The sequence below is a fragment of the Microbacterium deferens genome, assembly GCF_045517775.1.
Classification (GTDB): Bacteria; Actinomycetota; Actinomycetes; order Actinomycetales; family Microbacteriaceae; genus Microbacterium.
In genome coordinates this window covers 112145-321091 of record NZ_JBEUWT010000003.1, presented here as the reverse complement: position 1 = coordinate 321091, position 208947 = coordinate 112145, and the positions used below count along the sequence as shown (strand labels likewise).

The window sequence follows — 208947 nt, the reverse complement described above, 5'->3', positions numbered from 1 at the left end:
GACCCGCGTTCATCCTGAGTACGGGCTCGTGGGTGCGGCGGACACGGGCGGAGGAAGCGGGGCGGGGTCCGGTCCGCGCTAGGGTGCGGATGACGCCACGCCCGTTGCGCCACGGAGAAGGGAGGAGTCGCGTGAGCGATCAGACCCGAGACTTCGACGACGCCTGGCACCGGTCCGGGGTGCGCGTCGGGGTGATGCTCCTCGTTCTCGTCCTGGTCACCGTCGTCGTGAGCGCGGCCGGATCGTGGGCGTACGCGCCCGCGGTCGGGTGGACCGCCGCATCCGTCACCTTCATCTCGTGGGAATGGGTCACGGTGCTGCGCCTCGGGCCCGCCGACACGGCCAGCCACGCGACCCGCGAAGACCCCACGAGAGCGACGGCCCAGGGCCTGCTGCTGCTGTCGAGCCTCGCCAGCTTCGGGGCGATTGCGCTCGTGCTGTACGAGTCGGGCTCGGTGACAGGCCCTCAGAAGTTCGCACTCGTGGCCATCGCGCTGCTCACGGTCGCCGCTTCGTGGTGTCTGGTGCACGTGCTCTTCACGCTGCGATACGCCGCGATCTACTACCGCGACGCGGGCTCGGGCGTTGACTTCAATCAGACCGAGCCCCCGCAGTACCGCGACTTCGCCTACCTCGCCTTCACCCTCGGCATGACCTACCAGGTGTCGGACACGAACCTGACGAGCAGCGCCATCCGCCGTGAGGCGCTGCGGCACGCGCTGCTCTCGTTCGTGCTCGGGGTCGTGGTGCTCGCCGCGACCATCAACCTCGTGGCGACACTCATCGCCTGAAGGGCCGGCGCCCGATCAGCGCCTGCGCACACCCTTCTCGACCGAACTCAGGATGAATGCGCGCGACCGGCCGGTGGCCCGCGAAAACACGCGGGCAGCCGGGTCTCGACCCGCGTTCATCCTGAGTACGGGCTCGTGGGTGCGGCGGACACGGGCGGAGGAGGCGGGGCGGGCTCGCAGAGAGGCTGGTCCGTGACCCGTGACCCGTGACCCGTGACCCGTGACCCGTGACCCGGTCGCGGGGGCGCGGTCGGCGCGCGTCTCGTCGTCCTGGACGAGGCTTCAGGCGGCCGGGCAGCTCGGAATGCCGTCTGCGCGATCGTCGCCGATCGGTGCGCCCGACACCGCGGCGACGGCACGGACGGCGGCGTCCCAGTAGCGTGCGTAGTGAGACGGATCGGCGTTGACCTGCGTGGTGTGCGCAACGATCGTGGGCTCGAGGGCGGCGCGGTCGGGCACACGCGCAGCCATGGCCCGGTAGAACATGGTCGCCGCGGTGTACGGATCGAGGCGCGCCTCGCGCGTGCCCCAGGTGTCTTGCTGCTGGAACAGCCCGATCGACGTCGTCCGCGACCCGTCAGGGTTCGTGACTCCACTCGTCTCCCAGTCGCCGTAGTCGATGTTGCGCAGAGACGACTCGCCCATTGCGGTCATCACGGCGATCGTCTGGTCGCGGCTGTCGAAGCCGAGGTCGCGCCCCGCGGTCAGGATCGTGCAGGCGTTGCCGAGTTGCGCCACCCCGTACCCGGCGATCCCGGGTGCGGCGGGAATCACGGGCTCGGGTGATGCCGCGCGGTCGGTGCCGAACGCGGGCGAGCTGAGCGCATCATCCCAGGCTGCCGACAGAGAGGTCAGAGCGTAGCCGCCACCCCAGATGACAGCGGCGCCGAGAAGAAGCGGCAGGGTGATGCCGGAGGTGATCAGCCAGGTGCGTCGGGTGCGTCGGTGCTTCGCGCGCCGTGCCCGCGCTCGCCGAGCGCCGGAAGCGGTGGGCCTCTTCGCGCCGCGCCGCGCCGGTGCTGGCCGGGCTGTCGACCGGCGAACGGGAGGACGTGCGTGCACGTGGTTCCCTCCGGTCTCTCTGCGGGCGGCGCGAAGCCATCGTAAAGGGACTGGCCGCCGCTGCGGCACTCGGCGAGTTCGGCGAACGAACCGGGCGTACCGTGGAACGCATGACCCAGCTCGCGCCCTCCATCGCCCTGAACGACGGCCACCAGATCCCCGCTCTCGGGTTCGGCACGTACCCGATGCGCGGAGAAGACGGTGCCGACGCCGTCGCCTCCGCCATCCGCACCGGCTACCGGTCGCTCGATACCGCCTTCAACTACGACAACGAGGGGGCGGTCGGAGAGGGCATCCGCCGCTCCGGGCTCGCGCGCGACGAGCTGTTCGTCACCTCGAAGCTCCCGGGGCGTCACCAGGGCGAGCCGACGGTGGCCGCCGTTCGCGAGTCGCTCTGGCGTCTGGGGCTGGAGTACCTCGACCTTTACCTGATCCACTGGCCCAACCCCAGCGTGGGGGAGTACGTGCGCTCGTGGGAGAACCTCGTGCGCGCGCGCGAGCTGGGTCTGGTGCGGTCGATCGGTGTGAGCAACTTCACCGAGCAGCACCTCACCGACGTCATCGAGGCGACCGGGGTGACTCCGGCCGTGAACCAGATCGAGATGCACCCGTACTTCCCGCAGGTGCAGCAGCGGGCGGTCAACGCGCGTCTCGGAATCGTCACGGAGGCGTGGAGTCCACTCGGGAAGGGCAACGCCCCCTATGAAGAAGCACCGGTCGTGGCTGCGGCCTCGGCGCACCAGGTGACCCCCGCGCAGGTCATCCTGCGCTGGCACGTGCAGCTCGGCAGCGTCCCCATCCCGAAGAGTGCGACGCCGTCACGACAGGCCGAGAACCTCGACGTCTTCGGTTTCGAGCTCGACGACGCTGAGATGGCGGCCATCACCGCGCTGGGCCGGCCCGACGGACGGCTCTTCGGCGGCGACCCCGACACCCACGAGGAGCAGTGACGGCCTAAGAGCCGGCGAGACGTCGCGCGAGGTACGGGGCCGTCCGGCTGGCGGGGTCGCTCGCCACGGCAGACGGCGTGCCCTCGGCGATGATGCGTCCGCCCGCGTCTCCTCCCGCCGGCCCCAGGTCGATGACCCAGTCGGCCGCGGCGACGACGTCCATGTCGTGCTCGACGACGACGACGGTGTTGCCCGCGTCGACCAGCCCGTGCAGCTGCGTCAGCAGCAGCCGGACGTCGGCGGGATGCAGGCCCGTCGTCGGCTCATCGAGCAGGTAGAGCGTATGACCCCGGCGGGTGCGCTGCAGCTCGGTCGCGAGTTTGATGCGCTGCGCCTCGCCGCCTGACAGCTCGGTCGCCGGCTGCCCGAGCCGCAGGTATCCCAGACCCACCTCGCGCAGGGTGCGCAGACTCCGGGATGCTGCGGGCACGGCGTCGAGGAACTCCGCCGCCTGCTCCACGGTGAGCGCGAGGACGTCGGCGATGTTCTTGCCGTCGTACGTCACCTCGAGCGTCTCGGCGTTGTAGCGCGAGCCGCCGCAGGTCGGGCACCGCCCGTAGCTTCCGGGGAGGAATAGCAGCTCCACCGACACGTAGCCCTCGCCGAGGCACGTCTCGCAGCGTCCGCCGGCGACGTTGAACGAGAACCGCCCGGCGGTGTACCCCCGTTCCCGGGCCAGGGTGGTCGCGGCGAACACCGATCGCACGGCGTCGAACAGGCCCGTGTAGGTCGCCAGGTTCGAGCGCGGCGTGCGTCCGATCGGCTTCTGGTCCACGCGCACGAGCCGGTCGATGTTCTCGAGGCCCGTCACACGGCGAACGGCGAGGGCGTCGACGGACGGGGAGGGCAGGGTCGCCTCCGTGGGCTCGCCCCCGCCCGTCGTCTCGGTTCCCTCGTCATCCTCGTCGCCCTCATCACTGCCTCGAAGATGTCCGTTCACCACGTCCCGCAGCACCCGGCCGACGAGCGTCGACTTCCCGGATCCGGAGACACCGGTGACCGCGACCAGCGTCCCCAGCGGGATGGTCGTGTCGACATCTGCGAGGTTGTGGAGCGATGCGCCCTCCAGCGTCAACCAGCTCGTGGGGGACCGCACCTCGTGCGCCTCAGCGGGGTGCTCGGCGAGATCGGGGAAGAGGAACGGACGCGTCGCCGACTCCGTCACGTCAGCGAGACCCTCGACGGGCCCGCTGTAGAGCACGTCGCCGCCCCCTTCGCCGGCTCCCGGTCCGACGTCGACGATCCAGTTCGCGCCGCGTACGACGTCCATGTTGTGCTCGACGACGAAGACCGAGTTACCGGAAGACACGAGCTGCTCGAGCACGTCGAGCAGGGGTTCGGCGTCGGCCGGGTGAAGGCCGGCCGACGGTTCGTCGAGTACATAGACCACCCCGAACAGACCCGAGCGCAGCTGGGTCGCGAGGCGCAGGCGCTGCATCTCGCCCGGAGAGAGCGTGGTGGTCACACGGCCGAGTCCGAGGTAGCCGAGACCGAGATCGGTGAGCACCTGGATGCGGGAGAGCAGGTCGGTGGTCAGCGCCACGGCAACGTCGGTGCGCTCGCCGGAGGACGACGTGGGCAGGGCCTGCCCCGCATCCTCGAGCTTCGTCGTGGGGCGCAGCACCTCGGCGAGCTCGCTCATCGGCAGCGCGTTCAGTTCGGCGATCGTGCGGCCCGCGAACGTGACGGCGAGTGCCTCGCGCCGCAGTCCCGAGCCCCCGCACAACGGGCAGACGCCCGTGCGGATGAACCGGAGAACGCGCTCGCGCATCGTGGCGCTCTTCGAATCGGCGAGAGTGTGGAAGACGTACTTCCTCGCGCTCCAGAACATGCCCTTGTAGGGCTTGGCGACTCGGTCGCGCTGCGGGGTGATCTCCACGACGGGCTGTTCGTCGGTGAAGAGGAGCCAGTCGCGGTCGGCGGGGTCGAGGTCGCGCCAGGGGCGGTCGACGTCGTACCCCAGGGCGATCGTGATGTCGCGCAGGTTCTTCGCCTGCCAGGCACCGGGCCACGCGGCGATGGCGCCGTCGCGGATGCTCAGCGAGGTGTCGGGTACGAGCGTCTCTTCGGTGACGGTGTGCGCGACGCCGACACCGTGGCACTCGGGGCACGCTCCCGCGGCGGTGTTGGGCGAGAAGGCATCCGAGTCGAGTCGGGTGTCGAAGCCCTCGGGGAACGTCCCAGCGCGTGAGAAGAGCATCCGCAGTGAGTTCGAGAGCGTGGTGACGGTTCCGACACTCGACCGCGAGCTGGGGGCGCCGCGTCGCTGCTGCAGCGCCACGGCCGGTGGGAGCCCCGTGATGGATTCGACGTGCGGGTTGTGGCCCTGCTGGATGAGCCGGCGCGCGTAGGGCGCGACGGATTCGAGATAGCGGCGCTGGGCCTCGGTGAAGATGGTGCCGAACGCGAGTGACGACTTTCCCGACCCCGATACGCCGGTGAAGGCGACGATGGTGTCGCGGGGGACATCGACGTCGACGTTGCGAAGGTTGTTCTCGCCGGCTCCGCGTACGCGAACGAAGGCGTCGGGTGCCGCGTGCTCATATTCGGACATCGAGCCACCCTATGCGGTGTGGATAGCAGCGACAGGACGGTAGGAGATGACGAGCTGGCGATCCTCACCCGGGAAACAGCGGCGCTTCGACCGAACGCCCCGATGGTCGAGGCTCAGACCGAACTCAGGATGATGGCGCACGGACCGCACGCGGGGCCCGGAAATCCGCGAGCGATCGCACCCGCGCGCGGCTTCATCCTGAATACGGGTCGATCGAGTGCGGCGTGCGCCCGCCACCTTCGCCTCCGAGCTGTCGGCGGCTCGGATGTCAGTAGCGGGGCTTGCGGTCGGGGCGTCCGCCGGGACCGCCGCGGTCGACGCGCATCTCGATGAGCTTGCCGCCGATGCGGGTGCCGCTCAGGCGGTTCAGCGCGTCGTCGGGGAGGTCTGCCGGCAGCTCGACGAGCGAGAAGTCGGGACGGATGTCGATCTTTCCGAAGTCCTCGCGCCGAAGGCCCCCCTCGTTCGCGAGGGCGCCGACGATCTGGCGCGGCTCGACCTTGTGGCGCTTGCCCACGGCGAGCCGGTACATGACCAGGTTCGCCTGCGACGGACGTCCGCGACGCTCGGGGCGGCCCTCGTCGTCGCGATCGTTGCGGGGAGTGCGCGTGCGGTCGTCGCGGTCGAACCGCTCGGTGCGCTCCTGCGCGGGGTCGAGGAGAAGGGGCGTCTCGCCCTGCGAGACCACGGCCAGCGCGGCGGCGACGTCGGCCTCGGGCACGTCGTGGTGCTCGACGTAGTGCGCGATGATGTCGCGGAAACGGTCGATGCGCGCCGTCTGCTCGAGCGCAGCGGTGATCGCCTCGTCGAAGCGGGTCAGTCGGGTCGCGTTCACATCCTCGACGCTCGGCAGTTGCATCTGGGTGAGGGGCTGCCGGGTCGCGCGCTCGATGTTCGCCAGCATCCGTCGCTCGCGCGGCGTGACGAAGCTGATCGCGTCGCCGGTGCGTCCGGCACGGCCGGTGCGGCCGATGCGGTGCACGTACGACTCGGTGTCGATCGGCAGGTCGAAGTTGACGACGTGGCTGATGCGGTCGACGTCGAGGCCGCGCGCGGCGACGTCGGTCGCGACGAGGATGTCGAGCTTTCCCGACTTGAGCTGATTGACCGTCTTCTCGCGCTGCGCCTGGGCGACGTCGCCGCTGATCGCGGAGGCCGTGTAGCCGCGGGCGCGGAGTTTCTCAGCGAGCGTCTCGGTCTCGTTCTTCGTGCGGACGAACACGATCATGCCCTCGAAGTTCTCGACCTCGAGGATGCGGGTGAGCGCGTCGACCTTCTGGGGGTAGGAGACGTTCAGGTAGCGCTGGGTGATGTTCGACGAGGTCGCGGTCTTGTTCTTGACCGTGATCTCCTGCGGATCGCGCAGATACTGCTGCGAGATCCGGCGGATCTGGGCGGGCATGGTGGCGGAGAACAGCGCCACCTGCTTGTCGGCGGGGGTGTCGGCGAGGATCGTCTCGACGTCTTCGGCGAAGCCCATCTTGAGCATCTCGTCTGCTTCGTCGAGCACGAGGAACTTCAGCTCCGACAGGTCGAGGGTGCCCTTGACGAGGTGGTCCATGATGCGCCCGGGGGTGCCGACGACGACGTGCACGCCGCGGCGCAGCGCTGACAGCTGCGTGCCGTAGCCCTGTCCGCCGTAGATCGGAAGCACGTTCACGCCGCGCAGGTGCGATGCGTAGCGCTCGAACGCCTCGCACACCTGCAGCGCGAGTTCGCGGGTGGGGGCGAGCACGAGCGCTTGCGGCTTCTGCTGCGACGCGTCGAGCTGCGAGAGGATCGGCAGCGCGAACGCGGCCGTCTTTCCGGTGCCCGTCTGCGCCATGCCGATCACGTCGCGGCCCGCGAGGAGGGGCGGGATGGTCGCCGCCTGAATGGCCGACGGGGTCTCGTAGCCGACGTCTTTCAACGCCTTGAGCACCGAAGCGTCGAGTCCCAGGTCGGAGAAGGACTGCTGCTCGACGACCACGTCGGATGTTGCGGACGTGTCGGACTCGGATGCTGTCATTACTCCACGGTAGCGCGTGCGAGCCCTCGGACCACGGTCGAGCGTGAGCTGCGGGTCAGTACGCCTGCTCGATCCAGGCGTCGCCCGACACGTCGTCGCCCTGGAATGTGCCCGCCGGCTCGGCCGTGCCCTCGTAGATCGGGGCGCCGCCGACCGAGAACTCCTGGTCTTCCAGGCGCGTCGTGACGGTGATGTCGGCCTGGAACGAGGGGATCTCGACCCGGAACTGCCGGGCATACGCGTTGCCGGTGCGCGGGCTCGTCCAGAGCTCACCGACGGCGGTGACGGTGCTTGAGACGTAGTACAGCTCGCCGTCCGCGTCCTGCAGGGTGGCGAATGCGTCGACCGGCACCCCGATCTCGGGCTTGTAGCCCTCGCCGATCATCCCGGCGTTCGAGATCGTGTATCCGTTGGAGAGCTGCATGTCCTGCAGAAGCCATCGCACGCGCGTATCGGACGTGCCGCCCCCGAAGAACCCGTACTCGTGATCCATCCAGGTCGTGCCGGTGACCGCGTACTCCTGCCCGGCGACGGTGATGGTGCCGGAGGCGGCGAGGCGCGTGTAGGAGAAGTAGTAGTTGTCCTTCTCGAGACTCTGCTCGGTGGCGCTCGGCTCGATTCCGGTGCCCCACACGAAGAACGGACGCCCCTGCTGCGAGAACACGAGATCGAAGACCACCTCGTCGAGCGTCTCCTGGTCGACCAGCACGGAGTGCACGGCGATGTCTTTCGTCGGGTCGCTCTGGGGTGCCGTCATCGTGACGGAGTTGCGGACGGCGACCGCCGTCGCCCCGCTCCCGCCGCCTCCCGTGAGTGTCACGGCGGGCGTCTCGGTGTAGCCCGCTCCCGGCTGGAGTAGCACGATCTGAGTGACTCCGCCGTGGTCGTCGAGCACGGCGATCCCGCTCGCCCCCGACCCGTCCCCGTCGATCGACACCGTGGGCGCCGAGGTGTAGCCCGATCCTCCCGATGTCACGCTGAAGCCTCCGACGAGCCAGCCCGGGTCGCCCAGACGCGCGTACCAGGTCTTCGCCGGATCTCCCTCGGCCCAGTGGCGCACGTCGAAGACGCCGAAAGGAGCAGGCCCGTACACCTGCGTGCGCTCGTAGTGCCGCGCGGCGGAGACGTCGCTCAGCGAGACCTGGGTCATCGCGAAGTGCTGCCCGGTGAACGATGCGGCGTTGATCTCGAATCCGAAGACCCGGTCGCCGGCGCGCAGCGTGCCGGTGTGCCACCACCACTCGGTGGGGGCACCATCGTGGCGATACATGTCGTCGGGGAGGCGGAGGACGACGTCTTCCCGAGGCACTGGTGCGGGCTTCGTCGAGCCCGACCACCGCGGATTGGGCGTCACCGGAACGGTCGGCGCGGGCACACCGCCCGGCGAATGGTGCACCAGGTCCCGCAGGGCCGAAGCGATCGCACCGATGACCGGCATCCGAGAAGCCCACCCACGTCGTGACATGTTCCGGAGCCTAGGGCGTCGAAGCCGTTCGAGACGAGACCCCGGTGGTCTCCGCAGCATCCGATCGACACGTTTCCGCTCGAATGCACATTCACGCGCGGCTGTCGGGTGCGGATCGCAGCGACGGTGTGTGGAGTGGATGCTGCGCTGGGCGGCGCAGCGCGCGGGCCGAAACCGTCCCGCCGGGGTGAGCCGCGCTCCGGCGGTTACGGTGATCCGTATGACCCCGTCCCCGCGCACCGTCGGTCGTCGGCGGGTCGCCGCCGTGATCGCGCTGGTCGTCATCGTGGCCGCGGGTCTCGTCGTGCACCGGGTGGCACCGAGCGCGGCGGCAACCGACGTCGCCGGAGACGCGCTCTACGCCGTCGCCGTCTACACGGGCCTGGTCATGCTCTTCGCGTCGGGACGGCGGGCCGCGCTCGGTGCGCTCGCCGTCGTCTGGTGCGTCGCGGTCGAACTCTTCCAGCTCACCGGTGTTCCCGTCGCGCTCGCCGCCGCGTTCCCGCCGATCGCGCTGGTGCTCGGTACCGGGTTCGACGCGCGCGATCTCGTGGTGTACCCGCTCGCCGTCGTCGCGGTGGTGGCCATCGACGCGACGGTCGGGCGACGCGGCGGAATGACCTCGGGCGGCCGCGGGTTGGAGTCGACATGACCTCGATCGTGTACTCCCACCGTGGCCCCTCATCCGTCCTCTCGGTCGCGGAGCGTCCGATTCCGAAGCCGGGTCGTGGCGAGGTGAGGGTGAAGATCGCCGTCTCGGGCGTGAACCCGACCGACTGGAAGGCCCGCGCGGCCGATCGTCCGATGGAGTTCGCGGAGATCGTGCCGAACCAGGACGGCGCGGGAACGGTGGATGCCGTCGGCGAGGGCGTCGACGACCTCTCCGTGGGCGACCGCGTCTGGATCTACCTCGCGCAGCACGGCCAGCCGGGTGGGACGGCCCAGGAATACGCGGTGGTTCCGTCGGTGCGCGCCGTGCGTCTCCCCGACGACATCGGCTTCGACGTCGCCGCGAGCCTCGGCGTTCCGGCGATGACCGCGCACCGCGCACTCACCGTGCACGAATCCGGCCCCGCGCGTCTGGGCCCGGGAGCGCTCGAGGGGCGCACCGTGCTCGTCGCCGGCGGCGCGGGCGCTGTCGGTCACGCCGCGATCCAGCTCGCCGTATGGGCCGGGGCGACGGTGCTCACGACGATCAGCTCGCCCGAGAAGGCGGCCCTCGCACGGGCGGCCGGCGCGCACCACATCATCGACTACCGCACGCAGGACGTCGCGACCGAGGTCGGGAAGATCGTTCCCGACGGTGTCGACCACATCGTGGAGGTCTCGCTCGCGACCAACCTCGGTCTCGACCTCGAGGTCGTCGCCAACCACGGGTCTATCGCCTACTACGCCGACAACGGCGGCGACCAGTTCGGCGGGCCCATCCGCTCCTCCTTCGCGAAGAACGTGCGCCTGCAGGGACTGCTCCTGTACACGGTCGGCGATCACGCGCTCTCGGCGGCGGCGGACGACATCGCCCGTGCGCTCGAAGACGGAGCGCTGCCGGTCGGGGAGGGAGCGGGGCTCCCGCTCCTGTGGTTCCCCTCGCCGAGACGGCCGCCGCTCACGACGCGGTCGAGGCGGGCGCGACGGGCAAGGTGCTCATCCGGGTCTCCGACGACGTCTGACGCCCCGGCGCAGCCCAGTCAGGGCAGGGACACGACGATTCCGGTGAGCCCCCACCGGATGCTGGCCAGTCCGGCGGCGATCGCATCGGCCGCCCGCTCGGGGGTGACCGACGAGGGATCGGTGTCGTCGGCGGTGCTGATGCCGGAGCCGCGGAAGCTCGCGCCCTTCCAGATGACGGCGGTGCTGTTCTCGGTCGGTTCCGGCAGCTGTGCGCCCAGCACCAGGAACTGCTGCGCGAGGTGCTGGGGAGCAAGGAGGGCGAACACGTCGACCACGCCCGCACCCGCGCCGATGACGAGGTCGGGTGCAGCCGCGACCGCTTCGTCGATGCGTTCCTCGACCTGGTCGTCGTCGGCCGCGGTCAGGACCGTGACGTCGGCGTCGTGCTCGTCGGCCCACGCATCGACCGCCGCTAACACCGTGGTCGTGGGCGGATCGTCATCGGCGGAGATGACCACGATCCGATAGCCCCGCTCGGTCGGTGCGTGCACCCACGAGTCAGGGCTCGGGGTGATGGTGGCCTCCGGCGTCGGTGTCGCGATGCCCCCGAGGAACGCGCCGCGGTGATCGTCGTCGCCGTCGATCCCGGCCGCGCATCCGACGAGGATCGCCGCGCACATCGTGGCCGCGACGATCGCGGCAGTTCGTCGAGTCACGTCGTACCTCCGGGAGGCGAGCATGACAACCGGCGCGGGCGCCACCGTGTCGGACCCGGTCCGCCCGGGTGAACGCACGGCCAACATCTCCCTCCGGTGCACCACGATCCGTTCGCCCGCGGTTCCGCCGCGGATGGTCCGCCGTTCACGAACGCGGGGGAGAGTTCCGGAGTTCCCGAAGGAGTTCCGCAGTGCACAGGCTCATCCACCGCGTGGCGATCGCGCTCGCCGTCGTCGGTATCGGCGTCGTCGCTTCGGCGTCCGCCGCATCCGCCCACGGCTTTACCTCGACGGCGTACGTCGACCTCACCGCTCCGGGCGATGGCACGGTGGTCGCGGAGCTCGACCTCGAGTACGACCTGCTGGTCGTCTCGGCGGCCGAGAACGAGAACGACGACGACTTCTTCCAGGAGGGCATGGGCCTGTTCGAGACGGGCGACGAGGCGACCGCCCTCCGGGCCCACTCCGACACGGTGCTCGCCTACATCGACGACCATTTCGGTGTGGCGGCATCGGGTGCCGCGTGCGCCTCGCGCCTCGTGCAGGAGCCCTCGGCCCACATCCGCGACGAGGTGCCGTATGCGACGTTCGTGGTCTCGTACGACTGCGAGGTCGGCGATGGCGGGTACGAGATGCACAGCACGCTCTTCCCCGACGATGAGGGATACGTCACCGACGCGAAGACGATCGTCTCCTACGACTTCGGGGAGGGTGAGGGCAGTGTCGTGCTCGACTCCGCCCACACCTCGTGGTCGAGCGATCAGCCGTTCTGGGAGCGCCTGGGCGAGTTCTTCCTCCTCGGGGCGGAGCACCTGCTCGGTGGGATCGACCACATCCTGTTCCTGCTCGTGCTCATCGTCGGATCCTGGCGGCTGCGCGAAGTCGTGCTCGCGGCGACGTCGTTCACCGTGGCGCACTCCCTGACCTTCCTCCTGGCGGCCCTCGGTGTGGTCGACCTGCCGGCGTCGATCGTCGAGCCGGTCATCGCGCTGTCGATCGCGGTGGTCGCGGGGTGGTATCTGTGGGGCGCCTGGCGCCGGCGCAGCGAACCATCGCTCGATCTCGAGGAGAAGCGCGGATTCCTGGGGCTGACCCGCCCCGCACTCCTCCGTCTCATCGTGGTGTTCGCGTTCGGCCTCATCCACGGACTCGGCTTCGCCGGGGCGCTCGGCATCGACGAGCCCTGGTCGTGGACGCTGCTGGCATCCCTCCTCGTCTTCAACGTCGGGATCGAAGCCGTGCAGCTGACGATCATCGCGATCGTCTTCCCCCTGCTGATGCTGCTGCGCCGGCGGCGTCCCCGCCTGGCACTGTGGCTCGGTGTCGTGCTCGCGGCGGCTGTCGCCGCCATCTCGCTGGTGTGGTTCGTGCAGCGACTGCTCGGCGTCGGGTGAGTCCGCGATTTTGTTGATAACACTCAACCTTGTCGACCGAGTCACCCATTGCGGCGCTTCCATTCACCGGCCGGACACCCCCCGAAAACACGCTTGACGCGCGCCCGCCGGGCGTCTCGTCGTTACCCGAGATCGAAAGACAGACACTCAGATGCTGAGAACCACTCCTCGGACCCCCTCGGGTCGGCATACCTTGCGCGCGGCTGTCGCCACGCTCGGTGCCGCCTCCGTCATCGCGGGTTCCTTCGCCTTCACGGCGATGTCGGCCACGGCGGCGGATCTTCCGGCCACCGTGCTCGACGCCAACGCCACCTGGAAGTACTCCGACAACAACACCGATCCGGCCGCCGGCAACGCCGACCGACTCGTCTGGACCAAGGCCGGCTACGACGACACCGCGTGGAAGAGCGGCACGGGCGCCTTCGGTGCCAAGAGCGGCTCCGCGACACCGAACCTGGGCGCGAACTTCCCCGTGAAGACCGTTCTGAACCAGTACATCGACCCGACGGCCTCGTCGAAGGTCGACGTTCCGACCGAGCACTTCCGCTCCAGCTTCACCGTCGACGCGGCGACGCTCTCGGCGATCTCGGGCCTCACCGGCGAGGTCGTCTACGACGACGCCGTGCAGATCTTCGTCAACGGCTCGAAGGTCGCCGGCTTCGTGGATGACCGTGTGATCGCGGCGCCCGACGCCGAGAAGAACCTCACCTACGCCGGCAACAGCGGCGGCGACCCCGTCACCTCGACGTTCACGGTCCCGTCGGCCGCACTGCAGACGGGCACGAACACCATCGCGATCGCGCTTTACCAGGACCGCGCCACCTCCAGCGACCTGTACCTGAACCTGAAGTCGCTCGTCCCCGTCTCCAAGGTCGCCGGTGCTCCCACCCTCAGCGACATCGTGCTCGGGATCGGGTCGGACGAGACCCAGCGCAACCTCTCGTGGTACTCCTCGACCGACGTCGCTCAGGTGGTCGAGTTCGCGCCGTCGTCCGACGTCGTCGGCGGCACCTTCCCCTCGTCGTCCGTGAAGGTCGACGCCACCGGCGGCGCCACGACGAGCGGTGAGTTCAACCGCTTCGCGACCATCTCCGGCCTCACGGCGAACACCGTGTACTCCTACCGCGTCGGCACCGCCGGCGCCTGGTCGGCGACGTACTCCTTCCGCACGCAGGCGCTCTCGGGCGACTTCGACTTCCTGTTCCTGGGCGACCCCCAGATCGGATCCTCGGGCAACATCCCGAGCGACACCGCCGGCTGGCAGGACACGCTGAACGTCGCGACGGCGGCCTACCCGAACGCCGAGATGCTCTTCTCGTCGGGCGACCAGGTCGAGTCCGCCGGAAACGAATCGCACTACACGGCGTTCCTCACGCCCGACGCCCTCCGCAGCATCCCGTTCGTCGCTACGAACGGAAACCACGACGTCGGCTCGAAGGCGTACGAGCAGCACTTCAACACGCCGAACGTCGACCGCACCGCGGGCGCCGGTTCGAGCTCGTCGTCGGGCGGTGACTACTGGTTCATCTACAAAGACGTGCTGTTCATGAACATCAACTCGAACAGCCGCGACAACGCCTCGCACATCGCCTGGATGAACCGCATCGTGGCCGAGCAGGGCGCGAACGCGAAATGGAAGGTGCTCGCCTTCCACCACTCGATCTACTCGTCGGGTCCGCACGCGACCGACAACGACATCGTCAACGACCGTCGTCTGGCGCTTCCGACGGCGATCTCGGATCTGGGCATCGACCTCGTCCTCCAGGGTCACGACCACAGCTACGCGCGCAGCTACCTCATCCGCAACGGTGAGAAGGCGGATGCTGCGGAGCAGGCCGGAGCCGACACGGTGACCGCGGGCCCCGGCGGGGTTCTCTACGTCACGGCGAACTCGGCGTCCGGGTCGAAGTACTACAGCCTGCAGAACAAGCCGGAGTTCTGGTGGCTCTCGGTGCAGAACCAGGAGAGGGTGCGCAACTACACCGCGGTCGAGGTCAAGGACGGCGCCATCACCGTGAAGACCCTCCGCAGCGAGGCGAAGGACGACCGGGCCGTGAACTCGGTGGTCGACCAGGTCACGCTCGCGAAGGCCGCCGACCCGAACTCGCAGACCCTGCAGGTCGAGGTCCCCGAGGGTGTGCCGGGCGAATTCTCCTGGAACATCGACGGCACCAACGGCCTCGTCGACCTGGGCACCGCCGTCGACAGCGGCGACTCGTTCACCGCCAGCGGCGCGATCAACCCGATCCGCGTCACCGACACGCGGCGGGGCGGCCCGCAGTGGTCGGTCTCGGCGCAGGTCGGCGACTTCACCTCGGGTGACGAGTCGTTCTCGGGCAAGTACCTGGGCTGGACCCCGCGCGTCATCGAGGAAGGCGCCGGCGCCATCGCCGGTGCCCCCGTCGCCTCCGGCTTCGACAGCGGCAACGGCCTGGCCGATTCGTCCACCCTCGGCTACGGACCGGCCGCGCACCTGCGCGGTTCGGCCAAGCTCGGCGCGGATCTCTCCCTGAAGATCCCCGTCGACGTCACCGATGGCACGTACAAGGCGACGCTCACGCTCACCGCGCTGAGCTGATCCGCATCCCCGCACCGGGTCGGGGTGAGCGTCTGCGGGCGCTCACCCCGATCCTCCGTTCCGTCCGCCACACGAAAGCCGCCCCATGATCGCTCGACCCCGTTCGCTCCGCCCGGCCCTCGCCCGTTTCGGGCTGGCAGCTCTCGTCGTCTCCGCGACCGTCCTCTCCGCCGGGGTGGCCACCGCGGCCGCGGCACCAGCTCCGTCCGCCGACGCCGATGTCACCTGGGGCGTGCGGACGGCGACGAACGCGCAGGGAAGCGCGAGAGACAACTTCGCCTACGTCGTCGGTCCGGGTGGCACGGTGGACGACGCGATCGTGGTGACCAACCACGACGATCAACCGCTCGATCTCGATCTGTACGCCGCCGACGGGTTCACCACGCAGAGCGGGCAGCTCGATGTCCTCACACGGGGCGAGGAGTCGTCCGAGGTGGGCGTCTGGACCGGTGTCGGCCAGGAGCGCGTGCAGATCCCGGCGGGGGCGTCCGCCGAGATCCCGTTCACCATCAGCGTTCCTGAGAACGCGACCCCCGGGGACTACGCGGGGGGCATCATCACCTCGCTCGCCCAACCGGCGCAGGAGGACGGCATCACCGTCGACCGTCGTCTCGGCATCCGCGTGCAATTGCGCGTGGACGGCGCCCTGCAGCCCGGCCTCGTCGTCGAGGGTCTCACGGTCGGGTTCGCGGGCTCACTCAACCCGTTCGCGGGCGGCACGGCCACCGTCGACTACACCGTGCGCAACACCGGGAACGTGCGGCTCTCCGGCCAGCAGTCGGTCGCGCTCTACGGACCGTTCGGACTCTTCCGCTCGGACATCGAGGGCGTCGACGACGTGCCCGAGATCCTCCCCGGCGAATCGTGGACGGTCTCGGCCACCGCCCAGGGGATCTTCCCCCTGGCGTGGCTCGGAACGGACGTCACCATCGACCCCGCTTTCCCCGCCGGGTTGGAGAGCGGACCCGACCTCGCGATGTTCGTCACGAGCTCGGGCACGGTGGCGATCCCGTGGAGTCTCGTCGCCCTCGTCCTGCTCCTCGGCGCGGCCGTGGTGGTCATCGTCGTGCTGCGACGCCGTGCACGCCGCCGCAGGAAGCAGAGCGAAGACGCCCGTGTGCAGGCGGCCGTCGCCGCCGCCCTGAAGGAGCAGCGACCCCCGGCCGACGCGTCGTCGCACGACGAGGTCGCGGTGGGCGCGGGCGCGGGCGAGCGCTCGACATAGTCCCGCGCCGACAACCGCGATCGACTTGCCAACGAGCACCTCGCCGTCGAGCATGAGGAGATGACTGCCACGCCCGCGCTCGCACCGCGCTCGCACCGATGGAGGTGGGGGGCCGCCATCGTCGTCGTCGCAGGGGTGGTCGTCGGCGCGGTCGCGTGGTGGATGTTCGCACCGCGGGCCGCAGAGGCTCCGGTGGCCGCGAGCCCCGCCGTCACGTCGACGTACACCCCCACGCCCAGCCCGACGCCGACCCCGACTCCGACGCCGATGGGGTTCACCGCGAACACCGCGGTCTACCCGCTCGACGCCCTCCCGCAGGTCGACGTCTATGCCGTGATCCCCGCACTCCCCGTCGACCACGACCCCCGGGGGGCCATGACGGGCGACACCGTTCGAGCCGTGACCGATCGCATCCCGGTGTTCGCCGACCCGACCGCCGAACCGGTCGCTGTCCTTCCCCGCGACTACCAGTTCGACGGCACGACGGTCCCGGTCGTCGAACGCCAGGACCACTGGGTGCGCGTGCTGCTCACCGGCCGCGAGGCGGTGCCCTCGGCGGGCAATCCGGCGCAGCTGAGCGGCTGGCTCCGCACCCAGGATGTGGAGTTCTCCCGGGCCGACGCGACGGTCGAGGTGGGGCTGACGAGCCGCACGATCGACATCGTGCACGCCGACGGCACGAGGGAGCGCGTCGCCGACGACTTCGGATCGGGAACCGCGTCGACCCCGACTCCGATCGGCCGCACGTTCGTGATGATGGTGCGCGTCGAGCCGTCGTTCGGCTACACCCGCGGCCACCCGCTGGTCTACCTCGGTGTGCAATCGCCGACGCTCGACGGCTTCGGCGGGGCAGCCGTCGCCGTGACCGCCTTCCACTACCACGACGCCCGATCGGGAGCGATCTCGAACGGGTGCCTGCGGCTCGGGCCGGAGGCGATCGACAGACTGGCGCAGCTGCCGCTGGGCACCGCCGTGTACGTGAACGCATGATCGTCGAGTTCACCGACGAGATGTACCGATGGGAGGCCCGCTCCGACGCGGACTGGTACTTCGTCGCGATGCCGGAAGAGCTGAGCGTCGACGTGGCGGAGCTGCAGGGCCCCTCCCGCCGGGGCTTCGGCGCGGTGCGGGTGCATGCCACGGTCGGTGCGTCGAGCTGGCGCACGTCGATCTTCCCCGGCGGCGACGGGCGTTACGTCCTGCCGCTCAAGCGTGCCGTCCGCGACGCCGAGAACCTTCGCGAGGGTGCGCCGGTCACGGTGGTCCTCGAGATCGCCGGCGTATGAGCGCGGCGTTCGCGCTCGCCGTAGAGGTCGCCGCCTACGGTGCGTTCGCCGTGCTGAGCGCGGTGCTGACGGTCGTCGACCTGCGCACGCATCGCCTGCCCGACCGGCTGGTGCTCCCGGCCTATCCCGTGGCGGCCGTTCTGCTCACCGGCGCCGCGTTCCTGCGCGGCGATCCGGCTCGGCTCCTCTCGGTCGCCGGTGGCGCGATCGTGCTCTTCGCGTTCTATCTCCTGCTGCGGATGCTGCGGTCCGGGGCGATGGGCGGAGGAGACGTCAAACTGGCCGGCCTCATCGGTGCGTTCCTCGGGTACCTGGGGTGGGATGCCGTGCTCGGTGGCGCGATCGCGGGATTCGTGTTCGGCGGCCTGTTCGCCGCTGTGCTCCTCCTCGCGCGACGGGCCAGGGCCGCGAACCGGCTCGCTTTCGGGCCGTGGATGCTTCTGGGTGCCTGGGCGGCGATCCTCGCGGCGGCTGCGACGGCCTTTTCCTGACGGCGCACGGCGTCAAGCCCCGGGACGAGGGGCACGGCGCCGATAACCTGACGGGATGACCGACTCCGTGATCTCTCGCGCCACCGCGTGGGCGCTGGCTCGCCGGCCCGTGCGCGCCTACCTGCGCTATGCCGGAGCCCGCGGTCCGGTCCTGGCCGACAGTGTGACCTATCGCACCCTGTTCAGCCTCTTCGCCGGCGTGCTCCTCGGATTCTCGTTCGCGGGGATCTGGCTGGCGGGAAACCCCGACGCGCTGGCCGCGCTCACCCGCTCGCTGAATTCCGCCATCCCCGGGCTGGTGGGCGAGAACGGCCTCATCGACGTCTCGAAGATCGAGGCACCCGGGGCGTTCACGATCGCCGGCATCGTCTCCCTCCTCGGTCTGGTCGGAGCGGCGATCGGCGCCATCGGCACCCTCCGCACGGCCCTGCGCCAGATCGCGGCCCAGACGACCGACGACACCTTCATCGTGTGGGTGCTGCTGCGAAACCTCGCCCTCGCCATCGGCATCGGGGGCGCCCTCGCCGCCGCGGCCGCCGCCACGTTCCTCGCCACCGCCGGCCTCGATGTCCTGCGGGGCTGGATGGGTGTCGCCGCCGATGCCGGGTGGGCAGGATTCCTCGCCTGGTTCGTCTCCGTCGCCGTGGTCCTCGCCCTGGATACCGTGGTCGTCGCCGCGCTGTTCGCCTTCCTGTCGGGGCTTCGCGTCCGCCGTCGCACCCTGTGGACGGGCGCGCTCCTCGGCGGCATCGGGCTCACCGTGCTGCAGCAGTTGTCGGGCCTGTTCGTCGGGGGCGCGAGCTCCAATCCGCTCCTGGGCACCTTCGCGTCGCTGATCGCGCTGCTGCTGTGGCTCAACCTCTCCAGCCAGGTCATCCTCATCGCATCGGCCTACATCGTCACCGGCCACGAGGAGGACGAAGACCGGGTGCACGCCCGCTTCGGCGCGGCCACCATGGTGCAGTTCCGCGTCCGGCAGGCAGAGCGTGCCGTGCAGGCGGCGGCGTCCGAACTCACGGCGGCGCGCGACGCCGAAGCGACCGAGCGCGAGAAGAGCGCAGCATCCGGAAACGCGGCCGACGCATCCCACCAGTAGCATTCGCTGCAGGAGGGATCATGATCGGTGTGCGCACAGGATCGCGGGGGAGTCGCTGGCTCGGACTTCTGTTGTCGATCGCGTTCGTCGTCTCGGCCGGGGTCATGACATCGGTCGTCCCGGCGCGCGCCGCGACCACTGCCGGTTGGCTGCACACCGACGGCTCCCGCATCGTCACCGAGTCGGGGCAGACGCACACCATTCGAGCGGTGTCGTGGTTCGGGATGGAGACGAGCAACTGCGCTCCTCACGGTCTGTGGACCATCCCCCTCGACGAGGGGATGCGGCGCATCGCCGAGATGGGGTTCAACACCATTCGGCTGCCCTTCTCGAACGAATGCCTGACGGCGTCGTCGACCACCTCGATCGACGCGAACGCGAACCCGACGCTGGTGGGCCTGACGCCGCTGCAGCTCATGGACACGGTCATCGCCCGTGCGAAGGCCGTCGGGCTGAGCGTGATCCTCGATCGGCACCGTCCGGGGTCGGACGCCCAGTCGGAGCTCTGGTACACCCCCGCCTACTCGGAACAGCGCTGGATCGACGAGTGGAAGATGCTCGCGCAGCGGTACAAGAACGAGCCGGCCGTCGTCGGTGTCGATCTCCACAACGAGCCCCACGGCGCCGCGTGCTGGGGGTGCGGCGATGCCGCGACCGACTGGCGGGCGGCCGCGACGCGTGCGGGCAACGCCGTGCTGTCGGTGAATCCGAAGCTCCTGATCGTCGTCGAGGGCGTCGAACGCCAGCCCGACGGCAGCTCCACGTGGTGGGGCGGGGGCCTCGCGGGCGTCGCGGAGAAGCCCGTCACGCTGAACGTTGCGAACCGGGTCGTGTACTCGCCCCACGAGTATCCGGCGAGCGTCTACAACCAGACGTGGTTCGGCGCGGGCGACTACCCCGCGAACCTCCCGGCGGTCTGGGAGAAGAACTGGGGGTTCATCGCCAGCCGCGGGATCGCGCCCGTGCTCGTGGGCGAGTTCGGCACGAAGCTCGAGACCGCGAGCGACAGGGCGTGGGTGAAGACCCTCGTCGACTACCTCGGGAAGACCGGCATCAGCTTCGCCTACTGGTCGTTCAACCCGAACAGCGGCGACACCGGCGGCCTCGTGCGCGACGACTGGCGCACCCCGCAGACGACGAAGCTCGCGGCCCTCGCGCCACTGCTGACGCCGACGACCGTGCCGACCGCCGCGCCCACGGCATCGGCCACGCCGAAGCCCTCGTCATCATCGACGCCGAAGCCGAGCAGTACGCCGAAGCCGAGCAGTACGCCGAAGCCGAGCAGTACGCCCAAGCCGAGCAGTACGCCGAAGCCGACGGCGTCGCCGAAGCCGAGCAGCACGCCGAAGCCGACGGCGTCGGCCACGCCGTCTCCGAGCGCTCCCTCGGCCGGCGGGATCACGGCCGCGTGGAGCCTTCAGAGCGCCTGGGGTGAAGGATACGTGGCCGATCTCACGGTGACGGCGGCTCGCAGAGTCGATCGTTGGACGGTCAGCTGGTCGTCGCCCGGAGCCACGTCGATCGTCAACGCGTGGGGGATGGACTGCCGGCTCTCCGGGTCGACCATCACCTGCAGCGGTGCCGGATGGGCCGCCGGCCTCGCCCCGGGGCAGACCGTGAAGGTCGGTCTGCAGGTCGCCGCCACACGTGCTCCGGCGGCGCCCCCGCTGAGCACTACCTCGTCCTGACCGAGACGGCAACCGCCGGTCTCCCGCGCGCGAGCGCGACTAGCGTGACCCCATGAGCTCGTCAGAAGTGAGCGGCGCCTATACCGCCGCTGCCGTGCGGGCCGCCGAGGCTCCTCTGCTGGCCGCGGGGGAACCGCTCATGCTCGAAGCGGCCGCGGCTCTGGCCGAGATCGCGCGGGACGTGCTCGCGAAGCATCCCGGACGCGTACTCGTGCTGGCCGGTGCCGGCGACAACGGCGGCGACGCGCTCTTCGCGGCGGCCGAACTCGCGCCGCTCGTTCCCGTCGAGATCGTGCTCACCTCCGACCGGGTGCACCGTGAGGCGCTGAGCACGGCACTGGGTGCCGGTGCCGAGCTGCGCCACGCGGCCGACGTCTGCTCCTGTCCGGGGGAGTACTCCGTCATCCTCGACGGCATCCTCGGTATCGGCGCAGTGCCCGACCCTCGACTGCGCGGTGCCGCCCGAGCGGTGGTCGAATCGCTGGCGCCCGTGAGCGCCGCATCCGGCACAACCGTCATCGCCGTCGATCTGCCGAGCGGCCTGCACCCCGACGACGGCACCGCCGACTCCGCGGTGCTGCCCGCGTCGATCACCGTCACGTTCGGGGCGGTGAAGGCGGGTCTCGTGAGGGGACGCGGCCCCGCGGTGGTCGGCGAGATCCGGGTCGTCGATCTCGGGCTCGAGCCGGCGCTCGCGCGCGTCCGACCCGCAGTGACCGGCGTTCTCGACGTGGTGCGCCTTCCTCGCCGCGCTCGCGTCTGATCACTCAGGTCGCGACGGCGACGAGGCCGAGCTCCACGGCCGACACGAGCCGGTCGTGGCGAGGGACCACGCGCACCGCGTAGCCGAACGGACCGGTCGCGTCGAGGGCGAGGCTTCCCTCGAACACGGTCGCCGAGTCCTCCTCTCCCGCGTCCGACAGTGCGATCGTCGTCCGTTCGCCGGCCAGCGTCCCGTCAGCGTCGATCGCGCCGGAGATGAGCTGCACCGACACATCGTCGGGGGTGAGTCCGTCGAGGTCGACGATCGCCCGCACCGAGATCCGGTCGCCCGCGCGAGCCTGGGCCGAGACGGCCGTCGCGTCGACCGCCCGCACCGACACCCGCGGCCATGCATCGCGCACCCGGGTGAGGAACGCCGCGAATTCCCGCGCACCGGCGAAGCCGTCGGCGCTCAGGGCGTGTTCGTTCGCCGAGGCGGGCGCGTAGAGCCTCGTGACGTAGTCGCGCACCATCCGATCGCTCGTGGCCTTGCGTCCGAGGTCGGTCATCGTGTGCCGCACGCGCTCGAGCCAGCCGACGGGGATTCCGCCCTCCCGCTCGTAGAAGGTCGGCACGAGCTGGTGCTCGATCAGGTCGTAGAGGGCGGATGCTTCGGCATCGTCGCGCTCGTCGTCGTTCGCCGCGGTGTCGGCCGTGGGGATCGCCCAGCCGTTGCGGCCGTCGTACCACTCGTCCCACCAGCCGTCGAGGATGGAGAGGTTGAGCGATCCGTTGAGCGCCGCCTTCATGCCCGACGTGCCGCTCGCCTCGAGCGGGCGGACCGGCGTGTTCAGCCAGACGTCGCACCCGGGGTAGAGCTTCTTGGCGAGGGTGATGTCGTAGTCGGGCAGGAAGACGATCCGCTCGCGCACCTTCGGGTCGCGGCTGAAACGCACGAGCTGCTGGATGAGGGTCTTCCCGGAGTCGTCGGCCGGGTGGGACTTCCCTCCGATGACGATCTGCACCGGACGGTCGGGATCGGTGAGCAGACGCGTGAGGCGCTCGGGATCGCGCAGCATCAGCGTCAGGCGCTTGTAGGTCGGCACGCGGCGCGCGAACCCGATCGTGAGCACCTCGGGGTCGAGCACCTTCGCCGTCCACGCCGCGGGCGACGAGGACGCTGCGGCCCCGAGTCTGCGGCGGGCTTCGGCCACGAGCTCCTGCTTCATCTCGACGCGGACTCCCCAGAGCTCGCCGTCGGGAACGGCCGCGCGGTCGCGCCAGTCGTGGTCTGCGGTGAGGGCGTCGCCGAACCCGCGCTCGCTCAGCGCTTTCAGCGACGGGTGCACCCAGGTCGGCGCGTGCACGCCGTTCGTGATCGACGTGATCGGCACCTCGTCGGAGTCGATCCCGGGCCAGAGGGCGCCGAACATGCCGCGGCTGACCGCGCCGTGCAGCAGCGAGACACCGTTGGCGTGCTGACCGAGATGGAGTCCGAGGACGGCCATGTTGAACACGTGCGGATCGCCGCAGTCGTAGTCCTCGAGTCCGAGTGCGAGGGCGCGGGTGCCGTCGATGCCGGCGAGCAGCCCCCCGGAGAGGTAGTCGGCGACGAGCGTCCGCGGGAAGCGGTCGATGCCGGCGGGCACCGGGGTGTGGGTCGTGAAGACGGTCGAGGCCCGCACCTGCGCCAGGGCCACCTCGAACGACAGCCCGTCGCGGGCGATGAATTCCGACATGCGCTCGAGGCCCTGGAATCCGGCGTGGCCTTCGTTCGTGTGGAAGACGTCGGGTTCGGGCCGGCCGGTGATGCGGCACCAGGCCCGCACCGCGCGGACGCCCCCGATACCGAGCAGCAGCTCCTGGTGCAGCCGGTGCTCGCCCCCGCCGCCGTAGAGACGATCGGTGACGCGTCGCAGATCCTCCGAGTTCGACGGGGTCTCGGCGTCGAGAAGCAGCAGCGGAACGCGACCGATGTCGGCCACCCAGACTCGGGCGAACAGGGTTCTGCCGGCCGGGAGCTCGAGCGAGATCTCGACGGGTGACCCGTCGGGCTCCTGCAGCTGCCGAAGTCCGAGGCCGTAGGGGTCGAGCACCGGGTAGCTCTCGTGCTGCCAGCCGTCGTCGCCGATCGACTGTCGGAAGTACCCGGCGCGGTAGAAGAGTCCGACGCCCGTCAGCGGCACACCCAGGTCGGACGCGCTCTTGAGGTGGTCGCCGGCGAGGATGCCGAGGCCTCCCGAGTACTGCGGAAGCGATCCGTCGACACCGAACTCGGGGGAGAAGTACGCGATGTGCGCGGGCTTGGGGTCGGCGAGGCCCTGGAACCAGCGCTCCCCGGTGAGATAGGCCTCGAGGCGTTCGTCTTCGGCCCGCACGCGGGCGACGAAGCCCTCGTCCGACGCCAGCTCGTCGAGACGCGCTTGGCCGATGGTGCCGAGCAGTCGTGAGGGGTTCTCGTCGACCCTGGCCCAGAGATCGTGGTCCATGGAGGCGAACAGCGACGACGTGGCGCGACTCCACGACCACCGCCAATTCGTCGCGAGACGGTCGAGCGGCGCCAGTGCGGGCGAGAGGACGGGACGGACGGTGAACGTGCGGAGAGCCTTCACGCGAGTGATCATAGGTCATCGCCCTCTGTGAGGGAGGGCCGTCTCCACAGCGGATGCTTCGGACTACGCTGGGCGACATGGCACTTGCACGACTGACTGGCGGGCCGCTCGACGGCCAGGTGATCCCTCTCGAAGACGACGTCGACGACTCGCTCATCGTCCCCTACGGCGAGGGCCAGCTGGTCTACCGCCGCGGCGGCGACCTCGAGAACACCGGCGACAGCGACGGACCCACCGAGGCCGTCTTCACCTACGCCGAAGCGACCCAGGACATCAACCCGAACGAAGACGGACGAGACGATTGAGCGCGGCGGCCTCGTCCGAACCCACGCGTTCGATCGAGGTCGAGCGCACGTACGACGTGTCGGCCGAGACCCCGCTTCCGGATTGGTCACGCCTGCCCGGAGTCTCCCGCGTCGGTGACGCGGAACTGCGTGAGCTGGATGCGCGCTACTTCGACACCGCGGGTCTCGATCTCGCCCGCGCACGGGTCGCCGTCCGTCGCCGCGAGGGCGGTCCCGATGCCGGCTGGCATGTGAAGGCATCTGTCGCCGACGGTCGCTCGGAGTGGGGGTGGCCGTTGGGAGAGGGCGACGAGAGCGCCGTTCCGCCGGCGATCGTCGACGCGGTGGCCCCGTGGGCCGCGCCGCCGTTCACGCTCCTCGCCCGCATCCGCAACACGCGCACGGCCTACGCCCTGCACGACGCCGAGGGCGGGCTGATAGCGGAGTTCGTCGACGACCGCGTGCGCGGTCGTGACGAGCGCGGTGAGCGCGACACCACCTGGCGGGAGTGGGAGATGGAACTCGGCCCCGCCGCCCCCGACGCGCCCGCCGACCGCGAGACGTTCTTCGCCGCGGTCGACGCGGCCGTGGCAGCCGTGGGCGGTCGCCCCGCAGCATCCGACTCCAAGCTCGGTCGCGTTCTCGGGCGCTGATCCGCCCCGTCCGGGGTGGGGAGGGGCGCGTCGGCGCCGGTGGCTGACGCCGGTACGGATGCAGGCCCGGGGTCTGCCCGCGGGGCGTTGATCGATCTGGGCGGGACGCTGCTGCATCTCCTCGAGAACGCGGTGTGACGTGACCGACGCGCGGTCGGTGTTATCCACAGAGCCGGGCTTTTCGGTCGAGTGTCGTACGTTTGTTCTAGAATGTAAGCATGTTCTCGAACGGTGGTACCCCGACTGACGGTGAGGCGCGGCGTGATGCCGATGCCCCGCAGTCGGAGGCCGCTGGCTCGGAGTGGCCCGACGAGCGCGAGTGGTTCGAGGAGCAGGAGTGGATCGACGTCGACGGTGATCCGGTCGCGGCGGGCCGTGATGGCCTGGATGCGGTGGCGGATGTGTCGACGTTGATGTCGGTGTTCGCGGCGCAACGGTTCGAGCGAGTGGAGGGGTTGCGGCGGGAGGCGGTGGCCGAGGCGGCGGTGTTTCGGGGGAAGACGACGGAGATCGTGATGCGGTCCCTGCGGCTCGAGCTTGCGACGGTGTTGCAGGTGACCGAGCACATCGCAGAGCGGATGCTGGCGACCGCGGATGGTCTCGTGAACCGGTACCCGGCGATGCTCGACGCCCTCTCCCACGCACGCACCACGGAGCGGCACGCGGACGTGTTCGTGGAGCTGGTCGACCAGGTGGAGCCGGAGTTGCGGGATCAGGTGGTGCCGCTCGCCGTCGACCTTGCCACGACCCACGCGTTGGGGTCGTTCCGCCGGTTGCTGCGGAAGCTCGTGGACACGGTGCGGGCGGCGACGCTCAGTGAGCGGCATGCGGAAGCGGTGCGGGAGCGGCGGGTGGTGGTGCAGCCGGCGGAGGACGGGATGAGTTGGGTGATGCTCTACACCTCCGCGGTGAAGGCCCACGCGATCCAGCACCGCGCGACCGCGATCGCACACGCCCTCGGCGACCAGGAGGGCGAGGAGCGTTCTCTGGACGAGTTGCGTGCGGACGTCATGGTCGACCTTCTCGTCGATGGGGACGTGCCCGCCCACCCCGACGCGGCGCGCGGAATCCGCGCGACTGTGGCCGTCACGGTGCCGGTGTTGTCGCTGCTCGATGACGAGCACGCGAACACGGCCCCGGCGGTGGTGGAGGGGGTGGGGCCGATCCCCATCGAGCAGGCCCGGGAACTCTGCGGCGGCGCGGACGGGTGGATGCGGGTGCTCACCCACCCCGAGACGGGGATGGTGCTTTCCGTCGGCCGTGACCAGTACCGCACCCCGGCGGCGTTACGACGACTCGTGGAGTGGCGGGCGGCGACCTGCATGGCTCCCGGATGCGGAACCCCTGCCCGAAGGTGCCAGATCGACCACCAACTCGCGTGGGAACACGGCGGCACCACCGAACTCACGAACCTCGGCCCACTGTGCGTCGGGCATCACACCATCAAGCACCACGGCGGGTGGTGCGTGACACAGATCCCCGACAGCGGCGGCGCACTCGAATGGAAATCCCCCGGGGGCAGACGATTCATCGTGCGACCCGAACGGAAAGTCCCCGTCTTCCGACCCGCACCCGACGACGACCGCTCACCCCAAGGCACCGCACCCTTCTGACCCGCGCCCTCCTGGCCCGCGCCCTCCTGGCCCGTGCCCTCCCGGCCCGTGCCCCCGCCCGCGCGAGCCAGTGCCCTTCTGAGCCGTGCCCTTCTGAGCCGCGTCCCTCGCCTCAACGCGGCCCATCTCACCTCGTGCGCGGGCAGAAAACACCGCGACGCCGCCCCCGGCTTCGAATCGGGGCGGCGTCGCGGTTGTGTTCAGTGTCAGATATTGATCATGTGTCCCGCAAGACCGTGGAACGCTTCTTGCACGGCCTCCGACAGGGTCGGGTGGGTGTGGACGTTGCGGGCGGCCTCGAGAGCGGTGAGATCCCACTTCTGCGCAAGCGTGAGCTCGGGGAGGAGCTCCGACACGTCGGGTCCGATGAGGTGGCCTCCGAGCAGCTCGAGGTGCTCGGCGTCGGCGATGAGCTTCACGAACCCGATGGGTTCGCCGAGGCCGTTCGCCTTGCCGTTCGCCGAGAAGGGGAACTTCGCGACCTTCACGTCGTGACCGGCGTCGCGTGCCTGCTGCTCGGTGAGTCCGAAGCTCGCGACCTGCGGCGAGCAGAACGTCGCGCGCGGCATCATGCGGTAGTCGCCCAGCGTCTGGGTCTCAGCCTTTCCGATCGTCTCGGCGGCCACGACGCCCTGCGCCTCAGCCACGTGCGCGAGCTGCAGCTTCGCGGTGACGTCACCGATCGCGTAGATGTGCGGCACGTTGGTGCGCATGTAGTCGTCGATCGCGATCGCGCCGCGCTCGGTGAGCTCGACACCCGTCTTGTCGAGACCGAAGCCCTCGACGCGGGGCGCGAAACCGATCGACATGAGCACGCGGTCGGCGTCGATGGAGCCCTGGGCGCCGTCTTTCCCTGTGTAGGTGACGGTGACCTTGTCGCCGGAGTCGACCACGGTCTCGACCTTGGTAGAGGTGAGGATGTCGACGCCGTACTTCTTGTACTGCTTCTGGATCTCCTTCGAGACCTCGACGTCCTCGTTGGGGAGGGCGCGGTCGAGGAACTCGATGATCGTGACCTTGACGCCGTAGTTCGTCAGCACGTAGGCGAACTCCATGCCGATGGCGCCGGCGCCGACGACGACGATCGATTCGGGCAGATCGCGGTTGAGGATCTGCTCCTCGTAGGTGACGACGTTCTCGCTCAGCGTCACACCCGGGAGGAGGCGCACGGTCGACCCGGTCGAGATGATGGCGTTGTCGAAGGTGACCTTCTCGGTCGACCCGTCGGCCTTCGCGACCTCGATGCTGTTCGCGTCGAGGAAGGTACCGCGGCCCTCGTACTCGGTGACCTTGTTCTTCTTCATGAGGTAGTGGATGCCCTTGACGTGGGTATCCGCGACCTTACGGCTGCGGTCCCAGGCCACCCCGAAGTCGAACGAGACATCGCCGGAGATCCCGAACAGATCCGCCTGCGAGTGGAAGGTGTGAGCGAGGTCGGCGTTGCGGATGAGAGCCTTCGAGGGGATGCAGCCCACGTTGAGGCACACACCGCCCCAGTACTTCTCTTCGATGATCGCGGTGGACAGTCCGAGCTGGGCGCTTCGCACTGCCGCGACATACCCGCCGGGGCCCGCGCCGAGGATGACGACGTCGTAATGAGGCATGGTTCCAGCCTAGTCGTCGGTGGTCGGCCGGTCGCCCGTCGAGCCCCCGCCGTTGCGACCCCGGGGGCGCAGCACGAGCAGGTACAGCACGACACCGATCACGGCGAGCACGACGACGACCCCGATGATCCAGGGGAGGGGGTTCGAGGCGGATGCTTCGCTGTCGGGCGCGGTCGTCGTGGTCGGCTCGTCCGTCTCGGGCGGGGTCATCGTCGTCATGGTCGGCTCGGGAGTCTCGGGAGCCGTGGTCTCGGGAGCCGTGGTCTCGGTCGGCGCGGACGTCGGGGGCGCGGGGGCGTCGACCGTGAACGCGAACTCACCCGAGATCGGGTGTCCGTCGCTCGAGACGACGCGCCAGATCACCGAGATCGCACCGGACGCCGTGCCCGTGAGCGCCTGGGTCACGGTGACGCCGTCGACGACCGCCGTGCCCTCGATGAGCGACGTGCCCGCAGCATCCGTCACCTCCACCACGTTCGATGCGCCGTCGCCGAGCAGTTCGGCGCTGAACGACAGGGTGATCTCCGCCGGCAGCGCCGTGAGCACCGCATCGGCGGCCGGGTCGGTCGAAACGAGCTGATCGTGGGCGGAAACGGGCGACGCGGGCCCGAAGACGGCGAACAGGGCGAGGAAGGCCGCGGCCACCGCGAACGGTGCGCGGCGGCGGGTGCGCAGAGGGGAGGAAGTCACCCGTCCAGCGTATCCGGGGTGCTCGCGCGGGTCTGTGGACACTACTGTCATCGGATAAGGTTTGGGGAGCGAAGGAGGACCTGTGGACGAGACCCGTCGACCTGAGCCGGAGGACGTGCGCCGCGGCTCCGACGAGAGCGCTTCCGAGCGACTCCCGCACGACATGACGCAGACGTTCGGACACGATTCCGACCTGTCGTTCATCCCCTTCGGCGCCGACCTCAGCGAGGCCGAGCTCGAGGCGATCGGGGCGCTGCCATCGCGCGCCGCTCTGCTGATCGTCCGCTCCGGTCCGACGGCGGGGGCGCGCTACCTGCTCGACACCGATGTCACGACCGTCGGACGCCACCCCGAGGCCGACATCTTCTTCGACGACGTCACCGTCTCGCGTCGGCACTCGGAAATCACCCGAGAGGGCACCCGATTCGACATCGTCGATCAGCGCTCGCTCAACGGCACGTACGTGAACGGCGAACGCGTCGACCGCGCAGCGCTGGTGAACGGCGCCGAGGTGCGCATCGGCAAATTCCGTCTCAACTTCTTCGTCTCGCCCGCCGACCTGCAGCAGGCGGCCGACGCCTGATGCCCGCCGCATCCGCCCGTGGCAGGTCCACGGCGACCGCGGGCCTCCTCAGCATCGGCCAGGTGCTCGCGCGTCTGACTCCCGACTTCCCGGCGCTCACCTCGAGCAAGCTGCGTTTCCTCGAGGTGCAGGGCATCATCACCCCGACGCGCACCGATTCGGGCTACCGCAAGTTCTCGGCCGCCGACCTGGAGCGGTTGCGCCTCGCTCTCACCCTGCAGCGTGATCACTACCTGCCGCTGTCGGTGATCCGCGAGTATCTCGCCGACGTCGATGCCGGTCGCGAGCCCGCCTCGCCGTCATCGGTGCCCTCGATCGTTCCTGCGCCGCGTCGATACCGCCGCGACGAACTGCTGTCCGCGGCCGGAGCCGCCCCTCAGCTGCTCAACGACGCGATCTCGACCGGTGTCATCGTGGGTGCAGATTCGTACACCGAGCAGACGGTCACGCTGTTGAGGGCGCTCGTCGCGCTCGACCGCCACGGCATCGAGCCTCGTCACATGCGGTCGCTGCGCCAGAGCGCAGAGCGCGAGGCCACGCTGATCGAATCGGCCCTGTCCGCGCTCCTGCGCCGCCCCGACACGGCGTCCCGGGCGCGCGCGAACGAGCTCGCGCCCGAGCTCGCCAAGCGCCTCGACGAGGTGCGTGCGATCTTCGTCCGCGGGGCGATCGATCGTCTGTTGTCGTGATGTTCTCGTGACCTTTGCGACACGCCGGGGCCCGGCGAGCGGATGTCATTGCCGGAGGGTCGGGGCTGTTCTAGCGTGGGGAGAGATCACATGAGGAGGCACGACGGCATGAACGCTGGCGACGCTGTCGGAGAACCTGGTTTCTCGGCGGAACTCCTCTTCACCGACGGTCTTCCCGGTCTCGACGACGAGGTGGGATACCGCGGAGCGGTGGCCGCTCGCGCCGCCGGCATCACGTACCGTCAGCTCGACTACTGGGCGCGCACCGAACTCGTCGAACCCACCGTCCGCGGTGCGAGCGGCTCGGGTTCGCAGCGGCTCTATGGTTTCCGCGACATCCTCGTTCTGAAGCTCGTCAAGCGCCTTCTCGACACCGGCATCTCGCTCCAGCAGATCCGCACGGCCGTCGAGCAGCTCCGGGCGTCGGGCATCCGCGATCTCGCGGGCACCACGCTCATGAGCGACGGGGCCTCCGTCTACCTGTGCACCTCCAACGACGAGGTCATCGACCTCGTCAGCCGCGGACAGGGTGTCTTCGGCATCGCGGTCGGCAAGGTGCTGCGCGAGGTCGAGACGACGCTCATCGACTTCGATGCCACCGTGATCGATCCCGTCGACGAGCTCGCCGCTCGCCGCACCAAGCGCACCGCGTAGACCCCCCGCCGGCACGTCGGGGGTCGGCACGTCCGCCTCTTCCTGCGCGCCGTCCGGGCCGTCGTCGATGCCAGCGGTCGCTGGGCGCGTCGAGCGGAGCGGGGGTGCCCGTCGAGACGTCGCCGTCGAGTGCTGCTGCTGCCGACCGGGCGGCCGCGACGCCCGTCAGGCGCGGGCGTCGCCCGGTACCGGGATGCGGCCGGTGCGCATGATGCGGTCGAGCAGCGCGTCGAAGTCGGCCGCGAGTTCCTGCGCCGAATCGCCCGGCCAGACGTGCAATGGCTTCGCCGCGCCCTGAGCCTGCTGCAGCGACGTGCGCTCGGGCAGCTGGGGGTTCAGCACGAGGGGGCCGAACATGTCACGCAATTCCTTGATGCGGAACTGGTGCTCGATCGATTGGGGGCGTACGCGGTTGACGACAACACCGAGCGGCTGGAGACGGGGGGAGAGGCCTCGACGGATCTCTTCGATCGCGCGCAGCGCGCGATCGGCGGCCGCGACGGAGAAGAGCCCGGGCTCGGTGACCACGATCACGCGGTCGGAGGCCGCCCACGCGGTGCGCGTGAGGGCGTTGAGCGACGGCGCGCAGTCGATGAGGACGAGGTCGTAGTCGGCCTCGATCGTCGCGAGTGCCTCCTCGAGCTTCCACACGTCGCGCACGCTCGGGTGCGGGCCGTCGAAGTTGATCGCCGAGGGACTGCCGATGAGAACGTCGATCGTTCCCGGGTGGACCTTCGCCCACCCCGACGAGGTGATCGCCTGACGAACGACCTTCTCTCGCGGATTGGCGAGGACGTCGGCGACATTGAGGCGCCCCGCGACCTGGATGTCCATGCCGGTGGAGACATCCGATTGGGGATCGAGATCCACGACGAGGGTGCGGACACCACGCGCGAACGCTGCTGAGGCGAGCCCGAGCGTCACGGTGGTCTTGCCGACCCCACCTTTGAGCGAGCTGACCGAGAGAACGTGCACGATCCCCTACGTTACCGTCCCCTAGGCTGTGAGCACACTTTGCCCCCTTAGGTCGTCTGCTCAGTGAGGTGCGAATGTTCCGGAAGATCCTCGTCGCCAACCGTGGGGAGATCGCGATCCGCGCGTTCCGTGCGGCGTATGAAGTCGGCGCCCGCACCGTCGCGGTGTTCCCCTACGAAGACCGCAGTTCCCTCCACCGGCTGAAGGCCGACGAGGCCTACCTGATCGGCGAGCGGGGTCACCCCGTGCGTGCGTACCTCGACGTCGCGGAGATCATCCGCGTCGCGAAGGAGTCGGGTGCCGACGCGATCTACCCGGGTTACGGCTTCCTCTCCGAGAACCCCGACCTCGCCGAGCAGGCCGCCGCGAACGGCATCGCCTTCATCGGCCCGCCTGCCGCGGTGCTCGAGATGGCGGGCAACAAGGTCACCGCGAAGCACCACGCCATCTCGGCGGGTGTTCCCGTTCTGCGATCCACCGAAGCATCCGACGACATCGACGCTCTCGTCGCCCAAGCGGACGACATCGGATTCCCGCTGTTCGCGAAGGCGGTCGCCGGAGGCGGCGGGCGAGGAATGCGCCGCGTGGCGGATGCGGCGGAGCTCGCACCGGCGCTGGCGGAGGCCATGCGCGAGGCGCAGAGCGCCTTCGGCGACGCGAGGATGTTCCTCGAGCAGGCCGTGCAGCGGCCTCGCCACATCGAGGTGCAGATTCTCGCCGATCAGGCGGGCGAGACCGTGCACCTGTTCGAGCGCGACTGCTCGGTGCAGCGGCGTCACCAGAAGGTCATCGAGATCGCTCCCGCCCCGAATCTCGACGAGGGCATCCGCGACGATCTGCACCGGTACGCCGTGGCGTTCGCCCGGTCGATCGGCTACCAGAACGCCGGCACGGTCGAGTTCCTTCTCGAGACCGCCGGCCCCCGCGCCGGCGACGTCGTCTTCATCGAGATGAACCCGCGCATCCAGGTCGAGCACACCGTGACCGAAGAGGTCACCGACGTCGACCTCGTGCAGTCGCAGATGCGGATCGCCGCAGGCCAGACCCTCGTCGACCTCGGCCTCACACAGGGCGACATCCGCCTGCGCGGCGCCGCCCTCCAGTGCCGCATCACGACGGAGGACCCCACGCAGGGGTTCCGCCCCGACACCGGCAAGATCACGACGTACCGCTCGCCCGGCGGCGCCGGCATCCGCCTCGACGGCGGCACGACGGCGGCCGGATCACAGGTCAGTCCCCACTTCGACTCGATGCTGGCGAAGCTGACGTGCCGCGGGCGCGACTTCGGCGCCGCCGTCGCGCGCGCGCGTCGTGCTCTCGCGGAGTTCCGCATCCGCGGTGTCTCCACGAACATCCCCTTCCTCCAGGCCGTGCTCGACGACCCGGCCTTCGTCGCCGGCGACGTGAGCACGTCCTTCATCGACGAGCGCCCCGGACTGCTGCGCGGCCGCGAGTCGAAAGACCGCGGTACGAAGATGCTGAACTGGCTCGTCGACGCCACGGTCAACCGGCCGAACGGGCAGAACCCGCTGTCGGTCGAGCCCCGCTCCAAGCTCCCCGCCCTCGACCTGCTGGCCCCGGCCCCCGCCGGGTCGCGCCAGCGACTGCACGAGCTCGGCCCCGCGGGATTCGCGCGGGCCTTGCGCGAACAGACCGCCCTCGCCGTCACCGACACCACGTTCCGTGACGCCCACCAGTCACTCCTCGCGACACGGGTGCGCACGAAAGACCTCGTCACCGTCGCGCCCTACGTGGCGCGGATGACCCCCGAGCTGCTCTCGGTCGAGGCGTGGGGCGGCGCGACCTACGACGTGGCACTGCGTTTCCTCGGCGAAGACCCGTGGGAACGCCTCGACGCCCTGCGCACAGCTCTGCCGAACGTCGCCCTGCAGATGCTGCTGCGCGGACGCAATACCGTCGGCTACACGCCATACCCGTCCGAGGTCACCGACGCGTTCGTGGCCGAGGCCGCAGCATCCGGCGTCGACATCTTCCGCATCTTCGACGCCCTCAACGACGTCTCGCAGATGCGCCCCGCCATCGACGCGGTGCTCGCGACGGGCACGGCCGTCGCCGAGGTCGCCGTGTGCTACACCGGCGACCTGCTCGACCCCGCCGAGTCGCTCTACACGCTCGACTACTACCTCGGCCTCGCGGAGCAGATCGTCGACGCGGGCGCCCATGTGCTGGCGATCAAGGACATGGCGGGGCTTCTGCGACCTGCCGCGGCCTCGCGTCTGGTCACCGCGCTGCGCGAGCGCTTCGACCTTCCGGTGCACGTGCACACGCACGACACGGCCGGCGGACAGCTCGCAACGCTCCTGGCGGCGTCCGCGGCCGGGGCGGATGCTGTCGACGCGGCCGCCGCGCCCCTGTCGGGCACCACGAGCCAGCCGTCGCTGTCGGCCCTCGTGGCAGCGATGGCCCACACCGAGCGCGACACGGGGTTGAGCCTGGAGGCCGTCTCCGACCTCGAGCCGTACTGGGAGGCCGTGCGGCACCTGTACGGGCCGTTCGAGTCGGGCCTTCCCGGCCCCACCGGTCGCGTGTACCGCCATGAGATCCCGGGCGGTCAGCTGTCCAACCTCCGCCAGCAGGCGATCGCGCTCGGCCTGGCCGACGACTTCGAGCTGATCGAGGACATGTACGCGGCCGCGAACGCGATCCTGGGCCGCGTGCCGAAGGTGACACCGTCGTCGAAGGTGGTGGGCGATCTCGCACTGCACCTCGCGGCGGTGCGGGCCGACCCCGCCGACTTCGAGGCGAATCCCGGGAAGTACGACGTGCCCGACTCGGTCGTGGGCTTCATGGCCGGCGAACTCGGCGATCTGCCGGGGGGCTGGCCTGAGCCGTTCCGCACGAAGGTGCTCGCCGGGCGCGACGTGAAGATCGGCGTCACCCCGTTGACGCCCGAGCAGTCCGCAGCGCTGGAAGGCGCGTCGGCCGAGCGGCGCGTGGCGTTGAATACGCTGCTCTTCCCCGGCCCGACGAAGATCTTCCGCGAGATGCGCGACGCCTACGGCGACCTGAGCGTGCTGGACACCCCCGACTACCTCTACGGTCTCGTCCCCGGGGCGGAGCACGTCGTCGAGATCGAGAAGGGCGTTCAGCTCTTCGTCGGACTCGAAGCCATCGGCGAAGCCGACGACAAGGGCATGCGCACGGTCATGACGACCCTCAACGGGCAACTGCGTCCGGTGTTCGTGCGCGACCGTTCGATCGAGGTCGATGTGCGGCAGGCCGAGAAAGCCGACACGACTCGACCGGGCCAGGTCGCGGCTCCCTTCTCGGGCGTCGTGACACTGAAATCCGCGGAGGGCGACAGGGTCGAGGCGGGTCAGGCGGTCGCGTCGATCGAGGCCATGAAGATGGAGGCGGCGATCACCGCACCGGTCGCGGGAGTGATCGAACGCCTCGCCGTGGGGTCGCCTCAGCAGGTCGACGCCGGAGACCTTTTGGTCGTGATCCGTCCCGCGCAGTAACCTGAGGGGATGGGCGCTCGCGCCCGATCCCCGTTTGGAGTACCCGCAGTGACGCTCGATCGACACGACGAGAACCCGCCCGAAGACGCCGAACACGGCGTCCTCTCCGACGCCGGCAGTCTCGACTCCGCCGGAATCGGCCTTCTCGGAACCCCCACGGCGCAGTTGCGCGTCGTCCTCCCCGTCGGTTCCGGCGACGACGATCTCGACGACGACGACGTCATCGGCGACGAGATCCGGATCGACGAGATCCCCACCGACGAGATCGTCGTGGAGGAGTTGCCGGCAGCCGAGACCGTCGACGACGAAGAGATCGCTGACGCCGAGGACATCGCTGCTGACGCAGAGGACATCCACGACGCCGAGGTCATCGACGACGAGCACGGTGCTCCCGAGACATCCGGCGCCTCCGACGTCGCCGACGCCGAGAACGGATCCGAGGTGCCCGAGTCGGAGACCACGGAGCCCGAGGTGACGGTCGAGTCCGATGGGGTCGATGTCGAGCTCGACGGCGACTCCGACACGGCGGACCGCGCCGACATCGTCGCCGAGACGGATGCGTCGGGAGCGGATGCCGCCGCTGCGCCCGTCGAGCCGGAGCGGGAGACCGAGGTCGTCGATCTCGCGGACGACGCCGACGAGGGCGCGGATTCGCCGGCCGAAGCGGACGAGCCCGCCGCTACGCCTGCGCCCGCCGCCGCTGCGCCCGCCGCTGCCGCTACGCCTGGGCCCGCGGCCGCTACGCCTGCCCCTGCCGCCGCTGCGCCTGCGACGGCGGACACGCCCGTCGCCGCCGTCGCGGTTTCCGCCGCGCCGCTCGCTCCGCGCACCGGGAGCGTGCCGACGACCCGCCGCGAGGCGAACAACACCGGCGCCCACCAGCGCATCGACCGCGACCACGCGTCGGAGCGCATCGTCACGCGCGACCCCGAGGTGACGATGGCCTCGAAGCGACTGGGAGAGTTCGACGGCAGTCGTGAGAGCTCCGACCTTCTGACGCCCGATCGTCTGCTCGACCCGTCGCAGCTCTCCCGCCCCGAGCCCGAGGGCCTGTGGCAGCAGCTCGTCTACTCGATCTCGGGCCACCGCATCAACCTGGGCGACGGGCCGAAGGCTCGCGCTCGCAAAGAGCTGGATCGTCTGATCTCCGCGCCGCTGTCGGGTGGGGCGCGCTTCGTCCCCGTGCTCTCGCGCAAGGGGGGAGTCGGCAAGACGACCATCACGGCGCTCCTGGGGATGGCCCTCGCCGACGCCCGCGACGACCGTGTCATCGCCGTCGACGCGAACCCCGACCGCGGGACCCTCGCCGACCGCATCTCGCGAACCAGTTCGCGCACGGTGCGAGACCTCGTGCGCGGCCGAGCCGACGTCACCGGCTACGCCGACATCTCGGCCCTCGTCGCCCGCGACGAGACGCGGCTCGACGTGCTGTCGTCTGATGCCGATCCGCGGGTCTCCGAAGCGTTCAACGACCGCGACTACCGTGATGTCGCGGAGCTGGCCGCCCACTACTACTCCCTCGTACTGACCGACACGGGTACGGGCATCGTGCACTCCGTCATGGGAGCGACCCTCGACCTGTCCGACCAGCTCGTGATCGTCGCCGGTCTCAGCGTCGACGAGGCGCGCCTGGCGTCGGAGACGCTGACCTGGCTCGAGACGAACGGCTACGCGCGTCAGGCGCGCGAGGCGGTCGTCGTGCTCAACAACGCCCGCCCCGGTGCACCGCTGGTGCGCGAGAGCGAGCTCGAGGGGCACTTCCGCACCCGCGTGCGTTCGGTGGTGCGCGTTCCCTACGACACCGCCATCGGCACGGGCAGCGCCATCGTGTTCCGCGACCTGCAGCCCGCGACCCGCAAGGCCGCACGTGAGCTCGCAGCCGCCGTCATCGGCGGTCTCCGCGCCGCCCCCGAGGCCGCCTGACCATGGCCATCCGCACGATCCGCCTCTTCGGCGACCCCGTTCTCCGCGCCCCGAGCGTGCCCATCGACGAGATCGACGACGGCATACGCGCCCTCGTCGACGACCTGGTCGAGGGGGTGGCCCTACCGAACCGCGCGGGCCTCGCCGCCCCGCAGATCGGCGTCGGCCTCCGCGCGTTCAGCTACAACGTCGACGGCGAGATCGGCTACATCCTCAACCCGGTGCTCGTCGAGACGCGCGGCGAGCCCGAGCTCGTGGGCGAGGGATGCCTGTCGATTCCGAACGTCTGGCACGAAGCGCTCCGCCACCCCTACGCCCGGGTCGTCGGCATGGACGTCAACGGCGACGAGCTCGTCCTGGAGGGCGAGGGGCTCATGGCCCAGGCACTCCAGCACGAGACCGATCACCTCGAGGGGATGCTCTTCATCTCGCGTCTCCCGCCCGAGACGCGCCGTCAGGCGATGCGCGAGATCCGCGAATCCGACTGGTTCTGACGCGCGCGCAGCACGAGACACCGTTCCCGGCTGAGACCCCCCGTCTGGCGGTGGGTCTCGGCCGGAAACGATGTCTCAGCGGGGGCTGCGCTCAGGCCAGCGAGATGTTCGTGGTGTTGACGGGCGTGGCGTAGAGGTCCTCGATCTCGTCGGCGAAGTCCTCGACGATGACGTTGCGCTTGATGCTCATCTTGGGCGTGAGGTGCCCGCTCGCCTCGGTCCACTCGATGGGCAGGATCCTGAACTTGCGGATCGACTCGGCGCGCGACACGTGCGCGTTGGCCGCGTCGATCGCCCGCTGCACCTCGGCGTGGACGGCTTCGTGCTTCGCCGCATCCGTCAGCGCGATGTCGGCGGGCAGCCCGTTGTTGCCGAGCCAGGTGGGCAGCATCTCGGGGTCGAGGGTGATGAGGGCCGAGATGAACGGCTTCTGATCACCGACGACGACGACCTGGCCCACGATCGGGTTGGCGCGGATGGGGTCTTCGAGCACCGCCGGGGCGACGTTCTTGCCGCCGGCGGTGACGATGATCTCCTTCTTGCGGCCCGTGATCGTGAGGAATCCGTCGTTGTCGAAGGCGCCGATGTCGCCGGTGCGGAACCAGTCGCCGTCGAACGCCTCGGCGGTCGCCTGCGGGTTGCGCCAGTACTCCTTGAACACGTTGATGCCGCGCACCTGGATCTCGCCCTCGTCGGTGAGACGCACGCCGACGCCCGGCAGCACGGGGCCGACGGTGCCGATCTTCGAGCGGGTGGCGAGGTTCACCGTCGCGGGAGCGGTGGTCTCGGTCAGGCCGTAGCCCTCGAGGATGACGACGCCCAGGCTGTGGAAGAAGTGCCCGAGGCGCGGACCGAGCGGGGCCGACCCGCTGACGGCGTAGACGACGCGGCCGCCCATGGCCTCGCGCAGCTTGCTGTAGACGAGCTTGTCGAAGAGGGCGAATTTCACTTTCAGCCCGAGCGGGATGCGCTTTCCGTCCTGCAGCAGCTGCGAGTGCTGGACGGCGGCCGCGGCGGCGGCGCGGAAGATCTTGCCCTTGCCTCCGGCTTCGGCCTTCTGCTCGGCGGAGTTGTAGACCTTCTCGAAGACGCGGGGGACGGCGAGGAGGTAGGTCGGCTTGAACGATCCGAGCGCGGGAAGGAGCTGCTTGGTATCGGGCTGGTGACCGGTCTTCACGCCGGCGTGCACGTTGAGGATCGAGATGAAGCGCGCGAACACGTGTGCGGTGGTGATGAACAGGAGCGTCGATGCTCCGGGGACGTCGACGACCTCTCGCAGCGCCTTGCCCGAGTTGCGCGACAGCTCGACGAAGTTGCTGTGGGTGAGCACGCAGCCCTTCGGACGGCCGGTCGAGCCCGACGTGTAGATGAGGGTCGCGATGTCGCTGCCGATCGCGAGGTTGCGGCGTCGCTCGATCTCGTCGTCCTCGACGCTCGCTCCCTGCGAGACGAGGCGGTCGAGGTCACCGCCGTGCATGGACCACACGTTGCGCAGGAGCGGGAGCTCGCCGCGAACCTCTTCCAGGCGGGCCGAGTGGTCGGGCGACTCGACGATGATCGCGATCGCGCCGGAGTCCGACAGGATCCACTGGATCTGCGCCGGCGAGCTCGTTTCGTAGACGGGCACCATGACCGCCCCGGCGAAGAAGAGCGCGAAATCGACGAGGGTCCAGTCGTAGGTCGTGCGTGCGAGGAAGGCGACCTTGTCGCCGGGCTGGATGCCGACCGCCGCGAACCCCTTCGCCAGCGACACGACCTGGCGGTGGAACTCCTTGGCCGGGATGTCGCGCCACCCGGCGCCGTCGGGCACAGCGAACAGGGCACGGTCGGGGCTGGCGGCCACACGGTCGACGAGCAGATCGCTCACGTTCGCTTGCGGGTCTGCGGGGACGACGGGGGGTGCGTCGAACTGGATCACGGCAACTCCTTTGGTACCGGGCGGGTTTCGCTGGACGCTTCGAGTCTATCCGGAGGGTCTCGGGCATCATCCGGGGCCGCGCGCCTTGGCTAGACTTCACACGCCGTCGCGAGGGCGTCGGCCGGAAGGGACAACGAGGTGCTGAACGTCGGAATCGATATCGGCGGGACGAAGATCGCCGGAGGCGTCGTGGACGCCGAAGGCCGGATCGTCGAGAAACTCCGCGTCGACACCCCGATCGACGGCGAGGCTCTGCTGGATGCCGTCGTCGACATGGCCTCCCACTTCCGCCGCTCTCACCGCGTCGCCGGCATCGGCGTCGCCGCGGCGGGTTTCATCGACCGCGCGCGCCGCACCGTGATCTACGCGCCCAACATCGACTGGCGCAACGAGCCGCTGCGCGCCCGCCTCGAAGCCCGCCTGGAAGCGCCCGTCACGATCGAGAACGACGCCAATGCCGCCGGATGGGGCGAGTTCCGCTTCGGGGCCGGGCGGGGCGTCTCCGACATGGTCATGCTCACGATGGGCACGGGCGTCGGGGGAGCGATCGTGGCCGAGGGCAGCCTGTACCGGGGCGGCAACGGCATCGCCGCCGAACTCGGGCACATGAGATTCATCCGCGGCGGTCACCCGTGCGGGTGCGGGCAGAGCGGATGCCTGGAGCAGTACGCGTCGGGCAGGGCGCTGCAGCGCGAGGCACTCGAGATCGCCGACGATCCCGCGATCGGAGCCGGCCTCGCCGCCCTCCGCGACGAGCAGGGAACGATCGAGGGTCCGTCGATCTCGCGTCTGGTGCTCGCGGGCGACCCCGGTGCCGTTGAAGCGCTTCGCCGCGTGGCGACGGCGCTCGGCGAGGCCTGCGGCGGTTTCCAGGCGGTGCTGGATCCTGAGCTGTTCGTGATCGGCGGGGGAGTGGCCCAGCTCGGCGACGACCTGCTCGAGCCGGTGTGGCTGGCCTACGAGACGTCTCTGCCGGGATTCGGCGACCGGCCCGTGGCCGACTTCGTGATCGCTCGACTCGGCAACGACGCGGGTCTCATCGGCGTGGCCGACCTCGCCGGACGGGATCGCTGACGATGTTCTACTGGCTCATGAAGTACATCGTCATCGGACCCGTTCTGAAGGCGATCTTCCGGCCCTGGATCGTCGGACGCCGCAACATCCCCGCCGAAGGCGCCGCCATCCTGGCGAGCAACCATCTCTCCTTCGCCGACTCGATCTTCCTCCCGCTCATGATCGACCGGCCGATGGCGTTCCTCGCCAAGAGCGACTACTTCACCGGCAAGGGCATCAAGGGCTGGGCGACCCGCATCTTCTTCAAGGCCACCGGTCAGATCCCCATCGACCGGTCGGGCGGCAAGGCGTCGGAGGCGTCGCTCAACACCGGGCTGGCCGTCCTCGGACGCGACGATCTGCTGGGCATCTATCCCGAGGGCACCCGCAGCCCCGACGGGAAGCTCTACCGCGGCCGGACGGGTCTTGCCCGCATGGCGCTGGAGGCGCGCGTGCCCGTCGTGCCCGTCGTCATGGTCGACACCGACACGATCCAGCCGATCGGACAGCGCATCCCGCGCATCGGACGCGTGGGGATCGTCATCGGCGAGCCGCTGGACTTCTCCCGCTTCGCCGGCATGGAGGGCGACCGCTACATCCTGCGCTCGGTGACGGACGAGATCATGGTCGCTCTCCAACGACTGGGCGAGCAGGAATACGAGGACGTCTACGCCTCGACGGTGAAGGACAGACTCGCCGCCGCCCAGGCCGCAGCGACCCCCCTCTCGGCTCGCTAGACTTCAGGGATGCTCCCTCAGCTCGACGCACTCGATCACTGGCGTTCTCTGCCGATCAAGCAGCAGCCGCAGTGGTATGACGCCGACGCCGCCGCCGCAGCATCCGAAGAACTCGCCATCCTCCCTCCCCTCGTCTTCGCGGGCGAGGTCGACCAGCTCCGCGAGCGTCTCGCGCGCGCGGCGTCGGGCAAGGCGTTCCTCCTGCAGGGCGGCGACTGCGCCGAGACCTTCGCCGGCGCGACCGCCGAGCAGATCCGCAACCGCATCAAGACGGTGCTGCAGATGGCCGTGGTGCTCACCTACGGCGCCTCGATGCCGGTCGTGAAGATGGGGCGCATGGCGGGTCAGTTCGCCAAGCCCCGCTCCAGCGACACCGAGACGCGCGGCGACGTCACGCTGCCCGCCTACCGCGGCGACATCGTCAACGGGTACGACTTCACCGAGGCGTCGCGCCGGGCCGACCCCGCGCGACTGCTGAAGGGCTACCACACGGCCGCGTCGACGATCAATCTGATCCGCGCGTTCACCCAGGGCGGCTTCGCCGACCTCCGTGAGGTGCACAGCTGGAACCAGGGCTTCGCGAAGAATCCCGCCAACCAGCAGTACGAGCGCCTCGCGGGCGAGATCGACCGCGCCATCAAGTTCATGGAGGCGGCGGGCGCCGACTTCGACGAGCTCAAGCGCGTCGAGTTCTACACGGGCCACGAGGGTCTGCTGATGGACTACGAACGCCCGATGACGCGCATCGACTCGCGCACCGGGACGCCGTACAACACGTCGGCGCACTTCGTGTGGATCGGTGAGCGCACGCGAGACCTCGACGGCGCGCACATCGACTACTTCTCCAAGATCCGCAACCCCATCGGTGTGAAGCTCGGTCCGTCGACGACGCCCGAGACGGCACTCGCGCTGATCGACAAGCTCGATCCCGAGCGCGAGCCCGGACGCCTGACGTTCATCACGCGCATGGGTGCCGGCAAGATCCGCGACGCCCTGCCGCCGCTCCTGGAGGCCGTCCGCGACTCCGGCGCGACGCCGCTGTGGGTCACCGACCCGATGCACGGCAACGGCATCACCACGCCCACCGGCTACAAGACGCGTCGCTTCGACGACGTCGTCGACGAGGTGCGGGGCTTCTTCGAGGCGCACCGCGCCGCGGGCACGTTCCCGGGCGGCATCCACGTCGAGCTCACCGGCGACGACGTCACGGAGTGCCTCGGTGGTTCGGAGCACATCGACGAGGCGACTCTCGCGACGCGCTACGAGAGCCTCTGCGATCCGCGCCTGAACCACATGCAGAGCCTCGAGCTCGCGTTCCTCGTGGCTGAGGAGCTCGCGAAGATCTGACGCACATGCCGAGGTAGGACACGGCACGGAGGTAGGACGATACCGCGAGGGTCGTCCTACCTCCGTCGCATTTCCTGCACCGGTAACGGCGAACGGATGCTGCGCACCCGGCGTGCGCCGCGGGTCAGAGCGAGGCGGCGATCCGGATCGACACCTCGGTGCCCTTGACCCGCTGCGCTTCGGCGGCGGGCGTCTGCGACTCGACCTTCGTGAACGGGTCGGGGAAGGCGTCCCAGCGGGTGTCGTACTCGAGCGTGAAGCCCGCATTGGTGAGCGCAGCCTTCGCCTGATCGCGGGTCATGCCGACGACGTTCGGGATCGGGAAGAGCGGCGGCCCCTTCGACACGATGAGCGTGACGGTCTCGCCCGGGCGCCAGTTGCCGCCGTCGGTGCGCCCGGCCATGTCGATGACGCGGCCCTCGTTGACCGAGGTGCTGAAGTCTTCGCGTGTGTCGCCGGAGACGACGAGACCGGCCTGCGTCAGTGTCGACGTCGCGTCTCCGATGCTGAGGCCGCGGACGTTGGGGACGGGGCCCTTCGAGACGAGGAGCGACACGGTGTCGCCCTCGAGAGCGGCGCATCCGTCGGTGCACGGCACGGCCTCCCCGCCCGCGCGCGGAATGAGCGTGGCGCCGAGCACCGTGCCCGCGTCGGCGTCGGTGAATTCTTCTGCCCGGTCGCCGACGGCGAGGTTCAGGGCGGTGATGATCCCGCTCGCCTCGTCGGCGGTGCGTCCGTTCAGCGACTCGACCTGTTGCGGCCTCGGCCCCAGCGAGACCTGCACGGACACCGTCGACTCCTTGTCGACGCGCACGCCCGGCAGGGGGTCACTGCCGACAACGACCCCCGCGGGGATGTCGAGGTCGTAGACGTCTTGCTGCACGGCGACGAGCGATTGGGCGGCGATCGCCGCCTCGGCATCGGCGAACGAGCCGCCCTCGACGAAGGGCACGGCCACCATCGAGCCCGGTCCGGATCCGAACCACCACCCCGTGCCGGCGGCGAGGCCGGCGAGCAGGATCACGAGGGTGAACAGCCAGGCGCCGCGCGCGGTGCGTCGTCGCGTCTTGCCGCGCAGGCGCGCCGCGTTGTCGATCTCGTCGACCGTGGCGGTGGGCCCGGTCGGCGTGGCTGCGTTCGCCGGCAGCACCTTCGTGTATCCGCCGGAGTCGAAGGCCTCGTCGTCGACGGCCGTCCCCACCGCGACGGCTCGGGCGACCTGCGGGGCGACCCCGAGCTCGCGCTCGATGTCGCGCAGCCGCTGCAGCATGACCGAGGCATCGGTCGGACGGTCGTCGGGCACCTTCTCGGTCGACCACAGCACGAGCTCGTCGAGCTGCTCGGGAACGCTGGGGTTCTTCGCGCTCGGGCGGGGGACCGAGTCGGTCGCGTGCTGGAACGCGATCTGCATGGGCTGCTCGCCCTTGTAGGGCTGCTCACCGACGAGCATCTCGTAGAGAAGGATGCCGAGGGAGTAGATGTCGCTGCGCGCATCGGCGGTGCCGCGGGTGACGAGCTCGGGTGCGAGGTAGGCGATGGTCCCCATGAGCATGGCGCCGCTGGCAGTGTTCGCGGTGGTCGCACGCGCGAGTCCGAAGTCGCCGATCTTGATGCGGCCGTCTTCGGCGAGCAGCACGTTCTCGGGCTTCACGTCGCGGTGCACGATTCCGGCCCGGTGGGCAGCAGCAAGACCCGAGAGCACGGCGTCCATGATCGTGATGGTCTGCGGAACCGTCAGGCGCTTCTGCTCGCGCATGAGCTCGCGCAGCGTGATGCCGGGCAGGTATTCCATGACGAGGTAGGCCATCTCGCCGTCCTGGCCCTGGTCGAAGACGTTGACCACGTGCGGGTCGGCCAGCCGCGCGGCCGAGCGCGCCTCTTGGATGAACCGGCTCTGGAACACGGTGTCGTCGCTCAGATGGCCGTGCATCACCTTCAGCGCGACCCTGCGCTCGAGGCGCATGTCGGTGGCCACGTACACGGTAGCCATACCGCCGCGCGCAATGCGCGCGCGAACCCGGTATCGGCCGTCGACGAGACGGCCGATCAGCGGGTCGGTCTGCTGACTCGTGCTCACGCTCAGAGTCTACGGAGCGGCTCCTGTGAGCCGGGGGAGCGGCTCACCTCCGTTATCCACCTGTGCCCGAAGCGGATGCTGCGCATCACCGCAGCGCGGCGAGCCACAGGGCGGCGGGTGCCTCCCACTGCGCGTACCGCTCGGGGTAGGCCGAGATCTGCACGGCTTGCGCCGCGTCGGCGTAGCTCATGGCCTCCCACCCGGGGATGTCGAGCAGCCCTCGCGTGCGCGTGCCGTTCGGATCGGAGGAGCCGCCGTAGAAGACCCGCACCGAGCGCGTCGGGTCGCTGATCTCGGCGGCCGACCCCCAGCCCATGCTCGGTCGCTGCTGGAACAGGCCCAGCGAGTCGCGGTCGCCCCAGTCGAGATTGCGCAACCACGACTCCTGCATCGCCGTACCCAGTGCGATGGCGATCCCGCGCTCGGGCACGCCGAGCTCACGACCCACCCGCACGATGACCTGTGCGTTGGCGACCTGCTCGGCATCGAGTCCGTCGATGACCGGTGCCGCCGATACCGCGGACACCGTTGCCGCGGGCACGGCGATGACCTGCCCGGGGTAGATGATCGACGAGCGGTCCAGCCCGTTCGCGGCGAGGACAGCGTCGATGGTGGTGCCGTGCGTGCGGGCGATCCCGCTGATCGTGTCGCCCGCGCGGATCGTGTAGCCCGTCGCTGCGGGTGGCGCGGGGGCAGCGGCCTCGGGGGTCGGCGCGGGGGCGGGCGCAGCATCCGTGGAGCCCAGCTGGATCTTCTGACCGGGACGGATGATCGACGACCAGCCGAGCCCGTTGGTGCGAAGCAGGTCGGCCGTGGACAGGCCGTGGCGTGCGGCGATGCCGCTGACGGTGTCGCCGGGGGCGACGGTGTAGTCGGCGGCGTGGGCCGCCTCGGGCGCGCTCGCGAGGGCGAGGGCCCCGACGAGGGCGGCGGGCAAGCCCGCGAGGGCGCTCTTCGATCCACGAAGGGCAGGGGGAGCGACAGGTCGACGCATGGGGGGACATCCGTTCTTCCGACTCCGGGTACCGTGTCACGGATGTGTACGTGTGTCAACGGAAGTGGCGCATGGGGCTGATGTGAAAGCCGGGGCTCACGTGCGGCGGAGGACTCCGCGTACGGATGAGATAGTGGCATCGTGAGCGGTGCGACCTACGAAACGACCTGGCTGTCCCTTCCCGAGCTGGTGGAGGCGACGGGCGAGACGCTCAGCCGCGTCCGGAGAATGCTCGACGAGCATCAGCTCGTCGGCACGCGACGAGACGGCAAGCTGCTCGTCCCCTCGGTGTTCCTCGTCGACGGCGAGCCGCTCGGATCGCTGCGCGGCACGCTGATCGTGCTGCACGACCGCGGGTTCACCGACGACGAGGCGATCGAGTGGTTGCTCTCCCCGGAGGAGTCCATCGGCGTCTCGCCGATCGAGTCCCTGCTCGCCGGGCGCAAGAGCGAAGTGCGTCGCGTCGCGCAGTCGCTCGGCTGATCCCGGCGGCGGTTCAGGCAGACCGGGTCGTGGCCGCGCGAGCGAGATCGCGCAGCTCGCCCACCGCGGCGTTGCCGAGCCGTGCACCCGAGAGTGCGCGGTCGGCGGTGCGCGCGTAGTCGGCGATCAGTTCTTCGACGCGGTCGAGCGCCCCGGTCTCGACGATCGTCTGCTGCAGCGAGGCGATCTGCCCGTCGTCCAGGGTCGGATCGCCGATGAGTTCGTCGAACACCCGGCGCGAACCCGCGGACAGGCCTTCGCGGGCGTAGGCGACGAGCACGGTGCGCTTGCCCTCGCGCAGGTCGTCTCCCGACGGCTTGCCGGTCACGGCCGCGTCGCCGAAGACGCCGAGCACGTCGTCGCGCAGCTGGAACGCCATCCCCACCGGGTGGCCGAACGCCGAGAGCGCGTCGTGCTGCGCTTCGTCTGCTTCGCCCAGGGCGGCGCCGATGAGCAGGGGCTGCTGGATGCTGTACCGCGCCGACTTGAACGATGCCACCCGCAGCGCGCGTTCCGCGTGGTGCTCATCGGGTTGGCGGACGAACGCCGATTCCTCCGCGATGTCGAGGAACTGCCCGATGGTGACGTCGCGGCGCATGCGCGCGTATTCGGCGCGGGCCGATGCCGCGGCCGCGGGAGGCCGCGTGGCGAGTCCTTCCTCGAGCAGGTCGTCGCTCCACGCCACGAGCAGGTCGCCGAGCAGGATCGCACCGGAGCGGCCGAAGGCGGCGGCGTCGCCGTGCCAGCCCGATTCGCGGTGCACGGATTCGAGGGCACGATGGGTCGCGGGGCGTCCGCGACGGGTGTCGGAGTTGTCGATGATGTCGTCGTGCACCAGGGCGGCGGCGTGGAAGATCTCCAGCGACGCGGCGGCGGCGATGATGCCGTCGGGGGCGGATGCGGCGGGGCGCCCGCCTGCCTCGACGACGGCCCGCCAGCCGGTCAGGCAGAAACGGGCGCGGAGGCGCTTGCCGCCGCGGAGCGCATCGGCGGCGACGTCGACGAAACGGCCCGCCTCGTCGCCCATCTCGTCGGAAGAGCGGGTCTGCGAACCCACGAAGTTGTCGAGTCGCTGGGAAACAGCCTCGATGGGATCCGGGGAGGGCAGCACGGGCCTAGCCTAGTGATCAGCGGCACGCGTACAATCGATGCCACGAGGACAAGAGGGGGATGCATGCCACTGTCAGAGCAGGAGCAGCGTCTGCTGGACGAGATGGAACGCCATCTCATGCGAAACGACGCCGATGTCGTCACGGCCCCGGGCCGTGCCCTCAGCTATCGGAACATCGTCTACGGCACGATCCTCGTGCTCGTCGGGATCGGCGCCCTCATCGCGGGCGTCGCGATCAACGTGCAGGCCGCGAGCATCGCGGTGGGTGTGATCGGCTTCGCCGTCATGCTCGGGGGAGTCATCCTCGCCCTGACGCCGCTTCGCGGATCGGCCCCGTCCCCGACCTCTCCGACGGCCGCCCCGTCGGCCGGCGCCTCGAAATCCCGCGCCGGCTCGTCGTTCATGGACCGGATGAACGACCGCTGGGATCGCCGTAACGATCCCTCCTAATCCACCCTGAGAAACCCCGACTCTGCGGAGTCGGGGTTTTTCTTTGCCCGGATCTTCCTCCACGATCCTCCCCGCACCTCCCTCTGCGAACCCCCGCCCCGGAACGGCGGGGGTTTTCCGCGTTCCGGGGTGCGCAGCATCCGCGTACCACAGGGCCGAACTTCCCCGGAATATCGCCGGACATGATGGTCAAGTGGAGGAGAGTGGAGTAAAGTGGGGAACACTTCGCAGGCCGGACGAAGGGGGGAGAGCGGATGCTGCTCGGCACGCACACCCCCAAGCTCGACGACAAAGGGCGCGTCATCCTTCCGGCGAAGTTCCGCGACGACCTGAGCGGCGGCGTGGTGGTGACGCGTGGGCAGGAGCGCTGCCTCTACGTGTTCAGCGAGGCGGAGTTCGAGCGGGTGCACGAGCGCATCCGCGAGGCGCCGCTCAGCAACAAGCAGGCTCGCGACTTCCTGCGCATGTTCCTCTCGGGGGCCAGCGCCGAGAAGCCCGACAGCCAGAACCGGATCACGGTGCCGCCGGCACTGCGCACCTACGCCGGGCTCGAGCGCGAGCTCGTCGTGACCGGAGTCGGCGCCCACGCCGAGATCTGGAACGCCGACGCGTGGAACGCCTACGCCGAAGCGAACGAAGACACGTATTCCGAGATGGAGCAGGAGGTGATCCCGGGCTTGTTCTGATCCTCGGCCGTGATTCCCAGCCGCTCGCCCTGACGCACTTCCCCCGCGCCAGGTCGATGCGGAGGGGGATCAGGGTCCGGGATCACGAAGCCCTTCTTCCCATGGAAGCTCGCGATCTCCACACCCCCGTCCTCCTCGACCGCTGCGTCGAGCTCCTCGCCCCCGCCCTCGAGCGCGACGGAGCCGTCTTCGTCGATGCCACCCTCGGCATGGGAGGGCACTCCGAGGCGTTCCTCGAGCGCTTCCCCGGCGTCCGGCTCATCGGCCTCGACCGCGACACCGACGCCCTGCGCATCGCCGGTGACCGCCTCGCGCCCTTCGGCGACCGGGTGACACTCGTGCACACGGTCTACGACGGCATCGCCGAGGCGATCGCGTCGGCGGGCGTCGACCGCGTGGACGGGATCCTCTTCGACCTCGGCGTCTCGTCGCTGCAGCTCGACCTGGCCGACCGCGGTTTCGCCTACGCGCAGGACGCCCCGCTCGATATGCGGATGGATCAGAGCGGGGGAGTGACGGCGGCCGAGATCCTCGCAACCTACGGCGAAGGCGCGCTCCGACGCATCTTCGAGCGCTACGGCGAGGAGAAGCTCGCCGCGCGCTACGCCCGGGCGATCATCGCGGCGCGTCAGCAGGAGCCCATCCTTCGGTCGGGGCGCCTCGTCTCGATCCTCCACGACGCGACCCCCGCGGCCGTCCAGCGCGCGGGGCACCCCGCCAAGCGCGTCTTCCAGGCGCTGCGCATCGAGGTCAACCAGGAGCTCTCCGTGCTCGAGCGGGCGATGCCCGCCGCGCTCGACGCGCTTGCGGTGGGCGGGCGCATCGTCGTCATGGCCTATCAGTCGCTCGAAGACCGGCTGGTCAAGCACGTGCTGGCGGATGCTGCAGCCTCGACCGCCCCGCGCGGACTCCCCGTCGAGCTCCCCGAGCACACCCCCCGTTTCCGCCTGCTGGTCAAAGGCGCGGAGATCGCGAGCGACGAAGAACGCGCACGTAATCCCCGAGCCACACCGGTGCGTCTGCGCGCCGCCGAACGATTGAAGGAGGCCGCATGAGCGATCTCGCCTACGAGCTCTTCCCGGCCTCACCGCGCCGCGTCGAGAATCCCGAACGACGTCTGCGCCCGCTCGAAGCGCCGAAGCGTCGTCGTCGGCCCAAGCTCGCGTACGGCATCATCGCCGTCGCCGGCGCCGTGGCGATCGCGCTGGCGCAGATGACGTTCTCGATCCTCACCACTCAGGGCACGTTCGAGGTCGCCGCGCTCAACCAGCAGCAGCGCGACCTGAACTACGAGAAGCAGATGCTCTACGACGAGGTCGCCGGCCTCGGCTCGCCCCAATACCTCGCCGCGAACGCGTCGGCGCTGGGCATGGTGGTCGCCGACACGCCTTCGTACCTCCGACTCAGCGACGGTGCTCTGATCGGGGCGGGCCAGCCCGCGTCGGGCACCTCCTCCGTCGACGCGATCGGCCGCGGGGCGGTGCAGAACGCCCTCATCGCAGACACCCCGCTCGTCACGGCGCCCGACGCCACGATCCAGGGAGCGCCCATGGCCGAATCGACGGGCGATTCCGCGACACCCCCGCCCATCGCCGACGGTCTGCCGACTCCGGCGACACGCTAGCTCCATGACGACGCGCAGCACTCGCAGTTCACGCCGTCGCACGGTGGTCGCCCTCTCGGTCGTCCTCGCCGTGCTCATCGTCTTCGTCGTGCGACTCGTCGACATCCAGGTCGTCAACGCGCGCGAGCACATCGACGACTCGCTCGCCCTCGGGTTCGGCGCCTCGCAGACCCTCTACGGGGCGCGGGGCGAGATCGTCGACGAGAACGGCGACACGCTCGCCGGCAGCATCCTGCTCTACGACGCCCAGCTCGACCCGATGCTCGCGCAGGACGGCATCACCCGCAAGGACGAGAACGGCAAGCCCGTCAAGGTCTCCTGGCCCGACCTCGCGGCGCAGATGGCGCAGATCACCGGTCAGACGGCCGAGGAGGTCGAGAAGATCGTCACCGACGCCCTCGCCGTGAACGAGGAGTCGCGCTGGGCCTACCTCAAGCAGGGAATCACCACCGAGCAGCGCCTCGCGCTGGCCGATCTCGGTGCGCCCTTCCTGACCTTCGTGACGCACCCTGCCCGCACGTACCCCGACGGTGCGGTCGGCGGCAACCTCGTCGGGTTCGTCGGCCGCGACGGCGAGGCGCTCGCGGGTCTGGAACTGGCGCAGAACACCTGCCTCTCGTCGGAGAACGGCACGCGGAAATACCAGCGCGGCAAGGACGGCGTCATCCTGCCCGGCACCCAGGTGGACGACCCCGCCGTAGATGGAGGCACCCTCCAACTCACGATCAACCGCGACCTGCAGTGGTACCTGACGCAGCTGATCGCCGAGCAGGCGCAGAACGTCGGAGCGAAATCGGGAACCATCACCGTCGTCGACGCGAAGACCGGCAAGGTGCGCGCCGCCGCCGAGTGGCCCACCGTCGATCCGAACGCCTACGACGCCTCTGCCCCGGAGGACAGGTACAGCCGCATCTTCTCAGGGACGTTCGAGCCCGGCTCGACGTTCAAGGCGCTCACCGCCGCGATCGCGATCGATGCGGGGGGACAGAACCCCGGGTCGACGGTGACGGCCGCCAACCGCGAGACGTTCCCGAACGGCGCGACCGTGCGCGACCCCACGGCGCACCCCACGAACAACTACACCCTGACCGGGGTTCTCATCGATTCGTCGAACGTGGGTATCTCGAAGTTCGGCGACACCGTCTCGGCGCAGACGCGCTACGACTACCTGAAGAGCTTCGGCATCGGCGGGAGTGAGAACTTCGGGCTCGGCCAGGGGATCGGTGAACTGCGCACCCCTGACACGTGGGACAACCAGACCTTTTACAACACGAACTTCGGTCAGGGGCTCACCACGACCGTCCCCGAGCTCGTCGGCGCGTACCAGACCCTCGCGAACGGCGGGACGCGCATGCCTCTGTCGATCGTCGAGGGGTGCACCGCCTCGGACGGCACCGTCACCGACGTTCCGGATGCGACCGGTCAGCAGGTCGTCTCCCCGACGGCGGCGGACGACGTGTCACTGATGCTGGAGAACGTCGCCACCCAGGGCTCGCTCGCCAAGCAGGTGGCCGTACCCGGATACCGGCTCGCGGTGAAGACCGGAACCGGTGAGAAGAGCGATGGCATGGGCGGCTACAAGGCCGGCGCGTACTTCACGACGATGATCGGATTCGCCCCCGCGGAGGACCCGCAGTACGTCGTCGCCGTCACCCTCGACGAGCCCGTGACGGTAAAGTCGTCTGCGGCCAACGCGCCCGCATTCCAGAAGGCCATGACGCAGGTCCTCAAGACCTACCGCGTCATGCCGTCGGAATCGGAGACCCCCGAACTGCCCAAGTTCGGCTGACCGCTGCGGACCACGCACCTATGATCTCCCTCACACTCTCCCAGCTCGCCGACGCCGTCGCGGGCGACCTCCACCTCTTCGGCGACGACACGCCCGAGACGGTCGTCGCCGGACCCGTCGACACCGACTCCCGAGCCATCGTGAGCGGCGGCGTCTTCGTCGCCAAACCCGGCGAGCACACCGACGGCCACCACTTCGTCGACGCCGCGGTGGCCTCCGGTGCCGCGCTCGCGATCGTCGAGCGGACGGTCGACGCCGCCGTGTCGCAGATCGTCGTGGCCGACGCGGTCGCCTCCCTCGCCGACCTGGCGCGGTTCGTCGTCGCGCGCGTGCGCGAGCGCGGTGGCCTCCGCATCGTCGGGATCACCGGCTCCAACGGCAAGACGACGACGAAGAACCTCCTCGCCCGCATCCTCGAGGACGACGGCGAAACGGTCTCGCCGCGCGCCTCGTTCAACAACGAGGTCGGCGCTCCGCTGACGATGCTGCGGGTGACCGAAGACACGAAATACCTTGTGAGCGAGTTCGGCGCGAGCGGCCCCGGTGAAATCGCGCGGCTCGCCGGTCTCGTCACCCCCGACATCGGGGTCGTCCTGATGGTCGGCATGGCCCACGCGGGCGGCTTCGGCGGCATCGAGGCCACGTTCCAGGCGAAGTCCGAGCTCGTGCGGGCCGTGCGCGCCGGCGGCCTCGCGATCCTGAACGCCGACGACCCTCGCGTCGCTGCGATGGCCCCGATCGCGGCCGAGAAGGGCATCGACGTCCGCTGGTTCGGACGAGGCGAGGCCGCCGAGGTGCGCGCCGTCGACGTGGAGGTCACCGCGACCGGCACGCGCGCCGAACTCGTCGTCGACGCAGACCCGCTGACCCTGCACCTGCGTGTGCTCGGCGAGCACCACGTCATGAACGCCCTCGCCGCGCTCGCGGCGGCAACGGCGCTCGGGATCGACGCGGCGACCGCGGTCGCGCGGCTCGAGACGGTCGAGCTGGCCGAGCGGTGGCGCATGCAGCCTCTCGGGTCCGAGCGCGTGCGCATCATCAACGACGCCTACAACGCCAGCCCCGACTCGATGGCGGCGGCGCTGCGCACCCTCGCGCAGATCACGGGTCCGCAGGAGCGCACCGTCGCCGTCCTCGGCGCGATGAGCGAACTCGGCGAGTACGCCGAGGAGGAGCACGACCGTGTCGGACTCCTCGCGGTGCGCCTCGGCATCCAGCGCATCGTCGTGATCGGCGCAGACGCGCGGCGGATGTTCCTCGAAGCCGTCGCCCAGGGCTCCTGGGACAGCGAGGCGGTGTTCTTCGCGACCGCCGACGAGGCCTACGACTACCTGGTGACCGAGCTGCGAGACGGAGACCGCGTGCTGGTGAAGTCCTCCAACTCGGCGGGGCTGCGCTTCCTCGGTGACCGTCTCGGGGAGTTCTTCGCATGATCTCGTCATCCATGAAGACCGCGCACCTCGGGGCGCTCGGCGATCGTCTGGGAGAATCGTCCTCGTGAGATCACTCCTGACAGCGGCGGCGATCTCGCTCGCATTCACGCTTTTCCTGACCCCGGCCTTCCTGCGCCTGTTCCGCGCGTGGGGATGGGGGCAGGTCATCCGCACCCCCGAGAACATCCACAACCCCTCGCACGGCGCGAAGCGCGGCACCCCCACGATGGGCGGCACGATCTTCATCGCCGGCACGATCGTCGGCTATCTCGTCGGATCGTTCACCGGGAACAACCCGCCCACGATCTCGGGCATCCTCGTGCTCTGGATGATGGTCGGATTCGGAGCGGTCGGTTTCATCGACGACTACATGAAGCTGCGCCGACAGCGCAGCCTCGGCCTCGAGGGCTGGCCGAAGGTCATCGGCCAGGTGCTCGTCACCGTCCCGTTCGCGATCGTCGCGCTGAACTTCCCCAACTCCGTCGAGCAGACCCCCGCCTCGGCGTACATCTCCGTCTTCCGCGACGTTCCCGGCCTGTGGTTCATGGCGCTCGGCCCGATCATCGGCTGGCTGCTGTACCTGGCCTGGATCTCGCTCATCGGCGTCGCGTCGTCGAACTCGGTCAACGTGACCGACGGTCTCGACGGTCTCGCCGCGGGCTCGGGCATCTTCGTCGTCGGCGCCTACAGCCTCATCGCGTTCTGGCAGGTGCAGCAGGTCTGCACCAACGTGGCCTCGGCGGTGCAGTCGGCCTGCTACGGAACACGAGACCCGTTCGACCTCGCGATCATCTCCGCGTCGTTCGTCGGCGCTCTCGTCGGCTTCCTCTGGTGGAACGCGCCCAAGGCGAAGGTGTTCATGGGCGACGTCGGGTCGATGGCGATCGGTGGCGTCGTCGCGGCCATGGCGATCCTGACCCGCACCGAACTGCTCCTCGTGCTCGTCGCCGGCGTCTACGTGATCGCCTCCGGTTCGGTCATCCTCCAGCGCGTCTACTTCAAGCTCACCCGCGGCAAGCGGTTGTTCCTGATGAGCCCGCTGCATCACCACCTCGAGATGCGCGGGTGGTCGGAGATCACGATCGTCGTACGCATGTGGATCATCGCGGGGCTCCTCGCCGTGTCGGGCGTCGGCTTCTTCTACGTCGAATGGCTCACGCGCGCATGAGTTCGGCCCGGCTCGATCCGCTCACCAGCTGGCACGCCGACTGGCGGGGGCTCCGCGTCGCCGTGCTGGGCCTGTCGGTCACGGGCTTTTCGGTCGCCGACACCCTCGCCGAGCTCGGCGCCGACGTCCTCGTCGTGACCGAGTCGGCCGACGGCGAGTACGCGCGCCTGCTCCCGGTAATCGGTGCGGGCCTGCACGTCGGTTCCCTCGACGCCGTACCCTCCGAGCTCGTCGACTTCGCACCCGAGGTGGTCATCGCCTCACCCGGGTTCTCGCCGCAGCATCCGCTCGTCCTCTGGGCGCAGGAGTCGGGCGTGGCCCTCTGGGGCGACGTCGAGCTCGCGTGGCGCGTGCGTGACAAGGTCGTGCGCGCAGACGGTACGCCCGCGGACTGGGTGCTCGTCACCGGCACGAACGGCAAGACCACGACCACCCGACTCGCCGCGACCATGATGAAGCACGGCGGTCTGCGTGCGGCGCCGTGCGGCAACATCGGCGTACCGGTGCTCGACGCGGTGCGCGATCCGGCGGGCTTCGACGCGCTGGTGGTCGAGCTCTCCAGCCACCAGCTCTGGTACCTCGGTCTGCAGACGGGGCCCGAGCCCCTCTCGCCGCACGCCGCCGTCTGCTTGAACCTCGCCGACGACCACCTCGAATGGCACGGGTCGTTCGAGGCCTACCGTGACGCCAAAGCCGTCGTCTACGCGAACACGCGCGTCGCCTGCGTCTACAACAAGGCGGATGCGGCGACCCGCGCGATGGTCGAAGACGCCGAGGTGGTCGAAGGCGCCCGAGCGATCGGTTTCGACCTGGGCGTTCCCGGACCGAGCGATCTCGGGCTGGTGGACGGGATCCTCGTCGATCGCGCCTTCCTCGAGGAGCGCGGCACCTCGGCGCTCGAGCTGACGACTGTCGCCGATCTCGCGGCGCGCGGCCTCGCCGCCCCCCACGTCGTCGCGAACATCCTGGCGGCGTCGGCGCTGGCGCGTTCCGTCGGAGTGGAGCCCTCCTCGATCCGCGAGGCGCTGGACGAGTTCGCCCTCGACCCGCACCGCATCCAGGTCGTGGCCGTGTCCGGCGGCATCACCTGGGTCGACGATTCCAAAGCCACCAACCCGCACGCGGCGGCCTCCTCGCTCGCCGCCTACCCCGGCGCCGTGTGGGTCGTGGGGGGCCTGCTCAAGGGCGTCGACATCGGTGGGCTGATCGCTTCCCGAGGTGCGATCGCGAAGGCGGCGATCGTCATCGGGGTCGACCGCGGCGAGATCGTCGCGGCGTTCGCGCGACACGCCCCCGGGGTGCCGCTGTTCGAGGTCGACCACGCCGAGACTGAAGACGTCATGGCACGGGTCGTCGAACTGGCGGCGGGCGTCGCCGCGGACGGAGACGTCGTTCTCCTGGCTCCCGCGTCGGCATCGTTCGATCAGTTCGACTCCTACGCAGACCGCGGCAGGCGCTTCGCCCGGGCCGTGAACGACCGGATCGACAACGGGAAGGCACCGCGTGACAGCGATCATCCCGCCGAGGACGCCCCCGAGCAGTCCGGCTCCTGATCCGGCCGGACGGCGCGGACTGTACGCCCGGGTCTCGCTGGGCAAGGTGTTCGCGCCCGTGCCGAGCGAGTTCCTCCTCATCGCCTCCACGGCGCTGCTCCTCACCGGCTTCGGGCTGGTCATGGTGCTGTCGGCGACCTCCGCGCTGAACGGCGGTGCCGACCCCTACGATCACGTCATCAAGCAGGGCGTGTTCGCGCTTCTCGGAATCCCATTGATGTTCGTCGCCAGCCGCATGCCGGTCAGCTTCTGGCGCAAGATCGCCTGGGTGGCCCTGATCGGGGCGACCGCGTTCCAGCTCCTCGTCTTCGTGCCGGGACTCGGCGTCGAGTCGTACGGAAACCGCAACTGGGTGGTCATCGCGGGCTTCCAGTTCCAGCCCGCGGAGTTCCTCAAGATCGCCCTCGCTCTGTGGATGGGCGCCGTGCTCTACCGCAAGCGCACGCTCCTCACGTCGTGGAGCCACGTCTTCATCCCCGTCGTGCCGGTGGGGATCATGGTCGTCGCGACCGTGCTGGCCGGTAAAGACCTCGGTACCGCGATGATCCTCGTGCTGGTCATCCTCGCCGCGTTGTTCTTCTCGGGGGTCAAGCTCCGGATCTTCATCCTCCCGGCGATCGCCGCACTCGGCGCGGTCGCGTTCTTCGCCGTCAGCAGCCCCAACCGCATGGCGCGCATCATGAGCTTCCTCAACGCCGGCACGCTCGACTGCTACTACGACGACTGCTATCAGGCGCTCCACGGCGTCTGGGGGCTGGCGGGCGGCGGTGTGTTCGGTCTCGGTCTCGGTAACTCGAGGGAGAAGTACGACTGGCTCCCGGCCGCCGCGAACGACTACATCTTCGCCATCGTGGGCGAAGAGCTCGGACTCATCGGCTGCGCGGTCATCCTCGCCCTGTTCGCGCTGTTCGCCGTCGGTGCCTTCCACATCATCCGCAAGACCGACGACTCGTTCGTGCGCATCGTCGCGGGCGCGATCACGATCTGGATCGTCGGTCAGGCCCTCATCAACATCGGCGTCGTGCTGCGCGTGCTCCCGGTGCTCGGTGTGCCCTTGCCCTTCATGTCGCAGGGAGGCACCTCGCTACTCTCGGTGCTGCTCGCGTGCGGAGTGCTGTTGTCGTTCGCGCGCTCGCTTCCGGTGCAGGCCCGCTGACGCATCCGTCGGCGTCGGCCGCGCCCGTTCGGGCCGGCTGCGCCCGTTAGGGTCGATAGGTGACGACGTACCTTCTCGCCGGCGGTGGCACCGCCGGTCATGTGAACCCGCTGCTCGCCGTCGCCGACGGGCTCCGCGCACGTGATCCCGAGGCGGTCGTGCGGGTGCTCGGCACGAAGGAGGGGCTGGAGGCGCGCCTTGTTCCGCAACGCGGCTACGAGCTGCTGGTCGTCGACAAGGTCCCCTTCCCGAGGAGACTGGATGCTGCGGCCGCCGCCTTCCCGAACCGGTTCCGGCGAGCGATCTCCCAGGTGCGTCGGCACATCCTCGACCACCGCGTCGACGTCGTCGTCGGTTTCGGCGGCTACGCCTCGGCGCCGGCCTACATAGCGGCTCGCCGCGCGGGAATCCCCTTCGTCGTGCACGAGGCCAATGCGAAGCCGGGTCTGGCGAACGTCCTCGGCGCGCGCGCGGCCGCCGAGGTGGGCGTCGCCTTCGACGGAACGCCGCTGCGCCGATCCACGGTGGTCGGCATGCCCTTGCGCCGCGAGATCGTCGACCTCGACCGCGGTGCCCTCCGCGCGGAGGCCGCCGCACACTTCGGGCTCGCTCCCGAGCGCCCGACGCTGCTGGTCTTCGGGGGGTCTCTCGGTGCTCTGCGGCTGAACGAGGCGTTCGGAGGAGCGTGGCGCGACGTGCTCGACGCCGGGTGGCAGCTCCTGCACGTCACGGGCGATCGATCCCAGCTGCCCGATCCGGGTGTCGACGGGTATGCGCTCCGTCGCTACGTCGACCGGATGGACCTGGCGTTCGCGATCGCCGATCTGATCGTCTCGCGCTCCGGCGCGGCCACGGTCAGCGAGATCAGCGCACTGGGAATCCCCGCCGTCTACGTCCCGTACGCGGTCGGCAACGGCGAGCAGAGCCTGAACGCCGCCTCCGCCGTCCGCGCCGGCGCGGCTTTCGTCATCCCCGACTCCGCGTTCACCCCCGAGCGCGTGCGTGCCGAGGTCGTGCCGCTCCTGACCGACGGCGACCGCATCGCCGCGATGCGCGACGCCGCCGCATCCGTCGGCACGCGCACCGGAACCGAGAACGTCATCGCCCTGATCGACCGCGCGCTCGCGCGCTGACGAGGCGTCACGCCTTCAGTGCGGCCGTGGCCAGGGCGAGGGCGTCGGCGGGGTCGATCCGCAGTGTGCGCATCTGGTCGGCGAAGACGGCCGCGGCGCGCTGAGCCTGCTCGCGGGCCGGGTCGTCCGAGAACGAGACGTAGGTGCCGTTGCGACCTTGGGTCTCGATGATTCCGGATGCCTCGAGCTCGCGATACGCGCGGGCGACCGTGCCGGGGGCGACCCCGAGGTCTTCCGCGAGGCGACGCACGGTGGGCAGCCGGTGCCCCGCGGCGAGGTCACCCGTCGACACGGCCGCGACGATCCCGGCGCGCAGCTGCTCGAACGGAGGGATGGCGGAAGCGGGGTCGATGTCGATCACGCCTTCGATTGTGCGGTGTTCGCGCCGGATGCGCGACGCGCCCCTCGCCCCGCGTGCCGCCGGTCCCCTCCCAGCAGCCCCGACTTAGGATTGACGCGCCATGATCAGACCCGACCTCAGCCTGCCCATCCCCGAGAACATCGAGGCGGCCCACTTCATCGGGATCGGCGGTTCCGGCATGTCGGGTCTCGCCCGGATGTTCCTCGCCCGCGGCATCCGCGTCTCGGGGTCCGATCGCGCCGACAGCCCGGGCCTGCGCGAACTCGCCGCCCTCGGCGCCACGGTCTTCGTCGGCCATGATGCGGCGCACCTGGGCGATGCCGACACCGTCGTGCACACCGGCGCGATCTGGCCGGAGAACCCCGAGTTCGTCACGGCCAAGGAGCGCGGCCTCGCCGTGATCCATCGCTCGCAGGCGCTGCACTGGCTGATCGGCGGGCGCCGACTCGTCTCGGTCGCCGGTGCCCACGGCAAGACGACCTCGACGGGGATGCTCGTCACCGCGCTGCGGTCTCTCGACGCCGACCCGACGTTCGTCAACGGCGGCGTCATCGCCGACCTCGGCGTCTCCAGCGGCACGGGCTCCGACGAGCTCTTCGTCATCGAGGCCGACGAGTCCGACGGCACGTTCGAGCTGTACGACACCTCGATCGCCCTCATCACGAACGTCGATCCCGACCACCTCGACCACTACGGCTCCGACGACGCGTTCTACGCCGCGTTCGCGCGGTTCGCCGACGGCGCGAGCGAGGGCGTCGTGATCTCGGCCGACGACACCGGTGCGCGACGGGTGCGCGAGGCGATGCAGCATCCGCGCGTGCTGACCTTCGGCGAATCGGATGCGGCCGACCTCCGCGTCAGCGACATCCGCACCGTCGGACCGGTCCGCTTCACCGTGACCCACGAGGGGCGCACCGTCGAGGCGTCGCTGCGCGTCCCGGGTGCGCACAACGCGATCAACGCGGCCGGTGCGGTCGGCGTGCTGCTGCAGCTGGGGTTCGAGCTCGAGGCGGCCGTTCGGGCGGTCGAGGGGTTCGGCGGCACCGCGCGGCGTTTCGAGCTGCACGGCGTCGAACGCGGAGTGAGCGTCTACGACGACTACGCGCACCACCCGACCGAAGTCGCCGCAGCGCTGTCGGCGGCGCGCACGGTCGTGGGTGAGGGGCGCATCATCGCCCTCCACCAGCCGCACACGTACTCGCGCACGGCAGCCATGTACCGAGAGTTCGCGAGAGTGCTCGAGTCGCACGCCGACCACACCGTGGTGCTCGATGTCTACGGTGCGCGCGAAGACCCGATCCCCGGGGTGACCGGCGAACTCGTCAGCGACGCGTTCACCGATCCGTCGCACGTGCACTTCGTGGCCGACTGGCAGGACGCCGCCGACTACGCCGCCGCGACGGCGCGTCCGGGCGACTACATCGTGACGCTGGGCTGCGGCAACGTGAACCTCATCATTCCGCAGGTGGTGGAGGCGCTCGGCCGGATCGAGCCCGCTGACGGCGAGAGCTGAGCCAGGGTGCGCCGGCCGACCCCGCTGCCCCCGCCGCCCGAGCCGCGCCCGCCCGCGCCGCCGGAGCCGTCCGTCGTCGCCCCCGGGGGCGACGCCGCGTCGGTGCTCCCGTTCGAGGCCGACCGCCGACGCCCCGCACCGATCGAGACCTCAGCCACCGCGCCGTCCGACGAGGCGGCCGACCTCGGCTTCCGCGACGTGTGGCGCGCCGCTCGTGCCCGGCGTCGCGCGCTACGTGCCGAGGTGCGGCGATTCACCGTGCGCCAGCGCCGTCGACGCATGGTCTGGCTGGGCGTGCTCGGGGCGTTCGTGGTGCTCGTGGCCGGCAGCTTCGGCGTGGCGTACAGCCCCCTGTTCGCCGTGCAGCGGATCGAGGTCATCGGCACCGCGCAGCTCGATCCCGCTGCCGTCGCGGCCGCCCTCGACGATCAGATCGGCACACCGCTTCCGCTGATCGACGACAGCGAGATCAAGGCCGCGCTGGTGACGTTCCCGCTCGTAGAGTCGTACAGCCTCGAGGCCCGCCCGCCGAACGACCTGGTCGTTCGCGTCGTCGAGCGTCAGCCTGTCGGCGTGGTGCAGTCGAGCGCGGGCTTCACGGTCGTCGACGCGGCCGGCGTCGCGCTCTCGACGAGCCCCGAGGCGCCCGCGGGGCTCCCGTCGTTCGACATCACCGGTGGCACGGGCTCCGAGGCGTTCCGTGCCGCGGGCCAGGTGATCCGTACGCTCCCCGACAGCATCCGCGCGCAGGTGACCGCCGTGACCGCCTCGACTCCCGACGACGTCTCGTTCACGCTGGGTGCGACGAACACGCGGGTGGTGTGGGGGAGCGCGGAGCAGTCGGCGCTCAAAGCCGAGACGCTTCTGAAGGTCATGATCAACCGTCCGCCCGACGGCGTGCGCAGCTATGACGTGTCGTCACCCGAGGCCGTCGTCGTCAGTTGAGCGATCCGTCCGATGGATTTTGTCGCGACACGCCCGCCGCCTGGCGGCACGGCGCGGAAGCGCGGCTTACCTTCGGAATCAGGAATTGCATACCGGGCAATTCTTTAACCCTTTAGCTGAGGTTGAGGGTTTCGGGGTTCGATACAACGGAGGCCGGCATGAGCCAGAACCAGAACTACCTCGCCGTGATCAAGGTCGTCGGCGTGGGCGGCGGCGGCGTCAACGCGGTCAACCGCATGATCGAGCTCGGACTGCGCGGGGTCGAGTTCATCGCGATCAACACCGACGCGCAGGCACTGCTCATGAGCGACGCCGATGTGAAGCTCGACGTGGGCCGTGAGCTCACTCGCGGACTCGGCGCGGGTGCCGACCCCGAGGTGGGCCGCCGCGCCGCAGAAGACCACGCCGAGGAGATCGAAGAGGCCCTCTCGGGCGCCGACATGGTCTTCGTGACCGCCGGAGAGGGCGGCGGCACCGGCACGGGCGGCGCGCCGGTCGTGGCGCGCATCGCGAAGTCCATCGGTGCACTGACCATCGGTGTCGTGACCAAGCCCTTCTCGTTCGAGGGTCGTCGTCGCCAGAGCCAGGCCGAGGCGGGTGTCACGAAGCTCAAGGAAGAGGTCGACACCCTCATCGTGGTCCCGAACGACCGGCTGCTGGAGATCAGCGACCGCGGCATCTCGATGATCGAGGCGTTCGCCACCGCCGACCAGGTTCTCTTGGCCGGTGTGCAGGGCATCACCGACCTCATCACGACCCCCGGTCTGATCAACCTCGACTTCGCCGACGTCAAATCGGTCATGCAGGGGGCGGGGTCGGCCCTCATGGGCATCGGCTCGGCCCGGGGCGCCGACAGGGCGATCAAGGCCGCCGAGCTCGCGGTCGAATCGCCTCTTCTCGAAGCATCGATCGAGGGTGCGCACGGCGTGCTGCTGTCGATCCAGGGCGGTTCGAACCTCGGCATCTTCGAGATCAACGACGCCGCGCAGCTCGTCAAGGAGGCCGCGCACCCCGAGGCCAACATCATCTTCGGAACGGTCATCGACGACACCCTCGGTGACGAGGTGCGCGTGACCGTCATCGCCGCCGGCTTCGACGGGGGAGAGCCGTCGTTGCGGATCGACCCGGTCGTCGCGCAGCGCACCCCGGTGCCGCCGGCGCTGCCCACGGTCCCCGCCGCCGACGAGGCGTCGCGCGAGCGTGACACCGTCGTCGAGGAGAAGAAGAAGGAGTCCGTCCCGGTCACCGCCAACGTGCCCGAGCCGGCGTACGACTCGGCGTTCGGTGACGACGACCTCGACATCCCCGACTTCCTGAAGTGACCCCGGGCGCCGCGGGCGTGGAGCCCGCGGCGATCGAGAAGGAGTGACGTGGACGATCAGCTCGCCGAGCGGCTCGCCGCCGTCGACGCGCGCATCGCCGAGGCGGCGCGCGCGGCGCATCGCGATCCGGCGGAGATCACCCGCATCGTCGTGACGAAGTTCCACCCGGCCAGCCTCGTCGAGGCGCTGTACGCCCTCGGGGTGCGCGACGTCGGAGAGAACCGTCAGCAGGAGCTCACGTCGAAGAGGGCCGAGGTCGGTCCGCTCGGCGGGCTCTCGTGGCACTTCATCGGGCAGGCGCAGACGAACAAGGCGCGAGCCGTGCGCGACGCGGCCTCTGTCGTCCACTCGGTCGATCGCGCACGGATCGCCGACGCCCTGGATGCTGCGGGCCAGCCGGAATCCGGCGTGCTCGACGTCCTCGTGCAGGTCAACCTCACCGACGACCTCGGCCGGGGCGGGGTGTCTCCCGAAGGCGTCGTCGAGCTGGCCGAGCGGGTGGCCGGTCTCGCCGGGCTCCGCCTCAGGGGAGTCATGGCGGTCGCCCCGCTCGACGAGGAGCCCGCTCGTGCGTTCGAGCGTCTGGCCGAGGCCAGTGCCAAGGTGCGCACGATAGTTCCCGATTCCGACTGGATCTCAGCCGGAATGACCGCAGATTTTCCCGAGGCGATCTCGATGGGTGCGACACACCTACGGATCGGCTCGGCAATAACGGGTCCGCGCCCTACTCGCGGATAGCCTCAAACCACACGAGCGAACGGAGGATGCGATGTCGAACCCGCTCAAGAAAACCATGGTGTATCTGGGCCTCGCCGACGAGGAGGAGACGTTCGATGAGCCGGCACCGCAGCCCACGAGCCGCAAGCAGCAGCAGCCCGCAGTCGTCGAGAAGACGGCGACGGTGACCCCGTTGCACCGGCCGACCGTCGTGCGCCAGCCCACCGCCGGACCGATCAGCGAAATCCTGACGGTGCACCCCAAGCAGTACCGGGATGCCCAGACGATCGCCGAGAACTTCCGCGATGGCATCCCCGTGATCATCAACCTCTCGCAGATGTCCGACGCCGACGCCCGTCGTCTCATCGACTTCGCGAGCGGTCTGTCGTTGGGCCTCTACGGTCGCATCGAGCGCGTCACCAGCAAGGTCTTCCTGCTGTCGCCCGAGAACGTCGCCGTCTCCGGCGAAGGCGCGGTCGCACAGGCCGACCCCGAGGCGACGCCGTTCGCCCCGGCCTCGTTCGCCCCGTAATCCACGGTGAACGTCGTCGGCCTCGTCGCCTCGATCCTCAACGTCCTGTTGTTCCTGTACGTGCTCGTGCTTCTCGCGCGGCTCGTGCTGGAGTACATCCCGATGTTCAACAGATCGTGGCGACCGACCGGAGCAGGTCTCGTGGCGGCGGAGCTCGTGTACACCGTCACCGACCCGCCCATCAAGCTGTTCCGCCGGTTCATCCCGCCCCTGCGGGTCGGGCCGGTGGCGATCGATTTCGCCTTCATGCTGACGATGCTGCTCTGCTTCATCCTGCTCAGCGTCACCCGCGCTCTGGCGTCGTGAACTGACGCGTCGTCGACGCGCCGCATCACGGATTCGCACTTCGACATGCCGTTGAGGCTGAGACTATGCTGGTCCGAAGCGGCACGCGGCGGTGTGCCACCCCCGACATCGGCCCCGCGACCAGATCTCTCGGAAGAGGAACCACCATGGCATTGACACCCGATGACGTCGTCACGAAGCAGTTTCAGCACGTCCGCTTCAAAGAGGGTTTCGACCCCGACGAGGTCGACGACTTCCTCGACGAGATCGTCGTCGAGTGGCGCAAGACGATCGCCGAGAACGAAGAACTGAAGGCGAAGCTCGCCGCGTTCGAGTCCGGCGAGTCGGCCCCCGCTGCCGCGCCCGAGGCCGTCGAGGAGCCCGCCGCGGCTGAGCCCGTCGCCGAGGCGGAGGTCATCGAAGAGGTTCCCGCTCCGGCGCCCGCAGCCTCGAACGAAGGCCCCGCCGCCGCATCCGCCGGAATCATCGAGCTGGCCCAGCGCCTGCACGACGAGCACGTCGCCGAGGGCAAGGCGCAGCGCGACCAGCTCATCTCCGACGCGCAGTCGCAGGCCGCGAGCATCGTGAACGAGGCCGAGGCGAAGGGCCGCGAAGAGATGGCACGCCTCGACCGCGAGCGCGCCACCCTCGAAACCCGCATCACCGAGCTGCGCACGTTCGAGCGCGACTACCGCACGCAGCTGCGCAGCTACATCGAGGGCAAGCTCCGCGACCTCGACACCACCGCCACGCCGTCGGGTTCCACCCCGGTTTCGGCGATCGGTCTCTAGGCCGGCTCGGTGCCACGCCGAGACCCCCTGCGTAAGGCGGCGGCCGGCGCCATCATCGCGATCCTCGCGGTGCTGGTGCTGGCCGCCGACCAGTTCGCCAAGTACCTCGCGATCGAGAACCTCCCGCCCGAACGGGTGGTTCCGGTGCTGGGCGACTTCCTGCAGCTCTACCTGATCCGAAACCCCGGAGCGGCGTTCTCGCTGGGCGAGGGCGTCACCTGGATCTTCACCATCGCCCTCGCTGCCGTCGCCGTGGCGATCGTCTGGATCGCCGTCACCCGCCTGCGTTCGCGGGCGTGGGCGATCGTGCTCGGTCTGCTGCTCGGCGGCGTGCTGGGCAACCTCACCGATCGGCTCTTCCGCGAACCGGGGTTCGCGGTCGGTCACGTCGTCGACTACATCTCCACGCCGTGGATGATGCCGGCGATCTACAACATCGCCGACATGTTCATCGTGACGATGATGATCGGCGTCGCCATCATCGTTCTCGTGGGTCTGCGATTCGACGGCACCCGTGAGCCGCGTCGCGGATCCGACCACGCCGAGGGGTCCGACGACTCCGCCGACACGACGGTGGCCGGAACCGGCGCTCCGGCACGCGGCGCGGCCGAACCCGGCGACCCGGCCGAGCGCTGATCGTGGAGTCACGCTCCCTCCCGGTTCCCGACGGGCTCGACGGCACGCGCGTCGACGCGGCCCTCGCGAAGATGCTCGGCTTCTCGCGCACCTTCGCCGCGGACGTCGCCGACGCCGGTGGGGTGACCCAGGACGGCCGCGCGGTCGAGAAGTCGGATCGACTCCGCGCGGGTGCCTGGCTGAGTGTCGAGTGGACGCCCCGGCGCGAACCCGAGATCGTGCCGACCGCCGTCCCCGACCTCGGCATCGTGTACGACGACGACGACATGGTCGTTGTCGACAAGCCCGCCGGCGTCGCGGCGCACCCGTCGGTCGGGTGGGAGGGGCCGACGGTGCTGGGCGCCCTGGCGGCGGCGGGCTTCCGCATCGCCACGACCGGCGCCGCGGAACGGCAGGGCGTCGTGCACCGCCTGGACGTCGGCACGAGCGGGCTCATGGTGGTCGCGAAGAGCGAGACCGCCTACACCGCTCTGAAGCGCGCGTTCAAAGAGCGCGAGGTGGAGAAGATCTACCACGCCATCGTGCAGGGGCACCCCGACCCTCTCTCGGGCACGATCGACGCCCCCATCGGCCGACACCCCACGCACTCCTGGAAGTTCGCGGTCACCCCGTCGGGCAAGGACTCCGTCACCCACTACGAGACGATCGAGGCGTTCCCGGGGGCGTCGCTCCTCGAGATCCACCTCGAGACCGGTCGCACCCACCAGATCCGTGTGCACATGGCCGCCCACCGTCATCCGTGCGTCGGCGACCCGCTGTACGGCGCCGACCCCACGATCTCCGCCCGCCTCGGGCTCACCCGGCAGTGGCTGCACGCCCACCGTCTCGCCTTCGCGCACCCCGCGACCGGCGAGTGGTCGACCTTCTCTTCGGACTACCCCGCGGATCTGGCCCGCGCGCTCGAGATCCTCCGCGCCGACTGACCCGCCCTTTCGCAGGAATGTGGCGCATTCCGGCGAATGACCGCAGCGGACTCCGGTGTCATACGCAGGGACGTGGCGCAGTCGCCCGGCGAAGAGTCTGACGGATGATGCGCATGGCGACGAGGTCGTCGGATCGAGGTCGCCGGATGCGCGCCGACGCTCAGGCCCCCTGCTCGAACCTCGCCTCGGGGCGGTCGTCGAGGGCCGACGCGATCCGGGCGCGCATCTCGTCGCCGACGTCGGCGAGGTCGTCGAGGCGGTACCAGCCGACCTCGGTCATCTCGCCGTCCGCCGGGTACGGGTCACCCGAGACCCAGGTGCAGCGGAAGGTCAGGTCGAGGTAGTCGCTCTGGTCGCCGTTGTCGTAGGTGACCCGCGGGATCTGGTGCACCCAGGCCAGGCGATCGGCGCGGATCACGACCCCTGCCTCCTCGAGAGCCTCGCGGCACGCGGCGTCGGCGGGTTCTTCTCCGGGGTCGACGATGCCGGTCACGGGTGTCAGCGCGCCGTTGTCGGACCGGCGGCCGAGGAGCACCTCGTCGTCGCGGACGACGACGGCGGTGACACCGACGAGGGGGAGCGGGCGCGTGCCGACCAGCTCACGCAGTTCGAGGACGAAATCGGGGGTGGGCATGCCACAACGGTAGCGGGGGAGGGCGACCGTGTCAGAGCCCGAACGTAGACTCGGGGCGTGGCAGCAGACTCCTTCGTTCACCTCCATGTGCACAGCGAGTACTCGATGCTCGACGGCGCGGCCCGGATCGGGCCGATGGTCCAAGAGGCGGCCCGGCTCGACATGCCGGCGATCGCCGTCACCGACCACGGCAACACCTTCGCGGCCTACGAGTTCTACAAGACCGCGAAAGATGCCGGCATCAAGCCGATCATCGGCATCGAGGCCTACGTCACCCCGGGCACGCACCGCTCCGACAAGGCCCGCGTGCGGTGGGGCAGCCCCGAGCAGCAGAGCGACGACGTCTCGGGCTCGGGCGCGTACACCCACATGACTCTGCTCTCCGAGACGACCCAGGGCATGCACAACCTGTTCCGGTTGTCGTCGAAAGCGAGCATGGAGGGCTACTACTTCAAGCCCCGCATGGACCGCGAACTGCTCCAGACCTACTCCAAGGGGCTCATCGCCACCACCGGCTGCCCCTCGGGCGAGGTGCAGACCCGCCTGCGTCTCGGCCAGTACGACGCCGCGAAGGCCGCCGCCGCCGAGTTCCAAGACATCTTCGGCCGCGACAACTACTTCGTCGAGCTGATGGACCACGGTCTCTCGATCGAGCGCCGCGTGATGGGTGATCTGTTGAAGATCGCCAAGGAACTCAGCATCCCGCTCGTCGGCACGAACGACCTCCATTACACGCACCAGCATGACGCGACGAGTCACGCCGCCCTGCTCTGCGTGCAGTCCGGGTCCACCCTCGACGACCCGAAGCGCTTCAAGTTCGACGGCGACGGCTATTACGTCAAGACCGCCGCCGAGATGCGGCAGGTCTTCCGCGACCACCCCGAGGCCTGCGACAACACGCTCCTCATCGCCGAGCGCTGCGACGTCGAGTTCGACACCTCGGCCAACTACATGCCGCGCTTCCCCGTGCCCGCGGGCGAGACGGAAGAGTCGTGGTTCGTCAAAGAGGTCGAGAAGGGCCTCGAGTACCGCTACCCCGAGGGCATCTCCGACGAGGTGCGCAAGCAGGCCGAGTACGAGACCGGCGTCATCGTGCAGATGGGCTTCCCCGGCTACTTCCTCGTCGTCGCCGACTTCATCAACTGGGCGAAAGAAAACGGCATCCGCGTGGGGCCCGGGCGAGGTTCCGGTGCGGGATCGATGGCGGCGTACGCGATGCGCATCACCGACCTCGACCCGCTGCAGCACGGTCTGATCTTCGAGCGCTTCCTCAACCCCGACCGCGTCTCGATGCCCGACTTCGATGTCGACTTCGACGACCGTCGCCGCGGCGAGGTCATCCAGTACGTCACCGAGAAGTACGGCAGCGAGCGGGTCGCGCAGATCGTGACCTACGGCACGATCAAGGCGAAGCAGGCGCTGAAAGACGCCGGGCGCGTGCTCGGCTTCCCCTTCAGCATGGGGGAGCGGCTCACGAAGGCCATGCCCCCGGCGGTCATGGGTAAAGACATGCCCCTCGGCGGCATGTTCGACAAGAACCACCCCCGGTACAAGGAGGCGTCGGAGTTCCGCACCGTCATCGAGACCGACGCCGAGGCCAAGACGGTCTTCGACACGGCGGTCGGCCTCGAGAACCTGAAGCGCCAGTGGGGCGTCCACGCGGCCGGCGTCATCATGTCGAGCGAGCCGCTCATCGACATCATCCCGATCATGCGCCGCGAGCAGGACGGCCAGATCGTCACGCAGTTCGACTACCCCGCGTGCGAGTCGCTCGGCCTGATCAAGATGGACTTCCTGGGGTTGCGCAACCTCACGATCATCAACGATGCACTCGACAACATCGAGGCGAACCGGGGGCACCCGCTCGTTCTCGAAGACCTGCCCCTCGATGATCGCGGCGCCTACGACCTGCTCACGCGCGGTGATTCGCTCGGCGTGTTCCAGCTCGACGGCGGCCCGCTTCGAAGCCTCATGCGGCTCATGCGGCCCGACAACTTCGAAGACATCTCCGCCCTCATCGCGCTGTACCGTCCGGGCCCCATGGGCGCGAACTCGCACATCAACTACGCGCTGCGCAAAACGGGTCAGCAGGAGATCACGCCGATCCACCCCGAGCTCGAAGAGGCGCTGTCCGACATCCTCGACACGAGCTACGGCCTGATCATCTACCAGGAGCAGGTGATGGCGATCGCGCAGCGCGTGGCCGGCTTCACCCTCGGCGAGGCCGACATCCTCCGCCGAGCGATGGGCAAGAAGAAGAAGTCCGAGCTCGACAAGCAGTACGCGGGCTTCGAGGGCGGCATGAAGAAGAACGGCTTCAGCGAAGCGGCCGTGAAGACCCTCTGGGACATCCTGCTGCCGTTCTCCGACTACGCCTTCAACAAGGCGCACTCGGCCGCCTACGGGATGATCTCGTACTGGACCGCCTACTTGAAGGCGCACTATCCGGCCGAGTACATGGCCGCGCTCCTGACGAGCGTCGGTGACTCGAAAGACAAGATGGCCGTCTACCTCAACGAGTGCCGTCGCATGGGCATCAAGGTGCTGCCGCCCGACGTCGGTCAGTCGATCCGCTACTTCGCGGCCGTCGGCGAAGACATCCGCTTCGGACTCGGCGCCGTGCGCAACGTCGGCGCGAACGTGGTCGACGGAATCGTCGCCGCCCGCGCTGACGGACCCTTCACGTCGTTCCACGACTACCTCGCCCGCGTGCCCGGACCCGCGGCGAACAAGCGCACGGTCGAATCGCTCATCAAGGCGGGCGCGTTCGACTCGATGGGGGCGACGCGCCGTGCGCTCCACGAGATCCACGAGGATGCCGCGGAAGCGGCGGTCGACGTGAAGCGGAAGGAAGCGACGGGGGCCATCGGCTTCGACTTCGACAGCCTGTACGACGAGGCCGAGGAGGCCGTGCCGGCCAAGGTGCCCGATCGCCCGGAATGGACGAAGAAGGACAAGCTCGCCTTCGAGCGCGAGATGCTCGGGCTCTACGTGTCCGATCACCCGCTGGCCGGCCTCGAGGTACCCCTCGCCAAGCACGCGTCGACCAGCATCCACGACCTCCTGGCCTCCGAGAGCATCGAAGACGGCGACCAGGTGACCGTCGCGGGCCTCGTGACGAGCGTGCAGCACCGCGTGGCGAAGGCGAGCGGCAATCCCTACGGCATGATCACGGTCGAGGACTTCGACGGTGAGGTCACGGTCATGTTCATGGGCAAGACCTACCAGGAGTTCTCACCCGTCCTGCAGCAGGACTCGATTCTCGTGGTGCGCGGGCGCGTGTCCCGACGGGATGACGGGCTGAACCTGCACGCGCAGTCCGCCCTGTCTCCCGACCTCGGCGCCGTCGATGCCTCCGGGCCTCTCGTGCTGCTGATGCCCGAGCAGCGGGCCACGGAGGTGCTCGTGAAAGACCTCGCGGAAGTGCTCGAGCGGCATCGCGGCGAGACCGAGGTGTCTCTCCGACTGCACCGCGGAGGCACCGCGAAGGTCTTCGAGGTGCCCATGCCCGTGCGAGTCACGGCCGATCTGTACGGCGAGCTGAAGGGGCTGCTGGGCCCGAACTGCCTCGGCTGAGACCCCGCTCGCGCGAACCCCGAGAGCCGCCAGACCGTCGTCGTCGAGAGTGACGTCGAACGTCGCGCCGCGCAGGGATTCGACACAGCGCGCGACTAAGATCGGACGGCGCGCACCCCCGGCGCGACAGCGGAGAGGACCATCGTGACCGACGAGAATCTGAACGACAAGACCCTGGCAGACACCTCCGTGGACGAACCCACGGCGCAGTCGAACGACCAGGTCGCGGCGACCGAGAGCGCGAGCAGCGAGCCCGAGGCCGCGCCGTCGACGGATGCCGATGACGCGAAGGCCACGGGTGCTCCGCCGCAGTACGGCGTCGGACCCTTCTCGGTGCGCGAAGTCGCCCTGGGCGGGGTGTGGCTCGTCGCGTTCATCGTGTCGTTCTTCCCCGTGAACCTCCTCGTCGGGGCGCCGGCCGCTCTCGTCGGAGGACTGAACGTGTGGGTGTCCGGCCTGGCTTGGATCCTCTCGATCGGCGTGCCGACGGTCGCCGTCTTCCTCGTCATCCTCCGACGACTCTCGCCGCAGGGCATCCCGCGCGTCGGGTCGCTCGGCATCGACCAGTTCGCCTCGGTCGCCTTCTCCGTCGCCGCGATCTACTGGCTGCAGTCGGTGTGGGAGACCGTCGCGATCTCGATCGAGACGGGCGCCTGGGTGCGTTCGTGGGTGATCTGGGTCGAGCTCGTGCTGATGCTCGCCGGCGTCGTGCTCACCGTCTTCGCGCCGTTCATCCCCTCCCTCGAGCAGGACTTCCAGGACCGCCGCGAGGTGCCCGCCCACCGCAACGCCCGTCCGATCCGCGCGGTCGTCGCCCGGCCGAAGACCCCGCGTCCGGAGCGCCCCACCCCGGCACCCGCCGAGCAGCACGCGGCTCCGGCCTACGTTCCGCCGGCATCGCACGACACCGGCTCGTACGACACTGGCGTCCAGCCGGCCGCCGATCAGTCCGACACCGGCGCTTTCAGCAGCCCGACCGCCGACACCGGCGCCTACGGCACCGACGTCTTCGCCCCGCTGCACACCGGGGAGACGACGCAGATCTCCGACGACGACGGGGCTCCCGCGAACGACGACACCGTCCGCACCACCCAGTTCCCCGCACAGGCGCAGACGCAGGCCTTCTGGGCGCTCGTGCCGGTGGAGCGCGACGTCGTCGACGACTACGGCAACCCGCTCTTCCGCATCGGCCCGACAGCCTGGGCGCTCGTCATCGAAGACCGGGGCGAAGCCTTCGTCGTCCGGCACGAAGACGGTCGCGTGGGCTATCTGCACGACGTCACCGGCGTCACGCGCGGCTGAGGGCCACCGGCTCCAGCCGGTAGCCTTGACGGATGCTTCGAACCATCGATCTGCGCGGTCGCACCCTGTCACCGGCCGAGTTGCTCGCCGCCGTTCCGCGTGCCGAAGGAGCCCGTGACGAGGCGCTGAGTGTCGCCTCGGAGATCGTCGCCGACGTCGCGGAGCGCGGAGAGGCCGCGCTCCGCGAACAGGCCACCGCGTTCGACGGGGTGAGCGACCACGACCTCCGGGTTCCGGCATCCCACCTCGTGGAGGCACTCGGCCAGCTCGCCCCTGATGTGCGAGCCGCTCTCGAGGAGGCCATCGCGCGGGTGCGCCGGGCATCCGCCGCGCAGGTGCCCGCACCGGTCGTGACCGAACTCGCGCCGGGCGCCCGGGTGGCGCAGCGCTGGCAGCCCGTGCGCCGGGTGGGCGTCTACGTGCCGGGCGGCAAGGCCGTGTACCCGTCGAGCGTTGTGATGAATGTGGTTCCCGCGCAGGTCGCGGGCGTATCCGAGGTCGCCCTCACGTCGCCGCCCCAGCGCGAGTTCGGCGGACGGGTGCACCCCACGATCCTCGCGGCCGCCCACCTCCTCGGTGTCACCGAGGTGTACGCGCTGGGCGGTGCCGGCGCGATCGGGGCTCTCGCCCACGGTGTGCCGGCCATCGGGCTCGAGCCCGTCGACGTCGTGACCGGCCCGGGAAACAACTTCGTCGCCGCCGCCAAGCGCGTTGTCGCCGGTCGGGTCGGCACGGACTCGGAGGCCGGTGCGACCGAGATCCTCGTCGTCGCCGATGCCTCGGCCGATGCCCGGTTGGTCGCCGCCGATCTCGTGAGCCAGGCCGAGCACGACGAACAGGCCTCCGCGGTGCTCGTGACCGATTCTCCCGAGCTCGCCCTCGCCGTCTCGGCCGCCGTCGACGCGCGAGCCGCCGCGACCCGCCACAGCGCACGAGTGGCGGCTGCGCTCACCGGTCCGCAGTCGGCGATCGTCCTCGTCGACGACATCGATGCGGCAACCGCGTTCAGCAACGCCTACGCACCCGAGCACCTCGAGTTGCAGCTCGCGGACGCCCGCCCGGAGGAATTCGTGCACGCCGGAGCGATCTTCGTCGGCCCGCACACCCCGGTCAGCCTGGGGGATTACCTCGCGGGCAGCAATCACGTGCTCCCGACGGGTGGTCAGGCGCGCTTCCAGCCGGGTCTGTCGGCCGCCACGTTCCTCCGTCCGCAGCAGGTCATCGAGTACGACCGTGCCGCTCTCGCGACCGTGCGCGACGGAATCGTCGCCCTCGCCGAGGCCGAGGCCCTGCCGGCGCACGGCGAGGCCGTCGTGGCCCGGTTCGAGGCGTAGTCTTTCGGTGCCATGCACTGCCCCTTCTGTCGCCACCCCGATTCCCGTGTCATCGACTCCCGAACGAGCGATGACGGCCTCAGCATCCGTCGTCGACGCCAGTGCCCCCAGTGCGGCGGTCGGTTCTCGACCGTCGAGACGGCGAGCCTGAACGTCATCAAGCGCTCCGGCGTGATCGAACCGTTCAGTCGCGAGAAGGTCATGTCGGGCGTTCGCAAAGCCTGCCAGGGCCGCCCCGTGACCGACGCCGATCTCGCGATGCTGGCACAGTCGGTCGAAGAGGCCGTACGCCAGACCGGTTCGTCGCAGATCGACGCGAACGAGATCGGTCTGGCGATCCTGGGTCCTCTCCGCGAGCTCGACGAGGTGGCGTTCCTGCGCTTCGCCAGCGTCTACCAGGCGTTCGAGTCGCTGGAGGACTTCGAGACGGCCATCGAGCAGCTGCGTGTGGATCACCGCGATCGTCGCCGGGCGCGCGACGCGGCGCAGGTCGACTGACGCGGTCCAGTAACCTGGCGGGGATGTATCCCCTTCTCTTCCGGCACGTGCTGTCGCGGATCGATCCCGAGCGCGCCCACCACCTCGCCGTGCCGGTGATCCGGCTGTTCGGCGTGCGCCCGTTCTCCTGGGCCGTGCGCGCCGTGACGGCACCCGCCCCCGAACTGCGCACGCGGGCCCTCGGCCTCGAGTTCGATTCGCCGTTCGGCGTGGCGGCCGGGTTCGACAAAGACGTGCGCATGGTGCGCGGCCTCGGAGCGCTCGGCTTCGGACATGTCGAGGTCGGCACGCTCACGGCTCTCGCGCAGCCAGGCAACCCGCGTCCGCGCCTGTTCCGCCTCGTGGCCGATCGAGCCGTCATCAACCGGATGGGGTTCAACAACTCGGGTGCCGCTGCGGCCGCGGAACGCCTGGGCCGGCTGCGCCGGCGTGGCGGGCGCACCGTCGTCGGTGTGAACATCGGCAAGAGCCGCGCGGTCGACGTCGAGGCCGCGACCGCCGATTACGTGCGCAGCACCGAACTCCTGGCGCCGTTGGCCGACTACCTCGTCGTCAACGTGTCGTCACCGAACACCCCCGGCCTGCGCGGTCTGCAGGCGGTCGAGACCCTGCGTCCTCTGCTGCAGGCGGTGAGGGATGCTGCGGGCGGCGCGCCGTTGCTGGTCAAGATCGCCCCCGACCTCCCCGACGACGAGGTGCACGCGGTCTCGCGTCTCGCGGTGGACCTGGGCCTTGCCGGCCTCATCGCCACGAACACGACGATCTCGCGAGAGGGTCTCCTCACCCCCGCGGGTGTCGTCGAGGCGGCGGGCGCGGGCGGGCTCTCGGGAGCGCCGCTGAAGGAACGTGCTCTCGCGGTGCTGCGTCTCGTGCGCGAGGTCGTTCCGGCGGAGTTCGCCGTGATTTCGGCCGGCGGGGTCGAGACGGCCGACGACGTACGAGAGCGCCTCGCGGCGGGCGCGACCCTGGTGCAGGGCTACACGGCTTTCCTGTATCGCGGGCCCTTCTGGGCTCGACAGATCAACCGCGGACTGCGCCGCGGGTGAGCGGGATCAGACCGGGTAGCCGCCGCGCTTGACCTGGGGCTTGGGCAGGCGCATGAAGCGCATCTGCACGGTGCGCATCGCCGCGTACCAGCCGAGGCCCTTCTCCATGCGGGCCTCGCCGAACTTGTTGCGGGCTTCCTTCTTCACGCGGCGCCCGGTGAGCACCATGTCACCGATCGTCAGCAGCACGAAGACCATGAGCACCGGGTAGGCGAAGAGCTGGATGTAGACGTTCGGGATCAGGGTGAACAGGATCACGAGGATCGCCATCGGCATGAGCGCCTCACCGAGGTGCCAACCGGCGTCGACCCAGTCACGGGCGAACCGGCGCTGCGGGCCCTTGTCGCGCAGCGGGAGGTACTTGTCCTCACCGGCTGCCATGCCGGCTCGAGCGCGGTCGCGTGCGACGGCGAGTTCGGCGCGGGCGCGGGCGCGGGCTTCCTTCGTGTCGGCAACGAGCGGGCGCTTGCGCGCGGCCTCCTGCTCGGCGCGCGTGGGCGTTGCGCGGCCCTTGCCGCTGCCGGAAGCGAACTCCTCTTCGGGAGCTTCGTTCGATGCGGGGGCGGGGGACTTGGCCACGGTGAACCTCGAAAACGTCGTTGCGGGAGCCTTAAGATTACCCGCATGACCCCCGAAACTTCCCGACAGGACGCTGTGCGCTCCGCCGCGACCGAAGGTATCCCGACCGCTCTCGCCGATCTCGGCGCCCTGGTGCGGATCCCGTCCATCGCCTGGCCGGCGTTCGACCAGACGCAGCTAGAGCGCAGCGCCGAGGCCGTGGCGGATCTCGCCCGTGAGATCGGGGTGTTCGATTCCGTCGAGATCGCCCGCGCGGCGATCCCCGGAACCGACGAACTCGGCCAGCCCGCCGTCCTCGCGGTCCGCCGCGCGCGCAACGGCCGCCCGACCGTCCTGCTCTACGCCCACCACGACGTGCAGCCCCCCGGAGACGAGTCGCTCTGGGAGTCGCCGCCGTTCGAGCCGACCGTGCGCGGCGGCCGCCTCTACGGTCGCGGTGCCGCCGACGACAAGGCCGGCGTCATGGCGCACCTGGCCTCCCTGCGCGCGCTCACGGCCGCCGTCGGCGACGACTTCGACCTCGGTGTCGCGCTCTTCATCGAGGGGGAGGAGGAGTACGGTTCGCGCTCGTTCGCGACGTTCCTCTCCGACCACGCCGACGTGCTGCGCTCCGACGTGATCGTCGTGGCCGATTCGGGCAACTGGGACGAGAAGACCCCGGCCCTCACGGTGTCCCTCCGTGGCAACGCGCGGTTCACGCTGCGCGTGCGCACGCTCGACCACGCCTCGCACTCGGGCATGTTCGGCGGCGCCGTCCCCGACGCGATGCTCGCCACGGTCAAGCTCCTGGCGACCCTGTGGGACGACGACGGCGCGGTCGCGGTCGAGGGATTGCAGGAGAGGGATGCTGCCACCCCCGACTACACGGAGCAGACGCTCCGCTCGGAGACGGGGCTCCTCGACGGCGTCTCGCCGATCGGTACGGGCTCGTTCCTCGGCCGCATCTGGAACAAGCCGTCCGTGACGATCACGGGCATCGACGCCACGAGCGTGGAGGCGGCGTCGAACACGCTCGCGCCCGAGACCTCGGTCGTCATCAGCGCGCGCGTCGCGCCCGGGCAGCGCGCGGAGGACGCCTATGCCGCGATCGAGGCGCACCTGCGCGCGCACGCCCCCTTCGGAGCGCAGCTCGAATTCACCGACGTCGACTGCGGTGACGCGTTCCTCGTCGACACCAGCGGATGGGCCGTCGACGACGTGCGCGACGCCTTCCGCGAAGGGTACGGCGTCGAGCCGGTCGACGTGGGCGTGGGCGGTTCCATCCCGTTCATCGCCGACCTGGTCCGCGAGAACCCCGGCGCGCAGATCCTCGTCACCGGCGTGGAAGACCCGCACTCCCGGGCGCACAGTCCGAACGAGTCGCTGCACCTCGACACCTTCCGCAAAGCCGTGGTGTCGGAGGCGCTCCTGCTCGAGAAGCTCGACGCGCGTACGATCTGATCGAGCCCGCGCCGCCGGGGGCGGCGTACAATTGCAGCATCCGTTCGCCCCACACGCCTGAGGAGAGTCATGACCGACACTGCCCTGTCGACCGAGCCGACCGTCCGTGACCACGGTGTGTCGCTGACCGATACCGCCGCCGAGAAGGTCAAGAGCCTGCTCAGCCAGGAGGGTCGCGACGACCTCCGCCTGCGCGTGGCGGTCCAGCCCGGCGGCTGCTCCGGACTCATCTACCAGCTCTACTTCGACGAGCGCTTCCTCGACGGCGACAAGGCCGTCGACTTCGACGGTGTCGAGGTCATCGTCGACGACATGAGCGTCCCGTACCTCGACGGCGCGAAGATCGATTTCAAGGACACGATCTCCGAGCAGGGCTTCACCATCGACAACCCGAACGCTGCGGGCAGCTGCGCCTGCGGCGACTCGTTCCACTGAGACGAGCCCGCGGCCGTCAGGCCGTTCGACGTCGAGAGATCTCGACGTCCCGTCGATAGCAGACGACACGCGCAGACCCGCGGAAGTGCCCGGAAATCCGGCGGCTTCCGCGGGTTTCGTCGTTTCGTACCTGAATGCTTGGCCCGAGAACCATAAGAGGTTGCTCTAGACTGAGACAGCAATATTCTCGACCCGGAAAGGTGCACTGTGCCCTTGAAGACAGCGCCCTCCAGACGACGCCTCCGCCTGGCCGCACTTCCCGTCGGGATCGCCACGGCGCTCGTCCTGGCCGGCTGCACGACGACCGAGCTCAACGGGTTCCTCCCCGGCTTCACCGATGACGGTGTGCAGGCGACGAACCACACCGAGATGATCTCGGGCCTGTGGGTGAACTCCTGGCTCGTCCTCCTCGCGGTGGGCATCGTGACCTGGGCCCTCATGCTCTGGTCTGTCATCGTGTACCGCCGCCGCAAGGGCCAGACCGGTCTCCCCGTGCAGTTGCGCTACAACATGCCGATCGAGATCTTCTACACCGTCGTACCCCTGATCCTCGTGGTCGGCTTCTTCGCGTTCACCGCGCGTGACCAGACCATCCTCGAGACGCAGTACGACGACCCCGACGTCTCGATCACCGCGTTCGGCAAGCAGTGGGCGTGGGACTTCCAGTACAACGGCGACCGCGCGGACAACTCCGACGCCGTCTGGACGATGGGCGTCCAGGCCGAACCCGCCTCGAACGGCGACGTCGACCAGGAAGCACTGCCGACGCTGTACCTCCCGGTGAACAAGACCGTGAAGATCGAGCTGCAGTCGCGCGACGTGATCCACTCCTTCTGGATCATCGACTTCCTGTACAAGAAAGACATGTACATCGGTCGCGACAACTACATGTCTTTCATGCCGACGCGCGAGGGAACCTACGCCGGCAAGTGCGCCGAGCTCTGCGGCGAGTACCACTCGGCGATGCTTTTCAACGTCAAGGTCGTCAGCGAGACGGAGTACGAGAGCTACCTCTCGACCCTCCGTTCCGACGGACAGACCGGCGACATCGATGACGCCTACGACCGGTTGCAGAACAACACCGGCTTCGGCACTGCTGTGGAAGGTTAAGGCTGATGACGACCACACTTCCCCCGGAAGAGGCGACGGGCCCGTCGCGTCCGACGACTCTTCCCCCTCGGCAGGCGGCGCTGCTCACCTCCTCGCGCATCGAGCAGAAGGGCAACGTCTTCGTCAAGTGGATCACCTCCACTGACCACAAGACCATCGGGTACATGTACCTGATCGCCTCGGTGATCTTCTTCTGCCTCGGCGGCGTCATGGCGCTGATCATCCGTGCCGAGCTCTTCGAGCCCGGCATGCAGATCGTGCCCACGAAAGAGCAGTACAACCAGCTCTTCACCATGCACGGTACGATCATGCTCCTCATGTTCGCGACGCCGTTGTTCGCTGGCTTCGCGAACGCGATCCTGCCGCTGCAGATCGGCGCACCCGACGTGGCGTTCCCGCGTCTGAACTCCTTCGCCTTCTGGCTCTTCCTCTTCGGCTCGACCATTGCGGTCGCCGGCTTCCTCACCCCGGCCGGTGCGGCAGGCTTCGGGTGGTTCGCGTATCAACCGCTCGCGAACGCCAGCTTCTCGCCCGGCGTCGGAGGAAACCTCTGGATGCTCGGCCTCGGCATGAGCGGGTTCGGAACCATCCTCGGAGCGGTGAACTTCATCACCACGATCCTGACGATGCGTGCCCCGGGTATGACGATGTGGCGCATGCCGATCTTCACGTGGAACACGCTGATCACCAGCATCCTGATCCTTCTCGCGTTCCCCGTGCTGGCCGCCGCGATCTTCGCCGCCGCCGCCGACCGCGTTCTGGGTGCGCACATCTACGATCCGCAGAACGGTGGTGTTCTGCTCTGGCAGCACCTCTTCTGGTTCTTCGGACACCCCGAGGTCTACATCATCGCGCTGCCGTTCTTCGGCATCGTGTCGGAGATCTTCCCGGTCTTCAGCCGCAAGCCGATCTTCGGCTACAAGACGCTCGTCTACGCGACGATCGCGATCGCCGCCCTGTCGGTGGCCGTCTGGGCCCACCACATGTACGTGACGGGCGCGGTGCTGCTGCCGTTCTTCGCGCTCATGACGATGCTGATCGCCGTGCCTACCGGTGTGAAGATCTTCAACTGGATCGGCACGATGTGGCGGGGCTCGGTGACCTTCGAGACGCCGATGGTCTTCGCCCTCGGCTTCCTCCTCACCTTCGTCTTCGGTGGTCTGACCGGCGTCATCCTCGCGTCGCCGCCGCTGGACTTCCACCTGTCCGACTCCTACTTCGTCGTCGCCCACTTCCACTACGTGGTGTTCGGCACGGTCGTGTTCGCGATGTTCGCCGGCTTCTACTTCTGGTGGCCGAAGTGGACGGGGCGGATGCTGAACGAGCGTCTCGGCTTCGTGCACTTCTGGATGCTGTTCATCGGCTTCCACATGACGTTCCTCATCCAGCACTGGCTGGGCGTCGACGGCATGGTGCGTCGCTACGCCGACTACTCGGCAGCCGACGGCTGGACCTGGCAGAACCAGGTCTCGACCGTGGGTGCGATGATCCTCGGTGCGTCGATGATCCCGTTCTTCCTCAACGTCTGGATCACCTCCCGCAAGGCTGCCCGGATCACGGTCAACGACCCGTGGGGTTACGGCGCATCGCTCGAGTGGGCGACGTCGTGCCCGCCGCCGCGTCACAACTTCACGTCCATCCCGCGCATCCGCAGCGAGCGGCCCGCGTTCGACCTGAACCACCCCGAGGCCGGCATCCCGGTCGGCGTGGGTCCGGCGAAGGATGCACCCGAAGCGCCGGTCGTCGATGCGGACCAGGGAAAGGTCAAGTAAGTGCGTACGAACGTCGGTCTCTGGTGGATGCTGTCCGCCTTCTTCCTCCTCCTCGCGGTCGTCTACACCGTGTGGTCGCTGCTCTACTATCAGGGTGATTTCGTCAACCGCGTCGAGTGGGTCGGCTCGACGGCACTGCTGTTCACCTCGATCATGTCCGCGCTCATCGCGTTCTACGTGCAGCACGTGCACCGTGCGCAGGGAGGCGAGCTGCCGGAGGACGTGCTCACCGCCGACATCGACGACGGAGACCCCGAGCTCGGCGAGTTCAGCCCGTGGTCGTGGTGGCCGCTCGTGCTGGCGGGGTCCGCCGCCGTAGCGGTCCTGGGTCTGGCTATCGGCACGTTCTTGATGCCCATCGGGCTTGCTCTGTTCGCTGTCGCCATCGTCGGCTGGGTGTTCGAGTACTACCGCGGGTACTTCGCGCGCTGACCTCGTGCCCATCCGGCTGAGAGCGGCCGCCGTCTCCGATGTCGGCGTTCACCGCGAGACGAATCAGGATGCGGCGTTCACCGCACCCTGGGGAGCAGCGGTCGCCGACGGCGTCGGGGGCGGCCCGTCGGGCGATCTCGCGTCAGCCGCCCTCATACATCGGTTGGTGGCAGAGGGGGCCATGATCCCCGACCCTGAGACGCTGGTCGTGCGCATTCGCGAGGCGAACTGGGACATCCGCGCCCACGTGGAGCGCGACCCCGCCCTGCGTGGCATGGCGACCACCTTCACGGGTCTTTTCCTCGGAGCCGCCGGCGACCTCCTGGTGGCTCACACGGGCGACTCTCGCGCCTACCTGCTGCGAGACGGCTGGTTCACGCGCGAGACCCGCGATGACTCCTACGTGCAAGCGCTGGTGGATCACGGGCTCCTCGCCCCCGAGGCTGCAGCATCGCACCCCCGACGCAACATCATCACGGCGTCGCTCGGGGGTGGCGAGGACGACACGATCTCGGTGCTCGAACGCCAGCCTGTCGTCGGAGACCGGTGGCTGCTGTGCAGCGACGGCCTGACCGATTACGTGCCGGAGCTCGACATCGTCGAACTGCTGCGCTCGGCCGGTACCGCGGTCGACGCCGCGGCCGACATCGTCGCTCTCGCTCTCGAAGCCGGCACGCGCGACAATGTGACGGCCGTCGTCTGCGATGTCGTCGACACCGAGGCGGGGGCGGAGCACCCCGTCTTCTACGGCTCCGCCGGCCGCTACTTCACCGAGGACGTCGAAACGGCCTGAACGCGGGCTTCGCGCGCGGTCCTCACGACAGTGACGAGCGGGTCGAAGACACGGGGGAGCGGACCGTCGTCGTCTTCGGTGGGTTGTCCCTCGCGCACCCAATACTCGTACCCGCCGATCATCTCCTTCACGGTGAATCCGAGTTGAGCGAACGCGAGGGCCCCCCGCACGCCGCCGTTGCAGCCGGGGCTCCAGCAGTACACGACCACGGGGATCGCGGGGTCGAGCTCATCGAGCGCCCGGGACGATATCTCAGCGTGGGGGAGGTGCAGGGCCCCGCTGATGCGTCCCTGGCGCCAGGCCTCGTCGTTGCGGACGTCGACGAGCACGACGTCGCGGCCGGCGCGCTGGTCGGCGTAGACGTCGGCGGGATCAGTTTCGTGCGCAAGCCGGGCGACGAAGAAGGCGGGGTCGGTCATGGTTCGACGTTAGGGCCCGCGCGAGCGCGGCACGAGCGGCCGAGGTGCCAGTCGCCGCAGGATTCCTGACACGGCGGAGGACGGGGGGAGGGGGAGAACGGCGAATGCCCCGGCCCTCGCCTCAGAAGAGGCAGGGACGGGGCATTCGGATCGGGAGGACTACTTCTCGTCCTTCTGAGGATCCTTCTTCTCGGACGAATCGGTCTCGTCGAGGATCTTCGGGGCGCGCATCTCCACGTCGGCGCGCTCGTCATGCGGTGCCATCGCGGGACGGCCGTCTTCGGCTGCGCGCTCGCGAGCGCCCTCGATCTCACGCGCCTCTTCGTCGGCGAGGTGCTCGATCTCGTGGTGCTGATGCGCGGCCGCGGCGTCGAGTTCGGCCTGCGAGAGCGGTGCAAGGCGGTCTTCGAAGAACCAGCGCGAGATGCCGGCACGAAGGTTCTCGTGCCATGGGATCTGGCCCTTGGCGTTCGGTCGCACGACGAGCGGCTCATAGCCATCGTTCGAGACGAGCTTCCACCGGTCGAACTCGTCGACCGGCTGGTGCACCTCGATGTACTCGCCACCGGGGAGGCGGACGATACGGCCCGACTCGTAGCCGTGCAGGACGATCTCGCGGTCCTTCTTCTGCAGCGCGATGCAGATGCGCTTGGTGACGAAGTAGGCGATGATCGGGCCGATGATCAGCAGGGCCTGCAGGGTGTGGATGACGCCCTCCATCGTGACCCAGAAGTGCGTCGCGATGATGTCGGACGATGCCGCTGCCCACAGCACGGCGTAGAACGTGACGCCGGCGGCGCCGATCGCGGTGCGGGTCGCGGCGTTGCGCGGACGCTGGGCGATGTGGTGCTCGCGCTTGTCGCCCGTGACCCACGCCTCGATGAAGGGGTAGATCATGACGAGAACGATGAACAGACCCAGGACGGCGAGCGGCAGGATGATGTTCCACGAGAAGGTGTGGTCGAACAGCACCGTCTCGAGGTGCGGCGGCACCAGACGCAGCGCTCCGTCGGCGAAACCGATGTACCAGTCGGGCTGCGTACCCGCCGACACCGGCGACGGGTCGTAGGGGCCGTAGTTCCAGATCGGGTTGATCGTGAACATCGCAGCGATCGTGACGATCACACCGAAGACGATGAAGAAGAATCCACCCATCTTCGACGCGTACACCGGGAGGATCGGGTAGCCCACGACGTTGCTGTTCGTGCGGGCGGGGCCGGCGAACTGCGTGTGCTTGTTGACGATCATCAGCATGAGGTGCACGGCGAGCAGCGCCACGAGGATCGCCGGGAGCAGCAGGATGTGCAGCGTGTAGAGGCGTCCGACGATCGCCGTGCCCGGGAACTCTCCACCGAACAGGAGGAACGAGATCCAGGTGCCCACGAGCGGGATGCCCTTGACCATGCCGTCGATGATGCGCAGACCGTTGCCGGAGAGCAGATCGTCGGGGAGCGAGTAGCCGGTGAAGCCCTCTGCCATCGCGAGGATGAAGAGGATGAAGCCGATCACCCAGTTGAGCTCGCGGGGCTTGCGGAACGCACCCGTGAAGAAGACGCGCAGCATGTGCACGCCGATGCCGGCGATGAACGTGAGAGCGGCCCAGTGGTGGATCTGCCGGACGAGCAGACCGCCGCGCATGTCGAACGAGATGCGCAGTGTCGAATCCATCGCGGCCGACATGGCGATTCCGCGCATCGGCTCGTAGGCGCCGTCATAGTGCGTCTCGACCATGGAGGCCTGGAAGAAGAACGTCAGGAACGTTCCCGACAGCAGCACGACGACGAAGCTCCACAGAGCGACCTCGCCGAGCATGAACGACCAGTGGTCGGGGAAGATCTTGCGCCCGAGCTCCTTGACGAGGCCCGAGATGCTCGTGCGCTCGTCGAGGTAGTTGGCTGCGGCGCCGACGAAGCGGCCGCCCAGCGGCTTGCCGTCGCGCCCGGCCTCGGGCTTCGGCGTCTCGGTCACCGCCGGCTCGAGGGTGACGTTATCGGTGGGGTGAGATCCGGTACTCAATGACGCTCCCAGAAGCTCGGTCCGACGGGTTCGGTGAAGTCGCTACGAGCGACGAGATAGCCCTCGTCGTCGACGGTGATGGGCAGCTGCGGCAGCGGACGAGCGGCGGGCCCGAAGATGACCTTCGCGCCGTCGGCCACGTCGAACTGTGACTGGTGGCAGGGGCACAGCAGGTGGTGGGTCTGCTGCTCGTAGAGGGCGACGGGGCAGCCGACGTGCGTGCAGACCTTGGAGTACGCGACGATGCCGTCGTACGACCAGTCCTTCTTGTCATCGGCCTCGGTGAGCTGCTCGGGGAGCATGCGCATGAGCAGCACGATCGCCTTGGCCTTCTCCTCGAGGTACCCCTCGTCGTGGCCGAGGTCGGCGAGCTCTTCGGGGATGACGTGGAAAGCGGAACCGAGGGTGACGTCCGCGGCGCGGATGCGACGACCCGACGGGTCGTGAGCGAGGTGCGAGCCCTCTTTCCACATCGTGTGGCTGAGGAGCGCCACCGGGTTGCCCGCGATCGGGTTCTCGGGGGAGTTCTCCGGTGCCAGGCCGCGGAAGAGCGTGATGCCGGGGATGACCGAGGCGACGAGTGCGGCGAAGAGGGAGTTGCGGATCACCTCGCGGCGTCCGAAGCCCGACTCCTCGTTCGCGTCGACGAAGACGTTGATGGCGCCTTCACGCGTCGCATCGCGACCACGCGTCGCGTGACGCGGCTCGATGTACTCCTTGTCGGACATGACGGCCTTCGACCAGTGGATCGCGCCGATGCCGATGGCCAGCAGGGCGAAGCCGATGCCGAGTCCGATGAAGAGGTTGTTGTTGCGGATGTCGATCATCTCGCCCGATTCGATCGGGAAGATCATGTAGGCGATGCTGGCCCAGAGGCTGGCGGCGACCGACAGGTAGAACAGCGTGTAGACCGTGCGGACCGCGCGGCGCATGGCCTTGGGGTCCTGGTCGGTGACGCGGTGACGGTGGGGCGGCAGCTCCGTACCCTGCACGGGGTCGGGCACCACGACAGCGAGCCCGGAGGCGGGCTTCCATGAAGCCCTCTCGTGCTCGAGCGCGTCTTCCTCGTGTGCCATGTTGCTCCTCGTGCGTGTGATGTGTCGTGCGGGCGTCGGTCGAAACTAGTTCGACTTCGCCGTGATCCAGACGGTGAGGGCGATCAGCGAACCGATGCCGAACACCCAGATGAACAGGCCCTCGGAGACGGGACCCAGCGAACCCAGCGTGAAGCCGCCGACCGACGGGCTCTCCTGGTTGTACAGCAGGTAGGAGATGATGTCGCGCTTGTCTTCGACGGTCAGGTTCAGGTTGTTGAAGACGGGCATGTTCTGCGGGCCCGTGACCATGGCGGCGTACATGTTCACCGGGGTCGTGGTGTGCAGGTTGGGGGCGTACTTGCCCTCGGTCAGCGCACCGCCGGCGCCGGCGACGTTGTGGCACATCGCGCAGTTGATACGGAACAGCTCGGCACCGTTGGCCAGGTCGCCTTCACCGTCGAGAGTCTCCTCGTCGGGGAATGTCGGGCCCGGAGACGTCGACTGGACGTACTTGCCGAGCGCGTCGATCTGCTCCTCGGTGAACTGAACGGGCTTCTGCGGTGCCTGCGGGGCCTGCGCCTGCAGCGGCATGCGTCCGGTCGAGACCTGGAAGTGCACCGACAGCTCACCGGCGCCGTACAGCGACGGCCCGGCTTCGGACCCCTGCAGGTCCATACCGTGGCAGGTTGCGCAGTTCGCCTGGAAGAGCTTCTGTCCGTCTTCGACCGTCAGCGTGGACGTCGTCGCGGAGGTGTCGTCGGTCGCGGCCATCGCCGCGGACGCACCGGCGTAGATGCCGCCGGTGAGGAGCAGGCCGATGCCGATGAGTGCGGCCGCTGCCAGGGGGCTTCGGCGGCCGTTAGAGCGGCGCTTCTTCTCTCGTGCCATGTCGGGGTGCAGCTCCGCTCTATTTCAGGAAGTAGATGACAGCGAACAGGGCGATCCAGACCACGTCGACGAAGTGCCAGTAGTACGACACGACGATCGCGGTGGTCATCTCTTTGCGCCCGAAGTTCTTCACGGCGTACGCGCGGCCGATGACGAGGAGGAAGGCGATGAGGCCGCCCGTCACGTGCAGGGCGTGGAAGCCGGTGGTCAGGTAGAAGGCCGACGCATATGCGTTGGCGGTGATGGGCATGCCCTCGGCGACGAGCTGGGCGTACTCCCACACCTGTCCGGAGACGAAGATCGCGCCGAGCGCGAAGGTGAGGAAGAACCACTCGACCATGCCCCAGCCGAGGATGCCGCGCTTCTTCGTCGAGTAGGGCTGGTACCGCTCGGCGGCGAACACGCCCATCTGGCAGGTCACCGACGACAGCACGAGGATGATCGTGTTGCCCAGCGCGAACGGAACGTTCAGTAGCGCGCTCTCCTGCTCCCACAGACCGGAGGAGGTGCTGCGCAGCGTGAAGTAGATGGCGAACAGGCCGGCGAAGAACATGACCTCGCTGCCGAGCCAGACGATGGTGCCCACGGCAACCGGGTCCGGCCGCTTCACGGAGCGCAGAGCCTGGGAGTATGTCGCTGGGGTCGTCACCTGACCATTATGGACGATTTCGGCGTCGTAGTTTCGCACCGCCGGCCCAACAAACTGCTTCGTCTAACTAAGCACCGCCTAAGAATCGTCCGCGAGTTCACTGGATGCCGGGTGCGACGTGGGCGCGAGAACCGCGCGGTCATGCGGGCGGCCCTCACTAGGATCGAATCATGGCGGAGCGGTATTCCTGGCCCGAAATTCTCACGATGCTCCTCGACGGGCGCGACCTCAGCGTGTCGGAGTCGACCTGGGCGATGCAGCAGGTGATGGCGGGCGACGCCACGCCGTCGCAGTTGGCGGCCTTCCTCGTCGCGCTGCGGGCGAAAGGCGAGACGGTCGACGAGATCGTCGGCTTCCGCGACGCGATTCTCGAGGCCGCCGTCGGGTTGCCGGTCAAGGCCGACGTGCTCGATATCGTGGGCACCGGTGGCGACCGTCACCGCACGGTCAATGTCTCGACGATGTCGGCGATCGTCGCGGCCGCGACAGGCATCCCGGTCGTCAAGCACGGCAACCGCGCGGCCAGCTCGGCTTCCGGGTCGTCCGACGTCTTGCGCGAGCTCGGCATCGACCTGACGCTGTCGCCCGAGGCGGTGGCCGAGACGCTCGAGCGCACCGGCCTCACCTTCGCCTTCGCGACGGCGTTCCATCCCGGATTCCGCCACGCCGGTCCGACGCGTGCCGAACTCGGCATACCCACGGTCTTCAACTTCCTCGGTCCCCTGTGCAACCCGGCGCGCGCCGAGGCGAACGCGGTGGGTGTGGCGCACCTCGACCGCGTCCCTTTGATCACGGGGGTTTTCCGCACGCGCGGCGCGACCGCACTGGTCTTCCGCGGCGACGACGGTCTCGACGAGCTGACGACGACGGGTCACAGCCGCCTGTGGGAGGTCAGCCGCGGTGACGTGCACGAGCACGACCTCGACCCCCGCGACCTCGGTATCCGCTTCGCCGACCTCGACGACCTCCGTGGCGGGTCGCCCGCCGACAACGCCGAGGTCGTCCGTCGCGTGCTCGCCGGCGACACCGGTCCGGTGCGCGACATCGTGCTTCTCAACACGGCGGCGGGCATCGTCGCGTTCCGGCTCTTCCAGGATCCAACGCAGGTGCAGCGTCCGATCGTCGAGCGGCTCGCGGAGGGGATGGCTGCTGCTGCACAGGCCGTCGACGACGGCCGCGCGGCGGCGAAGCTCGACGACTGGGTTGAGACGAGCCGATCGCTCGCGACGCCGTCGTAGGGCCCGAGCTCAGGAGAGGAGATCGACGTGGATCCGCTCGACGCACTGAACGAGATCGCGTACCTGCTCGAGCGGGAGCGCTCCTCTCGCTACAAATCGAAGGCGTTTCGCACGGCGGCGCAGTCCATCGCAGACCTCGACGACGCGGCCCGGCGGGATCCGGCGCTCCGCCGTCGCAAGGGTGTCGGCGACTCCACCTTCGCCGTGATCACCCAGGCGCTCGACGGGCGTGTGCCCGACTATCTGGTCGGTCTGAGGGAGAAGGCGGGGGTCGCGACCGGCTCTGAGCTGCGGGGGCTCCTGCGGGGGGACCTTCACAGCCACAGCGAGTGGTCGGACGGTCTGACCCCGATCGAGCTCATGGTCGACGCGGGCCGCCGGCTCGGGCACGAGTACCTGGCCCTGACCGACCATTCCCCGCGCCTGCGCGTCGCGAACGGTCTCTCGCCCGAGCGGCTCCGTGAACAGATGGGCATCGTCGAGTCGTTTCGCGGTGACGGCTTCACCCTCCTCACCGGTATCGAGGTCGACATCCTCGACGACGGCGCGCTCGATCAGGAAGACGACCTGCTCGACGAACTGGACGTGGTCGTCGCATCCGCCCATTCCCAGCTCCGCATGGAGAGCGGTCCGATGACCCGTCGCCTGGTCGGGGCGGTCTCGAACCCGAGGGTCGACGTGCTCGGTCATGTCACCGGACGCCTCGTCGAGGGGGCGCGGGGAACGCGGCCCCCCTCGACGTTCGACCCGCGCGCCGTCTTCGACGCGGCTGCGGCGCACGGGGTGGCGGTGGAGATCAACTCGCGGCCCGAGCGCCAGGACCCTCCCGACGAACTGATCGCGATCGCCCTCGACGCGGGCTGCCTGTTCTCGATCGACTCCGACGCGCACGCACCTGGCCAGCTCTCCCTCATCGACTACGGCGCCGCGCGTGCGGAGCGGGCGGGTGTGCCCACTGATCGCGTCGTCACCACCTGGTCGCTCGAGCGCCTGCGGGAGTGGCTCGGCCGACGGCGGTGACCGCTCGCGGCTCAGCCGGGCTGCGCGTTGGCGCGCAGCACCTCGAGCCGCGCGCGATATTCGGTCTCATCGATGTCGCCCTTCGCGAACCGCTCGGCGAGAGTGCCTTCGGCCAGCTGGGCTGGACTGCGCCGGCCCCCGGGCCCGAAGCCGTTGGCTGCGGCGGCGCGGCGCCACCGACGGCCGAACACGGCGAAGAGCACGCCGATCAGCACGATCCAGAACAGGGGGATCAGCAGGAACCACCAGTTGAAGCCCGGGCCGCCCCACCCCCCGGGGTGATGGGCGGACAGGTGAGCGGCCGCCGCGGCGACCAGGGGTACGGACATGGAGTTCCTCTCCGTCGGGCCGCGGAAGATCGCGACCGGATGCGTCGAGTCCACTCCCATCGCGGTCGTCGCGAATCCACCCGGGGGAGGCACTTCGCCTGCATCCGGCGGAGTACCGTCGGTCGGCGTCTACTGCCACCCGGGCGCGACGAGCCCGGACTCGTACGCCAGCACGACCAGCTGGGCGCGGTCGCGCGAGTGCGATTTCTGCAGGATGCGCGAGACGTGCGTCTTCGCCGTCAACGGAGACAGCACGAGCCGCTCGGCGATCTCGTCGTTCGTCAGACCTTGCGCGACCAGCCGCAGCACCTCGCGCTCACGGTCGGTCAGCGCGGCCAGCAGTACAGGATCCGGACTCGCGCGCAGCCCGTCCGCGGCGCGCTCGAGCAGCCGCCGCGTCACGCCGGGTGAGAGCAGCGCGTCTCCGGCGACCGCGACCCGCACGGCGCGGATCAGATCGGCGGGTTCGGTGTCTTTGACGAGGAAGCCGCTCGCCCCGGCTCGGATGGCCCGGCCGACGTACTCGTCGAGCTCGAAGGTCGTCACGATCACGACGCGCACGTGTTCCAGCGCGGGGTCGACCGCGATCTGCTCGGTCGTCCACAGCCCGTCTCCGTCGGGCATGCGGATGTCGATCAGCACGACGTCGACCGGTGTCGTGCGCAGCATCCGCAGCAGCTCTTCGCCCCCCGACGCTTCGACGACGACGTCGATGTCGGGCTCGGAGTCGAGCAGCGACCGGAACCCCGCGCGCACGAGCTGGTGGTCGTCGGCGAGCGCGACGCGGATCACGGGGCGCCGCGCCAGGGGAGCCGGGCGGCGATGACGGTGCCGTGACGCGAGTCGGACGAGATCACGAGCGTGCCGCCGGCGAGCTCGGCCCGTTCGCGCATGCCGCGGATGCCGCCTCCCGCGACGTGGTCGGGAACCATCCCGGTGCCGTCGTCGCCGACCGTGGCGACGAGATCGTCGGCGTCACGCGCGAGCGTCACCGTGGCGGTGGTCGCCCCCGAGTGACGCACGACGTTCGTGAGTGCCTCCTGCACGATGCGATAAGCCGTGGTCTGCACGACGCTCGGCGGGGTCTCTCCGCGCAGTTCGTCGTCGAGCCTGACCTCGAGTCCGAGTCCCGACCGGTCGCGGGCGAGAAGCGACAGGTCGGCGAGCTGGGGTTGTGGAGTCAGCGGCGCGCTGGTCGGGTGCCGTTCGTCACCACGCAGGAACGACAGGACGCCGCGCACCTCGTCGAGACCCGTGGCACTGAGGGCGCGGATGCTTCTGAGCGCCTCGCGGGCGCGCTCGGGATCGCGGTCGAACAGATGCAGCCCCACGCCGGACTGCACCGAGATCTGGCTCAGCGAGTGGGCGAGCACGTCGTGGAGCTCGCGGGCGATGCGCGCGCGTTCGTCCTGTTCGGCGGTGCGGCGGCGTTCGTTCAGCTGCGCCCGGCGCTCGTCGACAGCCGCACGGCGGGCACGGAACCCCTCGCCGATGGCGAAGCAGACGCCGAGCCCGACCGTCACGACCGCGACGCGGAACGGATGCCACGACGTGTCTGCGCGCAGACCCGCGATCGCGATCGCGACCACCCAGCCCGCGCCGACGGCGCCGAGGGCCCAGAAGCGGGCGCCGCGCACGACGGCGCCGATGATCGCGAAGGCGAGGGCGAACATCGGAGGCCCCGCGTCGGGGCGGAGGAGGAGCCCGGCGACGGTGAGGGCGGTGACGGCGACCACCGTCGGACCGGGGAAGCGGCGGGCGCCGAGCAGGGCGAGCGCGGATGCGGCCGCGAGAGCGATCGCCAGCGCTGCGCTCGGACCCCACGAGCGCCCGGCGGCGGTGATCGCGATCGTTCCGGGCACCTGCAGCACGAAGGCGGCGATGACGGGGAGGTACAGGGTGACCCCGGGCGGCGGGCGGAAGCGGGGCGCGCCGTCGTCCCAGGTGGTGCTCGGCATGCGCTCGATGCTACGCCGCGCCGGTGGGCCGGGCGTCGGCCGCACGGACCGGTGCGGTGTACTCCCGGGGGAGTACTCGGATGCTTCGGTGGCTCGTCAGCGGGCGAGCGCGGCGATCGCGCGGCCCATCGGGCCGGTGAGGTTCCAGCGCTCGGCGAGCGCGTCCGCCGCATCCGTCCTCTCGGCGTCGAGCGGCACGATGGCCGTCGGTACCTCGGCGAGCGGCAGGTCGCGAACGACCTCGACCACCGTCGGCGCGACGGCGATGTAGTCGAGCGCGGCCAGAATCTTCGCCTGCTGACCGGCGGGCATGCCTTCGCCGGCGCGTGCCGCCGCGACGATGCCGGCGAGGTCGCCGTGCGCGGCCAAGAGCGACGCGGCCGACTTGTCTCCGATGCCCTTGACGCCGGGAAGGCCATCGGAGGAGTCGCCCCTCATCGACGCGAAGTCGGCGTACTGCCGCGCGTGCACCCCGTACTTGGCGAACACGACGTCGTCGGTGACGATCTCGAGGTTGCTCATGCCGCGCGCGGTGTAGATGATGCGCACGGCCCGGTCGTCGTCGACGAGCTGGAACAGGTCGCGGTCGCCGGTGACGATGTCGACGGGCATGTCGGCCGTCGTCGCGAGCGTGCCGATGACGTCGTCGGCTTCGTGCTCGGCCGCACCCACGATCGCGATGCCGAGGGCGTCGAGCGTCTCGCGGATGACCGGCACCTGCAGTTCGAGCGGATCGGGCACGACCTCGACATCGGGCGCGTTCTCGACCGGCTCGGCGACACGGTGGGTCTTGTAGCTCGGGATCAGGTCGACCCGCCACTGCGGGCGCCAGTCGTCATCCCAGCACGCGACGATGTGGGTGGGTTCGTAGGTCGCGACGAGCTTCGCGATGATGTCGAGGAACCCGCGCACGGCGTTGACCGAGGTGCCGTCGGGCGCCTTGACGGTGTCGGGCACGCCGTAGAACGCACGGAAGTACAGCGACGCGCTGTCGAGCAGAAGCAACTTCTCGGGCCGTGGTGCCATGTGCTCAGCGTAGTGACGTCGCCCTCTGCCGCTCGCGTCCTCCGATCCCCACCGGGTCGCTATGCTCTGACCCGTGTCGCACGTCGCTGACCCGCTGGCGGTACTCGGCACGCGATGGGCGGAAAGCGAATGCTGGGACCTGAAGTGGCGCGGGTTCTTCCGCTTACGCCCTGAGCTGGTCGCCCGTGCGCCTCTGAGGTTTCTCGACTGGACGATCGACGGCCAGCCGCTCCGCGACAGGCTCGCGTTTGCGAACGGACGAGCGTGCGAGGACATCACGTTCCTGTCGGAAGGCTCTTACGGCGATCCATTCGCCATCGAGAGTCTTCGCGCGCTCCTCGGGGAGAACGAATCCGGGTTCGACCCTTGGGTGCAGTTCACGGACGGCCGTGCCGGTCTGCTGTTCTGTCCGCAGTGCGGGGACCTCGAATGCGGCGCGGTGAGCGCGGACGTACGCTTCACCCGAGACGCTGTCGAATGGCGTGATATCGCGTATCAAAGCGGCGTCACTGAGGACACCGGCACTTCCGAGATACCCGTCTTCTCGCTCCGATTCGATCGCGCTCAGTATGAGACGACCGTGCGCGGGCTCCTGGCCGAGTGGGGACCCTTGCCTGCCCTCTGACGCTCCGCGCGGAAGTACAGCGACGCGGTGTCGATGGGGCAGGTTGCGGGCGTAGGAGACGGCGCCGGCGTAGGACGTCTTGCGGCGATGTGTCCTGCGCCGGCGCCATGTCCTACGCCCGACACGGATGATGCGGATCAGCAGCCGGGGCCGGAGGGGTTCTCGGCGCAGGTCTTGTCGACAAGCGCCGTGCGCGCTTCGAAGATCTCGACGCGCTGACCGGGACCGGCCGCGGTGACGACCCCCATCACCGGGCGCCAGCCGGTGCCGAAGTCGACGGCGGCGACGTACTCGACCGACACGACCGCGATGTAGACGCCGCGGGAACCGTAGGCGTGGCTCGTCGGGGTGGCCGTGAACTGCGGTTGACCCAGCGCGGTCCATGCGGCGCCGCCGGATGCAGACCGAGCGGACGAGCCGTCGCCGTAGGAGAAGACATAGGCCGACGGGGAGAAGCGCACCGTCACCGGCCTGTCGAAGAGCGTGCCGGTGAGAGTCTGCGTCGACGCGGAGGCGACGAAGTTGGTCGGCATGCCGACGATGCCGACACCGCCGGGTTCGGCCTCGAACGACGGCTTCGCGGGCGCGAACGACGCGAGGTCGGATGCCATCACGTCGGGCAGCGAGACCACCCCGAACCCGCGGCCCCGGCACAAGACGTCGGCCGGCCCGCAGTCCTGCGGCGCGATGGCTTGCGAACCGGCGTCGGGGGAGGAGCCGGTGCTCGGAGGCGCATGACCGCCGGGGGAGGCGTTCGAGCCGCCGGAACCGACCGTGCCCCCGACGGTGACCTGCGAACCGTCCGTGGAGGCATGGCAGGTGGTGCCCCATGTGCCGACGTCATTGCATTGTTTGCCGGCGATGGGCAATGTGGTCAGACCTGCCAGAAGAGCGACAGTGACAAGCACGCGGACTAATCGCATACTGGTTCCCCGCTGCGTCCAGAAACTGAACTGACTTGCAAGCTTCCCGCTGCAGTTCGCGGGCCTTCCACTGTCACCCGCAGGCTCTGAACGGGAACACGGTCAGGATCGACGATCGATTCCCCGCTGAGTTCAGTCAACTCGACTGTCGAGACGTCAAGGCACACGGAGAAGTGGATGATGCCGTTCTCCAGGTCAGCCGACTCGCGTTGCAGATCGGTAATCGTTGATTCGCCCGACTTTGCTACTTGATCGGCGTGATATGTGGAGAGCCCTCTACGGTCGCTGGTGTTGAGCTCGCCGGTGGTGAGGGCGAAGACGGGCTCGAACGTCTCGGGGTCGCTCAGGTCGACCTGGTTGAGCGCGTCGACATAGGCGCGGTAGGTCTGCTCCGCTGCGGCGAACGCCTCTTCTTCGGTGGCGAAAGCGGGGGTGGTCTCTTCCGGTTCGGGGGTGACGGAGCATCCGCCCATCACAAGGACCATCGTGGCGAGGGCGGCGGAAGCGACGTGGCGAGCGTTCACCCGATCAGGGTACGAGGTGGGCGCGGACCCCGCCGGGGTTCTCCACAACGCCGCTGTAACAAGCGGTTCACACGGATGGGCGAGGATGTCGGCATGACACTTGCGACCGGCTTCTCCGTCTCCCTTCCCGAATGGCTGCGGGGCGAGCTCGATCAGCTGCCCGACGCGCTCGAAACCGCAGAGGAGCGGATGGACCTCGTGAACGCGCTCGCCGACCGCAACTGGCGCGAGGGCAACGGCGGACCGTTCGCGGCGATCGTCGTGGAGGCCGCCACCGGTCGCCTCGTCTCGGCGGGCGTCAACGTGGTGCTGAGCTCGGGTCTCAGCTCGCAGCACGCAGAGGTCACCGCCCTCGGGCTCGCCCAGACCGCGCTCGGCCGGTGGGACCTGGGTGCCGACGGTGCCGACCTCGAGCTCGTCGTCAACTGGCGTCCGTGCGTCATGTGCTACGGCTCGACCATGTGGAGCGGCGTGCGCTCGCTCGTGATCGCCGGTGATGGTCCGGAGCTCGAGGAGCTGAGCGGGTTCGACGAGGGGCCGATGGTCTCCGACTGGGCGGAGCAGTTCGAAGCGCGCGGAATCCGCGTGCGCATCGGGGTGCGAAACGCCGAGGCGATCGAGGTCTTCCGGGCCTACGGCGCGTCGGACGCCACCGTCTACAACGCGCGCGGCGCCGTCGACTGACGGGCGTCGCCGACGGGTCGTGCGCGGCGCGTCAGAGCGCGGCCGCTCCCCAGAACACGGTCTGACCCGAGTCGAGGTCGAGCACGTAGAAACCCGAGCCGACGGCATCGGGTGCGAGGTCGTACACCTCGTAGAACGTGACCGTCTCGCCCGGCTCGACCACCTCGACGTCCCACGCGCTGGGATAGGTCTCGATGTCGGAGAGGTAGGTCAGCTCTGCCTCGCCCCCGTCGGCCGTGAGGAAGCGGGTGTACGGCAGGTAGGCGTAGTCGACCGCCAGATCGATGGTCTCATCGGTGACGTTCGTCAGCTGCACGGGAACGCCGACATAGGCGCCGAATGCGGGCTCGAGGTCTCCGGTTGCCGCGGCGGCGGCCGTCAGGTCTTCGAACGGGAGAACGGTCAGCTCCCACACGTCTTGCGAGACGTTGTCATCGGTGATCGTGATGGTGGAGCCCGGAACGAGCGGGGCGGAGATCGTGTTGCCGTCGGCGCCGAAGTCGGGGGTACCGAGCATCGGATAGGAGTAGTAGTCGTCGTCGGGCGCGGGGGAGTACTCCGACCCCGAACTCGATCCCGACGAGACGGCCGAGCCGAACGCGCCGATGGCGAACAGCACCACGGCCCAGACGATCGACAGAAGGAATCCCGCACAGGTGATGATGAGTGCGGCGATCGACATCCCCTTGCCGGGGGTCTTCTTCACCAGGGCGATGATGGCGAGGATGATCGCGGTCGCGAACAGAGCCCAGGCGAGCGCCGAACCGACGAACGGGATGAAGGAGATCAGCACCCCGAGCACCGACGCGACGAGGGCGAGCACCGCGAGCACCGACGAGCCACTCTGCGGCGCACCGGCATTCCACGGTGCGCCGGGAGCCGGGCCGCCCATGGGCGGACCCCACGTCGGCGGGGCACCCGGGTAATCCTGACGCGGTGCACCGTAGGCCGCAGGGCCGCCGGGCGCGGCATAGGGCGGAAGGGGCGCGGGGTGGACAGGCGGCGTCGGAGCACCCTGGGGCTGCGGGGGCGGTGGCGCGGACTGCGGGCCGGCGGCGTAGGGCGGCAGGGGAGGCGACGCGGCGGCTCGCTCGTTCTCGTTCGGGCGGGTGCCGTCGGTCATGGCTGCTCCTGTTCGGTGATCCGCCCATGCTACGGAAGATCGCCGACACGTCGGAGGCCCTTGCGGGCGCGGCGGTACAGTGACGAACGTGTCTTTCGGAGCCGCGTCGTCGCGAAGGGGATTCCCCCGGTTCGCGGCCGGCGACCCGTGCCCGTGCGGAGCCGGACGATACGACGGATGCTGCGGCCCGATCCTCGGCGGTGAACCCGCGCCCACCGCGGAGAAGCTGATGCGCTCGCGGTACACGGCGTTCGTCGCCGGTGACGCGGAGCATCTGCGGCGCACCTGGCATCCGCGCACCCGTCCCGCCGATGTCGAGCCGGATCCCGCGACGGCATGGACCGGGCTCGAGGTGCTCGCCACAGAGGCCGGCGCACCGGCCGACCTCGAGGGGACGGTGGAGTTCCGCGCCCGCTGGAGCGAGAGGGGAGTGCGCGGCGGCCTGCACGAGCGCAGCCGCTTCGCGCGCCGAGGCGGGCGATGGGTGTACGTCGACGGCGAGATCCTCTGACTCGACCCGTCACGCGGAATACCGGCGCGCCGTGCGCGGTTCTGGAGGCCGTGAGCACCACAACGCGCACGGTCGACGTCGTCGTCATCGGCGCGGGCCAGGCGGGGCTGTCGACGGCCTACCACCTGCGTCGCCGCGGCTTCATCCCCGACGGCGAGGCGCACGCATCCGATCGATCGTTCGTCGTGCTCGACGCGAATTCCGCTCCCGGTGGTGCGTGGCAGCATCGATGGGCGTCGTTGCGCATGGCGACGGTGAACGGCATCCACGAGCTGCCCGGGTTCGATGTGCCCGCGGCCGACCCGACGGCGCGGGCGCGTGATGTGCTGCCCGCGTACTTCGCGGATTACGAGCGCGAGTTCGGCCTGGGGGTGCGTCGGCCGGTCGCCGTCACGGCCGTGCGTCGCGAGGCCGACGGGCTGCGCGTCGAGACCGACGCCGGCGCCTGGCGCGCGCGGTTCGTCGTGTCGGCGACGGGAACGTGGACGCGCCCGTTCTGGCCCCACTACCCGGGCCAGGAACGTTTCCGCGGGCGCCAGCTGCACACGGCCGACTACGTCTCGGCCGAGGAGTTCGCGGGTCGTCGGGTGCTGGTGGTCGGTGCGGGGGTGTCGGGCGTGCAGCTTCTGGACGAGATCTCGCACGTCGCCACGGTGTTCTGGATGACGCGCCGCGAGCCCGTCTGGATCGAGTCCGACTTCGACGTGCCCGCGCGGGTCGCCGCCATCGCCGGTGTCGAAGACCGCGTGCGCCGTGGCTTGCCGCCCGGCAGCGTCATCTCGGTCACCGGTATGCACTGGACGCCGTGGGCGCGCGCGGCGCGCGAGCGAGGCGTGCTCGAGCGGCTGCCGATGATGGCCGGCATCGAAGAGGACGGCGTGCGCATGCCCGACGGCACGTTGCTCGAGGTCGATGCGATCCTGTGGGCGACGGGATTCCGTCCTGCCCTCGAACACCTGGCGCCGCTTCGCCTGCGAACACCGGACGGCGGATTCCGGGTCGACGACTCGAGGTCGCTCGACGAGCCGCGCCTGTTCTTCGTGGGGTACGGCCCGTCGGCGTCGACGGTCGGGGCGAATCGGGCGGGGCGATCGGTCGCCGCCCGGATCGTGAAGGAACTCGCCCCCGATGCTCCGGCGTCAAGCCCCGCGCGGCGGGTCGGGGCCGGTGCGTAACGTGGAAATCCGACGAAAGGAGTGCGCGTGATTCCCGACGACCTGCGCGATCTACTCGACGAACCGAATTACGGCGCCCTGGGCACGGTGAGACCCGACGGCTCGGTCCAGGTCAATCCGATGTGGTTCGAGTACGACGGTGAGCACCTCTTGTTCACCCATACGACCCGGCGGCAGAAGTTCCGCAATCTCGCGGCGAACCCGTCGATGAGCCTGATGGTCTTCGACCCCGAGAACCCCTATCGCTACATCGAGGTGCGCGGGCGTCTCGTCGAGGCGACACCCGACCCCGAGGGCGCCTTCTACGTGCGGCTCGGGCAGCGCTACGGCAACGCCGATCAGCCGCCGCCGCCCGACAGCGCCGACCGGGTCGTTCTCAGCATGTCCATCGAACACATCGGAAGGCACTGACTCATGAAGGTTCTCGTTCTCGGCGGCCACGGCAAGGTCGCCCTCCTGCTCGCACCGCTTCTCGCCGCCCGCGGCGATGACGTCACGTCGGTCATCCGCAACCCCGAGCACGCGGGCGACGTGACCGCCGCCGGTGCCAGCTCGCTCGTGCTCGACGTCGAGGCGGCCGACGAGGCCGCGCTGCGAGACGCCGTCGACGGATACGACGCGGTCGTGTGGTCGGCGGGTGCCGGAGGCGCCAGCGCCGAGCGCACCTACGCGGTCGACCGCGACGCCGCGATCCGCACGATGGATGCTGCTGCCGCGACCGGTGTGCGTCGTTTCGTGATGGTGTCGTGGATCGGCTCGACCCCCGACCACGGCATCTCGCCCGACGACTCGTTCTTCGCCTACGCCGACGCGAAGCTCGCCGCCGACGACCACCTGCGCGCAACCGCGCTGGACTGGACGATCCTCGGCCCGGGCACCCTCACGCTGGGCGAACCGACCGGCACGATCACTCTCGCCCCCGAGGGCAAGGGCGAGGTGTCGCGCGCCGACGTCGCGGCCGTCATCGCGGCGTCGCTGGCGGACGACCGCACCGTGGGCCGTTTCATCCGATTCGGAGGCGGCGACACGCCGATCGCCGAGGCGCTCGCCGCCTGAGCTCCTTCCGCGGGCGCACGGGTTGCGACCCCGCGCACGGCCTAGGCCCGCGCCCTGGTCGTGCGCTCGGAGCCAACCCGTGCGCGCGAGGCGAGCGGCTCGTGCAGCCGCGGACCGGTCGCAAGGCCGGGGACCGCGTCTCTCGGCGCACCGTAACGTGGGACGCATGAGCACCCAGATCGAGAAAGCCCAGAGCTTCGCGCAGCTGCACACCGCCCCCGAGATCCTCCGCGTCGTGAACGTGTGGGACGTCGTCTCGACGAAGGCGATCGCCGCCCTCCCCGAGACGAAGGCCATCGCCACGGCGGGGCACTCCATCGCCGCCACGTTCGGCTATGAGGACGGCGAGAACATCCCCGTCGACGTCATGCTCGACATGGTGCGTCGCATCGCCGAGGCTGTCGACCTGCCCGTGACCGCCGACCTCGACGCGGGGTACGGCGATGCGGGCGAGACCGTGAGGAAGGCGATCGGCGCCGGCGCGGTCGGTGCGAACATCGAAGACCGCTTGAAGCCGCTCGCCGAGTCGGTGGCCGTCGTCGAGGCCGCCATCGCCGCCGGCGAGGCGGAGGGTGTGCCGTTCGTGCTGAATGCGCGCACCGACGCGTTCGTCCGCGGCGGCGATCGTCCCGTCTCCGCATCGATCGCCGACGCGATCGAGCGTGGCCGGGCCTTCCTCGACGCCGGCGCCACCTCGGTCTTCGTTCCCGGGCTCCTCGACGCCGACACCACCCGCCAGCTCGTCGAGGGCATCGGCGACCGTCGCGTGAGCGTCATCGGCATCCCGGGAGCCCTCACCGCGGCGGAATACGAAGCTCTCGGCGTGGCGCGCATCTCGTACGGACCCACGACGCAGCGCGTCGCTCTCACCGCCCTGCAGGACGTCGCGAAAGACCTCTACGCGAACGGCGTCATCCCGTCCAGCATCCGCGCCCTGAACTGAGCGCGTCTATTCGAAGGGCTCCTCGTCGACACCGCGCACGGCGAGGAGCTCTTCGGCCGCCAGCGTCAGATCGATGACCTCGCGGAGGAGTCCGCCGACGCTCGTCGCGCCGAGCAGCGCGAGCTGGTCGATCGGCCCGAGCGGCGCGATCGCGGCGATCTGCCACGCCCGCGCGAGCGGTTCTTCGGCGAGCTCGATGCTCGGTTCCCACCGGGTGTCGCCGTACTCGCCGGCGCGCGCGAGCACGCGCCGAACAATCCTCTCGGCCTCCGACGAAAGGGGGGCGAGGGCTTCGTTCCAGTCCAGATCGGGCAGCATGCGCACTCGGGCGCGCGGGTAGGGCGCGTCGTCGAGCCACTCCTCCACCTCGAAGCGGCTTCCTCCGCGTGCGAGCACCGAGATGACGCCCTCCTGCGGCAGCACCCGTTCGAGTCGCGCGACCGCGCCCCGTGCGAACCGCTTCTCTCCGCCCCCCACTTCGTGTCCGCGTTCGATCAGCACGACGCCGAACTCCGCGGGTTGTTCATCGAGCAGCATCCCGAGCATCTTCAGGTATCGCTCCTCGAAGATGCGTGCTGCCAGGGGTGTGTGGGGGAAGAGCACCATGCCCAGGGGGAACATCGCGAGCGTGCGGTCCGTCATGAGTTCGCCGTCTCTCCGAGAGCTTCGTGGATGCGGTGCAGGTCGACGAGCAGTGAGCCGACGAGAACCCAGTGGCCCTCCGACGGCGCGCCGATGTCGAGCGGTCGAGTCAGGGCCGGGGGTTCGAGGGGTGAGGATGCTGCGCCGTCGGCCGCGCGCGACGCCGAGGTCGCATCGGGGGCCCGGTGCCGGAGGACCGCGAGATGCACGTCGTGCGCGGCCCGGCGCAGCTGTTCGGCGATGGCGCGGACCGACGGTTCGTCGACGATCGACGGGTCGTACCGGTCGTAGGCTGCCCGGGTCATGCCGATCACCTGCGTGAGGATCGGAGTGAAGACGTCGAGCAACCGCTCGAGCTGGGCGAGGTCATCGCGGTGACGGCGGCCCCGCGGATTGAGGGCGAGCGAGTCGCGTGCGTCTGACAGCGCTTCGTCGGCCGCGTCGCGCATCGGCCGCATCAGGCGTGCCTCGAGCAGGAGCTCTTCGAGAGAGGCGGGCGTCTGCGGGGTCGCGAGCGCGTCGGCGAGGCGATCGAGGGCGGCCGACAGCTCGTCGCCGAGCGCCTCGATGCGCTGCCGGGCCGGGGCGACGGCGACAGGGGGCACGAGCGCCACGTTCACGATGAGGCCGACCAGCGCGCCGATGAGCGTCTCGATCACGCGATCGACGGCGTAGAGCGGGGTGGCGGTGCCGAGTGCGAGCACCAGGATCGCGCTGATCGCCACCTGATTGGCCGCCCCCGGGGTCAGCTTCAGCGCCCACGCGGCGAGAAGAGCCACGGCGGCCGCGATGAGGATCACCCAGGTCGACGAACCGAGCGCGATGCCGAGCGCGGAGGCGACGATCACCCCGGCGATGACCCCGACACTGCGTTCGACCGCGCGCGTCAGCGACTGGTTCAAGCTGGGCTGTACGACGAGGAGCGCGGCGATCGCCGCGAAGACGGGGAGCGGCCCGGGCACAAGCCACCCGGCGAGCAGCCACGCCGCGATCGTCGCTATCGCCGACTTCGTGACCTGGAGGAACGGGGTTCGGCGCGCGGAGCGGAAGGAAGCGGTCACACGCATGCTTCGAGAGTAGGCCCGTCGCATCCGCCCGCGGCTGTCACATGGCGTGCTCAGGTGTCCGTGAGTCTGCGCAGAGCCGATCCCTTGTGCGCCGCACGGTTGCCGCTCTTGTCGGATTCGACGACGAAGGCGGGTTCGTCGGACGAGGCCGTGAAGTGCTGCCCGGCGAGGGTGAAGTCGCTCGTCTTCTTCTCTACGATGCTGCCGTGCGTGCGACCCTGCGGGGTGTTCCAACTGACCCGGTCACCGGTCGAGAAATCCTTCGCCATGAGCGCCTCCCTGATGCGTATGCACCGATCGTGCCCGCTCGACACCCGCGCTCGTGCGGGATTGACAGTCGTCAGCTGGCCCTCCCCACGTGCGTGCGGGCGTAGCCTGGAGCGCTGATGACCACAGATCACGCCACCGTCCTGCGGACGCTGCTGCGCGAGGCCGAACAGCGTCTCGCCCACCTCGACGACGACGAGCGCAGTCTTCTGCGCGACCGCGCCGATGCAACGGCCGACGATGAGCACGACCCCGAGGGGTCGACGCTGTCGGGGGAGTGGAGCCGGGTCGACGCGTTGCGGCGCGGCGCCCAGCACGACAGTGCGGATGCTGCGGCGGCGCTCGCCCGCGTCGCCGACGGAACGTACGGTACCTGCGTCGTCTGCGGCGGCCCGATCGCGCCGGGGCGGCTGGAGGCGCGTCCGACGGCGGCCACCTGCATCGGATGCGCCCGCTGAGGCTCTGGTTGTGCAGCATCCGTCACGGGCGTAGGACATGGCGCGGGCGTAGGACGCATCCGCACTCATCGTCCTACGTCGGCCACATCTCCGACGTCCACGACCTTCGCGGGAACGACGCTTAGGCTCGGGGAGTGGAAACTCTGCTCGTCGTGCTGCTGTTCGTCAATGCCGCCTTCAACGTGATCGTCTGGCCGCGGTTCTACATGCGCGTCGCCAAAGACCCCCGGGCACGCGATGCCGCGGGGAAGCCGACCACCTTCCTCATCGTGCACGCGGTTCTCATCGCGCTGGCCCTCGTCATCGCACTCGCGTCGGTGATCGCCGGCGTCGCCGCGCTCACAACCTGACCCCTCACGGGGCCCGTCGCGTCATGGGCGCGCAGCATCGACCGATGCGAAAGGACCGCCGTCCCGAGAGGGCGGCGGTCCTTTCTCGTGAGTGGGGAGGTCAGTCGTCGGAGACGGTGACCGTGACGTCGATGTTGCCGCGGGTCGCGTTCGAGTAGGGGCAGACCTGGTGGGCGGCGTCGGCGAGCGCCTGTGCCTCGTCGTGCGGGAGGTTCGGGATGACGACCTCGAGCTCGACGGAGAGCTGGAAGCCGCCCTCACCGTTCGGGCCGATGTGCACGCGCGAACCGACGCTCGTGTCTTCGAGCGTGACCTTCTGGCCCCGCGCGACGGCCTGAAGCGCACCGTGGAAGCAGGCCGCGTAGCCAGCGGCGAAAAGGGCCTCGGGGTTCAGGCCGCCACCGGGGCCGCCCATCTCCTGGGGGATGCGCAGGTCGGTGTCGAGCAGTCCGTCTTTCGTGACGACGTGGCCGCCGCGTCCTTCGCCGGTTGCGAGTGCTTCTGCGGTGTAGATGACGTCCATGGGGATGTCCTTTCGGTTCAGGAGGCGGTTGCCTCGGAGGAGGCCTGCACGCTGCGGGTGAGGCTGTGCAGGGAGTCGAGGAGTCGACGTGCGGCGTCGATCTCGATGCCCATGCAGGTCGCGATCTGGGCGGAGACCCCGCTCATGCGTTCGCGGAGATCGAGTCCGAGCTCGGTGAGAGAGACCTCGACGACGCGTTCGTCGTCGGAGCGGCGCGTTCGGGTCACAGTGCCGGCGCGTTCGAGTCGCCGAAGAAGGGGAGACAGCGTGCCGGAGTCGAGGTCGAGCGTCTGGCCGAGCTCGCCCACCGTGCGCGGGCCGTCGGTCCAGAGGGTCACGAGCACGAGGTACTGCGGGTAGGTGAGGCCCCAGGGCTCGAGTACGCGCCGGTAGGCCTGCGTGGTTGCGCGGCTCGCCGAGTACAGGGCGAAGCACACCATGTCGTCGACTGCGGGCATGCGAGAAGCATTGCACGCCATTGAATTGTGCGCAACTGATTTGACGACGGTTGACCCCGCTCGGGAGCGGGTCGTGTCAACGAGGAACACCGCGAGCTGGGGGAGCACGGCCCCCAGCGCCACGCCGACGAGCCCCGCGGCGCAGCAGACCGCGGCCACCGTCACCTGCACGCGCAACCTCACACGCGCGAAGACGACCTGCCCGGCGGCCGCGGCGGCGAAGACGGAGAACGCCGTGGCGCCGGCGGCCGTGAGAGCGTCTCAGTCGTTCGCGGGGAGACGCGCAAACCGGACCCGGTGCGGCTCCGAAGAGAACGAGACAGAGGAGGATGGTCGGATGCGTCGAATTCTCGCCGTCACACTGGCGGCCGTGGGTCTCACCCTCGTGGGCTGCGCCCCGCAGCAGGCGGCACCGCCGGATGACGACGGTCGTCCGCTCGTCGCCTTCTACGGCGACTCGTACACGCTCGGTACGGGTGCCAGCTCTCCGGATGAGCGATGGTCGACCCGTCTCGCCGAGGACCGCGGCTGGCGGGAGTACAACCCGAGCGTGAACGGGCTCGGGTTCGTGAACAACCGCGATGCGCGCGGTGCCGACCTCCCCGGCGACATCATCGACTCCCAGCCCGACATCGTCGTCATCACGATGGGACTCAACGACGCGTTCAGCTTCGACGCGCGGGGAACCGAGATCCGCGACCGCATCGCCGACGACGTCGACCGCCTGACCGGAGCCCTCCCCGACGCGCGCTTCGTGGTCGTCGAACCGTTCTGGTACACCGCCGAGCGCACCGAGGGCCTCGAGACCATCATCGGCTGGGTGAAAGACGCCGCGGAGCGCATCGACGCCGACTACATCCCGGGGGCCTCGTACTGGATTCAGGGGCGTGAGGGCGAGATGGCGGAAGACGGGCTTCACCCGAACGACGCGGGTTACGACGAGATCTACCGACACATGGATGCGGCGTTCACCGAGATCGGCCTCTGAGCCCTGCCGCGGGGCCTGCCCCGACCGGGGCGTGCACGCTACGCTGGCGCCCATGGCCACCCTCGTCCTGACCGTCGTCGGTGCCGACCGGGCTGGTCTCGTGGCCGCTGTCGCCGGCGAAATCGACGCGCACGGCGCCAACTGGGAGAACAGTCAGCTCGCAGAGCTGGCCGGAGCCTTCGCCGGCATCATCGAGGTGTCGGTCGACGAGGCCCGCGTGGCATCGTTGCGCGCCGCGCTCGCTGAGATCCCCGGGCTGGTGACCGTGACCCTGCCGACGACGGGATCGTCGCGGGGCTCCCGAGATCGACGCTTCGCGGTCTCGGTGCTCGGCAACGACAGACCGGGGATCGTCCGGGAAGTGTCGACGACGCTGAGTCGACGCGGCTTCGGCATCGAGCGGATGACGACGGAGGTGCGCGACGCGCCGATGGCCGGCGGGCGCGTGTTCGAGGCCACGATCGTGGCGATCTCCGCCGCATCCGCCGACCCCGACGACCTCGCCACCGGACTCGAGCAGCTCGCGAACGAGCTGCAGGTCGACATCGCGCCCCTCGACTGACGTCGAGGGGCGGGCTCAGCCCGAGGGGTTCTCGACCGGCGTGCCGTCTTGTTCGGTGGTCTCTACATCGTCGACGTCGCCGCCCGTGGCCGTCGCGTCGTCGATGTCGGTGCCGTCGTCCTGCGGGTTCTTCTCGCTCATGGTCGTCTTCTCTCTCAGCTCTTCACTGCTTTGCGTGCGGCTTTCTCGGCCTTGTGGGCGGTCTTCTCGGCCGACTTCCGCGCCTTCTTGAGCTGTTTCGCGGCGCGGCGGCGGATCTTCTTGACCTCGGGGTCGTTCCACAGCGCGACGACAGCGGTAGCCAGTGCACCGTACTTCGCGACGACGAGGCGGACGCCGACGAAGACACCGGCGGCGGCGCCGAGGACGAGAAGAAGTTTGGCGAATCGGTTCATGACGGGTCCTCCGGGTATTCGGCTTCGAGTGCTGTCCCATCACACCGCGCACCGGTCGGGATGCGCCCTCCCTTGCGCACGGGCGCGGGGTGTGGCACGAGCGGGTGGACCGCGTGCGCGAGCAGGCATCCCGCCAGGAGGGCACCGAGGCCTCCGACGGCCATGTCGCCGATCGTGTCGTCATAGGTGACGAAGATGTCGTCGGTGACGAGGGTCTTCCCGAGCCACTCGATCATCTCCCACACCGCGCTGAGGGCGAGTCCGAACGCGGTGACGAGCACGATCGCCGCGCGTCCGGTGAAGGCCTGCGTGCGCGGGGCGGCGACGACGCCGGCATAGGCGCAGAGCACGTACAGGAGCACGGCGAGCACGCCCGTGCAGACGAGGTGGATGGCGATGTCCCACCACGCGAGGCGGGTGTAGAGGTCGAACACGTTGCTCCACGCCGCGACGAGGACGGTCGCGGTCGTCACGATGTCGAAGATCGGACGCAGGCCGAGGAACCGGGGCGCCACCAAAGCAGGGAGCGTCAGCCCGACGATGCCGGCGTCGGTGGCGGTGAACCAGATCGCGGCCGCGATGACGCTCAGGGCGCCGATCAGCCGGAGGGCGTCAGCGGTGTATTCGCCGATCGAGCGAGGTGGCCGGAGGAAGTTCTCGATCATCGGATCGTGTCGTCGAGGTCGACGCGGACGACGGCGTGCACGGGAAGGTGGTCGGACGGCCACCGGCCGTCGACGGGCTCGCCATCGATGGCCGCGCCGAGCACACGCACGCCTTTCGTGACGACGATCCAGTCGATGCGGGGTGCGTCGGCGCGCGGCCGGCGATAGTTCACGAAGGTGCCCCACCTCGGGGTGAGGTGCGTCCCGGCGCTCGCCCACGCGTCGCGCAGGACGCCGCCGGACAGCAGCACACGCAGCGCCGGTGACGCTGCAGCCGCGTTGAGGTCGCCCGTGACGATCACGGGTTCCGTCGCCGCTTCAGCCGCGCGCCTCACGATCTCGCTCGAGCGCACCCGTGCGGCCGCGGAGAAGGGATCGAAGTGCGTGTTCATGACCCGGAAGCGCGCCTCGGTCGCGCGGTCGCGGAACAGAGCCGACACGACGATCCGCGGGACGACGGACCCCCACGAGCGCGATCCGGGCTCGTCGGGTTGCGTCGACAGGGCGGTCTGGTCGGCCTCGACCAGCTCGAGCCGTTCCGCGTCGTAGAACAGCGGGCAGGCCTCGCCACGCCCATCGCGGTTGCGACCGCGGCCGATCGAGCGATAGCGCGATCCGAGCGCGGCCGCGACGAAGGCCGCCTGATCGGGCATCGCCTCCTGCACGCCCAGGACCGTGGGGAGTTCCGCGGCGAGCAGGGCACGCAGGGGTTCCCTCCGCCGTGACCACCGATCGGCTGGACGCGGGTCGATGCCGAGGCGACGACGGATGTTGTAGGTCATGACGTGCAGTTCGGGGGCGTCGACCGGTCCGATCACGCCGGTCATCGTGCGCATGACAGCAGGGCGCGATCGCGGCGGGCGCTGCGTCGATGCAGCGCGACGCGAAGCCAGCGGTGCGGAGGGAAATCGTGGGGCCAGTGCACGGTCACCGTGCGGAACCCCCTGCCGATCCGCTGTCGGAACCCCGACACGCTGGCGAAGGGGCGCATCGACATCCCCATGGCCGCCGAGGGGAGCCGCCCGATGCGGTGGCGCTCGCCGAGGTGGAACGCGAGATCGACGTCGTCGTGCAGCATCGCGTCGTGCCGGTGCACCGCCGAGCGGACGTCCATCCACGCCTCACGGCGAAGCGCCACGTTCGAGCCGAAGAGAGGAAGGTGCCCGAGAGCGGGTGCCGTGACGAGGATGTAGGCGAGGAGGTAGGCGAAAGCGAGCGGACGGCGCAGCATCCGTGGTCCATCGATGAAGCGCGCGCCACCGGTGAACGCTGCGACGTGCGGCTGACGGGAGAACGCGGAGAGGACCATCTCGATCCACGTCGCGTCGGGGACGCAGTCCGCATCGAGGCGGAGGATGACCGCGCCGGTGGCGGCGTCGTACCCGAGGGCGCTGGCCGCGGGTATGCCCGGACGCACGCACTCCACGACACGGGCACCGGCACGGCGGGCGACCTCCGCAGATGCGTCGACGGAGCCGTTGTCGACGACGATCGTCTCGTCGGCGAGGCGCGTCTGGCCCGCCAGGGCGGCGAGGCATCGCGAGAGCGCGACAGCGTCGTCTTTCACGGGGATCACCACCGAGACGGTCACGTAGGCGGACGACGCCCGGGGGCTGCGTCGTTCGGGGATGGTCGTCACGGCGTCTCCTCGGCGGCTGACCAGCCACGCTACCGCCGTCCCGCCCCGGCCTCGGGCCGTTGACAGGCCGCACGTTGCGGCATAGCGCCGCACTGCGATGATGGGCCGACCATGACCGATGACGAGGACGAACGCTGGCTGGTCATCGACGGGCGTCGGTGGCGCCGCACCGATCCCTGCCTGCCCGACGATCTCGCTGCGGCGCTGCGCTCCCACCTCGGGAAGGGGCGCTCGGGCGTCGGCGCGGGCAAGCGTGCGGGCGACGATGCGGCGGTCACCGCGGCCCGGCATCGCGTCGGACTCGCGAAGCACGGACTCGGCGAACGCGGTCCGTACTGGTGGGACGAACCGGAGGACGACCGCATCGCACGCGCTCGAGCGGCGCTCGCCGAGTTGGACGGCCTCGAGTCCGCGACACGTGGGTAAGTGCGTCGCACCGTTCCCGCCCGGTGTCAACGGCGTGCGCCGGGGCCCGGAGAGGCGTTGCATGGGGGGATACCTCGACCCACCCGTGGAAAGGCCGCGTCATGATCGCAACCCCCTCCGAACTCGAGAAGCTCGCCAGCCTCCTCAAAGGCTTCCGCTTCGCGATGCTGACAAGCCGTGACGAAGACGGCAAGTTGACCGCCCACCCGCTTACCGTGCAGGAGAGCGAATTCGACGGCGACCTGTGGTTCATCATCGGCCGTCACGCGTCAGCGGTGGAGCACGTCTCCCGCGATGCGAACGTCGGCGTCTCGTTCAGCTCCAACGATTCGTGGCTGTCGCTGGCGGGCACCGCCAGCATCGTCGACGACGGCGCGAAGCTGCGCGAGCTGTGGACCCCGGCCGTGGAAGCCTGGTTCCCCGAGGGGCCCGAAGACCCCGACGTCACACTTCTGAAGGTCGACACCGTCAGCGGCGAGTACTGGGACAGCCCCGGCGGCAAGGTCGCAACGATCGTCGCCCTGGTGAAGCACAAGGTCACCGGTGAGAAGTACGAGGGCGACAACGAGAAGTTCGACCTCTGACGCGACGACACCCGCGGATTGGAGGGGGGCGCCGCGCCTGCGTACGCTGGGCCGGTGCCCTCCGTCCTGAACGTCTCGGCGTACCTGTTCACGCCGATCGATGACCCTGTCGCTCTGCGCCCGGTGCTGCGAGCGCGTGCCGTCGACGCGGGGCTGAAGGGGACGATCCTCCTCGCCGAGGAGGGCATCAACCTCTTCCTCGCCGGGGACGAGTCGGCGCTGCGCGGGTTTCTCTTGCAGCTGACCGCCGACGAGCGATTCGCCGCTCTCACGGCGAAGGAGAGCTGGTCGAGTGCCCAGCCGTTCCGCAAGATGCTGGTCAAGGTCAAGCGCGAGATCATCCGCATGGATCGCCCCACCGTCCGCCCCGCGGCCGGTCGTGCCCCGGCCGTCGACCCCGAGACGTTGCGTCGTTGGCTCGATCGCGGTCACGACGATCGAGGGCGCGAGGTGGTGCTGCTCGACACGCGCAATGCGTTCGAGGTCGATTACGGCACCTTCGACGGCGCGCTGAGTTGGGGTATCGAACGCTTCACGCAATTTCCGGATGCGGCGGCCTCCCACCGCGACGACCTGACCGGTAAGACGGTCGTGAGCTTCTGCACCGGTGGTATCCGCTGCGAGAAGGCTGCCCTTCACCTCCGGGAGGAGGGGGTGGACGCCTACCAGCTCGACGGGGGCATCCTCGGTTACTTCGAGCGGGTCGGGCGCGCCCACTGGAGCGGCGATTGCTTCGTCTTCGACGAGCGCGAGGCGTTGACGCCCGGGCTCGCACCGCGCGAGGTCGACGCATGACGGACCGGGTGACCGTGGGCCGGTCGACGGGTCTGCGGGTGGCAGGGGCGTTCGCACTCGACGCCGCGCTGGTGGTCGCCTTCGCGGCGACGGGGCGTGCGACGCACGACGGCGATGTCTGGAGCGGGCTCGCGGTGACGGCGTGGCCGTTCCTCGCCGCTCTCACCGCCGGGTGGCTCGTCACGCGCGCATGGCGGGCGCCGTCCGCGCCCGTGCGGGTCGGGATCGGCGTCTGGGTGACGACGGTGGTCGGCGGGATGCTGCTGCGGGCGCTGTCAGGTCAGGGCACGGCTGTCGCGTTCGTCGTCGTGGCGACGTTGACCCTGTTCGCAGCACTCGTGGGCTGGCGGTTCATCGTCGCGCTCGTTCGGCGTTCGCGCTCGAGAGCGGCGCTCACCGAGCGGCGGTCGTCTTCGCGGGCGAGGTGATCATCAAACGGTGGCGCTAAACGGTGGCGCTCAGGCCATCGGAGGTCTCGATCGACATCGTCCGCGGGGTAATACTGCTGGCTCTCGGAGCCTCCGCAATCACGGAGTGGGCGTGAGGGCCAAGACCGACCGGCCGGACAGCGTGCGCTGCCCGGCCGGAGAAGTCTCAGAGGGGGCGAATGTTCGCAGCCTGCATACCCTTGGGTCCGCGCTCAGCGTCGAACTCCACCTTCTGGTTCTCCTGGAGCTCCTTGAAGCCGCTGCCGGCGATCGCGCTGAAGTGCGCGAACAGGTCGGCGGAGCCGTCATCGGGAGCGATGAAGCCGAAGCCCTTTTCGGAGTTGAACCATTTCACGGTGCCAGTGGCCATCGTGTTCTTCCTTTTTCTTTTCGGGCCGCAATCAGCGACCGTGTGTGCCGCTTCGACGTGTGCGGAGCGGACGGATGAGGCGCAGCGAACGCGACCGGCGCGGGGTGACCCGGCGGGTGGCGATCGTTCCGCGAGCTTCTTCGACCGTGGTCTGCGCGAGAACGGCAGACGCATGGCGACCGAGGTCTTCACCGACGGGGCCGTGCGCGTCGTAGCCATCGGTGACGGTGGCGACGAACCCGGCGTACTCGCCGGCATCGGTGGCGACGAGGATGTCGGCCCCGGCCTGGCGCCAGTGGACGGATGAAGAGGAGGAGCGGGGTGTGAAGGGAGGTACGGTGACGAGCGTCAAAACAAGCTTTCAGCAGGGCGGAGGAGGCAACACGATGGTGCTCTCACTGCGCAAAATCTAGGGGTTATATGAGCCGTCTCAGACGGGGAAGAACGTCGGGGTTGCTGTTCTCTACATTGAGGCAGAGGGTTTCGACGCGGGGCCCCGGATCGGGACACCAGCAACGCTACCACGCTCTTCGACCGCACGGCTAGGGGCGGTCGTCGATCGCCCCCTCGCGATCGGCGGCGACGATCGCGCGCGCGATCCGCTCTCCCGAGGCGAGGGCACCCTGGATCGACGCGGTGGCGCGGTGGTCTCCCGCCACGTAGACGGCCTCGGCGACACGGGCGTGCGGCGTCGCCCGCAACGGAGCGGCCTGCACGGGGAGGGCGTGGGGAATGTCGTCGCGTCGCAGCAGGTGCCACGACCCCGCATCCGTCTGCCAGATCTCGCCGAGCTGGCGGCGCACCTCAGATTCGGTCGCCTCGTCGACGCCGCCGGAGCGCAGCAGACACGTCGCCTGCACGAGGTGGCGTCCGCTCGGTGCGTACGACGCAACGGTGTTCGACATCACCGCGGTGTTCACGATCGGACCGCGCCCGCGGGCGTCGACGCTGATCATGGCGGATGCTGCGGGAGCGGTGTCGGTCGCGAACCACCACGTCTGCAGTCCGCGCGTCGCCGGGCGAGGCAGATCGACGAGGTCCGAGACCGCATCGGGTCCGACCGCCACGACGACGATCGCGGCGGAGATCGCGTCACCGCCGTCGACGTCGACCTCCACACCGCCCGGGTTCGACCGGAGACGCGATACCCGCTGACCGAGTCTGATGCCGACCCCTTCGGCGGTTGCGGTGAGCGCGAGCTGCGCGGGGAGCGCGCCGATTCCGCGCTCCGGGAGCCCCGGGTGTCCGAGGACGAACATGCGCACCAGCAGACGGACGAACGCGTCGGAGGTGCTCTGCGCATCATCGGCGAGCACCCCGGCGAGAAACGGCGCGAGCACCGCGGTGCGGAGCGTGCCGAACAGTCCCGCCCGATCCCACCCCTCGCGAAGCGTCCGGTCGGGCGCGGCCATCATCGTGCGGGGGCCCAGCAGTGCCGGTGCCATCCAGCGGGCGAGGGCGACAGCATCCGCCCCGCTGATCAGGCCGCTCCGGATGGTCTCGGGAATGCTCGCGGGGTGCCGCAACGGGTGGGCGATCTCGGCGACGGTGCGCTCGCGGCGCACGCGCACACCGACCGGGAAGCGCTGCAGGCGGAGGGCGGCGATGTCGACCCCGCGCTGCATCGCCGGGTAGGCGGGGTTCAGCACGTGGAACCCGCGGTCGAGAAGGAAGCCGTCGACCTCGTCGGTGCGCTGGCGCCCACCCACCGCGTCGCCGGCCTCGAGCACGACCACGTCGCGACCGGCTCGAGCGAGGTCGGTTGCGCAACGCAGACCCGCGAGGCCCGCGCCGATCACGATCACGTCATGCGTGTGCATGCGGCGAGCCTAGGCGGCCCGCTCGGTTCGCGCCCAGGGCTTGCCGGACGGCTCGAAAGGCCTCACCAGCCGCCGCGCGTCGGCGTGTGGCCCTCTCTCGCGTCGTCGGGCATGGCCATCTCGGCGCGGACACCGAGCAGACGCACCGCACGATCCGGGTCGATCTTCGTCACGAGCGCCATCGCCTCGGCGACCACGGACTCGCGGTCGTTCGTCGCCGCCACGCGACGCGTGAAAGTCTTCGTCACGAAGGGTGCGTAGCGCACCTTCAGGCCGAGGCCCACGACGGGGCGTTGCTCGGCGACAACGTCATCGAGCACGTGGTCGAGCATGGCGCGCACCGCGTTCGCGATGTCGGCACGGTCGACGAGATCGACCTGGAACGTCGTCTCGCGGCTGTGACCGCGGGCCACCCACGGGGTGTCGTCGACCGTGGTGGCCCCGTCTCCTCGACCGAGCTGCCGGTACCAGAGCCCCATCTTCGGTCCGAACTCGGCGGTCAGCACGTCCGTGTCGGCGTCGGCCAGCTGCGAGACGGTGACGATGCCGTGGGCGGCGAGCCGGCGCGAGACCTTCGAGCCCACACCCCAGAGTTCCCTGGTCGGAAGGTCGCCCATCACCGACGACCAGTTCTCGGCCGTCAGCCGGAAGACGCCGCGCGGTTTTCCGAAGTCGGTCGCGATCTTCGCTCTGACGAGGGTGTCGCCGATCCCGACGCTGCAGTGCAGCAGGGTGCGTTCGAGGACGGCGGCCTGGATCGCTCGTGCGTAGGCCTCCGGATCGGCGGTCTCGATCCCGACGAACGCTTCGTCCCACCCCAGCACCTGCACGGTGGCATCCGGCTGTGCACGCAGCGTCGCCATGACTCTCTCTGATGCGGCGGTGTAGGCGGGAGCGTCGACGGGGAGCAGCACGGCGTCGGGCGCCTTCCGCGCGGCGATCCGCAGCGGCATCCCCGAACCGACGCCGAATGCACGCGCTTCGTACGACGCCGTCGACACGACGGCGCGCTCCGCGGGGTCGCCCCGCCCGCCCACGATCACGGGCTTCCCGGCGAGCTCGGGTCGCCGCAGCACCTCGACGGCGGCGATGAACTGGTCGAGGTCGACGTGCAGCACCCAGGATGCGGCGTCACCACTCATGAGCCCAGTGTGCTCCGCACCGACGACTTCCGCAGTCCGCAGACAACAAGAGCCGCGACCCTGCGGGGATCGCGGCTCTCGTTCGAGCGAGGGTTACGCCGAAGCCTCGGCGCGCTTCGGCAGCACCCAGCCGGGGCGCACGAAGTGGCACGTGTAGCCGTGCGGGATGCGGATGAGGTAGTCCTGATGCTCGGGCTCGGCCTCCCAGAACGGGCCCTCGGGCTCGATGGTGGTGACGGCCTTGTTCGGCCAGAGCCCGGATGCGTCGACGTCGGCGATGGTGTCGCGCGCGACCTGATCCTGCTCGGGGGAGAGCGGGAAGATCGCCGAGCGGTAGCTCGTGCCGACGTCGTTGCCCTGACGGTTCAGGGTCGACGGATCGTGGATCTGGAAGAAGAACGCCAGGATGTCGCGATACGTGGTCTTCGTGGGGTCGAAGACGATCTCCACCGCCTCGGCGTGGCCATCGTGGTTGCGGTATGTGGCGTGGTCGTTCGTGCCGCCGGTGTATCCGACGCGCGTGTCGAGCACTCCGGGCTGGCGGCGGATGAGATCCTCGACGCCCCAGAAGCATCCGCCGGCGAGAACCGCCGTCTCGGTGCCGGGCGTTCGGGTGATGGCTCCGGTGTCGCTGGGTCCGCTGGTCATGATGCGATCTCTCCTTCATTGTCGCTGAGCGTGTCGAAGTGTGTCAGGTAGGCGCCGTAGCCCTGCGCCTCGAGCTCGGCAACGGGCACGAACCGCAGTGCGGCCGAGTTCATGCAGTAGCGCAATCCTCCCGCATCGCGGGGGCCGTCGTCGAAAAGGTGGCCGAGGTGACTGTCGGCGCCGGCCGATCTCACCTCGGTGCGCTTCATCCAGAGGGAGCGGTCGGTCTTCTCGGTCACGACGGACGGATCGATGGGCTGGGTGAAGCTCGGCCATCCCGATCCGCTGTCGAACTTGTCGGTCGACGAGAAGAGCGGCTGACCCGAGACCACATCGACGTAGATGCCGGCTTCGTGATTGTCCCAGTACCGGTTGCGGAACGCGGGCTCGGTGGCGTCCTCCTGCGTGACGCGGTACTCGTTCGGGGTGAGGCGGCTCAGCGCCTCGGGAGTCTTTCGGTAGTCGGTGCTCACGGTTTCCTCCTCGGATCGCACCGCTGGCTGCGGCGTCACTGAAGAGAACGGCGGCCACCCCGGTTTTGGTCCCTCGAACCTGGGAGCGGGGTGTGAGTTCGCCAGGCCCGCGACGACGCAAGATGGTCGCATGGGCGACTCCGGCACGCGGCGAGCGGGCAGCATCCATCTGATCGGCGGCGGACGCGACGCAGGGCGTCTGGCACCGTCGTGCGCCGCATTCGTCGAAGACGCCGCGGAGTGGAGGGCGCCTGGTACGTGGCTCCGGGCGTCACCGTGCGGCGGGTGACGGTGCGGTTCGGGGCGCGTTTCTCGCCGTGGGGCGCGACATTCCGCGCCCCGAGCGGAGAAACCCGCCCCGAAACGGCGCAACGTCAGGCGAAGAGGCCCGCGCCGACGTACGAACCCGGCGCGGCGCCCGGGGGCACGGCCCACAAGCCCGAACCCACGTGACGGATGTACTCGCGCATCGCGTCGGTCGACAGCGCTCGCTGCAGGGTGACGAACTGTTCGGGGCTGCGCTGGAACGACAGGAAGAACAACCCCGCGTCGAGCCTGCCGAGATCGGTGTTGCCGTCGACGAAGTTGTATCCGCGGCGGAGGATGCGGATGCCGCCGTTGTTGTCGGGGTGGGCGAGATGCACGTGACTGGTGCGGTCGATGCGAGGCGCGCCCGCCGCATCCGTCGCCGAGAAGTCGGGCTCGGTGAACTCGTCGCCTCCCGACAGGGGTGCTCCCCGTCCCTTGTCGCGGCCGACGATGCGGTCCTGTTCGCTCAGGCGCACGCGGTCCCACGTCTCGATGATCATGGCGATCTTGCGTGCGACGAGGTACGAGCCGCCCGCCATCCAGGCGGGTTCGTCGGCCGTTCCGACCCACACGTTCTCGTCGAGGGCGGCTGTGTCGTCGGCGAGGATGTTCGCCGTGCCGTCCTTGTAGCCGAAGAGGTTGCGCGGGGTCGCGGCCCCCGTGGTCGTGCGCGAGGTGCGGCCATAGCCGAGCTGCGACCAGCGGATCCGCGCGCGTCCGAACGCGATGCGACTCAGGTTGCGGATCGCGTGCACGGCCACCTGGGGGTCGTCGGCGCACACCTGGATGCAGAGATCGCCGTCGGATGCTGCGGGGTCGAGGTCGTCGCCGAGGAACGGGGGCAGGCGCTCGAGCGCCGCGGGGCGCGCGCCGGCCAGTCCGTACCGGTCGTCGAACAGTGACGGACCGAAGCCGAACGTGACGGTGAGACCGTTCGCGGCGAGTCCCTGCGCCTCCCCGGTGTCGTCCGGTGGTGCCTCGGGGGAGCCCCCGACCGCTCCGGTCGCGCTGACCTCGAGCCCCTGCGACATCCGCGCCGAGGCGTAGCTCCAGTCCTGCAGGAGCGAGATGAGGTCGTCGCGGTCGGTGCGCGCCATCATGTCGAACGAGGCGAAGTGCAGGTGCTCCTGCACGGGGGTGGTGATCCCCGCCTGGTGCGTGCCGTAGAAGTCGTACGCCGTCGTCGCCGGGTCGACCGTGGCCGCCGCGGCCGCGGTGCGCTGCGCCACGACGCCGCCGCCGGCTCCCATCACGAGGCCCGCGGCGCCCGCCCCGAATGCCCACCCGAACAGCCCGCGTCGCGAGACGCCGGCTGCGTGGGCGGGGGGCGGGGCGTCGGTGCCCGTCGTCTCGTCGGATTCGGTGGTCACATCACTCCAGGACGGTCACGGTGAGCTGCGAGAGCGGCTCGGCCAGCGCGTTGATGAGGTCGGTGAACTCGCGCTTATCGGCCTCGGTGAGCTGGCCGTAGCCGACGAAACCGTCGGTGAGCGAACCGTGCGCTGCCAGCGAAGCCTCGAGGTCGGCGTAGCCGGCGTCGATCTCGTCGACGAGGGCGGCACCCTCGTCGCCCTTCGAGGCGGCGAAGTCGGAGACGAGCGAGAACGCCATCTTCGACCCCTCGACGTTCGCGGCGAAGTCGTAGAGGTCGGTTCCCGACCACCAGTCCTCCTCGCCGCTGATCTTGCCCGTCGCGACCTCGTCGAGCAGCGCGATCGCGCCGTTCGAGATGCCCGCGACGCCCTGCGCGTCGAGCGCCGTCTGGAAGTCGGCGGAGTGCACGTAGTCGTACAGCTCCTGCACGTCGGCGATCAGCTGGTCGCCGTACGAGGCGCGTTCCTCGGCCGTCGACGGCGCCCAGCCCTGCCAGGCGGGCGTCTCGCCGTCGGCGTTCAGGGCGTCCTGAGCCGGAACCCAGAGGTCCTTCTCGATGCGGTGGAACCCGGTCCAGTCCAGCCCCTCGGCGACCGCGTCGACCTCGCGGTAGTCGATGCGGGGGTCGAGGTCGCCCAGGGCTTCGGCGACGGGCTCGATGCGCTCGTAGAACGCGCGCACCTGCGGGAACTGCGCCTGCGCGGCCGCATCGTCGCCCGATTCGTAGGCGGCGACGAACGCCTCGACGGCGGGCACGAGCTGGCCGACCTGATCCTTCACGAACGCGGCATAGAGGTCGACGGCCTGCTGCTTCTGCTCGGCGTCGGGTCCGTCGATCGCGACGGCGTCGCCGCTGACGGCGAAGCCGGCCCGGCCGACCCCGTCGCCGATCATGCCGGGCTTGCAGAGCGTGTAGTAGTCGCCGGGCTGCGCGACGACGGTGAGCGTCCGCGACGCGCCCGGCGCGATGTTCTCGACCTCGCCCACGATGCGCAGGCCGTCGTCGGCGAGCAGGTAGAACTCCGTGACCTCGTCACCGCTGTTGGTGACGTCGAACGCGAGGGTTCCGCTCGTCGCGGTCGATCCCGACACTTCGCAACCGTCCGCGGTCGACGTGACGGTGAGGGCATCGGATGCGGCGACGTCGGCCTTCGCGACGCAGCCTGCCAAGACGATGGTCACGACCCCGAGGGCTGCCGCCGCTCCGACGAGACGAGAGGTGTTCATACTGCTCCTTGCTGTGTGGTGGACGCGCCGGCGGCGGGAAAGCCGGTGCCGTGGGAGGAGATCTCTGCGTCGCGGGCGGAGGTCGTCGACGCCGGGGGAGCCGACGTCGCTCGAGACGGACGCCCCATCGCGCCGCGGACGAAGAAGAAGCCGACCACGGCGATGTACACGATCCACGCGATGACCTGCAGCCACGTCATCCGCGGCATGAAGCCGATCGTGGCCTGGAGGATGGCGGCCAGCGGGCCGCCCGGCGGCACGGCGGCGGAGACGTCGAAGGCCCACCCGAAGGGGACGGCCGCCCACCCGGTCGCCACGGCGCCGGTCGCGGCGTCCAGGGGCGCGGCAGCGGTGAAGGGACCGGGAAGGGCGCCGGCCTCCTGCAGGTCGTGGATGGCGTAGGCCAGCACCCCGGCGGCGACGATCACGAGGAACGCGCCCGTCCAGGTGAAGAAGACCCGCAGGTTCAGACGCAGCATCCCCCTGGCCACCGCCCACCCGAGCACGACCGCGCACGCGAGACCGAGGAGGGCCCCGAGGAGCGCATCGGGAGCGTTGCCGAACGACTGCACCATCGACCACAGCAGCAGAGTGGTCTCGATCCCCTCGCGGGCGACCGAGACGAAACCGATCGCGATCAGAGCCCAGACGCTGCCCGCGACGAGCGCGCGCTGAACCCCGCTCTCGAGATCGTTCTTCAGTGTGCGGGCGGTGCGCTGCATCCAGAAGATCATCCAGGTCACCATCGCGACCGCGACGAGGGAGAGGAGTCCGCCGATGAGCTCCTGCGCCTCGAACGTCAGTGAGTAGGCGCCGAAGGTGAGGATCGCGCCGATGCCGAGCGAGAGGGCCACGGCGAGCGCGACACCGGCCCACAGACGGGGGAGCGCGTCGCGGCGGCCTGATCTCGACAGGTAGGCGACGAGGATGCCGACGACGAGGGCCGCCTCGAGGCCTTCGCGCAGGCCGATGAGGAAGGTCGCGAACACGGGCAGACGTCCTTGCGTGGGGAAGGGGAAGGAGGTGCACCCACCGGGTCGACCTCATGAGGTAAGGCTTGCCTCACCGATCCGAAAGAGTACGCCCATCGAGGCCTTCCCGTCCACACGACGCATCGACGTCGAGCGACGTCGCCCCATCGAGCGCCGCGGATCGGCGAGGATCGCGGGGAGAAGGCGCGTCGTCGCGCAACCCCCGGGGAACGCGAAGATTGCGCGTTTACGCTGACCGCACCCGCAATCGAGGAGGACCCGTGCCGCGCACCATCGTCATCACCGGAGCAAGCGACGGCATCGGCGCCGCATCTGCCCGTCAGCTCACCGACGCCGGCGAGCAGGTCGTGGTCGTCGGGCGCAATCCCGAGAAGACGGCCAAAGTCGCCCGTCAGCTGGGGGTTCCCTCGCACGTCGCCGACTACAGCGATCTTTCCCAGGTGCGTGACCTGGCCGCCGTGCTCCTGGACACCTACCCCCGCATCGACGTGCTGGCCAACAACGCCGGGGGCGTCTTCGGCGAGCGCACGGTGACGAAGGACGGGTACGAGCTGACGTTCCAGGTCAATCACCTGGGCGGTTTCCTGCTCACCAACCTGCTGCTCGACCGATTGATCGAGAGCCGGGCGTCGATCGTGCAGACCTCGAGCTTCGCCGCGCGGGGATTCTCCCGCTTCGACATCGACGACCTCCAGGGCGAGAACCGCTTCTCGGCGACGACCGCGTACGGCAACGGCAAGCTGGCGAACGTGCTGTTCACGAAGGAGATCAACCGTCGCTTCGGCGACGACGGGCTCAACGCCGTCGCGTTCCACCCCGGTGCGATCGCGAGCGGATTCGCCGCGGCATCGACGGGTCCGTGGCGGTTCATGTACACCAACCCGCTCGCGGCGCGCCTGCTCACCTCGACCGAGGTCGGCGGGGCCCGCCTGACGTGGCTCGCGCTCGGCAAACCCGGGGTCGACTGGCAACCGGGCCAGTTCTACTCGAACAACCGGCCGTCGAAGACGAGCCGCGTCGCCGACGACCCGCTCATCGCCCAGCGCCTGTGGGACGAGAGCGCCGAGATGGTCGGGCTGTAACCGCGATGGCCGCGACCCCGCGGCAGACGAAACCGTGCGCTCACTGCGGGCGCCCGTTCGCCGACCGCAAGCGGTGGGCCGGGCGCGAGCAGTGGGACGACGTGAAGTACTGCTCACGCGGATGCCGCGCCGCAGCCGCCCGTGAGAGGCGCCGGGCATGAAGGCGGCGCTCATCCTCGGCACGCAGCTGTTCGCGCAGCATCCGGCCTTCGACGATCCCGACATCGACGCGTTCTTCTTCGTGGAGTCGCCCGCACGGTTCGAGAAAATGCCGTACCACCAGCACAAGATCGTGCTGGTGCTCGCGGCGATGCGACACGCTGCTGCGCGACTCGAGGCCGACGGCCGCGCGGTCCACCGCGTCGAGCTCGCCGAGGGGCTGTCGTTCGCGGAGGGGGTCGAGCGGCTCGTGGGCGAGACCGGTGCGGAGGGGCTCGCGTGGATGAGCGCGACCGATCGTGGCGTCGACGAGCGCCTCGGCCGGCTGTGCGCCCGGCTCGGGCTGCGCACCCGCGTCTACCCCGACGACTTGTTCCTCACGCCCGCGGATCTCGTCGACGGATGGTTCGCCGAGCACCCCACCCCCGTCATGGAGGACTTCTACCGGTGGCAGCGTCGCCGCACCGGCGTTCTGATGGACGGGGAGAAGCCCGTGGGGCGTCGCTGGAACTTCGACGCCGACAATCGCGAACCCCTCCCCAAGGGCGGCCTGCCGATCCCCGCGCTGCCGACCCTCGAGCGCGACGCGATCCTCGAGCGCACGATCACCGAGGTCGCCGACCGGTTCGCGGGTCATCCCGGCGATGCGACGCAGTTCTGGCTGCCCGTGACCCCCGACGGGGCGCGTGGCTGGCTCGAGACGTTCGTCGCCGAGCGACTGCAGAATTTCGGCCGCTACGAAGATGCGATGGCGCACGACGAGGCGTTCCTGTTCCATTCCGTGGTCTCACCGATGCTCAACATCGGACTCGTCACGGTGCGGGAGGTGGTGGATGCGGCGCTCGCCGCCGTCGACGACGTGCCGCTGGCCTCGATCGAGGGGTTCGTGCGGCAGGTGGTGGGGTGGCGGGAGTACATGCGCGGGATGTACCGGGCTCACCCGGTGCTGGAGCGGACGAACTTCCTCGGCCAGGAGCGACGGCTCGAAGGCTGGTGGTACACGAACGAGGATGTCCCCGACGACCTGCCCGAACCTGTGCGCACGGTGCTCGGCCGGGTTCACCGGTGGGGATACGCCCACCACATCGAACGGCTCATGGTGCTCGGCAATTGGTTTCTGCTGCAGGGGTACGAGCCGCGCGATGTCACGCGCTGGTTCTCGGCGCTCTTCGTCGACGCGTATGAGTGGGTCATGGTGCCGAACGTGATGGGCATGAGTCAGTACGCCGACGGAGGGCTCGTCGCGACCAAGCCCTACATCTCGGGCGGTGCCTATCTGCAGCGCATGGGCTCGTGGTGGTCGTCGGGCCGGGAGGCGAAGGAATCGGCCTTCACCGACGCATACTGGCGCTTCCTCGACGATCACGAAGACCAGCTGACCGGAAACCACCGCCTCGCCCGGCCGCTCGCCCAGATGCGTTCGCGCCGCGAGGCCGCCGAGTAGTCCGGGCGTCGAGAGCGCGTGGCATCCGTTCCCGGGGAGTCACGCCACGCGGCGGTACAGAACCTCGGGGCGGCCGCGCGCGCCGAAGCGGTGCGAGACGGCGGCCTGACCGGTGTCTGCGAGATAGCCGAGGTAGCGGCGTACCGTCGCGCGAGAGGCGCCCGACGCGTCGGCGATCGCCTGCACGGTGGCGGGTGTCGTCGGGTGCAGCGCCGCGAGGATCGTCTGCAGCGTGGAGTCGGCGAGGCCTTTCGGCAGCGCGGTCGGGGTCGATGGCACTGCGGGAGCGGCGCGCGGTTCGACGAGCCGGTCGATCTCGCCCTGGGCGAGCCCGATCGGCGTCTCGGCCGGGCGCTTGCCGCGCTCGGCGCGATACTCGGTGAGCCGGGCGACGAACGCCTCCTTGGTGAACGGCTTCACGAGATACCCCACGACGTGGGCCGCCAGGGCCTGGCGCACGGTGAACCCGTCGCGCGCCGAGCTGATCACCATGACGTCCACACCCCACTCGCGCACCAACCGCAGCCGGTGCAGCACCTCGATGCCGCTGAAATCGGGCAGGTTCATGTCGAGCAGCACGAGATCGATGCTCGTGTCCGCAGCCAGCCGCGCCCCGTCGGTGCCGGTGCGGACGGCCGCGACGAGCTCGAACCCCTCGACGTCGCGCAGATACGCCGAATGCAGGCGCAGTACGGCCGGGTCGTCGTCGACGAGCAGCGTACGGATGCGGGTGCCGTTCACCGCACGAGCCCTCGGGCCGGGATCGGCATCTCGACCGTGAAGCGCGCCCCGCCCCACGGGGAGCGCCCGACCGTGATGGTGCCGCCGCGCCCGGCGACCGCGCGACGGACGAGGTCGAGCCCGACCCCGCGCGCGTCGGGGCCGCCCTTCGACGAGACGCCGCGCTCGAAGATGCGGTCGACCAGGTCGGCCGCGATGCCCGGGCCGTCATCGGCCACGTCGACGTGCACCCCGGTCGGGTCGGCGACGACGAGCACGCGAACGGTCTGCCCGCCCGCCTCGATCGCGTTGCGACAGAGGTTGCCGACCACGAGCAGGTCGGCGTCGTCGAGCAGCCCCGGCTCGACGGTCGTCAGCGGATCGACCTCCAGGCGCCCGCCGCGCGCGTGGAACTCGGACGCGAGGGCATCCAGCAGGGTGCGCAGGGCGGGGTCGCCGACGGCCGCGGCCGCGGCCGTGCCGGTCGTCAGCGGCACCAGCCGATCGACGTAGTCGAGCGCGGCCTCCGCTTCGCCCTCGGCGACCAGGCCGCGGATCACGTGCAGACGGGTGCGGAACTCGTGCGTCTGGTCGCGCAGCGCCTCAGCGATCCGCCGCTGGGTCTCGGCATCGCGGGCGCGGTCTTCGAGACGGCGGATGCTGCGGCGCAGCACTCCGGTCAGCAGCGCGCTGACGAAGCATCCGATCACCACCGATCCGAGCACCCAGGGGAGGAGCCCTCCGACCGCGGCGCTCAGGTCGCTCGCGATGCTGCTCTCGAGGATGCCGACCGACGCCGCGCCCACGATCTCGTCGCCGTCGGAGACCGGCACCTTCGCGCGCAGCGTCGACCCGATCGTGCCCGTCTCGGTGCCCACGAAGGTCTCGCCGTCGAGCACGGCCGACGGGTCGGTCGAGACTCGCAGACCCCGCTGATCGGGGGTCGGGTGGGTGAGCCGGATGCCCGCCGCGTCGGTGATGACCACGTAGTCGACGCCCGAGGCCTCCTGCAGGATGTCGGCGAGCGGCTGCAGCTCGGCCATGGCCGAGGCGGTGTCGCCCTGCACGGCGGTACGCACCTGGTCGAGGTCGGCGAGGCTGCGCGAGACGTCGAGCACGCGCTCGGTGGTGGCGACGCGGATGCTGCGGTCCTGCACCGCGAGGGCGACCAGAGTGGTGACGGCCACGCAGGCGAGCACGACCACGCACTGCATGACGAGGATCGCGAGCGTGCGGGTCTTCGTGCTCGCACCCGGCGTGTTCGAGGTCATCGTCGACTCCTCTGCGGCGTGAGCATCAATGAGCGCAAATCCAGCCGAACGCGACGCGACACCCACGCGATGCCAGTCTACTCGGGCGGTCTGCAGCAACGACGACGCAGACCCGGGAGGTGGATATGCGTCGACGCATCATCGGAACGATCGTGGGTGTCCTCGCCGGAGCGCTCTTCCTCGGCGCGGCCGTGCACGCGAGCGTCACCGGAGGAGGCTCCGCCAGCCCACGCACGAAGATCACCCTCGTCGCGCCCGCCGCACCCGGCGGCGGATGGGACGCTTTCGCCCGCGAGGGGCAGCAGGTCATGCGCACCGAGGGCATCGCCGGGGGAGTGCAGGTCGTGAACATCCCCGGCGCGTCCGGCACGATCGGCCTCGGCCAGGTCGCCGAGATGGGTGACCGGCACGACATCATGCTCGTCACCGGCGGAGTCATGGTCGGCGGAACGATCATCAACAACTCCCAGGTCACGCTGGAAGACGTCACCCCGATCGCCCGGCTCGCCGACGACTTCAACGTGCTCGTGGTGCCGGCCGACTCGCCGTTCCAGACGCTCGACGACTTCGCCGCGGCGCTCGCCGCCGACCCGGGCGGCACGGCCATCGCCGGTGGTTCGCTCGGCGGCATCGACCACCTCCTCGCGGGGCTCCTCGCGCAGGCCGTCGGAGCGAACCCGGCCTCCGTGAACTACCTCGCCTACCCCGGCGGCGGCGAGGTCGTGACCTCGGTTCTCTCGCACACGGCCGCGGCGGGCCTGTCGGGGTACAACGAGTTCCGCGACCAAATCGAGTCGGGCAGCATGCGGGCCCTCGGCACCTCCGCCCCCGAGCCCGTGGAGGGCATCGACCTGCCGACCTTCCGCGAGGGCGGGCTCGACGTGTCGATGTCGAACTGGCGCGGGTACATCGCCCCGCCCGGGATCGACGACGAGACCCGCGAGGAGCTGATCGCCATGGTCACGGAGCTCCGCGACACGGAGGCGTGGGCCGAGGTGCTCGACCGCAACGGCTGGGTCGACAGCTTCATGACCGGAGACGAGTTCGGCGCGTTCATCGCCGATGAGACCCGCCGCACCGAGCAGATCGTCGAGGAGCTGGGACTATGACGACCAACGATTCACATCCGATGACCACGGGAACCATCCGTGTCCAGCGCATGCCCCGCTGGTTCACGGGCCGCAGCGAGCTGTTCGTCGTCGCCGGCGTGCTCGTGCTCGCGACGTGGATGCTCATCGGCACCGTCACGATGCAGGTGCCCGACGGCGCCGCCTTCCCCGGGCCGCAGTTCTTTCCGACACTCGTGTGCTTGTTCCTCTACGCGGTGGCCATCGCCCTGGCGATCGAGGTGCTGCGCACCCCGCAGCGCCAGCACGTGGGGGATGACCCGGTGGAGATATCCGACGAGATGCTCCGCGACCTCGGCGCGATCGACGCGACGAGCGAGATCCGCGTCGTCTCTCCCGAGGACTACGCGGCGAAGCCGACGGATGCTGCGGCGAGCGCAGCATCCGGATCCGACCACAAGACGGTGCTGATCACGATCGCCGGCTTCGCGGGCTTCATCGTGATCCTGCCGTTCATCGGCTGGCTCATCTCGGCGGCGGCGCTCTTCTGGGTCATCGCCTGGGCGTTCGGCAGCAAGCGACCGCTGATGGACATCGCCATCGCCGTCATCATCTCGTCGGTCGTGCAGCTGGCGTTCGGGGCGGGCCTGGGCCTGTCGCTCCCCGCCGGCTTCCTGGGAGGGATTCTCTGATGGATCAGCTCGGACACCTCATGGAGGGGTTCTCGGTCGCCTTCACGCCGCAGAACCTGCTCTTCCTCGTCATCGGCGCCGTGCTCGGCACGGCCGTGGGCGTTCTCCCGGGCCTCGGTTCGGCCATGGCCGTCGCCCTGCTGCTGCCGGTCACGTTCAGCCTCGACCCGACCGGCGCGTTCATCATGTTCGCGAGCATCTACTTCGGAGGGCTGTTCGGCGACTCGACCTCGGGCATCCTGCTCAACACCCCGGGCAACTCCTCGGCGATAGCCACGACCTTCGAAGGTCATCGGATGGCCAAGGACGGCCGAGCGGCCAAGGCTCTCGGAACGTCGGCGATCGGTGCGTTCATCGGCGGCACCATCGCCTGCATCCTGGTGGTCTTCTTCGCCCCCGCGATCGTGCAGCTCGCGACGATCTTCGGTCCGGCCGAGTACTTCGCGCTCGCCGTGTTCGCCTTCGTCGCCATCTCGGCCGTCGTCGCCGACTCGATCGTGCGCGGACTCGTCTCGCTCGGCCTCGGCTTCGCCCTCGCCCTCGTCGGCATCGACGGCATGACGGGCACCGAGCGGTTCACCGCAGGCAGCCCGGTGCTCTTCGACGGCATCTCGATCATCGTCATCACGGTGGGCCTCCTCGCCCTCGGCGAGGTGCTGCACGTCGGCTCGTACATCCGGAGATCGGGCGGCCCCGGCGCGGTCGTCGCGCCGAAGGGCTCGCCGATGCTGAACGCCCGAGAGTGGCGTCAGGCGCTGCCGGCGTTCCTCCGCGGCACCGCGTTCGGCGTGCCGTTCGGTGCGATCCCGGTGGGCGGCTCTGAGGTTCCGACGTTCCTGGCGTACGGCACCGAGAAGCGACTCGCCAAGCGTCGCAACGACCCCGACTTCGGCACGCGCGGTGCGATCCAGGGCGTGGCCGGTCCTGAGGCCGCAGGCAACGCGACCGCGGGCTCCGCGATGGGCGCGTTGCTCGGCCTCGGCATCCCCACGTCGGCGACGGCGGCCATGATGATCGCCGCGTTCCAGCAGTACGGCATGCAGCCCGGCCCGCTGCTCTTCGAGCGCAGCGGCGACCTGGTCTGGCCGCTGCTGGCGAGCCTCTTCCTGGGGCTCATAATCCTGCTGATCATCAACCTGCCCTTCGCCGCGGTGTGGGCGAAGCTGCTGCTGATCCCGCGTCACTACCTCTACGCGGGCATCTCGGTCGTCGCGATGCTCGGCATCTACGCCATCGCGTCGCGCACCGTCGATCTCTGGATGGCGCTGGGGATCGGCGTGGTCGGACTGATCATGCGACGTTTCGCGCTTCCGCTCGCGCCGGTGCTGATCGCCGCGATCCTCGGCCCGCTGGCCGAGACGCAGCTGCGCCGCGCGCTGGCTGTGTCAGAGGGCGACCCGACGATCCTCGTCTCTTCGCCCATCACGGTGGTGTTGTATCTGCTGCTCGCGGTGGTTGTCGGGGTCAGCGTGCTGCAGCACACCCGCCACACCGTCAAGCGCCGCAAGACCGACAAGGCCGACGCGCTCGTTTCCTGAGCCGCGCAGAACAGGCAGTTCGTGCCGCATCCGGATGGATGATGCGGCACGAACTGCCGTGTGCACGTCGACGTCTCAGGCGGTCCACTCCCAGGTGGCGAAGACCGACTGCGCGAGGGCGGTGCGGTCGGCCTCGGCGACGTCGTCGTTGAAGGTGAAGGTCACGACGTAGGTCCGGCCGGCGTTGGTGGGGTAGTACTGGTCGACGCGGAACTCGCTGCCGCTCGAGGCGAGGAGCGCGGTGAGGTGCGACGACTCGACCCCCGCGACCGTCACCCGCTCGAGCACCTGCACGTCGGTGGCTCCGCCGGTCTCGAGCTCCTGCACGCCGATGGTCTCGACCTGCTCGTTCGTGACCTCGCCGGCGGGGCTGAGGACGACGTTGATGTTGTCGGCGAAGCCGTCGGTGTCGGTCACATCGGCCACGGCCGTGTCGACGCCGTCGGGCACGGCCTGTCCGTCGGGGATGCCCCAGCCCTCGGGAGCGATGAAGCTGTAGCCGTCACCGGTGATCCGGTCGCCGGTGGTGGCTTCGGCCGACTCGGACGGTGCAGTCGTGCTCGAGGCGGCGGGGGTGTCGGTGCCGATCGTCGCGGGCGAACACCCGGCGAGGGCGAGCGCGAGCACGACGGAGGCGGTGGCGAGGGCGGGGATACGGCGCATGCCCTTCACCGTACGCGGGTGCGGGGTGGCATCGACCGCCTTTACATCCGTGCGCGGCGGAGTCACGCGGAAGCGATGGCTCCGTGGTCGGGAAGTGCGGACGCGAGCTGCGTCCGCCACCACGGCGTCTCGATGAACCCGCGCTTGAGGAAGACGAGCTCCATGCTCGACGTCCACCCCTGCACGCCGTCGAGGTGGGCGAGGGAGTCGGTGATGAAGGCGTAGAGCTCGGCGGTCGACGGTGAGATCACCTCGCACACGAGTGCGTTCTGATCGAGGAGCACGGCCAGGTATCGCACGAAGGGGTAGGCGCTGAGCTCGCGTGCGACGTCGTCGAGACGGTCAGGGCGCACCGTGACGGTCATGAAGGTCTCCGCCGCCATCCCGAGGGCCGCGGAGGGAACGAGGGCGAGCATGTCGACGCAGTGAGTGCTGCGCATCCGTTCGAAGCGACGCCGCACGCTCGACTCGTTCATGCCGAGCCGTTCGGCGATGCTCTGGAACGTCTCTCGTCCGTCGGCGCGCAGCGCCGCGAGGATGGCGCGATCGGCGCCGTCGAAGTGCTCGGGCGCGCACGGTGCGTGCGTCGGCGGCGCCTCGTCCTCGGCAGCATCGGGCGGCCCGAGCATCTCCCCGTACAGCTGACGACCCCAGTCGAAGCTGACTTTGTAGACATGGAGGATGAGGTCGCTGCGCCAGCGCTCGACACCGTCGATCAGTTGCAGCTCCGCGACGTGATGCGGGTACCGGGTGGCGCCGCCACGCACGATGACCTCCGCCATGATGTCGTAGCTGCCCGTGACGACCGTGCAGAACCTGACCTCTTTGTTCTGGGCCAGTGTCTCGGCGACCCGCATCTGCATCCCCGGGGCGGTGTTGATGCGCACGAAGAACGAGTCGAACGGTCCGTCGGCGCCGAGGGCGGGCACGGCCGCGACGCGTACGACGCCGTCGGCGATCAGCTGCTGTCCCCGTCGCGAGACCGTCGTCACCGGGCCGCCAACCGCTTCGGCGATGGCCCGCCAGCTGGCGCGCCCGTCACGTTGCAGCGCGACGATGATGCGCTTGTCGAGGTCGGTCAGGCGGTCCAGAGCGCCGGAGATCACGGGTTCGCTGACGCCGTCGGAGGGACGACCCGATGTAGGAACGAGCGGACGGTCCGTGTCCATTCCTCTGCCTCCTCGATCTGGGGCGAGTGGCCCGACTTCTCGAAGACGACGAGATGCGAGTCGGGGATGAGCTCTGCGATGGTCTCACTGCACGATACCGGCGTGATCCAGTCGGTGCGTCCGACCGTGATGAGCGTCGGCGCCGTCACTCCGGGCAGCCGCGGCTTGAGGTCGTAGTTCTTCAGGTTGACCGAGAAGGCGTAGTTGTGCGCCTCGAAACGGTAGGGCGTGGCCTGCACCTTCCGTTCGGTGGCCTCGGGGTCGTAGACGAAGTCGTAGAGCGGCAGGATCTCCCGCCAGCAGTCCTTGAGGTCGTCGTTGTCGCGAACCCGGCCTTCGTCGATGCGGTCGAACTTCTCCATGTCGATGTCGACGCGGTCGCTGGCGATCGCGTTCTCGCGCGCCAGGTGGGCGTTGCCGTTGTCGGCCGACGTGTCGCGCAGCACGACCGCGCTCACCCGGTCGGGGTAGCGGATGGCGTACTCCATCGCCATGAAACCGCCGTACGAGCCGCCCGCCATGATGACCGTCTCCGCACCCGCCCACTCGCGCAGCCCGTCGAGGTCGGCGGCCCACTGCTCGTGGCTGAAGACGCCCGCCCCCTCGCTCTCCCCGCTGCCGCGTGCGTCGAACACCACGACGCGATACTCGTCGGCGAGTCGGCCGAAGCTGGCGCGGGGCTCGGCGCGCGATCCGAGCCCGGGTGCGCCGTGGTGCGTCAGGATGACGGGGGCGTCCTCCGGGCCGAGCACTTCGACGGCGAGCTCGTTGCCGTTGATCACCACGCGTTGCGCGCGTGTGGTCGCTGCTGCGAACTCGGGGGAGACGGCGTTCTCGGTCATGGTCGTCCTTTCGACGGGTGGATGCTGCGCGGGGAGCCGGCGACGATCAGAGGGGGATGACGCAGTCCTCGAGCGAGCGCGGGAACGACGTGAGGGGCTCGGAACCGGTCTCGGTGACGAGCATGCTGTCGCTGATCCGATACCCCGCGTGTCCGGGGATGTAGATTCCCGGTTCGTTGGAGACGATCATGCCGGGTCGGAGGACGGTCGGATCGCCGTCTTCCAGCCACGGCGGCTCGTGCATGCCGAGCCCGATACCGTGCCCCTGCCGGTGCCGGAGGTACGACCCGAGTCCGGCGTCGCGGATCACGTCGAGGCAGCGCGCGTTGCTGTCGCAGCAGCGGATGCCCGGGGCGATCGCGCGGCCGCCCTCGGCCTGTGCGTCGCGGATCGTGTCGTGGTAGCGCCGCTGGTCGGACGTCGGCTCGCCCAGCACGAACGTGCGCTCGCCCTCGACGAAGCGCCCGCCGACGGCCGCGCCCAGCGACAGCATGAAGGTGTCCCCGTCGCGGAGTCGGTACGAGGAGGGCAGGCCGTGCGGGATGGCCGAGTTCGCTCCGGCGTAGACCAGGCCGCCCGCGAGGAAGGAGATGACGACGACGTCGGCGTGCTCCTGATACATCTCGCCGACCCCCACGCGTCCGACGTGGGCTGCGAGGTCGGCTTCGGAGGGGAACGGTGCGCCCGAAACGATCGCATCGCGCACGAGGTCGGCCCCCGCCTGGAGCATGAGATCGGTGATCCGCGCCGCCTCCCGGTGGAGTGCGACCTCCTCGGGCAGCTTGATGAAGCGGGCGGTCGTCACCATCTCGCTCGGCACCCACTCGACGTCATCGAAGGCGGAGCGCAGGAGCGCGAGGCGATGGTGGGTGATCTGCGTGGTGACCGCGATCCTCCGTGCCGGCGCCGCCGCTCGTGAGAGCGGTGCGAAGGGGCTCTCGAGGCCGGGGTACTCCGCGAACGTGACGATCTCGGCGTGCGCGCGCTGCTCCTCGGCGTGCTGGCGTTCGAGCTCGGGCACGAGCAGCACGACCCGACCGGTCCACTCGAGTAGAACGGCCACCGGGCGCTCGCCGGGGTGGTGGAAGAATCCGGTCAGGTACGACACATCCTCCGGATGGTCGGTGATGAGGGCGTCGACCTTCTCAGCGGCGAGCATGGCCAGCATCCGCTCCTGGATGCGGTCGTACACCTCCGCACCGAGGCGCTGCGAGAAGGGAGTGGACGGATCAGCGCTCATGATTGCGGGGGTTCCTCGCGTCGTTGTAGCCGATTGAGAGCAGCGTCGCCGACAGCACCAGCGCGAGGATCGCCAGCGACGGGAACAGCGTCAACCACCACGCGCTCACCATCGCGCCCGACTGCTGCGCTTCGAAGAGGATGCGACCCCACGACCACGTCGTGGGGTCTCCCAGGCCGAGGAACGCCAGTCCCGCGGCGGAGAGCACCGCCCGCGATGCCGTGACGACGACCGACACCACGATGACCGGTGTGACGGCGGGGATGATGTGGCGCCCGACGATCCAGATGTGGTTGCGCGTCATCAGGCGGGCGGCGTCGATGTAGGGGAGCTTGACGACGGCGAGAGCCTGCGAGCGGACCAGGCGCGTGACCTCGGGCCACGAGAAGGCCGCGACGACGAGGATGATCGTCCACGTGCTGGGCCCGGCGAGCGCGGCGACGAGGATCATGAGCGGCAGAACAGGCAGCGACAGGGTGAGATCGACGACGACGCTGACGACGGTGTCGAGCCGGGGCACGTAGGCGCCGGCGACGGCCACGAGCGTGCCGATCATGATGGCGATCGCCGACGCCGCCACGGCCACGAGGACCGACTGCTGGGTGCCCCAGATCACCTCGGCGAACACGTCGCGGCCGAGCGCGTCGGTGCCGAACCAGTGCGCCGCGCTGGGGGGACTCAGAACCTCGGTGCCGTAGCTGGCGGGGTACGGGGAGAGGAGAGGCGCCAGGACGCTGACGAGCACGAGGATCGTCAGGATCACGAGCGAGACGATGCCGAGGGGCTGTCGCCGGAACGCGCGCCACGTCGCCCGACTCGCGCGGTCGCCGCGTTCTCCGGCGGGCTCGACGAGCGGGGTGGTGAGTTCTGTGGTGGTCAGCGGGGCGGTCATGATGCGGTCTTCACTCTCGGGTCGAGGAATCCGTAGGCGATGTCGGTGAGCATGTTGGCGATCACGACGGTGAGAGCCAGCAGGAGGAACGCTCCCTGGAGAACGGGGAAATCGAGCTGGGTGACGGCCTCGTAGATTCCCCGGCCGATTCCGGGGTAGGCGAAGACCGTCTCGGTGAGCACGGCGCCGCCGACGACGAAACCGAGCTGCAGGCAGATCAACGTGATGGCGGGGAGCATCGCGTTGCGCAACGCGTGTTTCCAGAGGATGCGGCGCGGGGGGATGCCGTTCGCCTTCGCCAGCGTCACGTAGTCGTCGCCGAGTGCGTCGATGAGGGTGGCCCGCATCGTCAGCGCGAACGACCCGAGCTGGATGAGCGCGAGTGACACGGTGGGCAGCACGAGGTGCTGGAGCACCGACCCGTACCACTCCATGCCGTAGACCCCCTCGCTGTAGGCGCCGCCGATCGGGAACCAGCGGAACATCAGACCGAAGACCAGCAGGAGGAGGATCCCGACGCTCGGGACGAAGAGCGATTGACCCGTCACGCCGAGCACCTGCACGAGCCGGTCGAGGAACCGGTTCTTGTGCGACGCCGCGAGCACGCCGAGCGGGATGCCGATGACGATGGTGAGCACGAGCGCTGAGATCGTCAGCAGCAGCGTCCACGGCAGCCGCTGCAGGAGCACGTCGACCACCGGCACCGACTGGGTGAACGACGTGCCGAGGTTTCCCTGCAGCAGCTGCCCCAGGTAGAGGACGTACTGCACGGGGAGGGGCTGATCGAGCCCGTACTGCGTGAGCAGGGCCGCCCGCGCTTCCTCGGTCATGTTCGTGCTCGCCACTGCCAGCGCCGGGTCACCGGGCAGCAGTCGCAGGAGCAGGAAGGTCACGGTCACGGCGAACAGGATCGTGAGGGCTCCCCGCCCGAGGCGGCGGAGGACGAACAGAGCGATGGACACGCGGGCGGCCCTTCCGGATTACTCGGCGACCCGGAAGGCGCTGGCCACCGAGACGGGGTTGACGATCGACAGCAGCTCGCTGGGCTTGGAGATGAAGCCGTCCCACTCGGAGCTGTACGCCACATAGAGGTTCTGTGTGTACATGACGTTGTCGTAGACCTGCTCGTGGACGATCGTCGCGGCCTCCTGCATGAGCGAGATCTTCTTCGCCTCGTCGAAGGTCTGGGAGGCTTCGGCGATCAGTGCGTTCAGCTCGGCGTCATCGTTGTAGGTGTAGTTGATGGCACCGCCGGGCAGGTACGACAGGCTGAAGTTCGTCACCGGGTCGTCCATGATGGCGAAGTTGCCGGCGTAGATGTCGTAGTCGCCGTCGTTCGTCTGCGACAGATAGGTGTTCCGCTCCGAGCCCTGCAGCTCGATACGGATGCCGGCCTGCGCTGCGCCGTCCTTCACCAGCTGCGCCCACTGGCTCGTCACCGGATCCTGCAGCGAATAGATGAGGCGGAACGAGACGGGGTACATGCCGTCGGCGTCGGCCGTGTAACCGGCGTCCTCCATCAGCTGCCGCGACTGGTCGGGGTCGAAGGCGTACTCGGTGATCGAATCGTCGTAGTACTTCGACAGCACGGGCATCAACGGGCTCGACCCGGTCGAGACGGCCTGTCCCTGCAGCACCACGCTGCGGATCGCCTCGTAGTCGGCGGCATGCGCGAGCGCCTGGCGCACCTCGACCTTGGCGAGGTCGGGGTTCTGCATGTTGTAGGTCATGTGGGCGTAGCCCAGACCGGTGACTTCGGCCACCTCGATGCCGTCGGTGTTCTGCAGCTGCTGCACCTGCGCGGGCGGCAGCGAGTTGGCGATGACGTCGACCTCGCCGCTCTGCAGCGCGAGGATCTCGGTGTTCACGTCGGGGTAGACCCGGTAGACCACCTTCGCGGCGACGGGCGTGCCGCCCTCGACGAGGGGGTAGTCGTCCACCCGTTCCATCGTGTAGCTCTGACCCGCCTGCACGTTGGTCAGGAGGTAGGGGCCGGCACTGACCCAGCCGTCGCTGCCGTCGTTCGCGAACTCGGCGACCGAGCCTGCGGGCTCGAAGACGTGCTGCGGTACGACGTTTCCCCAGAAGCCGATCTCCTCGACGATCGACGAGTCGGGCTGCGTCAGCTCGATCTCGACCCGCGTGTCCGACACCGCGGTGGCCGAGGAGAAGTTCGTCATCTGTCCGTAGAAGGTGCCGGAGGGCTGATCCTGTTTGACCGCGTTCATCGTGTAGGCGACGTCCTCCGCCGTCAGCGGTTCGCCGTCGCTCCACGTCATGTCGTCGCGGATCTCGTAGTACCCGGTGGTGTCGTCGACGTAGCCCCACTCGGTGGCGAGCTGCGCCTCTTTCGCGCCGTCGTCCCCGATGGAGAGCAGGTGCGGGTACATGAGGTTCGTGACCCAGTAGTCGCTGCGACTGTTGCCGATCAGCGGGTTGTAGTTCACGACGTCGGTGGTGGTGGCGATGGTGAGGGTGTCATTCCCCGCCTCGCTCGCCCCTCCCGATGGTGATTCCGGAGCCTGCGGCGCGCAGGCGCTCAGGGCGAGCGCGGCAACGGCGAGCAGGCCCGCCCCCGCCAGTGTTTTGTGTCGCATCAGAACCAGACCTCCTCGAGTACGCGCATCGTGTTGCCACCGACGACGGCGCGGATTTCGTCGTCGGAGTATCCGTGCTTGACCAGCCAGCCGATGATGTTGCCCATCGCTTCGGCGGGGTTCTCGACGCCGTCGACGTAGGGCACCTCTTCGAAATCGACCTGGCCGTGGGCCTGGCCGAGAGAGAGCTGCGCCGCGAAGGCGTGGTGGAGCCCGACGTGATCGCCGAAGAGGGTGTCGGGTCCGAAGCTCACGTGCTCGATCCCGACGAGGTCGACGCAGTACTGGAAGTGGTCCATCACCGACTCCAGCGAGTGGTGGGGATGCGCCGGCGACAGGGTGGTGTGGGGAGCGGCCTCGATGCCGATCACCCCGCCGCGCTTCGCGCACTCGATGATCGTCTCGTCGGTCTTCATGCGGTTGGTGGGCCAGAGGCCCCGCGCGCCGGCATGGGTGATGAAGACCGGCTTGGTCGAGGCTTTGATGACGTCGACGCAGGTGCGGTCGCCCGAGTGCGAGATGTCGATCGCGATGCCCAGCTTATTCATGCGGGCCACGGCCTTCTCGCCGAAGTAGGTCAGACCGCCGTCGCCGCGCTCCTTCAGCCCGCCGCCGAGGTAGTTCGCCTCGGAATAGGCGATCCCCATCTGCCGCACGCCGAAGCCGTACAGGACGTCGAGACGGTCGACCTCGTTCTCGATCGGAGTGGCCGCCTCCAGCGCGAAGATGTGAGCGATGCGACCCGTGTCCTTCGCCAACTGGATGTCTTTCAGGGACTCGCCCTTGATGACGTAGTCCTGGTGGGCGAGATCAGCCATGCGCACGCCGAGGTCGAAAAGGACGTCCTGGTACTTCCAGCCGGCGTCGCTGGAGATGCAGCAGGTGCCGTCCATCCCGTTGTCGAACACCGCCGTCAGGCCGGAGCGCGCGAGGCCCTCGTAGCCCGTGGGTTCCCTCCCCGCGCGGATGTGGTCGCGCAGGTCTTCCATGTTCTCGGGGAACACCTGCACGTGCTCGTGCAGAGAGATCACCGTCTCCTCGGCGAGGAGCTTCTTCGCGCGGGCCGACTGCTCATCGGTGAGCTGCAGCCCGGCGTACTCGGGCACGCGGCCGATCTGGGCGGCGTAGGTGAACTCTCGATAGTCCACCCCTGCTTCGAGATAGTCGTAGGCCCGGTATCCCGTGTACCGCTCAGCTGGTTCGAGCACGTGTGTCTCCATTCACTCGGCAAGTCAGGGCGCTCGGTCTCGAGGATCGGCGCCGTCGGCATGACTTTGCCGTTCATCCGGCGCATCTGTCAATCAAAACGATGAAATCCGGCACAGAGTTTTCATGTTTGAAACAATCCGGCACCGCAGGGGGTGCATGATGAAGCGATGAGGAACGAGACGATCACGGGGCGCACGGTTCTGTCGGTGCGAGGACTCGACATCGGATTCCGCAGCGCCGGTGAATACGTACCCGCCGTCAGCGGTCTCGATCTCGACGTGCGCGGGGGCGAGCTCGTCGCCCTTCTGGGCGAGTCGGGGTCGGGAAAGACGGTCACCGCGCGCGCCATCATGGGCATCCAGGACGAGGCGGCCGTCGTGCGCGCCGACGAGATGCGTCTCGGTGACACCGATCTGCTCTCCCTCGACGAACAACGGCGGCGCCGGCTCCGCGGCGACGCGATGAGCATGGTGCTGCAGGACGCACTGTCATCGCTCAACCCCGTGCTGTCGATCGGCGATCAGATCGGCGAGATCTTCCGCGTGCACCGGGGGATGCGGCGTTCCGCGGCCAAGGCGCGCGCGGTGGAGCTTCTGGACCTCGTCGGTATTCCGTCGCCGAAGACACGCGTCGACGATTACCCCCACCAGTTCTCCGGCGGCATGCGCCAACGCATCCTCATCGCGATGGCCATCGCCCTCGAACCCGCTCTGCTGATCGCCGACGAGCCGACGACGGCTCTCGACGTTACGGTGCAGGCGCAGATCCTCCGTCTTCTGCACGATCTGCGCGGGCGTCTCGATATGGGCGTGCTCCTGATCACCCACGACATCGGCGTCGTCACCGAGGTCGCCGACCGCCTGGTCGTGATGCATCGGGGCAAGGTCGTGGAGTCCGGTGATACCGACCAGATCTTCGAGGCACCGCGAGACTCCTACACCCGCACCCTGCTCGGGTCGGCGCCGCGCCCCGAACCGGCGCGCGTTCTCGCGCCCACGGCCGGTATCGAGCGCTCCGACCCGCCGCTCTCCCTCGAGGTGACCGGTCTCACCCGCACGTTCTCGTCCGGCTCGGCGCTCTCGCGTCACCATGTCAGAGCGGTGGACGGAGTCGATCTCATCCTCCGCCGCGGAGAGACCCTCGGCATCGTCGGGGAGTCTGGATCGGGCAAATCGACCCTCGCGCGCATGATCGTCGGCCTCGAGAGCGCCGATGCCGGCACCGTGCTCTACCAGGGGCGCGACGTGACCCGCCGCACCCGAGGGCGTCGTCCGGGGGCGCAGGCCGGCGTGCAGATGGTCTTCCAGGATCCTTACACTTCGCTCGACCCGCGGATGCGGGTGCGCGACGTGATCGCCGAGCCGCACACCGTGGCCGGGGTGGGTACCGCGAGCTCGCGGCGAGCCCGCGTCGCCGAGCTGCTCGACCTCGTGGGCCTCTCGCCCGAGATGATGAACAGGTTCCCTCATCAGTTCTCCGGCGGTCAGCGACAGCGGATCGGCATCGCACGGTCCCTGATGCGTGACCCGGACGTGCTCGTGTGCGACGAACCGGTTTCGGCGCTCGACGTGACCATCCAGGCCCAGGTCGTCGACCTCCTCGTCGACCTGCAAGATCGCTTGGGGCTCAGCATCCTGTTCATTTCGCACGACTTGTCGGTCGTACGAAACCTGGCCCACCGAGTGCTGGTGATGTATCGGGGCGAGGCCGTGGAGACCGGCGACGTGGAGCAGATCTTCGAGCGGCCCGCGCATGCCTACACACGCGAGCTGCTCAGCTCGATTCCGCCTCTCACCCGGGCGGACAGGGGACGACTCACGAGCGCCGCCCCCGCGGGACGCTGAATCGTCGCTAGCGTAGGGGTGTGAGCGCACCTGTCGACCCCACGTCCACGTCTGCCTGGAGCCAGCTGACCGCGGCCCGCGACACCTTCGAGCCCGATCTACGCGGATGGTTCGCGAACGACCCGGGTCGGGTGGAGCGCCTGACCCACACGGTCGGCGACCTCCACGTCGACCTCTCGAAGAACCTGGTGACCGACGAGATCCTCGCGGCCCTCGTGAAGCTCGCCGAGGAGACCGGCGTCGCCGAGCGATATGCGGCGATGCTCGCCGGCGACCACCTCAACACCAGCGAAGACCGCGCAGTGCTGCACACCGCCCTCCGCCGGCCGGGGGCGACCAGCCCCGAGCTCGTCGTCGACGGACAGCACGTCGACGCCGACGTGCACGAGGTGCTCGACAACCTGTCGGCCTTCGCCGAGCGCGTGCGGTCGGGTGAGTGGCGCGGGATCACCGGCAAGAAGGTCACCCATGTCGTCAACATCGGCATCGGCGGGTCCGACCTCGGACCGGTCATGGTCTACGAGGCTCTGAAGCCGTACGCCGACGCCGGCATCGAGGCGCTGTTCGTGTCGAACATCGACCCGACCGACGTCGCGCAGAAGACGGCCGGCCTCGACCCCGAGACGACGCTGTTCATCGTCGCGTCGAAGACCTTCACGACGCTGGAGACCCTCACGAACGCGCGCCTGGGCCGCGAATGGCTGTGGTCGGGACTGACCGAGTCCGGCGCGATCGACGGCTCCGAAGCATCCCGGACGGATGCTGTCGCCCACCACTTCGTCGCGGTGTCGACCGCGCTCGACAAGGTCGCCGCGTTCGGCATCGACACGGCCAACGCGTTCGGGTTCTGGGACTGGGTGGGCGGTCGTTACTCCGTCGACTCGGCCATCGGGCTGTCGCTGGCGGTCACCCTCGGCCCCGACCGCTTCCGCGAGCTGCTCGCCGGGTTCCACACGGTCGACGAGCACGTCGCGCACACCCCGCTGGCGCAGAACGTGCCTGTTCTCATGGGCCTGCTCAACGTCTGGTACAACAACTTCCTCGGGGCCCAGTCGCACGCGGTGCTGCCCTACGCTCAGCAGTTGCACCGCTTCCCGGCCTACCTGCAGCAGCTCACGATGGAGTCCAACGGCAAGTCGGTGCGCTGGGACGGCACGCCCGTCGTCACCGACACCGGCGAGATCTTCTGGGGAGAGCCCGGTACGAACGGTCAGCACGCGTTCTATCAGCTGATCCACCAGGGCACCCGCCTCATCCCGGCCGACTTCATCGCGTTCGCGAACCCCGCCTACCCGCTCGAAGACGGCGGCCGTGACGTGCACGGGCTGTTCCTGGCGAACTTCCTCGCGCAGACGAAGGCCCTCGCCTTCGGCAAGACGGCCGAGGAGGTCGAGGCCGAAGGCACCACCGGAGCACTCGTCGCCGCTCGCACGTTCCCCGGCAACCGCCCCACGACGTCGATCTTCGCGCCGTCGCTGACCCCGTCGGTTCTCGGGCAGCTCATCGCGCTGTACGAGCACATCACCTTCACACAGGGCACCATCTGGGGCATCAACTCGTTCGACCAGTGGGGGGTCGAGCTCGGCAAGCAGCTCGCCCTGCAGATCGCCCCGGCGATCGAGGGCGACGAAGACGCGCTCGAGGCGCAGGATGCGTCGACGAAGGCGCTCCTGGCGTACTACCGGGCACAGCGCCCCTGACGAGCCGGATGAGCGACTCCGCCGAGCATCCGCAGATCGGGTACCTCGACGTTCCGCAAGCCGTGATCGACGAGGTCGGCGTTCCCCTCAACCGCCTGGCGGCGGCGTTCGGGGCGACGGAAGACGAGCGGGGGATCGAGGGCATCCCCGCCGACGGCTGGCGGGTGCTGCAGCGCTGGGAGACCGGGGCGGTCGTGGTCGGCGCCCCCGTCGACGCTTCGGGTCGATCGTGGCGGATCGCGCAGTTGGGAGACGGGCACCCGGAGGCACCGAACCGATCGGTGCGGGTGCAGTCCCAGACGATGCCCCTGCGACCTAGTCGCGCGGAAAGGTCGCGCGGTCTCGAGATGCGGTGGCCGGAGTCGATCCGCAGGTGGATGGACGACGCTCTCGACGGTGTCGGGTTCGCCGTCGACGTCGTCAATACCGGTGAGAGCGTGTGGCGCCCCGACGGTGATCCGTTCCACGTCGTCGGCGTCATCACCCCGGCCGGCCAGACGGATGTGGGATTCGGCTGGATGAGCGGAGGAGGACACAACCGGGCCGTGGCGCTCGCTCCGGGTGAGTACGCGCGCCTTCCGGTCAACGTCGGGGACGCACAGTGGCGCGATCTGGAACCCGGCAGCTACGGACTGCGCGCATTCTTGCCGGGGCTGGCCGTTCCTTCGCCTCCGCCCCTCCTGCTGGAGCTGACGGCCGAGGTGATCGAACGCCATCGTCCCATCGCCAGGGACATCTCGACTCCCGCCGAGGAGAAGCAACAGCTCGAGGCGCAGATCGTGCAGAGCCGAGCACTCTTGGCGGCGCGTCACCGGTTCTCCGAGGTGGCGGATGCTGTCGTGTCGGCAGCTACGCGCGAGGCCGCGCGCGACGAGGTGCAGCGCATCTTGGGTTGCGACGCGATGGCGGCGAACACGGTCGTGCACACCCGCCTCGTCGATGTCACCGACGAGGCCATCGCGCAGACCCACGGTCTGATCACGCATCTCGAGGGGCGGCTTGCCGACCTCTGACGTGCCCGGGCCGACCAACGAAAACCTGCTGATCCGGTCTTTCCCATAAGGGCTCCTCTCACGTTCCGTCCAGGAAGCGCCGAGGATTCGTCCAGACGCGGTGGTGCAGACTCGGGCACTTGTGTCTCACCCGAGGACGCGAAGCGCCGTTCTGGCGCCCACCAACCGAAGGACCCGGTTCATGCTCCACACCCAGAAATCGGCGCGCCCGCGCCGCCGTCTCCTCATCGCCGGTGCGTGCGCCGGAGTCGCCGTCAGCGTTTTGGCTTCCGCCGCCGCGGCGACGGCGAGTCCGATCGCGACCCCGGTCGCCGCATCCGCCACCCTCGCCCTGCAGATCACGGAAGCTGCCCCCTTCCTCGCCGAATCGCCCGTGGTCGATGCCTTCACCACCAGCACGGACGAGGCTCAGGCAGCCCTCGACGGCGCGCGGTCGGCTCAGACCGAGGCCGCGACCGTCATGGCGTCGGTTGCCGAGTCGGGGCTGTCGTCGCGGATCGCCGACTCCACCATCGACACCACCGATCTGCGCGCGGCGATCTCGAGCCTCGCGAAGGCGAGCTTCGTTCCCGTTCTGCTCTACCCCGAGCTGGCCGATGACGCACAGACGCAGGCGGCTTCCGTGACCGAGGAGGTCACGACGCTCCGCACCGAGCTCGAAGCCGCGCGCGAGCAGAAGGCGGCGGAGGATGCCGCGCAGGCGCAGCGCGAGGCCGAGGAGGCCGCCCAGGCCGCCGCGGCCGCTGCCGCGCAGGCCGCGGCCGATGCGCTCGCGGCGGCGAACACGCCCGATGGCGCGAAGGCGGTAGCCAGTTCGATGGCAGCCGAGCGATACGGGTGGGGGAGCGGTCAGTTCTCGTGCCTGTCGTCGCTCTGGCAGAAGGAGTCGGGCTGGAACTACCAGGCTTACAACGCGTCGAGCGGTGCCACAGGCATCCCGCAGGCTCTGCCCGGCAGCAAGATGGCCAGCGCCGGCTCGGACTGGCAGACCAACGCCGCGACGCAGATTGCCTGGGGGTTGCAGTACATCTCAGCTGTCTACGGAACCCCCTGCAGCGCGTGGGGCCATTCGCAGGCCACGAACTGGTACTGACGTCGCTGACCCGGGTTCTGAGGACCCGGGTCACCGGAGTCACAGCTGCTCGGGTGCAGGGCCGCGAATCTACTTAGGGTAGGCTTACCTCATGCCCTCTCGCATTCGCATCGCCCTGCCTCTGGCCGGGCTGACAGCCCTTGCCCTGACCGTCACCGCGTGCTCATCGCCCGCAGCATCCGACGACTCGACCCCCGCTGCCGACACCACCGTCGTGGTCGAGAACGCCAAACCGACCCTCGTGCTGGTCGAGGAAGACGGCGAGTCGTCGCTGCAGGAAGACACCGAGATCGCGCGCTCCTCGGTCGAAGTGCCGGCCGATCCGAGCGCCGTGGTGACGTTCGACATCGCGACGCTCGACACGCTCCACGCCATCGGTGCCGGCGACGCCGTCGTGGGTATCCCTGACGTCGTGCTGCCCGACTACCTCTCGGAGTACGCCGACCTGCCGAAGGTCGGCACGCTCTTCGAGCCCGACTTCGAGGCGGTCGCCGACCTCGATCCCGATCTGATCGTCACCGCCGCGCGCAGCACGGGTCAGTTCGACGAGCTGTCGGAGATCTCGACCACGATCGACCTCACGGGGTCGTACGCGGGAAGATTCGACCCCGCCGCCGGCCTCGCGCGAGCCGCCCAGCTGGGCGAGATCTTCGGTGAACAGGAGAGAGTGGCCGAACTGGCCTCGGAGATCGAGTCGACGGTCGACGCGATCACTTCTGCGGGCGCCGGTACCGCCCTCGTGATCTCCGTCTCGGGCGGCGAGTACGGCGTCTTCGGCGAGGGTTCGCGCTTCGGTTACTTCTTCGACGACCTCGGGTTCGCACCCGCCGTCGCCACCGCGGAGCTCCCCGGCGCCGAGGGATCGCCCCACGGCGACACGGTGACGAACGAGTTCATCTTCACGGCGAACCCCGATTGGATCATCGCGTTTGACCGGGGAGCCGCCACCGGCTCCGACAGCACGATCGACGAGACGCTCAGCAATGAGCTGGTCGAGCGCACGACGGCGGCCCAGAACGACCAGATCATCACCCTGCCGGCCAGTGAGCTCTACATCGTCATCAACGGCCTGACGGCGATCGACACCGTGCTCGACACGGTGCGCGACGCCGTCGCCGCATAGGCCGGTGACACCCGCGAAGGAGGGGGCGGTCCGCTGACCCGCCTCTCTCCCACCTTCTGGATCGTCGCGGGGGCGGCCGCCGTGGCCGCCCTCGCGACGATCTCCGTGTTCATCGGCGTCGCCGAACTCGACGGGTTCATCCTGTTCGCGAGCCGCATCCCCCGCACTATCGCGCTCGTGCTCGCGGGAGCCGCCCTTGCGATCACGGGCCTGGTGATGCAATTGCTCACGCGCAACCGCTTCGTCGAGCCCGGCACCACGGGCGCCACGGACGCTGCGACGCTCGCCCTCCTCGTCGTGCTGCTGACGACGCCCGGCCTGCCCATCGCGGGCAAGGCGATCGCCGCAGCGCTGGGCGCGCTGGTCGGCGTCTTCGGCTTCCTCGCGCTCGCGCGCCGCATCCCCTCGCGGTCGAGCGTGCTCGTGCCGATCGTCGGGATCCTCTACGGCGGGGTCATCGGCGCGGTCACGACCTTCCTCGCTCAGCGCACCGACGTGCTGCAGGAGCTGCTGAGCTGGACGGTCGGCGACTTCTCCGGCATCCTGCGCGGCCGGTACGAGATGCTCTACTTCGCCGCTGCCGCGGCGCTCGTCGCGTGGATCGCCGCCGACCGGTTCACCGTCGCGGGCCTCGGCGACGACACGGCGCGCGCGCTCGGCCTCGATACCCGGGCCGTGATGGCGCTCGGGGTGGTCATCATCGCCGCGGTCACCGGAATCATGCTCGTCATCGTCGGTCCTTTGCCGTTCCTCGGACTCATCGCCCCCAACATCGTCAGCCGCCTGATCGGAGACAACATGCGGAGGGCCGTTCCCCTTGTCGCACTCCTCGGCTCGACCCTCGTGCTGCTGTGCGACATCATCGGTCGGCTCGTGCGCTTCCCGTTCGAGCTGCCGATCTCGGTCATCATGGGCGTGCTCGGCGGCATCGTCTTCCTCTGGCTTCTGTTGGGCACCGCGCGGCCGTCGGATGCGGCGCGCCTTCGCCCTCGCGAAGGTCGCGTTCGAGGGGGCGGCGCCCGATGAGCAGCCTCCTGCCCGCTCTGCGTTCCCCGGCGCTGCGGCTGGGTGTGCTGGGCGCGGCGTCCTTCGCCCTCGCGGCGGTGTTCCTCTTCGCCGACCTTCCCGGCAAGTGGGAGTACGCACTCGGTCTGCGCTGGCGCACGGTCGCCGGCATGGTGCTCGCGGCAGCGGCGATCGGCACGGCGACCGTGCTGTTCCAGACCATCACGTCGAACCGCATCCTGACTCCGGGGATCATGGGGTTCGACGCGATCTTCATGGTGATCCAGGTCACCGTGGCATTCGTCGTGGGACCCGTCGTGCTCGTCGCCGCGCCCCCGCTCGCGACCTGGCTCGTCGAACTCGTGCTCATGGGTGGGGCGATCGTGCTCCTGTACTGGTGGCTGTTCCTTCGCCGACGGCTGGATCTCCACGTCATCGTGCTCGCCGGTCTCGTCATGGGGGTTCTCTTCCGGGCGGTCACGGCGTTCCTGCAGCGCCTGCTCGACCCCGACACCTTCGCGATCGTGCAGAACCTCTCGTTCGCGAGCTTCACGTCGGTCGACAGAGACCTCCTGATGCCGACAGCCGTGCTGGTCACGGCCGCGCTCGTCTCGCTGTGGCCGCTTCGTCGCTCGCTCGACGTGCTGTCGCTGGGGGAGTCGACGGCCATTTCGCTGGGTGTGGAGCATCGCCGCGTCGTGATGCACGTCGTCGTGGTGATCGCGGTGATGGTGGCCGCTTCCACAGCTCTCGTCGGTCCGGTGACCTTCTTCGGCCTCATCGTGGCGAACCTCGCCTACGGTTTCGTCGGGCACCGGCACCTTCGCAGCATCCCCGCCGCGATCGCCTTCGGCGCGATCGCACTGCTGGGAGGCCAGCTGATTCTCGCCCGCGTTCTCGGCTTCGGCACCGAGCTGTCGGTGGTCATCGAATTCGTCGGTGGCCTGTTCTTCGTTCTGCTCGTCATCACCGGGAGGGCCCGCTGAAATGATCCGCACCGAATCGGTCGTCAAACGCCACGGCTCCGTCATCGCCGTCGACGACGTCACCGTCGAGATCGGCACGGGGCTGACAGCCATCATCGGTCCCAATGGTGCCGGAAAGTCCACTCTCCTCGCCGCGATCGGCCGCCTTGCGTCGATCGACGCGGGCACCATCGCGGTCGACGGCCTCGACGTATCGACCACGAAGTCTCGTGCGCTCGCGAGACGGCTGGCCGTTCTGCGCCAGGACAACCACCTCGTCATCCGCCTGAGCGTCGAAGACCTCGTCGCCTACGGCAGATTTCCGCATGGCGGATCGGGCCGCTCGGCCGATGATCGCGCGCGCATCGAGGATGCGATCGACATGCTCGACCTTCACGCGGTGCGCGGGAGATTCCTCGATGAACTCTCGGGCGGTCAACGCCAGCGCGCCTTCGTCGCGATGGCGCTCGCGCAGAGCACCGATCACCTCCTCCTCGACGAGCCGTTGAACAACCTCGACCCGCGGCACGCGGTGGGCCTCATGAAGCTCATACGCAGCCTCGCTGACGAACGCGCGATGACCATCGTCGTCGTGTTGCACGACATCAATGTGGCTGCGCAGTTCGCCGACGACGTCGTCGCGATGCGCGACGGACGGGTCGTGCACCATGGGCCCGTCGCCGACGTGATCACGGTTCCGAACCTCGAGGCGCTCTACGAGACGCCCGTGCGCATCGGCGAGATAGGCGACCGTCGGGTCGTCATCTGGGAGTGACGGCGCTCAGGCGCTCTCGTCGGGGCGCGGATGCCGCACCACCCAGCCGTAGCGGGTGAGGGCGGCGTCGAGCAGCCGCGCCTGGGCGGCCGCCGCCTGCCACGACGCGTCCGAGCACACATCGATCGCGAGCGGCGGAGGGTCGGCGAACTTCGGGATCTGCACCTCGGCCCAGACGTTCGGGGCGAGCCCGACCCGCGGGTACGCGGTTCCGGGGTGCTCGACGCTCGAGTCCGACGCGAAGGCGATCACGTCGAGGGCGTCGAGCTTGGTGATCGGCAGGTCGACGACCAGCGTGACGACGAACGGTCCGCTCGCGGTATCGCGCATGGCTCAGCCCTTCACGGTGCTATTCGGACGCCGCAGCGTGGCCCGCGCTGGGTCGATTCAGGCTCGCGGGTGGGGACGAGACCCAGATAGCCTCGGCGCGCTCCGGGCCGATGTTCGTGATCGTGTGCGGCACCGACGAGCGGAAGTCGAGGCTGTCGCCCTCTCGGAGCTCGTAGTCGGTTCCGTCGAGACGGAACCGGAAGAGACCGCGCACGACGATGAAGATCTCACGCACGTCGCCGTGCGTGTAATCGTCGCCTCCCACCACGGCACCCGGCGGGTACTCCGTCGAGGTGACCTCGACGTCGAGGAGCGGCGGGGGAGTGATGGCGGTCGTGAGCACGTCGCCGCCGTGTGACAGCGAGGGTCGTTCCTCCCGTCGAAGCACACGGCCCGACGTTCGGGGCCTCTCGAAGAGGTCGATGATCTGAAGCGACAGCACATCCGCGAGGCGTCTGAGAACGTTGAATCCGGCGTTCGCCGTTCCGTTCTCGATCTGGTGGATGTAGCTCGGGCTCACACCGGCCGCGACGGCGAGGTCACGCATCGACATACGGCGGCTTTTGCGGAACATGCGCAGACGCGCACCGAAGACCTGCTGATCGGTCAGCTCCTCGGCCAGGCCGTCGTCGGTGGAGGTAGGCGCCATGTCTGCGGTTGCGGGGTTGGTGTGGTGCGAATGCGTTTCGATCCTATTCTCGCGGGGCAGGCGGCGGGGGAAGGCCGCGGTGGTCATCCGACGAGCTGCCTCGATGCGCTTCGTGGGCTTCCCATGGCGAGCCACTCGTCGCCCTCGACCTCGGGGTGTTCGAGCCAGTAGTCGCTGTAGTACTCCATGAGCGGCCCGTAGACATCGAAGATGCGGCGGAGCTCGCGTATGGAGTCGGCTCCGTCCGGCGCGACGTCGACCCGGATGTCGATGCGTGGACGACGCTCTCCGCGCACGGTGGTGATCAGCGACGACGAGACGTGCGTCCGGCCTTCGCCGCCCGCGGCGAGACCTGCCTCGAGAGAACGCATCAGACGCTCTTCGAAGGCGACGTCGTTCAGCGACTCGAACGTCTCCGCGAGGGCGTCCAGCACTTCGGGACCGACGATCCCGTTGCCCAACGCGGCGTATCCGTCGCCCACACGATGCCCGGCGTAGCGTTGTCCGCCCTCGAAGTCGCCCGTGTGTGCGGCGACTCGTCCGTCATCGAGCACGATCCCGACCTGGCGGTAAGAGAACAGGGGGTCGGTCTGCGACAGCGCGGCGAGGATGAGATGGGGCTCCATGCCGGTGCGCCCGAGTTCGAGCGCGCGCACGCCGAGCCGCCAATCGCTGTGCCACTGGCTCGTGACGGCTACGCCGCCCGACAGCTGCGGGCACCGTGAAGCGAGGGCGATTGAGCCCGTTCCCTGGCAGACGCCCACGGCGCCGGTTAACGGGTCGGTAGCGATGATGCTGAAGGTCATGATTCTCCTGAGCGGTGCTGCGGATCGTGTGGTGAGGGCGGGTGCGGGCCTATGCCGGGCCCGCACCCGCCGGGGTCATTCGGTGATCGAGAGCTGCGCGTAGTCGATGGTGTTATCGGTGCGCCATGCCCAACCGCTCACGCGGTCGGAGATGGCAACGCCCGGCTGCACCTGTGCGATCTGGACGAAGGGCGCTTCTTCGAGCAGACGCCTCTCGGCGGCGTTCCACGAGGCCCCTGCCTCTGCCGAGCCTTGATCGATGACCGCTGCGCTCGCGGCAAGCGCCTCGTAGAACGTCTGGTCCTCCCAGTCCGACATGTTGTTCTGGGAGTCGACGCCGGTCTGCAAGTTGAGCGTGTAGATCGGCGTGATCGCCCACGGAGCCTGGACGGAGATCAGCGACTGCCAGATCTTCGCGTACCGCCCGGTATGGAAGTCTGCGCCGGGCACGGACTCGATCTGCACGTCGAAGCCCGCCGGGCGCGCGGCCGTCTGAATCTGCACCGCGGTGGCTTGAGAGTCGGCGTCCGCCGCGCTGACAGTCAGAGTGAACGACAGTCCGTCGGGGTATCCCGCCTGCGTCAGGAGGGCCTTGGCGGCTTCCGGGTCGTACGTATACTCCGGCAGCCCGGTGTCGTCGTAGCCCGGGGTGTTGGTGAACACGATGCCCGAGCCGTGGCGAACCGCGCGCCCTTGGAAGACATTGTCGATGATGTCGTCGAACGGGATGGCATGCGTGACAGCCTCCCGGACGACCGGATTGTCGAAAGGTGCCTTGTTGGTGACCAGGGAGAGGACCTGCGACGTATTGGGCGAAGCGACCGTGGGAACGACCAAGCCGTCAGACGACGACAGGTCGGCTGCGTCGGTCGGCGACAGGCCCTCGGCGATGTCAGCATCGCCGCCGCGGATCGTGGTAGCACGCGTGCCCGCATCGGGAACGACCTGCACGTTGACGACATCGACGTCCGGCACACCGAGCACCCAGTCCTCGCGTGCCTCGAAACGAGCGTGCGAGCCGACCTCCCAGTCCACGATCTCGTAGGGGCCGAAGCCATAGTTCGGGTTCTCCTGCGCCCAGCCGATGGCGTAGGGGTCGTCCGCAGTGGCAGCCTCCTGCATCACGGTGCTGTCGTAGACGAACGCCAGGGCATCCGACAGCATCGACAGGAGTGTGGTGCCGAGCCCAGGGCTGGTCAGGGTGATCGACACCGTCTTTTCGTCGATCTTCTCGAACTGCGACGCCGGGTCGGTGATGACGGGGTTCATCGCGCCGCGAGCGGTCGACGTCTCCGCGCCGAACTTGAGCTCGAACGACCAGATGACGTCGTCGGCGGTGATCTCGTTTCCGGCTGCGCTGATCGCGTCGGAGAGGTGGAACGTGTACACGAGGCCGTCGTCCGAGACCTCGTAGCTGTCGGCGAGGTAACCGTCGTACGTGTACGGGTCCTGCTCGAACACGCCCGGCACGTCGGTTTCCGCGTAGGGCTTTCGCAGAAGCGTTCCTTGCGTCGCGCCGAGGAACTCGGTGTTGTTCGGGCCGGCCTCCTTGATGAGGCCCATGCCGATGTCGGCTTGCAGGATCGTGACGCTCGTCTCCTCGACCGGTGTCGAAGAGTTCGCAGACGGCGAGCAGGCGGTCAGGAGAAGGGCGGATGCGGCGGCCAGTGCGAGTGGGACGAGCCGCCGGCGTCGCGAGGGGGAGCGGAAGGGCATGGAAGACCTTTCGAGAGGATGCTGCGCGGGTGAGGGGTGGAGCGTCTGTGAGGCGGGGTTCAGTTCCTGGTGGAGAGGTAGCGGTGCGAGAGATTGCTCATGATCACGACCGTGACCGCGAGCGCGAGACACGGGAAGAACGATGACCACCAGCGTCCGGCCGCCGCCGCGGTCGCGCCGTCCGCGATCATCGATCCCCATTCGGGGGTGGGCGGCGGTAGGCCGACGCCGAGGAACCCGAGGCCGGCGGCGACCGTGACGGCGATGCCGAAGATGTACGACGCGTTTTCGAGCGCCGGCCACACCGAATTGGGGAGCACGTGACGCCAGAGCACGCCGAGAGTCGATTCGCCCGCCAGGCGCGCGGACTCCAGGTACGCCTCGGTGCGGACGCGCAGGACTTCGGTGCGGACGACGCGTGCCTGAGTGGGGATCATCAGCAACCCGCAGACGACCGCGAGGGTGAGCAGGTCGCGTCCGAAGAACGCAAGCAGCACCAGGCCGACGACGATCTGCGGCAGGGCGTCGAACAGATCGAGGCCGCGAGTCACTCCGCGTGCCAGCCCGCCCACGAATCCGCGTCTCGATTCGTTGGTTCCGGTGAACAGCCCGACGGCGATGCCGAACCCCGTCGCGAGGACCGCTGCGACGAGACCGACCGTGAGGTCGTTGCGCGTCGCGGCGATGACGCGCGAGAACACGTCGAGACCGTAGACGTCGGTGCCGAACCAGTGCTCGGCCGAGGGCGGCTGGTCTGGACGGGCAACGACGTCGATCGGGCTGTACGGAACGAGCAGCGGCCCCACGATGGCGACGGCGACGAGAACGGCGGGCGGGGCGAGGAGAGAGAGCAGTGCCAGGCGCCGTCTGGGGAAGCTGCGGGTGCGTCCCCGCAGGTCGTTGTTCGTTGGTCTTCCGAGGAGGGAAACCACCTCATGCTCCCTTCGCGAGCACGCCGGGGCGGCGGCGAGGGTCGAGCACCATGTTCGTCAGGTCGACGAGGAGGAAGACGACGAGCACCGCGGCGGCGACTGTCAGGAGGAACGCTTGCAGTGCCAGGAAGTCGGTGCGCCCCACCGCCTGGATGGCGTACTGGCCCATGCCGGGGATCGAGAACAATTGCTCGATGATCACCGCCCCACCGAGGAGGAATCCGAAGAGCTGCCCGCACATCGTGACCATCGCCGGCATCGATCGCCGCATGATGGAGGAGATCACGGCGCGTCGGGGCGCGCCCGATGCGATGCGGAACTGCGTCGCCTCGTCGGCGACGGCCCGCTCGATGGCCCGCTGCAGCACCTTCATGATCGTGGGGGCGCTACCGACCACGAGGACGAGGACGGGCAGCCACAGATGCGCGGCCATCGACGCGAGCAGGATGCCGTCCGACGAGAGCGCTGCATCGAGCAGCGGGAATCCGGTCGCGCGCGGCGCGGGTCGCAAGCCCGCGTCGTAACGCCCGATCGGTGCGGGTGCCCACTGCAGCACGGTGTAGAAGATCAGGATGCCGGCGACGCCGAGGACGAAGTCGGGGATCGCCCCCGCAGACCGCGCGTAGAAGGTGACCCATCGCGCAAGCCAGTTCTTCGGCTTCATCAGGGCGAAGATCGTGAGAGCGAACGTGGCGAGCACGGACAGCACCATGGCGATCACCGCGATCTCGACCGTTGCGGGGAGCCGCCAGGCGATCTGCTCCTGGACGTCGAGGCCGTCGATCGGCGAACGGCCGAGGTTCAGCGTGACGAGGCGTCCGAGGAACGTGAGCAGCTGCTCCCAGAGTGTTCCGCCGAGACCCAGGGTGTCCTGGATCTGCGCGTACTGCTCGGGCGAGATGTCGTCTCCGCCGGCGACGATCATCACCGGGTCACCGGGGATGAGCCGGACGAGGAAGAACACCGCGATGGCGAAGAGGAACAGGTGCACGGGCAGCAGCGCGACCCGCTGCATCCACCAGACGTTGCGGAGCCAGAGACCGCGCATCACGCGGCCTCCGATGCGTCGGCCGACAGTGCACGGTAGGCCTCAATGAGCCGGGCCGTGTACGGATGTCGAGGCGTCCACACGACGCGTCCGGTCGGGCCCAGCTCGACCATGTCACCGCGATTCATGACGGCGAGTTCGTCGCTGACGAAGGCGGTCGCTGGAACTCCGTGAGAGACGAAGACCAGGCCGGCTCCGGCCTGCTCGGTGTAGTGCTTGATCTCGTTCAGCACGGCACCCTGCACCGACACGTCGAGTGCCGATACCGACTCGTCGCACACGAGGATCTTGGGTTTCACGATGAGGGCGCGGGCGATGGCGAACCTCTGGCGCTGCCCCCCGGAGACCTGACCGGGCCGCCGCTCGGCCAGTGATCGATCGACTGCGAGTGATTCGAGCACCGCGTCGACCGCGGCATCCGCATCGGTCTTCGACATCCCGAGCAGCTCGGTCGCAGGACGACGGACCGCGTCACGGAGCGTCCGCAGCGGGTCGAACGACGACGACGTGTCCTGGCTGACGAGCTGCACCTCGCGCCGGAAGGTGTCTCGTTCGCTGCCACGCAGTGTGGACACCTCCGAGCCCCGGAACCGCACGTTCCCCGTGGACGGCGCTTCGAGTCCTAGGAGGAGCCTCACGAGCGTCGACTTTCCTGACCCCGACTCGCCGATGATTCCGATGCGCCGGTCGGTGTTGATCGCCAGGCTCACGCCGTTCAGCGCCGAGATCAGGGAACGATCGCGCCCGCGATAGGTCTTCGTCGCGTCGCTCACCTCCAGCAGGGCGTTCATGCGCGGCCCACCATCGTGGGGAGTCGGTCCCAATCCATGTGCGACAGCGAGGGCTGGCAGTCCAGCAGCGCCCGGGTGTACGGATCGGTCGGGTGCGAGGTGACGGCGTCGGTGGCGCCCTGCTCGACGATCCGTCCGCGGTTCATGACGACGGTCCAGTCGGTGTAAGCGCGGCACAGGCCGATGTCGTGGCTGATCATGAGCAGCGTGGTCTCCAACTCGTCCGTCAAGGTGACGATGAGGTCGAGCAGATCGCGGGAGAGCGTCATATCGAGCGCGCTCGTCGGCTCATCGGCGATGAGGAGACGCGGGGCGGAGCACAGCGCGATCGCGATCATCACGCGCTGGCGCATGCCCCCCGACAGCTCATAGGGCCGGGCCTTCAGCACTCGCGGTATGTCGCGCAGGCCGACACGGGCGAGCCAATCAGCCGCGGTTGCTTTCGCCGCCGATTTCGAGCCGCCGGTGGTGCCCCGGATGACGGTGACCAGCTGGCTCTCTATGGTCCACACGGGGTCCAGAGCGTTCATGGCGTTCTGGAACACGACGCTCACCCCGGGGACCCGGTGCGCGATCGCCGTTCGTTTCCGCGCGGAGATGTCAGTACCGGCCACGTGCGCACGCGCCGCGTTGACACGGGTATCGGGCGGCAGGAGACCGGCGAGTGCCATACATGCCGTGGTCTTCCCCGAGCCGGACTCTCCCACGACGGAGATCCGTTGCCCTGCCGCCGCGCGGAGCGAGAACTTCTCGACCGCCGTGAACCACGTGTCCCCGGTGCGGTAGCGCACCTCGAGCGCCTCGACGTCGAGCGTCGGTGCCGTGCCCACGGGAGCGGGATCGTTCACGGTCACGGGTCCGGTCAGCAGTCGACTGATCACGAGAGATCGTCTCGGAGGTTGTCGCGGAACCGTTCGTGCCGGTACGCGGTTCGGACAGCGCCGCGGCGTTGCAGAGCGGGGATCAGGCCGTCGACGACTTCGCTGACGTACCGGCGGGTCGGCATGCGGGTGGAGAGCAGGAATCCGTCGGTGCCGATCAGCTCTGCCGCGTCCTGCATGCGCGCGGCGACGGTCTCGGGTCGTCCTACGAACCCGTTGTCTTCGTCCGCGAAGGAATCACGGACGAGTTCGCGCAGCGTTTTCCCGGATGCCACCATTCCGGCCAGTTGGCTTTGATGCCCGTTCGTCGTGAGGTCTTTCGGCAGGGGCTGGTCGGGGTCGAACGCCGACAGATCGGTCGTTGTGGTGCTCGACCAGTTGCTGAGCACGTACTCGAGGTCGTTCGCGTTGTCATCGCGGATGCGCTTGGCTTTCTCGCGCGCCTCGGCATCGGTCTCGCCCAGCACCGGGTCGATCAGGAAGAACACCTTCACGCTGTCGGGATCGCGGCCGGCCTCGGCAGCCTTGGCACGCACGTTGTCGCGCAGACGCTTCATCTGCACCGGATCGCTGCCGCCGGCCAAGACGATCTCGGCGTGATCGGCGGCGAACTGCTGACCGCGCGGCGAGTTGCCCGCCTGCGAAAGCACCGGCTCGCGTTGCGGACTGGGGAGGGTGTTGAGAGGTCCGCGCGTGGCGAAGTGCGAGCCGCGGTAATCGATGGTGCGCACCTTCGACGCATCGATGTAGACGCCGGTGTCCTCATCGAGCACGACTGCGTCCTCGTCCCACGAGCCCCAGAGCGCCTTGACCGCGGCGACGAAGTCATCCGCCATGTCGTAGCGGTCGTCGTGCTGTGGTTGGCCGTCCTTGCCGAAGTTCTGGGCGGCGCGATCATTGCTCGCCGTGACGATGTTCCATCCGATGCGACCGTTCGAGAAGTGGTCGAGAGTGCTCATCGTCCGCGCGAGGTGGAACGGCGTCGACTCCGTGGTCGCCACAGTGGGCACGATGCCGATCCGCGACGTGGACTTGCTCAGGATCGCCGCAAGGGCGAGCGGATCGTGTTTCGGACCGCGGTGGCCGTGCTTCAACGATGCTTCGTGCGAAGCGCCGTAGTCGTCGGGGATGTAGTTCGAGTCCTCGATGAGCATGAAGTCGAAGCACCCGCGCTCGAGGTCTTTGGCGAGGTCGACGAACCATTCGCCGTTGGCCCAGTCGCGGGTGGAACGGCCCGACCACTCGCGGTCCCATGCCGGCGCACGGAAACCCGCTTGGAACCAGCCGAGATGAAATGTCGCTCCGCTCATGGCCGCCTTCTCTGGGTGGTTTGGCCGCTTCACGCTGATGCGTTCCATGGCCGCGTCGAGCAGTGAACGTTTGTCCACTGCTAGAGAACAAGTTATGAGTGAACTGTTTCTCGGGCGTGGCGCGGCGTTTCCCGCGCGTAACGAAACGGCGCTCGACGTTGCGATCTCGAGTCGGGGTCCTGTGTGGAGGACCGCCGCGGGTGCGGGAGAATCGGGAGGTGCCTTCCGCCCCTCGTGCCCTCACCGAGATGCCCGACCCGCAGTTCGTCATGACCGGTGACGGACTGCGACTCGCGACCTACCTCTGGGGCGGGGTCGACGCCGACGAGCCCACGGTGCTCGCCGTGCACGGGTTCGGTTCGAGCGCGCGCGACAACTGGGTGAACACCGGCTGGGTCCGCGACCTGCAGGCGGCGGGGTTCCGCGTGCTCGCCGTCGACCAGCGCGGGCACGGAGCGAGCGAGAAGCCGCACGATGCCGCCGGCTACCTCATGACGACTCTGGTGGCCGACCTGCTCACCGTTCTCGACACCTATCTGCTCGACACCGTGCGCTACGTCGGTTACTCGCTCGGCGCTCGCGTCGGGTGGGAGCTCGCCGTGACCTACCCCGACCACGTCGACCGCGCCGTGCTCGGCGGTATCCCCGACGGAAGGCCGCTGCGGCGCCTCGACGTCGCTCAGGCACGGGCGTTCATCGAAGACGGCACCCCGGTGGAGGATGTGACGACCCAGCGGTACGTCGGACTCGCGCAGCGCGTTCCGGGCAATGATCTGCGCGCCCTCGTGGCGATCGCCGAGGGCATGACGGTCGACGGCGGCGATCCGGACCCGGCTACACCGCCGCTGCAGCCCGTGCTGTTCGCGACCGGCAGCGACGACCCGATCCTGGAGCAGTCGCGACAGCTCGCCGGATATGCGCCGCGCGGAGAGTTCTTCGAGATCGAGGGCCGCAACCACGTCAACGGCCCGGGAGCCCGCGCGTTCCGTGAGGCCGGTGTGGGTTTCCTTCAGCGTGAGGACTGACTTGGCGAAGCGGCGAGATCGGATGCTGCGCCCCCGGTAGCCCCGGGAGGAGCGCAGCATCCGATCTCGTGCTCTGATCAGCTCGCGGTGTAGTCGATCAGGTCGGGGTGCTCGGCGTATACGGCCTCGAGCAGGCTCATGTCGAACAGCTGGTCGGCCGTGACGGTGATGCCCGCGGTCGCCAGGGTCGTGACGGTCTCAGCCTGGAGGGTTTCAGAGGTGGTGAAGAGCCCGTTCTCGGCCGTCTCATCGGTGACGACGAGCTGCGTGTTCGCGGCCTCGGCGCAGAGCAGCTCGTTGGCGGGGTCGAGACCGAGGTCGGTTCCGCTCTGCGACATCATCAGGTCGATGCCCTTCTGCGGGTTGCGCAGCGCCTCGGCGTATCCGCGGATCTCTCCTTCGAGGAAGGCCTTCAGCTTCTCGGGTTCGTTCGCGATCATCTCGTCGGTCGCGATGATCGCGTCGGCGACGAAGGGCAGTCCGTTGTCGGCGAAGGGCATGTCGACAGCGTCGTGACCCTCGGCGCGCACGAGGATCGACTCGTTCGTGAGGAACGACATGTACCCGTCGATCTCTCCGAAGATGAGTGGGGAGGGGTCGTAGCTGACGGGGACGATCTCGACCTGGGTCTTGTCGATGCCGTTCGCAGCGAGGAGCGCGTCGAAGAGGATGACGTTGACGTCTTGCACGCCGATCTTCTTGCCGATCAGGTCTTGCGGCTCCTCGATCGGGTCGCCGTCGGCGAGCGACAGGATGCTGTAGGGGTTCTTCTGGTAGCCGCTGGCGATGATCTTTATCGGAGCGTTCTCGTTCGCGACGGTCGCGCCCAGCGTCATCGCGTCGACCATGCCGACGTCGACGGTGCCGCTCAGCACCTCGCTGACGGACGACGACGGTCCGGGAACCAGGTTCACTCCTTCGAGCCCGGCGTCGGTGAAGTAGCCCTCGTCGATCGCGAGGTACTCGCCGATGAACTGCGAGTTGAGGATCCACGGCAACTGCATCGTGATCGAGCCCAGTGACTCGTCCGCGGACGAGGACAACCCCGTGTCGCCGGCGGGGGTGGAGCAGCCCGCGAGGGCGGTCGTGGCGATCAGGGTGAGGACGCCGAGGAGTCCTGCGGCGGTGCGGCGAGCGGTCATGGGTGTTCGTCCTTTCGAACGGCGGGTCCGGGTGCGGGTCGGCGGATGCCGGTGTCGGGTGAAGCGAGAGAATGCGTGGGAGGGGTGGGATCAGAAGTCGTCGGTGACGGCGGGGAGGCGGCCGAGGGCTTGCACGAGGTCTGCGCTGTCGCCCAGGACGGAGCGCCAGTCGTCGCCCTCGGTCATGAGGGCGGCGACCGACACGATCTGCGCGCCGTGCCGCGTGAGCAGCTCGAGGGCGGCCGCCGCGGAGCGACCCGTCGAGATCACGTCGTCGACGAAAGCGATGCGCGCGCCGTTGATCGATGCGAGTCGCCGGGCATCGAGGGTGAGTCGCTGCGCGTCGATCGTGGTCACAGATGTCACCTCCACCGACGGGCTGTCGCGGAGGTGCCACTTCTTGCTCTTCTGCAGGACGACGTACTCGTCGAGGCCGAGGTGGGGTGCGACCGCGATGGCGACCGGGATGCCGAGGGTCGCCGCGGTGACGATGATGTCGGGCTGTCGATCGCGGACGAGATCGGCGAGTTCGCGCCCGGCGCGCGTCAGCACCGACACCGGCAGGTCGATCGTCATGAGCAGGGCCGCCTGCTTCCCCGGGCCCAGGTCGACGATCGGCAGCTCGATCTCCTGTGAACCCATTCGGGCGAGGTAGGTGCGGTCCACGTCACACCACCGTCCCGGCGGAGATCGCGACCGACGCATCGAGCCAGTCGCCGACGTTGGCCAGCGCGATGACGTCGACCCGGAGTTCAGCGGCGATCTCCGGCGGCAGCCCGCTCGCCGTCCCCGCGACGAACGAGACCGGAGGAGGAGAGGGGTTCCACTTGGTCCATGCCAGCTCGGCGATCGTGCCGCAGCTGAGTCCGATGGTGACCATGGCGTCCGACATCTCGCCGATCTGGTGGTGCTGCTCGTACCAGGTCAACTCATCGCGGAGTTCGTGGCAGCGCACCCGCTGCAGTTCGATGGAGGGCATGGCGGCGGGCTCGCTGATGCCCGATGCCGGGGTCAGTCCGATCAGTCGTGTTCCGCCGGCGGCCAGGTAGCCGTCCATGGCGGAGACGGCCACGCCGCGATCGGGGACGACGATCATCGACCACCCGCGGCGAGCGATCATGTCGCCCACCTGTTCGGCGGCGTCGATCAGACGAGCAGGGGCGATGCCGGCGGCAGCGGCGACGCGAGCGATGTTCGAGGGACCGAGCACCGCGACGATCGGAACGTCGGTGGCAGAGAGGGAGGCGGGGTGCATGATGCAAGGTTGCACCACCCGCATTTCGCCGAGCCTGATGTTTCGTTACATCTAGATTTCGAGGGTGGGGGGCGTGCGCCGTCGTCGTGACTGCCACGACGCATAAGATCACCGGGTGGCCTCCTTCCCAGTGAAAGACACCGCACCTCGCGACCGGGCGACGCTGCGCGACATCGCCCTCGACACCGGGCTGTCGATGAGCACGGTCTCGCAGGCGCTCCGCGGGGCCGGTCGCATCAGCGAGGCGACGCGCGCCCGCGTCGCCGAAGCATCCGCCCGGCTCGGCTATCGAGCGAATGTCAGCGCCCTGCACATGCGGGGTGCCCGCACCGGACTGGTCGGGCTCGTCGCCACCGTGCCCGACTCGACGTCGTGGAGCGTGGGCGATCTCGACTTCCTCGTGCGATGCGAGCGCGCGTTCTGCGACGTCGCACTCGGGAGCGATCGCTACCCGGTCATGCTGTCGGGTTCGTCGGTGTCGGGCGCGATCGGCGTACTGCCGGTCGACGGCGTCGCGGTGATCGACCCGGGGCCGAACGACCCGCTGCTGCGCCTACTCGAAGAGCGGAGCGTGGCCTACGTCACGCTCGGCCGAGACGTGTTGAGCAATGCCACGGATGAGTGGGTCGTCGACAACGACAAGCTGGAGATCACGCGGGTCGCGCTCGACGGTCTGTACCAGAGGGGGATGCGCCGGTCTCTGCTGTTGATCGCCGACACCGGGCAGAACTACATGACGGATGTGGCGCAGGCCTACGACGCGTGGAGCGACGCGCACCCCGACGTCGCGACGACCACCGCCGTGCTGCCGCTGCCTTTCGACGCCGCACAGGCCGCGCGAGTGGTGTCGGGCGCATGCCGCGATGGGGTGGACACGATCTATCTGGCCGTGGAGCCTGCTCTCACCGCGGTGCTCGACGCGGTGGCCGCCGTGGGGCTCAGCATTCCCGAAGACGTGCAGCTGCTCGCCACGACCGACAGCACGCGGGCGCAGTCGCTCGTTCCCGCGATCTCCGCGGTCGATCTGCAGCCCGCCGCGCTGGGGGAGAGACTGTTCGAACTGCTCGAGCAGCGCGTGAGCGGCGCGGTTCCCGACGTGGTCGAACGCCTCGTGCCCGCCGACGTGCGGTGGCGGGGCAGCACGCGCGCGCCGGTCTGAGGCACTGGCACACACGGCGGCCCCTGTCGACCCTCCCGTGCAGCGGTGCGGGCTCGCCATGCTGGGTGCAGTCGAAAGGATCCACGATGAGCGACAGCAGCAGCATCCGCCCTTCGTCCGACGGTGACGCCACGCAGGCCGACCTCGAGCAGCTCGCCGGGGGTGAGCTCGAGAACCTGCCGCCCGCGCCCGATGGCGCGCCCGACGACGGGGACGAGCCGGATCCCGATGAGGTCTTCGTCGCTCCCGAGGGATCGGGCCCCTACGCCGACCGCGACGCGGTCACCGACGAGCGGACGGGCTCGGCCGAGGTCTGAGGGCTACTCGCCGGAGTAGTCGCGCGCCCAGCTGACCTCGGGTTCGATGTAGAAGGCGGTCAGCCCCTCGCGCACGTCGTACGGGCCGCCGGTGTACTTCTCGGAGATCCGGTCGACGATCGGCAGTGCGTCGTCACCGGTGATCCGTTCGACCACGCGGCCGCGGACGAACGCCGAATCGAGAGGATTCGCCGGGTGGGTGACCGACACCGCAACGCGCGGATCGACCTGCAGGTCGCGGTCTTTGCGGGAGTCGGCCATGGTGAACATGGTGAGGCGGTCGCCCTCCACGCCGATCCACACCGGAACGGTGTGCGGCGCGCCGTCGGGGAGCAGCGTGGCCACGTGCATGACCGTGTCGCGCTCGAAGTAGGGGCGGACGTAGTTCCAGCGCTTGCTCATTCGCTTCTCCTTCGTCGGGACTGTCTTCTCGACAACCGGCCCGCACGGCGGGGTGTTCCCACGGCGCTGCGTCTTCGGCGCGCTGAGCGGCCGGTGTTGCGCCCAAGGTGCCCGTTTGCGCCGGACGAGGCTGAGTTTTCGGGCACCCTCAGCGAAAACGGGCACACTCGCCGACGTGCCCCCGCTACGGTGGCGTGATGCCGTTGGTGCGGACGCTATCCCGGGAGCGGGAGCGGGAGCGGGAGCGGGGCGGTCGGGCGGGAGCGGGAGCGGGAGCGGGGCGGTCGGGCGAGGCGGGCCGGGGTGAGCTATGCGGGCGGATCAGCCGTCGCCGGCCTCGCGCGCCGCGATCTTGCGCTCCCGCATCGCGAGGAAGAGCGGGAACGTGAAGGCGAACGCCGTCACCGCCGAGAGCACCACGTAGAGCCATGCGCGTTTCATGCGGAGCCGCCGGGCCTCGGCGAAGATCAGCACCACCCCGGCGAGGGCGACGACCAGCAGGTCGACGCCGATCGACGACACCGCCGGGCCGCTGCCGAACAGGTCGGCGAAGTAGTTGCGTCCTTCGATGACCGTCCAGGCGTTCAGCGCGAAGGTCCACACCAGTCCGACGATCGACAGTGCGAGGTAGATGAACGCCCGGGGCGTCCAGTGCTTCGTGATCGCGCGTTCGCTCATGCTCGCACCGTACTCCCGAGGGAGTGAGTTGCCGCAATGCGGGGTATCCCGAGGCGTCGTGCGCCCCATCCGTGGCACCTCGGTGCGACGCATAGGCATACGCTCCCGCAACACCGCAGCGGGTGTACTCGTCAACGCCGGCCCGCCCGAGGTCGGCGGAAAGGGCCGCTTCGATGACCGCTGCCACCACCCGCAGCATCCGCCTCTTCGCCGCCGCGCTCGCGGTCGGTATGGTCGCGCTGCTCACGCTCGCCCCGAGGTCGATCGTGTCGCCCGCGCGCGGGCAGTTCATGCGACTGATGGATGCTTCGCTCGCCCCGCTGGTCGACGCCATTCCTTACGGCGACGCCGAGCGCGTGCTCAACGTGCTCATGTTCGTGCCTCTCGGCGCGACGATCGCCCTCCTGCTGCATCGCCGCGCGTGGCCGCTCGCGGTCGTGGCGGGCTTCGGCCTGTCGGCGGCGGTGGAGTACGCGCAGGCCTCGATTCCGGGGAGGGTTCCCGACCTCGACGACGTCTTCTGGAACACACTCGGCGCTGTCGTCGGCGTCGCCGCCGTCACGGTTCCGCGCATAGCGGGCGCGATCGTGACCCGCATCCCGCACCGCACGGGGCGGTGAGCCCATACATCATCGAGACCCGCCACCCCTGCGACCCGCCCAGGTCGGCGCGGTAGAACGGAGGGACCAGCCGCCACCGTCCCACCGAGAGGGCTCCGATGACGACCACCCCGCTCCGCGCACCCGACCTCCGACCGGAGGTCGCGCGATGAGACTCACCGATACCAGCGACCTGTGGTGGAAGACCGCGGTCTTCTACAACCTCGACGTCAAGACCTACCTCGACACCGACGACGACGGAGTCGGAGACCTGCGCGGACTCGCGCAGCGCCTCGACTATCTCGCCGAGCTCGGCGTCACCTGTCTGTGGCTCGCGCCGTTCTACCCGTCGCCGCAGCGCGACAACGGCTACGACATCCAGGACTACTACGGCGTCGATCCGCGCTACGGAACCCTCGGCGACATGGTCGAGGTGCTCCGCACCGCCCGCGACCGCGGCATGCGGGTGATCGTCGACCTCGTCGTGAACCACACGTCCGACCAGCATCCGTGGTTCCAGGACGCACGTTCGAGCCCCGACAGCCGCTACCGCCATTTCTACTCGTGGCGAGACGACGTGCCCGACGATGCGCCGGCGAGCATGTTCCCCGACGTCGAAGACGGCGTGTGGACCTTCGACGAGACGGCCGGGCAGTACTACAAGCACTCGTTCTACCGGCACCAGCCCGACCTCGCGACCGATCACCCCGAGGTGCGCGAAGAGATCGCGAAGGTGCTCGGCTTCTGGCTCGAGCTGGGCATCGACGGATTCCGCGTCGACGCCGTGCCGTTCCTCATCGACGGCGACGGCGGTCCCGAGCACGAGTTCCTCCGCACTCTGCGCGGCTACGTCTCACGGCGGCGCGGGGCGGCGATGCTGCTCGGCGAGGTCAACCTGCCCTACGACGAGCAGCTCGCCTTCTTCGGTGACTCGGACGGCGACGAACTCACGATGCAGTTCGACTTCGTCGCCAACCAGCGGCTCTACCTGGCTCTCGCGCGACAGGATGCCGCGCCCCTGCGCGACGCGCTGCTCTCCCGCCCCGCGATCGCCCTCGGCAATCAGTGGGGCAACTTCGTGCGAAATCACGACGAGCTCACCCTCGATCAACTGAGCGCCGACGAGCGCGAAGAAGCGTTCGAGGCCTTCGCGCCCGAGAAAGGTCAGCGCATCCACGATCGCGGCATCACCCGCCGCCTGCCGTCGATGCTCGAGGGCGATCCCCGCCGCATCCGCATGGTCTACAGCCTGATCTTCTCGCTGCCGGGAGCCCCCGTGCTCTACTACGGCGAAGAGATCGGAATGGGGGAAGACCCCCGCATCACGGGCAGCCGCGCCGCGGTGCGAACGCCGATGCAGTGGACGGATGCTGCCGGAGCGGGCTTCTCCGACGCCGACCCCGACGACATGGTCGCGCAGGTCGTCGCGGGCGGGTTTGCTCCGCAGCACATCAACGTCTCACAGCAGCGGCACGATCCCGGGTCGTTCCTGCGCTTCGTTCAGGAGCTGATCCGCACGTATCGGGCTGCCCCCGAGATCGGCTGGGGAGAGCTGGCGATCCTCGACCAGCCGCATTCGTGCGTGCTCGCGCACTCGGTGACAAGCGAACTCGGGATGCTCGTCGCGGCACACAACTTCGCACCCGACGGACGCACGTTCCGCATCGACATCGCGGGTGCCGACGAAGGCTGGCGCGTCGTCAGCCTGCTCGGCGACGACCCTGCGCCGGTGGCATTGGACGACGGCGGATTCGACGTCGAACTCGGCGGGTACGGCCACCAGTGGTGGCGTGTGATCCGCCCGGGGGAGCGGCGGATCGCGTGAACGTGCGCGCGGCGGCTCTCAGGACTGACAGGATCAGCAGATGAAATGGCGCGCCCTCGTCTCCCGGATCCCGGCCCTGGTCAAGACGCTCTCACCGGTCGTCTTGGTGGTCGACATCGTGATCCGCGTCGTCGCCGTGATCGCCGTCCCCCGCAACCGGCGCCCTACGTCGGCCATGGCCTGGCTGATGGCGATCTTCATCGCGCCGATCCCGGGCAGCCTGCTGTTCGGCCTCTTCGGAAGCTCGAAGCTCCCGCGCGACCGGCGCAATCGCCAGCGCGAGATCAACGACCTGATTCTCGAGCACACGCAGGGGATCGACGAGGAGATCGTCGACGATCCGCGCCCGCCGTGGTTCGCATCGGTCGCCCAGCTGAACCGCACCCTGGGGGCGATGCCCCTGCTCGAGGGCAACGCCGCGCGACTGTACCCGCACTACGAGGGCTCGATCGCGGCGATGACGGATGCCGTCGATGCGGCGCGCCGGTACGTGCACGTGGAGTTCTACATCCTCGCGCGCGACAAGACGACGATCGGCTTCTTCGATGCGCTGAAGCGCGCGAGCGAGCGAGGCGTGCAGGTTCGCGTCCTCTTCGATCACTGGGCGACGATCACGAACCCCGAGGGGCGCAACACCCGTCGATGGCTGCAGGAGAACAGCATCCGGTTCGAGGAGATGCTGCCCTTCCACCCCACCAAGGGCATGTGGCGCCGCCCCGATCTGCGCAACCACCGCAAGATCGTCGTGGTCGACGGCAAGATCGCCTTCACCGGATCGCAGAACATGATCGACAGCAGCTACAACAAGAAGGGCAACATCCGGCGCGGTCTGCAGTGGGTCGACCTGATGGTGCGCCTGGAAGGACCGGCGGCGATCGGTCTCGACGCGCTCTTCATCACCGACTGGTACAGCGAAACCGACGAGCTACCTGATGTCTCCGACGTCGACGAGATGACCGTCGACCACAGCGACCCCGGCACGTTCGAGTGCCAGGTCGTGCCGAGCGGACCGGGGTTCGACGGCGAGAACAACCTCAAGCTCTTCAACGCGCTCGTCTACTCGGCGCAGAAGAAGCTCATCATCGCCAGCCCGTACTTCGTGCCCGACGATTCGATGCTCTACGCCATTACGACCGCGGCCGAGCGTGGGGTCGACGTGCAGCTGTTCGCGTGCGAGGTGGCCGACCAGTTCCTCGTCTACCACGCGCAGCGTTCGTACTACGAGGCGCTGCTGCGGGCCGGTGTGCGCATCTTCTTGTACGAGAAGCCGATCGTGCTGCACTCTAAGCACTTCACGATCGACGACCAGGTCGCCGTGATCGGGTCGAGCAACATGGACATGCGCTCGTTCAGCCTCAACTTCGAGGTGTCGCTGCTCGTGCACGGCCGCGAGTTCGTCGACGACCTGCGCCACATCGAGAACGACTACCGGTCGCGCTCGAAGGAAGTGCTGCTCGAAGAGTGGCTGCAGCGCCGGGTGCCGGTGCAGGTGCTCGACAACGTCGCTCGCCTGACTGCCACCGTCCAGTAGCGCGGCACCGCCGGAGATGTCAGCCGCGGGCGGCCGGTCGCCCGTGAGCCGTGACTCATGCGCAGAATGCAGGAAGAAACCCGTCCCGTGGCGCCGCACGGGCCGCTGCTGCGCCGTTCTTCCTGGATTCTGAGCCGGAGACGGCTCAGACGTGCCCGCCACCTCAGCGCGGCAGCACGACGCGCACGAGCAGACCGCCCTCGGGGCGCGCCGTCACGTCGAGCGCCCCGTCGTGGGCACGCACGATCGACGCCACGATCGCGAGGCCGAGCCCCGCGCCCTGGTGCCCCGACTCGGTACGCGTGCGTCCGGCGCCGCGCACGAACGGCTCCGTCAGCGTTGCGGCGACCGCGGGGTCGAGCGTGACACCGCTGTTCTCCACGGTCAGCGCCGCCCATCGATCGCCCGGCGTCACGGTCAGTCTCACCCAGCCATCGGGCTCGTTGTGCACGATCGCGTTGTGCAGCAGGTTCGCGGCGAGCTGACCGATCAGGGCTCGATTCGCCGTGATCTCGGCGGAGGGCAGCGATACCCGACCGCGGATGCTGCGCGCCTCCGCCTCTGCCTGCACGTCCTTCAGCGCGATCGAGGCGACCGCCGCGAGGTCGATCGTCTCGATCGGGAGTCCGCCGCGGCCCACGCGGGCGAGGGTGAGGAGCGCCTCGGTCGTCGCGATCGCACGGTCGTTGGTGGAGCCGATGCGCTGGAGCAGCACGTCGACGTCCCGGCCGGCCGGGTCGGCCTGGCCGACTTCGACCATCGTGCGGATGATCGCGTGCGGCGTCCGCAGCTCGTGCGAGGCGTTCGCGGCGAAGCGTCGTTCCTCGGCGATCGTGTGCTCGACGCGGTCGAGCATCGTGTCGAGCGCGTCGGCCAGGTCGGTGAGCTCGTCGCGTCGTCCGGGGAGGGCGACGCGCTGGTCGAATCGTCCGTCGCGCACGCGGCGCGCAGCATCCGCGATCCGTCCGAGCGGGCGCAGCACGAGCCCGGCGAGCACCCAGCCCCCGATGAGTCCGAAGGCGATGAGTCCGGCCATCGCCCACCAGGCGTAGCGAACGAACACCTCGAGCAGGTCGCTGCGGTTGGGTACGAACCCGCCGCCGTCCAGGTTCAGGTTGCCGTCGGGAACGAAACGCAGCAGCAAGAACCCGACGACGAACAGGGCGATGCCGGCGACGACGATGAACCCGGCATAGCTGAGGGCGAGCTTCGCCTGGAGCGAGAGGCCCCGCCCGCGAGAGGAGCCCGCTGCGGTCACCGGCATGCAGTCAGCCTAGGTCGACGCCCGTATCGCCGGCGTATGCCGATCAGATCCACCCGCGTTCCTGCGCCATCACGGTCGCTTGCTGGCGCGTGGCGACCGAGAGCTTGCCGAGCGCCGACGACACGTGGTTGCGCACGGTGCCGGGGGAGAGGTGCACGGTCGCGGCGATCTGCGCGATCGTCTCGCCGCGCTGACCGGCACGAAGCACGTCGAGCTCGCGGTCGGTCAGCGGGCTGCGTTCGTCGGCGAGGGCGTCGGCGGCGATCTCGGGGTCGACGTAGCGGCGTCCGGATGCGACGCGGCGGATGATCTCGGCGACCTCCTCCGCGCGCCGCGATTTCGGCACGAACCCCTCGACCCCGGCCTGCAGTGCGCGCCGCAGCACTCCGGGCCGGGCGTGCCGCGTCACCACGATGCACCGCGCGGCGCTCTTGCCGCGCAGCCGCTCCGCGACTTCCACTCCGTCGAGCCCGGGCATCTCGAGGTCGAGCAGGCATACGTCGGGCTCGACGCGCATCGCTTCGGCGACGGCGTCGGTTCCGGTGCGGCACTCGGCCACGACCTCGAGGTCGTCTTCGAGGCGCAGCAGCGATGCGAGCGCCGTGCGGATCATGTCTTCATCGTCGGCGATCAGAACGCGGATCATGCGAGCTGCTCCTGATCGACGGATGCTGCGTCGGCGGGCAGCGTCACCGTGAGCGCGAACGTCGTACCCTCGCGTGAGACCCGCACTTCGCCGCCCACCGCTTCGGCGCGCGCCGTCATGCCGTAGAGCCCCGATCCCCACCCCGTGTCGTCGTCGCCGGGGTCGTCGTTCGCGATCCGGTACACCCACCGCTCGGCGTTCCGCGCGAGCGACAGCGACGCGTGCCGCCCGCCGCCGTGCTTGAGCACGTTCGTGACGCTCTCTCGCACGATCGGGCCGAGCGCGTCGATGCGCCCGACGTCGGCGTCGACGTCGGTGGTCACCTGCAGACCCGCGGACCGCAGCAGATCCGCCGCGTTCTCGAGCTCGTCGGGCAGAGGCACGCCCCGGAACTGCGACGCGAGGTCGCGCGTGCCCTGGCGTGCGTCGTCGACCGCTTCTCGTGCCCGTGCGATCTCGCGGGCCGCGCCGTCGGGGTCGTCGCGTGTGAGCAGACGCTCGGCGAGCTCGAGTTGCAGAGCGATCACCTGCAGGTGGTGCCCCTGCAGATCGTGCACGTCGTTCGCGAGGCGCAGGCGTTCACGTGTCGCGGCCAGCGCGCTCTCGGCTTCCCGGGCGCGGTCGAGTTCGAGCACGATCACCCACCACCACATCGACGAGGCGAACGTGGCGGGCAGCAGGGTCGTGAACAGCGCCGGAACGTAGAGGTCGGATCGCGTCGACAGCGCCGGCGCCTCGACCACCCACAGCGCGATGAGAACGACGGTGAGTCCGATCACCACGCGCCACCGGATTCCGCGCGGCCAGGCGCGCGCGCTGAGTGCCCCGGCGACGACACCGACCCCGGCCAGCCACGATCCGGTGGCCACCCCCAGCAGACAAGCGGCCACGAGCATCATGCCGATGCCCACCAGCTCGCCGACGCGAACTCCGCGACGTTCCTCGTGGCGTTGCGCCATCACGCTCGGTCGGTACTCGCGCAGCAGCACGGCGAGACCGGCGACCGCGAGGATCGTCGCTGCCAGTCCCAGCCAGAGCCCCAGCTCGACCCGCCCGGCGGTGTCGTCGTATCGCAGCGGAATCCATGCGACCCACGACAGCGGCGTGATGATCTGAAAGAAGACGAGCGCTGTCGCGGTGTACCACCACGTCGCGGTGACGCCTCGGCCGAGCGCCCGATCGCCGATGCGCGGACCGCGGTCGGGGGCACTCGTCGGCGTGGTCATGTCTCCACGGTAGCCAGCCGTGCGTGCCCCGTGCCGTGCGGCCGCAGGGTCGTGACATTCGTCATGGGTCGGCCCGGGAATCATCCCGGCCGAACGTGACGCGACGACACTGCCGGGGGGCGGGGGTGGCGGCTGGGATGGAATCACCGCCGCTTGCACACGGCATCCCCACGGAAAGGCTCCCCATGAACCCCGTCGCCGACCTCATCCTCGGATTCCAGAACCTCATCGCGCAGCTTCCGGAATGGGCGCAACCTCTCATCGTCTTCGTCGCCGGTGCGGTGCCGTTCATCGAGGGTGAGGGCGCAGCATCCATCGGCATCATCGGCGGCATCAACCCGGTGATCGCCGCCATCGCCGGTGCTCTCGGCAACTTCGTCGCCGTGGCCATCGTCGTGCTGCTGGGGGCGCAGATCCGGGCCGCGCTGACGAGATCGAAGCCCCGCAAGCCGGCCTCGGCGCGCCGGGAGAAGTTTCAGAAGGCCTTCCACCGCTATGGCGTGGTCGGCGTGAGCCTGCTCGGGCCCCTGCTGCTGCCGACACACTTCACCGCGGCGGCGCTCGCCGGTTCGGGCGTGCCGAAAGCGCGGGTGCTGCTCTGGCAGGGCGTCGCGATCGTCCTGTGGACGACGCTGCTGACCCTGATCATCACGGGTGTCATCGCTGTCGCGGTCTGACCCTCTCGACTCGGCGCCACCGCACCTTCTGTGGGGAAGGGCGGTGGCGTCGTCATGCCGTCATGCGGTAGCCGACGCCGGGCACCGTCTCGATGACCCAGGGCTCTCCGAGACGCTTGCGCAGGGTCGAGATGGTGATGCGGACGGCGTTGGTGAACGGATCGGCGTTCTCGTCCCACGCCCGTTCGAGAAGGTCTTCGGCGCTCACGACTCCGCCTCCGGCTGTCATGAGCACGTCGAGCACGGCGAACTGCTTGCGCGTGAGGTTCACGTAGTGCCCATCCCGGAACACCTCGCGGCGGAACCGGTCGAGCCGCACCCCCGACACCTCGATCACCGGAGGTGTGGATGCTGCCGGCCGCCGCCCGAGCGCGCGCAGCCGCAGCACGAGCTCGCGCAGGGCGAAGGGCTTGGTGAGGTAGTCGTCGGCGCCGCTTTCGAACCCCGCCGCCTTGTCGTCCAAGCGGTCGGCGGCCGTGAGCATGAGCACGCGGGGCGAGGCGGGTTCGGCGGCCAGGCGGCGCGCGATCTCGTCGCCGTTCGGTCCGGGGATGTCGCGGTCGAGCACGACCACGTCGTACGTGTTGATCGCGAGTTGCTCGAGCGCGGTGTCGCCGTCGCCGGCGATGTCGGCCGCGATCGCCTCGAGTCGCAGCCCGTCGCGGATCGCTTCGGCGAGATAGAGCTCGTCCTCGACGATCAGCACGCGCATGGCATCAGCGTAAAGCGGCGCACGTATCGCGGTCGTATCCTCCCGCGCGTACGGCGCGACAACATCGGCGCGCGTGGGATGGGCCTCATGCTCACGCTCGATGCTCCTGCTTTCGCCGCTCCCGTCCGTCGCTCGTCCGCGCGGAGGCGGCGCGTCGTGTTCGTCGTGGCCGGGGTGATCGCGGCGGCCCTCATTGCGGGCGCGATCGCCATCGCGGTCGCGGGCGCATTCTCGGCGGCGGTCGCGCCGTTCACCACGCTCGAACCGTTCTCACCGACGGCAGAAGACGGCCTCATCGCCGAGGGTGAGACCGTGACGCTCGACGACGAAGTGGCCGCGATCGCCCGCCTCAACCCCGAACTGCGTGACGCCATGCGTGCGGCCGAAGCCGATGCGGCGAACGACGGCCTCTCGTTCCGGGTGATGAGCGGGTGGCGCAGCGTCGAGTATCAGGAATGGCTGCTCGAGGATGCGATCGAGCTCTACGCGAGCGAGGAGGTCGCTCGTCAGTACGTCGCGAGTCCGGATCGCTCCACCCACGTCACTGGCGACGGCATCGACATCGGCCCCATCGACGCGCAGTTCTGGCTGATGACGAACGGCTCCCGCTACGGCATCTGTCAGACCTACGCGAACGAGCGATGGCACTACGAGCTGGCCACCGACCCCGGCGGGGTGTGCCCCGAGATGAAGTCGGATGCCGCATCCTGAACGGGCGCGCCGCGTCCAATCCACATAGATGTGCGTGAATCCGCATCGTGGGGCGTCACTAGAGCGTGGATTCGAGCAGCGGACTGTGGATTCGGCTTGGCCCGCGAGCTCACAGCGCGGCCAGGTAACGACGCGTCATCCGCGACTGCACGAGGCGTGCGAGCGGGCCCCCGAGCCGGGTGAACCACCGGCCCGGGGCCGAGAATGCGGTGATCGTGAAGGTCACCTCACCGGAGGGGGAGAGGCTCAGCTCGAAGCGTTCCTCTCCGCGCTCGGGGTGACCGGGCAGAGTGCCGTAGGCGAAGCCGGCCGAGGTTGCGCTCCGTTCCGCCCAGACGACGAGGCACGGTATGCGAAACGAGAGCGGCCCGACGCTCACGAGCATGCGCACGCGCGTGCCCTCACGCAGCGGCACGTCCGATAACCGGATGCGGGCACCGGCCCGTCGCTGCACGAGACCGGCGAACAGGTCGTCGGAGGCGCGATCGAACACCGCTCGCCCGTGGCCGATGACACGCCTCATGCGAACGTGGTGGTACCCCGGGGGCAGTTCGCTCGCGGTGGCGCCGACCTCGGCGTAGGTGACGGTGGTCATCCCGCCACCCTAGGCGCGCATCCGCCTCGAGCGATGTCGGTGAGATCGGGCAGAATCGGTGCGCGTGATCGCTCACACGCACCGACCTCGCCCGATTCCACCGACGAGACGAAGCACGAGCGCTACGCCGCGCGAGCCGTGGAGGCGCGGACGAGCAGCGAGGTGGGCAGCCGCTGGTGGCGGATCTCGGCGGGCTTGTCGGTCGCGATCGCCTCGACGAGGTATTCCGCCGCGAGGCGGCCCTTGGTCGCGATGGGTTGCCGCACGGTCGTGAGACTCGGCGCTGTCCAGCTCGCCTCGGCCAGGTCATCGAACCCGGTCACCGAGAGCGCGCGGGGCACGTCGACCCCCGCGGCGCGAGCGGCGTCGAGCACGCCGAAGGCGATGATGTCGCTGAACGCCACGATCGCGGTCGGCGGCTCGGGTTCGGCCCAGAGCCGCCGGAACGCCTCCGTGCCACCGCCGCGGGTGCATGCCACCTCCAGCACCGTGATACCTGGGTCGTCGGTCGACAGACCCACTTCGCCGAGGCTCCGGCGCACGCCGTCCATGCGCCGGCGAACAGGACCGCGCCACGCGCCGTACCCGCCCTCGACGCCCGTCTCGAAGACGACGAAGGCGATCCGGCGATGCCCGAGGCCGAGGAGGTAGTCGACGACTTCCGCGGTACCCTGCCCGTCGTCGATCTCGACGCTTGGAACGTCGTCGTGCCACTCGCTGTCGACGAGCACGAACGGGATGCGGCGGTGCCTCAGCGCCGTGACCTCCCCCCGGTCGTACTCCAAACCCGAGACGATGAAGCCGTCCACGGCGGCGTAGGGGATCGCGCGCAGCATCGAGCCCCGCAGCGGGGGAGCGAGCAGGAGGGTGAAGCCCTCACGGTGGCACGTCTGGCCGATGCCCTGCAGAAACTGCGTGTAGTACGGGTTCTGCAGCACGTTGTCCAACTGCTGCGGCAGAAGGAGCGCGAGGCTGTCGGTGCGCCGTGTGCGCAGCATCCGTGCCGCCGGATCTTGCGCGTACCCGAGTTCGTCCGCCGCCGCGCGGATGTTCTGCAGCGTGGAGTCGGAGAGCTTGCGCGGATCGTTGAACGCCAGCGAGACCGCCGACTTCGACACTCCCGCGAGTTCGGCGACTTCTCGCATGGTCACCCGCCTGCCTGTCACGCAGAGCCCCCGAGCGACGCCGTGCCGCGCGGTCCGAGCACGATGACGTCCTCATCGAGCGACGCGAGATCGGGCACCGCCGTCATGTCGACGGTCGTCCCCTCGCCGCGGTGCACGATCACGGCGGCCCGTTCGTGCTCGCCCGCCCGCACGATCGCGATCGTGTCGGCGTCGAGGGCCACGGCGGTCTGCCGCCCACGCCGCATCGCGGGATGCTGTGCGCGGAACGCTGCGAAGCTGCGGATGCCGTCGAGGAGCCGTGTGTTCCACGTCTCCTCGTCCCAGGGCATCGTGCCCCGGCACCCCGGGTCGTTGTCGCCGGTGAGTCCGACCTCGTCGCCGTAGTAGACCATCGGCGCTCCCTCGAGAGAGAACAGCAGCGCGTACGAGAGCAGCGCGGACTCGACGTCGCCCTCGTGCCGGGTGAGCACCCGTTCGGTGTCGTGGCTTCCGAGCAGGTTGAGCATGCCCTGGTGGAATCCGGTGGGGATCTCGGCCTGGAGTGCGTTCAGGCCGGCGGCGAGCGCGTAGGCGTCGGTGCTGCGATCGGCGCTGAAGCCCAGGATGAGGTCGCGGGCGGTGTAGTTCATGGTGCCGTCGGCGGTGTCTCCTTGTAGCCATTCGACGGGGGAGCGCCATTCCTCGGCGACGATGTAGAGGTCGTCGCTCTTGCTCTTCACCGCGGTGCGGAACTCGCGCCAGAACGTGTGGTTGATGAAGTACGGCACGTCGAGCCGCCACCCGTCGATGCCCTGGTCGATCCAGTACCGCGCGACGTCGAGGTGGTGGTGGCGCACGTCGGGGTTGTACGCGTTCCACTTCGGCAGGTAGTAGCAGCCCGAACAGGTGCGGTAGTTCGGCGTCGGGTGGGCGGTGACGGGAAACCCCTCGACCGAGAACCAGTTCACGTAGGCCGAGTCGGCCTCGTTCTCGACGACGTCTTCGAACGCCCAGTGGCCGTTGCCGCAGTGGTTGAGCACGGCGTCGAGCACGACGCGAATGCCTCGTGCATGGCATTCGGCGATCAGTGCGCGGAAGGTCTCGAGGGTGCCGAGCCGGTGATCGATCGAGAAGTAGTCGGTGGCGTCGTAGCGGTGGTTCGTGTCGGCCTCGAAGACCGGTGTCAGGTAGAGGGCGTTCGCCCCCAGCGCGACGATGTGGTCGAGGTGGTCGATGATGCCCTGCAGGTCGCCGCCGAAGAAATTGTCGGGCGTCGGCGTCGAGCCCCAGGGCACCACGTCGTCGGGGTCGAGCGAGGGGTCGGCGTTCGCGAACCGCTCGGGGAAGATCTGGTAGAAGACGGCGTCGGCGAGCCAGTCGGGAACGGTCATGGAATGTCAGTCCTTCAGTCCGGAGGTGGTGATGCCGCGCACAAGGGCGCGTTGGAAGAAGAGGAAGACGAGGATGCTGGGGATCGTCGCCGTCAGGGTGCCGGCCATCAGGTAGTTCCAGCTCGTGCCGTACCGGCCGACGAACGACGACAACCCGATCTGGATCGTGCGTACCTCGTCGGTGTTCGTCACCAGCAGGGGCCAGAGGAAGTCGTTCCAGGCGAAGAGGAAGCTGAAGATCGCGAGCGTCGCGAACGCGGGGCGTGAGAGCGGCACGATGATGCGCAGGAAGGTGCCGATGCGGCTGCAGCCGTCGATGCGCGCCGCGTCTTCGAGCTCCTGCGGGATCGACACGAAGAACTGACGCAGCAGGATGATGCCGAACACGTCGGCCATGCGCGGGACGATCAGGGCCGCATAAGTGTCGATCCAGCCCAGGTCGGCGACGATCGTGTAGGCCGGGATGATCGTCACGAAGGTGGGAACCATCAGCGCGGCGAGCAGCACGACGAAGATCGCGTTGCGGAACGGGAAGGCCAACCGCGCGAACGCGTAGGCGGCCATGGCGTCGAAGACGAGGTGGCTCGAGACGATCCCGACCGCCATCACGACGCTGTTGAGGTAGTACTGACCGAAGGGTGCGGCCTCCCACGCGGTCAGGTAGTTCTCCCAGTTCCACGACGTCGGGATGACCGACGTGTTCGTGTAGGTCTCCGCGCGGCTCTGCAGCGATGTCGTGAACATCCAGAGGAACGGCACGACGACGAGCGCCGCGCCGGCGATCAGAAGGGCGTGGCGCCCGAGGCGTAGGGCGAGGGGCTGTCTCATCGGTCGCTCCGTCCTGAGCCGCTGGCTCGCCACTGCACGAGGGTCACGCCGAGCACGAGCAGGAGCGTCACGAACGCGATGGCCGTCCCGTAGCCGAAATCGCCGAGTCGGAAAGCCGTGCGGTACATGAACATTCCGAGCACGTCGGTGCCGCCCCGCGGTCCGCCCTCGGTCAGGACGTAGACGAGATCGAACGCCTGAAAGCTCGTGATGAGCGCCTGCACGACGACGAAGAACGTCATCGGGGCGAGGAGGGGGATCGTCATGTGCCGCAGGCGTCGCCACGCGTTCGCCCCGTCGAGCTGCGCCGCCTCGTAGACGGCCGGGGGCAGTGCCTGCAGCGCCGTGAGGTAGAGCACGGCGTTGAAGCCGACGTTCTTCCACACGGTCAACGCGGTCAGCGCGCCGAGCGCGAGCCACCGTTCCTGCAGCCAGTCGGGGCCCGCGATGCCGACCTGTGCGAGCAGGGCGTTCACGAAACCGGCGGGATCGAGCATGTACTTCCACACGATTGCGGCGGCGACCGACGAGGTGACGGCGGGGAGGAAGTAGATGCTGCGATAGAAGCCGCGCCCCCGCATCGGGGCATCGAGCAGCAGTGCGACGGCGAGTCCCGTGGCGACAGACAGCACGCACACACCGGTCGCGTAGACGACGGTGACGAGCAGGCTGTTCCAGAACGCCGGGTCTTGCACGAGCCGCACGTAGTTGTCGAGTCCGATGAACTCCTTGACGGGGTCGAAGCCGTTCCACGAGGTGAGGCTCGTGTATCCGGCGTTGATGATCGGGTAGACGACGAACACGCCGAGGATCACGAGCGCCGGAACGAGGAACAGCAGCGCCGTGACGATCTGCTCGCGATCCCCTCTGCGGCGCCGTCGTGCGGGGGCGGACCCGCCCGACGCGAACTGCGCCGGGCGGATCCGGGTGGGTACCGATGTCACGATCGTCCGCTCAACCGTTCTTCAGGACGGCGTTGACCGCTCGCTCGGCGGCGTTGAGCGCGTCGTCGACGGATGCTTCGCCGGCGAGCGCTTTCTCGATCTCCTGCGCGAACGCGAGGGACACCGTCGGGTAGAGGGGCGTGTTCGGGCGGGCGTGAGCATTCGCCATCTGCTCGACATAGGGGCGAAGGCGGGGTTCGGTCGACTCCACCCACTCGAGGTACTCCGAGCCGGTCGCGACGGAATCGAGCACCGGCAACATCCCGGTCTTCTTGCTCCACTCGGTCACCTGGTCGGCCTCGAGGAACCACGACAGGAACCCGGCGGCGGCGTCGGCCTCGGCGTCGGAGTTCTCGAACACCATGGCCTGCTCGCCGCCGAGATTCGTAGCCGGTTCACCGTCGCTCGGGTAGGGCACCTGCGCGGTGCCGAACTCGAACGGCGGGTCGGCCGCCCAGATGCCGACCATCCACGAGCCTTCCTGAGCGGAACCGCCCTGCCCCTTCTCGAACTCGCCCCACTTCGCGTACGGACTCACACCCGAATCGATGAGGTCGACCCAGTACTGCAGGGCTTTCGCGCCCTCGGGGGTGTTGAAAGCCGCGGCGGAGTTGTCGGGGGTGAGGAACTCGCCGCCCGTCTGCCAGAGGTTGACCTGGAAGTTCCAGGTCAGGCCCTCGCCGCTGTCCCCGGCCTGCGTGTAGAGGTCGTAGCCGGGCTTGCCGGTCTGGTCGAGGATCGCCTTCCCGGCCTTCTTCAGCTCGTCCCACGTCGTCGGGGGATTCTCGGGGTCGAGTCCTGCCTCCGCGAAGAGGGTCTTGTTGTACATGTAGCCGAGGTTGTTCGCCGAGACCGGCACCGAGACCTGCTTGCCGTCGATCGTGCCGAAGGAGGTCAGCGCGTCGTTGACGTCGGACAGGGTGTCGTCGGGGATGCGGCCCTTCAGGTCGGCCAGCGTGCCGATCTCGGCGATCTGAGGCACCCACACGAGATCGCCGATGGCGATGTCGGGCAGGGTGTCGGACGTCGCGGAGGCTCGGAGCTTCGTGAGGAAGTCGGAGTTCGGCACGTTCGACGCGCTGATCTTCACGTCAGACTGGGAAGCGTTGTAGGTGTCGACCATCGCGTCGAACGCGTCGGCATTGGTGCCGTCCCAGTAGTGCCAGACGGTGACGTCGACGGGTCCGTCGCCGGGTGCGCCGTTCGCGGCGCATCCCGAGAGGATGAGCGCGCCGACGGCTCCGATGACGACGGCGGCAGTGGACCTGCGTTTCATGGGTTTCTCCTTGCTGTTCGGGTTCGAAGATATGAACGGGAATGTATACATGCTCAGGCTGCGGCAACGCGGTGCAGCGTCGACCACACGGTCGTTTCCGGTGGCACCGTCGCGGAATCCGTCAGCGGTTGAGAGGCGAGAAGCGGTGCGAGGACGCCCCAGGTCGACGGCGGGGTGAAGGGCGCGGCGCCGAAGTTCGTGATGACGACGACGTTCCCGCGTCGGAAGGCCAGCACCTCGTCACCTGCGGTGGGGAGCCAGGCGAGCGGCTCCGCCCCGCTCAGGTGGGCGCGGCGCGTGGCGAGAAGATCGCGGTGCAACGAGAGCATCGAGTCGGGATCTGCGGCCTGCGTCGCCCGCGCGAAGGCGCCGAACCAGGCGGGCTGGGGGAGCCAGGTCGTGTCGGCCTCCCCGTCGCTGAATCCGAAGGTGCTGCCCTCCCGCGTCCACGGGAGAGGGATGCGGCACCCGTCGCGCCCGAGCTCGGTGCCGTTCGAGCGGGTCCAGATGGGGTCTTGGCGCGCAGCATCCGGCAGGTCGAGAACCTCGGGGAGCCCGAGTTCTTCGCCCTGATAGAGGTACATCGACCCCGGGAGCGCGAGGGCGAGGGCAGTTGCCGCGCGCGCACGGCGAAGCCCGCGATCGAGGTCGGCCGGGCCCCTGCGTCGCGCCGCGGCGATCATGTCGGTCGGCAGGGCTTCATCGAGCGGCTGCTCCTGGCCGTAGCGGGTGACGGCACGGTGCACGTCGTGGTTCGCCAGGGTCCAGGCCGGCCACCCGCGCCCGACGGTGAGTCCGGTGTCGATCGCCCTCCGGAACCGGTCGGCGTACCACGGCTGCACGAGCAGATCGAAGGAGAACGCGTTGTGGAGCTCGTCGGGTCGCAGGTAATCGGCCAGCCGTTCGGCGGAGGGAACCCAGATCTCGCCGACGAAGTACTTCTCGGGCTCATAGGTGCCGCCGAGCGCTCGCCATGAGCGGTAGAGGTCGTGCACCTCCGGCTGGTCCCACATGCCGTGGTTGTGGCCGGCGTCGGGCCCGCGACCGCCCGGGTGGTCGGGCAGGGCCGCGTCTTTGAAATGGCCGTGAGCGACATCGATGCGGAAGCCGTCGACTCCCCGCTCGAACCAGAATCGCAGCACGTTCTCGAAGTACTCGGCCACAGCGGGGTGACGCCAGTCGAAGTCGGGCTGGCTCGCATCGAAGGAGTGCAGGTACCACTGCCCGGGCCGTCCGTCGCGCTCGGTGACGCGGGTCCAGGCGAGACCACCGAACACGCTGTCCCAGTTGTTCGGCGGAAGCTCGCCGTCGGGGCCGAGGCCGTCGCGGAAGATGAAGCGCGCCCGCTCGTCGCTGCCGGGCGCGGCGGCCAACGCCGCCTGGAACCAGGCGTGATCGGAGGAGCAGTGGTTCGCCACCATGTCCATGAGTACGCGCAGTCCGAGCTCGTGCGCTCGTCGAACCACCTCGTCGAACTCCTCGAGGGTGCCGTACGCCGGGTCGATCGTCAGGTAGTCGGCGATGTCGTACCCGTGGTCGCGCTGCGGCGAGGCGTAGCAGGGGTTCAGCCAGATGGCGTCGCAGCCGAGTGCCGCGATCGCGTCGAGCCCCTTGCTCAGGCCGCCGAGGTCGCCGATCCCGTCGCCGTTCGCGTCGCGGAACGACCGCAGGTAGACCTGGTAGACGACCGCGTCACGCCAGGAGAAGGCGCGCCCGGCCGTGTCGAGGGGAGAGGGCCGTTCGATGGTGTGGCTCACAAGCATCCTTTCGGTGGTCCCGGGCGGCGTCCGACATGTCGGCGCCGCCCGGGAGTGGGGGTTAGAAGGTGGGATAGATGTCGATCACATCGCCGCCCGTCCCGGTGAAGTTGCCTCCGGTCGACCACGTGACGTCGTCGATGAGTGGCTTGAACTGGAAGGTCTCACCGTCGGGGATGCGTTCGAGCTCGAACTCCCAGACGTCGGAGGCGACGTTGCGAGCACCGCGACCTGAGGTCCACGTGAACGGGTACTCGTCGCCGCGGATCGCGATGCTGTGCCCGAGACCCACGTTGTAGTGCACGCGGATCTTCGTGGTGTTGCGCGCCTCGGGGCTGTAGGCCGACACCGGGGTCCCGGGTGCGTACACCTTGCTTTCGTGCTCACCGAGAGCGACGGTGATCTGCTTTCCCGTGACCCCGCCGGCGGTCACGATCACCGTGTCGCTCGTGTTCATGAGGTTCGTCAGCGTCGTGCCGACCGTGATCGAGCTCTCGGCGCGCAGCGGCACCGTGCGCGTCTGCGTCGCCCACGAGTTCGACGAGAGGGTGATCGCCTCGGCGCCCGTGCTGTCGACGCGTCGCGAGAACCCGTAGACGGACGTGTCGGACCACATTTCGCGCTGCGTGCCGACCTGCAGAGCCGGGTAGGCGGCCTTGATCGCGGTCAATCGCTGGATGTGCTTGTAGAGCTTCGAGTTCTGGTCGAAGCTCTCCATATCTTTGCGGTTGTCTTTGTTCGCGATCGGCACCTCGTAGGGGTTGCCGTTACCGTCGTCGGCCTGCTCGGTGCCGTAGTAGATCACGGGCACGCCCCGGGAGGTCAGGAGGAACGTGAGCCCCGAGCGCAACCGCTGGTAGTTGTCGTCGGCCCAGGTCAGGAATCGCGCCCGATCGTGGTTGTCGAGGAACGTCTCGAGCCGGTTCGGGTTCGCGTACTTGCTGTCCTGGTCGAAGAGGTCGCCGAGCTTGTTCATGTCGGTATCTGCCGAGAACGCATCGCGCACGGTGAAGAAGTAGGGGAAGTCGAGCACGCCCCACTCGTAGTCCTGGTACTCCGAGACGTAGTCGACGTCGCCGACGAACACCTCGCCGAAGGTCGGCACCCCCATCTCGGCCTCGAAGGCGGCGAGCCACGGCTTCGGCACCGAGCGCGCAGCATCGACTCGGATGCCGTCGAAGCCCATGTCGACCCAGTCCTTATACGTGTTCATGAGGTGCGCCGAGACGACCGGGTTCGACTGATCGAGGTCGTCGAGCCCGCCGAGGTCGCAGTTCTCGATCTGGGTCTGCGTCTCGAGTCCGTTGAAGAGGCAGTCGCCGGCGTGATGGAAGTACGACGCGTTGTCGAGCGGGCTCGCCGGCTTGTAGGTGCTCGGCGAATAGGTCGTCGATGTGCCCGCGAGGTAGTCGGCCGTATGGTTCGGAACGACGTCGAGGATCATCTTCAGCCCGAGGCCGTGTGCGGTGTCGATCAGCTCCTGCAACTCGGCGCGGTCGCCGAAATGCGCGTTCGGCGTCGCGAAGTCGCGAGTGAAGTAGCCGTGGTAGCTGGCTTCCTGCCCGTCGCGCGAGAGCGGCTGCTGCTCGGAGACGGGCGACAGCCAGATCGCCGTCACGCCCAGGTCGGCGATGTAGCCGAGCCTGTCGGTCAGACCCGCCCAGTCGCCGCCGTGATAGAACCCGAGGTCGGACGGGTCGTACTCGCCGTCGCCCTGGTCGTTGTTGGCGGGGTCGCCGTCTTCGAACCGGTCGACGAGCACCTGGTAGATCACGTCGCCTTCGGCCAGCGGGCCGGGAGACGTGGTGGGATCGGCGCTCGCGGGGGCGGCGCCGGCGCCCCACATGAGCGTGCCGGCCGCCACCGCGACGGCTGCTGCGATCGCGAGACCCCTACGCGCGGAGACGCGAGGAGCGGTGTGAACTGTCATTCTCATGACTCTCTCCTGACTTCCTTGTCGGATGCGCATCGGTCCGCGAGGTGCACGGTTTACTGGATCGATGCAACATGTATAAATGTGTTTTGTCAAGTACTGACATCGGCCGTGCCCGCAAAAGTGATTCGACTCCCGTACTTTCAGCGCATCAAGACCTCTCGCGGCAGGATGTCCGCCGCCGGGAGGTGGTCGTGGGCTGCCAGGCCAGTGTGGACGCGCGTGGACGATGTATACCTGCACGGGGCGCGGCGAAAATCGGGCGCCGAAGTTCGTCCAAATGCATGAGATCGCGCCGACGCTGGGGGAGTCGCGGTCGCAGGATTCCCCAAGCGCCCGGCACGCGCATCGAGCGACGTCGGTGAAGTCGGGCGGGTCCGGTGCAGTTCGGCCGCAGAACGCACCGAACTCGACCGATTCCACCGATGTCGCGATCGCCCGAGCGCCTGGGATGGTGCTGTCAAGCGGCACGGATCGCAGGATCGGGATTGTTAGCGTCCGAGCGTGAGCTCCTCCCGTCTTCCCGCAGCATCCATTGATCGCGTCGCTCGCGAGATCTTCGGCTGGGAGACGCTCCTGCCGGGGCAGCGTGAAGCGATCGAGGCGTCGGTCGCGGGGCGCGACACTCTCGTCGTCCTCGCCACCGGCGGCGGCAAGTCGGCCGTGTACCAGATCGCCGGTGCGCAGCGCGGTGGTGTCGTCGTCGTTGTGTCACCGCTCGTCGCTCTCCAGGCCGACCAGCTCGCGTCGATCCACGCCGCACCCGGGGCACCCGCCGCGGTCGCGATCAACTCCGCCCTGGGCGCTGCGGCTCAGGAGAGCGCGTGGGATCGCGTGGACGAGGGCGGCCCGCTGTATGTGCTGCTCGCTCCCGAGCAGCTGGCGAAGGACGAGAACGTCGCCCGGCTCGCCGCCGCCAGGGTCTCGCTGCTCGTCGTCGACGAGGCGCACTGCGTCTCGTCGTGGGGCCACGACTTCCGGCCCGATTATCTGCGCCTCGCCGACGTGCGTCACGAGCTCGGCGATCCGCCGGTGCTCGCAATGACGGCGACCGCCTCCGGGCCCGTGCGCGAGGAGATCGTCGAACGCCTGGGCATGGTCGATCCCGAGGTGCAGGTGCACGGTGTCGACCGCCCCGAGATACGGCTCGTCGTTCACCGCCACGAGAGCGAGGGCGACAAGCGCGCCGCCGTCGTGGCGGAGGCCCGCACCTGGACCGCGCCCGGTCTCGTCTACGTCGCCACTCGCAAGGAGACCGAGCTGTACGCCGCCGAGATCGCGGCTGAGGGGCGCAGGGTTGCCGCGTATCACGCGGGGCTGCGCGCTCCCGAGCGTCGAACGGTGCAGGACCGCTGGCGGGAGGGGCAGCTCGACGTCGTCGTCGCGACCTCGGCGTTCGGGATGGGGATCGACCGCGCAGACGTGCGTTTCGTGCTCCACGCCACCACGACCGAGTCGCTCGACGCCTACTACCAGGAGGTCGGGCGAGCCGGCCGCGACGGCGAGCCGGCCACCGGCGCGCTGCATTACCGCGCCGAGGATCTCGGACTGCGGCGCTTCTTCGCCAAGCGCTCCGTCGACAAGCCCTCTCTGCGCGCGATCTGGGCCGCGGTCGTGGCAGCTCCGGGGAGCAAGATGTCCGAGCTCGCGAAAGCGGTGGACGTGCCGTCGCGCACGGTGTCGCGCCTCGTCAACGATCTCGTAGACGCCGGCCTGGTCGATACCGCGTCGGGGGTACGAGCCACGGCGGACCGCCGCGTCGAGGCCGTCGTGCGCGCGGTGAAGGCAGCGCTCGCGTCGCGGGAGCGCGTCGCCGAATCGCGGCTGGCGATGATGCGCGCCTATGCCGAGACCTCGCACTGTCGGCGTCGAGTGCTGCTCGACTACTTCGGCGTCGAGGGTCCGCAGTGGTGCGGAAATTGCGACGGCTGCGAGCGGCACGAGGCTCGGCGGCATGAGGCCACCGCTGACGCCGTCGGTGCTCCGATCGCCGTCGACGAGGCGGTGGAGCATCGCGAATGGGGCCACGGCACGGTCATGAGCGTCGAGGCTGACCGCGCGACCGTGTTCTTCGAGTCGGAGGGCTACAAGGTGGTGTCATATACGGCGCTCGACTCCGGCGTTCTGCGGCACCGCGAGCCCGCGTCGGTCTGACGGCGTTTCACGCGCGATCGTCTCATCGCCGCGAACGTCACGGCCAGAACGGTATGGACCGCTCGGCGAGTTCGCCGAACGACGAGACGTCGAGAGAGGTGCGCGTCTCGGGAACGCCCAGCGTCGGCCATTGGAGAACGAGCTCGAGCGACCCCGACGGAGGGAGGGGCCAGAGCCAGAGCGCGTCGTTCGACGAGTACGAGTGCCCGTCTCCGCCGCCGCCTCCGCCGCTTCGCACGAGCGATGAGCTCTCCGGTGGCGACATCGGGTCGCCCGCGAAGCCGAAGGGGCGATCGGAGAGCACCTGTTCGCCGGTGCTCAGTACGACCCCGTATCGCAGCCGCCCGGCCGATGACGCACCGTGACCGGCCCAGTGCTCCATGAACGCGTTGTTCAAGCGCTGCCACTCGTCGTACGGAAGGTCGTTGCGACGAAGCCTTCGCTCGATGCGGATCTCGACGCCGTCGGAGTAGACATCGACGCCGACGAGCGCGATCGCCAAGTGCTCGGTGGTCGCGAGGATCTCGCTCGCCGGGTAGAGAACCGGGAGGCGGTCGGTCGGCGCCGTCCACCAGGGAGATCGCACCGCCGGGGCGTCGTCGAACTCGGGCATCTCGGGGTCGGGCGGGAAGAAAGACATGCCACCACCCGAGCACACCGCGCGGGTCGACGCAACGATCCGGGTGTCGGCTGCGCCGGAATTCCGTCGCGCGGGGGAGGCGCCCGACGCGGATTGCGCCGAGGCTGGAAGGGTGAAGATCTCGCCCCAGACTCTCCGCCCGCTCCGATCCCTGTCCGTCGCTCTCCTCGCTGCCGCCGCGCTCGTCATCACGGCGTGTGCCTCGCCCGCCGAACCGGCATCGCCAGAGCCGTCAGAACGGGTGGCCATCCCTTCGAACCCCGTCGGCACGCAGGCCGCGTGGGTGCTGACCGAGATCAACGGTGCGCCGAGCGAGCAGGCCGAGTTCGAGGGTCGATTCGATCCGATCATGTTCGAGCAGATGGCGGTCTCCGATCTGCAGCAGGTCTTCGAGCAGTTGCGCGCGGCGGCGCCGTGGACGCCCGTCGCGTATGAGGGCACCGAGACGCAGGCGCGCGTGACGATCGAGTCGCCGCAGGTCACCTACGACATGTCGGTGTCGGTCGGCGATGACGGCAGCATGAACGGCCTGTTCTTCGGCGAACCGCAGGGTGCGCGCACCCCGGCCGCCAGCTGGGATGAGCTCGAGTCGCAGATCGAGGACGCGCCCTACGAGGTGTCGCTACAGGTGACAGAGTCGGGCGCCGATGAGCCGGTGAGGCTGATGGGGGAGTCGTCGCTCTCGCCGATCGGGTCGGTGTTCAAGCTCTGGGTTCTCGGTGCGGTCGTCGACGCGGTCGATGCCGGCACCCTCGCCTGGGACGACACGGTGACCATCGATGCCGAGGTGCGAAGCCTCCCGAGCGGAGAGCTGCAGAACCTCCCCGACGGCTCGACCGTCACCGTGCTCGACGCGGCGCAGAAGATGATCGCGATCAGCGACAACACCGGCACCGACGCCCTCATCCGTGCGGTCGGCCGCGACGCCGTCGAAGCCGCCCTCGTCGACATGGGCCACGCGACGCCCGAGGTCAACACGCCGTTCCTCACGACCCGCGAGATGTTCTGGATGCTGTTCGACGACGCGGCTCTGCGAGAGCGCTGGGCGTCGGGCGACACCGCTGCCCGTGACGCGGTGCTGGCCGAGATCCCGGCCGGTGTGCCGTCGCTCGCGAACGCCGCCGAGGTTCAGCCCGGCTGGCCGGAGGGCGTCGACTGGTTCGCGACGCACGACGACATCGCCCGGGCGCACGTCGCCCTGCAGCAGAAGGCGCAGACTGCGGCAGGTGGGCCGCTGCGCGAACTGCTCTCGGCGAATCCCGGCATCACTTTCGGTGACGAGTGGACCCACGTCGCGTTCAAGGGCGGCAGTTCGATCGGCGTCCTCGCCGGATCGTGGTATCTCGAGCGCGACGGTGCCGAGCCGATCGTGCTGACGGTGCTCGCCCGCGCCGACGATGCGCAGACGCTGACGACCAACCAGACCGCGGTGTTCGGATTCATCGAGGATGCTGCGGCACTGATCGCAGCGGAGTGACCGCGTGCCCCAGCGGCCCGACAGAGTGTCGCGGAGCACGAGAGGTCGCCGCATCCGAAACGCGGGGGATGACGCGAAACAGCGTCACCCCCCGCGCGCGCCTCGGCCTACCGGGCGGTGTACTCCGCGCCGGCCGCGACGACATCGGTCGCGAACGAGCCCGCGTAGATCGAGGTCGCGCCGCCGTCCACGGGGAGCACGATGCCCGTGACGAACGACGAGGCATCGCTGCCGAGCCAGAGCGCGGCTTCGGCGATGTCTTCGGGGAGGCCGAGCCTTCCGATCGGCTGATCCGCGCCGAGCTTGGTCTCGAGGAAAGCGCTGAACTCCTCGGCCTGGTCGAGCGGAATGCCGAACGCTCGAGCCATGATCGGCGTTCGGATGATCCCCGGGGCGATCGCGTTGGAGCGGATGCCGTGTGCGCCGAACTCCGAAGCCGCCTGTCGGACGACGCCGACGACCGCGTGCTTCGCGATCGTGTAGCCCGGTGCGCTCCAGTTGCCCTGGAGGCCCGCTGCGCTGGCCGTGTTCACGATCGAGCCCGGAGTGCCCTGCGCGATGAACTGGCGTGCCGCGAACTTGGTGCCCAGCACGACGGATCGGGTGAGCAATGCCATGGTCTTGTCGAAGCCCTCGGCGGTCAGGTCCACAAAAGGAGCCGGGTCGCCCTGAGCTCCCGCGTTGTTGAACATGATGTCGAGCTTGCCGAACTCGCTGACGGCGCGTTCGACCACGGCTTCGATGTCGCTCTCGCTCGTCACGTCGGTGTGGACATAGACGAGGTTGCCCTCGTGGGCCTGCTGAAGCGCCGCGCCCTGTTCGTCGGAGATGTCGGCGACGACGACCTTCGCGCCCTCGGCGATGAACAGCTCAGCGGTTGCCTTGCCGATGCCGCTCGCGCCACCGGTGACGATGGCGACCTTGCCGTCTAGACGACCAGTCATGGTGTGTCCTTTCCGTGGCCGCCGGGTTGGTCAGTTGTCCCGCGGACGGCCGCGCGGGAAGTGGAGAGGGTGGGGATAGCAAACGCGCGCAGCGTGCGGGCGTGCACGGGGCGCGGGTCTGCGCCCGTGGCGACCATGTCTTCGAGGGCGATGCGAACCGACGCCGCCATAGCGGCTGCCGTTGCGCGCACCTGCGGGTCTTCGACCGACAGACCGAGGCGTTCTGCGAGCGGATCGACGATGCGGTGTTCACCGTCGTGGATCGCGAAGAAGAACACCGACTGCGCGCTCGCGTCGGCGAAGACGAGGGGGAACAGGCCTCGCGTGCGCACTTCGCGGTCACTCCACAGAACGTGATCGAACGCCCGCTCGATGGTCTCGTGCAGCGGACCAGACGATGTGCGCAGCATTCGGGCGTACTCGTCCGTCCCCCAGTCGAAGACCGGGCGCAGCACCTGCTCCTTCGTCGCGAACCATCGATAGAAGGTGCGGTGGGCGAGGCCCGCTGCGTCAGCCAGTTCTGCGACGCTCACACGCAAGGTCTTCCGTTGCAGGAAGAGGGCTATGGCCGCCTCTGAGGCGGCGAGCACCGCCTTCTCATCGCGCTCGCGTGGCATGCTGCCACCCTACGCCCGTTGTGGCAGTAACTGCCGAAATAGCCCGGCAGCGGGTCATGTCGACGAGGCCGTCGATTATTTAGGGTGCCCTTAGTTAGGGTAGGCTTACTGCTCCGCCCGGCTTCAGAAAGGCTGCTCCATCATGTCTTCTCGTCTTCACCGTCGATGGGTCGCGCTCGCGGCGACGACCGCGTCTGCCGCCCTCCTGCTCGCGGGCTGCTCCGCTTCGGCGCCCTCGACGGAGGCCGCGAACGCCGACACCGCAACCACGCGCCAGGTGCAGCACGCCCGCGGCACCACGGAGGTTCCGGTCGAGCCGCAGCGCGTGGTGACCCTCGAGCCGCTCGAACTCGACACCGCCGCCGCCGTCGGCGTCGTTCCGGTCGGCGCGGCCGTCGCGAGCAACGTCGTGGGCGTGCCCGCCTACCTGGGCCTCGACGCAGTGGAGGCGGTGGGCAGCGTGCCCGAGCCCGATCTGCAGGCGATCGCGGCGCTGAAGCCCGACCTCATCCTCGGCACCGAGGCCCGCCACTCGGCCCTGTACGAGCAGCTGTCGTCCATCGCGCCGACTGTTTTCATCGCGACCCAGGCCGACCCGTGGCGTGACAACGCCGCGCTCATCGGTGAGGCGCTCGGGCGCGAAGACGAGACGGCCGCGCTGCTCGAGAAGGTCGACGCCCGCTGCGGCGAGCTCGCCGACACCTACGGCGTCGACGGGCAGACCGTGCAGCTCGTCCGCCCTCGCGACGAGACGACCCTGAGCCTCTATGGCCCGGTGTCGTTCGCGGGCAGCCTGCTCGAGTGCGTCGGCTTCACGATTCCCGCCCAGGACTGGGCAGACGGTCTCCAGGCCGACATCTCTCCCGAGAACATTCTGTCGGCGCAGGCCGACCGGGTGCTGGTGACGACGGCCGACACCTCGGACGACTCCACCATCCCCGCGGCGATCGTGCAGAACGCGGATGCTTTCCCCTCGGTCAGGCTCGTCGACACCAGCTACTGGGTGTCGGGCGTCGGCCCCCTCGGCGCACAGAAGGTGCTCGATGACATCGAGCAGTTCCTCGAAGAGCGCTCTTGACGGCTCTCACCGGGGTCGAGTTGCCACAGGCTCGGCCCCCGGTGCGCCGGTCGCGGCGGGTTGCCGCGCTCTCGATCGTCGGGGCGGTGCTCGTCGTCGCGATCGCGTCATCGCTGATGATCGGGGCGAACCCGCTGTCGCCGCAGGTGGTCTGGGCAGCAACTCGCGGTGAGGGCACCACCGAGACGACCTACATCGTGATCGGCCTGCGCATCCCGCGCACCGTCGCAGGTCTCGTCGCCGGTGCCGCGCTCGGCGTCGCCGGCGCACTCACGCAAGCGTTCACCCGCAACCCGCTGGCAGACCCGGGAATCCTCGGGGTGAACGCCGGTGCTGCCCTCGCGGTGGCGCTCGGGGTCGCCCTGCTCGGACTCCGCGACATCTCCGCCCTCGTCTGGCTCGCGCTCCTCGGAGCGTTCGTCGTCACGATCGCGGTGTACCTCATCGGGTCGTCGGGCCGGGGCGCGGCCGATCCGTTGCGGCTCACTCTCGCGGGTGTCGCGCTCGGTGCCGTGTTCTCGGGCATCACGACCGGTATGACGCTCAGCAACCCCGACGCGTTCGACGCGATGCGCAGCTGGAACGCCGGGTCTTTGCTCGGTCGCGGCTTCGACGTCATCGTGCCTGTGCTGCCATTTATCGCGCTCGGCCTCGCCCTCGCGTTCCTCCTGGGCCCGGCGATGAACGCGCTCGCGCTCGGCGAAGACGTCGCGCGGGCGCAGGGTGCAGAGGTGCGCCGCATCCGTGTCGCGGTGATCGTGTCGACCACTCTGCTCGCGGGCGCGGCGACCGCGCTCGTCGGCCCGATCGCGTTCGTGGGGCTCATGATCCCGCACATCGTGCGGTGGGTCTTCGGCGTCGACCAGCGCACGATCATCGCCCTGTCGGCGTTGCTCGCCCCCGTGCTGGTACTGCTCTCCGACGTGCTCGGCCGAGTGATCATCGCTCCCGCCGAGGTGCCGGTCGGCATCGTGACAGCGTTCGTCGGCGCGCCCGTGCTGATCGTGCTCGCGCGGCGCAAGAGAGCGAGCACCCTATGACTCTCGCCACGCCGACCGCGCCTCGGCGCGTGCTGCTTCGTCTCGGCCCTCTCGCGGTTCCGCTTCGCGGGCGCAGCATCCTCGTCGCCACCGTCGTCGTGGGGGTCATCCTCGTTCTCGGCATCGTGTCGCTCGGCGTCGGAACCTACGTCGTCGCTCCTGATGCGGTCGTGCGCACGCTCCTCGGCGCCGGCGAGACGATGGACCGCGTCGTCATCGTCGAGTGGCGCCTGCCGCGCACCCTCGCAGCGATCGCGCTCGGCGCGATCCTCGCCGTCGCGGGGGCGCTGTTCCAGACCGTCACCCGCAACCCGTTGGCGAGTCCCGACATCCTCGGGCTCTCCAACGGTGCGTTCACCGGCATGCTCGTCGCGCTCGTGCTGGTCTCGGCGACCTGGCAGTCGCTGACGGTCGGGGCTCTCGTCGGCGGTGTCGTGACGGCGCTCGTGATCTGGATGCTGTCGTATCGCGGCGGCATCCAGGGCTTCCGCCTCATCGTCATCGGTATCGGGATCGCCGCGATGCTGGCGTCATTCAACACGTGGATGCTGCTTCAGATCGAGCTCGAGACCGCGATGTTCGCCTCGGCCTGGGGCACCGGCACCCTTAACGCCGTCACCGGGGGATCGCTGGGCGGGGCGCTGCTGTGCGCTGCACCCTTCGTCGTGGTCGCGGCGTTGCTCGGGCCGAGCCTGCGCCAGCTCGATCTGGGCGACGACGTGGCCGCAGCATCCGGTGCGCGACCGAACCTCGTGCGCGGCGTCGCCCTCGTCGTGGGGGTGGCGCTGGTCGCCGCCGCCACGAGCGTCGCCGGCCCCGTCGCTTTCGTCTCGCTCGCAGCTCCCCAGGTCGCGCGGCTCGTCGCCCGCACGCCTCACCTTTCGCTCGGGCTGTCGGCCGCGTTCGGGGCGCTGATCCTGCTGGCGTCCGACCTCGTCGCGCAGCACCTGTTGCCCGTCGCTCTCCCTGTGGGAGTCGTCACCGTGTCGGTCGGTGGCGCCTACCTCGTTCTGATGATCATTCTGGAGATCCGCCGTCGTGCCTGAACACACCTCCGCCCGCCTTCTCGCCGAGGGGGTCGCGCTCTCATACGACCGTGTCGAGGTCGTGAGCGATCTCACCGTGTCGATTCCGCCGGGGTCGTTCACCGTGATCGTCGGGCCGAACGCGTGCGGCAAGTCGACGCTGCTGCGCGGGCTCTCGCGGCTGCTCGCACCCACGAGCGGACGGATCGTGCTCGACGGCGCGGCCATCTCGTCGTACCCGGCGAAGGAGGTCGCGCGCCGGCTCGGACTGCTTCCCCAGAGCGCGATCGCCCCCGACGGCATCACCGTCACTGATCTGGTGGGCAGGGGCCGCTACCCGCACCAGAACCTGCTGCGCCAGTGGTCGGATGCTGACGCCCACGCTGTCGACGAAGCCCTGGCCGCCACCGGCACCACCGATCTGAGGGATCGTCCGGTCGACGCGCTCTCGGGGGGCCAGCGTCAGCGCGTCTGGGTGGCGATGTTGCTCGCGCAGCAGACCGACCTGCTGCTGCTCGACGAGCCGACGACGTACCTCGACATCGCGCACCAGGTCGAGCTGATGGAGCTCTTCGCCGAGCTGAACGCGCGCGGGCGCACGATCGTCGCGGTGCTGCACGACCTCAACCACGCCGCAAGATACGCCAGCCACATCGTCGCGATGCGCGGCGGACGCATCGTCGCCGAGGGTGCGCCGGGCGCCGTCATCACCCGTGAGCGGGTGGAGGAGGTGTTCGGTCTCGCGAACGTGGTGATCGAAGACCCCGTGACGGGCGGTCCGCTCGTCGTGCCGCTGCGCGGCTCATCGAGTGCGGCGGCCAGCGCATGAACCGGCCCTGGGCCTACAGCGCGTTCCGCGTGCAGGTGCGTGCGCGCGTGCTGTTGAGTCCGCGCTTCCTGCGCCTCACGCTGGCCGGCGACGAACTTCGCAACTTCGCGCCGTGGGGCGTCGACCAGCGCATCAAGGTCGTGCTGCCGTTCGCCGACGGTACGATCGCCGAGTTCGGTCTGCTCGACGACCCGACGCCGCATCCGTCCGACTGGTACAGCCGGTGGCGGGCTCTACCCGAAGGCGAGCGCAACGTGCTGCGCACCTACACGCCCGCCGCGATCCGCCCCGAGGTCGGCGAGATCGACGTCGACTTCTTCCTGCACGAACCCGCCGGTCCCGCATCGGCGTGGGCGGCGGCGGCGCAGCCGGGCGACCGCCTGGTCGTGAACGGGCCCGACATGCGCATGGGGCACACCGGATACGGCATTCACTGGAACCCCGGTGATGCGCGCCGGTTTCTGCTGGTGGCGGATGAGACCGCCTACCCGGCGGTGCGCAACATCGTGAGCGCGCTCGAGCCGGGTGCTGACGTCGACGTGATTCTCGAAGCATCCGACCTCGACGACGAGATTCTCAGCCGCGAGCTGCCCGCTCACGTTCGTGTGCGCGTCGTGCTGCGCGACGTCGGCGTGGAAGCGGCCGTGCGCGAGTGGGGCTCGACGTTCGCCGGAGGTGCGGACTTCTATGCCTGGTTGGCGGGGGAGTCGGGCTCGACGACGAGCGTGCGCCGCTACCTCACCGATGAGCTCGCGATCCCGAAGGAGCAGGTGTCGTTCCTCGGGTACTGGAAGCTGGGCGGCCCGCTCGTCGGGTGAGAAGAGTAGGCGGGCGTCAGTCAGCTGAGCGGCTCGAGATTTCCAACGCGGCGCGGCTGCCGACCTTCGAGCCGTAAAGCAGGAATCCGAGCATCAGCACACAACCCGCGATCACGGCGGTGGCGCGGACAGGGGCTGACACCGGCAGGAGGGCGACGAAACCGCTCGCGATCGATGCCCATCCGCCGAGCATCGTGGGCCGTTTCGCGCGGATGTGCGCCGCCTGCCACGCCTCGTCGCTCGCCATGGTGCTGGGGATGCGGATGCCCGCCAATGCGTTGCGCTTCAGCCGGCCCGAGGCGGTGGCGCGGGCCATCCACATCAGGAGGACGCCCGAGCCGACCATGACGACGAAGAGAAAGACACCCATAGCCACATCGTTTTCCACCATGACGACGTTAGCCGACCGGGTCCCGACCGTTCCTCGCGGTACGACGCTGCATGGTTTCTACACCACCCGACGTACCCGCAGCACCGCGTCCGTGAGCGTCACCGTGCCCTGATCTCGCCACTCGACCTCACGGTCGACCGACTCGTTGGTCTCGACGGTCCACCCGTCCGGAAGGTCGAGCGAGGCGAGCACCTCGCCGGATGTCGGCAGGGGAGGAGCCGCGCGATCATGATCGTGACTCGACCCCGGAGGGAATGCCCCGTGCCCGACGACGAGCAACCGTCCGCCGGGAGCGACGGCGGAGACGGCCCGCCGCAGGATCTCCTCCCGCGGCAGGTCCACGGGTGAATGGAGGAATGCCGCCGTCACGAGGTCGTACTGCGCGGAGGGGTGCCAGGTCGCGAGATCGGCCTGCACCCACTCGATGCGCTCGACGAGGCCGAGTTCGGCAGCCTTCGCCGCGCCGACCGCGAGAGCGTTGGCCGAGATGTCGAGGGCGGTCACCGTCCAGCCCTGCCCGGCGAGCCAGAGCGCGTCGCCGCCCTCGCCACTGCCGAGCTCGAGCGCTGTGCCCGGGGTCAGCCCCGACACCTCTCGCTCGACGGCGGCGTTGACCTTGCCGCTCCACACCGCGCCGCTCTTGCCGCGGTGCGAAAGGTACCGCGCCTCCCAGAACTGCGCCGGATCGGTGAGCGCTTCGTCTGACGAATGAGCCATAGCTTCAGTGTCCTACCCCGGCGTCGACGCCCTGCCGCTGCGCCACACGAGCGGATGCCGCGGCCACGTCCTCTGCGACCAACTCGCCGTTGATCGTCAGCGCCGCCATGGCGCCCGACCCCATGGCGATCGGAACGAGCGCGTTGGGAATCCCGGAGTTCCCCACGGCGAACACCCCGTCGACGCTCGTCCGCCCGAACCCGTCGACCGCGGTCCACAGCCCGATCGGAGTCTCGGTCTGCGCGACACCCAGCTGCCGCAGCGGCTCATCGAGCGCGGTCGGCGTCGGCTGCGCGAACACCACGTCGAGCGCCGCGACCGATCCATCGGCGAGCCCGAGCCCGGTGATCGAGTCCCCCTCCGTGACGACGTGGGTGACGGTGCGGTCGTCTATGCGCATGCCGCGTTCCTCGAGCAGCATCCGCTCGTCTTCGGGAAGTTCGCCTGCGAGCGATGTGAACACCGTGATGTCGTTGGAGTAGGCCCGCAGCATGTGCGCCACGTGCAGGCCCATCACCGAGCCCGCGAGCACGCCGATCGCGGTGCCCGATGCCTCGTAGCCATCGCAGTACGGACACGCCACGACTCCGCGCCCCCACTGCTCCGCGAGTCCGGGAATGTCGGGCAGTCGGTCGCGCGTGCCGGTTGCGACGATCAGCCGCCGCCCGGTCGCGAGGCCGCCGGAGTCGGTGACGACCTCGAAGCCGTCCGCCGTCGCGCGCGTCTCGACGACCCGGGCGTTCTCGATGACGCCGTCGACGGCGCGCACCTCGCGGTATCCGTCGGCGACGAGGTCGAGCGGCGAGTACCCGTCGCGGCTCAGCACACCGTGCATGTGCGGCGCGAACCGGTTGCGCGGCTCGTGCGCGTCGAGCACGAGCACGCGACGCCGGGCGCGGGCGAGAATCAGCGCCGCGCTGAGACCGGCAGCGCCGCCGCCGATGATGATGACGTCCCAGAGCTCGCCCGAGATGTCGGGATTCTGGGCGGGGGAGTGAGGGGCGGATGCTGCGGAGAGCCGATCGTCGTGCGTCATACCGTTCACGATGCTCGGCTGGTAGCGTGTCAGCAACTATCGATGCCGAATTGGCAAGAACGGAGTGGGATGCCCGACGATTCCCTGGCGCTCATCGGTCCGCGGCTCAAGAGCTGGCGTGAGAAGCGCAGCATGACCCTGGCCGAGCTGTCGGAGACGACGGGCATTTCGTCGAGCACGCTCTCGCGCCTCGAGTCGGGCAAGCGCGCGCCCAACCTCGAGCTGGTCGTGCCGATTGCGCGTGCGTTGCGCCTCGAGCTGGACGACATCGTTCCGCGTGCGGCGCCGGATCCGCGCGTGAAACGCACCTCGAAGAGCATCGGGGGCACGCAGTATGAGACGCTCTCGCCCGAGTCGAGCCCGGTGCAGACCTACAAGGTGACGTTCCCCGCACAGCCGCCCGGGGTGGTCGCGACTCCTGAGCCGAAGGTGCACGACGGCCAGGAATGGCTCTACGTGCTGTCGGGCCGGCTGCGCCTGGTGATCGGCGAGCAAGACGTGACGCTCGGCCCGGGCGAGGCCGCGGAGTTCGACACCCGCATCCCGCACTGGCTGGCCGCGACCGGGGCGGGGCCGGCGGAGGTGCTGTCGATCTTCAGTAAAGAAGGCAAGCGGATCCACCTGCGCACGGGCCGCTGACGCGAACGGACGCTGCGGGGCGCTCGGCCGACGTCAGTCGGGGTAGCTCTCGTCGTCGCCGCCCGCGGGGAAGTCCGCCCGTTCGGGGCGGGCGCGCAGGTAGAGCACGCTCGCGATCAGACCGCCCCAGACGATCACGATCGCGAGGATCAGAAAGGCGATGGCGAGACCGGTCATCGCGTGACCTCCTTATCGCGGCGGGATGCAGCATCCGGTGTCGGCGGGTAATCGGGCCACGCGACGAAGTCGTCGGGCGAGCGGCGCCACGCGAAGAGCGACAGCGCGATCGCCGCGACGACGATGAACGCGATCGTGCCCCAGCCGAAGATGCCGAGATACCAGTCGGGCATTCCGCCGTATCCCTCGGTGAGGAGCGTGACGATGCGCTGGATCAGCATGTAGGCCAGCACGATCGGCGCGATCACTCCCACCAGCAAGACCCAGATGCGTCCGACCTGGAAGGTCGAGACCGCGTTGAGGTGGTAGCGCAGCTCGGGTCCGCGGCGTCGCACCCAGATCACGAGCACCGTCATGAGGATGGCAGAGGCGACGATGCCGATGTTGTTCGCCCACTGGTCGACGACGTCGAGGGCGAGCAGGCCGGTGGTCGTCGAGAACAGCAGCACCGACAGCACCGCCGAGACGCCGCCGACGCCGACCGCGGCCGCGCGTCGCGAGAGCGCGAACTTCTCCTGGATCGCGGCCGAGACCACCTGCAGCACCGAGATGAGCGACGTGAAACCGGCCATCGCGAGCGAGCCGAAGAAGAGCGCGCCGAAGAGGGGGCCGCCGGGCATCTGCGACACGATCGCGGGGAAGGTGATGAACGAGAGTCCGACGCCGGTGAGACCCTCGAGCTCGTCGATGCCGACGCCCTGCTGCACGGCGAAGAAGCCGAGGGTGGCGAAGACGCCGATGCCCGCGAGGATCTCGAACGACGAGTTCGCGAACGCGACGACCAGGCCGGGGCCGGTGAGGTTCGCTTTGCGCTTGCGGTAGGAGGAGTAGGTGATCATGATGCCGAAGGCGATCGACAGGGAGAAGAAGATCTGGCTGTACGCGGCGATCCACACGTTCGGGTCGCCGAGCGCCGCCCAGTTCGGGGTGAAGAGTGCTTCGAGGCCCGCGCCGGCGCCGTCGAGGAAGAGTGCGCGCACGACCAGCACCGCGAACGCCACGACCAGCAGTGGCAGGAAGACCATATTCACGCGCTGCAGCCCCTTCGCGACGCCGAGGGCCAGCACGACGATGACTGCGATCCAGACGAGGGCGAGCGGGATGAGTACACCGGGAACGAACTCGAGGCTGAGGCCCGGGTCGCCGGCCTGAAGGTAGTCGCCCGAGAAGAATGTTGCCGGGTCGTCGCCCCACCGCAGGTCGAACGAGAACACGAAGTAGCTGAGCGCCCACGCGACGACGGCCGTGTAGTAGAGGCCGATGACGAACGCGATCGCGACCTGGAACCACCCGAGCGACTCGAGCCAGCGGCCCGCCTTGCCGCCGAGGCGACGCAGCGCCGTGGGGGCGGCTCCGCGATAGCGGTGACCGATCGCGTAGTCGAGGAAGAGGATCGGGATGCCCGCGGTCAGCAGCGCGATCAGGTAGGGGATGAGGAACGCCCCGCCGCCGTTCTCGTACGCGACACCGGGGAAGCGCCAGATGTTGCCCAGCCCGACCGCCGAACCGATGGCGGAGAGGATGAAGCCGACCTGACCGGTCCACTGTTCACGGGGCGGGTGGACGGATGCTGCGCTGGGGCTCATTGCGGATCCTCGGCTTCGTGCGGGGGGAGCAGATGCTGGCGCGACACTACCAGCGCGGGCGATCTGGGGGCGGGATCCTTCTAGGTTTGACTTTGGCGGGTTCTTGGGGCGGCGCAGCGCTTGCCGGCGACGGCGGGCATTGCGTCGAGCAAGCTCTCGCGCCGGGAGTCCGGCAAGCGTGTTCTGCCCTCGCCCCGGCAGCGCCGATAGCGAGCGCGCTGTGCTGCTAGCTGGACGACATCCGAACCCCGCGTGCCGCGCCCGATCCACGCGTGTAGCGCGCAAGCAGAGCATCAGTGGTGCCCGCTGTGAGATTCTGGCGCCGGAGTCGAGCCCTGCGCAGACCTACGAGGTCAAGTTGTCTGGTGGCCACGGGGGCTTCGGACTAAGGGGTGCACGCCGGCCCGGAGTAGGTTACATGCTGTCGGGTCGGCTGCGACTAGTGATCGGCGAGCAAGATGTGACACTCGGCACGGGGGAGATCGAGAAGTTCGACACGCGCATCCCGCACCGGCTTGCCACGATCCGGCCGGGGCCAGCCAGCGTGCTATCGATCTTCAGCAAGGCGGGAAGCGCATTCGACTGCCGGTGAAGGGGTTGTGAATGAAGGGCGCGTTGAGATTTATGATCCGGAATACCTATTCCGGGTCATAATAAACAATGAGGTGCATGGTAAATTCGAGTGTTCGGCGGGCTGCATGCCTGGGCTCCAGGGGGCGATTCGTGAGGTCTGGGTCGTGCGATCTAGTCGTCGAAACCGTCATCTCGTTGGCCGTTCCGGTCGAGGTCAAACTCGTACGAGATCGTGAATTGTGTTCGCGACTGCGATTGGTGATTCGTGTTCCCAGAATCGTGAAACAGCCCAACCAGCCGCTGATAATCGGAGGTCGGTGTCGCGGTCTCGATCGATGTTCGCTGCGAGCTTTGGCCGCCAGTATTCGACGTTCTTTTTTGGAATTGTCGCGTGGGTGGGGCATCCGTGCCAAAAGCACCCGTCAATGAAAACTGCAATACGTGCTCGTGTAAACACAATGTCTGCCTTGCGGCGGAATTCGGGCAATGGCGCAAAGTCAACGCGGTAACGCAGGCCTCGCGCATGCAGCTCGCGGCGTACTGCGAGTTCCGAAGAGGTGTCGCGTCGTTTGTTTGCGAGCATGGACTTTCTTGTTCCGTCGGACGTTGCCCATGATGCCTTCATGCTAAATCCCGCCAAGCCGTATATTGGATCGGTATGCCGCACCATCGCGATTGTCTAGTAGGCCGCCGGTGGTGATCTATCACATTCCGTGTCGCGTCCCTGCCGCTCGTGCGTTATGCGGTTTGAACCTTCGGGGCTGTCAAACGAGTCGCGGACGAGATATGGTCAAGGTGTAGAAATGCGCTAATCATGGCTTGCGTGAGGTGTGGCGGGACAGCGTTGCCAATCATTGTGGCCAACGCGCTCCTGCTGCTGCACGGCGAGAAATCAAAATAGTCGGGGAAGCCCTGGATCCGCGCCGCCTCGCGCGCAGTGAGAGCCCTAGTCTGATCGGGATGCATGTAGCGTCCCTGGCCGATGCTGCCGTAACCGCTCGTGATGGTCTGAGCGGGTTCCTCCCAGCGAAGGCGTCCGTACATGGATTTGTAAGAGTGGTTTCGCTGATGGCACGCGGGTCGCTGATGGTTGGGTAGGTCATAAAGGTCGTGGTCAAGCATGTATTGCATCCGCGACAGATTGGTCGCAGAGGGGCGTGGGCGTCGGTCGAGGATGCCGGTCTCGGGGGTATCGACGAGGTCCCCGATCGCCCAGCGCAGATCGTGCTCAGGCTGCGCGTGCGTCGCTAGCTCAATCAGTTCTGCGGGGTTTACGCCGGGGTCGCGAACCGCTATGAGGACGTGTCGGCGACGAGTCTGCGCTACGCCCAACTTTGCTAGGGATACTACTTGCTGCATTGTCGCGTATCCGAGAGCACGAAGGTGGGTGTCTGCGCGTGCGACCACGCTCTCGCCATCATGACGGTCGCGTACAACTGACGGGACGTTCTCAATAAGAACCAGTCTTGGCCGCAGAACCTCTGCTGCCCGCGCCATACGGAGGTACAGTGCGTTCTTCTCGTCAGTGCGACGAGTGTGGTTGTTGAGGTTGCTGTGCCCCTGACATGGCGGCCCGCCGAGTAGCACGTCGACCTCTCCAACAGCGGTCTCGGTGCGACGCTCCATCAGGGTGAGCGGGGCACCTAGGTCACCGTCAAAGACGGATTCGACGCTCGTCGCCTGCGCGCGAGCATCTGGGAAATTGCGCGCGTACACCGCTACAGCTAGGGGCTCGAGGTCGATAGCAAGCCGCACATCCAGGGCCATATGGTTCTCGATCGCTGCTTCAAACACCCCTTGCGTTAGGCCGCCACCCCCAGCGAAGAGATCGACAACTCGCACCGCGGGCGCGGCGGGCAACGGGTCCGGGCGGTGCCGGACGCGGAGCGGGAAAGCGGGATCGAGGTGAGGCATCACCAACAATTCTACTGAGGGTCTCGCCACCAAGGCCGAGTCTGGAGCCCTGCGCTAGGAGCAGTCGAGAACGGGCAGGGCAGCTGTTCAGTGGCTCTGAGCCGTCCTCTGGCCCAAAGAACGGTAGCTTTTCAACCATGGCTGAGACGCTGCCCGCTATTGAAGTGACCAAGACGGTCTACACGGTGCAAGATTTTATGAGTTGGTACGAGGACGGTCGCCTAGAGTTGCGACCGTACTTTCAGCGGGGGAGCGTGTGGACTCCGCGAGCACGTAGCTTCCTCATTGACACGCTTCTTCGCGGATTCCCTGTTCCGGTGATCTTCTTGCAGACGAAGAGGGACCTCAAGACGCTGTCAGCGAGGCGGCACGTAGTGGATGGACAGCAGCGACTTCGGGCAGTGTTGTCCTACGTCAGGCCAGATCTGATCGCTCTTGAGAAGAACGAAACGGCTGTACGCCTATCCAAGGTACACAACGCCGAGCTCGCTGGCAGAACCTTCGATCAGCTTCCGCCCGATCTCCAGGCGCGGATCCTGGATACCGAGTTCTCAGTCCACCTGCTTCCGGCCGACCTGCCGGACCGCGTGTTGCTTGAGCTCTTCGCGAGGCTGAACAGCACGGGGGAGAAGCTGAACGATCAGGAGTTGCGAAACGCGGAGTATCACGGGGCCTTCAAGACCTGTGCCTACCGTCTGGCGTACGACCACGTTGAGGTGTGGGAACAGTGGAAGCTCTTCCCCTCGGGCGCCCTGGCAAAGATGAAGGATGTTGAGTTCACTAGCGAGCTCATGCTGGCCGTGATCGAGGGTCTGCAAGCCAAGTCTAAAGCTCGCATTGACAACGCCTATAGACAATTCGACGAGGAGTTTCCGCAGCAAGCGCAGGTTGAGCATGAGCTAAGAAGAACAATTGATCTCTTGGTCGATTCCTCTACTCCGGCGCGGGACCTCCTAAAGAGCCAGTCTTGGGTATATGCTCTGTTTGTATTTGTGTCAGCCCGATCCGCGCTTCCTTCCGCTTCGCAGATGCGTCATGCGCTAGTGGAACTTGACCAGCGCCTTCGTGAGCTCGACGAGCTCCCTGATGATCTTCAGAAAGCGTTGCGTGGCGCCTCGACTGATCGTTCGAGTCGCGAGGCTAGAGTGCGCTTTATCGAAGAGTCATTCGATCGCGATGCCCGCTGAACGGATCGCCAAGTCGCTCAGTACCGAACTGCAGCGACAGAGTTATACCTTCAAAGAAGCGAGGCTCCTGCACCGGAATGGGAAGTTGACCTCACGCGGTCTGCATACGGTCGTAGAAGCCACATTCTTGAGTTCGTACGCGAGTTTCGAGGCGTTCGTTGAAGATCTTTTCTACGACTGTGTGTTGGGGACTAGCGGCCTGCCTGATTCGGTCCCTATTGCCGATCTTCAGAATCGTGAGCTGGCTGAATCCATTCTTACTTTAAATCGACCATTCGTCAAATGGCTGCCCTGGGATGTCGGAGTGGGCTCTTTGGCGTCAATCCTCTTACAGGAGTCTGGGCCATTTGCCCGGATGGCGCGTAGTGTGACAGAAAAGGGACAGCTCGATGAGGCGCGCCTTCTTCGTAACGCAATTGCGCACAATTCTGGCGCGGCCAAGATGGCCGTTCGAGACCGTATTTCGCAGCTCCCCGCACGCCGCAGGACGGTCGGATGGTATCTGCTCGCATCGCCGATGGCCGGCGTCACGAGATACGAGACGCACCTCGCGAATCTCGAGGCGATCTCAAAGTGTGTGACTGCGCTCTCCGTTGTGGACGGCCACAAGGTTCTCGTGGATGAGCGTCCCTACGCTTCGGGGCAGGCAGCGCCGCGTGGTTCATACCTGTGCGAACGGTCTAACCATCCGCACCGCATCATTCGGTCTCACCAGATTCTCCCCATCTGTGGTCTGTGCCACAACGCGCAGAAATCGAGATGGTCGCCCGCGTGGTGACATTAGAAATGGCCTGAGTTACTTGAATGCAAGGCGAGAGGCTCGGAGTGGAAGCCACTGCGATAAAATGTATGCATAGCCACTGATGACCTCTGCGATTGTTTCGGGGGTATCTCTATCGGGAAGGCTGAGCCGCTTACAGTCTCCGAGGCTGAATTGATAGTTCCTGCCCCGACTCCTCTCGCGTCGTGGCGCTTCACCGGCACACTCCGTCACTATCAAGCCGACGTCCTCGACCGCATCGACGTCGCCACCCCGGGTCCGCTCCACATCGTCGCGCCGCCCGGCTCGGGCAAGACCCTGCTCGGACTCCTCCTCGCACAGCGGCGGGGCGCCCGCACTGTCGTGCTCGCCCCGACGACGACGATCCGCGCACAGTGGGTGCGGCAGGCAGCATCCCTCGGTTCCGACCCGGGCGCGCTGTCCGAAGATCCCGAGAACCCCGGTGACCTCACTGCGCTGACGTACCAGGCGCTCAGCGTGCTCGACACGGCCAACCCGTTCGCCGATCTCGCTCGCCGACGCTGGCTCGACGACCTCGAGCAGGACGGGAGGGCCCCTGAATCGGCCGACCGATGGCTCGCCGACCTCGAAGCGAGCAACCCCCAGCCCTACAAGCGCGGCATCGCGAGCCGCTCGCGCACGATCCGCCGGCAGCTCACGAAGGAGAACCCCGAGACGCTCGCCCAGGCGCTGCATCCGAACGCGCTCGCGCTCATCGACAGGCTCGTCGCGCGCGGGGTCGAGACGATCGTGCTCGACGAATGCCATCACCTGCTCGACCACTGGGCCCTCGTCGTCGCGACGCTCGCCGCCCGCATCCGCGCCACGGGCACCGAGCCACTGCTCATCGGACTCACGGCCACCCTGCCGAGCCCCGACGACGCGAACGAGTACGACAACTACACGTCGCTGCTCGGCGACGTCGACGACGAGGTTCCGCTGCCGGCGGTCGTGCGCGAGGGCAATCTCGCGCCCTACCGCGACCTCGTGCGCTTCGCCGAGCCCACCCGCGACGAGCTCGCGTTCCTCGCCGCGCACGCGGAAGGGCTCGCCGTGCTGCTGCGCTCCACGTTCGCGCACGAAACCGGGCTCGCTTTCCTCGTCCATAAGCTTCAACCTGAACGTGAAACCCGCGACGAACTCGAGCCGCCAGCACCGGGCGCCGACGAAGACCGCCGTCTCGCGAAGGCGTTCGCCGACGACTTCGGCGGATCCGAAGCGGCGGCGGCGATGCTCGCTACGGCGGCGCCGCAGCATCCGCTCGTCTCGCTGCTTCCCGACGTCGCGCGCCGGCCCCCGACCACCGACGAGTCGCTGCGCCTGCTGGCGCGCTTCGCGCTCGACCGGCTGCTGCCGAACCGCGACGAAGAGGCGCGGTGGCAGCGCATCCGCCGCATGCTCGCCGATTTCGGATACTCGCTCACCGACCGGGGCGTGCGCCGCACGCGCGACCCGGTCGACACGATGCTCGCCTCGTCGCTCGCGAAAGACTTCGCGGCGTGCGACATCCTGCGCATCGAACGCGAGGCGCTCGGCGACGACCGCATGCGCGCGCTCGTCGTCACCGACTTCGCCGAGCACGGCAACAAGAGCGGCGGGCTCGTCGGCGCCGCCGGCGCGCTCCGCACCTTCGGTGTGATCGTTGCCGACACCGCGGCGCACGGGCTGCGCCCGATGCTCGTCACCGGTGCGCACACCCGCATCGCCGCGCGCGACATCGACGTGCTCGTGCCCATGCTGGGGGAGCTGCTGGGCGTGCCGGTCGCGACGGCACCCTTGCTCGAAGACACCCAGGTCGCCGAGGTGCACGCGCCGGGTGTCGGTGCCGCGCGGCTCGTGCGCGCAGCATCCGTTCTGCTCACCCGCGGCACGGTGCAGGTCGTCGTCGGCACGCGCGGACTCTTCGGCGAAGGCTGGGACTGCCCCGCGGTGAACACGCTGATCGACCTCACGGCGGTCGCGACGGCCTCGGCCACCCAGCAGCTGCGCGGACGCACCCTGCGCCTCGACCCGGCGTGGCCCGAGAAGGTCGCCCACAACTGGACGGTCACCGCCCTGCTGCCGCCGAGCTTTCCGCTCGAGGCGCAGCCCGACGCGTCACGCCTGCGGCGCAAGCACGCGCGGCTATGGGGGCTCGACTCCGACGACCCGTCGCGGGTCGTGCGTGGGCTGTCGATCGCGCTGCCGTCCGCGGCGCAGGAGGCGATGCGTCAGGTGACCGCGAAAGGTGCCGACGCCTCCGTCGACGGGCTGAACGCCATGCTCGTGCTGCCACCGCGAGAGAAGACGCGGGCCGACTGGCGCATCGGTGAGCCCTACGTCGACCGTGAGGGCGTGAGCGCGCTCGTGGCGCGGCGGTCGACGGCGCCGGTGTTCCGTACGAGCGTGCGAGGGTCCCGAAGGCTGGGCGGGGCGCTCGGTGGCATGACGACACTGGCGGTCGTCGGCAGCATCCTGTCGCTCGCGACGCTCGAACACGGGGGAGTCATCGTCAGCTTCGCGCTCCTCGCCGCAGCGCTCTGGCTGGGCATCCCGCTGGCGAAGGCGTGGCGGCGAGAGCGGGCGCAGACCTCGCGGACCGTGGCGACCTATGGCCGCATCGGCGACGTCGTCTGGCAAGCATTGCGCCGCGCCGGCCGGGTCGCCGACGTGGCGGCGCAGCCCGCGGTGGTCGAGAGCGAGCGCGACGCTCTGGCGACGGTGAGCGTCGAGATCGCGGATGCTGCGCCCACCGATCAGCGCACCTTCGCCGACGCGATGGCCGAGCTGTTCGCACCGGTGCGCACTCCGCGCTTCCTTCTGCAGACCGGGCGGGGCGGGCGCGCGTGGATCGTTCGGACCGTGCTCGGGCGTTCGAGGGAGCCGCAGTACCTTCCCGTGCCGACGGCGATCGGTCGACGCCGCGAAGACGCAGAGGCGTTCGCCGCCCTGTGGGAGCGCGAGGTCGGCGCGTGCGTGCTGCACGCCGTGGACAGCCCCGCTCAGCTCGCGCTGATGGCCGTCGCGCGACGCGGCGGGGGAGGCACTTCGGCTGCGCGCACCCGCGAGGAGTGGCGGTAGGACGGGGTCCGGCTCTCGTGTCGGCGAGCTGACGGCGTCGCGATGTTCGTGGACGGGCCGATGTCGGAGGTCCTTAGTACATTTGTTCTATGGTTCAGATAGCGACTACGACCACCGAGCGGCTCACCGTCGCCTCGGGGCGGATCGCTGAGTCGCTGGGCGGAGCAGACGTCGCCGCTGTCGACGAAGAGGTGCTTCTGCGGGCCATGCGTGACATCGCCGAGGTACGCAATGCGGCCGATCTGGTGCTCGCAGCGCTCGCGGCCGAGGCTGCGCGCCGGTCGGAGCGCGACCGCGGGTACGACGGACTCGCTCAGCGCAAAGGCCATCGCACCGTCGGCTCTCTCGTGCAGACCATCACCGGCCAATCGAAAGCCGAGGTGACCCGTGCCATGAAGACGGGCGAAGAGCTGGCGGCGGTCACAGACACGTCTCCCTCCGCTGGTCTCGACAGTGCGGTTCCCGCTGTCCCGACGTGGGAACGGATGCTGAGCGACGCGCTCGAGAGGGGCAGTATCGCGTCGCCGCAGTATCGCGCCATTCGCACGGGGTTGGGGGCGCCACCGGTCGAGCGGTATCCCGAACTCGATCCGCAGTTCCTGCCCCAGGCGTGGGCGCAGGCCGTCGAGATCCTGCTCGAGGAGGCGCACACGGTGCCGGTCGAGCAACTCAGAGCCGACGCCCGCACCGCCCGCGACCGGCTCGACCCGGTCGGGGTGACCCTGCGCTTCGAAGAGCGGTTCGCGGCGCGTTCGCTGCGCACGTGGATCGACGAGGCCGGTCAGCATCAGGCGCGCATATCTTTCGACGACGAAGCAGCCGCATGGGTGCACGCCATCATGAACGCGGCGTTGCGTCCGCGCCGGGGTCCCCGGTTCGTGGGCGAAGGGGCGAAGCAGAAGGCAGCGGATGCTGCGGCCGACGAGCGCACGAACGAACAGCTGCAGTACGACACGCTCATCGCGGTGCTGCGCGCCGGCGCCGCAGCAGACCCCCAGCGGGCGTTCGGAGACCGGCAGCCGGGTGTGCGCATCGTGGTCGAAGCCTCAGCGATCGCCGATGCGGGCGAACGCGGTGAGATGCGGGTGACGGGCGTGGGCCATCTGGAAGACGGAGGGCAGGCGCTTCCCGGAGGGGTGATCGAGAAGCACCTATGCGATGCGGGATCGCTCGCCGTCTCGATCGACCAGAACGGTCGTCCTTTGGATCTCGGGCGCGAGCGACGGCTTTTCTCCGCGAAGCAGCGCACCGCCATCGCGATACGGGAGGGCGGATGCATCGGCCCGTCCTGCACGGCGCCTCCCTCGTGGTGCGAGTACCACCACATCGATCACTGGTGGGAGCATCACGGCAAGACCGACGTAGACGACGGCGTTCCGCTGTGCCGCAACTGCCATCTGCGCTGTCACAACCTCGGGTGGCGGATTACACGTGAGCGAGACACCGTGACCGGTGACGACTCGTACTGGCTCCATAAACCGCCCGACCCCGCAACGGGAAAGACGGTGCCCCCGGAACGCTTGCGATCTGCCTCACCGCGTCGCTTCGCGGGCCAGTGGGCGCGGGAGTGAGGCGGGGGTCGAAAATGGGCGGTGGATGCGCGCGCGTCGGGGGACGGGAGTGCCGGTGCGCGCGAGTGAGGGGGACGGGAGTGTCGGTGCGGGCGAGTGAGGGGGATGGGAGTGCCGGTGCGCGCGAGTGAGGGGACGGGAGTGTCAGCGGAGCGACCGCCAACGCGGGGCGAAACATCCGCACATTCGAGAGGATGGACGCGTGAGACGAACCGGGATGCTGCTCGCCATGACGGCCTGCGTCACCGTCGTGAGCGGATGCTCGGCGATGCCGAGGGCGTGCACGGAGATCGGATACGTCAACACCCTCACGCTCGAGGTCGCCGGTGCCGGAGCAGCGGCGGTCGACGATCTGGAATGGTGCGTGGCGGGGGAGTGCGCCGGTGACGCGCTGACCGAAGCCCGCGGTCTCGGCGGGGGGCAGTGGGAGGTGCAGACGTTCACCCAGACACCCGGCGAGCTCACCGTCGTCGCGCGAGACGCCGGCGGCACCGAGATCGCACGGGTCGACGTCGCTGTGACGTGGACGGGTACCGACGCGCCGAACGGGCCGGGCTGCGACAACGCATCCGAGGCTCCGACGGTCACCGTTCCGCTGCCGTGACTGAGAATGCGACCGTCAGGCGCGACGCCTGAGACGCAGCATCCCGATGCCCAGCACCGCCAGAACGGCGCCGGCGAAGGCCAGCCCGACGGGGAAGTCGCTCCCCGACTCGGCGAGTGTCGCCCGGGGAGCAGAAGACACCGCAGCCGGATGCTGCAGCGGGGCGACCGGCGTGGTCACGACCGGCTCGCCCGGCGCCGTCACCACCGGCTCACCCGGAGCAGGCTCACCCGGAACCGGCTCACCCGGAACGGGCTCGCCCGGAACAGGCTCGGGCGACGCACCGGGCGACCCCACCCCGGGTCCGCCGGCACCCGGAGCGGCCGCGACGCACGCGACCTCCGACGTGGCGAGCTTCACGGTCGCGATCCGCTGGTCGACGGGGCCGTCATCGGGGAGACTCCCGCGCAGATCGACGGTCAGCAGCACCCACGCCGACGCGGTCTCGGTGCCCGGCACGGTGACACTCTCGAGACGGATATGCAGGATCGCGTCGGGGGTGGCGACAGCACCCCCGCGACCGAGATCGAGGTAGGGCGCCTTCTTGTCGAACTCCCACACGCGCTGCGTCGGACCGACGTAGGCGCTCAACCCCGCGACGATACCCGTGGCCTGGGCGTTGGGGGCGGCGCTCTCGCGCATCGGGCAGGTCGCCGACGACTGCGCCCAGCCGTCGTAGATCAGATTGCCGAGCATGCTCACGAGAATGCCGTCGGCGCGAATGAACGCCGTGCTCTCGTTGGTGAAGGGGAGCACCGTCCACGTCGTGCCATCCGCCGTCACGCGCAGCACAGTGGTGTCGACCACCGACTCCGCCCCACCGCCCTGGATGAGGTTGATGTCGGTGAACGGGAAGGTGAGAAGGTGCGCGGGGCTCGAGACGCTGGTCTTGAGCACCTCGACGTCGCCCGCCCTCAGGTCGATGTCGCCCTGCAGAGAGGTGACCCGCGACCACGGCGCCACGGGTTCGTCAGCAGCGATGGCGGCGGCCCCCGTCACCCCCGCGATCGTCGCAGATACGGCCATCGCCGTGACCGCCACCCACCGGCGATGTACCGCCCGGCCCACCCCGAGAGCACTCATGTCGCGAGTATGGCGGGTCGGTGCCGCACCGGCGCGAAATACCGGGAAAGGAGGGGGTTCCTGAACCCAGTACGGGGAAATCGCGTTCGCCATTCCCCGGGAGTCGCGGCGGGCGTAGCCTGCGCTCAACCGACGAAGGAGTCACAGATGTACGAAGCACTCAAAGCGCTGAAATACCTCAAGAACTTGCGCGCCATCCTTCTCGGCTGGCTCGGCTAGAACGCCGCCACGCCGCGAGGGCGAGATGACCGGCCGGACCGTCGCCCCTTTACGGCGGTCCGGCCTTCTCACCTCTACGCTCGAGGGGTGAACCCGCGCACGCTCGACGACTCCGCCATTCTCCGCACCGCCCGTCCGGGCGACGAAGCCGGCATTCTGGCCTGCATTCAGGCGCTCGCCGACTACGAACGAGAACCGGATGCTGTGGAGAACACCGTCGGCGCGCTGACCGCGACCCTTTTCGGCGATGACCCGAAAGCGTTCGGTCACGTCGTCGAACGCGACGGCCAGATCGTCGGCATCGCACTGTGGTTCCTGACCTACTCGACGTGGACCGGACGCCACGGCATCTGGCTCGAAGACCTCTACGTCGACGACGCGCAGCGAGGCCGAGGCTACGGGAAGGCGCTCATCTCCTCGCTCGCCGAGGTCTGCGTCGACCGCGGCTACTCTCGCCTGGAGTGGACCGTCCTCGACTGGAACGCCCCGGCGATCGCCTTCTACCGCTCGATCTCGGCCGCCCCCATGGACGAGTGGACGACGCAGCGCCTCACCGGCGACGCGCTGACGGCGCTCGCCGCAGCATCCTGACGACCTAGCCCGCGACGAGCGCCGCCGCGATGCCGCGCGCAACGCTGCTCGTGTGTGCGGGGGAGCGCAAGCGCATCGCGAGGTCGCCGGTGACCACGAGCACCAGCTGATCGGCCAACGCCGCCGCGCGTGCGGGGTCGACGGCGGCCGCGAGGTCGGTCAGACGCCCGCGCATCGAATCGGTGTCGCGGTGGATCGCCGCGTCGACCTCGGGTGGGGTGTCGGCATACTCTGCGGCGCTGCCGAGGAAGGCGCACCAGCGCGAGCCCGCAGGCTGCGACCGGAAGGCGTCGAGCGCGTCGAAGATCGCGAGCAGCCGGCCTTCGTCGGTCGTCTGCGCGGCGACGGCGGCGTCCCACGTCTCGATCCATATCGCGTGGCGCCGTTCGAGGGCGGCGGCGACGAGGGCGTCTTTGCTCGCATATCCGCGATACAGCGTCGCGGCCGACACTCCCGCGCGTTCGAGTACGGCGTCGATCGGGGTCGCGGCGATGCCGCGCGTGAAGAACAGCTCGTCTGCCGCGTCGAGCAGTTTCGTCTCGGTGCGGGTGCGCAAAGCCATGACAGCACCCTAGACTCGCGAAAGTGAAACGAGCGTTTTTGTTACGAACGAGTTCGTCCGTGCCGCTCGTCGCGGCCGGTGCCGGACTGATCGCTGCCACCTATGGCCTGGTGCGAATGGCCTACGGACTCTTCCTGCCCGACGTGCAGGCCGACCTCGGGCTCGACGTCGCCGCGGCGGGCGTCGTCTCGGCGGGTGCGTCGGTCGTCTACTGCGTCGGGGCCGTGGTCGGATTCCTCTCGGCCGCGCGACACGCGCGAGCGCTCGTGATCGCGGCGGCTGTCGCAGCATCCATCGGCGCCCTCGGCATGGCTGTCGCGCCCGTCTCGCTCGTTTTCGCCGTGTTCGCGATCGCGAGCTCGGCGGGAGCAGGTCTCGCCTCGCCGGCCCTGGTCGCGGTGCTCCAGCGCGATCCCGCGACTTCGCGGTCGCCGCGCGGCCAGGCCATCGTGAACGCCGGAACCGGTCCGGGAGTCGTCCTCGCCGGCGCGCTCGCACTGCTGCTCGCGCCCGATTGGCGCCTCGCGTGGGTCGTCGCCGCCGTCGTGACCGCGCTTGCCGCCGTAGGTGTGCTCGGGGCCGCGCGGGGAGGGGCGGATGCTGCGGTGCCGCCCACGTTCCCGGCCTTGCCGTGGTTCGTCGCCCATCGCCGCGTGCTGCTCGCGGCGCTGCTGTTCGGCGCGGGATCCGCCGCCGTCTGGACCTACGGGCGCACGATGCTCGTCGCGTCGGGAACCTCGTCGGGCGCATCGATGGCCGCGTGGATCTCGCTCGGCGTCGGCGGCACACTCGTGATCGTCACTGCGCGGTGGATGGAGAGGCTGGAGCCGCCCGTCGCGTGGATCGTGACTGCGATCGTGGTCGCGTTCGCGACGGCCGCAGTGCTCGCCGGGGGAGGGTGGGCGCTCGTCGCCTTCGCCGCGTTCGGCTGGGGCTACACGGCCGGGAGCGGCGTGCTGATCGCGTGGACCGCGCAGATCGACGCGCCCCGCGCGCCGGCCGGGACGGCGTTGTTGTTCGTGACGCTGATCCTGGGTCAGGCGCTCGGGGCGGCTGTCGTGGGTGGCGTGATTCCCGCGGCGGGCTACCCGGTCGCCTTCGTACTGGCGGCTGCGGTCTCGGCGGTGGCGCTCGTTCCGGCGGTCGGTGCGCGGCCGCGGGTGCGCGGGTGAAGCGCGCCGGGCGGTGTTTCGTCCCGTCGCGCTCGGTGCCACCGGAGCCGCTGCAGCGCTCGTTGTGGCGGGGTGCCCGCGATCCTTCGATGACTTGTCCACAGGGGGCCCGATTTCCGTGGAGTGTCGTAGGTATGTTCTAGTATGTAGGCATGCGCAACAGCTATGAAAGCCCCTCCGGCGGTGAGGCGCTCCGCGATGCCGATGCGCTCCCGGTGCACGGTGCGGGTGAGTCGTGGGCGACCGGCGACGGGCTCGACGACGCATGGCCTGAGGAGCGGGAGTGGATCGACGTCGACGGTGATCCGGTCGCGGCGGGTCGTGATGGCCTGGATGCGGTGGCGGATGTGTCGACGTTGATGTCGGTGTTCGCCGCGCAACGGTTCGAGCGGGTCGAGGGGTTGCGTCGGGAGGCGATGGCCGAGGCGGCGGTGTTCCGGGGGAAGACGACGGAGATCGTGATGCGGTCCCTGCGGCTCGAGCTCGCGACGGTGTTGCAGGTCACCGAGCACATCGCGGAACGGATGCTGGCGACCTCCGACGGCCTCGTCAACCGATACCCGGCGATGCTCGACGCCCTCTCCCACGCCCGCACCACGGAGCGGCACGCCGACGTGTTCGTCGAGTTGGTCGACCAGGTGGAGCCGGAGTTGCGGGATCAGGTGGTGCCGCTCGCCGTCGACCTCGCCACGTCGCACGCGCTGGGGTCGTTCCGCCGGTTGCTGCGGAAGCTCGTCGACACGGTGCGGGCGGCGACGCTCAGCGAACGGCATGCGGAAGCGGTGCGGGAGCGGCGGGTGGTGGTGCAGCCGGCGGAGGACGGGATGAGTTGGGTGATGCTCTACACCTCCGCGGTGAAGGCCCACGCGATCCAGCACCGCGCGACCGCGATCGCACACGCCCTCGGCGACCAGGAGGGCGAGGAGCGTTCTCTGGACGAGTTGCGTGCGGACGTCTTGGTCGACCTTCTCGTCGATGGGGACGTGCCCGCCCACCCCGACGCGGCGCGCGGAATCCGCGCGGCCGTGGCCGTCACGGTGCCGGTGTTGTCGCTGCTCGATGACGAGCACGCGAACACGGTGCCGGCGGTGGTGGAGGGGGTCGGGCCGATCCCCATCGACCAGGCCCGGGAACTCTGCGGCGGCGCAGACGGGTGGATGCGGGTGCTGACCCACCCGGAGACGGGGATGGTGCTCTCCGTCGGGCGTGACCAGTACCGCACCCCGGCGGCGTTACGACGTCTGGTGGAGTGGCGGGCGGCGACCTGTATGGCTCCCGGATGCGGAACACCCGCCCGAAGGTGTCAGATCGACCATCAACTCGCGTGGGAACACGGTGGCACCACCGAACTATCGAACCTCGGCCCACTGTGCGTCGGGCACCACACCATCAAGCATCACGGCGGGTGGTGCGTGAGACAGATCCCCGACAGCGGGGGAGCACTCGAATGGCTGTCCCCGGGCGGGAGACGATTCGTGGTGCGACCGGAACGGAAAGTCCCCGTCTTCCGGCCCGCACCCGACGACGACCGCACATCCGAAGCCACCGCACCCTTCTGACCTGCGCCCTCTGACCGCGCCCCCGCCCGTGCAGCCAGTGCCCTGCGGGCCAGTGCCCTGCGGGCCAGTGCCCTCCTGACCAGCGCCGTTCTGGCCTGCGCCCTCCTGGCCTGCGCCCTCCTGGCCTGCGCCCTCCTGGCCCGCGGCTCCTGCTTCGTTCCGCGGCGCTGCGGCGAGCTCGGCGCATTCCGCGCCCGGTCAGGCGTCCGACGTGAGGTTGTCCCGCGCCCACATCGCGGCGCTGGTGCGATCGGCGACCCCGATGTGACGGAAGATGCTGCCCAGGTGCGCCGTGACGGTGCGCTCCGAGATCACCAGTTCGGCGCCGATCGTCATGCCGCTGACGGTAGAGGCTGACGTTGCGTCAGGGTCAAGCCGGCCTCGCGACCGTAAGGTGGCCGAGACGAAAGGACGCCGATGTCCCCTTCCGAAAACTTCCCCTACCCGACCCGCCCGCCACGCAGCAGCCCGGAATCGAGGCGGGGTGCGCCGCCGAAGCCGCGCCAGGAGTCCGCGCCCGGCATGCTCATCGACCGCGACCAGGAGATCGAGACGCGCGCCGGTCGCACCGTGCAGGCCGACGTGTACCGCCCCGAGTCGGGCGAACCCGCCGGGGTGCTCATCGCCTGGTCGCCGTACGGCAAGCACGACCCCGCGCCCATCGGGCAGATCTACCCGACCAGCGGGGCGAAGCCCGAATGGATGAGCGATCTCACCACGTTCGAGGGCCCCGACCCTGTCTTCTGGGTGCCGCGGGGCTACGCGCTGGTCATCGCCGACATCCCCGGTACCTGGTACGCGAAAGGACCGGCCTCGTACGCATCGCCGGAGGAGGCCGAGGACTTCGCCGACCTCATCGAGTGGGCGGGCACGCAGCCCTGGTCGAACGGCAGAGTCGGCCTCACCGGCGTTTCGTACCTCACGGTCGCGCAGTGGCGCGTGGCCGGCCTCACCCCGCCGCACCTGGCGGCCATCAACCCCTGGGAAGGCTGGAGCGACACCTATCGCGAGGTGGCCCGACACGGCGGCAT

At 69.1% G+C, this 208947-nt stretch carries 208 protein-coding genes and 1 pseudogene (1 of these 209 running past the window's edge); 113 read left to right on the top strand and 96 right to left on the bottom strand.

The window, feature by feature from the left end:
* The first annotated feature begins 131 nt into the window (after positions 1-131).
* Positions 132-791: a DUF1345 domain-containing protein gene (locus tag ABTU82_RS13775; RefSeq protein WP_407173858.1), complete on the top strand. Its 660-nt coding sequence runs from the start codon at positions 132-134 to the stop codon at positions 789-791.
* Between the two features lie 282 nt (positions 792-1073).
* On the opposite strand, the gene ABTU82_RS13770 is transcribed toward ABTU82_RS13775, so the two are convergent.
* On the bottom strand, positions 1074-1853 hold the full coding sequence (locus ABTU82_RS13770; protein ID WP_240606984.1) for a peptidase M23: 780 nt from the start codon (positions 1851-1853) through the stop codon (positions 1074-1076).
* 110 nt (positions 1854-1963) lie between these two features.
* On the opposite strand from ABTU82_RS13770, the gene ABTU82_RS13765 reads away from it, so the two are divergent.
* Positions 1964-2803, top strand: a complete 840-nt coding sequence (locus ABTU82_RS13765; RefSeq protein WP_116648899.1) for an aldo/keto reductase — start codon at positions 1964-1966, stop codon at positions 2801-2803.
* 4 nt (positions 2804-2807) lie between these two features.
* On the opposite strand, the gene ABTU82_RS13760 is transcribed toward ABTU82_RS13765, so the two are convergent.
* The 3 genes from ABTU82_RS13760 to ABTU82_RS13750 all read right to left on the bottom strand — a co-directional run bounded on the left by ABTU82_RS13760 (position 2808) and on the right by ABTU82_RS13750 (position 8830).
* The gene (locus ABTU82_RS13760; RefSeq protein ID WP_407173857.1) at positions 2808-5357 is read right to left on the bottom strand and encodes an excinuclease ABC subunit UvrA; all 2550 of its coding nucleotides are present in this window, start codon (positions 5355-5357) and stop codon (positions 2808-2810) included.
* Positions 5358-5625: 268 nt separating this feature from the next.
* Positions 5626-7365 carry a DEAD/DEAH box helicase gene (locus tag ABTU82_RS13755; protein ID WP_116648901.1) on the bottom strand — a complete coding sequence of 580 codons (1740 nt, stop codon included), beginning with the start codon at positions 7363-7365 and terminating at the stop codon, positions 5626-5628.
* Positions 7366-7420: 55 nt separating this feature from the next.
* A complete protein-coding gene (locus ABTU82_RS13750) occupies positions 7421-8830 on the bottom strand; it encodes a lipocalin-like domain-containing protein (protein ID WP_407173856.1) in 1410 nt (469 codons plus the stop codon).
* A 220-nt stretch (positions 8831-9050) separates the two neighbouring features.
* On the opposite strand from ABTU82_RS13750, the gene ABTU82_RS13745 reads away from it, so the two are divergent.
* Both ABTU82_RS13745 and ABTU82_RS13740 read left to right on the top strand, forming a co-directional pair.
* On the top strand, positions 9051-9482 hold the full coding sequence (locus tag ABTU82_RS13745) for a ribosomal maturation YjgA family protein (protein ID WP_407173855.1): 432 nt from the start codon (positions 9051-9053) through the stop codon (positions 9480-9482).
* Positions 9479-10500: pseudogene (locus tag ABTU82_RS13740) on the top strand (NADPH:quinone reductase). Before ABTU82_RS13745 ends, ABTU82_RS13740 begins: the two are co-directional and overlap by 4 nt.
* 18 nt (positions 10501-10518) lie before the next feature.
* Here ABTU82_RS13740 and ABTU82_RS13735 read toward each other — a convergent pair.
* Complete coding sequence (locus ABTU82_RS13735) at positions 10519-11157, bottom strand: type 1 periplasmic-binding domain-containing protein (protein ID WP_407173854.1); 639 nt, start codon at positions 11155-11157, stop codon at positions 10519-10521.
* Positions 11158-11348: 191 nt separating this feature from the next.
* Here ABTU82_RS13735 and ABTU82_RS13730 point away from each other — a divergent pair, with 191 nt between their 5' ends.
* The 9 genes from ABTU82_RS13730 (at position 11349) to ABTU82_RS13690 (ending at position 21678) form a co-directional block, all read left to right on the top strand.
* Entirely contained in the window at positions 11349-12551 is a 1203-nt protein-coding gene (locus ABTU82_RS13730; protein ID WP_407173853.1) for a HupE/UreJ family protein, read from the top strand.
* Between the two features lie 193 nt (positions 12552-12744).
* On the top strand, positions 12745-15129 hold the full coding sequence (locus ABTU82_RS13725; protein ID WP_407173852.1) for a purple acid phosphatase family protein: 2385 nt from the start codon (positions 12745-12747) through the stop codon (positions 15127-15129).
* Between the two features lie 85 nt (positions 15130-15214).
* Positions 15215-16354, top strand: coding sequence for a WxL protein peptidoglycan domain-containing protein (locus ABTU82_RS13720; protein ID WP_407173851.1), 1140 nt, complete (start codon positions 15215-15217; stop codon positions 16352-16354).
* A gap of 60 nt (positions 16355-16414) precedes the next feature.
* A complete protein-coding gene (locus ABTU82_RS13715; RefSeq protein WP_116648909.1) occupies positions 16415-17344 on the top strand; it encodes a L,D-transpeptidase in 930 nt (309 codons plus the stop codon).
* Positions 17341-17640 carry a DUF1905 domain-containing protein gene (locus tag ABTU82_RS13710; protein ID WP_407173850.1) on the top strand — a complete coding sequence of 100 codons (300 nt, stop codon included), beginning with the start codon at positions 17341-17343 and terminating at the stop codon, positions 17638-17640. The genes ABTU82_RS13715 and ABTU82_RS13710 overlap by 4 nt, the downstream gene beginning before the upstream one ends.
* Entirely contained in the window at positions 17637-18131 is a 495-nt protein-coding gene (locus ABTU82_RS13705) for a prepilin peptidase (RefSeq protein WP_116648911.1), read from the top strand. The genes ABTU82_RS13710 and ABTU82_RS13705 overlap by 4 nt, the downstream gene beginning before the upstream one ends.
* Positions 18132-18186: 55 nt before the next feature.
* Entirely contained in the window at positions 18187-19227 is a 1041-nt protein-coding gene (locus tag ABTU82_RS13700; RefSeq protein ID WP_407173849.1) for a YihY/virulence factor BrkB family protein, read from the top strand.
* A gap of 20 nt (positions 19228-19247) precedes the next feature.
* Complete coding sequence (locus ABTU82_RS13695) at positions 19248-20915, top strand: cellulase family glycosylhydrolase (RefSeq protein ID WP_407173848.1); 1668 nt, start codon at positions 19248-19250, stop codon at positions 20913-20915.
* A gap of 52 nt (positions 20916-20967) precedes the next feature.
* A complete protein-coding gene (locus ABTU82_RS13690; RefSeq protein ID WP_407173847.1) occupies positions 20968-21678 on the top strand; it encodes an NAD(P)H-hydrate epimerase in 711 nt (236 codons plus the stop codon).
* 4 nt (positions 21679-21682) lie between these two features.
* Here the strand turns inward: ABTU82_RS13690 and glgP are convergent, their stop codons facing one another.
* Entirely contained in the window at positions 21683-24229 is a 2547-nt protein-coding gene (gene glgP / locus ABTU82_RS13685) for an alpha-glucan family phosphorylase (protein ID WP_407173846.1), read from the bottom strand.
* 77 nt (positions 24230-24306) lie between these two features.
* On the opposite strand from glgP, the gene ABTU82_RS13680 reads away from it, so the two are divergent.
* The 3 genes from ABTU82_RS13680 to ABTU82_RS13670 all read left to right on the top strand — a co-directional run bounded on the left by ABTU82_RS13680 (position 24307) and on the right by ABTU82_RS13670 (position 26779).
* Positions 24307-24534 (top strand): response regulator, encoded by a 228-nt coding sequence (locus ABTU82_RS13680; protein ID WP_116648915.1) that lies wholly within the window; start codon positions 24307-24309, stop codon positions 24532-24534.
* Positions 24531-25166, top strand: a complete 636-nt coding sequence (locus ABTU82_RS13675) for a CYTH domain-containing protein (protein WP_407173845.1) — start codon at positions 24531-24533, stop codon at positions 25164-25166. Before ABTU82_RS13680 ends, ABTU82_RS13675 begins: the two co-directional genes overlap by 4 nt.
* 218 nt (positions 25167-25384) lie before the next feature.
* Positions 25385-26779, top strand: coding sequence for an HNH endonuclease signature motif containing protein (locus ABTU82_RS13670; RefSeq protein ID WP_407173844.1), 1395 nt, complete (start codon positions 25385-25387; stop codon positions 26777-26779).
* A 206-nt stretch (positions 26780-26985) separates the two neighbouring features.
* On the opposite strand, the gene lpdA is transcribed toward ABTU82_RS13670, so the two are convergent.
* Together lpdA and ABTU82_RS13660 are read right to left on the bottom strand one after the other, a co-directional pair.
* A complete protein-coding gene (lpdA, locus tag ABTU82_RS13665) occupies positions 26986-28383 on the bottom strand; it encodes a dihydrolipoyl dehydrogenase (protein ID WP_116648392.1) in 1398 nt (465 codons plus the stop codon).
* A 9-nt stretch (positions 28384-28392) separates the two neighbouring features.
* Complete coding sequence (locus tag ABTU82_RS13660) at positions 28393-29073, bottom strand: copper resistance CopC family protein (RefSeq protein ID WP_407173843.1); 681 nt, start codon at positions 29071-29073, stop codon at positions 28393-28395.
* Between the two features lie 82 nt (positions 29074-29155).
* Here ABTU82_RS13660 and ABTU82_RS13655 point away from each other — a divergent pair, with 82 nt between their 5' ends.
* The 3 genes from ABTU82_RS13655 (at position 29156) to ABTU82_RS13645 (ending at position 30999) form a co-directional block, all read left to right on the top strand.
* Entirely contained in the window at positions 29156-29656 is a 501-nt protein-coding gene (locus ABTU82_RS13655) for an FHA domain-containing protein (protein WP_121151743.1), read from the top strand.
* Complete coding sequence (gene ftsR, locus ABTU82_RS13650; protein ID WP_116648395.1) at positions 29656-30345, top strand: transcriptional regulator FtsR; 690 nt, start codon at positions 29656-29658, stop codon at positions 30343-30345. Before ABTU82_RS13655 ends, ftsR begins: the two co-directional genes overlap by 1 nt.
* Before the next feature lie 108 nt (positions 30346-30453).
* On the top strand, positions 30454-30999 hold the full coding sequence (locus ABTU82_RS13645) for a MerR family transcriptional regulator (protein WP_116648396.1): 546 nt from the start codon (positions 30454-30456) through the stop codon (positions 30997-30999).
* A gap of 165 nt (positions 31000-31164) precedes the next feature.
* Here ABTU82_RS13645 and ABTU82_RS13640 read toward each other — a convergent pair whose 3' ends face one another.
* Positions 31165-31974 carry a ParA family protein gene (locus tag ABTU82_RS13640; protein ID WP_116648397.1) on the bottom strand — a complete coding sequence of 270 codons (810 nt, stop codon included), beginning with the start codon at positions 31972-31974 and terminating at the stop codon, positions 31165-31167.
* Between the two features lie 74 nt (positions 31975-32048).
* Here ABTU82_RS13640 and ABTU82_RS13635 point away from each other — a divergent pair, with 74 nt between their 5' ends.
* From ABTU82_RS13635 to def, 3 genes are read left to right on the top strand one after another with little or no spacing between them, the layout of a single operon-like run.
* Positions 32049-35456, top strand: a complete 3408-nt coding sequence (locus ABTU82_RS13635) for a pyruvate carboxylase (RefSeq protein WP_407173842.1) — start codon at positions 32049-32051, stop codon at positions 35454-35456.
* A 48-nt stretch (positions 35457-35504) separates the two neighbouring features.
* Complete coding sequence (locus ABTU82_RS13630) at positions 35505-37379, top strand: MinD/ParA family ATP-binding protein (RefSeq protein WP_407173841.1); 1875 nt, start codon at positions 35505-35507, stop codon at positions 37377-37379.
* A 2-nt stretch (positions 37380-37381) separates the two neighbouring features.
* The gene (def, locus tag ABTU82_RS13625) at positions 37382-37873 is read left to right on the top strand and encodes a peptide deformylase (RefSeq protein ID WP_407173840.1); all 492 of its coding nucleotides are present in this window, start codon (positions 37382-37384) and stop codon (positions 37871-37873) included.
* A gap of 91 nt (positions 37874-37964) precedes the next feature.
* Here the strand turns inward: def and ABTU82_RS13620 are convergent, their stop codons facing one another.
* The gene (locus ABTU82_RS13620) at positions 37965-39791 is read right to left on the bottom strand and encodes an AMP-dependent synthetase/ligase (RefSeq protein ID WP_407173839.1); all 1827 of its coding nucleotides are present in this window, start codon (positions 39789-39791) and stop codon (positions 37965-37967) included.
* A 138-nt stretch (positions 39792-39929) separates the two neighbouring features.
* On the opposite strand from ABTU82_RS13620, the gene ABTU82_RS13615 reads away from it, so the two are divergent.
* Genes ABTU82_RS13615 through ABTU82_RS13605 form a run of 3 tightly spaced genes read left to right on the top strand, consistent with a single transcriptional unit; the run spans position 39930 to position 42928 of the window.
* Positions 39930-40865, top strand: a complete 936-nt coding sequence (locus ABTU82_RS13615; RefSeq protein WP_407173838.1) for an ROK family glucokinase — start codon at positions 39930-39932, stop codon at positions 40863-40865.
* Positions 40866-40867: 2 nt separating this feature from the next.
* Complete coding sequence (locus tag ABTU82_RS13610) at positions 40868-41581, top strand: lysophospholipid acyltransferase family protein (RefSeq protein WP_116648403.1); 714 nt, start codon at positions 40868-40870, stop codon at positions 41579-41581.
* 9 nt (positions 41582-41590) lie between these two features.
* On the top strand, positions 41591-42928 hold the full coding sequence (locus tag ABTU82_RS13605) for a class II 3-deoxy-7-phosphoheptulonate synthase (RefSeq protein ID WP_116648404.1): 1338 nt from the start codon (positions 41591-41593) through the stop codon (positions 42926-42928).
* Between the two features lie 124 nt (positions 42929-43052).
* On the opposite strand, the gene pknB is transcribed toward ABTU82_RS13605, so the two are convergent.
* Positions 43053-45005 carry a Stk1 family PASTA domain-containing Ser/Thr kinase gene (gene pknB, locus ABTU82_RS13600; protein ID WP_116648405.1) on the bottom strand — a complete coding sequence of 651 codons (1953 nt, stop codon included), beginning with the start codon at positions 45003-45005 and terminating at the stop codon, positions 43053-43055.
* An 85-nt stretch (positions 45006-45090) separates the two neighbouring features.
* A complete protein-coding gene (locus ABTU82_RS13595; protein ID WP_407173837.1) occupies positions 45091-45999 on the bottom strand; it encodes a LysM peptidoglycan-binding domain-containing protein in 909 nt (302 codons plus the stop codon).
* A gap of 141 nt (positions 46000-46140) precedes the next feature.
* Between ABTU82_RS13595 and ABTU82_RS13590 the strand changes: the two genes are divergently transcribed.
* A complete protein-coding gene (locus tag ABTU82_RS13590) occupies positions 46141-46482 on the top strand; it encodes an Rv2175c family DNA-binding protein (RefSeq protein ID WP_407173836.1) in 342 nt (113 codons plus the stop codon).
* Positions 46483-46495: 13 nt separating this feature from the next.
* Here the strand turns inward: ABTU82_RS13590 and ABTU82_RS13585 are convergent, their stop codons facing one another.
* Positions 46496-47593 carry a polyprenyl synthetase family protein gene (locus tag ABTU82_RS13585; protein ID WP_116648408.1) on the bottom strand — a complete coding sequence of 366 codons (1098 nt, stop codon included), beginning with the start codon at positions 47591-47593 and terminating at the stop codon, positions 46496-46498.
* A gap of 63 nt (positions 47594-47656) precedes the next feature.
* On the opposite strand from ABTU82_RS13585, the gene ABTU82_RS13580 reads away from it, so the two are divergent.
* From ABTU82_RS13580 to ABTU82_RS13535, 10 genes are all read left to right on the top strand, one after another.
* Positions 47657-48043 carry a DUF3040 domain-containing protein gene (locus ABTU82_RS13580; protein WP_116648409.1) on the top strand — a complete coding sequence of 129 codons (387 nt, stop codon included), beginning with the start codon at positions 47657-47659 and terminating at the stop codon, positions 48041-48043.
* A 254-nt stretch (positions 48044-48297) separates the two neighbouring features.
* Positions 48298-48729, top strand: a complete 432-nt coding sequence (mraZ, locus tag ABTU82_RS13575) for a division/cell wall cluster transcriptional repressor MraZ (RefSeq protein ID WP_121151771.1) — start codon at positions 48298-48300, stop codon at positions 48727-48729.
* Between the two features lie 101 nt (positions 48730-48830).
* The gene (rsmH, locus tag ABTU82_RS13570) at positions 48831-49784 is read left to right on the top strand and encodes a 16S rRNA (cytosine(1402)-N(4))-methyltransferase RsmH (RefSeq protein ID WP_407173835.1); all 954 of its coding nucleotides are present in this window, start codon (positions 48831-48833) and stop codon (positions 49782-49784) included.
* Complete coding sequence (gene ftsL, locus ABTU82_RS13565) at positions 49781-50353, top strand: cell division protein FtsL (RefSeq protein WP_116648412.1); 573 nt, start codon at positions 49781-49783, stop codon at positions 50351-50353. The genes rsmH and ftsL overlap by 4 nt, the downstream gene beginning before the upstream one ends.
* Positions 50354-50357: 4 nt before the next feature.
* Positions 50358-52142, top strand: a complete 1785-nt coding sequence (locus ABTU82_RS13560) for a peptidoglycan D,D-transpeptidase FtsI family protein (RefSeq protein ID WP_116648413.1) — start codon at positions 50358-50360, stop codon at positions 52140-52142.
* Between the two features lie 20 nt (positions 52143-52162).
* Positions 52163-53575: a UDP-N-acetylmuramoyl-tripeptide--D-alanyl-D-alanine ligase gene (locus ABTU82_RS13555; RefSeq protein ID WP_407173834.1), complete on the top strand. Its 1413-nt coding sequence runs from the start codon at positions 52163-52165 to the stop codon at positions 53573-53575.
* Positions 53576-53639: 64 nt separating this feature from the next.
* On the top strand, positions 53640-54743 hold the full coding sequence (gene mraY / locus ABTU82_RS13550; protein WP_116648415.1) for a phospho-N-acetylmuramoyl-pentapeptide-transferase: 1104 nt from the start codon (positions 53640-53642) through the stop codon (positions 54741-54743).
* Positions 54740-56296 (top strand): UDP-N-acetylmuramoyl-L-alanine--D-glutamate ligase, encoded by a 1557-nt coding sequence (murD, locus tag ABTU82_RS13545; protein WP_407173833.1) that lies wholly within the window; start codon positions 54740-54742, stop codon positions 56294-56296. Before mraY ends, murD begins: the two co-directional genes overlap by 4 nt.
* Positions 56247-57452 (top strand): putative lipid II flippase FtsW, encoded by a 1206-nt coding sequence (gene ftsW, locus ABTU82_RS13540; RefSeq protein ID WP_407173832.1) that lies wholly within the window; start codon positions 56247-56249, stop codon positions 57450-57452. The genes murD and ftsW overlap by 50 nt, the downstream gene beginning before the upstream one ends.
* A gap of 59 nt (positions 57453-57511) precedes the next feature.
* Positions 57512-58585: a UDP-N-acetylglucosamine--N-acetylmuramyl-(pentapeptide) pyrophosphoryl-undecaprenol N-acetylglucosamine transferase gene (locus ABTU82_RS13535; protein WP_407173831.1), complete on the top strand. Its 1074-nt coding sequence runs from the start codon at positions 57512-57514 to the stop codon at positions 58583-58585.
* Between the two features lie 7 nt (positions 58586-58592).
* On the opposite strand, the gene ABTU82_RS13530 is transcribed toward ABTU82_RS13535, so the two are convergent.
* Positions 58593-58946, bottom strand: coding sequence for a GntR family transcriptional regulator (locus ABTU82_RS13530; RefSeq protein WP_407173830.1), 354 nt, complete (start codon positions 58944-58946; stop codon positions 58593-58595).
* 100 nt (positions 58947-59046) lie between these two features.
* Between ABTU82_RS13530 and murC the strand changes: the two genes are divergently transcribed.
* The 9 genes from murC (at position 59047) to ABTU82_RS13485 (ending at position 66610) form a co-directional block, all read left to right on the top strand.
* Complete coding sequence (gene murC, locus ABTU82_RS13525; protein WP_116648419.1) at positions 59047-60459, top strand: UDP-N-acetylmuramate--L-alanine ligase; 1413 nt, start codon at positions 59047-59049, stop codon at positions 60457-60459.
* Positions 60460-60465: 6 nt separating this feature from the next.
* Positions 60466-61404 (top strand): FtsQ-type POTRA domain-containing protein, encoded by a 939-nt coding sequence (locus tag ABTU82_RS13520; protein ID WP_407173829.1) that lies wholly within the window; start codon positions 60466-60468, stop codon positions 61402-61404.
* A 158-nt stretch (positions 61405-61562) separates the two neighbouring features.
* Positions 61563-62726, top strand: coding sequence for a cell division protein FtsZ (gene ftsZ / locus ABTU82_RS13515; RefSeq protein WP_116648421.1), 1164 nt, complete (start codon positions 61563-61565; stop codon positions 62724-62726).
* Positions 62727-62774: 48 nt separating this feature from the next.
* Positions 62775-63464, top strand: a complete 690-nt coding sequence (locus ABTU82_RS13510) for a YggS family pyridoxal phosphate-dependent enzyme (protein WP_116648422.1) — start codon at positions 62775-62777, stop codon at positions 63462-63464.
* A 31-nt stretch (positions 63465-63495) separates the two neighbouring features.
* Positions 63496-63975, top strand: a complete 480-nt coding sequence (locus ABTU82_RS13505; RefSeq protein ID WP_116648423.1) for a cell division protein SepF — start codon at positions 63496-63498, stop codon at positions 63973-63975.
* Positions 63976-63981: 6 nt separating this feature from the next.
* Positions 63982-64281 (top strand): YggT family protein, encoded by a 300-nt coding sequence (locus ABTU82_RS13500; protein ID WP_116648424.1) that lies wholly within the window; start codon positions 63982-63984, stop codon positions 64279-64281.
* A gap of 146 nt (positions 64282-64427) precedes the next feature.
* Positions 64428-65051 (top strand): DivIVA domain-containing protein, encoded by a 624-nt coding sequence (locus ABTU82_RS13495; protein WP_116648425.1) that lies wholly within the window; start codon positions 64428-64430, stop codon positions 65049-65051.
* A gap of 9 nt (positions 65052-65060) precedes the next feature.
* The gene (lspA, locus tag ABTU82_RS13490; protein ID WP_407173828.1) at positions 65061-65687 is read left to right on the top strand and encodes a signal peptidase II; all 627 of its coding nucleotides are present in this window, start codon (positions 65061-65063) and stop codon (positions 65685-65687) included.
* A gap of 2 nt (positions 65688-65689) precedes the next feature.
* Positions 65690-66610 (top strand): RluA family pseudouridine synthase, encoded by a 921-nt coding sequence (locus ABTU82_RS13485; RefSeq protein WP_407173827.1) that lies wholly within the window; start codon positions 65690-65692, stop codon positions 66608-66610.
* 160 nt (positions 66611-66770) lie between these two features.
* On the opposite strand, the gene ABTU82_RS13480 is transcribed toward ABTU82_RS13485, so the two are convergent.
* A complete protein-coding gene (locus tag ABTU82_RS13480) occupies positions 66771-67244 on the bottom strand; it encodes an NUDIX hydrolase (RefSeq protein WP_407173826.1) in 474 nt (157 codons plus the stop codon).
* A gap of 105 nt (positions 67245-67349) precedes the next feature.
* Here ABTU82_RS13480 and dnaE point away from each other — a divergent pair, with 105 nt between their 5' ends.
* From dnaE to ABTU82_RS13455, 5 genes are all read left to right on the top strand, one after another.
* A complete protein-coding gene (gene dnaE, locus ABTU82_RS13475; RefSeq protein WP_240606954.1) occupies positions 67350-70820 on the top strand; it encodes a DNA polymerase III subunit alpha in 3471 nt (1156 codons plus the stop codon).
* A 144-nt stretch (positions 70821-70964) separates the two neighbouring features.
* Complete coding sequence (locus ABTU82_RS13470) at positions 70965-72122, top strand: hypothetical protein (protein WP_407173825.1); 1158 nt, start codon at positions 70965-70967, stop codon at positions 72120-72122.
* Positions 72123-72154: 32 nt separating this feature from the next.
* A complete protein-coding gene (gene hisD, locus ABTU82_RS13465) occupies positions 72155-73456 on the top strand; it encodes a histidinol dehydrogenase (protein WP_116648431.1) in 1302 nt (433 codons plus the stop codon).
* 12 nt (positions 73457-73468) lie between these two features.
* Positions 73469-73954 carry a transcriptional regulator NrdR gene (gene nrdR / locus ABTU82_RS13460; protein ID WP_116648432.1) on the top strand — a complete coding sequence of 162 codons (486 nt, stop codon included), beginning with the start codon at positions 73469-73471 and terminating at the stop codon, positions 73952-73954.
* Between the two features lie 23 nt (positions 73955-73977).
* Positions 73978-75000: a quinone-dependent dihydroorotate dehydrogenase gene (locus ABTU82_RS13455; RefSeq protein ID WP_407173824.1), complete on the top strand. Its 1023-nt coding sequence runs from the start codon at positions 73978-73980 to the stop codon at positions 74998-75000.
* 6 nt (positions 75001-75006) lie between these two features.
* Here the strand turns inward: ABTU82_RS13455 and ABTU82_RS13450 are convergent, their stop codons facing one another.
* On the bottom strand, positions 75007-75579 hold the full coding sequence (locus ABTU82_RS13450) for a DUF3043 domain-containing protein (protein ID WP_116648434.1): 573 nt from the start codon (positions 75577-75579) through the stop codon (positions 75007-75009).
* A 45-nt stretch (positions 75580-75624) separates the two neighbouring features.
* Between ABTU82_RS13450 and ABTU82_RS13445 the strand changes: the two genes are divergently transcribed.
* The 6 genes from ABTU82_RS13445 to ABTU82_RS13420 all read left to right on the top strand — a co-directional run bounded on the left by ABTU82_RS13445 (position 75625) and on the right by ABTU82_RS13420 (position 81561).
* The gene (locus ABTU82_RS13445; protein ID WP_407173823.1) at positions 75625-77019 is read left to right on the top strand and encodes a dipeptidase; all 1395 of its coding nucleotides are present in this window, start codon (positions 75625-75627) and stop codon (positions 77017-77019) included.
* A 69-nt stretch (positions 77020-77088) separates the two neighbouring features.
* Positions 77089-77454: an iron-sulfur cluster insertion protein ErpA gene (gene erpA, locus ABTU82_RS13440; protein ID WP_116648436.1), complete on the top strand. Its 366-nt coding sequence runs from the start codon at positions 77089-77091 to the stop codon at positions 77452-77454.
* A gap of 207 nt (positions 77455-77661) precedes the next feature.
* The gene (gene ctaC, locus ABTU82_RS13435; RefSeq protein ID WP_407173822.1) at positions 77662-78564 is read left to right on the top strand and encodes an aa3-type cytochrome oxidase subunit II; all 903 of its coding nucleotides are present in this window, start codon (positions 77662-77664) and stop codon (positions 78562-78564) included.
* Between the two features lie 5 nt (positions 78565-78569).
* Positions 78570-80336 (top strand): aa3-type cytochrome oxidase subunit I, encoded by a 1767-nt coding sequence (gene ctaD, locus ABTU82_RS13430; protein WP_116648437.1) that lies wholly within the window; start codon positions 78570-78572, stop codon positions 80334-80336.
* Complete coding sequence (locus tag ABTU82_RS13425) at positions 80337-80768, top strand: cytochrome c oxidase subunit 4 (RefSeq protein ID WP_407173821.1); 432 nt, start codon at positions 80337-80339, stop codon at positions 80766-80768. It begins immediately after the preceding gene.
* Positions 80769-80772: 4 nt separating this feature from the next.
* Positions 80773-81561, top strand: a complete 789-nt coding sequence (locus ABTU82_RS13420) for a PP2C family protein-serine/threonine phosphatase (protein ID WP_407173820.1) — start codon at positions 80773-80775, stop codon at positions 81559-81561.
* Here ABTU82_RS13420 and ABTU82_RS13415 read toward each other — a convergent pair.
* The 5 genes from ABTU82_RS13415 to ctaE all read right to left on the bottom strand — a co-directional run bounded on the left by ABTU82_RS13415 (position 81531) and on the right by ctaE (position 86570).
* The gene (locus ABTU82_RS13415; protein WP_407173819.1) at positions 81531-81980 is read right to left on the bottom strand and encodes a rhodanese-like domain-containing protein; all 450 of its coding nucleotides are present in this window, start codon (positions 81978-81980) and stop codon (positions 81531-81533) included. The genes ABTU82_RS13420 and ABTU82_RS13415 overlap by 31 nt on opposite strands.
* A 159-nt stretch (positions 81981-82139) precedes the next feature.
* Positions 82140-83948 (bottom strand): cytochrome bc1 complex cytochrome b subunit, encoded by a 1809-nt coding sequence (gene qcrB / locus ABTU82_RS13410; RefSeq protein WP_407173864.1) that lies wholly within the window; start codon positions 83946-83948, stop codon positions 82140-82142.
* 44 nt (positions 83949-83992) lie between these two features.
* Complete coding sequence (qcrA, locus tag ABTU82_RS13405; protein ID WP_116648442.1) at positions 83993-85072, bottom strand: cytochrome bc1 complex Rieske iron-sulfur subunit; 1080 nt, start codon at positions 85070-85072, stop codon at positions 83993-83995.
* Positions 85073-85117: 45 nt separating this feature from the next.
* Entirely contained in the window at positions 85118-85921 is an 804-nt protein-coding gene (qcrC, locus tag ABTU82_RS13400; protein WP_116648443.1) for a cytochrome bc1 complex diheme cytochrome c subunit, read from the bottom strand.
* Positions 85922-85940: 19 nt separating this feature from the next.
* Entirely contained in the window at positions 85941-86570 is a 630-nt protein-coding gene (gene ctaE, locus ABTU82_RS13395) for an aa3-type cytochrome oxidase subunit III (RefSeq protein ID WP_116648547.1), read from the bottom strand.
* 170 nt (positions 86571-86740) lie between these two features.
* On the opposite strand from ctaE, the gene trpD reads away from it, so the two are divergent.
* Both trpD and ABTU82_RS13385 read left to right on the top strand, forming a co-directional pair.
* On the top strand, positions 86741-87808 hold the full coding sequence (trpD, locus tag ABTU82_RS13390; protein ID WP_116648444.1) for an anthranilate phosphoribosyltransferase: 1068 nt from the start codon (positions 86741-86743) through the stop codon (positions 87806-87808).
* 27 nt (positions 87809-87835) lie between these two features.
* Positions 87836-88828 (top strand): PHP domain-containing protein, encoded by a 993-nt coding sequence (locus tag ABTU82_RS13385; RefSeq protein WP_205781280.1) that lies wholly within the window; start codon positions 87836-87838, stop codon positions 88826-88828.
* Between the two features lie 11 nt (positions 88829-88839).
* Here ABTU82_RS13385 and ABTU82_RS13380 read toward each other — a convergent pair whose 3' ends face one another.
* The 4 genes from ABTU82_RS13380 to ABTU82_RS13365 form a co-directional block, all read right to left on the bottom strand.
* Positions 88840-89157, bottom strand: a complete 318-nt coding sequence (locus ABTU82_RS13380; RefSeq protein ID WP_407173818.1) for an SHOCT domain-containing protein — start codon at positions 89155-89157, stop codon at positions 88840-88842.
* Between the two features lie 129 nt (positions 89158-89286).
* Positions 89287-89949, bottom strand: a complete 663-nt coding sequence (locus ABTU82_RS13375) for a response regulator (protein WP_407173817.1) — start codon at positions 89947-89949, stop codon at positions 89287-89289.
* Positions 89946-91115 (bottom strand): sensor histidine kinase, encoded by a 1170-nt coding sequence (locus ABTU82_RS13370; RefSeq protein ID WP_407173816.1) that lies wholly within the window; start codon positions 91113-91115, stop codon positions 89946-89948. The genes ABTU82_RS13375 and ABTU82_RS13370 overlap by 4 nt, the downstream gene beginning before the upstream one ends.
* Positions 91116-91211: 96 nt before the next feature.
* Positions 91212-92141: a 5'-3' exonuclease gene (locus ABTU82_RS13365; RefSeq protein ID WP_407173815.1), complete on the bottom strand. Its 930-nt coding sequence runs from the start codon at positions 92139-92141 to the stop codon at positions 91212-91214.
* A gap of 73 nt (positions 92142-92214) precedes the next feature.
* Here ABTU82_RS13365 and ABTU82_RS13360 point away from each other — a divergent pair, with 73 nt between their 5' ends.
* Positions 92215-92766, top strand: a complete 552-nt coding sequence (locus tag ABTU82_RS13360) for a hypothetical protein (RefSeq protein WP_407173814.1) — start codon at positions 92215-92217, stop codon at positions 92764-92766.
* A gap of 137 nt (positions 92767-92903) precedes the next feature.
* On the opposite strand, the gene ABTU82_RS13355 is transcribed toward ABTU82_RS13360, so the two are convergent.
* Both ABTU82_RS13355 and ABTU82_RS13350 read right to left on the bottom strand, forming a co-directional pair.
* Entirely contained in the window at positions 92904-93674 is a 771-nt protein-coding gene (locus ABTU82_RS13355; RefSeq protein WP_407173813.1) for a hypothetical protein, read from the bottom strand.
* 5 nt (positions 93675-93679) lie between these two features.
* Complete coding sequence (locus ABTU82_RS13350) at positions 93680-94213, bottom strand: hypothetical protein (protein ID WP_133241770.1); 534 nt, start codon at positions 94211-94213, stop codon at positions 93680-93682.
* 93 nt (positions 94214-94306) lie between these two features.
* On the opposite strand from ABTU82_RS13350, the gene ABTU82_RS13345 reads away from it, so the two are divergent.
* Positions 94307-94897, top strand: coding sequence for a nucleoside deaminase (locus tag ABTU82_RS13345; RefSeq protein ID WP_407173812.1), 591 nt, complete (start codon positions 94307-94309; stop codon positions 94895-94897).
* Between the two features lie 31 nt (positions 94898-94928).
* Here the strand turns inward: ABTU82_RS13345 and ABTU82_RS13340 are convergent, their stop codons facing one another.
* Positions 94929-96020 (bottom strand): hypothetical protein, encoded by a 1092-nt coding sequence (locus ABTU82_RS13340; RefSeq protein ID WP_407173811.1) that lies wholly within the window; start codon positions 96018-96020, stop codon positions 94929-94931.
* Between the two features lie 88 nt (positions 96021-96108).
* Between ABTU82_RS13340 and ABTU82_RS13335 the strand changes: the two genes are divergently transcribed.
* The 5 genes from ABTU82_RS13335 (at position 96109) to ABTU82_RS13315 (ending at position 99705) form a co-directional block, all read left to right on the top strand.
* Positions 96109-96531: a YchJ family protein gene (locus tag ABTU82_RS13335; protein ID WP_116648549.1), complete on the top strand. Its 423-nt coding sequence runs from the start codon at positions 96109-96111 to the stop codon at positions 96529-96531.
* A gap of 50 nt (positions 96532-96581) precedes the next feature.
* Complete coding sequence (locus tag ABTU82_RS13330) at positions 96582-97706, top strand: NAD(P)-binding domain-containing protein (protein ID WP_407173810.1); 1125 nt, start codon at positions 96582-96584, stop codon at positions 97704-97706.
* A gap of 27 nt (positions 97707-97733) precedes the next feature.
* Positions 97734-98117, top strand: a complete 384-nt coding sequence (locus tag ABTU82_RS13325; RefSeq protein WP_407173809.1) for a PPOX class F420-dependent oxidoreductase — start codon at positions 97734-97736, stop codon at positions 98115-98117.
* 3 nt (positions 98118-98120) lie between these two features.
* Complete coding sequence (locus ABTU82_RS13320; protein ID WP_407173808.1) at positions 98121-98762, top strand: SDR family oxidoreductase; 642 nt, start codon at positions 98121-98123, stop codon at positions 98760-98762.
* 166 nt (positions 98763-98928) lie between these two features.
* Entirely contained in the window at positions 98929-99705 is a 777-nt protein-coding gene (locus tag ABTU82_RS13315) for an isocitrate lyase/PEP mutase family protein (RefSeq protein ID WP_407173807.1), read from the top strand.
* A gap of 6 nt (positions 99706-99711) precedes the next feature.
* On the opposite strand, the gene ABTU82_RS13310 is transcribed toward ABTU82_RS13315, so the two are convergent.
* From ABTU82_RS13310 to ABTU82_RS13300, 3 genes are read right to left on the bottom strand one after another with little or no spacing between them, the layout of a single operon-like run.
* Entirely contained in the window at positions 99712-100347 is a 636-nt protein-coding gene (locus ABTU82_RS13310) for an LON peptidase substrate-binding domain-containing protein (RefSeq protein WP_407173806.1), read from the bottom strand.
* Positions 100344-101414, bottom strand: coding sequence for an FUSC family protein (locus tag ABTU82_RS13305; RefSeq protein ID WP_116648459.1), 1071 nt, complete (start codon positions 101412-101414; stop codon positions 100344-100346). The genes ABTU82_RS13310 and ABTU82_RS13305 overlap by 4 nt, the downstream gene beginning before the upstream one ends.
* Positions 101415-101464: 50 nt before the next feature.
* Positions 101465-101683, bottom strand: coding sequence for a hypervirulence associated TUDOR domain-containing protein (locus ABTU82_RS13300; protein ID WP_407173805.1), 219 nt, complete (start codon positions 101681-101683; stop codon positions 101465-101467).
* Positions 101684-101800: 117 nt separating this feature from the next.
* Here ABTU82_RS13300 and ABTU82_RS13295 point away from each other — a divergent pair, with 117 nt between their 5' ends.
* The gene (locus tag ABTU82_RS13295; RefSeq protein WP_407173804.1) at positions 101801-102139 is read left to right on the top strand and encodes a TraR/DksA family transcriptional regulator; all 339 of its coding nucleotides are present in this window, start codon (positions 101801-101803) and stop codon (positions 102137-102139) included.
* Positions 102140-102273: 134 nt separating this feature from the next.
* On the top strand, positions 102274-102489 hold the full coding sequence (locus ABTU82_RS13290) for an SCO4848 family membrane protein (RefSeq protein ID WP_116648462.1): 216 nt from the start codon (positions 102274-102276) through the stop codon (positions 102487-102489).
* A gap of 100 nt (positions 102490-102589) precedes the next feature.
* Here ABTU82_RS13290 and ABTU82_RS13285 read toward each other — a convergent pair whose 3' ends face one another.
* Both ABTU82_RS13285 and ABTU82_RS13280 read right to left on the bottom strand, forming a co-directional pair.
* Entirely contained in the window at positions 102590-103012 is a 423-nt protein-coding gene (locus ABTU82_RS13285; RefSeq protein ID WP_116648463.1) for an organic hydroperoxide resistance protein, read from the bottom strand.
* A 17-nt stretch (positions 103013-103029) separates the two neighbouring features.
* Entirely contained in the window at positions 103030-103470 is a 441-nt protein-coding gene (locus ABTU82_RS13280) for a MarR family winged helix-turn-helix transcriptional regulator (RefSeq protein WP_240606944.1), read from the bottom strand.
* A 337-nt stretch (positions 103471-103807) separates the two neighbouring features.
* On the opposite strand from ABTU82_RS13280, the gene ABTU82_RS13275 reads away from it, so the two are divergent.
* Both ABTU82_RS13275 and ABTU82_RS13270 read left to right on the top strand, forming a co-directional pair.
* The gene (locus ABTU82_RS13275) at positions 103808-104458 is read left to right on the top strand and encodes an SGNH/GDSL hydrolase family protein (RefSeq protein ID WP_407173803.1); all 651 of its coding nucleotides are present in this window, start codon (positions 103808-103810) and stop codon (positions 104456-104458) included.
* Between the two features lie 52 nt (positions 104459-104510).
* Positions 104511-105020, top strand: a complete 510-nt coding sequence (locus ABTU82_RS13270; protein ID WP_407173802.1) for a glycine cleavage system transcriptional repressor — start codon at positions 104511-104513, stop codon at positions 105018-105020.
* A 15-nt stretch (positions 105021-105035) separates the two neighbouring features.
* Here the strand turns inward: ABTU82_RS13270 and ABTU82_RS13265 are convergent, their stop codons facing one another.
* Genes ABTU82_RS13265 through ABTU82_RS13245 form a run of 5 tightly spaced genes read right to left on the bottom strand, consistent with a single transcriptional unit; the run spans position 105036 to position 107719 of the window.
* A complete protein-coding gene (locus ABTU82_RS13265; RefSeq protein WP_276308359.1) occupies positions 105036-105161 on the bottom strand; it encodes a hypothetical protein in 126 nt (41 codons plus the stop codon).
* Positions 105162-105175: 14 nt separating this feature from the next.
* On the bottom strand, positions 105176-105415 hold the full coding sequence (locus ABTU82_RS13260) for a hypothetical protein (RefSeq protein ID WP_116648466.1): 240 nt from the start codon (positions 105413-105415) through the stop codon (positions 105176-105178).
* Positions 105412-106080: a DUF2238 domain-containing protein gene (locus ABTU82_RS13255; RefSeq protein ID WP_407173801.1), complete on the bottom strand. Its 669-nt coding sequence runs from the start codon at positions 106078-106080 to the stop codon at positions 105412-105414. The genes ABTU82_RS13260 and ABTU82_RS13255 overlap by 4 nt, the downstream gene beginning before the upstream one ends.
* A complete protein-coding gene (locus tag ABTU82_RS13250; RefSeq protein ID WP_407173800.1) occupies positions 106077-106907 on the bottom strand; it encodes an endonuclease/exonuclease/phosphatase family protein in 831 nt (276 codons plus the stop codon). The genes ABTU82_RS13255 and ABTU82_RS13250 overlap by 4 nt, the downstream gene beginning before the upstream one ends.
* Positions 106904-107719, bottom strand: a complete 816-nt coding sequence (locus ABTU82_RS13245) for a glycosyltransferase family 2 protein (RefSeq protein WP_240606946.1) — start codon at positions 107717-107719, stop codon at positions 106904-106906. The genes ABTU82_RS13250 and ABTU82_RS13245 overlap by 4 nt, the downstream gene beginning before the upstream one ends.
* 111 nt (positions 107720-107830) lie before the next feature.
* On the opposite strand from ABTU82_RS13245, the gene ABTU82_RS13240 reads away from it, so the two are divergent.
* The 4 genes from ABTU82_RS13240 to ABTU82_RS13225 all read left to right on the top strand — a co-directional run bounded on the left by ABTU82_RS13240 (position 107831) and on the right by ABTU82_RS13225 (position 109952).
* Positions 107831-108145 (top strand): biopolymer transporter Tol, encoded by a 315-nt coding sequence (locus ABTU82_RS13240; protein ID WP_116648468.1) that lies wholly within the window; start codon positions 107831-107833, stop codon positions 108143-108145.
* Between the two features lie 101 nt (positions 108146-108246).
* Positions 108247-108729, top strand: a complete 483-nt coding sequence (locus ABTU82_RS13235) for a pyridoxamine 5'-phosphate oxidase family protein (protein WP_116648469.1) — start codon at positions 108247-108249, stop codon at positions 108727-108729.
* A 54-nt stretch (positions 108730-108783) separates the two neighbouring features.
* Positions 108784-109524, top strand: a complete 741-nt coding sequence (locus ABTU82_RS13230; protein WP_116648470.1) for a sulfurtransferase — start codon at positions 108784-108786, stop codon at positions 109522-109524.
* Complete coding sequence (locus tag ABTU82_RS13225) at positions 109521-109952, top strand: DUF3054 domain-containing protein (RefSeq protein WP_407173799.1); 432 nt, start codon at positions 109521-109523, stop codon at positions 109950-109952. Before ABTU82_RS13230 ends, ABTU82_RS13225 begins: the two co-directional genes overlap by 4 nt.
* A 166-nt stretch (positions 109953-110118) precedes the next feature.
* Here ABTU82_RS13225 and ABTU82_RS13220 read toward each other — a convergent pair whose 3' ends face one another.
* The 9 genes from ABTU82_RS13220 to efeU form a co-directional block, all read right to left on the bottom strand.
* Positions 110119-110322 (bottom strand): cold-shock protein, encoded by a 204-nt coding sequence (locus tag ABTU82_RS13220; protein WP_116648472.1) that lies wholly within the window; start codon positions 110320-110322, stop codon positions 110119-110121.
* 31 nt (positions 110323-110353) lie between these two features.
* A complete protein-coding gene (locus tag ABTU82_RS13215) occupies positions 110354-110674 on the bottom strand; it encodes a hypothetical protein (protein WP_116648473.1) in 321 nt (106 codons plus the stop codon).
* 190 nt (positions 110675-110864) lie between these two features.
* On the bottom strand, positions 110865-112142 hold the full coding sequence (locus ABTU82_RS13210; RefSeq protein WP_407173798.1) for an NAD(P)/FAD-dependent oxidoreductase: 1278 nt from the start codon (positions 112140-112142) through the stop codon (positions 110865-110867).
* Positions 112143-112204: 62 nt separating this feature from the next.
* The gene (locus ABTU82_RS13205; RefSeq protein ID WP_407173797.1) at positions 112205-113284 is read right to left on the bottom strand and encodes a DNA polymerase IV; all 1080 of its coding nucleotides are present in this window, start codon (positions 113282-113284) and stop codon (positions 112205-112207) included.
* A gap of 93 nt (positions 113285-113377) precedes the next feature.
* Complete coding sequence (msrA, locus tag ABTU82_RS13200; protein ID WP_116648475.1) at positions 113378-113932, bottom strand: peptide-methionine (S)-S-oxide reductase MsrA; 555 nt, start codon at positions 113930-113932, stop codon at positions 113378-113380.
* The gene (gene msrB / locus ABTU82_RS13195; protein WP_116648476.1) at positions 113929-114405 is read right to left on the bottom strand and encodes a peptide-methionine (R)-S-oxide reductase MsrB; all 477 of its coding nucleotides are present in this window, start codon (positions 114403-114405) and stop codon (positions 113929-113931) included. The genes msrA and msrB overlap by 4 nt, the downstream gene beginning before the upstream one ends.
* 374 nt (positions 114406-114779) lie before the next feature.
* Positions 114780-116084, bottom strand: coding sequence for an iron uptake transporter deferrochelatase/peroxidase subunit (gene efeB / locus ABTU82_RS13190; RefSeq protein WP_407173796.1), 1305 nt, complete (start codon positions 116082-116084; stop codon positions 114780-114782).
* A 1-nt stretch (position 116085) separates the two neighbouring features.
* Positions 116086-117315, bottom strand: a complete 1230-nt coding sequence (gene efeO, locus ABTU82_RS13185; protein WP_116648478.1) for an iron uptake system protein EfeO — start codon at positions 117313-117315, stop codon at positions 116086-116088.
* Complete coding sequence (gene efeU, locus ABTU82_RS13180; protein ID WP_407173795.1) at positions 117312-118304, bottom strand: iron uptake transporter permease EfeU; 993 nt, start codon at positions 118302-118304, stop codon at positions 117312-117314. Before efeU ends, efeO begins: the two co-directional genes overlap by 4 nt.
* A gap of 263 nt (positions 118305-118567) precedes the next feature.
* Between efeU and ABTU82_RS13175 the strand changes: the two genes are divergently transcribed.
* The 3 genes from ABTU82_RS13175 to ABTU82_RS13165 are packed head-to-tail and all read left to right on the top strand — an operon-like array spanning position 118568 to position 120992.
* Positions 118568-119389: an SDR family NAD(P)-dependent oxidoreductase gene (locus ABTU82_RS13175; RefSeq protein ID WP_407173794.1), complete on the top strand. Its 822-nt coding sequence runs from the start codon at positions 118568-118570 to the stop codon at positions 119387-119389.
* 5 nt (positions 119390-119394) lie between these two features.
* On the top strand, positions 119395-119550 hold the full coding sequence (locus ABTU82_RS13170) for a DUF2256 domain-containing protein (protein ID WP_116648481.1): 156 nt from the start codon (positions 119395-119397) through the stop codon (positions 119548-119550).
* Positions 119547-120992 carry a cryptochrome/photolyase family protein gene (locus tag ABTU82_RS13165; RefSeq protein WP_407173793.1) on the top strand — a complete coding sequence of 482 codons (1446 nt, stop codon included), beginning with the start codon at positions 119547-119549 and terminating at the stop codon, positions 120990-120992. The genes ABTU82_RS13170 and ABTU82_RS13165 overlap by 4 nt, the downstream gene beginning before the upstream one ends.
* Positions 120993-121031: 39 nt before the next feature.
* Here the strand turns inward: ABTU82_RS13165 and ABTU82_RS13160 are convergent, their stop codons facing one another.
* Positions 121032-121733, bottom strand: coding sequence for a response regulator (locus ABTU82_RS13160; protein WP_407173792.1), 702 nt, complete (start codon positions 121731-121733; stop codon positions 121032-121034).
* Positions 121730-122983, bottom strand: a complete 1254-nt coding sequence (locus ABTU82_RS13155; protein WP_407173791.1) for a sensor histidine kinase — start codon at positions 122981-122983, stop codon at positions 121730-121732. The genes ABTU82_RS13160 and ABTU82_RS13155 overlap by 4 nt, the downstream gene beginning before the upstream one ends.
* A 125-nt stretch (positions 122984-123108) precedes the next feature.
* On the opposite strand from ABTU82_RS13155, the gene ABTU82_RS13150 reads away from it, so the two are divergent.
* From ABTU82_RS13150 to ABTU82_RS13140, 3 genes are read left to right on the top strand one after another with little or no spacing between them, the layout of a single operon-like run.
* Positions 123109-124092: a Bug family tripartite tricarboxylate transporter substrate binding protein gene (locus tag ABTU82_RS13150; RefSeq protein ID WP_407173790.1), complete on the top strand. Its 984-nt coding sequence runs from the start codon at positions 123109-123111 to the stop codon at positions 124090-124092.
* 20 nt (positions 124093-124112) lie between these two features.
* The gene (locus ABTU82_RS13145) at positions 124113-124742 is read left to right on the top strand and encodes a tripartite tricarboxylate transporter TctB family protein (protein ID WP_407173789.1); all 630 of its coding nucleotides are present in this window, start codon (positions 124113-124115) and stop codon (positions 124740-124742) included.
* The gene (locus ABTU82_RS13140; protein WP_407173788.1) at positions 124742-126280 is read left to right on the top strand and encodes a tripartite tricarboxylate transporter permease; all 1539 of its coding nucleotides are present in this window, start codon (positions 124742-124744) and stop codon (positions 126278-126280) included. Before ABTU82_RS13145 ends, ABTU82_RS13140 begins: the two co-directional genes overlap by 1 nt.
* 75 nt (positions 126281-126355) lie before the next feature.
* On the opposite strand, the gene ABTU82_RS13135 is transcribed toward ABTU82_RS13140, so the two are convergent.
* The 8 genes from ABTU82_RS13135 to ABTU82_RS13100 all read right to left on the bottom strand — a co-directional run bounded on the left by ABTU82_RS13135 (position 126356) and on the right by ABTU82_RS13100 (position 134891).
* Positions 126356-126943 (bottom strand): hypothetical protein, encoded by a 588-nt coding sequence (locus ABTU82_RS13135; protein ID WP_407173787.1) that lies wholly within the window; start codon positions 126941-126943, stop codon positions 126356-126358.
* A gap of 62 nt (positions 126944-127005) precedes the next feature.
* Positions 127006-128112, bottom strand: a complete 1107-nt coding sequence (locus ABTU82_RS13130; RefSeq protein ID WP_116648489.1) for an Lrp/AsnC family transcriptional regulator — start codon at positions 128110-128112, stop codon at positions 127006-127008.
* Positions 128046-128954, bottom strand: coding sequence for an alpha/beta fold hydrolase (locus ABTU82_RS13125; protein WP_116648490.1), 909 nt, complete (start codon positions 128952-128954; stop codon positions 128046-128048). Before ABTU82_RS13125 ends, ABTU82_RS13130 begins: the two co-directional genes overlap by 67 nt.
* Before the next feature lie 46 nt (positions 128955-129000).
* Complete coding sequence (locus ABTU82_RS13120) at positions 129001-130194, bottom strand: M24 family metallopeptidase (RefSeq protein ID WP_407173786.1); 1194 nt, start codon at positions 130192-130194, stop codon at positions 129001-129003.
* Entirely contained in the window at positions 130184-131086 is a 903-nt protein-coding gene (locus tag ABTU82_RS13115; protein ID WP_407173785.1) for an ABC transporter permease, read from the bottom strand. Before ABTU82_RS13115 ends, ABTU82_RS13120 begins: the two co-directional genes overlap by 11 nt.
* Positions 131083-132048 carry an ABC transporter permease gene (locus tag ABTU82_RS13110; RefSeq protein WP_407173784.1) on the bottom strand — a complete coding sequence of 322 codons (966 nt, stop codon included), beginning with the start codon at positions 132046-132048 and terminating at the stop codon, positions 131083-131085. Before ABTU82_RS13110 ends, ABTU82_RS13115 begins: the two co-directional genes overlap by 4 nt.
* Before the next feature lie 18 nt (positions 132049-132066).
* A complete protein-coding gene (locus ABTU82_RS13105) occupies positions 132067-133683 on the bottom strand; it encodes an ABC transporter substrate-binding protein (protein WP_407173783.1) in 1617 nt (538 codons plus the stop codon).
* Positions 133683-134891, bottom strand: a complete 1209-nt coding sequence (locus ABTU82_RS13100) for a dipeptidase (protein ID WP_407173782.1) — start codon at positions 134889-134891, stop codon at positions 133683-133685. Before ABTU82_RS13100 ends, ABTU82_RS13105 begins: the two co-directional genes overlap by 1 nt.
* A gap of 168 nt (positions 134892-135059) precedes the next feature.
* Between ABTU82_RS13100 and ABTU82_RS13095 the strand changes: the two genes are divergently transcribed.
* From ABTU82_RS13095 to ABTU82_RS13060, 8 genes are all read left to right on the top strand, one after another.
* A complete protein-coding gene (locus ABTU82_RS13095; protein ID WP_407173781.1) occupies positions 135060-136736 on the top strand; it encodes an ABC transporter ATP-binding protein in 1677 nt (558 codons plus the stop codon).
* A gap of 20 nt (positions 136737-136756) precedes the next feature.
* A complete protein-coding gene (gene pgi, locus ABTU82_RS13090) occupies positions 136757-138436 on the top strand; it encodes a glucose-6-phosphate isomerase (RefSeq protein ID WP_407173780.1) in 1680 nt (559 codons plus the stop codon).
* A gap of 8 nt (positions 138437-138444) precedes the next feature.
* Positions 138445-139449: a hypothetical protein gene (locus ABTU82_RS13085; RefSeq protein WP_407173779.1), complete on the top strand. Its 1005-nt coding sequence runs from the start codon at positions 138445-138447 to the stop codon at positions 139447-139449.
* A 181-nt stretch (positions 139450-139630) separates the two neighbouring features.
* Positions 139631-140542, top strand: coding sequence for an aggregation-promoting factor C-terminal-like domain-containing protein (locus ABTU82_RS13080; protein ID WP_407173778.1), 912 nt, complete (start codon positions 139631-139633; stop codon positions 140540-140542).
* A 91-nt stretch (positions 140543-140633) separates the two neighbouring features.
* Positions 140634-141665 (top strand): siderophore ABC transporter substrate-binding protein, encoded by a 1032-nt coding sequence (locus ABTU82_RS13075; protein ID WP_407173777.1) that lies wholly within the window; start codon positions 140634-140636, stop codon positions 141663-141665.
* Positions 141666-141698: 33 nt separating this feature from the next.
* Positions 141699-142691 carry an iron chelate uptake ABC transporter family permease subunit gene (locus tag ABTU82_RS13070; RefSeq protein WP_407173863.1) on the top strand — a complete coding sequence of 331 codons (993 nt, stop codon included), beginning with the start codon at positions 141699-141701 and terminating at the stop codon, positions 142689-142691.
* Positions 142688-143656 carry an iron chelate uptake ABC transporter family permease subunit gene (locus ABTU82_RS13065; RefSeq protein ID WP_407173776.1) on the top strand — a complete coding sequence of 323 codons (969 nt, stop codon included), beginning with the start codon at positions 142688-142690 and terminating at the stop codon, positions 143654-143656. Before ABTU82_RS13070 ends, ABTU82_RS13065 begins: the two co-directional genes overlap by 4 nt.
* Before the next feature lies 1 nt (position 143657).
* Positions 143658-144410 carry an iron ABC transporter ATP-binding protein gene (locus ABTU82_RS13060; protein WP_407173775.1) on the top strand — a complete coding sequence of 251 codons (753 nt, stop codon included), beginning with the start codon at positions 143658-143660 and terminating at the stop codon, positions 144408-144410.
* 6 nt (positions 144411-144416) lie between these two features.
* On the opposite strand, the gene ABTU82_RS13055 is transcribed toward ABTU82_RS13060, so the two are convergent.
* From ABTU82_RS13055 to ABTU82_RS13015, 9 genes are all read right to left on the bottom strand, one after another.
* Positions 144417-144740: a hypothetical protein gene (locus ABTU82_RS13055; protein ID WP_407173774.1), complete on the bottom strand. Its 324-nt coding sequence runs from the start codon at positions 144738-144740 to the stop codon at positions 144417-144419.
* Positions 144741-144759: 19 nt separating this feature from the next.
* On the bottom strand, positions 144760-145389 hold the full coding sequence (locus tag ABTU82_RS13050) for a helix-turn-helix domain-containing protein (RefSeq protein ID WP_407173773.1): 630 nt from the start codon (positions 145387-145389) through the stop codon (positions 144760-144762).
* Between the two features lie 83 nt (positions 145390-145472).
* Positions 145473-146195: a DUF1028 domain-containing protein gene (locus ABTU82_RS13045; RefSeq protein WP_407173772.1), complete on the bottom strand. Its 723-nt coding sequence runs from the start codon at positions 146193-146195 to the stop codon at positions 145473-145475.
* Between the two features lie 75 nt (positions 146196-146270).
* Positions 146271-147911, bottom strand: coding sequence for an ABC transporter substrate-binding protein (locus ABTU82_RS13040; RefSeq protein WP_407173771.1), 1641 nt, complete (start codon positions 147909-147911; stop codon positions 146271-146273).
* Between the two features lie 59 nt (positions 147912-147970).
* A complete protein-coding gene (locus ABTU82_RS13035) occupies positions 147971-148843 on the bottom strand; it encodes an ABC transporter permease (RefSeq protein ID WP_407173770.1) in 873 nt (290 codons plus the stop codon).
* A gap of 1 nt (position 148844) precedes the next feature.
* Positions 148845-149891, bottom strand: a complete 1047-nt coding sequence (locus tag ABTU82_RS13030; protein WP_407173769.1) for an ABC transporter permease — start codon at positions 149889-149891, stop codon at positions 148845-148847.
* A complete protein-coding gene (locus ABTU82_RS13025) occupies positions 149891-150682 on the bottom strand; it encodes an ABC transporter ATP-binding protein (RefSeq protein WP_407173768.1) in 792 nt (263 codons plus the stop codon). The genes ABTU82_RS13030 and ABTU82_RS13025 overlap by 1 nt, the downstream gene beginning before the upstream one ends.
* On the bottom strand, positions 150679-151563 hold the full coding sequence (locus ABTU82_RS13020; RefSeq protein ID WP_407173767.1) for an ATP-binding cassette domain-containing protein: 885 nt from the start codon (positions 151561-151563) through the stop codon (positions 150679-150681). Before ABTU82_RS13020 ends, ABTU82_RS13025 begins: the two co-directional genes overlap by 4 nt.
* The gene (locus ABTU82_RS13015; protein ID WP_407173766.1) at positions 151560-152873 is read right to left on the bottom strand and encodes an NtaA/DmoA family FMN-dependent monooxygenase; all 1314 of its coding nucleotides are present in this window, start codon (positions 152871-152873) and stop codon (positions 151560-151562) included. The genes ABTU82_RS13020 and ABTU82_RS13015 overlap by 4 nt, the downstream gene beginning before the upstream one ends.
* Before the next feature lie 248 nt (positions 152874-153121).
* Between ABTU82_RS13015 and ABTU82_RS13010 the strand changes: the two genes are divergently transcribed.
* On the top strand, positions 153122-153898 hold the full coding sequence (locus tag ABTU82_RS13010) for an alpha/beta fold hydrolase (protein WP_407173862.1): 777 nt from the start codon (positions 153122-153124) through the stop codon (positions 153896-153898).
* 77 nt (positions 153899-153975) lie between these two features.
* Here ABTU82_RS13010 and ABTU82_RS13005 read toward each other — a convergent pair whose 3' ends face one another.
* The 3 genes from ABTU82_RS13005 to ABTU82_RS12995 form a co-directional block, all read right to left on the bottom strand.
* Entirely contained in the window at positions 153976-155040 is a 1065-nt protein-coding gene (locus tag ABTU82_RS13005; protein ID WP_407173765.1) for an ABC transporter substrate-binding protein, read from the bottom strand.
* A 90-nt stretch (positions 155041-155130) separates the two neighbouring features.
* On the bottom strand, positions 155131-155706 hold the full coding sequence (locus ABTU82_RS13000) for a phosphoribosyltransferase family protein (RefSeq protein WP_205781284.1): 576 nt from the start codon (positions 155704-155706) through the stop codon (positions 155131-155133).
* Position 155707: 1 nt separating this feature from the next.
* On the bottom strand, positions 155708-156295 hold the full coding sequence (locus tag ABTU82_RS12995; RefSeq protein WP_407173764.1) for an SLOG cluster 4 domain-containing protein: 588 nt from the start codon (positions 156293-156295) through the stop codon (positions 155708-155710).
* Between the two features lie 115 nt (positions 156296-156410).
* Here ABTU82_RS12995 and ABTU82_RS12990 point away from each other — a divergent pair, with 115 nt between their 5' ends.
* Both ABTU82_RS12990 and ABTU82_RS12985 read left to right on the top strand, forming a co-directional pair.
* Entirely contained in the window at positions 156411-157454 is a 1044-nt protein-coding gene (locus ABTU82_RS12990; RefSeq protein ID WP_407173763.1) for a LacI family DNA-binding transcriptional regulator, read from the top strand.
* A gap of 86 nt (positions 157455-157540) precedes the next feature.
* Positions 157541-157771, top strand: coding sequence for a hypothetical protein (locus ABTU82_RS12985; protein ID WP_407173762.1), 231 nt, complete (start codon positions 157541-157543; stop codon positions 157769-157771).
* Between the two features lie 3 nt (positions 157772-157774).
* Here ABTU82_RS12985 and ABTU82_RS12980 read toward each other — a convergent pair whose 3' ends face one another.
* Both ABTU82_RS12980 and ABTU82_RS12975 read right to left on the bottom strand, forming a co-directional pair.
* A complete protein-coding gene (locus ABTU82_RS12980) occupies positions 157775-158173 on the bottom strand; it encodes a pyridoxamine 5'-phosphate oxidase family protein (RefSeq protein WP_407173761.1) in 399 nt (132 codons plus the stop codon).
* A 321-nt stretch (positions 158174-158494) separates the two neighbouring features.
* Complete coding sequence (locus ABTU82_RS12975) at positions 158495-158851, bottom strand: DUF2834 domain-containing protein (protein ID WP_407173760.1); 357 nt, start codon at positions 158849-158851, stop codon at positions 158495-158497.
* 173 nt (positions 158852-159024) lie between these two features.
* On the opposite strand from ABTU82_RS12975, the gene ABTU82_RS12970 reads away from it, so the two are divergent.
* The 3 genes from ABTU82_RS12970 to cls all read left to right on the top strand — a co-directional run bounded on the left by ABTU82_RS12970 (position 159025) and on the right by cls (position 162806).
* Positions 159025-159471 carry a VanZ family protein gene (locus ABTU82_RS12970; RefSeq protein WP_407173759.1) on the top strand — a complete coding sequence of 149 codons (447 nt, stop codon included), beginning with the start codon at positions 159025-159027 and terminating at the stop codon, positions 159469-159471.
* Between the two features lie 148 nt (positions 159472-159619).
* A complete protein-coding gene (locus tag ABTU82_RS12965) occupies positions 159620-161275 on the top strand; it encodes an alpha-amylase family protein (RefSeq protein ID WP_407173758.1) in 1656 nt (551 codons plus the stop codon).
* Positions 161276-161315: 40 nt separating this feature from the next.
* A complete protein-coding gene (cls, locus tag ABTU82_RS12960; RefSeq protein ID WP_407173757.1) occupies positions 161316-162806 on the top strand; it encodes a cardiolipin synthase in 1491 nt (496 codons plus the stop codon).
* 163 nt (positions 162807-162969) lie between these two features.
* Here cls and ABTU82_RS12955 read toward each other — a convergent pair whose 3' ends face one another.
* From ABTU82_RS12955 to ABTU82_RS12945, 3 genes are read right to left on the bottom strand one after another with little or no spacing between them, the layout of a single operon-like run.
* Positions 162970-164070 (bottom strand): sensor histidine kinase, encoded by a 1101-nt coding sequence (locus ABTU82_RS12955; RefSeq protein ID WP_407173756.1) that lies wholly within the window; start codon positions 164068-164070, stop codon positions 162970-162972.
* Between the two features lie 43 nt (positions 164071-164113).
* A complete protein-coding gene (locus tag ABTU82_RS12950) occupies positions 164114-164716 on the bottom strand; it encodes a response regulator transcription factor (protein WP_116648510.1) in 603 nt (200 codons plus the stop codon).
* The gene (locus ABTU82_RS12945) at positions 164713-165942 is read right to left on the bottom strand and encodes a sensor histidine kinase (RefSeq protein WP_407173755.1); all 1230 of its coding nucleotides are present in this window, start codon (positions 165940-165942) and stop codon (positions 164713-164715) included. Before ABTU82_RS12945 ends, ABTU82_RS12950 begins: the two co-directional genes overlap by 4 nt.
* Positions 165943-166127: 185 nt before the next feature.
* On the opposite strand from ABTU82_RS12945, the gene ABTU82_RS12940 reads away from it, so the two are divergent.
* Positions 166128-166619, top strand: coding sequence for a small multidrug efflux protein (locus ABTU82_RS12940; protein ID WP_407173754.1), 492 nt, complete (start codon positions 166128-166130; stop codon positions 166617-166619).
* 52 nt (positions 166620-166671) lie between these two features.
* On the opposite strand, the gene ABTU82_RS12935 is transcribed toward ABTU82_RS12940, so the two are convergent.
* Positions 166672-167331, bottom strand: a complete 660-nt coding sequence (locus ABTU82_RS12935) for a response regulator transcription factor (RefSeq protein ID WP_116648513.1) — start codon at positions 167329-167331, stop codon at positions 166672-166674.
* A gap of 87 nt (positions 167332-167418) precedes the next feature.
* Here ABTU82_RS12935 and ABTU82_RS12930 point away from each other — a divergent pair, with 87 nt between their 5' ends.
* Positions 167419-168042, top strand: a complete 624-nt coding sequence (locus ABTU82_RS12930) for a M15 family metallopeptidase (RefSeq protein ID WP_407173753.1) — start codon at positions 167419-167421, stop codon at positions 168040-168042.
* Positions 168043-168151: 109 nt separating this feature from the next.
* Here ABTU82_RS12930 and ABTU82_RS12925 read toward each other — a convergent pair whose 3' ends face one another.
* The 8 genes from ABTU82_RS12925 to ABTU82_RS12890 all read right to left on the bottom strand — a co-directional run bounded on the left by ABTU82_RS12925 (position 168152) and on the right by ABTU82_RS12890 (position 177875).
* Positions 168152-168637 (bottom strand): DUF1990 family protein, encoded by a 486-nt coding sequence (locus ABTU82_RS12925; protein ID WP_116648514.1) that lies wholly within the window; start codon positions 168635-168637, stop codon positions 168152-168154.
* Between the two features lie 122 nt (positions 168638-168759).
* Complete coding sequence (locus ABTU82_RS12920) at positions 168760-169782, bottom strand: LacI family DNA-binding transcriptional regulator (protein ID WP_407173752.1); 1023 nt, start codon at positions 169780-169782, stop codon at positions 168760-168762.
* Between the two features lie 17 nt (positions 169783-169799).
* Positions 169800-171134 (bottom strand): glycoside hydrolase family 13 protein, encoded by a 1335-nt coding sequence (locus ABTU82_RS12915; protein WP_407173751.1) that lies wholly within the window; start codon positions 171132-171134, stop codon positions 169800-169802.
* Between the two features lie 6 nt (positions 171135-171140).
* On the bottom strand, positions 171141-171962 hold the full coding sequence (locus tag ABTU82_RS12910) for a carbohydrate ABC transporter permease (protein WP_407173750.1): 822 nt from the start codon (positions 171960-171962) through the stop codon (positions 171141-171143).
* Positions 171959-172906 carry a carbohydrate ABC transporter permease gene (locus ABTU82_RS12905; RefSeq protein ID WP_116648518.1) on the bottom strand — a complete coding sequence of 316 codons (948 nt, stop codon included), beginning with the start codon at positions 172904-172906 and terminating at the stop codon, positions 171959-171961. The genes ABTU82_RS12910 and ABTU82_RS12905 overlap by 4 nt, the downstream gene beginning before the upstream one ends.
* A 10-nt stretch (positions 172907-172916) precedes the next feature.
* Positions 172917-174182 carry an ABC transporter substrate-binding protein gene (locus ABTU82_RS12900; protein ID WP_407173749.1) on the bottom strand — a complete coding sequence of 422 codons (1266 nt, stop codon included), beginning with the start codon at positions 174180-174182 and terminating at the stop codon, positions 172917-172919.
* Between the two features lie 53 nt (positions 174183-174235).
* Positions 174236-175945: a glycoside hydrolase family 13 protein gene (locus ABTU82_RS12895; RefSeq protein ID WP_407173748.1), complete on the bottom strand. Its 1710-nt coding sequence runs from the start codon at positions 175943-175945 to the stop codon at positions 174236-174238.
* Positions 175946-176000: 55 nt separating this feature from the next.
* Positions 176001-177875 (bottom strand): alpha-amylase family glycosyl hydrolase, encoded by a 1875-nt coding sequence (locus tag ABTU82_RS12890; protein WP_407173747.1) that lies wholly within the window; start codon positions 177873-177875, stop codon positions 176001-176003.
* A gap of 501 nt (positions 177876-178376) precedes the next feature.
* Between ABTU82_RS12890 and ABTU82_RS12885 the strand changes: the two genes are divergently transcribed.
* Complete coding sequence (locus ABTU82_RS12885; RefSeq protein ID WP_407173746.1) at positions 178377-180026, top strand: RecQ family ATP-dependent DNA helicase; 1650 nt, start codon at positions 178377-178379, stop codon at positions 180024-180026.
* Positions 180027-180063: 37 nt separating this feature from the next.
* Here the strand turns inward: ABTU82_RS12885 and ABTU82_RS12880 are convergent, their stop codons facing one another.
* Positions 180064-180666: a hypothetical protein gene (locus ABTU82_RS12880; protein WP_407173745.1), complete on the bottom strand. Its 603-nt coding sequence runs from the start codon at positions 180664-180666 to the stop codon at positions 180064-180066.
* A 112-nt stretch (positions 180667-180778) separates the two neighbouring features.
* On the opposite strand from ABTU82_RS12880, the gene ABTU82_RS12875 reads away from it, so the two are divergent.
* Positions 180779-182143, top strand: a complete 1365-nt coding sequence (locus ABTU82_RS12875) for a serine hydrolase (protein ID WP_407173744.1) — start codon at positions 180779-180781, stop codon at positions 182141-182143.
* A 107-nt stretch (positions 182144-182250) separates the two neighbouring features.
* Here ABTU82_RS12875 and ABTU82_RS12870 read toward each other — a convergent pair whose 3' ends face one another.
* Both ABTU82_RS12870 and ABTU82_RS12865 read right to left on the bottom strand, forming a co-directional pair.
* A complete protein-coding gene (locus tag ABTU82_RS12870; RefSeq protein ID WP_407173743.1) occupies positions 182251-183087 on the bottom strand; it encodes an SDR family NAD(P)-dependent oxidoreductase in 837 nt (278 codons plus the stop codon).
* Positions 183084-183704: a TetR/AcrR family transcriptional regulator gene (locus tag ABTU82_RS12865; protein WP_407173742.1), complete on the bottom strand. Its 621-nt coding sequence runs from the start codon at positions 183702-183704 to the stop codon at positions 183084-183086. Before ABTU82_RS12865 ends, ABTU82_RS12870 begins: the two co-directional genes overlap by 4 nt.
* Positions 183705-183846: 142 nt before the next feature.
* On the opposite strand from ABTU82_RS12865, the gene ABTU82_RS12860 reads away from it, so the two are divergent.
* Genes ABTU82_RS12860 through ABTU82_RS12840 form a run of 5 tightly spaced genes read left to right on the top strand, consistent with a single transcriptional unit; the run spans position 183847 to position 188494 of the window.
* Positions 183847-184782 carry an ABC transporter substrate-binding protein gene (locus ABTU82_RS12860; protein WP_407173741.1) on the top strand — a complete coding sequence of 312 codons (936 nt, stop codon included), beginning with the start codon at positions 183847-183849 and terminating at the stop codon, positions 184780-184782.
* Positions 184779-185822: a FecCD family ABC transporter permease gene (locus tag ABTU82_RS12855; RefSeq protein ID WP_407173740.1), complete on the top strand. Its 1044-nt coding sequence runs from the start codon at positions 184779-184781 to the stop codon at positions 185820-185822. The genes ABTU82_RS12860 and ABTU82_RS12855 overlap by 4 nt, the downstream gene beginning before the upstream one ends.
* Positions 185819-186868, top strand: a complete 1050-nt coding sequence (locus tag ABTU82_RS12850) for a FecCD family ABC transporter permease (protein ID WP_407173739.1) — start codon at positions 185819-185821, stop codon at positions 186866-186868. The genes ABTU82_RS12855 and ABTU82_RS12850 overlap by 4 nt, the downstream gene beginning before the upstream one ends.
* Complete coding sequence (locus ABTU82_RS12845) at positions 186861-187676, top strand: ABC transporter ATP-binding protein (RefSeq protein ID WP_407173738.1); 816 nt, start codon at positions 186861-186863, stop codon at positions 187674-187676. Before ABTU82_RS12850 ends, ABTU82_RS12845 begins: the two co-directional genes overlap by 8 nt.
* Positions 187673-188494, top strand: coding sequence for a siderophore-interacting protein (locus ABTU82_RS12840; protein ID WP_407173737.1), 822 nt, complete (start codon positions 187673-187675; stop codon positions 188492-188494). Before ABTU82_RS12845 ends, ABTU82_RS12840 begins: the two co-directional genes overlap by 4 nt.
* A gap of 16 nt (positions 188495-188510) precedes the next feature.
* Here ABTU82_RS12840 and ABTU82_RS12835 read toward each other — a convergent pair whose 3' ends face one another.
* The 3 genes from ABTU82_RS12835 to ABTU82_RS12825 are packed head-to-tail and all read right to left on the bottom strand — an operon-like array spanning position 188511 to position 190638.
* Positions 188511-188885 (bottom strand): SdpI family protein, encoded by a 375-nt coding sequence (locus ABTU82_RS12835; RefSeq protein WP_407173736.1) that lies wholly within the window; start codon positions 188883-188885, stop codon positions 188511-188513.
* Between the two features lie 57 nt (positions 188886-188942).
* Positions 188943-189602, bottom strand: a complete 660-nt coding sequence (locus ABTU82_RS12830) for an SAM-dependent methyltransferase (RefSeq protein ID WP_407173735.1) — start codon at positions 189600-189602, stop codon at positions 188943-188945.
* Between the two features lie 4 nt (positions 189603-189606).
* Positions 189607-190638: an NAD(P)/FAD-dependent oxidoreductase gene (locus ABTU82_RS12825; RefSeq protein WP_407173734.1), complete on the bottom strand. Its 1032-nt coding sequence runs from the start codon at positions 190636-190638 to the stop codon at positions 189607-189609.
* 69 nt (positions 190639-190707) lie between these two features.
* Between ABTU82_RS12825 and ABTU82_RS12820 the strand changes: the two genes are divergently transcribed.
* A complete protein-coding gene (locus ABTU82_RS12820; protein WP_116648535.1) occupies positions 190708-191277 on the top strand; it encodes a helix-turn-helix domain-containing protein in 570 nt (189 codons plus the stop codon).
* A 33-nt stretch (positions 191278-191310) separates the two neighbouring features.
* On the opposite strand, the gene ABTU82_RS12815 is transcribed toward ABTU82_RS12820, so the two are convergent.
* Both ABTU82_RS12815 and ABTU82_RS12810 read right to left on the bottom strand, forming a co-directional pair.
* Positions 191311-191454: a methionine/alanine import family NSS transporter small subunit gene (locus ABTU82_RS12815; RefSeq protein WP_116648536.1), complete on the bottom strand. Its 144-nt coding sequence runs from the start codon at positions 191452-191454 to the stop codon at positions 191311-191313.
* Positions 191451-193040: a sodium-dependent transporter gene (locus ABTU82_RS12810; protein ID WP_407173733.1), complete on the bottom strand. Its 1590-nt coding sequence runs from the start codon at positions 193038-193040 to the stop codon at positions 191451-191453. The genes ABTU82_RS12815 and ABTU82_RS12810 overlap by 4 nt, the downstream gene beginning before the upstream one ends.
* A gap of 418 nt (positions 193041-193458) precedes the next feature.
* On the opposite strand from ABTU82_RS12810, the gene ABTU82_RS12805 reads away from it, so the two are divergent.
* Positions 193459-193632 carry a cupin domain-containing protein gene (locus tag ABTU82_RS12805; protein ID WP_407173732.1) on the top strand — a complete coding sequence of 58 codons (174 nt, stop codon included), beginning with the start codon at positions 193459-193461 and terminating at the stop codon, positions 193630-193632.
* Between the two features lie 195 nt (positions 193633-193827).
* Here the strand turns inward: ABTU82_RS12805 and ABTU82_RS12800 are convergent, their stop codons facing one another.
* Both ABTU82_RS12800 and ABTU82_RS12795 read right to left on the bottom strand, forming a co-directional pair.
* A complete protein-coding gene (locus ABTU82_RS12800; RefSeq protein ID WP_407173861.1) occupies positions 193828-194238 on the bottom strand; it encodes a very short patch repair endonuclease in 411 nt (136 codons plus the stop codon).
* Positions 194239-194351: 113 nt separating this feature from the next.
* Positions 194352-195527, bottom strand: a complete 1176-nt coding sequence (locus ABTU82_RS12795; protein ID WP_407173731.1) for a DNA cytosine methyltransferase — start codon at positions 195525-195527, stop codon at positions 194352-194354.
* A 137-nt stretch (positions 195528-195664) separates the two neighbouring features.
* Here ABTU82_RS12795 and ABTU82_RS12790 point away from each other — a divergent pair, with 137 nt between their 5' ends.
* The 5 genes from ABTU82_RS12790 to ABTU82_RS12770 all read left to right on the top strand — a co-directional run bounded on the left by ABTU82_RS12790 (position 195665) and on the right by ABTU82_RS12770 (position 202730).
* Positions 195665-196714 (top strand): GmrSD restriction endonuclease domain-containing protein, encoded by a 1050-nt coding sequence (locus tag ABTU82_RS12790; RefSeq protein WP_407173730.1) that lies wholly within the window; start codon positions 195665-195667, stop codon positions 196712-196714.
* Positions 196704-197492, top strand: a complete 789-nt coding sequence (locus ABTU82_RS12785) for a hypothetical protein (RefSeq protein WP_407173729.1) — start codon at positions 196704-196706, stop codon at positions 197490-197492. The genes ABTU82_RS12790 and ABTU82_RS12785 overlap by 11 nt, the downstream gene beginning before the upstream one ends.
* A 156-nt stretch (positions 197493-197648) precedes the next feature.
* The gene (locus ABTU82_RS12780; RefSeq protein WP_407173728.1) at positions 197649-200555 is read left to right on the top strand and encodes a DEAD/DEAH box helicase family protein; all 2907 of its coding nucleotides are present in this window, start codon (positions 197649-197651) and stop codon (positions 200553-200555) included.
* 89 nt (positions 200556-200644) lie between these two features.
* Complete coding sequence (locus ABTU82_RS12775) at positions 200645-202126, top strand: HNH endonuclease signature motif containing protein (protein ID WP_407173727.1); 1482 nt, start codon at positions 200645-200647, stop codon at positions 202124-202126.
* Between the two features lie 202 nt (positions 202127-202328).
* Positions 202329-202730, top strand: coding sequence for a hypothetical protein (locus ABTU82_RS12770; protein ID WP_133241778.1), 402 nt, complete (start codon positions 202329-202331; stop codon positions 202728-202730).
* 15 nt (positions 202731-202745) lie between these two features.
* Here ABTU82_RS12770 and ABTU82_RS12765 read toward each other — a convergent pair whose 3' ends face one another.
* Positions 202746-203813 carry a hypothetical protein gene (locus ABTU82_RS12765; protein WP_407173726.1) on the bottom strand — a complete coding sequence of 356 codons (1068 nt, stop codon included), beginning with the start codon at positions 203811-203813 and terminating at the stop codon, positions 202746-202748.
* A 336-nt stretch (positions 203814-204149) separates the two neighbouring features.
* Between ABTU82_RS12765 and ABTU82_RS12760 the strand changes: the two genes are divergently transcribed.
* On the top strand, positions 204150-204623 hold the full coding sequence (locus ABTU82_RS12760) for a GNAT family N-acetyltransferase (protein ID WP_407173860.1): 474 nt from the start codon (positions 204150-204152) through the stop codon (positions 204621-204623).
* Between the two features lie 4 nt (positions 204624-204627).
* Here the strand turns inward: ABTU82_RS12760 and ABTU82_RS12755 are convergent, their stop codons facing one another.
* On the bottom strand, positions 204628-205185 hold the full coding sequence (locus ABTU82_RS12755) for a TetR/AcrR family transcriptional regulator (RefSeq protein WP_407173725.1): 558 nt from the start codon (positions 205183-205185) through the stop codon (positions 204628-204630).
* 23 nt (positions 205186-205208) lie between these two features.
* Here ABTU82_RS12755 and ABTU82_RS12750 point away from each other — a divergent pair, with 23 nt between their 5' ends.
* A complete protein-coding gene (locus ABTU82_RS12750; protein ID WP_407173724.1) occupies positions 205209-206357 on the top strand; it encodes an MFS transporter in 1149 nt (382 codons plus the stop codon).
* A 152-nt stretch (positions 206358-206509) separates the two neighbouring features.
* Complete coding sequence (locus tag ABTU82_RS12745) at positions 206510-207916, top strand: HNH endonuclease signature motif containing protein (protein WP_407173723.1); 1407 nt, start codon at positions 206510-206512, stop codon at positions 207914-207916.
* A gap of 198 nt (positions 207917-208114) precedes the next feature.
* On the opposite strand, the gene ABTU82_RS12740 is transcribed toward ABTU82_RS12745, so the two are convergent.
* Positions 208115-208252: a LuxR C-terminal-related transcriptional regulator gene (locus ABTU82_RS12740; protein WP_407173722.1), complete on the bottom strand. Its 138-nt coding sequence runs from the start codon at positions 208250-208252 to the stop codon at positions 208115-208117.
* An 81-nt stretch (positions 208253-208333) separates the two neighbouring features.
* Here ABTU82_RS12740 and ABTU82_RS12735 point away from each other — a divergent pair, with 81 nt between their 5' ends.
* A protein-coding gene (locus ABTU82_RS12735) for a CocE/NonD family hydrolase (RefSeq protein WP_407173721.1) crosses the window boundary here: on the top strand, positions 208334-208947 show its 5' end (the start). The gene runs 1054 nt beyond the window's last position; the window shows 614 of its 1668 coding nt (coding positions 1-614); the start codon lies at positions 208334-208336; its stop codon lies off the right edge, out of view.

Coding starts and splice junctions, on each gene's coding strand:
- ABTU82_RS13765 (WP_116648899.1), top strand. CDS start 1,964: ATGACCCAGCTCGCGCCCTCCATCGCCCTGAACGACGGCCACCAGATC.
- ABTU82_RS13760 (WP_407173857.1), bottom strand. CDS start 5,357: ATGTCCGAATATGAGCACGCGGCACCCGACGCCTTCGTTCGCGTACGC.
- ABTU82_RS13755 (WP_116648901.1), bottom strand. CDS start 7,365: ATGACAGCATCCGAGTCCGACACGTCCGCAACATCCGACGTGGTCGTC.
- ABTU82_RS13750 (WP_407173856.1), bottom strand. CDS start 8,830: ATGTCACGACGTGGGTGGGCTTCTCGGATGCCGGTCATCGGTGCGATC.
- ABTU82_RS13745 (WP_407173855.1), top strand. CDS start 9,051: ATGACCCCGTCCCCGCGCACCGTCGGTCGTCGGCGGGTCGCCGCCGTG.
- ABTU82_RS13720 (WP_407173851.1), top strand. CDS start 15,215: ATGATCGCTCGACCCCGTTCGCTCCGCCCGGCCCTCGCCCGTTTCGGG.
- ABTU82_RS13715 (WP_116648909.1), top strand. CDS start 16,415: ATGACTGCCACGCCCGCGCTCGCACCGCGCTCGCACCGATGGAGGTGG.
- ABTU82_RS13710 (WP_407173850.1), top strand. CDS start 17,341: ATGATCGTCGAGTTCACCGACGAGATGTACCGATGGGAGGCCCGCTCC.
- ABTU82_RS13705 (WP_116648911.1), top strand. CDS start 17,637: ATGAGCGCGGCGTTCGCGCTCGCCGTAGAGGTCGCCGCCTACGGTGCG.
- ABTU82_RS13700 (WP_407173849.1), top strand. CDS start 18,187: ATGACCGACTCCGTGATCTCTCGCGCCACCGCGTGGGCGCTGGCTCGC.
- ABTU82_RS13695 (WP_407173848.1), top strand. CDS start 19,248: ATGATCGGTGTGCGCACAGGATCGCGGGGGAGTCGCTGGCTCGGACTT.
- ABTU82_RS13690 (WP_407173847.1), top strand. CDS start 20,968: ATGAGCTCGTCAGAAGTGAGCGGCGCCTATACCGCCGCTGCCGTGCGG.
- ABTU82_RS13680 (WP_116648915.1), top strand. CDS start 24,307: ATGGCACTTGCACGACTGACTGGCGGGCCGCTCGACGGCCAGGTGATC.
- ABTU82_RS13670 (WP_407173844.1), top strand. CDS start 25,385: ATGTTCTCGAACGGTGGTACCCCGACTGACGGTGAGGCGCGGCGTGAT.
- lpdA (WP_116648392.1), bottom strand. CDS start 28,383: ATGCCTCATTACGACGTCGTCATCCTCGGCGCGGGCCCCGGCGGGTAT.
- ftsR (WP_116648395.1), top strand. CDS start 29,656: ATGCCCGCCGCATCCGCCCGTGGCAGGTCCACGGCGACCGCGGGCCTC.
- ABTU82_RS13645 (WP_116648396.1), top strand. CDS start 30,454: ATGAACGCTGGCGACGCTGTCGGAGAACCTGGTTTCTCGGCGGAACTC.
- ABTU82_RS13635 (WP_407173842.1), top strand. CDS start 32,049: ATGTTCCGGAAGATCCTCGTCGCCAACCGTGGGGAGATCGCGATCCGC.
- def (WP_407173840.1), top strand. CDS start 37,382: ATGGCCATCCGCACGATCCGCCTCTTCGGCGACCCCGTTCTCCGCGCC.
- ABTU82_RS13610 (WP_116648403.1), top strand. CDS start 40,868: ATGTTCTACTGGCTCATGAAGTACATCGTCATCGGACCCGTTCTGAAG.
- ABTU82_RS13605 (WP_116648404.1), top strand. CDS start 41,591: ATGCTCCCTCAGCTCGACGCACTCGATCACTGGCGTTCTCTGCCGATC.
- ABTU82_RS13595 (WP_407173837.1), bottom strand. CDS start 45,999: ATGCGTCGACCTGTCGCTCCCCCTGCCCTTCGTGGATCGAAGAGCGCC.
- ABTU82_RS13580 (WP_116648409.1), top strand. CDS start 47,657: ATGCCACTGTCAGAGCAGGAGCAGCGTCTGCTGGACGAGATGGAACGC.
- mraZ (WP_121151771.1), top strand. CDS start 48,298: ATGCTGCTCGGCACGCACACCCCCAAGCTCGACGACAAAGGGCGCGTC.
- rsmH (WP_407173835.1), top strand. CDS start 48,831: ATGGAAGCTCGCGATCTCCACACCCCCGTCCTCCTCGACCGCTGCGTC.
- ftsL (WP_116648412.1), top strand. CDS start 49,781: ATGAGCGATCTCGCCTACGAGCTCTTCCCGGCCTCACCGCGCCGCGTC.
- ABTU82_RS13560 (WP_116648413.1), top strand. CDS start 50,358: ATGACGACGCGCAGCACTCGCAGTTCACGCCGTCGCACGGTGGTCGCC.
- ABTU82_RS13555 (WP_407173834.1), top strand. CDS start 52,163: ATGATCTCCCTCACACTCTCCCAGCTCGCCGACGCCGTCGCGGGCGAC.
- murD (WP_407173833.1), top strand. CDS start 54,740: ATGAGTTCGGCCCGGCTCGATCCGCTCACCAGCTGGCACGCCGACTGG.
- murC (WP_116648419.1), top strand. CDS start 59,047: ATGATCAGACCCGACCTCAGCCTGCCCATCCCCGAGAACATCGAGGCG.
- ftsZ (WP_116648421.1), top strand. CDS start 61,563: ATGAGCCAGAACCAGAACTACCTCGCCGTGATCAAGGTCGTCGGCGTG.
- ABTU82_RS13505 (WP_116648423.1), top strand. CDS start 63,496: ATGTCGAACCCGCTCAAGAAAACCATGGTGTATCTGGGCCTCGCCGAC.
- ABTU82_RS13495 (WP_116648425.1), top strand. CDS start 64,428: ATGGCATTGACACCCGATGACGTCGTCACGAAGCAGTTTCAGCACGTC.
- ABTU82_RS13480 (WP_407173826.1), bottom strand. CDS start 67,244: ATGCCCACCCCCGATTTCGTCCTCGAACTGCGTGAGCTGGTCGGCACG.
- dnaE (WP_240606954.1), top strand. CDS start 67,350: ATGCTCGACGGCGCGGCCCGGATCGGGCCGATGGTCCAAGAGGCGGCC.
- hisD (WP_116648431.1), top strand. CDS start 72,155: ATGCTTCGAACCATCGATCTGCGCGGTCGCACCCTGTCACCGGCCGAG.
- nrdR (WP_116648432.1), top strand. CDS start 73,469: ATGCACTGCCCCTTCTGTCGCCACCCCGATTCCCGTGTCATCGACTCC.
- ABTU82_RS13455 (WP_407173824.1), top strand. CDS start 73,978: ATGTATCCCCTTCTCTTCCGGCACGTGCTGTCGCGGATCGATCCCGAG.
- ABTU82_RS13445 (WP_407173823.1), top strand. CDS start 75,625: ATGACCCCCGAAACTTCCCGACAGGACGCTGTGCGCTCCGCCGCGACC.
- erpA (WP_116648436.1), top strand. CDS start 77,089: ATGACCGACACTGCCCTGTCGACCGAGCCGACCGTCCGTGACCACGGT.
- ctaD (WP_116648437.1), top strand. CDS start 78,570: ATGACGACCACACTTCCCCCGGAAGAGGCGACGGGCCCGTCGCGTCCG.
- ABTU82_RS13415 (WP_407173819.1), bottom strand. CDS start 81,980: ATGACCGACCCCGCCTTCTTCGTCGCCCGGCTTGCGCACGAAACTGAT.
- qcrA (WP_116648442.1), bottom strand. CDS start 85,072: ATGGCACACGAGGAAGACGCGCTCGAGCACGAGAGGGCTTCATGGAAG.
- qcrC (WP_116648443.1), bottom strand. CDS start 85,921: ATGGCACGAGAGAAGAAGCGCCGCTCTAACGGCCGCCGAAGCCCCCTG.
- trpD (WP_116648444.1), top strand. CDS start 86,741: ATGGCGGAGCGGTATTCCTGGCCCGAAATTCTCACGATGCTCCTCGAC.
- ABTU82_RS13380 (WP_407173818.1), bottom strand. CDS start 89,157: ATGTCCGTACCCCTGGTCGCCGCGGCGGCCGCTCACCTGTCCGCCCAT.
- ABTU82_RS13370 (WP_407173816.1), bottom strand. CDS start 91,115: ATGCCGAGCACCACCTGGGACGACGGCGCGCCCCGCTTCCGCCCGCCG.
- ABTU82_RS13365 (WP_407173815.1), bottom strand. CDS start 92,141: ATGGCACCACGGCCCGAGAAGTTGCTTCTGCTCGACAGCGCGTCGCTG.
- ABTU82_RS13345 (WP_407173812.1), top strand. CDS start 94,307: ATGACACTTGCGACCGGCTTCTCCGTCTCCCTTCCCGAATGGCTGCGG.
- ABTU82_RS13340 (WP_407173811.1), bottom strand. CDS start 96,020: ATGACCGACGGCACCCGCCCGAACGAGAACGAGCGAGCCGCCGCGTCG.
- ABTU82_RS13320 (WP_407173808.1), top strand. CDS start 98,121: ATGAAGGTTCTCGTTCTCGGCGGCCACGGCAAGGTCGCCCTCCTGCTC.
- ABTU82_RS13315 (WP_407173807.1), top strand. CDS start 98,929: ATGAGCACCCAGATCGAGAAAGCCCAGAGCTTCGCGCAGCTGCACACC.
- ABTU82_RS13310 (WP_407173806.1), bottom strand. CDS start 100,347: ATGACGGACCGCACGCTCGCGATGTTCCCCCTGGGCATGGTGCTCTTC.
- ABTU82_RS13305 (WP_116648459.1), bottom strand. CDS start 101,414: ATGCGTGTGACCGCTTCCTTCCGCTCCGCGCGCCGAACCCCGTTCCTC.
- ABTU82_RS13300 (WP_407173805.1), bottom strand. CDS start 101,683: ATGGCGAAGGATTTCTCGACCGGTGACCGGGTCAGTTGGAACACCCCG.
- ABTU82_RS13295 (WP_407173804.1), top strand. CDS start 101,801: ATGACCACAGATCACGCCACCGTCCTGCGGACGCTGCTGCGCGAGGCC.
- ABTU82_RS13285 (WP_116648463.1), bottom strand. CDS start 103,012: ATGGACGTCATCTACACCGCAGAAGCACTCGCAACCGGCGAAGGACGC.
- ABTU82_RS13280 (WP_240606944.1), bottom strand. CDS start 103,470: ATGCCCGCAGTCGACGACATGGTGTGCTTCGCCCTGTACTCGGCGAGC.
- ABTU82_RS13275 (WP_407173803.1), top strand. CDS start 103,808: ATGCGTCGAATTCTCGCCGTCACACTGGCGGCCGTGGGTCTCACCCTC.
- ABTU82_RS13270 (WP_407173802.1), top strand. CDS start 104,511: ATGGCCACCCTCGTCCTGACCGTCGTCGGTGCCGACCGGGCTGGTCTC.
- ABTU82_RS13265 (WP_276308359.1), bottom strand. CDS start 105,161: ATGAGCGAGAAGAACCCGCAGGACGACGGCACCGACATCGACGACGCG.
- ABTU82_RS13260 (WP_116648466.1), bottom strand. CDS start 105,415: ATGAACCGATTCGCCAAACTTCTTCTCGTCCTCGGCGCCGCCGCCGGT.
- ABTU82_RS13255 (WP_407173801.1), bottom strand. CDS start 106,080: ATGATCGAGAACTTCCTCCGGCCACCTCGCTCGATCGGCGAATACACC.
- ABTU82_RS13250 (WP_407173800.1), bottom strand. CDS start 106,907: ATGACCGGCGTGATCGGACCGGTCGACGCCCCCGAACTGCACGTCATG.
- ABTU82_RS13240 (WP_116648468.1), top strand. CDS start 107,831: ATGACCGATGACGAGGACGAACGCTGGCTGGTCATCGACGGGCGTCGG.
- ABTU82_RS13235 (WP_116648469.1), top strand. CDS start 108,247: ATGATCGCAACCCCCTCCGAACTCGAGAAGCTCGCCAGCCTCCTCAAA.
- ABTU82_RS13225 (WP_407173799.1), top strand. CDS start 109,521: ATGACGGACCGGGTGACCGTGGGCCGGTCGACGGGTCTGCGGGTGGCA.
- ABTU82_RS13220 (WP_116648472.1), bottom strand. CDS start 110,322: ATGGCCACTGGCACCGTGAAATGGTTCAACTCCGAAAAGGGCTTCGGC.
- ABTU82_RS13210 (WP_407173798.1), bottom strand. CDS start 112,142: ATGCACACGCATGACGTGATCGTGATCGGCGCGGGCCTCGCGGGTCTG.
- ABTU82_RS13205 (WP_407173797.1), bottom strand. CDS start 113,284: ATGAGTGGTGACGCCGCATCCTGGGTGCTGCACGTCGACCTCGACCAG.
- msrA (WP_116648475.1), bottom strand. CDS start 113,932: ATGACCAGCGGACCCAGCGACACCGGAGCCATCACCCGAACGCCCGGC.
- efeO (WP_116648478.1), bottom strand. CDS start 117,315: ATGAACACCTCTCGTCTCGTCGGAGCGGCGGCAGCCCTCGGGGTCGTG.
- ABTU82_RS13170 (WP_116648481.1), top strand. CDS start 119,395: ATGGCCGCGACCCCGCGGCAGACGAAACCGTGCGCTCACTGCGGGCGC.
- ABTU82_RS13165 (WP_407173793.1), top strand. CDS start 119,547: ATGAAGGCGGCGCTCATCCTCGGCACGCAGCTGTTCGCGCAGCATCCG.
- ABTU82_RS13155 (WP_407173791.1), bottom strand. CDS start 122,983: ATGACCTCGAACACGCCGGGTGCGAGCACGAAGACCCGCACGCTCGCG.
- ABTU82_RS13150 (WP_407173790.1), top strand. CDS start 123,109: ATGCGTCGACGCATCATCGGAACGATCGTGGGTGTCCTCGCCGGAGCG.
- ABTU82_RS13145 (WP_407173789.1), top strand. CDS start 124,113: ATGACCACGGGAACCATCCGTGTCCAGCGCATGCCCCGCTGGTTCACG.
- ABTU82_RS13140 (WP_407173788.1), top strand. CDS start 124,742: ATGGATCAGCTCGGACACCTCATGGAGGGGTTCTCGGTCGCCTTCACG.
- ABTU82_RS13135 (WP_407173787.1), bottom strand. CDS start 126,943: ATGCGCCGTATCCCCGCCCTCGCCACCGCCTCCGTCGTGCTCGCGCTC.
- ABTU82_RS13130 (WP_116648489.1), bottom strand. CDS start 128,112: ATGGACACGGACCGTCCGCTCGTTCCTACATCGGGTCGTCCCTCCGAC.
- ABTU82_RS13125 (WP_116648490.1), bottom strand. CDS start 128,954: ATGACCGAGAACGCCGTCTCCCCCGAGTTCGCAGCAGCGACCACACGC.
- ABTU82_RS13120 (WP_407173786.1), bottom strand. CDS start 130,194: ATGAGCGCTGATCCGTCCACTCCCTTCTCGCAGCGCCTCGGTGCGGAG.
- ABTU82_RS13115 (WP_407173785.1), bottom strand. CDS start 131,086: ATGACCGCCCCGCTGACCACCACAGAACTCACCACCCCGCTCGTCGAG.
- ABTU82_RS13105 (WP_407173783.1), bottom strand. CDS start 133,683: ATGCGACACAAAACACTGGCGGGGGCGGGCCTGCTCGCCGTTGCCGCG.
- ABTU82_RS13095 (WP_407173781.1), top strand. CDS start 135,060: ATGAGGAACGAGACGATCACGGGGCGCACGGTTCTGTCGGTGCGAGGA.
- ABTU82_RS13085 (WP_407173779.1), top strand. CDS start 138,445: ATGAGCGACTCCGCCGAGCATCCGCAGATCGGGTACCTCGACGTTCCG.
- ABTU82_RS13080 (WP_407173778.1), top strand. CDS start 139,631: ATGCTCCACACCCAGAAATCGGCGCGCCCGCGCCGCCGTCTCCTCATC.
- ABTU82_RS13075 (WP_407173777.1), top strand. CDS start 140,634: ATGCCCTCTCGCATTCGCATCGCCCTGCCTCTGGCCGGGCTGACAGCC.
- ABTU82_RS13065 (WP_407173776.1), top strand. CDS start 142,688: ATGAGCAGCCTCCTGCCCGCTCTGCGTTCCCCGGCGCTGCGGCTGGGT.
- ABTU82_RS13060 (WP_407173775.1), top strand. CDS start 143,658: ATGATCCGCACCGAATCGGTCGTCAAACGCCACGGCTCCGTCATCGCC.
- ABTU82_RS13055 (WP_407173774.1), bottom strand. CDS start 144,740: ATGCGCGATACCGCGAGCGGACCGTTCGTCGTCACGCTGGTCGTCGAC.
- ABTU82_RS13050 (WP_407173773.1), bottom strand. CDS start 145,389: ATGGCGCCTACCTCCACCGACGACGGCCTGGCCGAGGAGCTGACCGAT.
- ABTU82_RS13045 (WP_407173772.1), bottom strand. CDS start 146,195: ATGACCTTCAGCATCATCGCTACCGACCCGTTAACCGGCGCCGTGGGC.
- ABTU82_RS13040 (WP_407173771.1), bottom strand. CDS start 147,911: ATGCCCTTCCGCTCCCCCTCGCGACGCCGGCGGCTCGTCCCACTCGCA.
- ABTU82_RS13030 (WP_407173769.1), bottom strand. CDS start 149,891: ATGCGCGGTCTCTGGCTCCGCAACGTCTGGTGGATGCAGCGGGTCGCG.
- ABTU82_RS13025 (WP_407173768.1), bottom strand. CDS start 150,682: ATGAACGCCCTGCTGGAGGTGAGCGACGCGACGAAGACCTATCGCGGG.
- ABTU82_RS13015 (WP_407173766.1), bottom strand. CDS start 152,873: ATGAGCGGAGCGACATTTCATCTCGGCTGGTTCCAAGCGGGTTTCCGT.
- ABTU82_RS13010 (WP_407173862.1), top strand. CDS start 153,122: ATGCCCGACCCGCAGTTCGTCATGACCGGTGACGGACTGCGACTCGCG.
- ABTU82_RS13005 (WP_407173765.1), bottom strand. CDS start 155,040: ATGACCGCTCGCCGCACCGCCGCAGGACTCCTCGGCGTCCTCACCCTG.
- ABTU82_RS12995 (WP_407173764.1), bottom strand. CDS start 156,295: ATGCACCCCGCCTCCCTCTCTGCCACCGACGTTCCGATCGTCGCGGTG.
- ABTU82_RS12985 (WP_407173762.1), top strand. CDS start 157,541: ATGAGCGACAGCAGCAGCATCCGCCCTTCGTCCGACGGTGACGCCACG.
- ABTU82_RS12980 (WP_407173761.1), bottom strand. CDS start 158,173: ATGAGCAAGCGCTGGAACTACGTCCGCCCCTACTTCGAGCGCGACACG.
- ABTU82_RS12975 (WP_407173760.1), bottom strand. CDS start 158,851: ATGAGCGAACGCGCGATCACGAAGCACTGGACGCCCCGGGCGTTCATC.
- ABTU82_RS12970 (WP_407173759.1), top strand. CDS start 159,025: ATGACCGCTGCCACCACCCGCAGCATCCGCCTCTTCGCCGCCGCGCTC.
- ABTU82_RS12965 (WP_407173758.1), top strand. CDS start 159,620: ATGAGACTCACCGATACCAGCGACCTGTGGTGGAAGACCGCGGTCTTC.
- cls (WP_407173757.1), top strand. CDS start 161,316: ATGAAATGGCGCGCCCTCGTCTCCCGGATCCCGGCCCTGGTCAAGACG.
- ABTU82_RS12955 (WP_407173756.1), bottom strand. CDS start 164,070: ATGCCGGTGACCGCAGCGGGCTCCTCTCGCGGGCGGGGCCTCTCGCTC.
- ABTU82_RS12950 (WP_116648510.1), bottom strand. CDS start 164,716: ATGATCCGCGTTCTGATCGCCGACGATGAAGACATGATCCGCACGGCG.
- ABTU82_RS12945 (WP_407173755.1), bottom strand. CDS start 165,942: ATGACCACGCCGACGAGTGCCCCCGACCGCGGTCCGCGCATCGGCGAT.
- ABTU82_RS12940 (WP_407173754.1), top strand. CDS start 166,128: ATGAACCCCGTCGCCGACCTCATCCTCGGATTCCAGAACCTCATCGCG.
- ABTU82_RS12935 (WP_116648513.1), bottom strand. CDS start 167,331: ATGCGCGTGCTGATCGTCGAGGACGAGCTCTATCTCGCCGAAGCGATC.
- ABTU82_RS12930 (WP_407173753.1), top strand. CDS start 167,419: ATGCTCACGCTCGATGCTCCTGCTTTCGCCGCTCCCGTCCGTCGCTCG.
- ABTU82_RS12925 (WP_116648514.1), bottom strand. CDS start 168,637: ATGACCACCGTCACCTACGCCGAGGTCGGCGCCACCGCGAGCGAACTG.
- ABTU82_RS12920 (WP_407173752.1), bottom strand. CDS start 169,782: ATGCGAGAAGTCGCCGAACTCGCGGGAGTGTCGAAGTCGGCGGTCTCG.
- ABTU82_RS12915 (WP_407173751.1), bottom strand. CDS start 171,134: ATGACCGTTCCCGACTGGCTCGCCGACGCCGTCTTCTACCAGATCTTC.
- ABTU82_RS12910 (WP_407173750.1), bottom strand. CDS start 171,962: ATGAGACAGCCCCTCGCCCTACGCCTCGGGCGCCACGCCCTTCTGATC.
- ABTU82_RS12900 (WP_407173749.1), bottom strand. CDS start 174,182: ATGAAACGCAGGTCCACTGCCGCCGTCGTCATCGGAGCCGTCGGCGCG.
- ABTU82_RS12895 (WP_407173748.1), bottom strand. CDS start 175,945: ATGCTTGTGAGCCACACCATCGAACGGCCCTCTCCCCTCGACACGGCC.
- ABTU82_RS12890 (WP_407173747.1), bottom strand. CDS start 177,875: ATGAGAATGACAGTTCACACCGCTCCTCGCGTCTCCGCGCGTAGGGGT.
- ABTU82_RS12880 (WP_407173745.1), bottom strand. CDS start 180,666: ATGTCTTTCTTCCCGCCCGACCCCGAGATGCCCGAGTTCGACGACGCC.
- ABTU82_RS12870 (WP_407173743.1), bottom strand. CDS start 183,087: ATGACTGGTCGTCTAGACGGCAAGGTCGCCATCGTCACCGGTGGCGCG.
- ABTU82_RS12865 (WP_407173742.1), bottom strand. CDS start 183,704: ATGCCACGCGAGCGCGATGAGAAGGCGGTGCTCGCCGCCTCAGAGGCG.
- ABTU82_RS12860 (WP_407173741.1), top strand. CDS start 183,847: ATGTCTTCTCGTCTTCACCGTCGATGGGTCGCGCTCGCGGCGACGACC.
- ABTU82_RS12850 (WP_407173739.1), top strand. CDS start 185,819: ATGACTCTCGCCACGCCGACCGCGCCTCGGCGCGTGCTGCTTCGTCTC.
- ABTU82_RS12840 (WP_407173737.1), top strand. CDS start 187,673: ATGAACCGGCCCTGGGCCTACAGCGCGTTCCGCGTGCAGGTGCGTGCG.
- ABTU82_RS12835 (WP_407173736.1), bottom strand. CDS start 188,885: ATGGTGGAAAACGATGTGGCTATGGGTGTCTTTCTCTTCGTCGTCATG.
- ABTU82_RS12830 (WP_407173735.1), bottom strand. CDS start 189,602: ATGGCTCATTCGTCAGACGAAGCGCTCACCGATCCGGCGCAGTTCTGG.
- ABTU82_RS12825 (WP_407173734.1), bottom strand. CDS start 190,638: ATGACGCACGACGATCGGCTCTCCGCAGCATCCGCCCCTCACTCCCCC.
- ABTU82_RS12820 (WP_116648535.1), top strand. CDS start 190,708: ATGCCCGACGATTCCCTGGCGCTCATCGGTCCGCGGCTCAAGAGCTGG.
- ABTU82_RS12815 (WP_116648536.1), bottom strand. CDS start 191,454: ATGACCGGTCTCGCCATCGCCTTTCTGATCCTCGCGATCGTGATCGTC.
- ABTU82_RS12810 (WP_407173733.1), bottom strand. CDS start 193,040: ATGAGCCCCAGCGCAGCATCCGTCCACCCGCCCCGTGAACAGTGGACC.
- ABTU82_RS12805 (WP_407173732.1), top strand. CDS start 193,459: ATGCTGTCGGGTCGGCTGCGACTAGTGATCGGCGAGCAAGATGTGACA.
- ABTU82_RS12800 (WP_407173861.1), bottom strand. CDS start 194,238: ATGAAGGCATCATGGGCAACGTCCGACGGAACAAGAAAGTCCATGCTC.
- ABTU82_RS12795 (WP_407173731.1), bottom strand. CDS start 195,527: ATGCCTCACCTCGATCCCGCTTTCCCGCTCCGCGTCCGGCACCGCCCG.
- ABTU82_RS12790 (WP_407173730.1), top strand. CDS start 195,665: ATGGCTGAGACGCTGCCCGCTATTGAAGTGACCAAGACGGTCTACACG.
- ABTU82_RS12785 (WP_407173729.1), top strand. CDS start 196,704: ATGCCCGCTGAACGGATCGCCAAGTCGCTCAGTACCGAACTGCAGCGA.
- ABTU82_RS12775 (WP_407173727.1), top strand. CDS start 200,645: ATGGTTCAGATAGCGACTACGACCACCGAGCGGCTCACCGTCGCCTCG.
- ABTU82_RS12765 (WP_407173726.1), bottom strand. CDS start 203,813: ATGAGTGCTCTCGGGGTGGGCCGGGCGGTACATCGCCGGTGGGTGGCG.
- ABTU82_RS12755 (WP_407173725.1), bottom strand. CDS start 205,185: ATGGCTTTGCGCACCCGCACCGAGACGAAACTGCTCGACGCGGCAGAC.
- ABTU82_RS12745 (WP_407173723.1), top strand. CDS start 206,510: ATGCGCAACAGCTATGAAAGCCCCTCCGGCGGTGAGGCGCTCCGCGAT.
- ABTU82_RS12740 (WP_407173722.1), bottom strand. CDS start 208,252: ATGACGATCGGCGCCGAACTGGTGATCTCGGAGCGCACCGTCACGGCG.